The organism is Streptomyces sp. NPDC034049, from assembly GCF_055575575.1.
This window is the reverse complement of sequence record NZ_JBVISJ010000006.1, coordinates 1-230,686: the sequence shown is the minus strand read 5'-3', so window position 1 is coordinate 230,686 and position 230,686 is coordinate 1. Positions and strand designations below refer to the sequence as shown.

The following is a 230,686-nucleotide window of genomic DNA, read 5'->3' as shown; positions in this document are numbered from 1 at the left end:
ACCATGTACGGCGTCTTCTTCGAGGACATCAACCGGGCCGCCGACGGCGGTCTGTACGCCGAACTCGTGCAGAACCGGTCCTTCGAGTACTCGACCGCCGACAACCGTGCCTACACCCCGCTCACCTCGTGGACCGTGGACGGCACCGCGCAGGTCGTGAACGACGCCGCCCGCCTCAACGAGCGCAACCGCAACTACCTGTCCCTCGGCGCCGCCTCGGCCGTCACCAACGCGGGCTACAACACCGGCGTCCACGTCGAGGAGGGCAAGAAGTACGACTTCTCGGTGTGGGCGCGCGCCGCCGCCCGCACCGCGCTGACCGTCACCCTCCAGGACCCCGACGGCGCGCTCGCCGAGGCCCGCCGCGTGCAGGTCAAGGGCGGCTGGGCCAAGTACCGGGTCTCCTTCGAGGCGACACGGACCAGCTCCCACGGCCGACTGACCGTCGCCTCCGCCGGAGCCGTCGCCCTCGACGAGGTGTCCCTCTTCCCCCGCGACACCTACAAGGGGCACAGGAACGGCCTGCGCAAGGACCTCGCCGAGAAGATCGCCGCGCTGAAGCCGGGCTTCGTCCGCTTCCCCGGCGGCTGCCTCGTCAACACCGGCTCCATGCAGGACTACAGCGAGGCCTCGAACTGGGAGCGCACGCGCTCCTACCAGTGGAAGGACACCATCGGCCCCGTCGAGCAGCGCGCCACCAACGCCAACTTCTGGGGCTACAACCAGAGTTACGGCCTCGGCTACTACGAGTACTTCCAGTTCTCCGAGGACATCGGCGCCATGCCGCTGCCCGTGGTGCCCGCCCTCGTCACCGGCTGCGGCCAGAACAAGGCCACCGACGACGAGGCCCTGCTCCAGCGGCACATCCAGGACACCCTCGACCTCATCGAGTTCGCCAACGGGCCCGTCACCAGCAAGTGGGGCAAGAAGCGGGCGCAGATGGGCCACCCGAAGCCCTTCCACCTCACCCACCTCGGCGTCGGCAACGAGGAGAACCTGCCGAACGAGTTCTTCGCCCGCTTCCAGAAGTTCCGGGCCGCCATCGAGGCGAAGTACCCGGACATCAAGGTGATCTCGAACTCCGGTCCCGACGACACGGGCACCACCTTCGACACCGCGTGGAAGCTGAACCGCGAGGCGAACGTCGACATGGTCGACGAGCACTACTACAACAGCCCCCAGTGGTTCCTCCAGAACAACGACCGCTACGACTCGTACGACAGGAAGGGCCCGAAGGTCTTCCTCGGCGAGTACGCCTCCCAGGGCAACGCCTTCAAGAACGCGCTCTCCGAGGCGGCGTTCATGACCGGCCTGGAGCGCAACGCCGACATCGTGAAGCTGGCCTCCTACGCGCCGCTCCTCGCCAACGAGGACTATGTGCAGTGGCGCCCCGACATGATCTGGTTCAACAACCACGCCTCGTGGAACTCCGCCAGCTACGAGACGCAGAAGCTCTTCATGAACAACGTCGGCGACCGTGTGGTGCCGTCGACGGCCACCGGCACCCCGTCACTGACCGGCCCGATCACCGGCGCCGTGGGCCTGTCCACCTGGGCGACGACGGCGGCGTACGACGATGTGAGCGTGACCTCGGCCGACGGGGTGCCCCTCTTCGCCGACGACTTCGGCGGCGACGCGTCGAAGTGGAACCACAGCGGTGGCGGCAGCTGGAGCGTCCAGGACGGCCAGTACGTGCAGACCGACGTGGCAGCCGAGAACACCATGGTCACGGCCGGTGACACCGCCTGGCACGACTACGACCTCAAGGTCAAGGCCACCAAGAAGTCCGGCAAGGAGGGCTTCCTCGTCGCCTTCGGCGTCAAGGACACCGGCAACTACTACTGGTGGAACCTCGGCGGCTGGAACAACACCACCAGCGCGGTCGAGCAGGCCGTCGACGGCGGCAAGTCCTCGCTGATCTCCAAGCCGGGCACGATCGAGACCGGCCGCACCTACGACATCGAGGTCGAGGTGCGCGGCCGGAAGGTGACCCTGCTGCTGGACGGCAAGGAGTGGGGGAGCTTCACCGACGACAAGCCGGCGGAGCCGTTCCGGCAGGTCGTGACGCGGGACGCGAAGACGGGTGACCTGATCCTGAAGGTCGTCAACGCGCAAGGGGTGGCCGCGCGCACGGCCATCGACCTCGGCGGCGCGAAGGTGCGCTCCAAGGCGCGGGTGACCACGCTGACGGCCGCGCCGGACGCGGTGAACACGGAGACGGCCACGCCGGTGGCGCCGGTGAACTCCACGTTCAGCGGGGTGGCCAGGAAGTTCAGCTACACGTTCCCGGCGAACTCCGTGACGTTCCTGCGGATCAAGAAGCGGTGACGGGAGGAGTGGCCTGGGCTTTGTGAGCCGGGTGCGGGTGCGTGGGGGCTGGTCGCGCAGTTCCCCGCGCCCCCAGATGGGGCCTGCGGCCCAGCTATGAGCGGCGGCGGGGCTTTCCGGGCCTGCCGCCGCTCTTGGAGTTCCTGCCGCCGGACGAGCCGCCCCGGGGGGTGCGGGCGGCCGGCTTGCCCGTGCCCGGGCGCTTGGGCTTCTGCTGCGGCTTCTTCTCCTCCGCGGGCTTGGCGCGGCCCCGCGAGCTGTTGACCGTGCGGCCCCGGACGATGCCGATGAAGTCCTCGACCATGTCGGTGGTCGCGTCCTGCGGCCAGGACAGGGCGACACGGGACTCGGGGGCGCCCGTGAGCGGGCGGTAGGTGAGATCCCTGCGGTGGTGGAGCCGGGCCAGCGACTGGGGGACGACGAGCAGTCCGATCCCGGCCGCCACCAGCTCGATCGCGTCCGCCGTGGTGGCGGGGCGCTCGAACGCTGGTTCTCCAGGCGGGTGCTCCCAGTCGAGGGTGTCGTCCAGGGGGTGCAGGACGACCTCGTCCGCCAGGTCCTCGGTGGTCACCTCGTCGACCGCCGCGACGACATGGTCCTTCGGGGCCACGACCACCGTGGTCTCGGTGTAGAGGGGGATCGCGCTGAGGTCGGTGTCGTCCACCGGCAGCCGCACGAAACCGGCGTCGGCACCGCCGTCCCGGAGCAGGCCGAACGCCTCGGCGGCGGACACCTGGAGGAGGGTCAGGGGGATGTCGGGCAGCCGCTCGTTCCAGATCCGCACCCACTTGGCGGGCGTCACCCCCGGCACGTACGCGAGCCGGAACGAGGGGAACGAGGAGGATGCTTCCGAGCCTGTCACGTCACCAGGCTAACGGGCGGCCGGACGGGCCCGGTCGCCGCCGGTGGGGAGCCGGGTGGTCGGCGGTCGCGCAGGCGCTCGATACCCTTGACCCATGACGTCGCACCAGACCACCCAGACCATGAAGCCCGCCACCGCGGCGAAGAAGCTGGGTGTGTACCTCCAGGCCACGCCCGCCGAGTTCCAGGAGGGCGTCGTCTCGCGCGCCGAGCTGAGCGCGCTACAGACCGACCCGCCGGCCTGGCTGGAGGAACTGCGCCGCAACGGCCCGCACCCCCGCCCGGTGGTCGCCGAGAAGCTGGGCGTCTCCATCGCCGGGCTCGCGCGCGGCGGAGTCACCGAGCCCCTCACCACCGAGCAGATCGAGGCGCTGAAGCAGGACAGCCCCGAGTGGCTGCGCAAGGAACGCGCGACCCAGGCCGAGGTCCGCAAGGAGGGCGCCCGCATCAAGAAGCGCAACGCCGAGCGAGCGGACCGATCGGACGACCGGAGCTAGCGCGGACGGACGAGGGCGAGGGCCGACGCCCGACGTGGGTGACCGGCTGACGTGGTGACGGCTGATGTTGACGCGGGCTGACGCCGACGGGGGCGGCGGCGGATGTCGACGCAGGCGATGGGCTGACGCCGATGCAGGGGGTTCGGCCGGTTCCCGGACGGGCCTGTCGGTGGCCACGGGCCGGCGCGACGGCCGACGGACGAGGGCCGCGACCGACGCGTGCGACGGCTGACGCGACGCGGGTGACCGGCTGACTTAGCTGACGCTGACGCGGGCGGCGGCCGATGTCGACACAGACGACGGCCGACGCGGACGCGGGTGGCGGCCGATGCCGACGTGGCCGACGGGGCGATGTCGCCGCAGGCCATGGTCGCGCGGTGAAAATCGTGGGCCGTGGGGCAGGGGGCCGGGGCAGGATGCCCCCTGTGCATCCTCTTCTGCGCGGGCTCGCCGCCAATCCCGGTCTGTCGGTCGCGCTGGTCGACCGGCTGCTCGGGCTCGCGGACGCCGACATCGACGACGAACTCGCCTGCCGCGACGATCTCAGCCGGGCGCAGGCGATCACGCTGGCCTCGCGGGACGAGGGCAACGGGGTGCGCCTGGCGTACGGGGGCGCCCTGACCGCCGCCGACGTCGATCCCACGGCGCGGCCACGCGTCGCCCTCGCCCTGCTGGACGAAGGCGTCGGCGACCCGGCGTGGGCCCGCCTCCTCGCCGCCTCCGAGGCCGTCGAACTCCGGGAGAGACTGGCCGCCTGCCCCGGCCTGCCGCCGGACGTGGTGGAGACCCTCGCCGCGGACCCGGACGTACGCGTCGTCGCGGAGCTGGCCCTGTGGGCCGAGCCGGACATGGCCGCCCGCCTCGCCGCGCACCCGCACGCCGAGGTCCGCCGCGCGGCGGCGGCCAACGAGGCGACGCCACCGGAGGCGTTGGCCGCCCTCGTCGGCGGCGAGGCACCTCCAGCCCGGCACTGCCTGGTCTGCGACCGCGAGGAACCGCCGTTCACCCACGCCCCCGACTGCCCGCGGCTCGACTGCGATCTGCGGGCGGGCGCCTCCTGCGACGGCTCCCACGAATCCACCGTCCTCGACATCCTGCGGGCGGCCCTGGAGAACCCGGCCACCCCGGCGGAGGCGGTCGCGGACTTCGCCGACCACCCGTCGGCGCTGCTGCGCTGGGCGGTCGCCGCCCGTCCCGGCCTGCCCCCGCAGGCGTACGCCCGGCTCGCCGAGGACCCCACGCCGGGGGCGCGCGCCGACCTCGCCGCGAACCCCTCGATCGACGCCACCGCGATCCGTGCGCTGGCCCACGACAGCTCCCCCGATGTGCGGCGCGCGCTCGCGCACAACCCGCGCGTGCCGCTCGACGTCCTCACCGAGCTGGCCGCCAGCACCCGGATCGGTGCCGTGCCGCTGCCGCGGATCGCCGCCGCCACGGCCGCCGAGGTCGAGGAGCTGGCCCGGTCGCCGCGCGCCGCCGTACGCGCGCTGGTGGCGAGACGGCGTGATCTGCCCGCCGGTGTCCGGGACGCGCTGGCCGACGATCCCGACGCCAAGGTGGTCACGGCCGTCGCCGCGCACCCCGGTCTCTCCGAGGCCCGGCTGCACACCATGGTCGACCGGCACGGCGTCCAGGTCCTCACCGGCGCGGCGGCCAACCCGGACGCGACCGGGGCGTTCCTGGAGCGGGTGGCCCGGCACCGGCCGCCGGTGCGCAAGGCGCTGCGGGAGATCGCCCGGCACCCCCGCGCGACGGCCTCCGCGCTTCTGCCGTGCCTGGCGGACGAACGGGCCCGGCCCCTCGCCGCCGGTCACCCGGCCCTCCCGCCGACGGTCGTCGTCGAGCTGCTCTCCGACCCGGCGGACCCGGTGGTGGAGGCGGCGGCCGCCAACCCGTCCCTGCCGCTCGCCGTGATGGCGGAGGTGATCGAGGACGTGATCGAGGAGCTGACCGGCGGGCCGGCCGACCGGGACACCACGGCCCGGACCATCCGGGACACCCCGGCCCGGCCCGGCCCGGACCAGGGCGTGTGAGCGGTCGGGGGAGAGCGCGGCGGGGGCGACGGCCCGGCGGTGGCCGCGGCTCCCGCGTCAGGACGGCGCGAGGACGCAGAACTCGTGGCCCTCCGGGTCGGCCAGACAGGTCCACGGGACGTCGCCCTGGCCGAGGTCGAGGTCGGTGGCGCCGAGGGCACGCAGCCGGGCCACCTCCGCCGCCCTGTCGTCACCGGGCGACGGCAGCAGGTCGAGGTGGACGCGGTCCGGCACGGTCGCCGCGTCGGCCGTACGGAGGAACTCCAGGTAGGGGCCGACCCCCGCGGGCGAGCGCAGCGTGGCCTGCGCGTCGGTCACCTCGTGCGGGGCCCAGTCCGTCGCCTCGCCCCAGAACCGGGCCATGGCCCGAGGGTCCGCGCAGTCGACGACGACCGCCGCGATCGGCCCGGTGTCCCGGTAGACCTCCCGGGGCTCCAGCACACAGAACTCGTTGCCCTCGGGGTCGGCGAGGACCGTCCACGGCACGTCGCCCTGGCCCACGTCGGCGGGCGTCGCGCCGAGCGCCCTGAGCCGTGCGACCAACTCCACCTGATGCGCCTCGGAGGTGGTGGCGAGATCGAGGTGCGTACGATTCTTCGTCGCCGTCTTGCCTTCCGGGACGGGGACGACGTCGACCCCCAGCACGACCGGGTCCGGCCAGACGAGACCGCCGGCGGGCCCGACGTAGGTGGTCACGCCGGGGCTGTAGGCGGTCCAGCCGAGCGCCTCCGCCCAGAACCGGCCGACGGCCCCGGCGTCGAGGGCCTTGATGTTCACGTGGACGGGTCGCAGCGCCATGCGGGCGATCCTATGCGCCGGCGTGACCGACCCGGGGCGAGCGACAGAGCCCCTCACCCCGACCAAAGATTGCATAAACGTGCAGCGAAACGTATAGTCATGCCATCCAAGAGGAGGGTTCCATGGCGGTACGTGTGGCGGTGGCGGGAGCGAGTGGTTATGCGGGCGGCGAAGTGCTGCGCCTGCTGCTCGCCCACCCCGAGGTCGAGATCGGTGCACTGACCGGCAACTCCAACGCGGGCCAGCGCCTGGGCGCGTTGCAGCCGCATCTGCTGCCGCTGGCCGACCGGGTGCTCCAGGAGACGACCGCCGAGGTGCTCAGGGGCCACGACGTGGTCTTCCTCGCGCTGCCGCACGGGCAGTCCGCGGCCGTGGCCGAGCAGCTCGGCCCGGAGGTGCTCGTGGTCGACATGGGCGCCGACTTCCGGCTGAAGGACGCGGCCGACTGGGAGAAGTTCTACGGCTCGCCCCACGCCGGGACCTGGCCCTACGGTCTCCCCGAACTGCCGGGTGCCCGCGCCGCGCTGGAGGGGTCCAAGCGCATCGCGGTACCCGGTTGCTACCCCACGGCCATCACGCTGGCCCTGTTCCCGGCCTACGCGGCGGGCCTCACCGAGAACGAGGCCGTGATCGTCGCCGCCTCCGGCACCTCCGGCGCGGGCAAGGCGCCCAAGGCGCATCTGCTGGGCAGCGAGGTCATGGGGTCGATGACCCCGTACGGCGTCGGTGGCGGCCACCGGCACACACCCGAGGTGATGCAGAACCTCGGCGGCGTCGCGGGCGAACCGGTCACCGTGTCCTTCACGCCGACCCTCGCGCCGATGTCCCGCGGCATCCTCGCCACGTGCAGCGCGAAGGCCAGGCCCGGCGTCACCGCCGAGACCGTGCGCGCCGCGTACGAGAAGGCCTTCGCCGACGAGCCCTTCGTCCATCTGCTCCCCGAGGGACAGTGGCCCGCCACGGCGTCCGTCCACGGTTCCAACGCCGTTCAGATCCAGGTCGCGTACGACGAGGCCGCGGGCCGCGTCATCGCGATCAGCGCCATCGACAACCTCACCAAGGGCACCGCCGGCGGCGCCCTCCAGAGCATGAACATCGCCCTCGGACTCCACGAGACGACGGGGCTTTCCACGATCGGAGTCGCACCGTGAGCGTGACGGCAGCCAAGGGGTTCACGGCGGCGGGCATCGCCGCCGGGATCAAGGAGAACGGCAACCCGGACCTGGCCCTCGTGGTCAACACCGGGCCCCGCCTCGCCGCCGCCGGCGTCTTCACCTCCAACCGCGTGAAGGCCGCACCGGTCCTCTGGTCCGAGCAGGTGCTGAAGGGCGGCCGGGTCTCCGCCGTCGTCCTCAACTCCGGTGGCGCCAACGCCTGTACGGGCCCCAAGGGCTTCCAGGACACCCACGCGACCGCCGAGAAGGCCGCCGAGGTCCTCGACGGGCACAGCGCCGGCGAGATCGCCGTCGCCTCCACCGGCCTCATCGGCGTCCTCCTGCCGATGGACAAGCTGCTGCCGGGCGTGGAGACGGCCGCCGCGCAGCTCTCCGAGCACGGCGGTGAGAAGGCCGCCATCGCCATCAAGACCACCGACACCGTGCACAAGACCTCCGTCGTCACCAAGGACGGCTGGACCGTCGGCGGCATGGCCAAGGGCGCCGGCATGCTCGCCCCCGGCCTCGCCACCATGCTCGTCGTGCTCACCACCGACGCCGACCTGGAGAGCGACGTCCTGGACGAGGCCCTGCGGGCCGCCACCCGGACCACCTTCGACCGCGTCGACTCCGACGGCTGCATGTCCACCAACGACACCGTCCTGCTGCTCGCCTCCGGCGCCGCCGGAGTCGTCCCGGACCACGCGGAGTTCGCCGAGGCCGTACGCCAGGTCTGCGACGACCTCGGACAGCAGCTCATCCGGGACGCCGAGGGCGCCAGCAAGGACATCAAGGTCGAGGTCGTGAACGCGGCGACCGAGGACGACGCCGTCGAGGTGGGTCGCTCCATCGCCCGCAACAACCTCCTCAAGTGCGCCATCCACGGCGAGGACCCCAACTGGGGCCGTGTCCTGTCCGCCATCGGCACCACCTCCGCCGCCTTCGAGCCGGACCGTCTCAACGTCGCCATCAACGGCGTCTGGGTCTGCAAGAACGGCGGCGTGGGCGAGGACCGCGACAACGTCGACATGCGCTACCGCGAGGTGCACATCGTCGCCGACCTCGCCGCCGGGTCCGAGACCGCCACCATCTGGACCAACGACCTCACCGCCGACTACGTCCACGAGAACAGCGCCTACTCCTCATGAGCAACACACCCGCGCGGAAGCACACCGCCCTCCCCAAGGCCCAGATCCTCATCGAGGCGCTGCCCTGGCTGGTCCGGCACAACGGCAGGACCGTCGTCATCAAGTTCGGCGGCAACGCCATGATCGACGAGGACCTGAAGGCCGCGTTCGCCCAGGACGTCGTCTTCCTGCACCACGCCGGCATCAAGCCGGTCGTCGTGCACGGCGGCGGCCCGCAGATCAGCGCCGCCCTCGACCGGCACGGCATCGTCAGCGAGTTCAAGGCCGGCCTGCGCGTCACCACCGAGGACGCGATGGACGTCGTCCGCATGGTGCTCGCCGGGCAGGTGCAGCGCGAGCTGGTCGGCCTGCTCAACCAGCACGGGCCGCTGGCCGTGGGCCTCACGGGCGAGGACGCGCACACCATCACCGCCACCAAGCACCAGCCCGAGATCGACGGCGAGTTGGTCGACATCGGGCGGGTGGGCGAGATCACCGCGATCGACACGGGCGCGATCGAGGCACTGCTCGCCGACGGCCGCATCCCGGTCGTCTCGTCGATCGCCCGCAGCCAGGACGACGGACATGTCTACAACGTCAATGCTGATACGGCGGCTGCGGCACTCGCTGCTGCTCTGGGCGCCGAGACCCTCATGGTCCTCACCGACGTCGAGGGCCTCTACGAGGACTGGCCGAACAGCGACGAGGTGATCAGCCGCCTCACCGCTTCCCAACTGGAGAAGCTGCTGCCGGAGTTGTCCTCCGGCATGGTGCCGAAGATGCAGGGCTGCCTGCACGCCGTACGGGGCGGTGTCAACACCGCCCGCGTCATCGACGGCCGAGTCCAGCACTCGATCCTGCTGGAGATCTTCACCGACGAGGGCATCGGCACGATGGTCGTGCCCGATGCGGAACAGGGGGACGCCGAATGACCGCCAACGAGGAGCTGACCCAGCGGTGGCAGGGCTCGCTCATGAACAACTACGGCACCCCGAAGCTCTCCCTGGTCCGCGGGTCGGGCTCCCGGGTGTGGGACGCCGACGGCACGGAGTACGTCGACTACGTCGGCGGCATCGCGGTCAACGCGCTGGGCCACGCCCACCCCGCGGTCGTCGAGGCCGTCAGCAACCAGATCGCCTCCCTCGGCCATGTCTCCAACCTGTTCGTCGCCGAGCCGCCCGTCGCGCTCGCCGAACGGCTCCTGGAGCACTTCGGGCGCGACGGCAAGGTGTTCTTCTGCAACTCGGGCGCCGAGGCCAACGAGGGCGCGTTCAAGATCGGCCGGCTGACCGGGCGGACCCACATGGTCGCCACCGAGGGCGGCTTCCACGGCCGGACCATGGGCGCCCTCGCCCTCACCGGCCAGCCCGGCAAGCAGACCGGCTTCCACCCGCTCCCCGGTGACGTCACCCACGTCCCCTACGGCGACGCGCAGGCCCTCGCCGCGGCCGTGACCGAGGAGACCGCCCTCGTCATCATCGAGCCCGTCCAGGGCGAGAAGGGCGTCGTCGTCCCGCCGGCCGGTTATCTGAAGGCCGCGCGGGCCATCACGGCCGCCACCGGCTCGCTGCTGGTCCTCGACGAGGTGCAGACCGGTATCGGCCGGACCGGGCACTGGTTCGAGTACCAGGCCCATGAGGGCGTCCTGCCGGACGTCGTCACCCTCGCCAAGGGCCTCGGCGGCGGACTGCCGCTCGGGGCGACCGTCGCCTTCGGCCGGGCGGCGGACCTCCTGCAGCCCGGTCAGCACGGCACGACCTTCGGAGGGAACCCGGTCGCGTGCGCCGCCGGACTCGCCGTCCTGGAGACCATCCGCGCGGAAGGGCTGCTGGAGAACGTCAAGCGGCAGAGCGAGAAGCTGCGGAACGGAATCGAGTCCCTCGGCGACCCGATGATCGACCACGTCCGTGGCGCGGGTCTCCTGCTGGGTATCGTGCTCACCGAGCCCCTCGCGCCCCTGGCGCAACAGGCCGCTCAGGACGCCGGTTTCCTGGTGAACGCGCCCGCCCCCGATGTCGTACGGCTGATGCCCGCGCTCAACATCGGTGACGCCGAGGTGGACGCCCTCCTCCAGGCGCTGCCCGGCATCCTCGACGCGGCGCGGGCGGCGCACGAAGCCAGTGGGGACGGACGAGCCGGAGAATGAGACGACGATGAGCCAGGCGCAGGAGCACGACCAGGCGGGGCCCGCGGTGCCGCAGACCCGTACCGCACGCCATCGGCGGATCGTGGACATCCTCAACCGGCAACCCGTGCGGTCGCAGAGCCAGTTGGCGAAGCTGCTGTCCGACGACGGGCTGAGCGTCACGCAGGCGACGCTCAGCCGGGACCTCGACGAGCTGAACGCGGTGAAGATCCGCAACACCGACGGCGACCTGATCTACGCGGTGCCGAGCGAGGGGGGTTTCCGTACGCCCCGGGCGCCGCTGGGGGAGTCGGCGAAGGAGGAGCGGATGCGGCGGCTCTCCGCGGAGCTGCTGATCTCCGCGGAGGCATCGGCGAACCTGGTCGTGCTCCGCACCCCGCCGGGCGCGGCCCAGTTCCTCGCCTCGGCCATCGACCAGGCGGAACTCCACGACATCCTGGGCACGATCGCGGGCGACGACACGCTGCTCCTGATCAGCCGTGATCCGGTGGGGGGCCAGGCGTTGGCGGACCATCTGCTGCGGCTCGCCCAGAACGGGAACGGCCACGTGCACTGAGCCGACGGGGGCGGCTACGGGGAGGGGCGGTTCGCGGGGACGCCGGGTGCGGGTTGTGCGTGGCTGGTCGCGCAGTCCCCCGCGCCCCTTTGGCGACCGGTGGCTTCCCGTGGCACCCCGCAAGCGCCGGTGAGCGACACCCCGGCCGGGCCAGCGGCAGCACCGGCTCACGGTCCTGCCCCTGTCGACCCGGGCCCGTTCAGCCCAGGCGCGCCGCCAACCCGCCCGTGCAGCGGACCTCGTCGCCTGCCGTGATCAGTAGGGCCTCCGCGTCCGGCAGGGACTCCAGCCAGGCGAGACCCTCACGGGAGCCCATGGCGAACGCGGCGGTGGCCCAGCAGTCCGCCCAGGTGAGGCTGGGGGCCACGACCGTCACCGAGACCAGGTCGGTCACGGCGGACCTGCCCGTGCGGGGGTCGACGATGTGCGCGCCCCGCTCCGCCGTACCCGACGTGGCCACGGCCAGCCGATCCGCGCCCGCGGCCGTGACGACCGCCGCCAGCCCCCCGGGCCGGAGCGGATCCGCGACACCCACACGCCACGGCCGGTCCGGACCGGGCACACCGCACAGCTGCACATCACCACCCCCGTTCACGCTCACCCCGACCGCCCCGGCCTCGACCAGCCGCAGTGCGGCCCGCTCGGTGGCCCACCCCTTCACCAGGCCGGTCGGGTCGAAGCGGCCCTCGTACGTCGCGCTGAACCAGCCGTCGCTCGACCGCTCGGCCTCCGCGCACAGATCGAGCACCTCGGCGACCTCGGGATCGCACTCCTCGATCGTCGCCTCGCCCCGGGCGAGCCGGGAGATCTGGCTGTGCTCGCGATAGGTGCTGAACACCTCGTCCACGGCGTGGAGTCCGGCCACCGCCTCCTCCAGCGCGGCCCTGACCGCCCCGGGCTCGCCTCCCCGGATGTCGAAGGAGAAGACGGTGCCCATGACCTCCTCGGCGTGCCGCAGTGGGGACGGCGCGGCCCCGGCGGGTACGGCCACCGGGTCAGCCGGCCTGGTCCAGAGCGGACTGGAGGGACTGCTTGTAGCCACCGCTGGTGTACGTGGCGCCTGAGACAGCATCGATGTCAGCGCTCCCTGCCGAGACGGCGTTCTGGTTGAGCTCAGGAATGGCGGTGCTGCTGATCTGGGTCGACCGGCCGCCGCTCGGCTGTTGCAGCGCCTCGGCGTTGGTGATCTTGCCGTCGATGACCGTGACCCGGACCTGCACCGGCCCGTAGTCCGTCTTGATGGCGGAACCGGTGAGCACCTGGGTGCCCGTCGCCTGCCCGGCCCCGGCTCCCGCCCCGGCCCCGGAGTCCCCGCCGTCCTCGGCGCCGCCGCCCGCGCCCTGCGAGCCGCCCGCCTCGACGTCGGAGCCGGAGCCCTGCGCCTTGTCGGCCTGGTCCAGCGCGGACTGGAGGGACTCCTTGTAGCCGGCGCTGGTGTAGGTGGCGCCCGAGACCGCGTCGATCTCGGCGCTGCCGGCCGCCACGGCCGCCTGGTTGAGCTTCGGCACCGAGTCGCCGGTGATCTGGGTGGAGCGGCCACCGCTCGGGGCCTGGATCGCCTCGGCGTTGGTGATCTTCCCACCGCTGACCGTGATCCGGACCTGCACCGGCCCGTAGTCGGTCTGCACGGTGGTCCCCGTCAGCACCTGGGCGCCGGAGTCCTGCGCCTTGCCGGCCTGGTCCAGCGCGGACTGGAGGGACTCCTTGTAGCCGGCGCTGGTGTAGGTGGCGCCCGAGACCGCGTCGATCTCCGCGCTGCCCGCGGCCACGGCCGCCTGGTTGAGCTTGGGGATCGCGTCGCCGCTGATCTGGGTGGAGCGGCCCCCGCTGGGCTGCTGCACGGTCTCGGCGTTGGTGATCTTGCCGCCGTTGACGGTGATCCGGACCTGCACCGGCCCGTAGTCGGTCTGGACGGCGGTGCCCGTGAGGGTCTGTGCGCCCGCCGCCACCCCGCCCTGTGCCGAAGGAGCGCCCCCTGCCGCTCCGGCCTGTACCGAACCGGCCGGGTCGGAGGCCGGCTTCAGCGACAGCAGCAGCACGATGCCGGACACGGTGGCGGCGGTGGCGAGCAGGGTCCGCCGGATGGGGTGGCTCTTCTTCATCGCTCCTTCAGCTCCTGAAGTGTGAGGTCTCGCGGGGGAGACCTGTGGGGCGAACCCGCGGGAAATGGTGGCCAGAAGTCGGGGTGGGGCAGGTCGTGGTGACCGACGGCCGGAACAGTCGGCCGGGTGGGGATCCGGGGCGAGCGGTCCCGTCGCTCACATCTCGAACGACTCGTGATGGATGCGCCGGGTCGGGACACCCGCGCCGCGCAGGGCCTCGTACACGCCCTGGGCGAAACCGGGCGGACCGCACAGGAAGACGTCGTGGCTCTCGATGTCCGGGATCTTGCGGCGCAGGGAGTCCGGCGAGATGTCCGGGCGTTCGCCGTCCGGGCTGTTCACCGCGTACATCAGCCGCGCCCCGCGCTCCTCCGCGATCTGCGCCAACTCGTCCCACAGCGCCAGGTCCTGGGTGGTGTTGGCCCGGTAGAGCAGGGTCAGGTCACCGGCCGCGCCGGGCAGCGTCTCGAACAGGGCTCTCATCGGGGTGATGCCCACCCCGCCGGCCACCAGCAGCACCTTGCCCCGGCTGCGCTTGCCGGCCGTGAGCGCCCCGTACGGGCCCTCGGCCCACACCCGGGTGCCGGGCTCCAGGTCGCGCAGGGCCGAGCTGTGGTCGCCGATCGCCTTGACCGTGATGCGCAGCATGTTGGGGCGGGGGGCCGCCGACAGCGAGTACGGGTGCGAGCTGAACCGCATGCCGGGGGCGAGGAACCGCCAGCGGAAGAACTGCCCGGCCTCCGCGCCCATCCGGTGCAGCTTGCGCCCGCTCATCAGCACGGAGACGATCCCGGGCGCCTCCTCGATGACCGCCTCGACCCGAAGCCGGTGCCGCAGGTTGAGCCGGATCGGCGTGATGATCCGGTACCAGAGCACCAGCGCGGTCACCGACCCGTACAGCGCGTACCAGCCGGTCTTCGCGGCGGGTGTGACGGCGAACTCGTTGCCGGTGGAGATCTGGTGCCAGAACGTCAGGAACGTGGCCGCGTACGTCAGCAGGTGGGTGTGGTACCAGAGGTCGTACGGGATCCGCTTGCGCACCGGACCGATCGACATCAGCCCGATGAGCACCAGCAGACCGGTGCCGATGGCGGCCTTGCCCATGTCCGGCAGCTGGTTGATGGAGTCGATGGTCTGCTGCACGATCGCGGTGTGGGTGAGACCGGCCTGCAGCGCGTACCCGTACATCGTGAGGACGACGTGCGCGACGACCAGGCAGAGCGTGTAGCGGCCGGTCATCGCGTGCCAGCGGGCGACCCGGTCGGAGCCGACCCGGCGTTCCAGCGCGGGCACCCGGGCCATCTGGAGGACCACCAGGGCCATCATGTAGCCACCGAGCAGACCGGTGATCCGGCCGGCGTTGACCATCTTGCTGCCCTGGTCCGCGATGGAGGGCGTGTTGTCCCACCACAGCCACACCACCGCGGCCACGCCCGCAAAGAAAACGGTCAGCAGCGGGACTGCGGGGGAGCGGCGAGGTCGGATGCGGCGCATCGTCTGGCGGCGCGCGGCGCGACCTCCGGCGATCGTGGACACGGTTCCTCCGTGGTGGGCTGGACCCTTGGCCCACACGTACGTGCAGCGAGTGCCGTGTGTTCAACCGCGTGAACAACTGTTGTGCGGAACGATCCGTATCGGAGAGCGCGCCCGCGTCCCACGCCGTCAGACGGCGGACGGCGGCAGCGGCAGTGGCAGCCCCGGGAGGCCGTCCATGCTGGTCGCGATGTGATCCTTGGAGCTGAAGTAGGCGCTGAGCGACGCGTCGTCCTCGCGCGCGAAGCGCCGGCCGTGCAGGTCGCGCTCCTCCTCGTACGCCATGAACGGCACGGCGTAGCCGCAGCTGTCGCGGATCTGCTGGGCGCGGACCACGATGATCGCACGCAGGCCGTGCGGGGTGGGGTCGATGTCGGGGAAGCGGGCGAGGAGTTCGGCGAAGCGGGCGTCGTCGCGGAAGACGGCCTCGCCCGTGCCGTGCACGCGGACGACGGTGGGCGGGCCCTGGAAGGCGCACCACATCAGGGTGATCCGGCCGTTCTCGCGCAGGTGCGCGATCGTCTCCGCGTGGGAGCCGGCGAAGTCCAGGTAGGCGACGGTGAGTTCGTCGAGGACGACGAACGAGCCCTTCAGGCCCTTGGGGGAGAGATTGATCGTGCCGTCGGCGGCGAGGGGCGCCGACGCGGTGAAGAACAGTGGCTGTGCCTCGATGAACGTACGCAGGCGGCCGTCGATGCGCTCATAAGTCTTTCCCATGTCTAACGATTATCGACGGAAACGCTTCGGCTGTCTAACGAATTTGCCGCCGGAACGCGAATTTCGGGTGGACCCCACCATGGGGTCCACCCGGAACCAGGTCTTCCATGTCCGCCCCGGCCGGCGCGCGGGGCGGACACGGCCCCTGCCGCCCACGAGGAGCGCAGGAGGTCACCCGCCGAACGAGGGGGCCCGGCGCGGACGGCTCATCGCGACGGGCCCCCTCGGTTCGACGGCCCCTGGGCAGAACCGGCCCTGCGACAGGACCGGCACCGCAGCACCGCAGCACGCCCTGCGACAGGGCCGGCCCCTCGGCTCGACCGGTCCTCGTGCGACCGGCGACTTCCGCCGGTCCCTGGACTACTGGTTCAGCTGGCAGGGGGCGAGGGCTTCGAGGCCCTCGGGCTTGGCGGCGGCGCGGCCGATGGCGGTCTCGATGCGGTTCAGCGTGGCGACGCGCTTGTCCTCCAGCGGGCCGAGGATGGCGTTGTTGACGAAGTTGGCGCCGCCCTGGCCGACGGTGTCGATCAGGCGCTGGTTGGCTTCCTGGATCTGGGTGTCGAGGAGTGCGAGGTTGCGGTCGACCTCGGCCTGTGCGGAGGCCGGGACGGCGGGGAGTTCGCCTTCGACCTCGGGGCAGGTGATGGTCCCGGCGGCACCGGCGTTGCCCGCGTCCGCGGCACCCTCGCCCGCACCGGCGCCGGCCTCGGCGCCCGCACCGGCCTCGGCTCCGGCCTCCTCGCCGGCGCCCGCCTCCTCACCGGCGCCCGCGGCGCCGCCCTGGTTGAGCTGGCAGGGGGCGAGGGCTTCGAGGCCCTCGGGCTTGGCGGCGGCGCGGCCGATGGCGGTCTCGATGCGGTTGAGCGTGGCGACGCGCTTGTCCTCCAGCGGGCCGAGGATGGCGTTGTTGACGAAGTTGGCGCCGCCCTGGCCGACGGTGTCGATCAGGCGCTGGTTGGCTTCCTGGATCTGGGTGTCGAGGAGTGCGAGGTTGCGGTCGACCTCGGCCTGTGCGGAGGCCGGGACGGCGGGGAGTTCGCCTTCGACCTCGGGGCAGGTGATGGTCCCGGCGGCACCGGCGTTGCCCGCGTCCGCGGCACCCTCGTCCGCACCGGCGTCCGCGCCGGCCCCGGCGCCCGCACCTGCCTGCGCCTCTCCGCCGGCGGCCGCGCCGCCCTGGTTGAGCTGGCAGGGGGCGAGGGCTTCGAGGCCCTCGGGCTTGGCGGCGGCGCGGCCGATGGCGGTCTCGATGCGGTTGAGCGCGGCGACGCGCTTGTCCTCCAGCGGGCCGAGGATGGCGTTCTGGACGAAGTTCGGACCACCCTGGCCGACGGTGTCGATCAGGCGCTGGTTGGCTTCCTGGATCTGGGTCTGCAGCTGGGCGAGGTTGCTGTCGACCTCGGCCTTCGCGGAGGCCGGGATCGCCGGGAGGCTGCCTTCGACGGCCGGGCAGGTGATGGTGCCGGGGGAGGCGTTCCCCGCGGCGTCCTCGTTGTTGGCACCCTCACCGGCGAGGGCGGAACCCGCGATGACCGCTCCGGAGAGCACGACCGCGGCGGCGCCGCCGATGATCCCTACGCGACGCTTGTTGTACTTCGGAAGAGCCCTGGACATGCGGATGCCTCACTCGGGTCGGGTGTGGTCGGTGGTGATGGACGCGGCGCCTGCGTTCGGTGTGAGTTACGGGAAAGCGGTTTCGTTTGTTCAAACGTTTCTCGGCGTCTCTCAAACTTCTCTCAGATTGACGATTCATGCAGAGTTCTGCATACTCATGCATGGCAGCGAACGCAGTAAGCGGAGATCTAGGAGCAACGCGAGTGAGCAGCAACAGCGGTGACGTACGGCTCTGGGGCGCCCGTTTCGCCGACGGCCCCGCCGAGGCCCTGGCGAAGCTGTCCGCGTCCGTCCATTTCGACTGGCGGCTGGCCCCGTACGACATCGCGGGCTCCCGCGCCCACGCGCGCGTGCTGCACAAGGCGGGCCTGCTCACCGAGGACGAGCTGTCCCGGATGATCGCCGGCCTGGACCAGCTCGAAGCGGACGTGGCGTCGGGCGCGTTCGTCGGCACCGTCGCCGACGAGGACGTGCACACCGCCCTGGAGCGCGGTCTCCTGGAGCGCCTCGGCCCGGATCTGGGCGGCAAGCTGCGTGCCGGCCGGTCCCGGAACGACCAGGTCGCGACCCTCTTCCGGATGTACCTGCGGGACCACGCCCGTACGATCGGCGGTCTGATCGCCGACCTCCAGGACGCGCTGATCGGTCTGGCGGAGGCCCACCCGGACGTGGCGATGCCCGGCCGCACCCACCTTCAGCACGCCCAGCCGGTCCTCTTCGCCCACCACGTCCTCGCCCACGTCCAGTCCCTCTCCCGGGACGCCGAGCGGCTGCGCCAGTGGGACGAGCGCACCGCGGTCTCCCCGTACGGCTCCGGAGCCCTCGCGGGCAGCAGCCTCGGCCTGGACCCGGAGGCGGTGGCCGCGGACCTGGGCTTCGAGCACGGCAGCTCCGCGAACTCCATCGACGGCACCGCGTCCCGCGACTTCGTCGCCGAGTTCGCCTTCGTCACCGCGATGATCGGTGTGAACCTCTCGCGGATCGCCGAGGAGATCATCATCTGGAACACGAAGGAGTTCTCCTTCGTGACCCTGCACGACGCGTTCTCGACGGGCTCGTCGATCATGCCGCAGAAGAAGAACCCGGACATCGCGGAGCTGGCCCGGGGCAAGAGCGGCCGTCTGATCGGCAACCTCACGGGCCTGATGGCGACCCTGAAGGCGCTCCCCCTCGCCTACAACCGCGACCTCCAGGAGGACAAGGAGCCGGTCTTCGACTCCATCGACCAGCTGGAGGTCCTCCTCCCCGCGTTCACCGGCATGATGGCCACGCTCACCGTGCACCGCGAGCGCATGGAGGAGCTGGCCCCGGCCGGCTTCTCCCTGGCCACGGACGTCGCCGAGTGGCTGGTCAAGCAGGGTGTCCCCTTCCGGGTGGCCCACGAGGTCGCCGGTGAGTGCGTGAAGGCGGCCGAGGCCGAGAACAAGGAACTGAACGACCTGACGGACGACCAGTTCGCCAAGATCTCGTCCCACCTCACCCCCGAGGTCCGCACCGTCCTGAACGTCCCGGGCGCCCTCGCCTCCCGCAACGGCCGCGGCGGCACGGCCCCGAGCGCCGTGGCGATCCAACTGGCGGACATCAAGAAGGACGTGACGGCCCAGCACACGTGGGCAAACGCCAAGAAGAGCTGACCCATCCGCCCCTTAAGGGGCGCGGGGAACTGCGCGACCAGCCCCCACCGAACGGACGCGTGGGGGTCAAAGGGGCGCAGCCCCTCGTGGATGGGACGGGTAGGGGCTCCGGGGGCGAAAATCCCCCGGAGCCCCACCCCACCCACACCCCACAGCGAAGGTCATCACGGGTTACGTTGGCTCAGGAACCGCAAGGAGCCGACCCGAACGGAGCCCGCGATGCCCTTCGCCCGACTCGCCGCCGCGACCACCCCCACCTGCCACCTCGGCTTCGGTCTGGCCGCAGTCGCCCGTCCCGGCTACATCACCCTCGGCCGTGACGCCGACCTCGGAGAGACCCGCACCGTCGAAGCCCTCCGCACCCGCACCCACGAACTCCTCGACGCCGCCTATGCCCAGGGCGTCCGCTACTTCGACGCGGCCCGTTCCTACGGCCGCTCCGAGGAGTTCCTCGCCGACTGGCTCCGCACCCGCCCCGGCCTCGACGACGTGGTCATCGGCAGCAAGTGGGGCTACACCTACACCGCCGACTGGACCACCGACGCCGAGAAGCACGAGGTCAAGGACCACGGCCTCGCGACGTACGAGCGGCAGCGCGCCGAGACCGCCGAACTGCTCGGCGACCGGCTCGACCTCTACCAGATCCACTCGGTGACCCCGGACAGCCCGGCCCTCACCGACAAGGAACTCCACGCGAGGCTCGCGGAGGCGGCCGCCCAGGGCGTCACCGTCGGCTTCTCCACCAGCGGTCCGGCCCAGGCGGACGCCATCCGTACCGCCCTCGCCGTGACCGTCGACGGCGAACCCCTCTTCCGTGCCGTCCAGTCGACGTACAACGCGCTGGAGACCTCCGCCGCCCCCGCCCTCTCCGAGGCGCACGACGCCGGTCTGACCGTGATCGTGAAGGAGGGCATGGCCAACGGCCGACTGGCCGGTCCGCACGCCCCGGACGCGCTCAGGGCCGTCGCCGAGGCGACGGGCCTCGGCTGCGACGCGGTCGCCCTGGCGGTCATCCTGCGGCAGCCGTGGGCGGGAGTCGTCCTCTCCGGCGCCGCCACCACCAGCCAGCTCGCCTCCAACCTGCACGCGGCGGTCGTCGACCTCGACGACGACCAGCTGGCCCGCCTCGCGGGCCTCGCCGAGGACCCGCGCACGTACTGGGACAAGCGCGGCAGCCTGCCCTGGCACTGAGCGCCACGCCTCTCGGCGAGACGCAGGGCCATGAGACGCACATAGCCCACATGAGACACGAATGTCTCATGTGGGCTATGGTTGTCTCATGGCCGTCGATCGTGAACACGTGCTGCGCAGCGCAGCCGCCCTGCTGACCCGCAAGTCCACCGCGACCATGGACGAGGTCGCCAAGGCCGCCGGGATCAGCCGGGCCACGCTGCACCGCCACTTCGCCGGACGCGACGCGCTCGTACGGGCGCTGGAGGCCCTCGGCATCGCGGAGTGCGAGGCCGCGCTGGACGCGGCGCGCCCGGACGAGGGTCCGGCGCGCGACGCCGTCCGCCGGCTGGTGCGCGAGATCGAACCCGCCGCGGGCCTGCTCGCCTTCCTCTACACCGAGAACCAGTTGTTCGAGGGGGAAGGGCAGCACGAGGGCTGGGCCCGGATCGACGAGCGCATCGCGGCCCTGTTCAAACGCGGCCAGGCGGCCGGTGAGTTCCGCATCGACCTCACACCGGCCTGGCTCACCGAGGCGCTCTACGGCCTGCTGGCCTCCGGCGCCTGGGCCGTCTCCGAAGGCCGGGTGGCCGCCAAGGACTTCACCTTCATGATCGCCGAGCTGCTGCTCGGCGGCGCCCTGCGCCACCCCGAACCCCCGCGCCACCCCGAACACCCGCGTCACCCCGAACAACCGAGAGAGGAATCATGACCAGCACCCTGCGGCCGGCCCGCACCGTCGAGGCGGAGAAGAGGCCGGGCCGCTGGCTCGCGCTCGCCGTCCTGGTGCTCGCCGTGCTGCTGGTGGCCGTCGACGCGACCGTCCTCGGTCTCGCGACCCCCTACATCAGTGAGGACCTGAAGCCCTCGGGCACCCAGCTCCTGTGGATCGGCGACATCTACTCGTTCGTCATCGCGGGCCTGCTCGTCTCGGCCGGCAGCCTCGGCGACCGCATCGGCCGCAAGAAGCTGCTGCTGATCGGCGCCACGGCGTTCGGCGCGACATCCGTCCTCAACGCCTACGCGACGACGCCCGAGATGATGATCGTCGCGCGGGCGCTGCTCGGTGTCGCCGGCGCGACCCTGATGCCCGCCACCCTCGCCCTGATCCGCAACCTCTTCCACGACCCGCGTGAGCGCAGCCTCGCCATCGGCGTCTGGGGCGCCACGGCCTCCGCCGGTACGGCCGTCGGCCCGGTCGTCGGCGGCTTCCTGCTCGAACACTTCTGGTGGGGCTCGGTCTTCCTCATCAACCTGCCCGTGATGGCCGTCCTGGTGCTCGTCGGCATCAAGCTGCTCCCCGAGTCACGCCACCCGAGCCCGGGCCCGTGGGACATGCTCAGCGTCGGCCTGTCGCTGGTCGGCATGATCGGTGTCGTGTACGCGGTGAAGGAGACCGCCACCCACGGCGTCGACGGCAACGCGCTCGCCGCGGGCCTCCTCGGCCTCGCCGGACTGTTCTTCTTCGTACGCCGTCAGCTCACCCTGCCGCACCCGCTGCTGGACATGCGGCTGTTCCGCCACCGGGGGTTCTCCGGGGCCGTCCTCGCCGACCTACTGACCATCCTCGGCCTCTCCGGCCTGGTCTTCTTCCTCTCCCAGTTCCTGCAACTGGTCCAGGACCGGCGCCCGTTGGAGGCGGGTCTCGCCGAGCTTCCGGCGGCGATCGGAGCGGTGGCCGCGGGGCTGGCCGCCGGAGCGGCGGCCCGCCGCTTCTCCGTCCGTTCGGTGGTGGCGGGCGGTCTCGCGGCCATCGGCCTGGCCCTGGCCCTGCTCACCCTGGTCGACCGCTCCACCGGCTACCCGCTGATCGGCGTCGCGCTGCTGGTCGTCGGCATCGGCGCCGGCTTCTCCTTCACCGTCACCGCCGACGTCATCCTCTCCAGCGTCCCCAAGGAACAGGCGGGCTCGGCCTCGGCGGTCTCCGAAACGGCGTACGAGCTGGGCGCGGCCCTCGGCATCGCGGTCCTGGGCTCGATCGTGACCGGCGTCTACCGCGACTTCGCGGCCCCCGCGGGCACCCCGGAAGGGGCGCACGAGTCCTTGGGCGGCGCGGTCGAGGCGGCGGCGGGAATGCCACCGGCCACGGCCGATGCCCTGCTGTCCGCCGCGATGGAGTCCTTCGTCGACGGCCTCACGATCGCCGCGGGCGCGGGCGCGGCGGTCCTCCTGGCCACAGCGGCGGCAGCCTGGTTCATGCTGCGCGGACAGCGCCTGGAGAACGCCGCTTAGGACCAGCGCCCCCAGGGGCGCGGGGAACTGCGCGAGAACCCCCACCGACCCGCACCTCACCACCAACCGAAGCCCCGGCATCCCCCGCGGACAGAGCCTGGAGAACGCCGCTTAAGGACAACGAGGTCAGGGGCGCGGGGAACTGTGCGAGAACCCCCACCGCCCTGCCCCCGGACCACCAACCGAAGCCCCGGCATCCCTCGCTGCCAGCGCCTGGAGAACGCCGCTTAAGGACAACGAGGTCAGGGGCGCGGGGAACTGCGCGAGAACCCCCACCGACCCGCACCTCACCACCAACCGAAGCCCCGGCACCCCCCGCGGACAGAGCCTGGAGAACGCCGCCTAAGGACAACGAGGTCAGGGGCGCGGGGAACTGCGCGAGAACCCCCACCGACCCGCACCTCACCACCAACCGAAGCCCCGGCATCCCCCGCGGACAGAGCCTGGAGAACGCCGCTTAAGGACAACGAGGTCAGGGGCGCGGGGAACTGTGCGAGAACCCCCACCGCCCTGCCCCCGGACCACCAACCGAAGCCCCGGCATCCCTCGCTGCCAGCGCCTGGAGAACGCCGCTTAAGGACAACGAGGTCAGGGGCGCGGGGAACTGCGCGAGAACCCCCACCGACCCGCACCTCACCACCAACCGAAGCCCCGGCACCCCCCGCGGACAGAGCCTGGAGAACGCCGCTTAAGGACAACGAGGTCAGGGGCGCGGGGAACTGCGCGACCAGCCCCCACCGACCCGCACCCGACAGACGACCGAACCCGGCACCCCCAGCGGAGCTACGCCGCTTCCTTGGCCTTGGACGCGTACATGTCCACATACTCCTGCCCCGACAACCGCATGACCTCGGCCATCACGGAATCGGTCACCGCCCGCAGCACGTACCGGTCGCGATCCATCCCCTCGTACCGGGAGAACTCCATCGCCTCGCCGAACCGCACGGTGACCCGGTGCGGCCGCGGCAGCCCCGCGCCCCCCGGCTGGATCTTGTCCGTGCCGATCATCGCGAACGGCACGACCGGCGCCCCGGTCATCAGCGTCAGCCGGGCGATGCCGGTACGGCCCCGGTACAGCCGGCCGTCGGGCGACCGCGTCCCCTCGGGGTAGATGCCGAACACCTTGCCCTCGTCCAGGATGCGACGGCCGGTCATCAGCGCCGCGACCCCGCCCCGGCCGCCGTCGCGGTCGACGGGGATCATGCCGACCCCGGTGAAGAACCAGGCCATCAGACGGCCCTTGATCCCCTTGCCGGTGACGTACTCGTCCTTGCCGATGAAGAAGACCTGCCGGTCGCAGACCAGCGGCAGGATCATCGAGTCGATGAAGGTCAGATGGTTGCCGGCGAGGATCACCGGGCCGTCGCCCGGAATGTGCTCCGCGCCTTCCACCCGGGGGCGGAACATCAGGCGCATGATCGGTCCGAGCACTGCCTTGATGAGCACGAAGCGGGACAACGGGCCCTCCCATGTCAAGCGTTCCGGTACAAGTCTGTGCAGGTGAGGACGATACTCCCGGCCCACGGGGCGGCGCACGTCGGGTTCACCGAGTGGATACCAACTGTTGACGCTGTTTTACCTGCGGTGACGCTGTGGTGGCGGGTTGTCACCCGGCCGCCACATGTGACGGACATCGCGTCACCGAACCGACACTCCGTCAAATTCCGCCTCCCGTGCGACACAGGGCGTCTTCCGCGTGTTCGGTCCCAGGTATCCCGTCGGTCACCTCAGGACACCTACGATCGTCCCGCTTTGACAGGTGCAGGGCATCACGATGGAGGAGCCGTTCATGGGGACGCAGGAGTCGCGGCAGTCGCAGGACGCGTACGAGCGGGGACGCGGAACGGGCCGACGGGCGCTGCTAGGTGCCGCGGTGCTCGGCGCGGGCGGAGCGGTCCTCGGACCGCCGGCCGCGGCGAGAGCCGACGAGGCCACGCCGGACGCCAAGGCGGCCGGCCACTCGGGCGGCTATCGGAGCCTGCCGGTGCCGACGATCATCGCGCACCGCGGGGCCAGCGGCTACCGCCCGGAGCACACGCTCGGCTCGTACCAGCTCGCCCTCGACATGGGCGCGCACGTCATCGAGCAGGACCTCGTGCCCACCAAGGACGGCCATCTCGTATGCCGTCACGAGAACGACATCACCGGTACGACCGATGTCGCGGCCCACCCCGAGTTCGCCGGCCGGAGGACCACCAAGGTCGTCGACGGCGTCACCTACACCGGCTGGTTCACCGAGGACTTCACCCTCGCCGAGCTGAAGACCCTGCGCGCCAAGGAGCGCATCCCGGGCAACCGTCAGGAGAACACCCTCTACGACGGCCGCTGGGAGATCCCCTCCTTCGAGGAGGTGCTGCGCTGGGCCGACAGGGAGGGCAGGAAGCGGGGCAGGCGCGTCTGGCTGCACGTCGAGACCAAGCACCCCACCTACTTCCGCAAGCTGGGCCTCGCGCTGGAGGAGCCGCTCGCCAAGCTGCTGCGCAAGTACGACCGGCACCGGAAGAACTCGCCCGTCTTCCTGCAGTCCTTCGAGCCGAGCAGCATCCAGCGCCTGAACCGGCTGGTCGACAGCCCGCTCGTCGTCCTGCTCTCCGGCGCCGCCACCCGTCCCTGGGACTTCGTCGAGGCGGGCGACCCGCGCACCGTCGCCGACCTGGTCAAGCCGGCCGGGCTCGCCTGGATCGCCTCGTACGCCAACGGGATCGGCCCCACGCTCGACCTGATCATCCCGCGCGACTCGGGCGGGAACCTGACCACGCCGACCACCCTCGTCGCCGACGCGCACGCCGAGGGCCTGATCCTGCACCCCTACACGATGCGCAACGAGAACACCTTCCTGCCCGCGAACTTCCGCAAGGGCACGGACGCCAACGCCTACGGCGACTCCTTCGGCGCGTTCAAGGTGTACTTCGACACCGGCATCGACGGCATCTTCACCGACAACCCGGACACCGGTCTGTTGGCCCACGCGGACTTCGTCGGCGACTGACCGGACCACGCATGCGTTCGAGCGTCAACGGTTGAGCCCCGAGCCCCGGTTGGGGTGACTCCCGTCCGCCCCGGCAACCCCCGCCGGGGCGGCGGCGTCCCGGGGCATATGACACACGACATGCTCGCCGACCTCCGCCCCCTGCTGGTCGCGGAGGCCTCGGCGGAGGCGTACGCGGCCGGGGCCGAGGCGGGGGACCTGGAACAGGCCGTCTGGCTGCGCCTGCTGGAACGGCTCGACACCGACGGTCCGCCCGCGGATCCCGAGAGCTGGCTGCGCAGCGCCGTCCGCTTCGAGGCCCGCCTCAGTCGCCGTACGGCCCGGGTCGAACGGCCCTACGCCGCCGAGCCCGCCGACGAGCACATGCCCGGCCCCGAGCAGATGGCGCTCACGGCGGCCCGCCGCCGCGCCCTCCGCGCCGCCGTGCGCCGGCTCCCCGGCCGCTGCCCCCGGCTGCTCGGCGCCCTGCTGTCGCCGAAGGACCTCACCTACCGTGAGATCGCGGGCGAGTTGGGTATCTCACAGGGCAGCCTCGGTCCGGAACGTTCCCGATGTCTGGGATGTCTTCGCCGATTGCTGGCGACGGAGGTTGCGGCGCGCGAACCACGGGGATAGGAGTGAAGGACATCGGGTGAGCAGGTGAGCGGGAGGCGTGCACACATGGGCATGAGCGTGACCATCTCGGTGGCGACCGAGCAGGACGCCGAGCAGATCTTCAAGCTGCAGTACCTGTGCTTCCAGAGCGAGGCGGCGCTGTACGGCAACTACCGCATCGATCCGCTCGTCCAGAGCCTCGACTCCGTCCGTGCCGAGGTCGCCTCGGACTGTGTGTTCGTGGCCAGGCTCGGGGACGAGGTGATCGGTTCCGTGCGCGGCGCCCTCGACGCCGACGGCACCGCCGCCATCGGCAAACTCTGCGTCCACCCGCGTCTCCAGGGGCACGGCATCGGCGCGCGACTCCTGCGCGCCGCCGAGTCGGCCCTCGCCGAGGAGCGCGGCGCCACGAGGTTCCGCCTCAGCGCGGGCCACCGCAGCGAGGGCAACCTGCGGTTGTACCGCCGGGTCGGCTACGAGACGGTCGGCACCAGCCAGGGCCAGGACGGCGTACCGATGGTGGTGCTGGAGAAGCCGGCGGAGGCGTACGCGACGACCGCGTGACGAGAGGCGCCCCGAAAGGGGCGCGGGGAACCGCGCGACCGGCCACGACGAGCCCGCGGCCGCCTGAGACCCTCAGGCGGTCTCCCCCTGCCGCGCGCCTTTCCTGAGCCAGTACATGGCGGTGATCGGCAGCAGCACGGGGATGAACAGGTACCCCATGCCGAAGTCGGACCAGACGGTCGCGTCCGGGAAGGCGGACGGTTCGACCAGCGTCCAGGTGCCCACGACCAGCACACCCGACAGCTCGGCCGCGCAGCACAGCCGCGCCGCCTTCCGGGCGAACTCCCCGCCCCGTACCAGCGCGTACGTGATGAACCCGTACACGACCCCGGCGAGCGCGGACAGCGAGTACGCGAGCGGCGCGTGCTCGAACTCCGTCGAGATCTGCACGGCGGACCGCGACACGGCCCCGACGACCATCACGCCGTAGAGCCACACCAGCAGCATCCCCGGCCCGCTGATGAGCCGTGCCCGCTTCTCCCGCTGCGGCACGTCGTCCGTGGCGGTCACCTCAGCCTCCCCAGATGTCGTAGAGCCGCACCTGGAGCACGGCGAGCACCACACCCCCGGCGGCGACGGTCACGCTGCCCCAGCGGGTGCGCTCCGCCAGGGACATGAACCCGGTGACGGGCACACAGGCGAACGCCCCGAGGAGGTAGGAGACGAAGATCGTGGTCCCCTGCTCCGGCTTCTCCCCGCGCGCCAGCTGCACGATCCCGACGACCAGCTGGACGAGGGCCAGCACCGACACCACGGCCATGCCGATGAAGTGCCAGTCCTTGGTCGGCTGATCGCGATACGCGGCCCAGCCGCACCACGCGGCGAGGAGAAGCGCGGCGACGGCGGTCGTCACCGTCAGGGCAACAAGCATGCCGCGACCCTATTACGGCCCCGAATCCCGCCGCGCCCGGCCCCGGGCCGGGAGACCCGTGGGGCGCGCATCGTGGCCTTGGCCACAACGCCGGATGCCCACAGGGTGGACGGCACCACACTTCACCTGCTCATATGCCTCTCAAACGTGTCCGCCATACGGACAGCCCTCTCTCACCTGCTACATACATCTGCTTTACTGATCTCATGACCACGACGAGCTGCCGCACCCTTGCGACCGAGGCGACGATGACGCCCGGTGCTCGTTGTATGTGTCGAATGTGCGCCTTCTAGAAGGCCCCGCACGCCACCGCGCGTGACGGACCGAGCCTCCCGCGCACCAGTTCTCCTCCGGTTCCATCGCCACCGCGAGAACCGTGTCGCGTCCCTGACCGCTTGCACCCGTGCCCGGGCACACCCACGCCCGCGCACTCGACAGTGACGGAAATCCAGTGATCACCACATCGGGCCTGACCAAGGTCTACCGAGGTCGTGGCCGCGAGGTCACCGCCCTCGACGGCGTCGATCTGCATGTACGCGAGGGCGAGGTGTACGGCGTGATCGGCCAGTCCGGCGCCGGCAAGTCCTCGCTCATCCGCTGCGTCAACCTCCTCGAACGCCCCACCTCCGGAACAGTGACCGTGGCAGGCCAGGACCTCACCGCCCTGGCCGGGCGCGGCCCCCGCGCCGGCCGGCAGCTCCGGGAGGCACGCAGCCGGATCGGCATGGTCTTCCAGCACTTCAACCTGCTCTCCTCCCGCACCGTCCAGGACAACGTCGAGCTGCCGCTGGAGATCCTCGGCAGGTCGGGCCAGGAGCGATCCCGCAAGGCCCTGGAACTGCTCGACCTGGTAGGCCTCGCCGACAAGGCCAAGGCCTACCCGGCCCAGCTCTCCGGCGGCCAGAAGCAGCGCGTCGGCATCGCCCGCGCACTGGCCGGCGACCCCAAGGTCCTCCTCTCCGACGAGGCCACCAGTGCCCTCGACCCGGAGACCACCCGCTCGATCCTCGCGCTGCTGCGCGACCTGAACCGGCAGCTGGGCCTGACCGTCCTGCTCATCACGCACGAGATGGACGTCGTGAAGAGCGTCTGCGACTCCGCAGCCCTGATGGAGAAGGGGCGCCTCGTCGAGTCCGGCACCGTCAGCGAACTGCTCGCCACCCCGGGGTCCGAACTGGCCGCCGCGCTCTTCCCGGTGAGCGGCGAGGCCACGGGCGAGGACCGCACCGTCCTCGACGTCACCTTCCACGGCGAGGCCGCGACGCAGCCGGTCGTCTCGCAGCTGTCCCGCACGTACAACATCGACATCTCGATCCTCGGCGCCGCCATCGACACCGTCGGCGGCCTCCAGATCGGCCGGATGCGCATCGAACTGCCCGGCCGCTACGAGGACAACGTGGTTCCCGTCGGCTTCCTGCGCGAACAGGGCCTCCAGATCGACGTGGTCGGCCGGGACGCCCAGGCGTCCGCGCCGTCGTCCGCACCGGCGCCCGCGCTGTCGTCCACGACGGTGAAGGAAGGTGCCAAGTGACCTGGTCCGAGATGCGGCCCCTGCTGGAGCAGGCCTGTTGGGACACCCTCTACATGGTCGGCTGGTCCACTCTCGTAGCCGTCGTCGGCGGACTGCCGCTCGGCATCCTGCTCGTCCTCACGGACCGCGGCGGCCTGCTGCAGAACGTCCTCGTCAACAGGGTCGTCGGGCAGATCGTGAACATCGCCCGCTCGATGCCGTTCATCATCCTGATGGTCGCGCTGATGGGTTTCACCCGCTGGGTCACCGGCTCGACCATCGGCCGCGAGGCCGCCATCGTGCCGCTCGCCATCGGCGCCATCCCGTTCTTCGCGCGCCTCGTCGAGACGGCCGTGCGCGAAGTGGACCACGGGCTGGTCGAAGCCGTCCAGGCGATGGGCGGCAGCACATGGACCGTCGTCCGCAGCGTCCTCGTCCCCGAGTCCCTGCCCTCGCTGATCTCGTCCGCCACGACGACCGTCGTCGCCCTCATCGGCTATTCGGCCATGGCCGGCACGGTGGGCGCGGGCGGTCTCGGCGACATCGCCATCCGCTACGGCTACCAGCGCTTCGAGACCGAACTGATGTGGATCACCGTGGCGGTCCTGGCCGTCGTCATCTCCGCCATCCAGTTCGCCGGCGACTACGCGGCCCGCGCTCTGCACCGACGCGGCGGCCGGTCCGGCCCCGCACCGGCACTCCGGCTGCTGAGGGCCAAGGCCGAGCCCACCGAGGTCTGACCGCGCCGCTCAGGAACCCACAGATCTCCCGTCCCACCCAAGACGGGACCGCTGCACCCACGAGGAAAGGCACTTTTCGTGCGTAACACCGCCAAGCTCACCACCGCCGTGCTCGCCGCCGGAGCCCTCACCCTCGGGCTCACCGCCTGCGGCGCGGACAAGACCGACAGCGCGTCCGACACGAGCGGCCCGCTGGTCGTCGCCGCCAGCCCCACCCCGCACGCCGAGATCCTGAACTTCGTCAAGGACAACCTGGCCAAGGACGCGGGCCTCGACCTGGAGGTCAAGGAGTTCACCGACTACGTCCTGCCGAACACGGCGACCGAGGACGGCTCCGTGGACGCCAACTACTTCCAGAACCAGCCGTACCTCGACGACTTCAACAAGAAGCAGGGCACCCACATCGTGCCCGTCGTCACCGTGCACCTGGAGCCGCTCGGCCTCTACTCGAACAAGGTCAAGAGCAAGGACGACCTCAAGAGCGGCGCGACCGTCGCCGTCCCCAACGACACGGTCAACGAGGCGCGCGCCCTCAAGCTCCTCGACTCCGCCGGGCTCATCACCCTCAAGGACAGCGTCGGCACCGACGCGACCCCCGCCGACATCACCGAGAACCCGAAGAAGCTCAAGTTCAAGGAGCTGGAGGCGGCCCAGACCCCGCGCTCCCTGGACGACGTCGACGCCGCGGTGATCAACGGCAACTACGCCCTGGAGGCCGACCTCTCGCCCGCCGACGACGCCCTGGCCGTCGAGCCGGCCAAGGACAACCCGAACGGCAACTTCCTCGCCGTCAAGGAGGGCAACGAGGACGACCCGCGGGTGAAGAAGCTCGCCGAACTCCTCACCTCCGACAAGGTCAGGAAGTTCATCGAGGACAAGTGGAGCAACGGCTCCGTCATCCCGTCCTTCTGACCCCCTTCCGATCCGTACCTGCGACCGTACGTAAACGGCGTATCGCCACGCATGGGGTCCGCTCCCTCACCGTGAGTGGACCCCTGTGGTGCGATTCAGTGCTTTCATGCTGCATGCTGGGCAGTTCAGCAGGCTCTCAAAGTTTTCGAAGGTTACGGAGCGGCGCATGACGAGCACCTTTCCCGACATCTCCATCAGCACGGATCGGTTGGTTCTGCGCCCGTTCGACGAGGACGACATCCAGGCGTTCACCGAGATGATGAACGACGAGCAGGTGATGGCCTGGACGGACATCCCGCAACCCTTCACCGAACGCGAGGCGCGTACCTGGATCGCCGAGTACGCGCCCACCGAACGCACCTCCGGACGCGGCCTCGACCTCGCGGTCACCGAGTTCCTCACCCAGCGGCTGGTCGGCGTCATCCAACTGACCAGAACCGACTGGCACGTGCGGGCCACGGAACTGTCGTACGTCGTCGCCCCCTGGGCGCGCGGCGAGGGCTACGCCTCCGAAGCCGCCCTCGCGACCGCCCAATGGCTGTTCCGCGAGCAGAAGTTCGAACGCATCGAGCTGCGCACCGCCGCCGACAACACCGCCTCCCAGCAGGTCGCGCAGAAGATCGGCTGTATCAGCGAGGGAGTGCTGCGCAACGCCTGCATAGCGCGGACCCGCACCGCCGAGGACGGCTGGACCGAGATCCGCACGGACTTCATCGTCTGGAGCCTGCTCCCCGAGGACATCGAGGGCGTGAGCGAGGAACTGGCCGGCAGCGGTGGTTTCGGCTCCTACCCGGACTGGAACTGAACAACCCACGGGTACGCGCGAGGCCGCCGCCCGGCCGCCGGGGCCCACCCCGTCACCAGGTACTCTCACGGGACCCCGAGCGGGCAAACCGACGACCTGCGAAGACCCTCAGGAGACTGACGACGATGGCCGACCGGGTCACGGTGATCGGCTGGGACGGCTCCCCCCTGACCGCCGCGGCGCGCTCCGCCCTCGCCGCCGCCACACTGGTGGCCGGCGCGGCCCACCACCTCGCCCTGCCCGAGGTGCCCCCGGCCGCCGAACGCATCCGCCTCGGCAGTGTCGCCCTCGCCGCCCGCCGTATCGCCGGCCACCGCGGCACCGCCGTCGTCCTCGCCGACGGCGACCCCGGCTTCTTCGGCGTCGTCCGTACCCTGAGGGCCCCCGAGTTCGGCCTGGAGGTCGAGGTCGTCCCCGGCGTCTCCTCCGTGGCCGCGGCCTTCGCCCGCGCGGGCATGCCCTGGGACGACGCCCAGGTGGTCGTCGCCCACCGCCGTACGCTGCGCCGAGCGGTCAACGTGTGCCGCGCCCACCCCAAGGTCGCCGTCCTCACCTCGCCCGGCGCGGGCCCGGCCGAACTCGGCCTCCTCCTCGACGGAGTTCACCGCACCTTCGTGATCTGCGAGGAACTCGGCACCGCCCGCGAACGCGTCACCGTCGTCACCTCCGACAAGGCCGTCGACCACACCTGGCGCGACCCCAACCTCGTCATCGTCATCGGCGGCCCCGCCACCGCGGCCGAGGGCGGCGGCTGGCTCGCCGGCCGCGACCCCGGCGCGGGCCCACGCGGCTTCGCACTGCCCTCCGGTGTCTACGGCGCCGCCATGGGCGAGGGCGAGGCCGAACTGCTGCGCTCCTCCCAACTCACCCGCCTCGGCCCCCGCGTGGGCGACCTCGTCTGGGACATCGGCTCCGGCAGCGGCGCCTTCGCCACCGAGGCCGCCCGCTGCGGCGCCGCCGTCATCGCCGTCGACCGCGACCCCGAGGCCTGCGGGCGTACGACCCTCGCCGCCCGCCGCTTCGGCGTACAGCTCCAAGTCGTCCACGGCGCCGCCCCGCACGTCCTGGAGAACCTTCCCGAACCGGATGTCGTCCGCGTCGGCGGCGGGGGAGCGGCGGTGGTCTCCGCCGTCGCCGACCGCCGCCCGCAGCGCATCGTCACGCACGCGCTCACCCGCCCCGCCGCCGAGCGCATCGGGCGCGACCTCACCGAACACGGGTACGAGGTCCGCTGCGAGTTCGTCCAGTCCGTCGAACTCGATACAAGGGCCTGGACGGAGCGGGAACGGAGCGTCGCGTTCCTGCTCAGCGGGACCCTGCCCGAACGTTCCCAGTGATCCGGTTGTCGTACCGGCGCGGTAGGCTGGCCGACTGTTGTACCGCACGTCGACACCCGGCACTTCGTCGGTCAATGTCCTAAAAACGCGCCCGTTTTGAGAGCGTGTGTGGTACGGCGGAACGGGGAGGACGCGCAACGTGGCGCAGTCCACAGCGGACCGGCGCGGATCAAGCTGTCGCGACGGGAGTACGACCGCGACAATGGCCATTCAATGGCTTTGTCGACATGCAGGCGGGTCGTCACGTGCCGCTGGGCACGCACGCTCGTTCTCCACAGCAGTGGGGCGGTAGGTGCGCCGTTCCCGGGCCAGCTGGCATGGAGGCACTAACCGATGGGCGAGGGGTACGCATGACCGACACCGGCCAGGTCCCGGGCGAGGGACAGCCGGAGAGCGCAGGCATGGTGGAGCAGCCGGGCGTCCCTGCGCCGGGTGCGTACACCTACCTCTCCGAGACCGCCGCCGAGGACGAAGACCTCCTGCTGCCGGGCGCCCAGGGCGCATGGGGCAACGAAATGCCGCCGCCCGCGCCCGAGCCCGTCGTCCAGGTCGTCCACGAGCCCGGCCCGCACGAGATCTCCGGCCGCGACAGCGGCTCGCACGACCTCAGCGCCGTCCGCACCCCCGTCGCGACGCCCGTCCCGCAGCCGCCGGTGGCCCGCCGCCCGCTGCACCTCGGCCCGCCGACCCCCGACGCCTCCGCCAGCCCGGTCCGCTCCCTCGCCGACCGTGGCCCGGCCGGCGCTCCCGTACCGCCCGCCGCCGCACGCCACGCCGGGCCGCCCATCACCGGACCCGAGTACCTCGACGTGCCCCCGCAGCCCGTGTCCCAGTGGGTCGGCGCCCCCGCCCAGGGCACGCCCGCGCCGGGAGTCGCCGCAGCGGGAGGGACCGCAGAAACGGTCGTTCCGCAGGAAGCCCACCCCTCCGTGGCCGTGGCCGAGACGCCCCTGGCGGCGGAGGCCGCACAGACCGCCGAGGCCCCGGAGGAGATCCAGGACCCCGAGGCCCTCCACCAGGCGCAGGACGCCGCCTACGCCCTGGCCCAGGAGGCCGCGGCCGCGCAGTTCCGCACCCCGGAGGCGGTCGGGACACCGGTCGCCGCGCACCTCCAGGCCCCCGAGGCCGAGGAAGCGCCCGGTGTCGTCGAGGAGCAGCTCCCGGAGGCGGCCGAAGCGCCGGCCGCCGAGGTTCCGCCGACGGCCGAGGCGTCGCCGGCGACCGAGGCGTCGCCCGTCGTCGAGGCCGAGGCCCCGCAGCCGGTGGACGCGGCGGCTGCCGTCGAGGCCGCCCAGGTGCCGGACGCCGCCGAAGCGCCGGCCGCCGATGCGGCTCCCGCCCCCGAGCCCGCGGCGGAGCCCACGGCACCCGAGGCGGTTGAGGCGGCTGAGACGATTGAGGCCGCCGAGTCCGTGGCCGTGGCCGTCGAGGAGGCTGCGCAGGCTCCGCAGGCCGAGACGCAGCAGCCCGAGCCGGCCCCGACGACTCCCTCGGCCCAGCCTGTCGAGGCCGAGACCTCCGAGGCCCAGGCCCCCGAGTCCCAGAGCTCCGAAACGCAGGCCCCCGAGGCCCATACGCCCGAGGCGGAAGCCGCGCCCGCCGCCGAGGCCGCTCAGGCACCGGACGCGACGCCCTTCCCGCCGGCCGCCCAGGACCCCGAGCCGATCGCGGCGCAGACCGTCGCCGAGGCGCAGGACGCCCCCCAGGTCGCGCAGGAGGCGGAGGCCGTGGCCCTCGCCGACGCCACCGCATCGGCCCCGCCCGTCGACGCCGTCCCGCCCGCGCAGCCCGACGCCGCCGCAGCCGCACAGGCCGACCCGGCGGCGACGCCGGTCGTGGCTGAGGCCCCCGAACAGGCCACCACCGCTCCCGAGCAGCAGGCGCCGGCCACCGTCGCCGACGCGGCCGGGGCCACGGGGGAGCAGGTCCCCACCGACGAGGCGGCCCCGCGTACCGCGACCGTCGCGCCGGACGACGGGAACCCCGAGACCTCCGTCGCGCCCCCGGTCGAGCAGACCGCCGAGGTCCCCCCGTCCGCCGCCCCGGACACCGAGCCCGTGCAGGGCCCCGTGCCGTCGGAGACCCCGGCCGCCGAGGAGCCCCAGCCGGCGGAGCCGGGTGCGGCCGAGCCCCTGACCCCGGACGCCACCGCGGCGGAGGCCGCTCAGCCCCACCCCGAGGCTGTCGCCGAGGGCGTGCAGCCGACGGAGACCGACCAGCCGGGCGCGCACCCCACGGTTCAGGACCCGCAGGCCGACGAGCCCGCCGCATCCGCCGCCGAGGACGTGGTGACCCAGGCGCAGGAACAGGACCAGGACCAGACCGCTGATCAGCCCTCCGTGCAGACGCCTGATCAGAACCCCGCGCAGGCACAGGACCAGGTCGTGGCCGCGCAGAACACCGGGACCGCCCCGCAGCCGGAGCCGGTACAGCCCGTCACCGCCGACGCGCTCGTCGAGCCGGGGCCCGCGCACGGGGACACGACAGCCCAGCCGACCGACAGCGCGAACGCCCAAGCACCCGCCCCCGCCGACGAGTTGACCGGCGAGGCCCCGCATCCCGCCGAGCCGGCGGCCGACCCGGCGTCCGTGGACCCCACGACCGCCGAGCCGCTCGCCGCGGACACCCCGGCGGCCCCGGCCTCCCGGATCGAGGCCCCGCAGGGCGCCGTCATCCAGCCCCAGGCCGAGCCCGACGCCCCGCCCCTCGCGCCGACCTCCCAGGAACCCGCGCCCGAGGCCGACCGGCCGACCCCGCCCCAGGGAATGGTCGTTCCGCCGCTCCCCGAGGACGCCGGGCCGACGCCCGCCCCCGTGGAGTTCCCGGCGGCCCAGGGACAGACGGACGCGGCCGAGGACGGCAGAGAGGCGGCCGAGGACGGCAGAGAGCCGGCCGGCGAGCCCGTGGCCACGGTCCCCGCCCCCCGTGACTCCGAGGCCGAGACGATCGTCGTACCGCAGCCGCTCGCGGCGGCGGCCGACGCGCACCGGGACGTCGTCCAGAACGCCGAGGACCTCGACACCAGGGCCGCCGACCACGAGGACGGCGAGTCGACGGCGCCGGAGGCAGAAGCAGTGGAATCAGCAGCAGTCGAAGAGAGCACGGCCCCGGTGGACGAAGCATCCGAAGACGTGAGGGACGAAGTACGGCAGCCCACGGGCCCGGCCGCGCCCCCCTACGACGACGCCGAGCGCGAGGCCGTCCTCAAGGTCATGCGTGAGCGCCGCGACATCCGCAACGGCTTCCGCGGCGACCCGATCCCGCACGACGTGCTGCTCCGTGTCCTGGAGGCCGCCCACACGGCACCCTCCGTCGGCCACTCGCAGCCCTGGGACTTCGTGGTCATCCGCTCGGCCGAGACCCGCCGCACGATGCACGAACTGGCCCAGCGCCAGCGCGAGGCGTACGCGAAGTCCCTGCCGAAGGGCCGGGCGAAGCAGTTCAAGGAACTGAAGATCGAGGCGATCCTCGACACCCCGGTCAACATCGTCGTCACCGCCGACCCGACCCGCGGCGGCCGTCACACCCTGGGCCGTCACACCCAGCCCCAGATGGCTCCGTACTCCTCCGCCCTCGCGGTCGAGAACCTGTGGCTCGCGGCCCGCGCCGAGGGTCTCGGCGTCGGCTGGGTCAGCTTCTTCGACGAGCGCGAGATGGTCCGCGCCCTCGGCCTGCCCGAGCACCTGGAGGTCGTGGCGTACCTGTGCGTGGGCTACGTCGACGAGTTCCCGGAGGAGCCCGAGCTGATGCAGGCGGGCTGGGCCAAGCGCCGCCCGCTGTCCTGGGTCGTCCACGAGGAGACGTACGGCCGCCGCGCCCTGCCCGGCGCCGAGCCGCACGACCTGCTCGCCGAGACCGTCGCCGGCATCCGTCCGCTCGACGCCAAGGCGCTCGGCGAGGCGTGGGAACGCCAGAAGCGCATGACCAAGCCGGCCGGCGCGCTCGGCATGCTGGAGATCATCTCCGCCCAGCTGTCCGGGCTGTCCCGCCAGTGCCCGCCGCCGATCCCGGAGCCCGCGGCCGTCGCGATCTTCGCCGGTGACCACGGTGTGCACGCCCAGGGCGTCACCCCCTGGCCCCAGGAGGTGACGGCCCAGATGGTCGCCAACTTCCTCGGCGGGGGAGCGGTCTGCAACGCCTTCGCCGCCCAGGTGGGCGCCGAGGTCTGCGTCGTGGACGTGGGCGTGGCGAGCGACCTCCCGGCCACCCCCGGGCTGCTGCCGCGCAAGATCCGCGCCGGTACGTCCGACATGACCACCGGCCCCGCGATGACCCGCGACGAGGCCAAGCAGGCCATCGAGGTGGGCATCGAGACGGCCCGCGACCTGGTGGCGGCCGGTAACAAGGCCCTGCTCACGGGCGAGATGGGCATCGCCAACACCACGGCCTCCGCCGCCCTGATCGCCGTCTTCACCGGCGCGGACCCCGCCGAGGTCACCGGCCGGGGCACCGGCATCAACGACGAGACCCTCGCCCGCAAGACCGAGGTCGTGCGCCGGGCCATCGAACTCCACCAGCCGGACCCCGCCGATCCCATCGGCGTCCTGGCGGCCATCGGCGGCTTCGAACACGCCGCCATGGTCGGTCTCCTCCTCGGCGGCGCCTCCCTGCGTACGCCGGTGATCCTCGACGGCGTCAGCGCCGGCGCCGCCGCCCTGGTGGCCCGCGCCATCGCCCCCGAGGTCCTCGCCGCGTGCATCGCGGGCCACCGCAGCGCCGAGCCGGGCCATGTCGCCGCCCTGCAGAAGCTGGGCCTGCGTCCCCTGGTCGACCTCGATCTCCGCCTCGGCGAGGGCACCGGTGCCCTGCTCGCCCTCCCGGTCGTCCAGAGCGCGGCCAGAGCGATGCACGAGGTGGCGACCTTCGACTCGGCTGGGGTCACCGAGAAGTAGGGGAGCGGGCGCCGGGTGAGTCACCGACCGGTAGGCGCCCGCGCCCACCGGCCCGCACCCCGTTCCCGCGGCCCAGCCGGTGAACCTGCTGAGCCGCACCCCCCGTCCGCCCTTTAGAATCCGCACGTCAGGGCCTACTCCAAAGCCGCAGTGGCCCGCCTCGCACGCCGCCAGCCCGAGGAGCCGCACCCTCATGGCCGAACACCCCGCCTACCCCGTAGGCCTCCGCCTCGCCGGCCGCCGAGTGGTCGTCATCGGCGGCGGCCAGGTCGCCCAACGCCGTCTGCCCGCCCTCATCGCGGCCGGTGCCGACATCGTCCTCGTCTCGCCGAGCGCGACACCCTCCGTGGAGGCGATGGTGGACGCGGGCGAGCTGACCTGGGAGAAGCGCCGCTACGCGGAGGGCGACCTCGCCGAGGCCTGGTACGTCCTGATCGCCACCGGCGACCCGGCGGCCAACGCCCGCGCCTCCGCCGAGGCGGAGCGCCACCGCATCTGGTGCGTACGCTCCGACAGCGCCGAGGAGGCCACCGCCTGGACCCCGGCGACCGGTCACAGCGAGGGTGTCACCGTCGCCGTCCTGACCGCCCGCGCCGAGGGCCGCGACCCCCGCCACACCGCCGCCATCCGTGACGCGGTCGTCGAGGGCCTGCGCGACGGAACCCTCGTCGCCCCCCACCACCGCACCCGCACCCCCGGCGTCTCCCTCGTCGGCGGTGGCCCCGGCGACCCGGACCTGATCACCGTGCGCGGCCGCCGCCTCCTCGCCGAGGCCGACGTCGTCATCGCGGACCGCCTCGGCCCCCGCGACCTCCTCGCCGAACTCCCGCCGCACGTCGAGGTGATCGACGCGGCGAAGATCCCGTACGGCCGCTTCATGGCGCAGGAGGCCATCAACAACGCGCTGATCGAACACGCGAAGCAGGGCAAGTCGGTCGTCCGCCTCAAGGGCGGTGACCCGTACGTCTTCGGTCGCGGCATGGAGGAGCTCCAGGCCCTCGCCGAGGCCGGCATCCCCTGCACGGTCGTCCCCGGCATCTCCAGCTCGATCTCCGTCCCGAGCGCGGCCGGCATCCCGGTCACCCACCGGGGCGTCGCCCATGAGTTCACCGTGGTCAGCGGCCATGTGGCCCCCGACGACGAGCGCTCCCTGGTGGACTGGCCCGCCCTCGCCCGCCTCACCGGCACCCTGGTGATCCTCATGGGCGTCGACAAGATCGGCCGGATCGCCGAGACCCTGGTGGCGCACGGCAAGTCCCCGGACACCCCCGTCGCCCTGATCCAGGAGGGCACCACGGCCGCCCAGCGCCGGGTCGACGCGACCCTCGCCACGGTCGCCGAGACCGTGCGGACCAGGGGGGTCAAGCCGCCGGCGGTCATCGTCATCGGCGAGGTGGTGAAGGTGGGGCCCGGGACCGAGGAGTGACCCCGGGAATCGACCCGGACTCTGGCGGAGCGGAACCGTAACCACTGGTAACCCAACCCGTCCCCAGCCGTTGGCACCACACCCAGGACAAGGCAGTATCACCCTGTGGCCGATCTCATCACCGTTGAGGACCCCGACGACCCGCGCCTGCGCGACTACACCGGCCTGACCGACGTGGAGCTGCGCCGCAGGCGCGAACCCGCCGAGGGCCTGTTCATCGCCGAGGGCGAGAAGGTCATCAGACGGGCCAAGGAAGCCGGCTACGAGATGCGCTCGATGCTGCTCTCCGCCAAGTGGGTCGACGTCATGCGCGACGTCATCGACGAACTCCCGGCCCCCGTCTACGCGGTCAGCCCCGAGCTGGCCGAACAGGTCACCGGCTACCACGTCCACCGGGGCGCCCTCGCCTCCATGCAGCGCAAGCCCCTGCCGACGGCCGACCAGCTCCTGGGCGCCGCCCGCCGCGTCGTGATCATGGAGTCGGTCAACGACCACACCAACATCGGCGCGATCTTCCGCTCGGCCGCCGCCCTCGGCATGGACGCGGTCCTGCTCTCCCCGGACTGCGCCGACCCGCTCTACCGCCGTAGCGTCAAGGTCTCCATGGGCGCGGTCTTCTCCGTCCCGTACGCCCGTCTCGACACCTGGCCCAAGGGCCTCGACGCCGTGCGCGACGCCGGCTTCACGCTCCTCGCGCTCACCCCGGACGAGAAGGCGAAGTCACTCGACGAGACCGCCCCGCACCGTATGGACCGCGTGGCCCTCATGCTCGGCGCCGAGGGCGACGGCCTCTCGACCAAGGCCCTGGTGGCCGCAGACGAATGGGTCCGCATCCCGATGGCCCACGGAGTCGACTCCCTCAACGTGGGCGCGGCGGCGGCCGTGGCCTTCTACGCGGTGGCGACGGGCCGCCCGGCCCCGTAACCGGGGAGCCCCGTAAGGGGCGCGGGGAACTGCGCGGCCGGCCCCCGGAATCCCGCGGTGAAAAACGAAGAAGCGGTCCCGAGCTCCATTTTCCGCCCTTGCCGCAGACCGACCGTCAGTCGCCGCGCAACTCCACAACCGCCCGCTCCGGCCGGAGGCCGTCCCCGCCGAGCCCCCGCGACGGCCCCTGACACCCCTGCGCCGTGGCGATCCCGAGCGCGGCCAACAAGGTCACCACGACGAACACGAACAGCCGCTGCCGCAGCAAGCGGGGGTTGGCGGGCCGCCGCCCCGTTCCGTTGGTCCTGGGCCCCGACCGCCCCGCACCACTGCGCGGAGCGGGCCGCTTCCCCGACCCCGAGGTGTTGCGGGCGGGCACGGGCCGCGCCCCCGGCCGGGAACCGCCCCCGGTCCGCGCACCACTGCCCCCACCGGTCCGGGCGCCGCCCCCGGTGCGGGGCAACGGCGTACCCGCCGCACCCGGCTGGGCCCGACGCGTCTCCGGCGGCTGCCGCAGCGTCCGCTGCTCGACGTACTGCTCCGCGAGCCGTCCCGAGGGCCGGTCCGGATCGCCGCGCGGCGCGGGCGGCCGGACATCGGCCAGCCCCTGTGCCTCGCGCGCGGCGATCTCCTTGAGCCGCAGGGACAGTTGGAGGGTGCTGGGCCGCTCGTCGGGGTCCTTCGCCAGACAGGCGCGGACGAGCGGGGCGAGCGCGTCGGGCACCCCGCGCAGCTGCGGCTCCTCGTGCACCACCCGGTAGAGCATGACTTCCGAACTGCCCTGTCCGAAGGGCGAGTCGGAGGTCGCCGCGTAGGCGAGGGTGGCCCCGAGGGAGAACACGTCCGTGGCCGGTGTGACCGCGGCCCCGCGCACCTGCTCGGGCGCGAGGAACCCGGGCGACCCCACGGCCGTGCCGACATGGGTCAGGGTGGAGGCCCCGGTCGCCCACGCGATGCCGAAGTCGATGATCCGCGGCCCCTTCGGGGACAGCAGGATGTTGGACGGCTTCAGATCCCGGTGCACGACCCCGGCCTCGTGCACGGCCACGAGTCCCTCGGAGAGGGCGGCGCCGACGGCGGCCACGTCGGCGGCCGACATGGGCCCCTCCTCGGCGACCTTGTCGTGCAGCGAGGGCCCCGGTACGTACTGCGTGGCGAACCACGGACGGTCCGCCTCCAGATCGGCGGCGACCAGCCGGGCGGTGCACCCGCCCCTGATCCGCCGCGCCGCCGACACCTCGCGCGCGAACCGCGACCGGAACTCCTGGTCCTCCGCCAGATCCGGCCGGATCACCTTGAGCGCGACGCGCTGTCCGCGCCGGTCGGAGCCCAGGTAGACGACGCCCATTCCGCCCGCGCCGAGCCGTCTGTGGATCCTGAACGAGCCGACGACGCGCGGGTCCTCGCGCCTCAGGCGCATCATCGCCATGTTCATCCCCGCTGCCCGTTCCGTCTGACGAGCCACAGCTTACGTTTCCACGGCCGGGCGTGCGCAGAGGCCGCGCCCTCACGACCCGATCGATTGTCAGTGCCGGGTGGGCAACTTGAGGGGTGGTCAGGGAACAGGAGTTCGGGCCGGTGTTGGGCTGCCTCTGATCCCAACCGCCCACCACAGTAGGGGGATTGAACCCGTGAAGGGTGACCGCGTGGAGATAGTCGTCGACGCCGGGGACGCGACGCGCACCTACGAGGTGATCGCGAGCAGGGCGGGCCGCCGGGTGGAGACGGCGGTGCGCCGAGGCGTAGTGGAAGTGAGCGAAGTCACCCTCCCCCACGCTCGGCTTCGCTCGCGCGGGGGGACCCCATCGGCTCGGTCGTACGGACGGCCAGGTTCATGGCGAACAGGGTCCTGGCCCTCGTCGAACAGCCGGTGCCCCGCGAGGACGGCTCGGAGCGAACGGCGTGACAACAGGGGGCAGACCGGACGTCCCCTCGGGGAAGACCCCGAGACCTAGGACCCCGTCTCCACCCTGGGGAGTACGCCGCAGGTCACCGCTCATCCTCGGGGAGGCCCGGCAATCGGTACGAGGGCATGACGACCCGCACCCGCCGCGCGCCTAGATTTGAGGTCAAGCGGCGGGTGCAGCACTCGTCCCCCGAGGTCAGGCACTCGCCGCTGCCAACGTCGACGCAAGACCGACAAGAAGGTCAGAGGAGGGACCATGGCCCACACGGCACCGCGGCCCGCGATCCGCACACGGGAGCGCAGGACGTTCACCGCCGACCGCCGTCCGGGTCGTCGCCACCCCTTGGTCGCGACCGCGATGGTCCTCCCTCTGGCGGCCCTGCTCGTGTACGCCTTCGGCGGCTGGGAAGCAGTGGTCACACAGGCGTCGTCCGTGGGTGTGATGCTGGGGCGCTGAGCGGCGACCCCAGGCCCGGAAGAGCGGTCCGGGCGGGGACATCCATCCATGAAACCCCGTGGGGACGGGGGTGCGGCGGACGGCAGATAGACGCCCGCGCAGCTGGGGAGCTGCGCGGGCGTTGTCGTGCCCACCGCCACCCCCTCCGGCCGCGCTCCCTTCGTCCCCCTGCTGCGGGCAATCGTGCCGCTGGGGCGGCACGGGTGGGCGCAGGCGGCACCTCGTCACCGCCGAGCAGCGGAACCTCCCCCAGGTCCACCCCGCAGCGAGGCGCACCCGAAACGTAGGCTCGACGCCAGCGCCGTACGACACCGGCCGTACGCCCACGCAGGGGGACCCATGAGCACCACCACCGACACAGACCCCGCCGTACTCCCCGCCCTCAAGGCGAAACTGCGCGGTACGGCTCACCCCGGATCCACCCCATGCGCCCACCCCGACACGGTCCTCGCCGAACGCGCCGACGGCACGGTCGTCCGTCACGCGGACACGGTCGCCAAGGCACACGCCCCCGACACGGACCTCACCCGGCTGGCACTCCGCCTGACCGTCGCCGCCTCCCACCCCGAGATCCTCCTGGCACCCCTCGACACCACGCCCACCCCCCTCCACGGCCGCCTCGTCACGTTCTGGCCGTACGGCACCCCGGTCGACCCCGAGGCCCCGGAGGCCGCCCCCTGGGAGGAGGCCGCCACCCTCCTGGCCCGCCTCCACCGACAGACCCCGCCCCCCGGTCTGCCGCCCATGCGTGGCCCGGCCAAGGCTGCCCGGGCCGTCGCCCGCCTCGAAGCCGCGGCACCCGACCACCCCGCCTCGGCCTCGATACTCCGCGCCTGGCGCACCCTCCCCGCCTGGGCCAGGTCCGAGGCCCCCATGCCGGACACGACCACCGTCTGCCACGGCGATCTGCACCTCGGCCAACTGGTCCGTCACCCCGCGACCACCGGCCCCTGGCGCCTCATCGACGTCGACGACCTCGGGGTGGGCGTCCCCGCCTGGGACCTCGCCCGCCCGGCCGCCTGGTACGCCTGTGGCCTGCTGCACCCCGACGAATGGATCCGCTTCCTCACCGCGTACCGGACGGCCGGCGGCCCCGCGGTCCCCCCACACGGCGACCCCTGGCCGTCACTGGACGTGCCGGCCCGCGCGCTCACCGTGCAGACCGCGGCCCTGGCGATCGCGAAGTCCACCGCCGCCGGACACCCCCTCGACGAAGCGCAGCAGTCCGTTGTGGACGCATGTGACCGAATGGGAAGCATCCCACCGGAGTTGGTGGGGCCTTTCCCGAAGTAGGGTGCAACCGACCGTCGCCGGACAGTGTCTGTCCAGGCGTAACGCGAAGCAGGACCGAACGGCGAGGAGTTGAGCCGAACCATGCACATGCAGTGTCCGAAGTGCCATGCGCCGATGCACACCTACAACCGCAGTGGCGTACAGATCGAGCAGTGCAGCGGCTGCCGCGGGATCTTCCTCGACTACGGCGAGCTGGAGGCACTGACCCGCCTGGAGGGCCAGTGGGCCGGCGGCCCCGGCGTGCCCCCGCCGCCGGCCGCCCCGCAGTACCCGGCGGGCGGCGGCCACAACGCCCCGGCCTGGGGCGCTCCGCACGGCGGTCACCATGGTGGGCACCACGGCGGCCACCACGGGGGTCACCACAACCGAGGCTTCGGCCACATGCTCTTCTCCAGCTGAGGCGCGCGGGGCGCACCCGCGCCCTCCGCTCACACGACGAAGCCCCCGACCGTACGAGACGGCCGGGGGCTCGGTGCGTGTGGACGATACTGGGATTGAACCAGTGACCTCTTCCGTGTCAGGGAAGCGCTCTCCCGCTGAGCTAATCGTCCTCGGGATCACAGCCCGGGGGCTGTGGATCTTGCGTGCGCGATACTGGGATTGAACCAGTGACCTCTTCCGTGTCAGGGAAGCGCTCTCCCGCTGAGCTAATCGCGCGGGGGTGAAGCCGTACGGCTCCAGAAGCCCTCAGGCCTCAGTGGACGATACTGGGATTGAACCAGTGACCTCTTCCGTGTCAGGGAAGCGCTCTCCCGCTGAGCTAATCGTCCTTGGAGGTGGAGACGGGATTTGAACCCGTGTAGACGGCTTTGCAGGCCGTTGCCTCGCCTCTCGGCCACTCCACCAGGAGTGCGGGGGGTCGGGAAGATCCCCCACGTTCCTGCGAGCGGACGACCAGGTTCGAACTGGCGACCTCAACCTTGGCAAGGTTGCGCTCTACCAACTGAGCTACGTCCGCTTGTCGTTTCCGTTTCGCTCTCGCGTCCCGGCGACGAGTTGAACTCTAGCGGATTCCGGTGCCAGTACAAAAACGCGTTTGTGCAGCGTGCTGCGGTGCGTCCAGTCCGGGACCCGGCCGGGCCCGCCCGCAGGGCACCCGTCCTAGACTCGACTGCGTGCCCGACCTCCCTCCGCTCGCTCGCTTCGGCAACCTCGTGGCCACCGGTCTCACCGATGTGACCAGCGACGCCGCCGCCCTGGACTCCTCCGGCTTCTGGGCCGTGTGCGCGGACTACGAGGGCGGTCTGGTGTGCGCGCGCTTCAGTGACGTACGTCGCGAGCCCGCGCCCGCCCCCGTGCCGGGGGAGTGGCGCGGGCCGTGCCCCGACGACTGGACGTCCTCGCTCGACCGCGCCGCGTACACGGCGGGCGTACGCCGGATCCGCGAGCACATCGCCGCCGGCGAGGTGTACCAGGCGAATCTCTGCCGGGTCCTGTCCGCGCCCGTCGCGCCGGATGCCGACGTGGACGCCCTGACCGCGCTGCTGGCCCGCGGGAACCCGGCCCCCTATGCAGGAACGATTCGCCTCCCGGATCACGGCGTCGAGATCGCCACCGCCTCCCCGGAGCTGTTCCTGCGCCGCGACGGCCGGATCGTCGCGTCGGGACCGATCAAGGGCACCGGACGCACCGAGGCGGACCTGCTGGAGAAGGACTACGCCGAGAACGTGATGATCGTCGACCTGGTCCGCAACGACATCGGACAGGTCTGCGCCACCGGGTCGGTGACCGTGCCCGACCTGTGCGTCGTCGAGAAGCATCCGGGGCTGGTCCACCTGGTGTCGACGGTGCGCGGTGAGCTGCGGGACGGCACCGGCTGGCCCGGACTGCTGGCCGCCGCCTTCCCGCCCGGCTCCGTCACCGGGGCGCCCAAGTCGAGCGCCCTGCGGATCATCGACGCCCTCGAGACCGCCCCGCGCGGCCCGTACTGCGGCGGCGTCGGCTGGGTCGACGCCGACCGGGACACCGCGGAGCTGGCCGTCGGCATCCGCACCTTCTGGATCGACCGGGCGGCGGGCGAACTGCGCTTCGGCACCGGGGCGGGCATCACCTGGGGGTCGGACCCCGAGGCGGAATGGCGCGAGACCGAGCTGAAGGCCGCCCGGCTGCTCGCGGTAGCGTCGGGGACGTACGAGGCGAGTGGGAGGACCCTCACGTGAAGATCTGGCTCGACGGCGGACTGCAGGACATCGACTCCGCCCGTGTCTCCGTACTCGATCACGGGCTGACCGTGGGCGACGGCGTCTTCGAGACCGTGAAGACGGTCGAGGGCCGGCCGTTCGCGCTGACCCGTCACCTCGACCGGCTGACCCTCTCGGCACGCGGACTCGGCCTGCCCGAGCCCGACCTCGACGAGGTGCGCCGCGCCTGTCACGCCGTACTGGAGGCCGAGCCGGTCGCGCTCGGCCGGCTGCGCATCACCTACACCGGTGGCCTCTCCCCGCTCGGCTCCGACCGCGGCGACCACGGCCCTACCCTCGTCGTCGCCCTCGGCGAGACCGTCCGGCGGGCCGACTCCACCGCCGCTATCACCGTCCCCTGGACCCGCAACGAGCGCGGCGCCCTCACCGGCCTGAAGACCACCTCGTACGCGGAGAACGTCGTCGCCCTGGCCCGCGCCCACGAACAGGGCGCCACCGAGGCGCTGTTCGCCAACACGGTGGGGCAGCTCTGCGAGGGCACGGGCTCCAATGTCTTCGTCGTCCTCGACGGGGAGATCCACACCCCGCCGGTCGCCTCCGGCTGCCTCGCGGGCATCACGCGTGCCCTCGTCGTCGAGTGGACCGGCGCCCGCGAGACCGACCTGCCGCTCGACGTCCTGGACCGCGCCGACGAGGTCTTCCTGACGTCGAGCCTGCGCGACGTGCAGTCGGTGCACCGCGTCGACGCCCGCGACCTGTCGGCCACCCCGGGCCCGGTGACGGCCAAGGCGATGCGCGTCTTCGACGAGCGGTCCGGCGACGACCTGGATCCGTGATCCGGCTCGCGATCGCTGGAGATATTGGGCAGACTCCACGCCCCGCGGCGGGTAGAACACCCCTGATGACCACCACCCTGCGGCCCATCGAGCCGCTTCAGCACGCCGCCGACGGGACCCGCTCGCGCCGCTACCAGGTGTGTGTCAACAGCCGCCCGGTCGGCGAGATACACCTCGGCACGCGCCCCGACCCCGGGTCGACGGCCGCGCGGATCCTCGATCTGCGGATCGACGAACCGGACCGGCGACGCGGCCGGGCCACCGTGGCGGCACTCGCCGCCGAGGAGGTGGCCCGGGGCTGGGGCTGCCGGCGGATCGAGGTGTCCGTCCCGGCCGGCGCCGAGCCCGCCCTGCGGCTGGCCCAGACGCTCGGCTACGTCCTGCGCAACCGGGGCATGAGCAAGGCCCTCGACGGCACCCCGCCCGAACTGCCCGAGGGCAGCAGGGGCCGGCCCATGACCGAGGCCGAGTACGGACCGTGGAAGGAGGCCGGGCTGGAGGGCTACGCCCAGGACTGGATCACCCGTGGCATGCCGGAGGCGGAGGCGTACGCGAAGGCCGCGCTGGACTACGAGCGCTGTCTCCCGCAGGGGGTGGCCTCCGCGAACAACCTGTGCAGCGTGCTGGAGCACGAGGGCACGAGGGTCGGCACCCTGTGGCTGTGGCTGACGGACGACAGGGCTTTCGTCTACGACGTCGAGGTGGACACCGCCCACCGGGGCAGGGGACACGGCCGCACCCTCATGCTGCTGGCCGAGACCCAGGCGATCTCGGCGGGGAAGCCGGCCATCGCGCTCAACGTCTTCGCGGGCAACTTCCGGGCCGAATGTCTCTACGAGTCCCTCGGCTACGAGACGACCGCCCACCACCTCGCCAAGCCGCTGCTCTGAGGCTGCGGGGCGAGGGGGCTGTCGGCGGCTGGGGGCTGCCATGGGCTGAGGCCGGCTGCTGAGGTTCGTGGCTTCGGGGCCCGGTCGGCGGAGCCGATGGTGGCCGGGCACCACCGGCCGTCGGTTGCCCACGGAAGCCGGGCAGGACCGGCCGCCGGGAGCCCACGGAACCGGGCAGGACCGGCCGCCGGCCGCCGACGGCCCCGCAGGTCAGGCGTGCTCGGCCAGCAGCCGGTCGGCGATCTCCTCGATCCGCTCGCGCAGACCCTCCTGGCTCTTGCCGCCGTCGAGACGCTCGCCGCCGATGACGTACGTCGGCGTGCCGGTCACGCCGATCGCCTTGCCCTCGGCCTGGTCGGCGTCGACGATCAGGATGTGCCGGCCGTCGATCAGCGCCGTGTCGAACTCCTCGGCGTCCAGACCCAGTTCACGGGCCGCCTCCACCAGGAACGGCTCCCCGGTCCGGCCCAGCTCCTCGACCCGGCCGAGCACCGCTTCGACGTACGGCCACGCCTGCCCCTGCTCCGCGGCCTCCTCGGCGGCCTGCGCGGCGGCGAAGGCGTGCTTGTGCTTCTCCAGCGGGAAGTGCCGCAGCCGCACGTCGAGCCGGTCGCCGTAACGGGCCCGCAGCGCGCGGATGTCGTCGAGGGCGCTGCGGCAGTCGGGACAATGGAGTTCGCACCAGACGTCCAGGACGACGGCGGACGGCACGGGGGTGGAGTCGCTCATGGGACCAGTCTTCCAGCTTCCCGGGCGGGGCCCGGACCCCGAGACGACCCGGAGATGTCCCTGAGGTCTCCCCGGACCATGGCATATCGGACGCGTGGCGGTGCAGGATGGAAGGGACGCAACGCGAACGCCCGACCGAGCACCGCCTGGAGGACCGGATGATTGCCGAGACAGTCTGTGCCGCCGTCTCAGCGGCAGGCCTGGGCATCGCCGCGATCACGGCGTACCGGAAGCGGTTCCTCAGGGCGACCCGTATCGCGGCCTACTCGCTCGTGCCGCTCGGTCTGGTGATGACCGGGGTGGTCGAGTGGCTGGCCGACACCGCGTTCAGCCCGACCGCGTGGGCCGGTTTCGGTGTGCTCGGCGCCGCCTGGTTCCTGTTCATGACCACCCGCGCCGTGGAGCGGCGCCGTGGGGTCACCGGCAAGGAGCGCAAGGAGGCCAAGGCGTCCCGTACCGAGGCGATAGCCCCGGCGGCCTCGGCCCCCTCGCTGGGCCAGGGTGCACGGCCGGCGGCCCGTCCGGCGGCGGCACCTCGGGCGGCGGGCTCCGGTGCGTCCGGCGCGGACGACTTCAGCGACATCGAGGCGATCCTGAAGAAGCACGGCATCTGACCCGCGGCCACTGACCCACGGGATCCGGCCCACGGGATCCGGCCCACGGGATCCGGCCCACGGGTGTCCGATCACGGCGGCACGGCCTCCGAGCCCTCCGAAGCTCCCGGACTGAAACGACACAGAAGGTCGGCCGACCGCGCCGAAGTGATCACGTTCGTTCCCTCCGGTGTGGATATTGGCGAACTCTCCGTCAATCCGGGTGGGTTGATCGCGCGGAGGGCCTCCGCTGCGTCATCATCGCGGCGAGATGCTGGACACAACACAGAGCGACACCGTCGCCCCACCGGAGGAGCGGCGAGGTTGTCTCTTCGCGCTCTCCCAGCCACCGCTGATGATCTTCCTAGCGGTGATCGGCTGCCTGCTGCTCATGGCGTCACTGCACGACCTGCTGATGCTGTGAGCTGTAAACGGAGCCCCTGACGTCACCCGTCGAGGGCTCCGTCAGCCCCCGTACGCGCCCCCGGGCCGGTGCGGTCGGCGAGATGCCGGACCGGCGTCCCGCTCAGCCCGCCGCCTCCTTGCGGCGTGCCCGGTAGGCGGCCACATGCAGGCGGTTGCCGCAGGTGCGGCTGTCGCAGTAGCGGCGCGAGCGGTTGCGGGAGAGGTCCACGAAGGCCCGACGGCAGTCGGGCGCCTCACAGCGGCGCAGCCGCTCCTGCTCCCCGGCGACCACGAAGAAGGCGAGCGCCATGCCGCAGTCGGCGGAGAGGTGGTCGGTCAGCGACGCGCCGGGCGCGAAGTAGTGCACGTGCCAGTCGTAGCCGTCGTGATCGGTGAGGCGGGGTGTGGTGCCCGCGGCGGCGACCAGCTCGTTGATGACCGAGGCGGCCACGGCCGCGTCGGGGGCGGCGAAGACCTCGGCGAACCGGCCACGGATCTTGCGCACCGCCGCGAGGTCGAACTCCGACAGCACTCCGACATCGCTGATGTCGTGCCTGCGTACGAAGTCGGCGAGCGCCGCGACAGTCGCGAGCCCGTCGGTCGCCGTGTCGTTCTCCGGCGCGGTGTTCACCAGATCGACCACGGCGTCTAGGGAACACCGGGTGTCGTGGGTGATCAGCACGTTTCGCTCCCTGGCCTGCGAGGGTCGGGCGGGCGCCCGCCGATGCTGGCCGATGGTAATGGCTCGGCACGGCGGCTGACCGGTGTGGACCGTCCTGGAGCACCCCTGGAGCGCCCCTGTACAGGCGGAACGGGCCAGGGGCCCGATTGGTGCCCGGGCCCGCTACGGGTGGCCACGCACGGCGACGCCGCCGCGCGGAGGTCCGCGACGACGGCGTCGTCTGGTCGGCCTGAAGCCGTATTCGGTTGTCCGGGCCCGAGCCGTCTCCCCGAGTGGACGGCGCCGGGCGGCTCTGTGAACCTCGCTCCCTAGCTTTCCGCCAGGATGTGCGAGAGCTCCTGATCGAGGTCGAAGTGCCGGTGTTCCGTGCCGGGCGGCACGGCGGCGTCTGTGCGCTTCAGGAAGGACTCCAGGGCTCGCGCCGGGGCTTCGAGGAGGGCCTCGCCCTCCGGAGAGCTCAGGGCGATGCACACGACGCCCTGACCGTGACTGCGCGACGGCCAGACACGGACGTCACCGGTGCCGGTGGGCCGGTGCAGGCCCTCGGCGAGGAGGTCGCGGGCGAACACCCATTCGACCGTTTCCTCTGCACCGGTGTGGAAGGTGGCGTGCACGGCGTAGGGATCGGCCGTGTCATACCGCAGTCCCGCGGGAACGGGCAGTGAGGACTCGCTCGACACAACGAGGCGCAGGTGCAGCTCGCAGCTGACCGTGGTGTTCATAAGCGCCAAGGCCTTTCGCTCAGTGTGCGCTCGGGGATTCGCACGTCGGCGAAATCGACATGCCACCTACGGTGCCGTTGTAAACCCCTCTGGGAGTTTTGCGTCGCTTTTGGTAGCTCATCCGGCCGAGACCGTCTTCTGTAGGTTCGGCCATTCCGGTGACGGGTTTCTCTCCGGTAGGGTTTGGCCGTATGGATACGGGGAGTTACGGAACGGGGGAGGTCGCCGCGGCGGCCGACGGTACGAAGCGTGACATCGACGTAGCGAACAGTGAGGCCGATGTGGCCAAGGATGAAGCGCCGCTCGGATCTCGTGCGCCGGAGTTCGTCAAAGCGCGGCGGATGCTGCACCTGAGCTGGCAGGTGGCCATCTTCGTCGTCGGTCTGGCGGTCGTGGTCGCGGGCGTGATCATGCTTCCCCTGCCCGGTCCCGGATGGGTCGTGATCTTCGGCGGCATGGCGATCTGGGCGACCGAGTTCGTCTGGGCCCAGCTGGTGCTCCGCTGGACCAAGCGAAAGGTCACCGAGGCCACCCAGCGCGCCCTCGACCCCAAGGTGCGGCGACGCAACATCATTCTGACGTCGATCGGCCTGGTGATCGTGGCCGGCCTCGTCGGTTTCTATGTCTGGAAGTTCGGCTTCGAGATGCCCTGGAACATCAAGAACCAGTGAGCCCCACCGGGACGGCGCCGGGATTCCAGGTGTGGTCGGGGGCACCCCCTGACATGGGGTAATGTTCTTCCTGCGTCCGGGCGATTAGCTCAGTGGGAGAGCGCTTCGTTCACACCGAAGAGGTCACTGGTTCGAACCCAGTATCGCCCACCGGATGATGCGGCCCGGTCCACGGAAACGTGGACCGGGCCGTTTTTCGTGGTGCCGCAGCGAGGCTGTTCGGCGTGGCGGCCCGGGTCGCTCGCCGCTTCCGCGGTGAGGGTGCTGCCGCCCGTGGCCTGCGAGGGTGCGCCGCGGAGGTGACGCCTCGGGTGCGTTCTTCATCTGGCCGGATCCGGTGCCTCTCGCCTCCTCGTGCGGCCCTCGCGCGCGGTCGGCCGGTCGTGCTCCGGAGGTGCTTCGGTGGCGGTCCGGGGCAGTCCGAGGGCGTCGGCCGGCCGTGCCCCGCTGACTCCTTTCAGTCTCGTGTGTCAGCCCCTCGGTGGCCCTCGTCGTGTTCGGCCCGTCGACCGCAACTCGCCGACCTGCGCTTTCGGTTGACCGGACGTCACCTGCGATGCCGCCTCGCCGGGCGCGGCGGCGACTCCGCTTTCCATCAATTCCTGTCCGAATCATTGACGTCTCCTGAGGCGCTCCGTACCTTGTGCCAGCAAGCGCTTACTTGAAACGATTCATGGCGCGGGACGCAGCGTCGCGGGGAGGCTCAACCATGCAGCAAAACAGGAACGTTGAGAGGCGGACGGTCCTCAAGGCGGCCGGAGCCTCACTGGCCGTCGTGGGCCTCGGGGCCACGGCCACGGCCTGTGGGGGCGACAGTGGGTCGTCGGGGGACGGGACGGTGACGATCCGTTACGCGTGGTGGGGCGCCGAGGACCGCGCCGAGCGCATCAAGAAGAGCATCGCGCTTTTCGAGAAGAAGTACCCGAAGATCAAGGTGAAGACGGACTTCCAGCCGTACCTCGACTTCTGGAAGAAGTTCAACACCCAGGCCTCCGGTGGAAATCCGCCGGACGTCTTCCAGAATGCCATCGGCTTCCTGCGGAAATATGACGCCAAGAATGTGCTGCTCGATCTCAAGCCACAGGTCGAGGCGGGCAACCTCTCCCTCGACGGCTTCAGAGCCGGCCTGGAGAAGTTCGGCGAGGTCGACGGAAAGCTGCTCGGGATCCCGGTCGGTTCCAACTCGATGGCCCTGGTGATCGACAAGCCCGTCTACACCAAGTCCGGTGTGAAGCCGGAGCAGGGGTGGACCTGGGACGACTTCGACGCGGCGATGAAGAAGATCCGCGACAAGGCGGGGCGCGCCGGCGACAGCGGCATGTACGGCGTGATGTACCTCTACGACCTCTACCTGCGCCAGAACGGCAAGGCGTTCTTCACCGAGGACGGGCTGGGCTTCACCGAGGCGGACCTGAAGTCCTGGTGGTCGAAGGCCGAGAAGGGCATCAAGGAGGGCCTCTACGCCGACCCCAAGAAGGTCGCGCAGATCAAGCCCAAGTCCGCGGTCGCCGCGGAGCTCGCCGCCGGTGAGTTCACCTGGGACAACTTCACCGTCCGCTACACAGCCGAGGGCAAGAGCGAATACGGTCTGGCGCCCATCCCGACCACCGACGGCAAGAAGACCGGCCAGTACCTCGGCTCCCTCATGCTCAGCGCCTCCAAGCGCACGCAGCACCCCAAGGAGGTCGCGCAGTTCATCGACTTCATGGTGCACGAGCCCGAGGTCGCCAAGATCATGGGCTACGACCGCGGAGTGCCCGCGACGCAGGCCCAGTACGACGCGTTCAAGCCGACCGACCCGGTCAACAAGGCGATCGCCGAGTACGAGGAGTCCCTCGTCGCGGCGGGCGTCCTGGAGCCCATCACTCCGCACCCGAACGGCGCCGACATCTGCGAGGCAGCCTTCCTGCGCATCGCCGAGGAGCTGGGTCTCGGCACCCGCACGGTCGACGACGCCGTCAAGCAGTTCTTCACCGAGTCGAAGACGGCTCTCGGCACCTGATGGGAACCACCGTGACACACGCCCCTGCGACGGAGGGCCTGTCCAAGGACCAGCGCTCCGAGCCGCGGCACCGTCCGGCCGACGCTCCGAACCCCGCCGCACGTCTGCGGCGGGGCCGCCGGGAGAACCTGGCCGGCTATCTCTTCATGTCCCCGTGGATCGCCGGGTTCCTGCTGCTCACAGCGGGCCCGATGGTCGCCTCGCTCTACTTCGCCTTCACCGACTACAACCTGTTCGACACGCCCAAGTGGATCGGCCTGGACAACTTCTCCGAGATGTTCGCCGACCCGCGCTGGCGACACTCGGTGCGGGTGACGCTGTGGTACGTCGTCGTCGGCACGCCGCTCAAGCTGCTGCTGGCCCTCGGTGTGGCGCTGCTCCTGGCCCAGAAGCGGCGTGGGCAGGCCTTCTACCGGGCGGCCTTCTACGCGCCCTCGCTGATCGGGGCCAGCGTCTCCATCGCCATCGTCTGGAAGGCGATCTTCTCCGACGACGCGATCGTCGACCGTACGCAGCAGATCTTCGGCATCGACGTCGGCGGCTGGACCGGCGACCCGGAAATGATCATCTACAGCCTGGTCGCCCTCACGGTCTGGCAGTTCGGCGCTCCGATGGTCATCTTCCTCGCCGGCCTCAAGCAGGTGCCGCGTGAGCTGTACGAGGCCGCCGAGGTCGACGGGGCGGGCAAGTGGCGGCGGTTCTGGAACATCACGCTGCCGATGATTTCGCCGGTCCTCTTCTTCAACGTCCTCCTGGAGACGATCCACTCGTTCCAGATCTTCAGCTCGGCGTACATCGTCGGCGGCGGCGCCGGAGGCAACGCCTGCGGTCCCGCGGACGGTTCGATGGTCTATACCTGTTATCTCTATGTCCAGGGCTTCGAGAACAGCCGGATGGGTCTGGCCTCCGCCATGGCGTGGCTGCTGCTGGTCGCGGTCGCCCTGGTGACGGCGGTGCTGTTCTGGTCCCAGAAGCGCTGGGTGCACTACGAGGAGGGTGCCTGATGAGCGCACAGGCCACCGAGATCACCCCGGCCCCGTCCGGGCGCGCGGGCGCCCTGCGGCGCAAGCTGCCCGGCTCCCTCGCCTGGCACATCGGGTCGCTCGCGATCCTCGCCGTGATCCTCTATCCGGTGATCTGGGTCGTCGGAGGCTCGTTCAAGAAGAGCGAGGACATCATCGGCAGCCTGGACCTGCTGCCGACCGACCCGATCACCGGCAACTACGCGCGGCTCGCCGACGGCATCGCCGACATCCCGATCTCCACCTTCTTCGTCAACTCGCTCACGCTCGCGCTCGGTTCGGTGCTCGGGATCCTGGTGTCCTGCTCGCTGACCGCGTACGCCTTCTCGAAGATCAAGTTCGCGGGCCGCAATCTGCTCTTCACGCTGATGATCGGCACGCTCCTGTTGCCCTACCACGTCCTGCTGATCCCGCAGTACGTGCTGTTCCGCAACATGGAAATGATCAACACCTACACCCCGCTGCTCCTGCCGAAGTACCTGGCCACGGAGGCGTTCTTCGTCTTCCTGATGGTGCAGTTCATGCGGAACCTGCCCAAGGAGCTCGACGAGGCCGCCCGGCTCGACGGCTGCGGGCACTTCCGGATCTACTGGTCGATCGTGCTGCCGCTGTGCCGGCCCGCGCTCATCACCAGCGCGATCTTCACGTTCATCAACTCCTGGAACGACTTCATGGGCCCGCTGATCTATCTGAACGAGCCCGACAAGTACACGGTCTCGCTGGGTCTGAAGATGTTCGTGGACCAGGACGGCGTCGCCAACTACGGCGGCATGATCGCGATGTCGCTGGTGGCCCTGCTGCCGGTGCTCGCCTTCTTCCTCGCCTTCCAGCGCTATCTGATCGACGGCATGGCCACGTCCGGTCTGAAGGGCTGAGGTGAACCCCATGGCGCTCGCCCGCCCCCGGACCCGTACGCGCGACCGTACGAAGTCGGCCGCACCCCGTGAGGAGTCCCTGCTCGCCGCGCGGTTCGCGCTGTTCGCCGAGTGTCTGCTCACCGGGGTGTGGATCGCGCTGGCCTCGCTGCCACTGGTGACGTACCCCGCCGCGTTCGCCGCGGGCTCCCGGCATCTGCGACGCCGTACGGTCCACGAGGGCGGCGGCTGGCGGGAGTTCGTGGCCGACTTCCGGTCGGCGGTGCGCGGCGGCTGGCTCGTCGGGCTCGCCGGGTGGGTGGCGCTCGCGGCGGTGTGGGTGGATGTCCAGGCCGTGCGCGCCGGGATCCCGGGCGGGCCGCTGGTCGGTGCGATCGGGGTCCTCGCGCTGATCGGCGCCGCCGTCGCCGGACTCCGCGCGGCGGCGGTCTGGCGGCCCGGCGCCACCTGGCGGGCCCTGTTGGGCGCAGCCGGACAGCGGACCGTGCTCGACCCCGCCGGATCCTTTCTGCTCGTCGGCGGACTGGCCGTGGTGGCCTGCTCCGCCTGGTTCGTCGCGCCGCTGGCGGTTCCGGTGCTCGGGGCCGTCGCGGCGGCGGCCGTCGCCGTGGAGGAGCGGTACCGGCGCCGCCGCTGACCGAAGCGGTGGTGCCTCGCACCCGGGCCGGCGCCGCGGAGCGCCGCGCCTCCCTCTGTCATGCCCCTGACTACTCGCACACGACTTCCCGTTCGGAAAGGAAAGGCCATGTCCCCCATCGACCGCAGGTCCCTTCTCAAGGCGGCCGCCGTCGCAGGAGCCGCAGCGCAGTTCAGCTGGGCGCTAGGGAGTTCGAACGCGCAGGCCGCGCCCGGAGCCGAGACCGCGCAGGCGGACCCGGTGACCCTGGACTGGCTGGAGGACGGCGGCCTCGGTGCCGCACCCGGTTCCACCGTGGGTGTGCCGTGGCCGAAGGGCGCCTACGAAAAGGAACAGTCGTTCTCTTTGACGGACGCGGACGGCACGTCCGTGCCGGTGCAGTCATGGCCCATCGGCTACTGGCCCGACGGCTCCGTGAAGTGGACCGCGCACGCGGTCGGCGCGGGCGCCGGCTCCGGCAAGCTCACCCTCGCCGCCGGCACGCCCGCCGCGCCGGAGAAGAAGGTCACCGTCGACAAGAGCGGCGGCACCATCGACGTCTCGACCGGCGTCATCACCGCGAAGATCGGCAAGTCCGGCTCCACCCTCGTGAAATCGGTACGGCGCGGCTCCACCGAGATCGCCCACACCGGCCGGCTGGTGCTGCTGCGCCAGCCCGAGATCGAGGACGGCGACCAGGGCACCGAGAAGTACGAGCGCTTCGAGAGCGTCATCGACGAGGCCGAGGTCGAGCAGGAGGGCCCGGTCCGCGCGGTCGTCCGCATCGACGGCAAGCACCGCAAGGGAAGCCGCAGCTGGCTGCCGTTCTCGATCCGCCTCTACTTCTACGCGGGCGCCGAGTCCTTCCGCATGGTGCACACCATCACCTTCGACGGCACCCAGGAGCCCGGCAAGGCGAGCGGCGACTTCATCCGCGGCATCGGGGTCCGCTTCAAGGTGCCGATGCGCGACGCCGCGTACGACCGTCACATCCGTATCGGCGGCGAGGGCACCGGCCTGCTGCGCGAGGCGGTCAAGGGCGTCACCGGACTGCGCCGCGACCCGGGCGCGGCCGTGCGCACCGCCCAGTTCGAGGGCGAGAAGCTGCCCGACCCCTCGACGTGGGACCAGCGGGTCACCACCCGCCTGCAGTACATCCCCGAGTGGGGCGACTACACGCTCTCGCAGCTGTCGGCCGACGGCTTCGCCGTCCGCAAGCGCACCAAGAAGGGCCACGGCTGGATCCCGGCCGGCGGCGGCCGTCGCGCGAGCGGCTTCGGGTACGTCGGCGGCGCGTCCGGCGGATTCGCCTTCGGCCTCAGGGACTTCTGGGAGAAGTTCCCCGCCCAGCTCGACATCCGCGACGCCCAGACCGACACCGCCGAGGTCACCCTCTGGCTCTGGTCGCCCGAGGCCCAGCCCATGGACCTGCGCTTCTACCACGACGGCATGGGCCAGGACACCTATCCCGAGCAGCTCGAAGGCCTCAACATCACCTACGAGGACTACGAGCCCGGCTTCGGCACCCCCTACGGCATCGCCCGCACCAGCGAACTCCTCTTCTGGGCCCACGAGTCCACCCCGAGCGCCGAGGACATGGCCAAGCAGGTCGAGGCCGTCCGCACCCCGCCGCAGCTCGCCGCCCCGCCCAAGCAGCTCATCAAGGCCGGCGTCTTCGGCAAGCTGTTCTCCGAGCCCGACCGGTCCACCGCTTCCAAGGCCAAGATCGAGGACCACCTCGACTTCCTCTTCACCTATTACAAGGACCAGGTGGAGATGCGCCGGTGGTACGGCTTCTGGGACTACGGCGACATCATGCACAGCTACGACCCCAGCCGCCACCAGTGGTGCTACGACGTCGGCGGCTACGCCTGGGACAACTCCGAACTCTCGCCCGACCTGTGGCTGTGGTTCGCGTACATGCGCTCCGGGCGCGCCGACATCTTCCGCTTCGCCGAGGCCATGACCCGCCACACCGGCGAGGTCGACGTGTACCACCTCGGGAAGTGGGCGGGCCTGGGCACCCGCCACGGCGTTCAGCACTACGCCGACAGCGCCAAGCAGCAGCGGATCGCCAACACCACCTACCGCCGCTACTACTACTTCCTCACCGCCGACGAACGCGTCGGCGACCTCATGCACGCCAACGTCGACTCCGACGAGACGTTCCTCGTCCTCGACCCCATCCGCAAGATCCGCACCGAGCCCTACACCCCCGACCGCAACGCCCTGTCGATCGGCTTCGGCACCGACTGGTCGGGGCTGGTCTCGGCCTGGCTGACCGAGTGGGAGCGGCGCGGCCCCAAGTGGGAGAAGGCCAAGGCGCGCGTGCTGTCGACCATGGAGACGATCGCGGCCCAGCCCAACGGCTTCGTCCAGGGCACCGGGCTGTACGACCTCGACACCGGCAAGTTCGCCGTCGCGGACAAGCCCGTGGTCGGCGTCTCTCACCTGTCGGCCATGTTCGGCCTGGTCGAGATGTGCGCCGAACTCATCGACCAGATCGAGATGCCCAAGTTCAAGGAGGCGTGGCTCGACTACTGCCGCTACTTCAACGCGACGAAGGCGGAGCAGGCCGCCCGCTACGGCTCCAACTTCGGCACCCTGCTGCTCTTCCAGGGTCACTCGCGACAGGACGCGTACGCGGCGGTGCAGTTGAAGGACGACAAGCTCGCGGCCCGCGCGTGGCGGCAGTTCTACAACAGCGCCGACACCTGGGACTACAAGGAGTCGACCGACTGGACCACGAAGAAGATCGAGGGACCGACGGCGCTCGTACCGGGCAGTGAGGCGGCGTGGGTGTCGACCAACGCGACGGCGCTGTACGGGCTCGCGGCGATTCAGAACCTGGCGTTGGTGGGCGACAAGATGCCGTAGCGCTCCGCTGGGGGAGCAGGGGGGCTTTGGGGTGCCTGGGGGCGGTGGGGAACTGCGGGTTCGTTGTGGCTGGTCGCGCGGTTCCCCACCGCCCCTGACGGGGCGCGCCTCAGCTCAGCTTTCCGAAAAGGTTCCGCACTCGTCGGGCGTCGCGCAACCGATGCTCGTACGTGGCGCCCAGGGCGAGCAGGGCCAGACCGGCGAGTGCGGGAGGTACCCAGCGGGGGAGGGCGTCCACGACCTGGGCGATGTAGGGGGCCAGTTCGTGCAGGGCGACCAGGGCGAGGGTGGCGCCGCCGAGGAGCAGCGGGGCCTGGAGGCGGTGACGGGCGCCCAGCAGGGTGACGGCCAGGGAGGCGAGGCCCAGCAGCAGGGGGCGGAGCCAGTGCGTGTCGCCCCACGCCGCGACGAGGCTCGGGACGAGCGTGACGGCGAGTCCCGGGCCGTACGCCGTCCAGGAGGAGACCGTCAGGTCCCGGCGTCGGCGCAGCAGGCCGACGACCAGGGCGGGGAGGGTCACCGGCAGGGTGTACGCCTCCGGTGAGCCGATCTCCCAGACCGCCAGCCGCACCCAGGAGGCCGTCACGAAGAGCGCGGCGGCCACATAGCCGAGGTGACGGCGGTCCGGGCGTACGGACGCGCCCGTGACGATCACTCCGCAGAGCGCGAGGGTCAGGGCCAGCAGAGGCGGGTGTGCGGCCGAGAGCGCGATCGCCAGGAGGCCGGCCGCCGCGCCGGTCGCCTCGACCGGGATCGTCGTGGGGGAGTCGCCGAGACGGGCCGCGAGCAGGGCCGCGAACGCCGGAACGGTCAGCACGAGCAGCGCGGTGTGCTGCGGCTGCCAGCCGGCGGACGCGCCGATCGCGCAGGTCAGAGCCGTGGCATGGACGAGCGAGGCGGGCGCGGCGAGGGGGCCGAGGTCGGTGCGCCATCCCGCCGCCGCGAACAGGACGGCCGAGGTCGCGAGGGCGATGAGGGTCGCGGGTTCGGTGGCCAGGGAGTGCAGGACCAGGTTCACGGAGGTGACCAGGGCCAGGAGGATGCCGGTGAGCGGCAGCGGCGACCGCAGGCGGTCGAACGCCGTGGACGGCCGGGGGTGCTCCTCGGTCGCCGGCCGCGCGAGCCCGGCAAGGGCCAGGGCGGCGGCCACCAGGAGCCCCTGGACCACCAGCCCGGCCGCGTACGGCAGTCGCAGGACCGCGGGGAGGACCAGGAGCGTCGCCCAGGCGAGGACCGAGGCACCGACCAGGCCCGCGGTCCGCCATGGGGCGGTGCGTCCGGTCAGGACGAGCACGCCGGCGACGGCCGCGAGCACGAGGGGGACGGTCGCCGTGTTCGGGGGCCAGGGGACGTCCAGCGTCACCGCCGCGCGGGCGTCCGAGGGCGCGCCGGACCAGATCCGCTCGAGCACACCGACCGGCCCCAGCAGCGTGATCGCCACCACCGGCACCGTGGTGGCCAGCGCCAAGGCCTGGACGACGGCACAGGCGTGGACGAGACCACGCCGTACGGGCTCGGGGGCCTGTGCCCGTACGGCTGTCAACAGGGCGAGCCCGCACGCGAGATGGGCCGGGACCGTCCACACCTCGGGCAGGACCGCGCGGGCGACGCCGCCGAGGCCGACCACCGTGAGAAGTCCGGCGGTGACGGCGGCGGCGAGGGCCGGGGCGGGCTTCGGGGTGAGCCAGGCACTTGTGAGGGCGATCGCCGCCGCGAGGGCGAGGAGCGCCGCCGCACGGGCGGCGGCGCTCGGGCCGGTGGCGGCCCACGAGAGCCACCCGGCCGCCAGTACACCCCAGAGACCCCAGCCGACCGCGCCGACCACGGCGACGATCCTTACCGCCTTCAGGGACCCCCGGAGCGCGATCGCGGTGTCGGCCGCCGCTGTCACCAGCAGCACGGCCGTGACCGTCTCCACGCTCGCGTGCACCGCGAACGACCAGAGCAGGAGCGGGAGTTGAGCGGCGACCAGGGCCAGGGGGAGCGGCAGGCCCAGGGCGGTGCGGGGCGCCGTCGAGCCGGACTCCGCCGCCCGGGTCGGCAGCGCGCCGAGTCCCAGCCCGTACGCCGCCCACACCGCCGCGAGCACCGCCGTCGCGGCCGCCGCGTACCCCGTACCGTCCGCCCCGGTGAACGCGACCTCGTGCAGGGCGTACGCGTCCAGGACGGTCAGGGCGAGGCCCAGGCCGGCCACCGCCTCGGCCGTCGAACGCAGACCGCGCCGGAGGAGCGGTACGGGAGTGCCGAGCGCGGCCACCGTCACCGCGCCGAGCACCAGCGCCCGGCCCGCGATGCTCATGTGTCCCCAGCTGACCAGCGTGAACGCGATCGCCGCGACGGTCAGCAGCACGCCGCCGAGGACCAGCAGCACGTTCTGCACGCGGGGCGCGGTCGCCTCGGGGCGCCGTACGGACGGTGCGTTGGCCGTCGGCCCCGGCGCGGCGGCGTACAGGGCGCTGACCAGCCGCGCGCGACGGCTCAGCAGGAAGGCGCGGCGGGCGTCGAGGTGCCGCAGCTCGGCGTCGAGGACCCGCAACTCCTCGGCAGGGGACGGAAAGGACGTCATGCACCGGAGTGTGGTCCGCGTCACGGCGTACGGCATGAGTGCGCGTACTCAGGACGTACTCAGTTCCCGCGCGAACCGGCCCCGGGCAGGCACAATCCGACCATGGACTGGTGCCACTACCGCTTCCGCAGCCTCTGGAACCTGCCCGCCCGCCCCACCGCCGTGTACGACGTCCTCCAACGCGCCGACGACTACCCGCACTGGTGGCCCCAGGTCCGGGAGGCGACCCGGATCGACGACACCACCGGCACCTTCCGGATCCGCTCGCTCCTCCCGTACGACCTCGCCTTCACCGCGCGGGAGGTACGGCGCGACCGGGCGGCCGGTGTCCTGGAGATCGACATGACCGGTGACATGGACGGCTGGGCCCGCTGGACGCTCACCGCCGACGAGACCGGCACGCTCGCCCGCTACGACCAGGAGGTCGACGTCCGCAAACCCCTGCTGCGACGGCTCGCCGTACCGGGACGGCCCGTCTTCCGCGCCAACCACGCGCTGATGATGCGAGCGGGACGACGAGGCCTCCTCGCGTACCTCACGACGGACGGGCAAGCGGTTTGAACCAGACCCGTCGGGGCCTGTATTGTTCACTCCGTTCCCGGGCGATTAGCTCAGTGGGAGAGCGCTTCGTTCACACCGAAGAGGTCACTGGTTCGAACCCAGTATCGCCCACCGGGAAAAGGCCGGTCCGCAGCAGCGGACCGGCCTTTCTCATGCCGCCGCGGCCGGCAGCTCCGGACGCAGCGGCCACGCCGGGTCCACCGCCTCCTCCGTGCCGCTGCGGGCGAACCATGCCTGGAGGCCACGGGCCTGGGCCGCGTGCCACACGGCTTGCAGGGTGTGCAGTTCGGCGGGGGACAGGCGGGCCAGCCGCGTCGCGAAACGGTGGCCCACCGCGCGGACGACGTCCATCGCGGCCTGCGCGTCGGCCGCCGCGTCGTGCGCGCCGTCCAGGGCCACCTCGTAGTGCGCGCACAGATCGGTGAGCGTGCGCCGGCCCTTGCGGTAGCGGTCCAGATGCTTGTCCAGGACCCGCGGATCGAGGACCCGCAACGGCGTCGTCTCGAACCAGCGGTCCAGCGACGAGGCGCGATGCCGTCGCAACTCGCGGTCCAGCAGGGTCAGATCGAACGGCGCGTTCATCACGACCAGCGGACGGCCCCGCACCGCCTGCTCGGCCAGCGCCCTGGCTATCTCCTCCATCACCGGCGCCGGCCAACGGCCGTCGCGCTGCACCTGCTCGTCCGTCAGCCCGTGCACCGCCGTCGCCGCGGCGGGCACCGGCACGCCCGGGTTCACCAGCCACCGGGTCACCCGGGGACGGGTACCGGGCGCGTCCTGGACGACGACGGCGGCCGACACGATCCGGTCGGTCTCGACGTCCACGCCCGTGGTCTCCGTGTCGAACGCCGCCAAGGGTCCCTCGTACCAACACGTCATTTGTCCACAACTCCTCGTTCACCCACGGCAGCTGACGTCCCGTCTTCTGCCAGTTTGGTGATACCCGGGCTGTTTGCGCCGTACGCCGGACGGAGACAACAGAAGTACGGGTCTGCGCAGTTCAGGGGCCCGGCACGAAGAAACACCTGTAGGGGAAGGCTGTTGGTCATGGCCATAGCGCAGCCCGAGCGGGGCGGGCTGCTGCCCGAGCACGCGGTACCGCTCCGCGGCTCCCTCGCCACCACCGCCTGCATGGAGACCCTGCAGGTGGGCTATCTGCACGCGGTGGCGGCCGCCGCCGGCTGCTCCCTGTCCCAGCCCTTTCCGGACAACGGCATCGACTGGCACGTCAGCCACGGCTCGCCCGGTCACACCGTCGACGACGAGGTCACCATCAAGGTGCAGCTCAAGGCCACCTACCAGCTGGCGCCGAACCCGCCGGGCCGCTCCTTCTCCTTCACTCTCGACAACGACCATCTGGCGAAGCTCGCCCGCACCCCCGTCTCGGTGCACAAGATCCTGGTCGTGATGATCGTCCCCAGGTCGCAGGAGCAGTGGCTGCGGGCCGGCCACGACCGGCTCGACCTGCGGCACTGCTGCTACTGGACCAATCTCGCCGGACACCCGATCACCGGTCGGCGCCGCACCACCGTGCGCGTCCCGACCTCGCGCATCTTCGACGACCGAGCGCTCTGCGAGATCATGACGCGGGTCGGAACGGGAGGCAGACCGTGACCCACGGCCCCATCGACGACACCCCGCGCCCGCGGTCCGCGGGCGTCTCCGCGCGCCGCCCCATCAACCAGCCCGCGGGCCCCGCGCGCCCCCACCCCGTCGAACCCACCTGGACCCAGCCGCCCGACCCCGCACAGGTGGACCCCGCCGTGCTGGGCGCCCTGCTGCGACGGCACGGGTGGCAGCGGCGCGGCGGAGCCGCCGGGCGGTACGGGCGCTGGACCCCGCCCGAGCCGGCCGGGCGGGCCATGAGCCTGCTCGTGCCGGAGAACCGGGCCTTCCCCGACAGCGACGACCTGCTCGGCGAGGCACTCACGGCGCTGTCCCGCAGCGGTTCGCCCGCCGCGCGGGACGTGCTCATCGCCCTCACCCTGCCCAGCGACGAGATCCACTGGTGGCGCGACGTCCCCACCGGCCCCCTCGGCACCGCCTCCTGGGTCGTCGAGGACCAACTGCGCTCCGCCGCACGCCAGATGCTCCTCGCGGCGGCCCTGGCCACCCGCGCCCGCGCCGGCTACCACGGCGCCCGGCACCGCCTGCCCGCCGCCGCCTCGCTCGACGGTGTCCTCGTCGGCGCGGCCCCCGGCGGCCGCCGGCTGACCGCCTTCGTCCCCGTCGCCACCGGCCGCCCCCTCGCCTTACGACTCCACCAGGCCCTGTACGCCGCCCGCGAGGCCATCGACTACCAGCGCGCCACCGGCGGCATGGACGCCTTCGACGGCGCCGTCGAGGCCGGGGTCAGCCACGAGCTGACCGAGGCCCTCGTCGCCCTCGTCCGCGGCACCGAGGGCGCCCGCGTCGCCGTCGACTGGGCACCCGCCGCCGGAGTCCCCGAGGGCGGCGCGACACCGGCCGACCCCGTCGAGTTCTCCCCGGGCGACCTGCCCGTACTGCGCGAGGCCGGGGCGCGCTACCTCCGCGCGGAACCTCCGATGCCGGTGCGGATCACCGGGGCCGTGGTGCGGATGCGCCGGTCGGCGGCGCGCGGCGAGGGCACGGTACGGCTGCGGGTCATCGCCGGCGCCGAGGTCCCGCACGTCCGGATGACCCTGGACGAGGAGTCGTACCGGATCGCCGGACAGGCCCATCTCGTCGGCCTGCCGGTGCGGGTGCACGGCAGGCTGGAGAGCCGGGGCGGCTTCCGGCGGCTGACGAACGCCGACGGGATCGCACCCGTGCAGGTCGACGAGGCCGAACGGGACCGGCTGATGAAGTCGCTCCAGGAGACCGCGGAGATCACGGCCTTCTTCGAGGAGACGTGCGGAGGGGACTGACCGCGTCCGCCCTTAACCGTTTCGCAGTGGACACCCCTGGCTCGGTACGATTCGAGGACCACCTACGGAAATCCGTAGGTGGTCCCCTTCAGTCAGGAGAGACCGGTGTCCGACGTCCGTGTGATCATCCAACGCGATTCCGAGCGGGAAGAGCGCGTGGTGACGACGGGCACTACGGCCGCCGACCTCTTCGCCGGCGAGCGGACCGTCGTCGCGGCCCGCGTGGCCGGAGAGCTGAAGGACCTCGCGTACGAGGTGCGGGACGGCGAGACCGTCGAGGCCGTGGAGATCTCCTCCGAGGACGGTCTCAACATCCTGCGCCACTCCACCGCACACGTCATGGCCCAGGCCGTGCAGGAGCTGTTTCCCGAGGCGAAGCTGGGCATCGGGCCGCCGGTCCGGGACGGGTTCTACTACGACTTCGACGTGGAGAAGCCGTTCACGCCCGAGGATCTCAAGGCCATCGAGAAGAAGATGCAGGAGATCCAGAAGCGCGGTCAGCGCTTCTCCCGCCGCGTCGTCACCGACGAGGCCGCCCGGGAGGAACTGGCGAACGAGCCGTACAAGCTGGAGCTGATCGGCCTGAAGGGGTCGGCCTCCTCCGACGACGGCGCGGACGTCGAGGTCGGCGCCGGCGAGCTGACGATCTACGACAACCTGGACGCCAAGACCGGTGACCTGTGCTGGAAGGACCTCTGCCGCGGTCCCCACCTGCCCACCACCCGCAACATCCCAGCGTTCAAGCTGATGCGCAACGCCGCCGCGTACTGGCGCGGCAGCGAGAAGAACCCCATGCTCCAGCGCATCTACGGCACCGCCTGGCCCTCCAAGGAGGAGCTGAAGGCCCACCTCGACTTCCTCGCCGAGGCGGAGAAGCGCGACCACCGCAAGCTGGGCAACGAACTCGACCTGTTCTCCATCCCGGACGAGATCGGCTCCGGCCTCGCCGTGTTCCACCCCAAGGGCGGCATCATCCGCCGGGTCATGGAGGACTACTCGCGCCGCCGGCACGAGGAGGAGGGCTACGAGTTCGTCTACACCCCGCACGCCACGAAGGGGAAGCTCTTCGAGGTCTCGGGCCACCTGGACTGGTACGCCGACGGCATGTACCCGCCCATGCAGCTCGACGAGGGCGTGGACTACTACCTCAAGCCCATGAACTGCCCGATGCACAACCTGATCTTCGACGCGCGCGGCCGCTCGTACCGTGAACTGCCGCTGCGCCTCTTCGAGTTCGGGACGGTGTACCGGTACGAGAAGTCCGGCGTCGTGCACGGCCTCACCCGCGCCCGGGGCTTCACCCAGGACGACGCGCACATCTACTGCACCCGCGAGCAGATGGCGGACGAGCTCGACAAGACGCTCACCTTCGTCCTGAACCTGCTGCGCGACTACGGCCTCACCGACTTCTACCTGGAGCTGTCCACCAAGGACCCGGAGAAGTTCGTCGGCTCGGACGAGGCGTGGGAGGAGGCGACCGAGACACTCCGCCAGGTCGCCGAGAAGCAGGGCCTCCCGCTGGTCCCGGACCCGGGCGGCGCCGCGTTCTACGGTCCGAAGATCTCCGTCCAGGCGAAGGACGCGATCGGCCGTACCTGGCAGATGTCCACGGTCCAACTCGACTTCAACCTGCCGGAGCGCTTCGACCTGGAGTACACCGGCCCGGACGGGTCCAAGCAGCGCCCGGTCATGATCCACCGCGCGCTCTTCGGCTCGATCGAGCGGTTCTTCGCCGTGCTCCTGGAGCACTACGCGGGGGCGTTCCCGGCCTGGCTCGCGCCGGTCCAGGCGGTCGGCATCCCGATCGGTGACGCGCACGTGGAGTACCTGCAGAAGTTCGCCTCCGAGGCGAAGAAGCAGGGTCTCCGCGTCGACGTCGACGCCTCCTCCGACCGTATGCAGAAGAAGATCCGCAACGCCCAGAAGGCGAAGGTGCCCTTCATGGTCATCGCGGGCGACGAGGACATGGCGGCCGGTGCCGTCTCCTTCCGCTACCGCGACGGCTCGCAGGAGAACGGCATCCCCGTCGAGGAGGCCATCGCGAAGATCGCGCAGGTCGTGGCGGACCGCGTCCAGATCTGAGGCGTACCCGCACCGAGGTCGGGGCGAGGCCCCCGGAGAGTTCAGCTCTCCGGGGGCCTTGGCTCGTCCTCCCGCGCGAACACCTGGAGCAGCCAGGTCCCGAACGAGCCCGTCACCGTGCCGAGCAGGGCGAGACCGCAGGCCATCAGGAACACGGCGATCGTCCGGCCCAGCGGCGTCACGGGGGTGACGTCCCCGTACCCCACCGTGGCGAGCGTGGCGCAGGTCCACCACACGGAGTCCCCGAACGTCAGGATCGTCGCGCCCGGTGCGTCGTGCTCCTGCTGGTAGACGGCGAGGGCGCCGGTGAAGCCGAGCAGGGTCACCGAGAGGCCCGCGTAGACGGCCACGCGCGCGTGCAGGGAGAGCCGGGGCCGTTCGTGGCGGCGCTGCACGGCGTCGTGGATCTGCACCACACGCAGGGGGCGCAGCAGCGGCAGCACGAGCACGATCGTGTCCAGCCAGTGGACGCGGACGAACTTCGGGCCCAGCCCGCTCAGCCGCCAGCGCACCGCGTAGTCGAGGACGAAGATCGCCCAGCACGCCATGGTCACCGCGAGACAGAGGTCGAGCCGGACCTGGGGGAGGTCGTGGGCCAGTACCCGCACCGCGTACGACGCCAGGAAGAGGGCCGACGCCCCGGCGAGGACGCGTCCCGTACGGCGTTCCCAGCGGAGCGCGAGGCTGTCGTGGTCCATCGCCTCAGCTTCGCCCCGGCCGTCCCGCGTCGGTACCCGGCGACACGCCGCGAACGGGCGAAGCCATATGCTGCACTGCATGACGAGTGAGCCGGAGCAGCAGATCGGAGTGGGAACGCAGGACGCGTTCCAGCGCCTGTGGACGCCCCATCGGATGGCGTACATCCAGGGTGAGAACAAGCCGACCGGCCCTGGGGCCGACGACGGCTGTCCGTTCTGCTCGATCCCGGCCACATCGGATGAGGACGGCCTGATCATCAGGCGTGGGGAGCACGTGTACGCGGTGCTCAACCTCTACCCGTACAACGGCGGCCACCTCATGGTCGTGCCCTACCGGCACGTCGCCGACTACACCGACCTGACGGCGCCGGAGACGGCCGAGCTGGCCGAGCTGACCAAGCAGGCGATGACCGCGCTGCGGACCGCCTCCGGCGCGCACGGCTTCAACATCGGCATGAACCAGGGCTCGGTCGCGGGGGCGGGCATCGCTGCCCACCTCCACCAGCACATCGTGCCGCGCTGGGGCGGCGACACCAACTTCATGCCGGTCGTCGGCCACACCCGGATCCTGCCGCAGCTCCTGGCCGACACGAGGAAGATGCTGGCCGAGGCGTGGCCTACGGCGTAGCTGCCGGGTCGGGTGCGTGGGGGGATTGGGCCGTTTTCGTCCGCGGGTGCGTGGGGGCTGGTCGCGCAGTTCCCCGCGCCCCTCAAAAAGCAGGGGCTGCGCCCCGTGCTTTTTGATGAAGGGCCGAAGGCCTCCTTCAGGGGCGCGGGGAACTGCGCGAGAACCCCCACGCACCCGCACCCGAATACGGCCCCCAATCCCCCCGCACCCCCCCAGCCCAAGCCAGCGCAGCGCTCACGCGTCGTAGAGGTCCGCCTTCCGCGGCGTCGGATCCTGTACCGCCCCGCTGAGGAACCCGGCCCGGGAGCCGAACTTCTCGGTGTCCACGCCGTTCTCCTGGAGCACCTTGATCGCGGCGTTGTGCACCACGCGCAGTACCGGTGTGGCGGCGCGCAGCGCGTCGTCGGCCATGAAGCGGTGCCGCCACGGCTGGTCGGCCCAGGCGTGCCGCAGGCCGAACGGCTCGGGCAGGCCGATGGAGCCGCCGAGCCAGTTGAGCAGCGGCGGGTACCAGGTCAGCGGGGCGCGCGCGGCGAGCCGTACGACCTCGTCGGCGTCGACGAGGGGAAGCTTGATCTTGCGTGTCTCCCAGAAGCGCAGCGACTTCTGGACTTCCTTCTCCTTGGCCGCGGGACCGGTCGTGAACAGGCCGTGCACCGGCCCGAGGGCGTGCCCGGTCACCTCGATGCGGAGCGTCTGGTGCAGCACGGTCACCGTGACCAGCATGGTGATGATCAACTGCCCGTCCCAGAGGGTCCATTGGACCCCCAGGTAGTGGCGGTTGCCGCTGCCGAAGTGCTGCTTGTTGCAGATCTCCTGTATGGCGTGGGTCTTGTACTGGTAGGCGTCCACGTCCGTGCTGTCGGGCCGGGCCACCGCGCCGGCACCCTCGCCGATGGGGCTCACGATCCAGTGCTTGATGGAAGGGGCCGTGAAACCACCGGTGTTGAGTGGAGTGCGCTCCAGCATGCGCAGCTGGTCGTGGATGGCGCGTATGACGTCCCAGCTGCGGAACGGGTGGATCTCCTTGCCCGCTTCGGCCGGCACGAGCTCCTCGGCGAGCTGCCAGCTGCCCCAGCGGGTGCCCATGCCGAGGATGCCCTTGGGGCCGGCGTAGAAGACGAGGTTGGAGCGCTGCTCGGCGCTGAGCCGGGCCAGCTCCTTGCGCAACTGCTCGGCCTTGGTCTCGCCGGGGCTGCCGGGCACGGCCTCGGGGATCTTGGCGCCGATGCCGCCGCCCGCCAGCAGGCCGGCCCAGCGGTCCCGCAGATCCTTCGCGGCGCGCTCACAGATCTGCTTGGCCCAGAACCAGCCGACCACCGGCAGCACCACGCAGGCACGCGCGTACCAGGCCCAGAAACCGTCGAAGGGCATCTTGAGCAGGAAGATCACGGCGAGGGCGCCCATCGCGACCAGCAGGGTGGTGCCGAGGGCGCCCGCCCGCTTGTCGTCGCGCTTGGCGACCGTCGTACGGATCTGGAAGACCAGCAGCCACAGCAGGAGCCCGGGAAGGAACAGCAGGCCGCACAGGACCGTGATCGCCGAGAGCCAGTTGTCGCGCTCCCGGCGGATGTTGTTCGCCGCGAGGCAGTGCTCGACGACGACCTGTGGCTCCATGCCGAAGGACTGGATGAGCGGTTTGCGGCCCGCGCCGACCATCCGGTCCCGCACCGCCAGGGAGAAGGCCTCCCCGAGGTTGGGCCGGAAGATGGTGGCCCACTTGCGACCCGGTTTGACCGAGGACTTGTGCCAGTCGTTGTTGGCCTTGAGGATCTCCGCGATCTCGTTGTCCCGGTAGGCAGCCGACGCCAGGGCGTACGTCGCCGCCGTCTGGCCCGCGGCGCCCGTCAGCGGCACCTGTGCCCCGGGAGTGAAATCGAAATTGTCCGCCACCGCCGCCGCCCCCATCGCCGCACACTCGCTCCTGCGGCTCTTCCCGACTTCCGTGCTCCGCACACCTGTTGATCAGGTCATAGCCTGATCTGGTCCTGATCGAGCCATACTTGGCGATCAGGTGATCAGCGTATCCGTAGCCGTGGACATCGCGCGGCGCCGGGAACGGACATTCACGGAACCCACCGGTGGACGGCCGCGGCCGCGCACCGGTGACCTCCGTCCCCGCCGCTCAGTTCTCCCGGGCCTGCTCCCGCAGCTTCTCGGCGACATGGGACGGCATCGGCTCGTGCCGCGTGTACCGGCGGCCGAAGCGCGCGGTGCCGTGGGAGAGCGAGCGCAGATCGACGGCGTACCGGTCGATCTCGATCTCCGGTACCTCGGCCCGGACGAGGGTGCGTCCGCCGCCCGCCTGCTCGGTGCCGACGACCCGCCCGCGCCGCCCGGACAGATCGCTCATCACCGGGCCCACGTACGAGTCGCCGACCAGGACGGACACCTCCGCCACCGGCTCCAGGAGATGGATCTTCGCGTCGGCCGCGGCCTCCCGCAGCGCCAGCGCGCCCGCCGTCTGGAACGCGGCGTCCGAGGAGTCCACCGAGTGCGCCTTGCCGTCGCGCAGCGTGATCCGGACGTCGATGAGCGGATAGCCGGCCGCCACACCCTTCGCGGCCTGCGCCCGCACCCCCTTCTCGACGGACGGGATGAACTGCCGGGGCACCGCGCCGCCGACGACCTTGTCGACGAACTCGATGCCGGAACCGCCGGGCAGCGGCTCCACCTCGATCTCGCAGATCGCGTACTGCCCGTGCCCACCGGACTGCTTCACGTGGCGGCCCCGGCCCGCCGATCGGTCGGCGAACGTCTCCCGCAGGGAGACCAGGTGCGGTACGACGTCGACCTGGACGCCGTAGCGGCTGCGCAGCCGTTCCAGCGCCACGTCGGCGTGCGCCTCGCCCAGGCACCACAGGACCACCTGGTGCGTGTCCTGGTTCTGTTCGAGCCGCATCGTCGGGTCCTCGGCGACCAGCCGGGCGAGGCCCTGGGAGAGCTTGTCCTCGTCGGCCTTGCTGTGCGCCTGGATGGCGAGCGGCAGCAACGGGTCCGGCATCTCCCACGGCTCCATGAGCAGCGGGTCGTCCTTGGCCGAAAGCGTGTCGCCGGTCTCGGCGCGGTTCAGTTTCGCCACACAGGCCAGGTCGCCCGCGATGCAGTGCGTGAGGGTCCGCTGCTGCTTGCCGAACGGGGCGGACAGGGCGCCGATCCGTTCGTCGACGTCGTGGTCCTCGTGCCCGCGGTCGGCCAGCCCGTGCCCGGAGACGTGCACCGTCTCGTCGGGGCGCAGTGTCCCGGAGAAGACCCGGACCAGGGAGATCCGGCCCACATAGGGGTCGCTGGCGCTCTTCACGACCTCCGCGACGAGCGGCCCGTCCGGGTCGCAGGCCGATGTGATCTCGCGAGGGCGGCCCTCGGGGGTCGTCACCGTGGGCGCCTCGCGCTCCAGGGGGGTGGGGAAGCCGCCGGTGATCAGTTCGAGGAGTTCGACCGTGCCGAGGCCCTGCTTGGCGCCCTCGGCCGCCGGGGCCGCCGCCAGCACCGGGTGGAAGACCCCGCGCGCGACGGCCCGCTCCAGGTCGTCGACGATCGTCCTGACGTCGATGGCCTCGCCGCCGAGATAACGGTCCATGAGGGTCTCGTCCTCGCTCTCGGCGATGATCCCCTCGATGAGCCGGTTGCGGGCCTCCTCGATCGCCGGCAGCTGCTCCGGGCCCGGCTCGGACTCCTTGCGCTCGCCGGAGGAGTAGTCGAACAGCTTCTGTGACAGCAGTCCGGTCAGCCCGGTCACGGGCGCGTGCCCGTCCGGGCCCTGGGGGCCGTGCAGCGGGAGATAGAGCGGAAGCACGGCGTCGGGGTCGTCCCCGCCGAACGTCTCCGCGCAGATCCGGGTCATCCCCTCGAAGTCCGACCGCGCGGCCTCCAGATGCGTGATCACGATCGCCCGCGGCATGCCGACCGCCGCGCACTCCTCCCACACCATGCGCGTCGCACCGTCGACGCCGTCCGAGGCCGAGACGACGAAAAGGGCCGCGTCCGCCGCTCGCAGACCGGCCCTGAGTTCCCCGACGAAGTCGGCGTATCCGGGGGTGTCCAACAGATTGATCTTGCACCCGCCCCATTCGACGGGGACGAGCGAGAGCTGTACCGAGCGCTGCTGCCGGTGCTCGATCTCGTCGTAGTCGGAGACGGTGCCGCCGTCCTCCACGCGGCCCGCCCGGTTCACCGCTCCCGCCGTCAGCGCGAGAGCCTCCACCAGCGTCGTCTTGCCCGAACCGGAGTGGCCGACCAGCACCACATTCCGTACGGACGCGGGGTGGTCGGCCGCCGTAGCCCTGCCGGCGGCTCCGGGATGTGAGTTCGCCTTGTCGCCCATGGTCCTGCCTCCCGTGCACGGTGAGGTCACTGTGGGCGCGGACATACCGATCCGCGTGCGGTGCGGCTCCGGTGACGCCCGCGGTGTCTTCGAGCTTTGCACTCGCGTCACGGTGCGTCCATACGAAGGACGTGATCGCTCCTCACGGCCCCGGTCCCGCCCGGGGGACACGGCGGGCTGGTGCCCGACGGTCGCACACGCGCGCGCGTGGCTACGATGGGCCAGCCGGATGGCCAGCAGGGGCCACGCGGCGACACCGACCCTCGGGAAGGCCATGCTGAACAAGTACGCGCGTGCATTCTTCACGCGTGTCCTCACACCGTTCGCCGCGTTTCTGATCCGCAGGGGCGTCAGCCCCGACACGGTCACCCTGATCGGCACCGCCGGAGTGATCGCGGGCGCGTTGGTCTTCTACCCCCGGGGCGAGTTCTTCTGGGGCACGATCGTCATCACGCTGTTCGTGTTCTCGGACCTCGTCGACGGCAACATGGCCCGCCAGATGGGCCGCTCCAGCCGCTGGGGAGCCTTCCTCGACTCCACGCTGGACCGGGTCGCCGACGGCGCGATCTTCGGCGGGTTCGCCCTCTGGTACGCGGGCAACGGCGACGACCTCGCCCTGTGCGCCGTCTCGATCTTCTGCCTGGCGAGCGGCCAGGTGGTGTCGTACACCAAGGCGCGCGGCGAGTCGATCGGTCTGCCGGTGGCGGTCAACGGGCTGGTGGAGCGCGCCGAGCGCCTGGTGATCTCGCTGGTCGCGGCCGGGCTCTCCGGCCTGCACGCGTTCGGGGTGCCCGGTATCGACGTCCTGCTGCCCATCGCCCTGTGGATCGTCGCCGTCGGCAGTCTCGTCACGCTGATCCAGCGCGTGGTCACGGTCCGCCGCGAATCCGCCGAGGCCGAGGCGGAGGCGGAGGCCGCCGCCACGACCGCCCAGGACACCCCGGACACCGCCCGCAACAGCGAGGCGACCCCGTGAGCGTGCTGCGGGAGCGGTTGACCGACGGGCTGTACGGCCTGGGCTGGGGCACCGTGAAGAAGCTCCCCGAGCCTGTCGCGGTACGCCTCGGCCGCACGATCGCCGACGCCACCTGGAAGCGTCGTGGCCCCCTCGTGCGCCGCCTGGAGGCCAACTACGCGCGCGTGGTGCCCGGCGCCAGCCCGGAGCGCCTGGCCGAGCTGTCCCGCGCGGGGATGCGCTCGTACCTGCGCTACTGGATGGAGTCCTTCCGGCTCCCCGCCTGGAGTGAGGAGCGGATCAGGGGCGGCGTCACCGTCAAGGACCTGCACCACCTCACCGACGGCCTCGCCGCCGGACGGGGCGTCGTCCTCGCGCTGCCGCACCTGGCCAACTGGGACCTCGCCGGCGCCTGGGTCACCACCGAGCTGAAGATCCCGTTCACCACGGTCGCCGAACGCCTCAAGCCCGAGACGCTCTACGACCGCTTCGTCGCCTACCGCGAGGGCCTCGGCATGGAGGTCCTGCCGCACAGCGGCGGCTCCGCCTTCGGCACCCTCGCGCGGCGGCTGCGCGACGGCGGCCTGGTCTGCCTGGTCGCCGACCGCGACCTGTCCGCGTCCGGCCTCGAGGTCGACTTCTTCGGCGAGCCCACCCGGATGCCCGCCGGACCGGCCCTCCTCGCCCAGCAGACCGGCGCGCTGCTGCTGCCGGTGACGCTCTGGTACGACGACTCGCCCGTCATGCGGGGACGCGTGCACCCCCCGATCGAGGTACCCGGGACAGGTACCCGGGTGGAGAAGACGTCTGTCATGACACAGGCGCTGGCAGACGCCTTCGCCACCGGTATCGCCGACCACCCGGAGGACTGGCACATGCTCCAGCGCTTGTGGCTCGCGGACCTCGACCCCGCGAGGAGTCCCGACGGCCCCACGCCCCCCGCGCCGAGACCGGCGACGGATCCCGTGACGGACTCCGAGAAGGGACGCCCGTGAAGATCGGGATCGTCTGCCCGTACTCCTGGGACGTGCCCGGGGGAGTCCAGTTCCACATCCGCGACCTGGCCGACCACCTCATCCGCCTCGGCCACGAGGTGTCGGTCCTCGCCCCCGCAGACGACGACACACCCCTGCCGCCGTACGTCGTCTCCGCGGGCCGCGCGGTGCCGGTGCCCTACAACGGCTCGGTGGCCCGCCTGAACTTCGGCTTCCTGTCGGCGGCCCGGGTGCGGCGCTGGCTGCACGAGGGCACGTTCGACGTGATCCACATCCATGAACCGGCCTCCCCGTCGCTCGGCCTGCTGGCGTGCTGGGCCGCGCAGGGCCCGATCGTCGCCACCTTCCACACCTCCAACCCGCGCTCCCGGGCCATGATCGCGGCCTACCCGATCCTCCAGCCCGCGCTGGAGAAGATCAGCGCGCGGATCGCGGTGAGCGAGTACGCCCGCCGCACCCTGGTCGAACACCTGGGCGGCGACGCGGTCGTCATCCCGAACGGCGTCGACGTCGACTTCTTCGCCCGCGCCAAGCCCAACCCGGACTGGCAGGGCGACACCCTCGGCTTCGTCGGCCGTATCGACGAGCCCCGCAAGGGGTTGCCGGTGCTGATGAAGGCCCTGCCGAGGATCTTCGCCGAGCGCCCGCACGCCCGGCTGCTGGTCGCCGGGCGCGGGGACGAGGAGGAGGCGGTCGAGAGCCTGCCCAGGGAACTGCGCTCCCGCGTCGAGTTCCTCGGCATGGTCAGCGACGAGGACAAGGCCCGCTTCCTGCGCAGCGTCGACGTCTACGTCGCCCCCAACACCGGCGGCGAGAGCTTCGGCATCATCCTCGTCGAGGCCATGTCCGCCGGCGCCCCCGTCCTCGCCTCCGACCTCGACGCCTTCGCCCAGGTCCTCGACCAGGGCACCGCGGGCGAGCTCTTCGCCAACGAGGACGCCGACGCCCTCGCGACAGCCGCCGTACGCCTCCTCGGCGACCCGGACCGCCGTGCGGAACTCCGCGAGCGGGGCAGCGCGCACGTACGCCGGTTCGACTGGTCCACCGTCGGCGCCGACATCCTCGGTGTCTACGAGACCGTCACGGAGGGCGCGGCGTCGGTGGCGGCGGACGAACGGGTCGGACTGCGGGCCCGGTTGGGGCTGGCCAAGGAATGACCCCGGCGGGTGCGGGGGGCCGCTCGCGCGGTCCCCCGCACCTCTGGCGGTGGGCCGAACGCGGACGCGGCGGTGGTGGACACCGGTAGTAGCCTTGCCGCCCGTGACTTCGACACTCATCTGGATCGCGGTCGTCCTGTTCGCGATCGGCCTCTATCTGAGCTGGACCGCGGGACGCCTCGACCGGCTGCACGCGCGCATCGACGCCGCCCGTGCCGCGCTCGACGCGCAGCTGCTGCGCCGTGCGTCGGTCGCCCAGGAGCTGGCCACCTCCGGAGTGCTGGACCCGGCCGCCTCGATCGTCCTCTACGAGGCGGCGCACGCGGCCCGGCAGGCCGAGGAGGAACAGCGCGAGGTCGCCGAGAGCGAGCTGAGCCAGGCGCTGCGGGCCGTCTTCGCGGACCCGCAGCAGGTGGAGGTGGTGCGCGAGGCGCCGGGTGGGGAGGACGCGGCGAACGAGCTGGCCCAGGCGGTTCGGCGGGTGCCGATGGCGCGGCGCTTCCACAACGACGCGGTGCGGGCGGCGCGGGCGCTGCGTCGGCATCGCAAGGTCCGCTGGTTCCGGCTCGCCGGGCACGCGCCCTTCCCGCTGGCCTTCGAGATGGATGACGAGCCGCCGGTCGCCCTGGCCGACCGGGCCACGTCCTGACTTCTGGGTGGCTTAGAGCTCGGGGGTGCGGGTTTCGTCGGCGGGTGCGGGTGCGGGTGCGGGTGCGGGTGCGGGTGCGGGTGCGGGTACGTGGGGCTTCTCGCGCCGTTCCCCGCGCCCCTAAAAGATCAGGCCCTGCGGGCCTGGAAGACCACGGCCCTGCGGGCCTGAAAGCACGGGGCGCAGCCCCGGCTTTTCAGGGGCGCGGGGAACTGCGCGACCAGCCCCCACCCACCCGCACCCGACCCACGCACCCCCACAAAACGATCCACCGCCTCCCCATTGGCCCTTGCAGTGGCCCGCACCCCTCGCGTTTCCTCGGTGTTTGCAGCAACCCCCTTCTCCGAGCGAGGTCAAACCCGTGTCCAGCACGCTCTCCAACTCCGCCGCCCAGACCCCCGAGACCGGCACCGCCCGCGTGAAGCGCGGCATGGCCGAGCAGCTCAAGGGCGGCGTGATCATGGACGTGGTCAACGCCGAGCAGGCGAAGATCGCCGAGGACGCCGGCGCCGTGGCCGTCATGGCCCTGGAGCGGGTCCCCGCCGACATCCGCAAGGACGGCGGCGTGGCCCGGATGTCGGACCCCACCATGATCGAGGAGATCATCGAGGCGGTCTCCATCCCCGTGATGGCCAAGTCCCGCATCGGTCACTTCGTCGAGGCCCAGGTCCTGCAGTCCCTCGGTGTCGACTACATCGACGAGTCCGAGGTCCTCACCCCGGCCGACGAGGTCAACCACTCCGACAAGTGGGCCTTCACGACCCCCTTCGTCTGCGGCGCCACCAACCTGGGCGAGGCCCTGCGCCGTATCGCCGAGGGCGCGGCCATGATCCGCTCCAAGGGCGAGGCCGGCACCGGCAACGTCGTCGAGGCCGTCCGCCACCTGCGCCAGATCAAGAACGAGATCGCCCGCTTGCGCGGCTTCGACAACAACGAGCTGTACGCCGCCGCCAAGGAGCTGCGCGCCCCGTACGAGCTGGTCAAGGAGGTCTCCGAGCTGGGCAAGCTCCCGGTGGTCCTCTTCTCCGCCGGTGGTGTGGCCACCCCGGCCGACGCCGCGCTGATGCGCCAGCTCGGTGCCGAGGGCGTCTTCGTCGGCTCCGGCATCTTCAAGTCCGGCGACCCGGCCAAGCGCGCCGCCGCCATCGTGAAGGCCACCACCTTCTACGACGACCCGAAGATCATCGCGGACGCCTCCCGCAACCTGGGCGAGGCCATGGTCGGCATCAACTGCGACACCCTCCCCGAGACCGAGCGCTACGCGAACCGGGGCTGGTAGACACCCATGAGCGACACCCCCGTCATAGGCGTCCTGGCCCTCCAGGGCGACGTACGGGAGCACCTCGTCGCCCTGGCCGCGGCCGACGCCGTGGCCAGGCCGGTGCGGCGCCCCGAGGAACTCGCCGAGGTGGACGGCCTCGTGATCCCCGGCGGCGAGTCCACCACCATCTCCAAGCTCGCCGTCCTCTTCGGCGTCATGGAGCCCCTCCGCGCGCGCGTGCGCGCCGGCATGCCCGTGTACGGCACCTGCGCCGGCCTGATCATGCTCGCCGACAAGATCCTCGACCCCCGCTCGGGGCAGGAGACCATCGGCGGCATCGACATGATCGTGCGCCGCAACGCCTTCGGCCGCCAGAACGAGTCCTTCGAGGCGGCGGTCGACGTCAAGGGCGTCGAGGGCGCCCCCGTGGAGGGCGTCTTCATCCGCGCCCCCTGGGTCGAGTCCGTGGGCGCCCAGACGGAGGTGCTGGCCGAGCACGAGGGCCACATCGTCGCCGTACGCCAGGGCAACGCCCTCGCCACGTCGTTCCACCCGGAACTGACCGGCGATCACCGGCTGCACGCCCTCTTTGTCGACTTGGTGCGCGCGAACCGGGCGGCGGAGTCCTTGTAGGATCTCTGGGGTTCGTACGGAGTTGGGTAACGCGAAGGAGACAGGCAGATGTCCGGCCACTCTAAATGGGCTACGACGAAGCACAAGAAGGCCGTGATCGACGCCAAGCGCGGCAAGCTCTTCGCGAAGCTGATCAAGAACATCGAAGTCGCGGCCCGGATGGGCGGCGTCGACATCGAGGGCAACCCGACGCTCTACGACGCCATCCAGAAGGCGAAGAAGCAGTCGGTCCCGAACAAGAACATCGACTCCGCGGTCAAGCGCGGCGGCGGCCTGGAGGCCGGTGGCGCCGACTACGAGACGATCATGTACGAGGGCTACGGTCCGAACGGTGTCGCGGTGCTCATCGAGTGCCTCACCGACAACCGCAACCGCGCCGCCTCCGACGTACGGGTCGCCATGACCCGCAACGGCGGCTCGATGGCCGACCCGGGCTCCGTCTCCTACCTCTTCAACCGCAAGGGCGTCGTCATCGTCCCCAAGGGCGAGCTGTCCGAGGACGACGTCCTGGAGGTCGTGCTCGACGCGGGCGCCGAGGAGGTCAACGACCTGGGCGAGTCCTTCGAGGTGCTCAGCGAGGCCACCGACCTGGTCGCGGTCCGCTCCTCCCTCCAGGAAGCGGGCATCGACTACGACTCCGCCGAGGCCAACTTCGTCCCGACCATGCAGGTCGAGCTGGACGAGGAGGGCGCCCGGAAGATCTTCAAGCTGATCGACGCCCTGGAGGACAGCGACGACGTGCAGAACGTCTTCGCCAACTTCGACGTCAGCGACGACGTGATGGCCAAGGTCGACGCGTAGCGCTGCCGCGAACCGAGCGGATCAGGCGGGCTGGTGGGACACGTCCTACCGGCCCGCCGCTGTTGTCGGTGGCAGCAGATAGCCTGCACAAACAGGCGATCGACTGGGAGGGGGCGCGGTGCGCGTACTCGGGGTGGACCCCGGACTCACGCGGTGTGGCGTGGGCGTTGTCGAGGGAGTCGCGGGCCGGCCGCTCACCATGCTCGGTGTCGGAGTCGTACGGACGCCCGCCGACGCCGAGTTGGGCCTGCGCCTCGTCGCGATCGAGCAGGGCATCGAACAGTGGCTCGACGAGCACCGCCCCGAATTCGTCGCCGTGGAACGGGTGTTCAGCCAGCACAACGTCCGGACGGTCATGGGCACCGCCCAGGCCAGCGCCGTCGCCATGCTGTGCGCCGCCCGCCGCGGCATCCCCGTCGCCCTGCACACCCCCAGCGAGGTCAAGGCCGCCGTCACCGGCAGCGGCCGTGCCGACAAGGCCCAGGTCGGCGCCATGGTCACCCGGCTCCTCCGGCTCGACGCACCCCCGAAACCGGCGGACGCCGCCGACGCCCTCGCCCTCGCCATCTGCCACATCTGGCGGGCCCCCGCCCAGAACCGCCTCCAGCAGGCCGTGGCCCTGCACGCATCGAAAGGCCGTACGTCATGATCGCCTTCGTCAGCGGCCCGGTCGCCGCACTCGCCCCGGACTCCGCGGTGGTCGAGGTGGGCGGGATCGGCATCGCGGTCCAGTGCGCGCCCAACACCCTGTCCGGGCTCCGCATGGGCCAGCCCGCCAAGCTCGCCACCTCGCTGGTCGTCCGCGAGGACTCGCTGACGCTGTACGGCTTCGTGGACGACGACGAGCGCCAGGTCTTCGAACTGCTCCAGACCGCGAGCGGCGTCGGACCGCGTCTGGCCCAGGCGATGCTGGCCGTGCACAGCCCCGACGCCCTGCGCCGAGCGGTCGCCACCGGCGACGAGAAGGCGCTGATCGCCGTCCCCGGCATCGGCAAGAAGGGCGCCCAGAAGCTGCTGCTCGAACTGAAGGACCGCCTCGGCGAGCCCGTTGGCGCCCCCGCGATCGGCGCCCCGGTCACCCAGGGCTGGCGCGACCAGCTGCACGCCGCCCTGATCGGCCTTGGGTACGCCACCCGCGAGGCCGACGAGGCCGTGTCGGCCGTGGCCCCCCAGGCCGAGGCCACCGAAGGCACGCCCCAGGTGGGCCAGTTGCTGAAGGCGGCCCTCCAGACCCTCAACAGAGCCCGCTGACCGCCCTGTCGTAAACCTCGTGCGCCACCCGCACGCTGCCGCACCACCCTTGGCTCCATCCGACCGCGACCCGCGAGGCACACGCAATGAACTGGGACGACACGACCGACGACACGGCCCCCGACCGCCTGGTGGGCTCCGTCGCCGACCGTGAGGACCAGGCCGTCGAGGCCGCCCTGCGCCCCAAGGACCTGGACGAGTTCATCGGCCAGGAGAAGGTCCGTGAACAACTCGACCTGGTCCTGCGGGCGGCACGCGCACGCGGCGCCACCGCCGACCACGTCCTGCTCTCCGGCGCCCCGGGCCTCGGCAAGACCACCCTCTCGATGATCATCGCGGCCGAGATGGGCGCCCCCATCCGTATCACCTCGGGCCCCGCCATCCAGCACGCCGGCGACCTCGCCGCGATCCTCTCCTCCCTCCAGGAGGGCGAGGTCCTCTTCCTCGACGAGATCCACCGCATGTCCCGGCCCGCCGAGGAGATGCTGTACATGGCGATGGAGGACTTCCGCGTCGACGTGATCGTCGGCAAGGGCCCCGGCGCCACCGCGATCCCCCTCGAACTGCCGCCGTTCACCCTGGTCGGCGCCACCACCCGCGCCGGACTGCTGCCGCCCCCGCTGCGCGACCGCTTCGGCTTCACCGCGCACATGGAGTTCTACGAGCCCGCCGAACTGGAGCGCGTCATCCACCGCTCGGCGCACCTGCTCGACGTCGAGATCGACACGGACGGCGCCGCCGAGATCGCGGGCCGCTCCCGCGGCACCCCCCGTATCGCCAACCGCCTGCTGCGCCGCGTCCGGGACTACGCGCAGGTCAAGGCCGACGGCGTCATCACCCGCGACATCGCCTCGGCCGCCCTCGCCGTGTACGAGGTGGACGCCCGCGGCCTCGATCGCCTCGACCGGGGCGTCCTCGAAGCCCTGCTCAAGCTCTTCGGCGGCGGCCCGGTGGGCCTGTCCACCCTCGCCGTCGCCGTGGGGGAGGAGCGCGAGACCGTCGAGGAGGTCGCCGAACCCTTCCTCGTCCGCGAGGGACTCCTCGCCCGCACCCCCCGCGGCCGGGTCGCCACCCCCGCCGCCTGGACCCACCTCGGACTCACCCCGCCACGCGGCACGACCGGCGGAAACGGACAACAGGACCTGTTCGGGGCGTGACCGTCTCGTGACGGCGCGGTACTCGCCCGGCATGGAACCCCGGTGACATGCTGTGCGTTGTTCCATCACGGCGGACTCGCTTAGACTCCGCCGATGCCGCCCTTGTCGGCAGCACACATACCCCCAACCATCAGGCCGCTCGCCATCGCGGTCGTGTGAAGGAAGTTCCGACCCGTGAGTCTCGTGACCCTCCTCCCGTTCATCGTGCTCATCGGGGCCATGATCCTGATGACCCGATCGGCCAAGAAGAAGCAGCAGCAGGCCGTCGACATGCGGAACCAGATGCAGCCCGGTTCCGGCGTCCGCACGATCGGGGGCATGTACGCGACCGTCAAGGAGGTCAGCGAGGACACGGTCCTCCTCGACGCCGGGCCGGGCGTCGAGCTGCTGTTCGCCAAGAACTCCATCGGTGCCGTCCTCAGCGACGAGGAGTACAACCGCATCGTCCACGGCATCGAGCACGACCTGAAGTCCGACGTCGTCCCGGACGACGCCTCCTCCCTCACCGAGACCGACGAGCCCTCCGACGACGCTTCCGCCGCTTCCGACGACAAGCCCATCGACCTCGGCAAGAAGGACGCGTCCGACGACGCGGCCGACGAGACCGCCGAGGCCAAGGCCGACGAAGCAGAGCCGAAGAAGACCGACGGCGAGTCCGACGCGAAGTAGTCACGTCCCGGGAATGCGAGCGAGAACCGCCCGCGCCCCGGGCACGTGCCGTTTTCGCCGGATTCCCGACACAAGTCATGGCCGTCCCCGCGCTGACCCCGCGCACGGCGGCCCGAGAGGGAGTACGAGAAGGTGGCAGCACCGAAGAAGGGCCGGAGCGCGAGCGCCCAGAGCAAGCCTGGGCGCGCGCTGGCCCTCATCCTGATCGCCCTTGTGGCGCTCACCGGGGGAATGTTCGCCTCCGGACACACCACTCCGCGTCTCGGTATCGACCTCGCCGGTGGTACGAGCATCACACTGACGGCGATCAACGAGCCCGGCCAGCCCAACGCGATCAACAAGACCAACATGAACACCGCGGTCGAGATCATGAACCGCCGTGTCAACGGTCTGGGTGTGTCCGAGGCGGAGGTCCAGACCCAGGGCAATGAGAACATCATTGTCAACATCCCCAAGGGCACGGATTCCGAAGAGGCCAGGGACCAGGTCGGCACCACCGCGAAGCTGTACTTCCGTCCCGTCCTCGCGAGCCAGGTCGGCACCGGTGCGACGGAGAACCCCACCGCCTCGCCGAGCGCCAGTGGCAGCGGCTCGCCGAGCCCGTCGAGCTCCGACGGCAAGGACGCGGCCACCGAGCCCGGTGCCGGTGACTCCGCGAGCCCGTCGTCCAGCCCGTCGTCCTCCGCCACGTCGCAGGGCCGCGCGCTCACCGACGCGCTGAAGGCCGACCCCACGCCGTCGGGCAGCGGTTCCGCGTCCGCCAAGGCCTCGGACAGCGCCTCCCCCTCCGCGAGCCCGAGCGCCGACAAGGCGACCCAGGCGCTCCAGGCCAAGTTCACCGCCCTCGACTGCAACGACCCCAAGCAGCGCGCCGAGGCCGGCAAGGGCAAGAACACCGACACCGTCGTGGCCTGCGGCCAGGACAACGGCAGCTGGAGCAAGTTCATCCTCGGCCCGGTCGGGGTCGACGGCACCGAGGTCGAGAAGGCCCAGGCGCTGCTCGACACGCAGAACGGCACCGGCTGGCAGGTCGTCATGGACTTCGACTCCAAGGGCGCCGACAAGTTCGCCGACATCACCGGCCAGCTGGCGACCCAGACGTCCCCGCAGAACGAGTTCGCGATCGTCCTCGACGACGAGGTCGTCTCCCACCCCTACGTGCAGGCGGCGGTCACCGGCGGCAAGGCCGAGATCTCCGGCAGCTTCACGCAGGAGGAGGCCCAGAACCTCGCCAACATGCTGTCGTACGGCGCGCTCCCGCTGACCTTCAAGGAGTCCAGCGTCACCACCGTCAGCCCCGCGCTCGGCGGTGAGCAGCTGCACGCCGGTCTGATCGCCGGTGCGATCGGCCTGGCCCTGGTCGTGATCTACCTGGTCGTCTACTACCGCGGCCTGTCGCTGATCGCCATCGCCTCGCTGCTGGTCTCGGCCGTCCTGACCTACGTGATCATGGCGCTGCTCGGCCCGACCATCAACTTCGCGCTGAACCTCCCGGCGGTCTGCGGCGCGATCGTCGCGATCGGTATCACCGCGGACTCGTTCATCGTGTACTTCGAACGCGTCCGGGACGAGATCCGCGAGGGCCGCACCCTGCGTCCCGCCGTGGAGCGGGCGTGGCCCCGTGCCCGGCGCACCATCCTGGTCTCCGACTTCGTGTCGTTCCTCTCCGCCGCGGTGCTCTTCATCGTGACCGTCGGCAAGGTCCAGGGCTTCGCGTTCACGCTGGGTCTGACGACCGTGCTCGACGTCGTGGTCGTCTTCTTCTTCACGAAGCCGCTGCTGACGCTGCTGGCCCGCACCAAGTTCTTCGGCAACGGCCACAGCTGGTCCGGCCTCGACCCGAAGCGTCTGGGTGCCCGGCCGCCGCTGCGCCGCACCCGCCGTCCCGCCGTCCCCGCCGACCCGAAGGAGGCCTGAGATGTCGAAGCTCGGTGACCTCGGAGCCCGACTCCACCGCGGCGAGGTCGGTTACGACTTCGTCGGCAACCGCAAGATCTGGTACGGCGTCTCGATCCTGATCACCATCACGGCCATCCTCGGCCTGGCGGTGCGCGGGCTGAGCATGGGCATCGAGTTCCAGGGCGGCGCCGTCTTCACCACGGGCAAGACGAGCGTCTCGGTCAGCCAGGCGGAGACCTACGCGGAGAAGGCCTCGGGCCACGACGCGATCGTCCAGGAACTCGGCAACGACAGCCTGCGCATCCAGATCTCCGGCGTGGACACGGCGAAGTCCGACGAGATCAAGCAGGAGCTCGCCAAGGACCTGAAAGTCGACGCCGACTCGATCAACGCGGATCTGGTCGGCCCCAGTTGGGGTGACCAGATCGCCAACAAGGCCTGGCAGGGCCTGGCCATCTTCCTGGTCCTCGTGGTGATCTATCTGGCGATCGCGTTCGAGTGGCGGATGGCCATCGCCGCGTTCGTCGCACTGATCCACGACATCACCATCACGATCGGCATCTACGCCCTCGTCGGCTTCGAGGTGACGCCGGGCACGGTGATCGGTCTGCTGACCATCCTCGGTTACTCGCTCTACGACACGGTCGTCGTCTTCGACAGCCTCAAGGAGCAGACGAAGGACATCACCAAGCAGAACCGCTGGACGTACGCGGAGATCGCCAACCGCTCGATCAACAGCACCCTGGTGCGGTCGATCAACACCACCGTGGTGGCGCTGCTCCCGGTCGCCGGCCTCCTCTTCATCGGCGGCGGTGTCCTCGGTGCCGGCATGCTCAACGACATCTCGCTGTCGCTGTTCGTCGGCCTCGCGGCCGGTGCGTACTCCTCGATCTTCATCGCCACGCCGCTCGTCGCCGACCTCAAGGAGCGCGAGCCGCAGCTGAAGGCCCTCAAGAAGCGCGTCCTCGCCAAGCGGGCCCAGGCCGAGCACGACGCGGAGACGGGGACCGACGGTGCGTACGACGACGAGCCCGCGGACGCCACCCCCGCGGTGGTCGGCCCGCGCGCCCAGTCCGGCAGCCGCAGCCGGGGCCGGGGCGGGAAGCGGCGATGACCGACATCAAGGAGCTGCTGCTCAGCCGCATCCGTGACGTCGCGGACTACCCGGAGCCGGGCGTGATGTTCAAGGACATCACCCCGCTGCTGGCCGACCCGGCGGCGTTCACCGCGCTGACGGACGCGCTGGCCGAGCTGACCGTGCGGCACGGCGCCACCAAGGTCGTCGGCCTGGAGGCCCGGGGCTTCATCCTGGGCGCCCCGGCCGCCGTCCGCGCCGGCGTCGGCTTCGTCCCCGTACGCAAGGCGGGCAAGCTCCCCGGAGCCACGCTCGGCCAGGCCTACGACCTGGAGTACGGCTCCGCCGAGATCGAGGTGCACGCCGAGGACCTGAACGCGGGCGACCGCGTCATGGTCATCGACGACGTCCTCGCCACCGGCGGCACCGCCGAGGCCTCCCTCCAGCTGATCCGCCGCGCGGGCGCCCAGGTCGCCGGCGTGGCGGTCCTGATGGAGCTGTCGTTCCTCCCGGGACGGCAGCGCCTGGAGACCGCGTTGGCGGGGGCCCCGCTGGCGGCCCTGATCACGGTCTGAACCCAGCGGACAACCATGCGGCGGGCGCCCCGGGATTCCTTTCCCGGGGCGCCCGCCGCTTTACGCCACGAGGCCGCGCCCCTGAAGGGGTGCGGGGAACTGCGCGAGCAACCCACACGACCCGCGCCGAACAGACCACCGCACCCCCCGCCGCGGCCCCCGGAATCCGCCGCGCGCCCTCGGTGTTTCCCTGGTAGACCGCCCTCACTGTGGCCTGAAGGCGATCCTGGGGCGCGGGATCGCTACCATGGGTGCTCCGGAGCCTGACCGGGGGACCCGGATCGCGCACGAGGAGCCCTCTTGGCAGACGAGGCCCAGCACCTGACCGCCGCCAAGCCCGAGTCCGCCTCGGGCCCCGCGGCCAAGCCCGCGCAGGACGCGACGAAGGCGAACCCCGACAGCACCGCCGGGTCCGCGCAGGGCTCCGTCGAGCACGCCCAGTCCGCGCCCGCCGACAAGACCGACGGGCCGTCGCGCCCCAAACCGGCCCCGGCCGAGCCCCCCGCACCGGCGCCCGCTCCGGCGTCCCCGGCCCGCCCCGCCACCACGGGTCAGCCCGCCCGCTCCGGGTCCTCCAACCGCGTACGGGCCCGGCTCGCCCGGCTCGGGGTGCAGCGCTCCAACCCGTACAACCCGGTGCTGGAGCCGTTGCTGCGGATCGTGCGCAGCAACGATCCGAAGATCGAGACGTCCACGCTCCGCCAGATCGAGAAGGCCTACCAGGTCGCCGAGCGCTGGCACCGGGGCCAGAAGCGCAAGAGCGGCGACCCGTACATCACGCACCCGCTCGCCGTCACCACCATCCTCGCCGAGCTGGGCATGGATCCGGCCACCTTGATGGCCGGTCTGCTGCACGACACCGTCGAGGACACCGAGTACGGCCTGGACCAGCTCCGCCGCGACTTCGGCGACTCCGTCGCCCTCCTCGTCGACGGCGTCACCAAGCTCGACAAGGTCAAGTTCGGCGAGGCCGCCCAGGCCGAGACCGTGCGCAAGATGGTCGTGGCCATGGCCAAGGACCCCCGCGTCCTGGTCATCAAGCTCGCCGACCGCCTGCACAACATGCGCACCATGCGCTACCTCAAGCGCGAGAAGCAGGAGAAGAAGGCGCGCGAGACCCTCGAGATCTACGCGCCGCTCGCCCACCGCCTGGGCATGAACACCATCAAGTGGGAGCTGGAGGACCTCGCCTTCGCGATCCTCTATCCCAAGATGTACGACGAGATCGTCCGGCTGGTGGCCGAGCGGGCACCCAAGCGCGACGAGTACCTCGCCATAGTGACCGACGAGGTGCAGCAGGATCTGCGCGCGGCCCGTATCAAGGCCACCGTCACCGGCCGCCCGAAGCACTACTACAGCGTCTACCAGAAGATGATCGTCCGCGGCCGTGACTTCGCGGAGATCTACGACCTGGTCGGCATCCGCGTCCTGGTGGACACCGTCCGCGACTGCTACGCGGCCCTGGGCACCGTCCACGCCCGCTGGAACCCGGTTCCGGGGCGGTTCAAGGACTACATCGCGATGCCCAAGTTCAACATGTACCAGTCGCTGCACACGACGGTCATCGGACCCAACGGCAAGCCCGTCGAACTCCAGATCCGGACGTTCGACATGCACCGCCGCGCCGAGTACGGCATCGCCGCGCACTGGAAGTACAAGCAGGAGGCCGTCGCCGGCGCCTCCAAGGTGCGCTCGGACGCACCGCGGACCACCGGCAAGGACGACCACCTCAACGACATGGCGTGGCTGCGCCAGCTGCTGGACTGGCAGAAGGAGACCGAGGACCCCGGAGAGTTCCTGGAGTCCCTGCGCTTCGACCTCTCCCGCAACGAGGTCTTCGTCTTCACCCCGAAGGGCGACGTCATCGCGCTGCCGGCCAGCGCGACCCCCGTCGACTTCGCGTACGCGGTCCACACCGAGGTCGGCCACCGCACCATAGGCGCCCGGGTCAACGGCCGCCTGGTCCCGCTCGAGTCCACCCTCGACAACGGCGATCTGGTGGAGGTCTTCACCTCCAAGGCGGCCGGCGCGGGCCCCTCCCGCGACTGGCTCGGCTTCGTGAAGTCGCCGCGCGCCCGCAACAAGATCCGCGCCTGGTTCTCCAAGGAGCGGCGCGACGAGGCGATCGAGCAGGGCAAGGACGCCATCGTCCGCGCGATGCGCAAGCAGAACCTGCCGATCCAGCGCATCCTCACCGGCGACTCGCTCGTCACGCTGGCGCACGAGATGCGCTACCCGGACATCTCCGCCCTGTACGCGGCCATAGGCGAGGGCCATGTCTCCGCGCAGAGCGTGGTCCAGAAGCTCGTCCAGGCCCTCGGCGGCGAGGAGGCCGCCACCGAGGAGATCGACGAGTCCGTACCGCCCACCCGCGGCCGGAGCCGCAAGCGGCGCGGCAGCAACGACCCCGGTGTCGTGGTCAAGGGCGTCGAGGACGTGTGGGTGAAGCTCGCCCGCTGCTGTACGCCCGTCCCCGGCGACCCCATCATCGGCTTCGTCACCCGGGGCAGTGGCGTATCGGTTCACCGCAACGACTGCGTCAACGTCGAGTCGCTGTCCCGGGAGCCCGAGCGCATCCTCGACGTCGAGTGGGCCCCGACCCAGTCCTCGGTCTTCCTCGTCGCCATACAGGTCGAGGCCCTGGACCGCAGCCGCCTGCTGTCGGACGTCACCCGTGTCCTGTCCGACCAGCACGTCAACATCCTCTCGGCCGCCGTCCAGACCTCCCGCGACCGCGTCGCCACCTCCCGCTTCACCTTCGAGATGGGCGACCCGAAACACCTGGGCCACGTCCTGAAGGCCGTACGCGGGGTCGAGGGCGTCTACGACGTGTACCGCGTGACCTCGGCGCGCAGACCGTAGCCACCACGTACAGCGGAGGGGCGCCCGTACGGTTCGTACGGGCGCCCCTCCGCGTATGTCAGTGCACGGTCGGCGTCAGCCGCCGAACTCCTGCAGCCCCTTCAGCGCCTGGTCCAGCAGCGCCTGGCGGCCGTCCAGCTCGCGCTGGAGCTTGTCGGCCTTGGCGTTGTTGCCCTGGGCGCGGGCGGCCTCGATCTGGGTCTTCAGCTTGTCCACGGCGGCCTGGAGCTGCCCCGTGAGGCCGGCCGCACGGGCGCGGGCCTCCGGGTTGGTGCGGCGCCACTCCGCTTCCTCGGCCTCCTGGATGGCCCGCTCGACCGCGTGCATCCGGCCCTCGACCTTCGGACGGGCGTCACGCGGGACGTGGCCGATGGCCTCCCACCGCTCGTTGACGGAGCGGAACGCGGCACGGGCCGCCTTCAGATCCGTCACCGGCAAGATCTTCTCCGCCTCCCCGGCCAGCTCCTCCTTGAGCTTGAGGTTCTCCGTCTGCTCCGCGTCCCGCTCGGCGAACACCGAACTGCGGGCGGCGAAGAAGACGTCCTGGGCGCCGCGGAAGCGGTTCCACAGGTCGTCCTCGTGCTCGCGCTGGGCGCGGCCGGCGGCCTTCCAGTCGGCCATCAGCTCGCGGTAGCGCGCGGCCGTCGGGCCCCAGTCCGTGGAGTTCGACAGGGCCTCGGCCTCCGCGACCAGCTTCTCCTTGGTCTTGCGGGCGTCCTCGCGCTGCGCGTCGAGCTGCGCGAAGTGGGCCTTGCGACGCTTGGAGAACGCCGAGCGGGCGTGCGAGAAGCGGTGCCAGAGCTCGTCGTCGGACTTCCGGTCCAGCCGCGGCAGCCCCTTCCAGGTGTCCACCAGCGCCCGCAGCCGTTCACCGGCGGACCGCCACTGGTCGGACTGGGCCAGCTCCTCCGCCTCGGCGACCAGCGCCTCCTTGGCGTGCCGCGCCTCGTCGGACTGCTTGGCCCGCTGCTGCTTGCGCTCCTCGCGCCGCGCCTCGACGGTCTCCACGAGCTTGTCCAGCCGGACCTTCAGCGCGTCCAGGTCACCGACCGCGTGGTGTGCGTCCACCTGCTCGCGAATGTGGTCGATCGCGGCCTGGGCGTCCTTCGCCGACAGGTCGGTGGTCCGGACGCGCTTCTCGAGGAGGCCGATCTCGACAACCAGGCCTTCGTACTTGCGCTCGAAGTAGGCCAGTGCCTCCTCGGGGGAGCCGGCCTGCCAGGAACCGACGACCTGCTCGCCGTCGGCCGTACGCACGTACACGGTCCCCGTCTCGTCGACGCGGCCCCACGGGTCGCTGCTCACAGCGCCTCCTCCACATGATGCCTGCAAGGGGCCTCGGTGCCCCCGGGCATCGTCCACAGTTTCGTCACGGCCAACATAGGCGACCGGCGGGTTGCCTGTCCGCATCCCGCGCGACCGAAATTTCGCTGTTGGCGGTCAGGACTTCTTGACAGTGGCCTTGTTGATGACCACGGTCGCGTTGGGTGCCGTGTTGCCGGTCTGGGGGTCCGCGGGCTCGGCACCCGCGTCGGCGATCTTCTTCAGGACCTTCATGCCCGCCTCGGAGACCGTGCCGAACGGTGTGTAGTTGGCCGGCAGCGGACTGTCCTGGAAGACCAGGAAGAACTGGCTGCCGCCGCTGTTCTTGCCCTCGCCCGTCTGTCCGTTGAACTGGTTCGCCATCGCGACCGTGCCCGCCGGGTACACATCGCCCTTCAGACGGGAGTCCTTCAGGTTCTCGTCCGGGATCGTGTAGCCGGGACCGCCCATGCCGGTGCCCTGCGGGTCACCGCACTGGAGGACGTAGATGCCCTCGGTGGTGAGGCGGTGGCACTTCGTGTGGTCCAGGTACCCCTTGTTCACCAGGAAGTTGAACGAGTTCACGGTGTGCGGTGCCTTCGCCGCGTCCATCGCTATGTCGATGGCACCACAGGTCGTCTGCAGATCCATCGTGTACTTCGCGGTCTTGTCGATGGTGATCGCGGGTTCCTTCTTGAAGGTGAGTTCCTTCACCTTGCCCGCGGCCGCCTTCTCACAGGGGTCCGGCGCCTTGCTGGGCGAGGTGCTCGGGCTCGCCTCCGCGCTGACGTTGTCCTTCTTGTCGTCGCCCTTGAGGACGTCGGTCGTGTAGAGCGCCACACTGCCGACCAGGATCACACCGAGCACCGAAGCGATCGCCGCGTTGCGGACTCGTGCCTTGCGTCGCGCGGACGTGCGCCGCTGCTGCTGCCGCAAGAACTTCTCCCGGGCGAGCTGACGCCGCCGCTGATCCTGGCTGACCACGGGGTTCTCTCCTCATGAGTCTCGTACGTCGACGGGTGCGTCGCGCGTCCGTTGAGTGGACTGATTGCGTGTGACCCGTACCGTATATGGGTTCGCTGAGGAAACGGCAGCGCCGGTAGGCTCTGAGCCACAGCAACCCACCACCCTCGTACGCCACAAGAAGGACGATCGTGCTCATTGCCGGGTTCCCCGCCGGGGCCTGGGGGACCAACTGTTATCTGGTCGCCCCCGCCGCCGGTGAGGAGTGCGTGATCATCGACCCGGGCCACCAGGCCACCGAGGGAGTCGAGGAGACGCTGAAGAAGCATCGGCTCAAGCCCGTCGCCGTCGTCCTCACCCACGGCCACATCGACCATGTGGCCTCGGTCGTCCCGGTGTGCGGCGCGCACGACGTTCCGGCGTGGATCCACCCCGAGGACCGGTACATGATGAGCGACCCCGAGAAGGCGCTCGGCCGTTCCATCGGCATGCCGCTCATGGGCGAGCTGACCGTGGGGGAGCCCGGTGACGTCAAGGAGCTGACCGACGGCGCGAAGCTGGAGCTGGCCGGTCTGGAGCTGGCCGTCTCGCACGCGCCCGGCCATACCAAGGGGTCGGTGACCTTCCGGATGCCCGAGAACACGGAGATCCCCTCCGTGTTCTTCTCCGGGGATCTGCTGTTCGCCGGCTCCATCGGACGCACCGACCTGCCCGGCGGCGACATGGCCGAGATGCTCGACTCGCTGGCCCGCGTGTGCCTGCCGCTCGACGACTCGACCGTGGTGCTGTCCGGCCACGGCCCCCAGACGACCATCGGCCAGGAGCGCGCCACCAACCCGTATCTGCGGCAGGTGGCCGCCGGCGGCCAGGGAGCGGGTCCGACGACCCCTCCCCGACGAGGAATGTGACGAGAGACCTTCCGTGAGCACCTTTCAGGCCCCCAAGGGCACGTACGACCTGCTGCCCCCGGACAGCGCCAAGTACCTGGCCGTCCGCGAGGCCATCGCCGCCCCGCTGCGGGACTCCGGCTACGGCTACATCGAGACGCCCGGCTTCGAGAACGTCGAGCTGTTCGCACGTGGTGTGGGTGAGTCCACCGACATCGTGACCAAGGAGATGTACGCCTTCGAGACCAAGGGCGGCACCAGGCTGGCCCTGCGCCCCGAGGGCACCGCCTCCGTCCTGCGCGCCGCACTGGAGGCCAACCTCCACAAGGTCGGCAACCTCCCGGTCAAGCTCTGGTACTCCGGCTCGTACTACCGCTACGAGCGACCCCAGAAGGGCCGCTACCGCCACTTCTCCCAGGTCGGCGCCGAGGCGATCGGTGCCGAGGACCCGGCCCTGGACGCCGAGTTGATCATCCTGGCCGACCAGGCGTACCGCTCGCTGGGCCTCAGGAACTTCCGCATCCTGCTCAACAGCCTCGGCGACAAGGAGTGCCGTCCCGTCTACCGAGCCGCGCTCCAGGAGTTCCTGCGCGGCCTGGACCTCGACGAGGACACGCTGCGCCGCGCGGAGATCAACCCGCTGCGCGTCCTCGACGACAAGCGCGAGTCGGTGCAGAAGCAGCTCGGTGACGCTCCGCTGCTGCGTGACTACCTCTGCGACGCCTGCAAGACGTACCACGAGGAGGTGCGCGCCCTGATCACGGCGGCGGGCGTCTCCTTCGAGGACGACCCGAAGCTGGTGCGCGGCCTGGACTACTACACCCGTACGACCTTCGAGTTCGTCCACGACGGCCTCGGCTCGCAGTCCGCGGTGGGCGGCGGCGGCCGCTACGACGGCCTCTCCGAGATGATCGGCGGACCCGCACTGCCCTCGGTCGGCTGGGCGCTCGGCGTGGACCGCACCGTCCTCGCCCTGGAGGCGGAGGGCGTCGAACTCGAACTCCCCGCCGCCACCAGCGTGTTCGCCGTCCCGCTCGGCGACGAGGCCCGCCGGCTGCTGTTCGCGAAGGTCACCGAACTGCGCAAGGTCGGCATCGCGGCCGACTTCGCCTACGGCGGCAAGGGCCTGAAGGGCGCGATGAAGAACGCCAACCGCAGCGGCGCGCGGTACACGATCGTGGCCGGCGAGCGCGACCTCGCCGAGGGCATCGTCCAGCTCAAGGACATGGAGTCCGGGGAGCAGGTCGCCGTCGGCGTGAACGAGATCGTGGCGGAGCTGGAAGCCCGGCTGGGCTGAGTTCGAACCGTTGTCGCCCTCGTCGCCCGTTACGGGTGGCGGGGGCGACTTTTACGTCCAGTGAACGGTCCGCGCGCGAGGGTGTACGGCACAATGACCGTGCCCCAGCGGCCCCTTCGACGCTACGGAATCGACGGAATCGACGTGATGAGCAAGACGACAGTCAGGGACGTCTCGACCACCGACCGGGAACACGGCGAGGCCCCGCGCACGGTGGGCGGCAGCCGTGCCTTCGCGATCCTGCTGCTGATCACCGGTGCGGCCGGGCTGCTCGCCTCCTGGGTCATCACGCTCGACAAGTTCAAGCTGCTGGAGGACCCGAACTTCACCCCCGGGTGCAGCCTCAACCCGGTCGTCTCCTGCGGCAACATCATGAAGAGCGACCAGGCCTCCGTCTTCGGGTTCCCCAACCCGATGCTCGGCCTCGTCGCCTACGGCATGGTGATCTGCGTCGGCATGAGCCTGCTCGGCCGGGCGAGCTTCCCGCGCTGGTACTGGCTCACCTTCAACGCCGGCACGCTCTTCGGCGTCGGCTTCGTGACCTGGCTCCAGTACCAGTCGCTCTACAACATCAACTCGCTCTGCCTGTGGTGCTGCCTCGCCTGGGTCGCCACCATCCTGATGTTCTGGTACGTCACCTCCTCCAACATCCGCAACGGCCTGCTGCCCGCCCCCGGCTGGCTGAAGGGCTTCTTCGCCGAGTTCACCTGGGTCCTGCCCGTGATGCACATCGGCATCATCGGCATGCTGATCCTGACCCGCTGGTGGGACTTCTGGACCAGCTGACCGGTCCACGGCCGCCCGGCGGTTCCGGCGGTCCCGGCGGTCCCGGACGGACTGTCGGTGGCGTGACATAGGGTTTTCGGTGTGGAGCCCGATCTGTTCACCGCAGCCGCCGAAGAGCGCCAGGAGAAGGACCCGGCCGCCAGCCCCCTGGCCGTACGGATGCGTCCGCGCACCCTGGACGAGGTCGTGGGCCAGCAGCATCTGCTGAAGCCCGGCTCGCCGCTGCGCAGACTGGTCGGCGAGTCCGGCGGCGGCCCCGCCGGACCCTCCTCGGTGATCCTCTGGGGCCCGCCCGGCACCGGCAAGACGACCCTGGCGTACGTCGTCTCCAAGGCCACCAACAAGCGGTTCGTGGAGCTGTCCGCGATCACCGCCGGGGTCAAGGAGGTCCGCGCGGTCATCGAGGGCGCCCGCCGCGCCACCGGCGGCTTCGGCAAGGAGACCGTCCTCTTCCTCGACGAGATCCACCGCTTCAGCAAGGCCCAGCAGGACTCCCTCCTCCCGGCCGTCGAGAACCGCTGGGTCACCCTGATCGCCGCGACCACGGAGAACCCGTACTTCTCGGTGATCTCACCCCTCCTGTCCCGCTCCCTCCTCCTCACCCTCGAACCGCTCACCGACGACGACCTCAGCGGCTTGCTGAAGCGCGCGCTGACCGACGAGCGCGGCCTCAAGGGCGCGGTCACCCTGCCCGAGGACACCGAGGCGCATCTCCTGCGGATCGCCGGCGGCGACGCCCGCCGCGCCCTGACCGCCCTGGAGGCCGCGGCCGGCGCCGCCCTCGACAAGGGGGAGGCGGAGATCGGTCTGCAGACGCTGGAGGAGACCGTCGACCGCGCCGCCGTCAAGTACGACCGCGACGGCGACCAGCACTACGACGTGGCCAGCGCCCTGATCAAGTCCATCCGCGGGTCGGACGTGGACGCCGCGCTGCACTACCTGGCGCGGATGATCGAGGCCGGTGAGGACCCCCGGTTCATCGCCCGCCGCCTGATGATCTCCGCCAGCGAGGACATCGGACTGGCCGATCCGAACGCCCTGCCGATAGCCGTGGCAGCCGCACAGGCCGTCGCCATGATCGGCTTCCCCGAGGCGGCGCTCACCCTCAGCCATGCCACCATCGCCCTCGCCCTGGCGCCCAAGTCGAACGCCGCGACGACGGCCATCGGCGCCGCCATGGAGGACGTGCGCAAGGGACACGCGGGACCCGTGCCGACGCACCTGAGGGACGGGCACTACAAGGGAGCGGCCAAACTCGGTCACGCGCAGGGGTATGTCTACCCGCACGACCTGCCCGAAGGGATCGCGGCCCAGCAGTACGCACCGGAGGAGCTCAAGGACCGGGAGTACTACACCCCCACCCGGCACGGCGCCGAGGCGCGGTACGCCGACGCGGTGGAGTGGACCCGTCAGCACCTCGGTCGTAAGCGGTCCTGAGCAGCCTGTAGACTCAGTCGAAGCGCTGTGTCCCGTGCAGTCAGAACGGGACGGTCAGCCGGAACCCCTCAGGGGGTTCCAGGAGCGTCGCGCACCGTTCGAATGGTGTCGCGGGCAGCCCACCACCATCTGTCGTACGACGGGACCGGTCGGTGGGCCACTCGCGTGCTGCACGTATGTGCCCAGACCAGGGGAGCGGCTGCCCATCGGGTCCCTCGCGGATCCGGCGGGTTTCCCCGGCTGCGGATGCGACCTCCCTCAACCCTGACAAGCCGAACACCCAGAAATGAGAGATCGTGGCGAACCAGTCCCGCCCCAAGGTCAAGAAGTCGCGTGCCCTCGGCATCGCGCTGACCCCGAAGGCCGTCAAGTACTTCGAGGCCCGCCCCTACCCGCCGGGCGAGCACGGCCGCGGCCGCAAGCAGAACTCGGACTACAAGGTCCGTCTGCTCGAGAAGCAGCGTCTGCGCGCGCAGTACGACGTGTCCGAGCGCCAGCTCGTCCGCGCCTACGAGCGTGCCTCCAAGGTCCAGGGCAAGACCGGTGAGGCCCTGATCATCGAGCTCGAGCGCCGTCTCGACGCGCTGGTCCTGCGTTCGGGCATCGCCCGCACGATCTACCAGGCCCGTCAGATGGTCGTTCACGGCCACATCGAGGTCAACGGCCACAAGGTCGACAAGCCGTCCTTCCGCGTCAAGCCGGACGACGTCGTCATGGTCCGTGAGCGTAGCCGTCAGAAGCCGCTGTTCGAGGTCGCTCGCGAGGGTGGCTTCGCCGCCGACGGCGAGACCCCGCGCTACCTCCAGGTGAACCTGAAGGCCCTGGCCTTCCGCCTGGACCGCGACCCGAACCGCAAGGAGATCCCGGTCATCTGCGACGAGCAGCTCGTCGTCGAGTACTACGCCCGTTGATCCTCCTTCGACGGACGTAGGACCACGCACCGAGCGTCAGCCCGTCGTTCCCCCGCCTTCCGAGGCGGGCGGGACGGCGGGCTGACGTCTTGGTGCGGTAGGCATTAATGCGGTACTGAGCGATCGCCGCGGCGCGATAGGCTCGGGACACGACTTTCGACGTTCAGGCATGTTCCAGGGAGCGGGTGCAGACAGTGTCCGGTGGAGAGGTGGCCGGGATCCTGGTGGCCGTCTTCTGGGCGATCCTGGTCTCCTTCCTCGCCGTCGCGCTGGCGAGGCTGGCCCAGACGCTCAAGGCGACCACCAAGCTCGTCGCGGACGTGACCGACCAGGCCGTCCCCCTCCTCGCCGACGCGTCCACCGCGGTCCGCTCCGCGCAGACCCAGATCGAGCGGGTCGACGCCATCGCGTCCGACGTCCAGGAGGTCACGTCGAACGCCTCGGCGCTCTCCACGACCGTCGCGTCCACCTTCGGCGGCCCCCTCGTCAAGGTCGCCGCCTTCGGCTACGGCGTACGCCGGGCCATGGGCGGCCGCCGGGAGGGCGAGCCCGCCAAGGAGCCGCGTCGTACGGTGATCGTGGGGCGTACCGTTCCGGGCACGCGCCGGAGCAGGCGTGACACCCGTGGAAAGAAGGACTGACCGAGCGATGTTCCGTCGTACGTTCTGGTTCACCACAGGCGTCGCCGCCGGAGTGTGGGCCACCACCAAGGTCAACCGCACACTGAAGCAGCTCACCCCCGAGCACCTCGCCGCCCAGGCGGCGAACAAGGCGGTCGAGGCGGGCCACCGGATCAAGGACCGGGCCGTCGGCTTCGCGCTCGACGTCCGCGACAACATGGCCCAGCGGGAGGCCGAGTTGGGCGAGGCCCTCGGTATCGAGGCCGACCCCGATCACCTTCCGGAACTCCCGGCCCCCCGGCGCGTCGTCGCCATCGAGAACAGCAACCCCCCGAAGTACAGCAGGAATTCGAGGTACGCCGACAACTCGTCGTACCCGTACAACCGGAATGAGGACCACTGATGGAGTCGGCCGAGATTCGTCGCCGCTGGTTGAGCTTCTTCGAGGAGCGCGGTCACACCGTTGTCCCTTCGGCGTCGCTCATCGCGGACGACCCGACTCTGCTCCTGGTCAACGCGGGAATGGTCCCCTTCAAGCCGTACTTCCTGGGTGAGGTCAAGCCCTCCTTCGCCCGTGCCACCAGCGTGCAGAAGTGCGTCCGTACGCCGGACATCGAAGAGGTCGGCAAGACCACCCGGCACGGCACGTTCTTCCAGATGTGCGGCAACTTCTCCTTCGGCGACTACTTCAAGGAAGGCGCCATCCAGCACGCCTGGGAGCTGCTCACCAGCCCCCAGGACAAGGGTGGTTACGGCCTGGAGCCGGAGAAGCTCTGGATCACCGTCTACAAGGACGACGACGAGGCCGAGCGCATCTGGCACGAGCAGGTCGGCGTGCCCAAGGAGCGCATCCAGCGCCTCGGCAAGAAGGACAACTACTGGTCCATGGGCGTCCCCGGCCCGTGCGGCCCGTGTTCCGAGATCAACTACGACCGCGGCCCGGAGTTCGGCGTCGAGGGCGGCCCCGCCGTCAACGACGAGCGGTACGTGGAGATCTGGAACCTGGTCTTCATGCAGTACGAGCGCGGCGAGGGCACCTCCAAGGAGGACTTCGAGATCCTCGGCGAGCTGCCCAGCAAGAACATCGACACCGGCCTCGGCCTGGAGCGCCTCGCCATGATTCTGCAGGGCGTGCAGAACATGTACGAGATCGACACCTCCATGGCCGTGATCGACAAGGCCACCGAGCTGACCGGCGTCCGCTACGGCGACGCCCACGAGTCCGACGTCTCCCTGCGCGTGGTCACCGACCACATCCGTACCGCCGTGATGCTGATCGGCGACGGCGTCACCCCCGGCAACGAGGGCCGTGGCTACGTCCTGCGCCGCATCATGCGTCGCGCCATCCGCAACATGCGCCTCCTCGGCGCCACCGGCCCGGTCGTCAAGGACCTCATCGACGTCGTCATCGGCATGATGGGCCAGCAGTACCCCGAGCTGATCACCGACCGCGAGCGCATCGAGAAGGTCGCCCTCGCCGAGGAGAACGCCTTCCTCAAGACGCTGAAGGCCGGCACCAACATCCTCGACACCGCCGTCACGGAGACCAAGGCCTCCGGTGGCCAGGTCCTCGCCGGTGACAAGGCGTTCCTGCTCCACGACACCTGGGGCTTCCCGATCGACCTCACCCTGGAGATGGCCGCCGAACAGGGCCTGACCGTGGACGAGGACGGCTTCCGCCGCCTGATGAAGGAGCAGCGGGACCGGGCCAAGGCCGACGCCCGCGCCAAGAAGACCGGCCACGCCGACCTCGGTGCCTACCGCGAGATCGCCGACAACGCCGGCGAGACCGAGTTCATCGGGTACTCGGACACCGAGGGCGAGTCCACGGTCGTCGGCATCCTCGTCGACGGTCTCTCCTCGCCCGCCGCCACCGAGGGCGACGAGGTCGAGATCGTCCTCGACCGCACCCCGTTCTACGCCGAGGGCGGCGGTCAGATCGGCGACACCGGCCGCATCAAGGTCGACTCCGGTGCCGTCATCGAGATCCGCGACTGCCAGAAGCCGGTCCCGGGTGTGTACGTCCACAAGGGCGTCGTCCAGGTCGGCGAGGTGACCGTCGGCGCCAAGGCCCAGGCCTCGATCGACGGCCGTCGCCGTACGGCCATCGCCCGCGCCCACTCGGCCACCCACCTCACCCACCAGGCCCTGCGCGACGCCCTCGGCCCGACGGCCGCCCAGGCCGGTTCCGAGAACCAGCCCGGCCGCTTCCGCTTCGACTTCGGCTCCCCGTCCGCCGTCCCGACGGCCGTGATGACCGACGTCGAGCAGAAGATCAACGAGGTGCTCGCCCGCGATCTGGACGTCCACGCCGAGGTCATGGGCATCGACGAGGCCAAGAGGCAGGGCGCCATCGCCGAGTTCGGCGAGAAGTACGGCGAGCGCGTCCGCGTCGTCACCATCGGCGACTTCTCCAAGGAGCTGTGCGGCGGCACGCACGTCCACAACACCTCGCAGCTCGGCCTGGTGAAGCTGCTCGGCGAGTCCTCGATCGGCTCCGGTGTGCGCCGTATCGAAGCCCTCGTCGGCGTCGACGCCTACAACTTCCTCGCCCGGGAGCACACGGTCGTCGCCCAGCTCCAGGAGCTGATCAAGGGCCGTCCGGAGGAGCTTCCGGAGAAGGTCTCCGCCATGCTCGGCAAGCTGAAGGACGCCGAGAAGGAGATCGAGAAGTTCCGCGCGGAGAAGGTGCTGCAGGCCGCCGGTGGTCTCGCCGAGTCCGCCAAGGATGTGTCCGGCGTCGCTCTCGTGACCGGTCAGGTCCCGGACGGCACCACCGCCGACGACCTGCGCAAGCTGGTCCTCGACGTGCGCGGACGCATCCAGGGCGGCCGGGCCGTCGTGGTCGCCCTCTTCACCGTCGTGAACGGCAAGCCGCTCACGGTCATCGCCACCAACGAGGCCGCCCGTGAACGCGGTCTGAAGGCCGGCGACCTGGTCCGTACGGCCGCCAAGACCCTCGGTGGCGGCGGTGGCGGCAAGCCGGACGTCGCCCAGGGCGGTGGCCAGAACGCGGCCGCCGTCGGCGAGGCCGTGGACGCCGTCGAGCGCCTGGTCGCCGAGACGGCCAAGTGAGCACCACGGATCACACGAGCGAAGGCGACGGTCCGGCCCTGCGCCGCGGCCGTCGCCTCGCGATCGACGTCGGGGACGCCCGGATCGGGGTCGCCTCCTGCGACCCCGACGGGATCCTCGCCACCCCGGTCGAGACGGTCCCCGGACGTGATGTCCCGGCCGCTCAGCGGCGATTGAGACAACTGGTCGACGAATACGTACCTATCGAGGTAATCGTCGGGCTGCCACGCTCTCTGAAGGGCGGAGAGGGTCCGGCGGCCGTCAAGGTACGGGGCTTCGCCCAGGAGTTGGCTCGCATGATCGCGCCCGTTCCGGTCAGACTCATCGACGAGAGGATGACCACGGTGACAGCCGGTCAAGGACTGCGTGCCTCAGGTGTGAAATCCAAAAAGGGCAGGTCGGTCATCGACCAGGCAGCGGCCGTGATCATCCTGCAACAGGCGTTGGAATCCGAACGGATGTCAGGCAAAGCTCCGGGCGAGGGCGTCGAAGTGGTCATCTGATCGCGATACGGTAACGTTCCGCGCGATGTGGTGGCCTTCGAACAGCCACCGCACAAAAAGAGGCGGGGACGACAGCCGAGCCACAGGCCCCGCGTGACCGCCGCCTCGCGGCTCTAGGGGATCGATGACTGAGTATGGCCGGGGCCCAGGCTCCGAACCGTGGCATCCGGACGACCCGTTGTACGGGGACGGCGGATGGGACGGACAGCAGGCCCAGGGAGGCCCGCAGTCCGCCTACGGCGGCCAGCCGCAGCAGCACTACCCGGAGCAGCAGCAGTACCAGCAGCACTACGGCAACGGACACGGCGACGGCCACTGGGGCAACGGCCACCAGGACGCCTACGCCCAGCAGCAGTACCAGCAGGAGTACGGCGACCCGGGGCAGCAGTACGCCGGCCAGCAGCAGCCCCAGCACCACCAGCAGTACCCCGGACCTGGTCAGCAGCAGTACGACCAGGTCGACGGCGGCTGGAACGGAACGCACGAGCACCAGCAGGGCACTTACCCGGGCGACCCGAACGACCCCTACGGCGGCCAGCAGCAGGCGATGGCCTACGGGGGCGGCGGCCAACAGGACTTCTATGGTGCGCCCGACGCGTATCCGCCGCCGGAGCCGCCCGCCCGCCGTCGCGCGAACACCACGCCCGCGCCCGCTCCGGAGCCCGAGGCCGAGATGCCGCCGGCCGGCGAGCGGACCGACTGGGACCCCGGTCCGGACCAGGGCGAGCACGCGTTCTTCGCGGGTGGCGCCGATGACGACGATGACGACGAGGCGGAGGGACCCGCGGGCCGGGGCGACCGGAAGGGCCGCGGCGGAAAGTCCAAGAAACCGGGCAAGGGCGGCAAGAAGCGCCGCAGCGGGTGCGCCTGTCTGGTGGTCGTCATGGTCTTCGGCGGCGGCTTCGCCGGTGTGAGCTATTTCGGGTACCAGTTCTTCCAGAGCCGCTTCGGCGAGGCTCCCGACTACTCGGGCAAGGGCACGAACGAGACCGTCACGATCACGGTCGACAAGGGTGAATTCGGGTCGGACATCGGGCAGAAGCTGAAGGCGGCCGGGGTCGTCAAGAGTGTCGACGCCTTTACGGCCGCGCTGGCGAAGAACCCTGGTAAGGGCATTCAAGCCGGCGTTTATCTCCTGAAGAAGGAGATGTCCGCTGAAAACGCTATCGCCCTGATGCTGGATCCGAAGAGCCAGAACAACTTCACCGTCACCGAAGGTGAGCGGAACAACTCGGTCTACGCGAAGATCGACAAGGAGTTGGGCCTCGACAAGGGCACGACCGAGGATGTCGCCGAGAAGAAGTGGGACTCGCTCGGCCTGCCCAAGTGGGCGAACGACAACGACGACATCAAGGATCCGCTGGAAGGATTCCTCTACCCGTCCACGTATCCGGTCGCGAAGGGGATGAAGCCCGAGGCGGTCCTGAAGGAAATGATCGATCTCGCGAAGGCGAAGTACGAGCAGTTCGATCTGGCGGGCAAGGCCAAGGGCCTCAAGCTCGAAAGTCCGCTTCAGGTGCTCACCGTCGCAAGCCTTGTCCAGGCCGAGGGAAACAACAAGAAGGACTACAAGAAGATCGCGCGGGTCGTCTACAACCGTCTCGAACCCAACAACGCGGAGACGGCTGGTCTGCTCGACTTCGACTCGACGGTCAATTACCTGCGCGGTGAATCCAAGTTGGCGACCGGCTCGGTCGACTCGCTGCGGCGGATCGACGACCCGTACAACACGTACAAGGTGTATGGATTGCCGCCCGGGCCGATCGGCAACCCCGGTGACGTGGCGATCGAGGGAGCCCTCGAGCCGGCCAAGGGCGACTGGTACTACTTCGTGTCGATCAACGAGGACGAGACGCTGTTCGCGGTCACCAACGAAGAGCACAACAAGAACCGCCGGAAGTACCAGGAAGCGCAGAACCAACAATGAGCCGCACCGCCAGCAAGAACCGCGCCGCCGTGCTCGGTTCGCCCATCGCTCACTCGCTCTCCCCGGTGCTGCACCGCGCCGCGTACGCCGAACTCGGGCTCACCGGCTGGTCGTACGACCGTTTCGAGGTCGATGAGGACGCATTGTCCGGGTTTGTCGAGCAGTTGGGGCCGGAGTGGGCGGGGCTCTCGCTGACCATGCCGCTCAAGCGGGCGGTCATTCCGCTGTTGGACGAGATCAGCGAGACGGCGACCTCCGTCGAGGCGGTCAACACGCTGGTGTTCACCGAGGACGGACGTCGCGTCGGCGACAACACCGACATCCCCGGGATGGTCGCGGCCCTGCGGGAGCGCGGCATCGAGCAGGTGGAGTCGGCGGCCATCCTCGGCGCGGGGGCCACGGCGTCCTCCGCGCTCGCCGCGCTCGCCCGGATCTGCACCGGTGAGGTCGTGGCGTACGTCCGGAGCGAGGCGCGGGCCGCCGAGATGCGGCAGTGGGGCGAGCGGCTGGACGTCGAGGTCCGTACGGCGGACTGGGCGGAGGCCGAGCGCGGTCTGAGCGCTCCCCTCGTCATCGCCACGACACCGGCCGGGGCGACGGACGCGCTGTCCGGTGCCGTGCCGGAGCGGCCGACGACGCTGTTCGACGTGCTGTACCACCCGTGGCCGACGGAACTCGCCGCGCGCTGGTCGGCGTACGGCGGTGCCGTCGTCAGCGGACTCGATCTGCTCGTCCACCAGGCGGTGCTCCAGGTCGAGCAGATGACCGGGTGCAAGACGGCACCGGTGACGGCGATGCGGACGGCGGGGGAGCGGGCGCTGGCCGAGCGCGGCTGAGCGGGGCTGAAAGAGGGCGGGCGTCCCGCGTGTGCTGATCCTGTGAACCCCTTGTACCGAGGGGTAACCAGCGGCGATCATCACCGGGCGGCCCGGCGACGCAGGCGGGGCGTCGAACGGAGCCCACATGTCACGTCACTCCCGGCGCAGGTTTCTCACGTATCTGGTGGCCGCGCCCACCCTCGCGGTCGCGACCAGGATCGGCCTGGACGTCTACGAGCCCGGCAGCGCGGAGGCGTCGATCCCCACACTGCCCGCACCGGCGGATCTGGTGGACCTCGGCGATCTGCTGATCCTGGCCGGGACGCCGACGGCGCACATGCTGGTGCTGAGCGTCGACGAGGAGGGCGTAACCCACTTCCGGCTGCCGCGCGAGGAGGTCGGGCAGGGGCTCACCACCGCCGTGGCGATGCTGGTGGCGGAGGAACTGGACACTCCGCTCGACCGGGTCAGGATCCAACTGGACGACGCACGGCCGGAGTTGCTGTTCAACCAGCTCACCGGCAGCTCCAACTCCGTCCGCTCGCTCTACGATCCGGTCCGGCACACGGCAGCCGCCGCCCGAGCCCGCCTGGTCGGCGCCGCCGCGAGACAATGGGGAACCCCGGCAAGTGGATTGACGGTACGTCAGGGCGTGGTCGTCGCGCCGGACGGGCGTACCGCCTCCTACGGCTCGCTCTCGGCGGCCGCCGCCTCCCTCGACCTCGGTTCCCTCACCGTCACGCCGAAGAAGGAGTCGGAACACACCCTCGTCGGCACGCCCACCTCACGCATCGACGCCCGCGCCCTGGTCACCGGCAAGCAGGCCTACACGCTCGACCTCGACGTGCCGGGGGCCAAGCCGTGCATGGTGCGCAGGCCGCCGACGATCAACGGCACCGTGAAGGCGGTGAACAACGAGGCGGCCGTACGGGCCATGCCCGGTGTGCTCGACGTGGTGACCATCGACACCGGCGTCGCCGTCGTCGCGGAGACGTTCGGGCAGGCCCTCGACGGCAAGGAGGCGCTGGACGTCACCTGGGGCCCGGGGAGTGTCGACACCCTCTCGGACGACGGCATCAGGGCGAAGCTGAAGGCGGCCACGCCCTCGCTGGACGTCCTCGGGCTGCTGGTGAAGAAGGTGGAGGGGGAGTTCGACTTCGCGTTCGCCAGTCACGCTCCGCTGGAGACCAACTCGGCCGTCGCCGACGTACGGGAGGACCGGGCCGAGATCTGGTCCGGGCTGAAGTCCCCGATCGTTGCCCAGGCCGCCATCGCCAAGGCCGTCGGGCTTCCCGTGTCCAAGGTCGAGGTGCACGTCGTCCAGTCCGGCGGCTCCTTCGGGCGGCGGCTCTTCCACGACGCGGCACTGGAGGCCGCCGTCGTGTCGAAGAAGAGCGGGCGGCCCGTACGGCTGATGTGGTCCCGTATCGACGACATGCGGCACGGGCGGATGCGGCCTGCCACCCACCACCGGGTCCGGGCCACCTACGCGGCCGGGCAGGTGCTCACCTTCCAGCACCAGGTGGCCGCCGTGGAGACCGACTTCCGCCACGGTCTCGGTGACGCGATCACCGCCGCCGCGGCGAGCCTGCCGTCCGGCCTCGGGAACGCGACCTTGGCCCAGACCCTGTTCCTGACCACGGTGAAGTCCCCGTACAACTTCGGCGTCACCACCCAGACGCTCACCGAGGTGCCGATCAGGATGCACACCGGGTCGTGGCGCTCGGTGTACTCGGCCAACACCCGCGGCGCCGAGGAGATCATCGTCGACGAACTGGCGGCGAAGCTGGGCAAGGACCCCGTCGCCTTCCGGCGCGAGTTCCTCAAGACCGCGCGGCAGCGGGCCGTGCTCGACAAGGTCGCGGCGGAGGGGGACTGGGGACGGAGCCTCCCCGACGGCTGGGCCCAGGGCGTCGCCTTCCACGACGAGTACAAGGCCTGCACGGCCTGTCTGGTCGAGATCGACGCGACCGATCCGAAGAAGCCCAGGGTGACGAAGGCGGTCATCGCGGCCGACGTGGGGCGGGTCATCAACCCGCGCGGCCTGGAGGCCCAGCTGCTCGGTGGGCTCACGGACGCCATCTCCACCACCTTGCGGGCCGGGCTCCACATCGACGAGGGGCTGCCGCTGGAAGGCAGCTACTCCCAGTTCCACTACGCCCGCCAGAAGGACTCCCCGAAGGACGTCAGGATCTTCGTCGTCGAGGGGGCCGACGAACCCGGCGGCGCGGGCGAACTCGGCGTCCCCGCGGCCGTCGGCGCCGTCGCCAACGCCTACGCGCGGGCCACCGGCACCAAGCCGCGCAGCTTCCCCGTCAACTTCGACGTCGATTTCACGCCCTTCCCCCGCTGAGCCGGCCGCAGATCCAGGAGCACCTCGATGCCCTCCCACACCTTCACCGTGAACGGCGAGACCGTCACCGTCGACGCCCCCGACGACCTGCCCCTGCTGTGGGCGCTGCGCGACCTGCTCGGTGTGCGCGGCCCGAAGTACGGCTGCGGCATCGACGTCTGCAAGGCCTGCACCAGCCACCTCGACGGCGAGGCCGTCCGGCCCTGTGTGGTGCCGGTCGCCGAGGCGGCGGGTCGCGAGGTCACCACCATCGAGGGCCTGGCCGACGGCGACGTGCTGCACCCCGTCCAGGAGGCCTGGCTGGAGCAGGACGTGGCCCAGTGCGGTTACTGCCAGCCCGGACAGATCATGGCCGCCGTCGCCCTGCTCAAGCGGACCAGCGACCCCACCGACGCCGACATCGACGAGATCGCCAACGTCTGCCGCTGCGGCACGTACTTCCGCATCCGGGAGGCGATCAAGAGCGCGGCGGCGAAGATGCGCTGACCCGCTGCGGTGCCCCGTCCCGCGCGTCCGGCCCGTCCGTCTGCTGGACCTGTGACCGGCTCCCGCCCCGGACGTGGGAGGATCGGAGGTGGCGGGCCGGGGCCGCGCACCCGGTAGCCGTCGCCGTACGCGAGGACGCGCGTACACGCAGGCAGGACGCAGTACCGGGCGCGAGCACTGAGGAGCACCGTTGAGCAGGTTGCGCTGGCTGACCGCGGGGGAGTCCCACGGTCCCGCACTTGTCGCGACGCTGGAGGGCCTTCCCGCCGGCGTGCCGATCACCACGGAGATGGTGGCGGACCACCTGGCCCGGCGGCGCCTGGGCTATGGACGCGGTGCCCGGATGAAGTTCGAGCGCGACGAGGTCACCTTCCTCGGCGGTGTGCGGCACGGCCTCACCATGGGCTCTCCCGTGGCGATCATGGTCGGAAACACCGAGTGGCCGAAGTGGGAGCAGGTCATGGCGGCCGACCCGGTCGACCCGGAGATCCTCGCCGGACTCGCCCGCAACGCGCCGCTGACCCGTCCCCGCCCCGGCCACGCCGACCTGGCCGGCATGCAGAAGTACGGCTTCGACGAGGCCCGCCCGGTCCTGGAGCGCGCCTCCGCCCGCGAGACCGCGGCCAGGGTCGCCCTCGGTGCCGTCGCCCGCTCGTACCTGAAGGAGACGGCCGGCGTCGAGATCGTCAGCCATGTCGTCGAGCTGGCCGCCGCTAAGGCCCCGCAGGGGGTGTACCCGACCCCGGCCGACGTGGAGAAGCTGGACGCCGACCCGGTGCGCTGCCTGGACGCCGACGCGTCGAAGGCGATGGTGGCGGAGATCGACCAGGCCCACAAGGACGGCGACACCCTCGGCGGCGTCGTCGAGATCCTGGCGTACGGCGTGCCCGTGGGCCTCGGCTCGCACGTCCACTGGGACCGCAAGCTGGACGCCCGCCTGGCCGGTGCGCTGATGGGCATCCAGGCCATCAAGGGCGTCGAGATCGGCGACGGCTTCGAGCTGGCCCGGGTGCCCGGCTCCAAGGCGCACGACGAGATCGTGAACACCCCCGAGGGCATCCGCCGGGTCTCCGGCCGCTCCGGCGGCACCGAGGGCGGCCTCAGCACCGGCGAGCTGCTGCGGGTCCGCGCGGCGATGAAGCCGATCGCGACCGTGCCGCGCGCCCTTCAGACCGTCGACGTGACCACGGGCGAGGCCACACAGGCCCACCACCAGCGCTCCGACGTCTCCGCCGTGCCGGCGGCCGGCATCGTCGCCGAGGCGATGGTGGCCCTGGTGCTGGCCGACGCGGTGGCCGAGAAGTTCGGTGGCGACAGCGTCCCCGAGACGGCCCGCAACGTCCGCTCCTACCTCGACCACCTCGCGATCCGGTGAGCCCGGTGCCTCTGGTCGTCCTCGTCGGCCCCATGGGCGTCGGCAAGTCCACCGTCGGACGGCTGCTCGCCGAGCGGCTCGGTGTCGCCTACCGCGACACCGACGACGACATCGTGGCCGCGCAGGGCCGCGAGATCGCGGAGATCTTCGTCGACGAGGGCGAGCCCGCCTTCCGCGCCATCGAGAAGAAGGCCGTGCACACGGCTCTCGCCGGCCACGACGGTGTCCTCGCCCTCGGCGGCGGCGCGATCCTCGACGCCGACACCCGGGCCCTGCTCGTGGGACAGCGCGTCGTCTACCTGTCGATGGACGTCGAGGAGGCCGTCAAGCGCACCGGCCTCAACGCCGCCCGCCCCCTGCTGGCCGTCAACCCCCGCAAGCAGTGGCGGGAGTTGATGGAGGCCCGGCGCCACCTCTACGAGGAGGTCGCCACGGCCGTCGTCGCCACCGACGGCCGCACGCCCGAGGAAGTCACCCGAGCGGCCCTGGACGCACTGGAGTTGAAGGAAGCATGAGCGAGACAGTGACCCGTATCCAGGTCGGCGGCACGGCGGGCACCGAGCCGTACGAGGTCCTGGTGGGGCGTCAACTCCTCGGCGAGCTGGGCGGGTTGATCGGCCACCGCGCCAAGCGCGTCGCGGTGATCCACCCCGAGGCGCTGGCGGACACCGGGGAGGCGCTGCGCGCCGACCTGGCCGAGCAGGGCTTCGAGGCGGTCGCGATCCAGGTGCCGAACGCGGAGGAGGCCAAGACCGCCGAGGTCGCCGCGTACTGCTGGAAGGCCCTCGGCCAGTCCGGCTTCACCCGCACCGATGTCATCGTCGGTGTCGGCGGCGGCGCCACCACCGACCTGGCCGGCTTCGTGGCGGCGACCTGGCTGCGCGGAGTCCGCTGGATCGCCATCCCCACCACCGTCCTGGCCATGGTGGACGCGGCGGTCGGCGGCAAGACCGGCATCAACACGGCCGAGGGAAAGAACCTGGTGGGCTCGTTCCACCCGCCGGCCGGCGTGCTGTGCGACCTGGCCGCGCTCGACTCGCTGCCGGTCAACGACTACGTCTCCGGACTCGCCGAGATCATCAAGGCCGGCTTCATCGCCGACCCGGTGATCCTGGACCTCGTCGAGGCCGACCCGCAGGCCGCCCGCACCCCGGCCGGACCGCACACCTCCGAGCTGATCGAGCGGTCGATCCGGGTCAAGGCCGAGGTCGTCTCCGGCGACCTCAAGGAGTCCGGCCGCCGCGAGATCCTCAACTACGGGCACACGCTGGCCCACGCGATCGAGAAGAACGAGCGCTACCAGTGGCGGCACGGTGCGGCCGTCTCCGTGGGCATGCACTTCGCGGCCGAACTGGGCCGTCTGGCGGGCCGGTTGGACGACGCCACCGCGGACCGTCATCGCGCGGTCCTCGAGTCGGTCGGGCTGCCGCTGCACTACCGCTACGACCAGTGGCCCCGGCTGCTGGAGACGATGAAGGTCGACAAGAAGTCCCGGGGCGACCTGCTGCGCTTCATCGTCCTGGACGGTCTGGCCAAGCCCACCGTCCTGGAGGGACCCGACCCGGCGATCCTGCTCGCCGCCTACGGCGAAGTGGGCCAGTAACGCCCGCTCGGGCACTACTTGCCCGATTCGCCTTGTGTCCATGGCCACTTGGGCACTTCGGGCTGCCCCCGGCCGTTCACCAAACGGCGGCCGGGGACGGTACCGTTCGGTAAGGGCGGGGTCGCGAGACCCCGCTCGCCAGTGTCGATGTGACTGTACGAGACGGAGTGGCACCGGATGCAGCACGCAGTGGGAGCTCCGCTGCCGCCGCCCCATCGGCCGGGGCAGGACCCGGCGGCCCCCTGGTCGCCGACCGCGAACCACCAGGGACACCCGGCACCCCCGCACCCGGGAGCGCCGGGAGCCAACCCGCCGGGACACCCCGGTGCGGTCCCCCCGGGCCCGCACCCGGTCCCCCCGGGCCCGCACCCGGTCCCCCCGGGCCCGCACCCGGTCCCCCCGGGCCCGCACCCGGGCCCCGTGCCGCCGCCCCCACACGCACCGGCGGCCCCGCCCGCACCCGCGGCGCCACCCGTCTCGGCGCCCCCGCCCGCCCCTCCCGGTGCGGTGCCCCCCGCGCCGGGGTTCGCCGGCGGCCCCGGGCAGCCGCACCCCTCCGCCCCGCAGCAGACCGCGATGCCGAGGGACACCACCGGACACGTGCAACTGCCTCCGGGCGGTCCCGTCACCATGCCGCCGCCCGCCACCGGCGCCCCCGACGTCACGGCCACCACGCTCGCGGTGCTGCTCATCGGGCCCGCCGGGGCCGGCAAGACCAGCGTCGCCAAGTACTGGGCGGAGCACCGCAGGGTGCCCACTGCGCACATCAGCCTGGACGACGTGCGCGAGTGGGTGCGCTCGGGCTTCGCGGACCCGCAGTCCGGGTGGAACGACAACTCCGAGGCGCAATATCGTCTCGCCCGCCGCACCTGTGGCTTCTCCGCCAGGAACTTCCTGGCCAACGGCATCTCGTGCATCCTCGACGACGCCGTCTTCCCCGACCGTCCGGTCGTCGGCCTCGGCGGCTGGAAGCGCCATGTGGGCCCCGGTCTGCTGCCGGTGGTCCTGCTCCCGGGCCTGGAGATTGTCCTCGAACGCAACGCCGAGCGCTCGGGCAACCGCCGCCTCACCGACGAAGAGGTCGCCCGCATCCACGGCCGGATGGCGGGCTGGTACGGCTCGGGCCTGCCGATCATCGACAACTCCCAGCTGGACGTCCCGGCCACGGCCCGCGTCCTGGACGAGGTCCTGGCACGGTCGATCGCGAGCCCCCCGAAGTGGTAGCGGGACACGGGCGGACGGCACTGATGGGCCCGGCGGCCTGAGCCGACCCTTCAGGGGTGCGGGGAACTGCGCTGACAACCCCCACCGGCACGCACTCGGCTCACAGCCTCAAGTACGCCCTCCGTTCCCCGCGGGGCGCCCCCCACTCGGCCCCGCTCGACCGGCGGCTGTCCGGCGGAGCTCATACGCTCGGCACATGTCTGAGGTCTACGCGGCCCGCAGAGCCCGGCTGAGAGAACGCTGCCAGGCCGGCGGCAGCCCCACCGCACTCGTCACCCGCCCGGCCAACGTCCGCTACCTCGCGGGAGCGGCACCGCGGGGCGCGGTGCTGCTGCTCGGGAGGAGCGAGGACGTCCTGCTCTGCGCGGCACCGCCGAGCGGCGAGATCGGCGAGGGCCGGCCCGACGACGCCGTACGCGTCCAGGTGCTGCCGCGGCCCGGCGGCGACCCGGCCGTCGCGGCCGCCGATCTCGCCACCGCCCTGGGCGTCGACTCCCTGGCCGTGGAGGAGCACCACCTCACCATGGCCCGCTGCAGAGCCATCCGCTCGGTCGCGCCCCGGCTGCGGCTGGCCGACCTCGGCGGCGCGGTCGAGCAGCTGAGAGTGATCAAGGACGAGGACGAGATCTCCTGTCTGCGGATCGGCGCGGAGATCGCCGACCAGGCCCTGGGCGAACTCCTCGAATCGATCCTCGTCGGCCGCACCGAGCGCCATCTCGCCCTGGAACTGGAGCGCCGCCTCGTCGACCACGGCGCGGACGGTCCCGCCTTCGCCACCTCCGTCGCCACCGGACCGAACTCCGGCCGTCCCCGGCACGTCCCCACCGACCGCCGGGTCGAGGAGGGAGACTTCCTCTCCGTCTGCCTCGGCGCGACCTACCGTGGCTACCGCTGTGAGATCGGCCGTACGTTCGTGATCGGCACCTCGCCCGCCGACTGGCAGATCGAGCTGTACGACCTGGTCTTCGCAGCCCAGCGGGCCGGACGGGAGTCCCTCGTGCCCGGTGCGGCCTACCGGGCCGTGGACCGCGCGGCCCGCCAGGTCCTGGACTCCGCGGGGCACGGTGAGGGCCTCCCGGTGCTGATGGGGCACGGGGTCGGACTCGAAATCGACGAGGACCCGCAGTTGGCCCCCGCGGCCATGGGTAAACTGGACGCTTGCGTGCCGGTCACCGTCGAACCGGGGGTCCACCTCCCGGGCCGGGGCGGCGTCCGGATCGATGACACGCTCGTCGTACGCCCCGAGGCGGACGGCGGACCCGAGCTACTCACCATCACGACCAAGGAGCTGCTCGCGCTCTAGCTCATCGGCTGGGCGCGTGGCCCGGGGTCGTCCACGTCAGTCCAGGAGATTCCGCAACCGTGGCTTCCACGAACGACCTCAAGAACGGCCTGGTGCTCAAGCTCGAAGGCGGCCAGCTCTGGTCCGTCGTCGAGTTCCAGCACGTCAAGCCCGGCAAGGGCCCGGCCTTCGTGCGCACCAAGCTCAAGAACGTGCTCTCCGGCAAGGTCGTCGACAAGACGTTCAACGCCGGCGTCAAGGTCGAGACGGCCACTGTCGACAAGCGCGACATGCAGTTCTCCTACATGGACGGCGAGTACTTCGTCTTCATGGACATGGAGACCTACGACCAGCTCATGGTCGACCGCAAGGCCGTCGGCGACGCCGCCAACTTCCTGATCGAGGGCTTCACCGCCACCGTCGCGCAGCACGAGGGCGAGGTGCTCTTCGTCGAGCTGCCGGCCGCCGTCGAGCTCGTCATCCAGGAGACCGAGCCGGGCGTCCAGGGCGACCGCTCCACCGGTGGCACCAAGCCGGCGACGCTGGAGACCGGCCACCAGATCCAGGTGCCGCTCTTCATCACCACCGGCGAGAAGATCAAGGTCGACACCCGGACCAGCGACTACCTCGGCCGGGTGAACAGCTAACCGTGGCTGCCCGTAACACGGCCCGCAAGCGCGCCTTCCAGATCCTCTTCGAGGGCGACCAGCGCGGGGTCGACGTCGTGACCGTCCTGGCGGACTGGATCCGGCACGCCCACAGTGACACCCGCCAGCCGCCGGTCAGCGAGTACACCATGCAGCTGGTCGAGGGGTACGCCGAGCGTGCCAAGCGGATCGACGAGCTGATCGCGCAGTACTCGGTGGGGTGGACGCTCGACCGGATGCCGGTGGTGGACCGCAACATCCTGCGGCTCGGCGCGTACGAGCTGATCTGGGTCGACGCCACCCCGGACGCGGTGGTGCTGGACGAGATGGTGCAGCTGGCGAAGGAGTTCTCCACGGACGACTCGCCGTCGTTCGTGAACGGGCTGCTCGGCCGGTTGAAGGACCTCAAGCCTTCGCTCCGCCGGGAAGCCGAGTAACGAGCGGGGGAGCGCCGTCGGGGTGCTGTGCGGAGCCGGCCGCGGATGGTTTGTGGCCGGTCGCGCAGTTCCCCGCGCCCCGGTCGGGGCGCGGCCCCGCTCCTCTGCGCTCACGCGCCTCCCGCGACAGGCAGAAAACCGCCGGGGTGACCCGAACCCATCGGTTCGGGTCACCCCGGCGGCACGTTTCTGCTGGTGTTGCCCGAGGTGTCAGTTGTCCTCGTGGGAGACCGCGCGGCGCGCGTCCGCGTCGAGGACGCCCCAGCTGATCAGCTGCTCGGTGAGAACCGAGGGGGACTGGTCGTAGATGACGGCGAGTGTGCGCAGGTCGTCCTGGCGGATCGAGAGCACTTTGCCGTTGTAGTCACCGCGCTGGGACTGGATCGTCGCCGCATAACGCTGGAGCGGGCCCGCCTTCTCGGCCGGCACGTGCGCCAGACGCTCCAGGTCCAGGACCAGCTTCGGCGGCGGCTCGGCGGCGCCACCAGGGGTCGTACCAGGAAGCAGCTCCTGCACGGGGACCCCGTAGAAGTCCGCCAGCTCCGCGAGGCGCTGCACGGTGACGGCGCGGTCGCCGCGCTCGTACGAACCGACCACGACCGCCTTCCAGCGTCCCTGGGACTTCTCCTCGACACCGTGGAGGGAAAGGCCCTGCTGGGTGCGGATGGCCCGGAGCTTGGCCCCGAGCTGTTTGGCGTATTCGCTGGACATATAGCTCCCCGGACGAAGGCTGGTGACTCACTGTGAGGTTACGCAGCGTGACTCTGCCCCGTCAAGCCGGATGGTCCGGACCGACTCTTCCGTGGTAACCGCGTTCTGTTGGGCCAGGGGGGTGATCAGCGGCGTCGCGGGGGCCTGCTAACGTTGACGGCGCAAATCCGACGTCCTTTAAGGTCCGTCCCGTGAGGCGGAGAAGGAGGTCCGTTTCGTATGGACACGCAAGAACCGCAGGACCTGCCCCAGGATCCGCAGTCGTCCGATGCCCGGCCCGTTCTCGAAGGCCCCGACATCGCACGCGTGCTGACCCGCATCGCCCACGAGATCGTCGAACGCGCCAAGGGCGCCGACGACGTGGTGCTCCTCGGCATTCCGACCCGGGGCGTCTTCCTCGCCCAGCGGCTCGCCGCCAAGCTCGCGGAGATCACCGGCCGCAAGATCCCGGTCGGCTCGCTCGACATCACCATGTACCGCGACGACCTGCGCATGCACCCGCCGCGTGCGCTGGCCCGCACCGAGATCCCCGGTGACGGCATCGACGGCCGCCTGGTCGTCCTCGTCGACGACGTGCTCTTCTCCGGCCGTACGATCCGCGCGGCGCTCGACGCGCTGAACGACATCGGCCGCCCGCGCGCCGTCCAGCTCGCGGTCCTCGTCGACCGGGGCCACCGCGAACTGCCCATCCGCGCCGACTACGTCGGCAAGAACCTCCCCACGTCGCTGCGGGAGACGGTCAAGGTCCAGCTCGCCGAGGAGGACGGTCGGGACACCGTCCTGCTCGGTGCGAAGCGGACCGCCCAGCAGTAGCACGCGCGCGTGCGGCCCCGTGCCGTACGTCCCTCCGCGATGCCCCTGACTGCCCGTAATCTCCCGAACTGCCTTACGGAGCCTGAAAGATGCAGCGTCATCTCATCTCGGCCGCCGACCTCACCCGTGACGACGCCGTCCTGATCCTCGACACCGCCGAGGAGATGGCCCGGGTCGCCGACCGGCCGATCAAGAAACTGCCGACCCTGCGCGGCCGCACGATCGTCAACCTCTTCTTCGAGGACTCCACCCGCACCCGGATCTCCTTCGAGGCCGCCGAGAAGCGCCTCTCGGCGGACGTCATCAACTTCACCGCCAAGGGGTCCAGCGTCTCCAAGGGCGAGTCCCTGAAGGACACCGCCCAGACGCTGGAGGCCATGGGGGTCGACGCCGTCGTCATCCGGCACGGCGCCTCGGGGGCCCCGTACCGCCTGGCGACCTCCGGCTGGATCGACGCCGCCGTGATCAACGCCGGCGACGGCACCCACCAGCACCCCACGCAGGCCCTGCTCGACGCCTTCACCATGCGGCGCCGCCTCGTCGGCCGGGACGCCGGACTCGGCCAGGACCTGTCCGGCAAGCGGATCACGCTCGTCGGCGACGTCCTGCACAGCCGCGTCGCCCGCTCCAACGTGGACCTGCTGCACACCCTCGGCGCCGAGGTCACCCTCGTCGCCCCGCCCACCCTGGTCCCGGTCGGCGTCGAGACCTGGCCCTGCGAGGTCTCCTACGACCTCGACAGCACGCTCGCCAAGTCCGACGCGGTGATGATGCTGCGCGTCCAGCGGGAGCGGATGAACGCCGCGTTCTTCCCCACCGAGCGCGAGTACTCCCGGCGCTACGGCCTCGACGGCGACCGCATGGCGCGGATGCCCGAGCACGCCATCGTGATGCACCCCGGCCCGATGGTCCGCGGCATGGAGATCACCGCCGAGGTCGCCGACTCCGACCGCTGCACCGTCGTCGAGCAGGTCGCCAACGGCGTCTCCATCCGGATGGCCGTGCTGTACCTGCTGCTCGGCGGCAACGAGCCCGCCGTGACCCACACCCGCCCCACCGAGGAGAAGTAAGTCCATGAGCAAGATCCTGATCCGTGGTGCGAAGGTGCTGGGCGGCGAGCCGCAGGACGTGCTGATCGACGGCGAGGTCATCGCCGAGGTGGGCACCGGGCTGTCGGACGAGGGCGCGGTGGTCGTCGAGGCCGAGGGCAAGGTGCTGCTGCCGGGCCTCGTCGACCTGCACACCCATCTGCGCGAGCCCGGCCGCGAGGACTCCGAGACCGTGCTCACCGGCACGCGCGCCGCGGCCTCCGGCGGTTACACGGCCGTGTTCGCCATGGCCAACACGTTCCCCGTCGCCGACACCGCCGGTGTGGTCGAGCAGGTCTACCGGCTCGGCCAGGAGCACGGCTACTGCGACGTGCAGCCCATCGGCGCCGTCACGGTCGGCCTGGAGGGCAAGAAGCTCGCCGAGCTGGGCGCCATGCACGAGTCGGCCGCCGGCGTCACCGTCTTCTCCGACGACGGCAAGTGTGTCGACGACGCGGTGATCATGCGCCGGGCCCTGGAGTACGTGAAGGCCTTCGGCGGGGTCGTCGCCCAGCACGCGCAGGAGCCGCGCCTCACCGAGGGCGCCCAGATGAACGAGGGCGTCGTCTCCGCGGAGCTGGGCCTCGGCGGCTGGCCCGCGGTGGCCGAGGAGTCGATCATCGCCCGGGACGTCCTGCTCGCCGAGCACGTCGGCTCCCGCGTCCACATCTGCCACCTCTCGACCGCCGGGTCCGTCGAGATCGTCCGCTGGGCCAAGTCCCGCGGCATCGACGTCACCGCCGAGGTCACCCCGCACCACCTCCTGCTCACCGACGAGCTGGTGCGCTCCTACGACCCGGTCTACAAGGTCAACCCGCCGCTGCGCACCGAGCGCGACGTGCTGGCGCTGCGCGAGGCCCTCGCCGACGGCACGATCGACATCGTCGCCACCGACCACGCCCCGCACCCGCACGAGGACAAGGACTGCGAGTGGGCCGCGGCCGCCATGGGCATGGTGGGCCTGGAGACCGCCCTGTCGGTGGTCCAGGAGACGATGGTCACCACCGGTCTGCTCGACTGGGCGGGCGTCGCGGACCGTATGTCGGTCAAGCCCGCGAAGATCGGGCGGGCCGCCGGTCACGGACGTCCCGTCTCGGCAGGTGAGCCCGCCAACCTCACGCTCGTCGACACGGCATACCGTGGGTCCGTGGATCCCGCGGGCTTCGCCTCGCGCAGCCGCAACACCCCCTACGAGGGCCGCGAGCTGCCGGGCCGTGTCACGCACACGTGGCTGCGGGGCAAGGCCACGCTCGTCGACGGGAAGCTCACGTGACACCTGTAATTCTGCTGGCCGCCGAGAAGGAATCGGCCGAGGTCACCGACTGGGCCGCGCGCATCGGCTGGGTCGTCGGGCTCGCTCTCTTCGTCGCGCTCGTCTACTGGCTGATGCGCGAGGGCTGGAAGTGGCGCGGCACGCTCCAGAGCGATCTCCCGGAGCTGCTCACCGCGCCGGACGAGCCGGGCGAGGCCAGACTGAGCATGAGCGGCCGCTACCACGGGTCCACCACCGCCGGGCAGTGGCTCGACCGCATCGTCGCGCACGGCCTGGGCACCCGCAGCCGGGTCGAGCTGACGCTGACGGACGCGGGCCTGGACGTCGTACGCCCGGGGGCGACGGACTTCTTCGTCCCGGCCGACGCCCTGCGCGAGGCCCGGCTCGACAAGGGCATCGCCGGGAAGGTCCTCACCGAGGGCGGGCTGCTGGTCGTCACCTGGGAGCACGGCGGCAAGCTGCTCGACTCCGGGTTCCGCTCCGACCGAGCGGCCGAGCACAACGAGTGGGTCGAGACCCTGAACCAGATGATCAACAAGACGGAAACGGAAGGCGCACGATGACGACCTCCACCCGGGGAGCCACCAGGGTTCCCGCCGTACTCGTCCTGGAGGACGGCCGGATCTTCCGCGGCCGGGCCTACGGGGCCGTGGGGGTGACCTTCGGCGAGGCAGTGTTCTCCACCGGGATGACCGGCTACCAGGAGACCCTCACCGACCCGTCGTACCACCGCCAGGTCGTCGTCATGACCGCCCCGCACGTCGGCAACACCGGCGTCAACGACGAGGACCCCGAGTCCAAGAAGATCTGGGTCTCCGGATACGTCGTCCGCGACCCCGCGCGCGTGCCCTCCAGCTGGCGCTCCCGGCGCTCCCTGGACGAGGAGCTGCGCGCCCAGGGCGTCGTCGGGATCTCCGGCATCGACACCCGCGCCCTCACCCGCCACCTCCGTGAGCGCGGCGCCATGCGCGTCGGCATCTTCTCCGGCAACGCGCTGCCCGACGCGGGCGTCATGCTCACCGAGGTCCGCGAGGCCCCCGAGATGAAGGGCGCGAACCTCTCCGCCGAGGTCGCCACCAAGGAGACGTACGTCGTCCCCGCCATCGGCACCAAGAAGTTCACCGTCGCCGCCGTCGACCTCGGCATCAAGGGCATGACCCCGCACCGCATGGCCGAGCGCGGCATCGAGGTGCACGTGCTCCCGGCCACGGCCACGGCCGAGGACGTGTACGCCGTGAACCCCGACGGCGTGTTCTTCTCCAACGGCCCCGGCGACCCGGCCACGGCCGACCACCCGGTCTCCGTCATGCGAGCCGTTTTGGAGCGCGGCACCCCGCTCTTCGGCATCTGCTTCGGCAACCAGATCCTCGGCCGCGCGCTCGGCTTCGGCACCTACAAGCTGAAGTACGGCCACCGGGGCATCAACCAGCCGGTGCAGGACCGTACGACCGGCAAGGTCGAGGTCACCGCGCACAACCACGGCTTCGCCGTCGACGCCCCGCTCGACGAGGTCTCCGACACCCCCTACGGCCGCGCCGAGGTCTCCCACGTCTGCCTCAACGACAACGTGGTGGAGGGGCTCCAGCTCCTCGACCGGCCGGCTTTCAGCGTCCAGTACCACCCCGAAGCGGCAGCGGGCCCGCACGACGCCGCCTACCTGTTCGACCGCTTCGTATCCCTGATGGAGGGCCAGCGTGCCTAAGCGCACCGATATCCAGTCCGTCCTGGTCATCGGCTCCGGCCCGATCGTCATCGGCCAGGCCGCCGAGTTCGACTACTCCGGCACCCAGGCGTGCCGCGTGCTCAAGGCCGAGGGCCTGCGCGTCATCCTGGTCAACTCCAACCCGGCGACGATCATGACCGACCCGGAGATCGCCGACGCCACCTACGTCGAGCCGATCACCCCGGAGTTCGTCGAGAAGATCATCGCCAAGGAGCGCCCGGACACCCTCCTGCCCACCCTCGGCGGTCAGACGGCCCTCAACACGGCCATCTCGCTGCACGAGGCCGGGACGCTGGAGAAGTACGGCGTCGAGCTGATCGGCGCCAACGTCGAGGCCATCAACAAGGGCGAGGACCGCGACCTCTTCAAGGAGGTCGTCGAAGCCGTCCGCGCCAAGATCGGGCACGGCGAGTCCGCCCGCTCGGTCATCTGCCATTCCATGGACGACGTGATCGGCGGCGTCGAGACGCTCGGCGGCTACCCCGTCGTCGTCCGCCCCTCCTTCACCATGGGCGGCGCCGGCTCCGGCTTCGCGCACGACGAGGAGGAGCTGCGCCGCATCGCCGGCCAGGGCCTGACCCTCTCGCCGACCACCGAGGTGCTCCTGGAGGAGTCCATCCTCGGCTGGAAGGAGTACGAGCTGGAGCTGATGCGCGACAAGCACGACAACGTCGTGGTCGTCTGCTCCATCGAGAACTTCGACCCCATGGGCGTGCACACCGGCGACTCGATCACGGTCGCGCCCGCGATGACGCTGACGGACCGCGAGTACCAGGTGCTGCGTGACGTCGGCATCGCGATCATCCGCGAGGTCGGCGTCGACACCGGCGGCTGCAACATCCAGTTCGCGGTGAACCCCGAGGACGGCCGCGTGATCGTCATCGAGATGAACCCGCGCGTGTCGCGGTCCTCGGCCCTCGCCTCCAAGGCGACCGGCTTCCCGATCGCCAAGATCGCCGCCAAGCTCGCCGTCGGCTACACGCTCGACGAGATCCCGAACGACATCACCGAGCAGACCCCGGCCTCCTTCGAGCCGACGCTCGACTACGTGGTCGTCAAGGCCCCGCGGTTCGCCTTCGAGAAGTTCCCGTCCGCCGACTCCTCCCTGACCACCACCATGAAGTCGGTCGGCGAGGCCATGGCGATCGGCCGCAACTTCACCGAGGCGCTCCAGAAGGCGCTGCGGTCGCTGGAGAAGAAGGGCAGCCAGTTCACCTTCGTCGGCGAGCCCGGCGACAAGGCCGCCCTCCTCGAAGAGGCCGTCCGGCCCACCGACGGCCGCATCAACACCGTCATGCAGGCCATCCGCGCGGGCGCCACGCCCGAGGAGGTCTTCGAGTTCACCAAGATCGACCCGTGGTTCGTCGACCAGCTCTTCCTGATCAAGGAGATCGCCGACGAGCTGGCCGCCGCCGAGAAGCTCGACCCCGAGCTGCTCGCCGAGGCCAAGCGGCACGGCTTCTCCGACCAGCAGATCGGTGAGATCCGGGGCCTGCGCGAGGACGTCGTGCGCGAGGTCCGGCACGCGCTGGGCGTACGCCCGGTCTACAAGACGGTCGACACCTGCGCCGCCGAGTTCGCCGCGAAGACGCCGTACTTCTACTCCTCCTACGACGAGGAGTCGGAGGTCGCCCCGCGCGAGAAGCCGGCCGTGATCATCCTCGGCTCCGGCCCGAACCGCATCGGCCAGGGCATCGAGTTCGACTACTCCTGCGTCCACGCCTCCTTCGCCCTGAGCGACGCGGGCTACGAGACCGTGATGGTCAACTGCAACCCCGAGACCGTCTCCACGGACTACGACACCTCCGACCGTCTGTACTTCGAGCCGCTCACGCTCGAGGACGTGCTGGAGATCGTGCACGCCGAGTCGCAGGCCGGGCCTATCGCGGGCGTCGTCGTCCAGCTCGGCGGCCAGACCCCGCTGGGCCTGTCGCAGGCGCTCAAGGACAACGGCGTGCCCGTGGTCGGCACCTCCCCGGAGGCCATCCACGCCGCCGAGGACCGCGGCGCCTTCGGACGCGTCCTCGCCGAGGCCGGCCTCCCCGCGCCCAAGCACGGCACCGCGACCACCTTCGCGGGCGCCAAGGCCATCGCCGACGAGATCGGCTACCCGGTCCTCGTCCGCCCGTCCTACGTGCTCGGCGGACGTGGCATGGAGATCGTCTATGACGAGGCCCGCCTGGAGTCGTACATCGCCGAGTCGACCGAGATCAGCCCCTCCCGGCCGGTCCTCGTCGACCGCTTCCTCGACGACGCCATCGAGATCGACGTGGACGCCCTGTACGACGGCCACGAGCTCTACCTCGGCGGCGTGATGGAGCACATCGAGGAGGCCGGCATCCATTCCGGCGACTCCGCGTGCGCCCTGCCCCCGATCACCCTCGGCGGCTTCGACATCAAGCGCCTGCGCGCCTCCACCGAGGCCATCGCCAAGGGCGTCGGCGTGCGCGGACTGATCAACATCCAGTTCGCGATGGCCGGGGACATCCTCTACGTCCTGGAGGCCAACCCCCGCGCCTCCCGCACGGTCCCCTTCACCTCGAAGGCGACCGCCGTGCCGCTGGCCAAGGCCGCCGCCCGGATCTCGCTGGGCGCGACCATCGCCGAACTGCGGGCGGAGGGTCTGCTTCCGGCCAACGGCGACGGCGGTGAGCTGCCGCTCGACGCGCCGATCTCCGTCAAGGAGGCCGTCATGCCGTGGTCGCGCTTCCGCGACATCCACGGGCGCGGCGTCGATACCATCCTCGGCCCGGAGATGCGCTCCACCGGCGAGGTCATGGGCATCGACTCCGTCTTCGGCACGGCGTACGCCAAGTCGCAGGCCGGCGCGTACGGGCCGCTGCCCACCAAGGGCCGCGCGTTCATCTCGGTCGCCAACCGCGACAAGCGCTCGATGATCTTCCCGGCGCGCGAGCTGGTCGCGCACGGTTTCGAGCTGCTCGCCACCTCCGGCACGGCCGAGGTCCTCAAGCGCAACGGCATCAACGCCACCGTCGTGCGCAAGCAGTCCGAGGGCACCGGCCCGAACGGCGAGAAGACCATCGTCCAGCTCATCCACGACGGCGAGGTCGACCTCATCGTCAACACCCCCTACGGCACCGGTGGCCGCCTCGACGGCTACGACATCCGTACGGCCGCCGTGGCCCGCTCCGTGCCGTGCCTGACGACCGTGCAGGCGCTCGCCGCGGCCGTCCAGGGCATCGACGCGCTCAACCACGGCGACGTGGGCGTGCGCTCGCTCCAGGAACACGCCGAACACCTGACCGCGGCCCGCGACTAGCAGCCGAAGAGGGGGACACCGGAAACGGTGTCCCCCTCTTCATGAGGACACCACCATGTACAAGCTCTTCTTCCGTCTGGTCTTCAAGCGGATGGACCCGGAGGAGGCCCACCACCTGGCCTTCCGCTGGATCCGCCTCGCCGTCCGCGTCCCCGTGCTGCGCACCTTCCTGGCGGCGGCCCTCGCGCCCCGCTACGAGGAACTGCGCACGGAGGCCTTCGGGCTGCGGATGCACGGCCCCTTCGGACTCGCCGCCGGCTTCGACAAGAACGCGGTCGCCGTCGACGGGATGTCGATGCTCGGCTTCGACCACGTCGAGATCGGCACGGTGACCGGCGAGGGCCAGCCCGGCAACCCCAGGCAGCGGCTGTTCCGCCTGGTCGCCGACCGCGCCCTGATCAACCGCATGGGCTTCAACAACGAGGGCTCGCTCGCCGTCGCCGCCCGCCTGGCCTCCCGCACGCCGGTCTTCAGGACGGTCGTCGGGGTCAACATCGGCAAGACCAAGGCCGTTCCCGAGGAGGAGGCCGCCGGGGACTACGTGAAGTCCACCGAGCGCCTCGCCCCGTACGCCGACTACCTCGTCGTGAACGTCTCCTCGCCCAACACGCCCGGCCTGCGCAACCTCCAGGCCACCGAGGCGCTGCGGCCCCTGCTGACCGCCGTCCGCGAGGCCGCCGACCGCACGGTCCGCACCCGTCGCGTGCCGCTGCTGGTGAAGATCGCGCCGGACCTCGCCGACGAGGACGTCGACGCCGTCGCCGACCTCGCCGTGGAGCTGGGCCTGGACGGGATCATCGCCACGAACACCACCGTCGCGCGCGAGGGCCTCGGTCTGAAGTCCGAGCCCTCCCTCGTGAAGGAGACGGGCGGTCTCTCCGGAGCCCCGGTCAAGGACCGCTCCCTCGCCGTCCTGCGCCGCCTCTACGCGCGCGTGGGCGACCGGATCACCCTGGTGGGCGTCGGCGGCATCGAGAACGCCGAGGACGCCTGGCAGCGCATCCTGGCGGGCGCCACCCTGATCCAGGGCTACAGCGCCTTCGTCTACGAGGGGCCCTTCTGGTCGCGCGCCCTCCACAAGGGCCTCGCGGCCCGCCTGCGCACGAGCCCCTACGCCACCCTCGCCGACGCGGTCGGCGCCGATGTGAGGAAGACGGTATGACCGAGCCCTTCGGCGCCCGCCTGCGCCGAGCCATGGACGAACGCGGGCCGCTCTGCGTCGGCATCGACCCGCACGCCTCCCTGCTCGCCGACTGGGGCCTGAACGACGACGTCGCGGGCCTGGAGCGGTTCAGCCGCACGGTCGTCGAGGCGCTGGCCGACCGGGTGGCCGTCCTCAAGCCCCAGAGCGCGTTCTTCGAGCGCTTCGGGTCGCGCGGCATCGCCGTCCTGGAGAAGTCCGTCGCGGAGGCGCGGGCGGCCGGCGCGCTGGTCGTCATGGACGCCAAGCGCGGCGACATCGGCTCCACCATGGCCGCGTACGCCGAGACCTTCCTGCACAAGGACGCGCCCCTCTTCTCGGACGCGCTGACGGTCTCGCCGTACCTGGGCTACGGCTCGCTGAAGCCCGCAGTGGACCTGGCGCGCGAGAACGGGGCCGGACTGTTCGTGCTGGCGCTCACCTCCAACCCGGAGGGCGGCGAGGTGCAGCACGCGGTCCGCACCGACGACCCCGACGGCCGGAACGTCGGCGCGACCATGCTGGCGCACCTGGCGGCCGAGAACGCGGGGGAGGAGCCCCTGGGGTCCTTCGGCGCCGTCGTGGGCGCCACGCTGGGTGACCTCTCGTCGTACGAGCTGAACATCAACGGACCTCTCCTCGCGCCGGGGATCGGTGCCCAGGGCGCCACACCGGCCGATCTTCCGGCGGTCTTCGGTGCCGCCGTGCGCGATGTGGTGCCGAACGTCAGTCGGGGTGTTCTTCGTCACGGTCGCGACATCGTCGCGCTGCGTGACGCCTCGGATCGTTTCGCGGACGAGATCCGCACCGCGACGGCGGTCGTCCGAGACCTCCGATGAGTGCTTGAGGGGCGGTTACCGGACGCCCTGAGTCTGAATACATTCTCAAATCCAGGGCGATATGCCGGTTATGTCCGACTCCAGGGAGGCTGACCAGGACTTTTCCGCTGTTCTCGCTGACTCTGGCGGAGTTGGCCGCTAGTCTCCGAGCAGGGTGAACGGGCGAGCGTGTTGCTCGTGGCACCCCAGGTGTGGGGCGACTAGGTTCCTCACCGGTCCGTATCCGACAGTTCGACATCCGAGGTGACGTAGGCGTGGCTCTTCCGCCCCTTACCCCTGAACAGCGCGCAGCCGCGCTCGAAAAGGCCGCCGCGGCTCGCCGGGAGCGGGCCGAGGTCAAGAATCGACTCAAGCACTCCGGCGCCTCCCTGCACGAGGTCATCAAGCAGGGTCAGGAGAACGACGTCATCGGCAAGATGAAGGTCTCCGCCCTGCTCGAGTCCCTGCCGGGCGTGGGCAAGGTCCGCGCCAAGCAGATCATGGAGCGTCTGGGTATCTCCGAGAGCCGTCGTGTACGCGGCCTCGGGTCCAACCAGATCGCTTCCCTGGAGCGTGAGTTCGGCAGCACCGGTTCCTGATCCCGCCCCCTGACGGGAAGGGAGTCCCGGGCACTCCGGGATTGCTGGAATAATCGCTGCATGGCTGCAACATTCCGGGGGACGACCCCCGAGCCCCCGGACGTACGTCCGCGGCTGACCGTGCTCTCCGGCCCCTCCGGGGTCGGCAAGAGCACGGTCGTCGCCCATATGCGCAAGGCGCACCCCGAGGTCTGGCTCTCGGTGTCGGCGACGACCCGTAAGCCGCGCCCCGGCGAGCAGCACGGCGTCCACTACTTCTTCGTCACCGACGACGAGATGGACAAGCTGATCGCCAACGGTGAACTGCTGGAGTGGGCCGAGTTCGCCGGCAACCGCTACGGCACTCCCCGGGCCGCCGTGCTCGAACGCCTGGAGCGGGGTGAGCCGGTCCTGCTGGAGATCGACCTCCAGGGCGCGCGGCAGGTCCGCGAGTCCATGCCGGACGCTCAGCTGGTCTTTCTGGCGCCTCCCTCCTGGGAGGAGCTGGTGCGCAGGCTCACCGGACGGGGCACCGAGCCGCCCGAGGTGATCGAGCGCCGCCTGGAGGCGGCCAAGATCGAGCTGGCGGCCGAGCCGGAGTTCGACGTCACCCTGGTCAACACCTCCGTCGAGGACGTGGCCCGCGAGCTGCTAGCCTTGATGGATGTTGTGTGATCACGGCGTCTGTCCGTTTTCTGTGATCACGACCGATCTTTTCCCATCCATCGGAAGGTAGAGCGTGTCCTCTTCCATCTCCGCGCCCGAGGGCATCATCAACCCGCCGATCGACGAGCTCCTCGAGGCCACCGACTCGAAGTACAGCCTCGTGATCTACGCGGCCAAGCGTGCCCGCCAGATCAACGCGTACTACTCGCAGCTCGGCGAGGGCCTCCTCGAGTACGTCGGTCCCCTCGTCGACACCCACGTCCACGAGAAGCCGCTCTCGATCGCCCTGCGCGAGATCAACGCGGGTCTGCTGACGTCCGAGGCCGTCGAGGGCCCCGCGTAAGTCATATCGGCAGATCGCAATAGGTTTTTCCACAGGCCCGGCAGTGCGACTGTCGGGCCTGTGGTGTGTCATTGAGGCGTCACACAGAGGCGTACACATCCGAGTGCGGGGAGGCCCGGTGGGCAAGCCGAAGGTCGTTCTGGGGGTCAGCGGTGGGATCGCCGCCTACAAGGCGTGCGAGCTGCTGCGCCGGCTGACCGAGTCCGGTCATGACGTACGGGTCGTGCCGACCGACTCCGCGCTGCACTTCGTCGGCGCCGCCACCTGGTCCGCGCTCTCCGGCAACCCGGTCTCCACCGAGGTCTGGGAGAGCGTCCACGAGGTGCCGCACGTGCGCATCGGGCAGGAGGCCGATCTGGTCGTCGTCGCCCCGGCGACCGCCGACATGCTCGCCAAGGCCGCCCACGGCCTGGCCGACGACCTTCTCACCAACACCCTGCTCACCGCTCGCTGTCCGGTCGTCTTCGCCCCCGCCATGCACACCGAGATGTGGGAACACCCGGCCACCCAGGAGAACGTGGCGACGCTCCGCCGCCGGGGCGCCCTCGTCATCGACCCCGCCGTGGGCCGGCTGACCGGCGCCGACACCGGCAAGGGCCGGCTGCCGGACCCCGGGGAGATCTTCGAGGTCTGCCGCCGCGTGCTCGCCCGGGGCGTCACCGAGCCGGACCTCGTCGGGCGGCACGTCGTCGTGACCGCCGGCGGCACCCGTGAGCCCCTCGACCCCGTCCGCTTCCTCGGCAACCGCTCCTCCGGCAAACAGGGGTACGCCCTCGCCCGTACGGCCGCCGCGCGGGGCGCCCGGGTCACGCTGATCGAGGGCAACACCGGACTGCCGGACCCCGCAGGGGTGGACGTCGTCCGGATCGGCACGGCGGTCCAGCTGCGCGAGGCGGTGCTCAAGGCGGCGCCGGACGCGGACGTCGTGGTGATGGCGGCCGCGGTGGCGGACTTCCGCCCGGAGACCTACGCCACCGGCAAGATCAAGAAGAAGGACGACCAAGGGCCCGAGCCCGTCGTCCTGGTGCGGAATCCGGACATCCTCGCGGAGATCTCGGCGGACCGTTCGCGCCCCGGTCAGGTGGTCGTCGGCTTCGCCGCCGAGACGGACGACGTCCTCGCCAACGGCCGCGTCAAGCTGGCCCGCAAGGGATGCGACCTCCTGGTGGTGAACGAGGTGGGGGAGCGCAAGACCTTCGGTTCCGAGGAGAACGAGGCCGTGGTGCTGGGAGCCGACGGCAGCGAGACACCGGTGCCCTACGGCCCCAAGGAAGCCCTGGCCGAAACAGTGTGGGACCTGGTGGCGAGCAGACTCGAGTGACCGTGTCGTTCGCGTCACGCCGCACTCGAACCACGCACATTCGGGCGTGGCGACCCTGGCGGACAGCGACGGCCATGGGGCAGAATGCACGTGCCGCAGGTCACAGGGCTCCCGAGAGGCGAGACAGGTGGGCCGGTGGCCGAGCCCGACCGATAAACTGTTCTCGGACGACGCCGGGCGCAGCCCCCGAGCCCGTCCGCCCATGATCAGCCAGCAGCCGCTGCAACCCCAGGGAGCGTTGTGTCCCGTCGTCTGTTCACCTCGGAGTCTGTGACCGAGGGTCACCCCGACAAGATCGCTGATCAGATCAGCGATGCCATTCTCGATGCGCTCCTGCGCGAGGACCCCACGTCCCGTGTCGCCGTGGAGACGCTCATCACGACCGGTCTGGTGCATGTGGCCGGGGAGGTCACGACCAAGGCGTACGCGCCGATCGCCCAGCTGGTGCGCGACACCATCCTGAACATCGGCTACGACTCGTCGAAGAAGGGCTTCGACGGTGCTTCGTGCGGTGTGTCGGTGTCGATCGGTGCGCAGTCGCCGGACATCGCGCAGGGTGTGGACACGGCGTACGAGAACCGGGTCGAGGGTGACGAGGACGAGCTGGACCGGCAGGGCGCCGGTGACCAGGGTCTGATGTTCGGTTACGCGTCGGACGAGACGCCGACGCTGATGCCGCTGCCGATCTTCCTGGCGCACCGCCTGTCGAAGCGCCTGTCCGAGGTCCGCAAGAACGGCACGATCCCCTACCTCCGCCCGGACGGAAAGACGCAGGTCACCATCGAGTACGACGGTGACAAGGCGGTCCGTCTGGACACGGTCGTGGTGTCCTCGCAGCATGCGAGCGACATCGATCTGGAGTCGCTCCTCGCGCCGGACATCCGGGAGTTCGTGGTGGAGCCGGAGCTGAAGGCTCTGCTGGACGACGGGATCAAGCTGGACACCGAGGGCTACCGTCTGCTGGTCAACCCGACCGGCCGTTTCGAGATCGGTGGTCCGATGGGTGACGCGGGCCTGACCGGCCGCAAGATCATCATCGACACCTACGGCGGCATGGCCCGCCACGGCGGCGGCGCCTTCTCCGGCAAGGACCCCTCCAAGGTGGACCGTTCGGCGGCGTACGCGATGCGCTGGGTCGCCAAGAACGTCGTCGCGGCCGGCCTCGCCTCCCGTTGCGAGGTCCAGGTGGCCTACGCGATCGGCAAGGCCGAGCCCGTCGGCCTGTTCGTCGAGACCTTCGGCACCGCCAAGGTCGACACCGACCGGATCGAGAAGGCCATCGACGAGGTCTTCGACCTCCGTCCGGCCGCCATCATCCGCGACCTCGACCTGCTGCGCCCGATCTACGGACAGACCGCCGCGTACGGTCACTTCGGCCGCGAGCTGCCCGAGTTCACCTGGGAGCGCACGGACCGCGTCGAGGAACTGCGCAAGGCCGCGGGCCTCTGAGCCCTCCGGCTCACCACCACTCCGGCTGATCGACGAGGCCCGGTGTCCCCTCGGGGGCGCCGGGCCTCGTCGTGTTCCTCGACTCCCTGACCGACGGACCGCCGGGCGTGCCCCGGAGAGGCCGGCCGCCCACCGGGCTCTCGGGCGGCGTCCGCTGTCAGTGGGGTTTGGGAGGATGGGGGTGTGAGCAGCGAGGATGGGACCAGGAGCGGAGGCGCGGCGGGGGGCGGGGAGCCGGAGCAGCTGGCGCTGGTGCGGGAGGCCGTCCGGAACGCCAAGGTGCCGCGGGCGAAGCCGCGGACCTGGCGGGGGGCGGCGCTGGCGAAGGAGCTGCCGGTCGCCCGGGTGCTCGTCGACAAGGGCGTGCTGCATCTCGACCGGTACTTCGACTACGCGGTGCCGGAGGAGCTGGACGCGGACGCCCAGCCCGGGGTGCGGGTGCGGGTGCGGTTCGGGGCCGGCGGGCGGAACGTTCGCGAGGGGCGGCGCGAGGGCGGCTCGCTGATCGACGGGTTCCTTGTCGAGCGGGTCGCCGAGTCGGACTACTCAGGTCCGCTGGCCGCGCTCGCGCAGGTCGTCTCCCCCGAACCGGTGCTGGGGCCCGAGCTGTTGGGGCTGGCACGGGCCGTGGCGGACCGGTACGCGGGGAGCCTCGCGGATGTGCTCCAGTTGGCCGTTCCACCTCGGCACGGCCGGGCGGAGGCCGTGGAGATGGGCGAGCCCGCGCCCCCTCCCGCCGCTCCCGAGCCCGGGTCCTGGCTGCGGTACGGGCGCGGGGAGGGGTTTTTGCGGGCGCTGGCCGGCGGGGGTGCGCCCCGGGCCGTGTGGACCGCCTTGCCGGGGCCGGAGTGGGCCGAGGAGATCGCGCGGGCCGTGCAGGCGACACTGGCGTCGGGGCGCGGAGCGCTCGTGGTCGTACCGGCCGGGCGGCCCGCGGCTCGGGTCGACGAGGCGCTCGGGCAGTTGCTGGGGGAGGGGCGGCACGCGCTGCTGACCGCCGATGCGGGGCAGGAGAAGCGCTACCGGGAGTGGCTGGCCGTGCGGCGGGGGGCCGTCCGGGCCGTGGTGGGGACCCGGGCGGCCATGTTCGCGCCGGTGCGGGACCTCGGGCTGGTCGTCGTCTGGGACGACGGCGACGCCAGTCACAGCGATGACAACGCTCCCTTTCCGCATGTGCGCGAGGTGCTGGAGCTACGGGCCACCCGGGACAAGTGCGCTTTTCTGCTGGGGAGTTGGAGCTGCACGGTGGAGGCCGCCCAGCTGGTCGAGAGCGGCTGGGCCGCGCCGATCGTGGCCGGGCGGGAGCAGGTGCGGGCCGCCGCGCCGCTGGTGCGGACCGTGGGGGACGCGGATCTCGCGCGGGACGAGGCGGCTCGGGCGGCGCGGTTGCCGAGTCTCGCCTGGCAGGTCGCGCGGGACGGGTTGCGGGACGGGCCCGTGCTGGTGCAGGTGCCCCGGCGTGGGTATGTGCCGCGGATGGCCTGCGCGCGGTGCCGGGAGCCGGCCCGGTGCCGGCACTGTGCGGGGCCGCTGGCGGCGCAGGACGGTGCCGGGGCGCTGCTGTGCGGATGGTGCGGGCGTGAGGAGGGCGGCTGGCACTGCCCCGAGTGCGGGGGGTACCGGCTGCGGGCACAGGTCGTGGGGGCGCGGCGGACCGCAGAGGAACTGGGGCGGGCCTTTCCCGCCGTGCCCGTGCGGACCTCCGGCCGGGAGCAGGTGCTCGACACCGTGCCGGGGGCGCCCGCGCTGGTCGTGAGCACGCCCGGGGCCGAACCGGTGGCCGAGGGCGGGTACGCGGCGGCCCTGCTGCTCGACGGCTGGGCCATGCTCGGACGGCCCGATCTGCGGGCCGGGGAGGACGCGCTGCGGCGGTGGATCGGCGCGGCCTCGCTCGTACGGAACCAGGGGGTCGGCGGCACGGTCGTGGTGGTCGCCGAGCCGACGCTGCGGCCGGTGCAGGCGCTGGTGCGGTGGGACCCGGTGGGGCACGCGGTGCGGGAACTCGCCGAGCGGGCCGAGCTGGGGTTCCCCCCGGTGTCGCGGATGGCGGCCGTCTCGGGGCCTGTCGAGGCCGTGGCCGACTTCCTGGCGACGGTCGAACTGCCGCCGGACGCGGAGGTGTTGGGGCCGGTGCCGGTGGCCGGGCCGGCGGTCCCCGGCTCCGGGGCGGGGCCTGCGACAGGTGGGGGGAGAGCACGGCGGCCCGCGGTGTCGGCGGCTGGGGCCGGCGAGCCCTGGGAGCGTGCGCTGATCCGGGTGCCGCCGGGGAGCGGGGCGGCGCTGGCCGGTGCGCTGAAGAGCGCGCAGGCGGCGCGGATGGCGCGTGGGCTGAACGAGGGGGCGCGGGTGCGGATCCGGGTGGATCCGTTGGACATCGGCTGAGTGGGGTGGGGTGGGCCTGGGCGGATTTGGGCGGGGGAGTGGGGCCCGGCTGGAGAGCGCCGCCCGGCTGGAGAGCGCCGCCCGGTGTGGGACTGTCTCCCGGCGCGGGCGGGTCTCTCGGTGTGGGTGTCTCTCGGTGTGGGGTGCCCAGGCATGGGGGTGGCTTTCCGGCGTGCGTCTGCCGTCCGGCGGGGAGTGCGCCTCATGGCTGGGGTGCATGGGTCTGCCTCCCGGTCGGACACCGGGAGGCAGAGGTGCGGGCGGTCAGCCGTTGCGCGGGCCGGGGAAGGCCGTGGGTCTCACGTCGTCGCGGAGGGTGGGGCTCCCCGACGTCGGCTGGGTCGGCATGTGCGCGGGCACCGGTGCCGGGAGAGGGGCGGGCATCGAGCGGGCCGCCGGGACCGTGGGGATGCCGGAGCCGACGTTGACGGTGCGACTGCCCTGGGGCTCACCCGTGCGTTCCGCTTCCGCGGCGGCCTGGGCGGCTGCGCGGCGGGCGCCGTAACGGCGGTGAACGGCCTGCTTGGTGACTCCGAGGGCCGAGCCCACCGCGTCCCATGAGAAACCGAGCGAGCGGTCGAAGTCCACGGCTGCCGTGACCAGGGTCTCGACACTGTCCCGCAGCTCCTGGGCGAGGCGGACGGTCGGGGCGGGGGCGCGTCCGTAGACGACGAAGCCCGTGGAGGGGCCGGAGCGGCGCGGGCGGTAGACGTTGCCCAACTGGGCGGTGAGGGTGCGCAGTGCGTCCACCTGCCGGCGGACCCGCTCGATGTCCCGCACCAGCAAGTGCAGGCTGGCCCGAGCCTGGGCGTCGTGGGTTGCGTGGTCGGCCATGAACAAGCCTCTCGAACCGGCGTTGAAATAAGGGGAGGTGCCGCGAGTGCGGCGCGTATCGGTCAACTCTTTCTTGACCAACGCGAATTCGCTCCGCTGGTAACGGGGTGGGGGCGTGGGGGCATATGCGTGGGGCGCGTGGGTGGGGGTGCGCCCCCGCTGCCGCTGGGGTCTGGACTGGTCGGCGACCGTGGGCCGTCCGTACGTGCCGCGGGCCGTCGGGGTGGTGAGGGGGGAACATAGACTGGGGTGTTGTCCCCGTTGTCGCGTGGGGCGTACGAACTTTCGTCCGAGAGGCCGTCAGACATCCATGAAGCTCGTCTTCGCCGGTACCCCAGAGGTCGCTGTTCCCGCGTTGGACGCGTTGATCGCGTCGGGGAGGCATGAGGTGGCCGCGGTCGTGACGCGGCCGGACGCGCCGGCGGGGCGGGGGCGTCACCTGGTCGCGAGCCCGGTGGCCCAGCGGGCGGAGGAGGCCGGCATCGAGGTGCTGAAGCCCCAGCGGCCCCGGGACGAGGCGTTCCTCGCGCGGCTCCGGGAGATCGCGCCCGACTGCTGTCCCGTCGTCGCCTACGGCGCCCTGCTGCCCCGGGTGGCCCTCGACGTGCCGGTCCACGGCTGGGTCAACCTGCACTTCTCCCTGCTGCCCGCCTGGCGCGGCGCCGCCCCCGTGCAGCACTCGATCATGTCCGGGGACGAGATCACGGGAGCCTCCACCTTCCTGATCGAGGAGGGGCTCGACTCCGGGCCGGTGTACGGGACGGTCACCGAGGAGATCCGGCCGACCGACACGAGCGGCGACCTGCTGACCCGGCTCGCCTTCGCCGGCTCCGGGCTGCTCGCCGCCACGATGGACGGCATCGAGGACGGGACCCTGAAGGCCGTGCCGCAGCCCGCCGACGGGATCACCCTCGCGCCGAAGATCACCGTGGAGGACGCCCGGGTCGACTGGGCCGCGCCCGCGCTGCGCGTCGACCGGGTCGTGCGCGGCTGCACGCCCGCGCCGGGGGCGTGGACGACCTTCCGCGGGGAGCGGCTGAAGCTCGTCCAGGTCGCGCCGGTGCCCGAGCGGACGGATCTCGCCCCGGGCGCGCTCGACGTCGGCAAGAAGCACGTGCACGTCGGGACCGGGTCGTACGCCGTGGAACTGCTCTGGGTGCAGGCGCAGGGCAAGAAGCCGATGCGGGCCGCCGACTGGGCGCGCGGGGTACGGATCGAGCCCGGCGAGTCGGTCGGAGACTGACCGAGTGACCGAGTGCCTGAGCGACCGGGTGGCTGAGTGACTGAGCGACTCGATCAGAGGCGGTCTCCGCCCGGCTCGTCGCCCCCTGCCCGTGAACCCACGCGGCCGACGTCCTGTCCTCCGCGCCCGCGGCGTACCCTGGCCGTGGTATCTCGTCCCGTATCCGGAGCACCTTTTTCGTGAGTGAGCAGTCCCGTCCGCGCAAGCCGGGCAAGCCGTACCGCCGTCCCCAGAAGGACCCCGTCCGTATGCTCGCCTTCGAGGCGCTGCGGGCCGTGGACGAACGGGACGCGTACGCGAACCTCGTTCTGCCGCCGCTGCTGCGCCGGGCGCGGGAGAAGGAGGGGCCCGACAAGTTCGACGGGCGGGACGCGGCGCTGGCGACCGAGCTGGTGTACGGGACGCTGCGACGGCAGGGGACGTACGACGCGGTCATCTCGGCGTGCGTGGACCGGCCGTTGCGTGAGGTCGACCCGCCGGTGCTCGATGTCCTGAGCCTCGGTGTCCACCAGTTGCTGGGCACCCGGATCCCGACGCACGCCGCGGTGTCCGCCTCCGTGGAACTCGCGCGCGTGGTGCTCGGCGACGGGCGGGCCAAGTTCGTGAACGCCGTGCTGCGCAAGGTCGCGCAGCACGACCTCGACGGCTGGCTGGAGCGGGTCGCGCCGCCCTACGAGGACGACCCCGAGGACCATCTCGCGGTCGTGCACTCGCATCCCCGCTGGGTCGTCTCCGCGCTGTGGGACTCCCTCGGCGGCGGGCGCGCCGGGATCGAGGATCTGTTGGAGGCCGACAACGAGCGGCCCGAGGTCACCCTCGTCGCCCGGCCCGGACGGTCCACCGCCGAGGAACTGCTCCGGGAGGAGTCCGCGGTGGCGGGGCGCTGGTCGCCGTACGCCGTGCGGCTGGCCGAAGGCGGGGAGCCGGGTGCCGTGGACGCCGTACGGGAGGGCCGGGCCGGTGTGCAGGACGAGGGCAGCCAGCTCGTGGCGCTCGCGCTCGCCAACGCCCCGGTGGAGGGACCCGACAAGGCGTGGCTCGACGGGTGCGCCGGGCCCGGCGGCAAGGCCGCGCTGCTCGCCGCCCTCGCCGCCGAGCGCGGGGCCGTGCTGCTCGCCTCCGAGAAGCAGCCGCACCGGGCCGGGCTGGTCGCCAAGGCCCTGGACGGCAATCCGGGGCCGTACCAGGTGATCGCCGCGGACGGGACGCGCCCGCCCTGGCGGCCGGGGGCGTTCGACCGGGTGCTGATGGACGTGCCCTGTACGGGGCTCGGTGCCCTGCGGCGGCGCCCCGAGGCCCGCTGGCGGCGGCGGCCCGAGGACCTCGACGGGTTCGCCCCGCTCCAGCGGGCGCTGCTGCGGACCGCGCTGGAGTCCGTCCGCGTCGGCGGGGTGGTCGGCTACGCCACCTGCTCGCCGCATCTCGCCGAGACCCGCGCGGTCGTCGACGACGTGCTGAAGCAATATGGCGACGCGGCCGACCTGATCGACGCGCGGCCCCTGCTGGAGGGCGTGCCGGCGCTGGGCGAGGGGCCCGACATCCAGCTCTGGCCGCATGTGCACGGGACGGACGCCATGTATCTCGCCCTCATCCGCCGGGTGGCGTAGCCACAGGTTCCTTCGGCGGCGGCGGGGCGGCGCCGCCGTCCTCGCGGGCCAGCCGGTGGGGCCACCACACCTTCGGGCCGACGTCCAGGAACAGGGCCGTGACCAGCACGGAGCGGACGATGAAGGTGTCCAGGAGCACGCCCAGGGCGACCGCGAAGCCGATCTCCGCGAAGGCGACCATGGGGAGCGTGCCGAGGGCGGCGAAGGTGCCGGCGAGGACCAGGCCGGCCGAGGTGATCACCGCGCCGGTCGCCGCGAGGCCCGTCACCACGCCCTTGCGGGTGCCCTGGTGGGTGGCCTCCTCGCGGATGCGGGTGGTCAGGAAGATGTTGTAGTCGATGCCCAGGGCGACCAGGAACACGAAGACGAACAGGGGGAAGTCGGTCGACTCGCCCGCGTAGTCGAAGAGGTGTCTGAACGCGAGCGCGCTGATGCCGAGCGCGGCGGCGAAGGACAGGATGACCGTCCCGATCAGCAGGAGCGGCGCGATCAGGGCGCGCAGCAGCGCACAGAGGATCAGCAGGACCACGATCAGCACCAGCGGGATGATCAGGATGTTGTCGTGGGTGGTCGCCTCGTCCATGTCCAGCAGGGCCGCCGTACCGCCGCCCACCTGGGCGTCCGCGTCCGGCACCGCGTGGACGGCGTCCCGGACCCGCTCGACGGTGTCCTTCGCGGCCTCGCTGTCGGCCGGGTCGGACATCGTCGCCTCGAAGAGGACCTTGCCGTCGTTCGCGGGTTTCGTGCCGGGCGGCAGACCGAGCGAGTCCGCCACGACCCCTTCCGTGTCGGCGACGGCCCGTCCCACCTCCCGGGCCTGCGCCTGGTTGCTGATGATCACCAGGGGATCGCCGCTGCCCGCGGGGAAGTAGCGTGCGGAGACCTCCTGGCCGACGATCGAGTCCGGTCTGCCGGTGAAGGCGTCCGCGTTGCCGATGCCTTCCGCGCGCAGCTGGATCAGGCCCAGCGAGCACAGCGCGAGGGCGGCCGCGGTCGCCACCCAGACCGTGCGGGGGCGGCGGGAGAAACGCCGGCCCATCCGGGCCCACACACCCCGTTCGGTCGGGTCGGCGCTGCCGAGGTGCGGGATCACCGGCCAGAAGATCCAGCGGCCGAAGATCACCAGCAGGGCGGGGAACAGTGTCATCATCGCCAGCAGCGCGATCGCGACGCCGATGGCCGCCACCGGGCCCAGACCGCTCGTGGAGTTCATCTCGGCGGCCAGCAGCACCAGCATGCTCAGTACGACCGTCGCGCCGGACGCCAGCACCGCCGGGCCGGCCCGGTGCAGGGCGAGGGCCATCGCCTCATGGCGGTCCTCGTGGCGGCGCAGCTCCTCGCGGTAGCGGGCCACGAGCAGCAGCGCGTAGTCGGTGCCCGCGCCGAAGACGAGGACGGTGAGGATGCCCGCGCTCTGGCCGTTCACGGTCAGGCCGGTGTGTTCCGCGAGCAGATAGATCAGGGCCTGCGCCGTGAACAGGGCCGCGATGACCGCGAGGAGCGGCACCAGGATCAGGGTCGGACTGCGGTAGGTGAGCAGGAGCATCACGATGACGACGGCCATCGCCGACATCAGCAGCGTGGAGTCGATGCCCTCGAACGCCTCGGAGAAGTCGGCGGACGTACCGCCCGGGCCCGTGATGTGCACGGCGAGCCCGTCGCCGCCCTCACCCACCTCGTCCCGGATCGAGTCCACCGCGGGCGCGATCCGCTCCCAGCCCTTCTCGTCCATCGTGATCGGCACGTAGACCTGGGTGGCCCTCGGATCGACCGCGCGGTCGTAGACGGGACCACGGGTCCGGTCGCCGATGATCTTGTGGGCGGTCAGCTGCCTGAGCTCCCGTACGTCCGCCTCGATCGTCGCCCGGTCCTCGGCGGTCAGCCCGCTCTCCCGGGCGTAGACGACCACGGCCGGGATCTGCTCGGGCCGGAAGCCCTCGGAGATCTCCAGCACCTGCGTGGACTCCGCCGAACCCGGCAGCCACGAGGCGGCGTCGTTGTCCTGCGCGTCGGTGAGCTTCGTGGCGAACGGCGCCACCACGAACAGCAGCACCAGCCACAGCCCCAGCACGACCCACTTGGCGCGCCGCCCGCAGACGAGGTGCCCGATGCCGCGGTTGCCTGTCATGCCGACCTCCAGGGTCGCGCTCCGTGAGGGGCGCGGGACAGTGACATCCGCGGCTCCACCGCGGGGGCGCGCTCGGCCGGAGAGGGCCCGCGGCCCGAGAACAACGGTCCCCGGGCCGGACCGATGCCCGCAACCCCCGGAGGGCATGGCAGGCTTGGCCCATGGCCGCGCAGATCAACCCCAGCATCCTGTCCGCCGACTTCGCCCGTCTCGCCGACGAGGCGAAGGCGGTCGAGGGAGCCGACTGGCTCCATGTAGACGTGATGGACAACCATTTCGTCCCGAACCTCACGCTCGGTGTGCCGGTCGTAGAGTCCCTGGCCCGTGCGACGGAGACGCCGCTGGACTGCCATCTGATGATCGAGGCCCCCGATCGGTGGGCGCCCCAGTACGTGGAAGCGGGTGCCGGTTCCGTCACCTTCCATGTCGAGGCGGCTGCCGCACCGGTGCGACTCGCCCGCGAGATCCGGGCCAAGGGGGCCAGGGCCTCCATGGCGCTCAGGCCCGCGACGCCGATCGAGCCGTTCGAGGACCTGCTGCCCGAACTCGACATGGTGCTGATCATGACCGTCGAACCGGGCTTCGGGGGCCAGGCTTTTCTCGACATCATGCTCCCCAAGATCCGCCGGACCCGCGAGTTGATCAGCAAGCACGGCCTCGACCTCTGGCTCCAGGTCGACGGCGGGGTCGCCGAGTCCACCATCGAGCGCTGCGCCGAGGCCGGCGCGGACGTCTTCGTCGCCGGTTCCGCGGTGTACGGGGCCGAGGACCCGGCCGAGGCGGTGCGGGCGCTGCGGGCGCGGGCGGACGCCGTCACGGCGACGGCCGGCTGGGCCTGCGGCCGCTGAACCACCGGGGCACGGCCGTGCGAACGCCGAGGCCGGCGGGGCACGTCGTGCGTCCAGAGGGCCAAGGAAACGTGAACGGCTTTCCTTCGGGCTGATCGAAAACGCCGGATCTGCAAGGATGAACGGCGTATCCATGTGTGAAGAGCAGTGAGGAGATGACCGTGTCAGGTATGTCGGCGGGCCGGTCAGCCATGCGGATGGGACCCGCTGAGCTGGTTCAGGCGGCGGCCATGGCACGCCGTTTCTACCTCGAGGGGAAGTCCAAGATCCAGATCGCCGAGGAGTTCGGCGTGAGCCGCTTCAAGGTGGCCCGGGTCCTGGAGACCGCCCTCGAGCGGGATCTGGTACGGATCGAGATCCGCGTGCCCGCGGAACTGGACGCCGAGCGCTCCGACGCGCTGCGCGCCCGGTACGGCCTCAGGCACGCCGTGGTCGTCGAGTCCCCGGCCGACGCCGAGGAGTCGCCCGACCCGGAGAACCTCGGCGAGGTCGCCGCGGACCTGCTCGGCGAACTGGTCAACGAGGGCGATGTGCTCGGTCTCGCCTGGGGCCGCTCCACCATCCACATGGCGGCGGCGCTCGATCGGCTGCCGCCGTGCACGGTGGTGCAGCTGACCGGGGTGTACGACGCCGGGACCGCCGAGCGCGGCTCGGTCGAGGCGGTACGGCGGGCCGCGCAGGTGTCGGGCGGCGACGCCCACCCCATCTACGCGCCCATGCTGCTGCCGGACGCGGCCACCGCGGCCGCGCTGCGCCACCAGACCGGGATCGCACGGGCGTTCGAGCACTTCGACAAGGTCACCGTCGCCTGTGTCTCCATCGGCTCCTGGGAGGCCGGTATCTCCACGGTGCACGACATGCTCAGCGACGAGGAGCGGGGGCACTACGCCTCCCTCGGTGTCGCCGCCGAGATGTCGGCGCACCTCTTCGACGCCGACGGCCGCCGTGTCGGGCGTGACCTCGGCGAGCGGTGCATCACGGTCAAGGCCGACCAGCTCCGCCGTATCCCCGAGGTCGTCGCGATCGCGGGCGGGCAGCGCAAGGCGGCCGCCATCGACGCCGTGCTGCGCTCGGGACTGGTGACCAGCCTCGTCACCGACACGTCGGCCGCGGACTATCTGCTGACTGCCGGTCAGATGCCCAGGCCGGCGCTCAACAGGGCCGACCCGGACGGCGTCTGACAGGCCGTCGGCCCGGGTCGAGGGGGCGCCTGCCGTGGCACGAGGGTGCGTCCGCCGGGGCCGAGGGTGCGTCTGCCAGGTCGGGGCGGGTGGGCGGCCGCTCGTTCGTGGGGGTTGATCGCGCAGTTCCCCGCGCCCCCTCCGGGGCGCGGGCCGGTGACCGCTACGAGACGTGCAGGACGGTGTCGGGATGAGTGACGGAGCACTTGCCGAGGTACTGAGCGCCGGTGGCTGGGCGTATGTCGAGCTGGACCTGACGGGTGTCACCGACAAGCCCGCCTTCATGGACCGCTGCGCCCGCGCCTTGGATCTGCCCGCGTACTTCGGCCGCAACTGGGACGCCCTCGCCGACTGCCTCACCGACCTGTCGTGGGCGCCGCCCGTGCGGGGGCGTCTCGTCGAGGTCACCGGCTGGCAGGAGTACGCGAGGGCCGAGCCGAACGACTGGAGCATCGCGCGGGAGGTGTTCGCCGACGCCTCCGGCCACAGCGCGCCCACCGGCATCGAGCTGCGGATCGTGCTCGCGCTCGGAGGATCCTCCTAGGCCGCCCACGTCCCCTCTGGACGATCCGTCGGGGCCGTTCACACCCGCCGACATGGGACAATGAAGTACGTGCTCTTCCCCTTGGCGGTCCTGTCAGGGGGTCACCTCTGATCGACTGGGATGTGCGGCACGTGCGTTTCCTCAATGACATCCAGCCCGCGTACGACCTGACGTACGACGACGTCTTCATGGTCCCGAGCCGTAGCGCCGTCGGATCGCGGCAGGGCGTGGACCTGGCCTCCCCGGACGGCACGGGCACCACCATCCCGCTCGTCGTCGCCAACATGACCGCCATCGCCGGCCGCCGGATGGCCGAGACGGTCGCCCGCCGCGGTGGCCTGGTGGTCGTCCCGCAGGACATCCCGATCGAGGTCGTCACCGACGTCATCTCCTGGGTGAAGAGCCGCCACCTCGTCCTCGACACCCCGATCGTGCTCAACCCCCACCAGACGGTCGCCGACGCGCTGGCCCTGCTGCCGAAGCGCGCGCACAACGCGGGCGTCGTCGTCGACGAGGCGCTGCGGCCCGTCGGTGTCGTCACCGACGCGGACCTCACCGGCGTCGACCGCTTCACCCAGCTCGAAGTCGTCATGTCCCGGGACCTGTTGCTCCTCGACGCCGACATCGACCCGCGTGAGGCCTTCAACCGGCTCGACGCGGCCAACCGCCGCTACGCTCCCGCCGTCGACCGGGACGGCCGTCTCGTCGGCATCCTGACCCGCAAGGGCGCGCTCCGCGCCACGCTGTACAGCCCCGCCGTCGACGCGAACGGCAAGCTGCGTGTGGCCGCCGCCGTCGGCATCAACGGTGACTTCGTGGGCAAGGCCAAGCAGTTGCTCGACGCGGGCGTCGACACGCTCGTCATCGACACCGCGCACGGCCACCAGGAGTCGATGATCAACGCGATCAAGCTGGTGCGCGATCTCGACCCCCGGGTGCCGATCGTGGCCGGCAACATCGTCGCCGCCGAGGGCGTGCGGGACCTGATCGAGGCCGGCGCGGACATCGTCAAGGTCGGGGTCGGACCCGGCGCGATGTGCACGACCCGCATGATGACCGGGGTCGGGCGGCCGCAGTTCTCCGCCGTCCTGGAGTGCGCGGCCGAGGCGAAGAAGTACGGGAAGCACGTGTGGGCCGACGGGGGTGTGCGCCACCCCCGGGACGTCGCCATGGCGCTGGCCGCGGGCGCGTCCAACGTGATGGTCGGGTCGTGGTTCGCCGGGACGTACGAGTCGCCGGGCGACCTCCAGCAGGACGCCGGCGGGCGGCTCTACAAGGAGTCGTTCGGGATGGCGTCGGCGCGGGCCGTTCGCAACCGTACGAGCGAGGAGTCGGCGTACGACCGGGCGCGCAAGGCGCTGTTCGAGGAGGGCATCTCGACGTCGCGGATGTTCCTGGATCCGGCGCGGCCGGGGGTCGAGGATTTGATCGACTCGGTCATCGCCGGGGTGCGGTCGTCGTGCACGTATGCGGGGGCCGGGTCCTTGGAGGAGTTCGCCGAGCGGGCCGTGGTGGGAATTCAGAGTGCGGCGGGGTATGCGGAGGGCAAGCCGCTGCACGCCAGTTGGAGTTAGGGCGCCTTCGAACTCGGGGGAGCTGTACGTCGTCGGCGGGTGCGGGCTCGTGGTGGCTTGTCGCGCCCACGCGGCGGAGCCGCAGCTCGACGCAGCCCCGCGCCCCTGACTCCGTCGGCGTCGCGCAATGGCTGTGAGTGACCGTGCAACGAAGCTCCGCACGACCGTGATGCACGCAACGATCTTGCGTGAGTGCGCAAGGTTGCCGCATTACGCTCGTGAAGCTCTGGCTCATAGGGTCAGGCGCTGTACGTGGCGTGGAGGGGACCTCCTGCTCGGTGGCCCCCTGCTGTTCGGTGCTGTCGGTCCTCACCCGCCCTGACCGGCAGCGATGAAGGAGCCACGCGTGCTCGACCAAGGCGCACCCCCACAGCACGAGAATCGGTCCGCCCCGCCCGCCGCGGGCCTCGGGGCGCGGCTGATGCGCCGCAAGCCCGTGGAACGCCTGGTCGCGGAGGGTGGCCAGGGTGAGGGAGGGTCGCTGCGGCGGTCCCTCGGACTGTGGCAGCTGACGATGATCAGCATCGGCGCCACGCTCGGCACCGGTATCTTCGTCGTCCTCGGCGAGGCCGTCCCCAAGGCCGGGCCCGCCGTCACCCTCTCCTTCGTGATCGCCGGTCTCACCGCGCTGTTCTCCGCCCTGTCGTACGCGGAACTGGCCGGCACCATCCCGGTCTCCGGGTCCTCGTACTCGTACACGTACGCAACGATGGGCGAGCTGGTGGCCTGGATCTGCGGCTGGTGTCTGGTGCTGGAGTACGGGGTCTCCGTGTCGGCGGTCGCCGTCGGCTGGGGCGAGTACCTCAACGAGCTGCTGGACGGGACCCTCGGCGTGACCATCCCGGCCGCGCTGTCCGCGCCGCCCGGCGACGGGGGAATCTTCAACCTGCCGGCGCTGATCGTCGTCCTGCTCGCGATGGCGTTCCTGCTGGGCGGCGCCCGGGAGTCCGCGCGGGCCAACACGATCATGGTCGTGGTGAAGATCGCCGCCCTGCTGCTCTTCTGCCTCATCGGCCTCCAGGGCTTCCGCTCCGGCAACTACGACAACTTCATGCCCCTCGGCATGGCGGGCGTCAGCGCGGCCGGGGCCACGCTCTTCTTCTCGTACATCGGGTTCGACGCGGCCTCGACCGCCGGTGAGGAGGCGAAGAACGCGCAGCGCGACCTGCCGCGCGCCATCATGCTCTCGCTGGTCATCGTCACCGCGCTGTACGTGCTGGTCGCGGCCGTCGCGATCGGGGCGCGGCCCTGGGAGGGGTTCGGCGAGTCCGAGGCCGCGCTCGCCGGGATCATGAAGGACGTCACCGGGGACGCGTTCTGGGGCACGCTGCTGGCGGGCGGGGCCGTCATCGCCATCGCGAGCGTGGTGCTCACCGTGCTGTACGGGCAGACCCGCATCCTGTTCGCCATGTCCCGGGACGGGCTCGTGCCCAAGGTGTTCTCGCGGGTCCACCCGAAGACGGGTACGCCGCGCGTCAACACCGTGATCGTCTCGCTGTTCTGCGGTGTGCTCGCCGCCGCGATTCCGCTCGGGCAGCTGGCGGACGCCACGAGCATCGGTACGCTCTTCGCGTTCGCGCTGGTCAACGTGGCGGTCGTGGTGCTGCGGCGGACGCGGCCCGACATGCCGCGGACCTTCCGGGTGCCGCTGTCGCCGGTGCTGCCCGCGCTGGGATTCGCGTTCTGCGTCTGGATGATGGGCAGCCTCTCCACTGTGACCTGGGTCGTCTTCGGGGTCTGGATGGCCGCCGGGCTCGTGTTCTACTTCAGTTACGGCCACCGCCGTTCCCGTCTCGCGACTCCAGAGAAGTGATCCACCCGCAGTGCTGAACGATCTCGACGAACGCATCGTGCACGCCCTCGCCGAGGACGCCCGCCGCTCCTACTCCGACATCGGCCAACTCGTGGGCCTCTCCGCGCCCGCGGTGAAGCGGCGGGTGGACCGGCTGCGGGCGACCGGGGCGATCACCGGATTCACCGTCCGGGTGGACCCCGCCGCGCTCGGGTGGGAGACCGAGGGGTTCGTCGAGATCTACTGCCGGCGGAACACCTCGCCGGAGACGATCCAGCGGGGGCTGGAGCGGTATCAGGAGGTCGTGGCCGCGTCCACGGTGACCGGCGAGGCCGATGCGGTGGTTCAGGTGTTCGCTTCTGATATGCGGCACTTCGAGCGGGTGTTGGAGCGGATCGCCGGAGAGCCGTTCGTCGAGCGGACCAAGTCGGTGTTGGTGCTGTCGCCGTTGTTGCGGAGGTTTTCTTCAGGATCGCCCGCCTGAGAGCTCGGGGCGGTCGGTTCGTCGGCGGGTGCGGGTGCGTGGGGGTTGTTCGCGCAGTTCCCCGCGCCCCTTCAGTGCCCGGGGTTTTCAAGTCACTCCGCGGTCTTCCTCGCCAACGCGTTGTTGCCGATCGAGTTGTGCACGCTGAAGCTCACCGCGTCCGGGCGGTAGCGGTCGTCGGACCACTCCACCGGGCGGCCCTCGCGGGTGGTGGTGACCCGCCGGACCCGCAGGAGGGGGCTGGTGCGGCGCACGGTGAGGAGCTTGGCGTCCCGGGCGCCGGCCGCCACGGCGTCGATCACGTGCTCCCCGTAGGCGAAGACCAGGCCCGTGTCGTCGAGCAGGCGCTGGGTCACGGAGGGGCAGTCCGCCTCGATGGGCTCGACGGCCGGGGAGATCCAGTCGGCGTACACCGTGCGCTCCAGCAGGACGGGCTGCCCGTCGAGACCGCGCAGCCGCAGCACGTGCAGCACCCGGGCGCCCGGGTCGAGCTGGAGGCGTACCCGGTCCTCGGCGGTGGCCGTCCGGTACTCCTGGGCGATCACCCGGCCCGTCGCCTCACGGCCCATCGCGCGCGCCCACTGGGCGAAGCTGCGCAGCTCCGCGAAGCTCTGACTGCGGCGGCCGGCCAGGACCACACGGCGGGCACCCTGACGTGACCCGATGAGGCCCTCGGCGGTCAGGGTCGCCACCGCCTGGCGGACGGTGCCGCGCGAGACGCCCCAGCGGGCCGCGAGTTCGGTCTCCGGCGGCAGCAGACTGCCCACCGTGTACTCCTCACGGTCGATCGCCCGCCGCAGCGCCTCGGCGATCTCCTCGTGTCGCGCCGCCATGGTCCCCCTCCGCTCGTCCGGTCGCTCGCTGTGTGCAGCGCGACCAGCCTAACCAGGCGGGGAAGGCGGCGCGGAACACGGCCTTCGGCCCGTGATTGTGCGGGAAACCGTGCACGAGTATTTCGCCGCCGTTTACGTGCGTGATATGAAGCGCGGACCTAATGAGGCCAACTTGTTCAGACAAGTGCTCCACCCAGATCGTCCCTGCGCGTACCCCTGGAGAGCCCCGTGACCCTCTTTCCGCCGAGAACCGCCGTCATCGGCGGCGCCCTCGCCGCCGCAGTACTCACCCTCAGCGCCTGTGGCGCGGCACCCGAGACCACGACCACCGACGACGGCGTCAACGCGGCCACCGCGACCTCGGCGAAGGACTTCGGCGGCATGGACGCACTGGTCGCCGCCGCCAAGCGGGAGGGCAAGCTCAACGCGATCGCCCTGCCCCGCGACTGGGCCAACTACGGCGCGCTGATCGACGGCTTCGAGAAGAAGTACGGGATCAAGATCGAGGTGGAGAACCCGGACGGCGCCAGCCAGGACGAGATCAACGCCGTCACCTCCCGCAAGGGACAGGACCGCGCGCCCGACGTGCTCGACCTCGGCAGCTCCTTCGCCCTCAGCGCCGCCCAGCAGGGGCTGCTCGCGCCCTACGAGGTGGCCGCCTTCGCCGACATCCCCGAGGGCCAGAAGGACCCGAAGGGCCAGTGGTACAACGACTACGGCGGCTACATATCCATCGGGTGCGACGCGAAGCGGGTCAAGGAGTGCCCCGAGACCCTCGCCGACCTGCTGCAGCCGAAGTACAAGGGCCAGGTCGCCCTCAACGGCAACCCCACCAAGTCCGGTTCGGCCTTCGGCGGCGTCTGGGCGGCCTCGCTCGCGAGCGGCGGTTCGTTCGACGACATCCAGCCCGGCCTCGACTTCTTCGCCAAACTGAAGAAGAACGGCAACTACACGCCCGTCGAATCCACACCGGCGACCGTCGAGAAGGGCGAGACGCCCATCAGCATCGACTGGGACTACCTGAACGCCGGGTACGCCGACGAGTTCAAGTCCAAGGGCGTCGACTGGAAGGTCGTCGTCCCGGAGGACGGCAAGTTCTCCCAGTACTACTCCCAGGCCATCAACAAGGACGCCCCGCACCCGGCCACCGCCCGGCTCTGGCAGGAGTACCTCTACAGCGCCGAGGGCCAGAACCTGTGGCTCGCCGGCTACGCCCGTCCGGCCCTGATGCCCGCCATGGAGAAGGCCGGCACGCTGGACGAGAAGGCCGCCGCCAAGCTGCCGAAGGTGTCGGGCACCCCTGAGTTCCCGACCGAGGAGCAGCAGACCAAGGCCAAGGACGCGCTCGCGCAGGGCTGGGCCAAGGCGGTCTCCGGGTGACCGCCGTCGCCACCGGGGCCGACCCGGCGCTCGGGGTCGCCGCTTCCGTGAAGCGGCGGCCCCGCCGCGGCGGATGGCTCGCCGTGCTCCCGCTGCTGGCCTTCGTCGCGATCGCCTTCGGGCTGCCCGCCGTCGCCATGCTGAACGGCGCGTTCACCGTCAAGGACCCGGCCACGGGCGCCACCGCGTACACCACGGCGAACATGTCGGCCTCCGTGCAGGGGGCCTACCTCACGGCCATGCTCGGCAGCGTGAAGCTGTCCGCCGTCGCGGCCGGGCTCGCCGCCGTCCTCGGACTGCCGCTCGCCCAGGCCGTGGTGACCTCCCGCTTCCCGGCGCTGCGCGAGGCCGTGCTCACCGCCTCCGGGGTGCTCGCCAACTTCGGCGGGGTCCCGCTCGCCTTCGCGTTCGTCGCCACCCTCGGCAACTCCGGCGTGCTGACCAGGCAGTTGGGCCTCACGGACCAGGGCTGGGACCTCTACAGCTTCTGGGGCCTGGTCATCGTCTACCTGTACTTCCTGATCCCGCTGATGGTCCTCACCATCGCCCCCGCCCTCGACGGACTGCGCGTCCAGTGGCGGGAGGCCGCCCAGAACAACGGCGCCACCGGCCTGCAGTACTGGCTCCACGTGGCCCTGCCCGTCCTCGCGCCCTCGCTGCTCGGCGGGCTGGTCCTGCTCTTCGGCAGCGCCTTCGCCGCGTACGCCACCGCCGCGGCCATGGTGGGCAGCTCCATCCCGCTGGTCACCCTCCAGATCGCCGACGCCATCTCCGGCAACGTCCTCGTCGGCCAGGAGAACGTGGCGCTCGCCCTCAGCCTCGACATGGTCCTGATCGCCGGGCTGGTCATGGCCGTCTACCTGCCCCTGCAACGACGGAGCGCCCGATGGCTGGCCTGAACCCGGGGCGCCCGGCCGCGCGCCGCCCCGCCCTGTGGCGCCCGCTCGTCCTCGCCTGCGCCGGGCTGTACTTCCTCGTCCCGCTCGCCGCCTCCGTGATCTTCACGGTCGACGTGCCGGGCGAGGGCCTCACCTTCGACGCGTACACCCAGATCCTCGGCACCGACGGCTTCGTCTCCAGCCTGCTGCTGTCGCTGGAGCTGGCCGCCGCGACCATCGCCGTCGTGCTGCTGCTGATGGTGCCCGCCATGGTCGCGCTGCGTCTCGGTGCCCCCAGGCTGCGGCCCGTGGTGGAGGTCGTGTGCTCCCTGCCGCTGGTGGTGCCGCCCATCGCGTTCGTCGCCGGCCTCGGCACCGTCCTCAAGTGGGGGCCCGAACACCTCTCCCGGACCCCGCTGTTCCAGACCTTCGTCGCGGTCCAGAACCCCGACTTCCCCGTGGTCCTGGTCCTCGCCTACGTCGTGATGGCGCTGCCCTTCGTGTACCGGGCCCTCGACGCCGGTCTCCGCGCCATGGACGTGCGCACCCTCGTGGAGGCCGCCCGCAGCTGCGGGGCGAACTGGCCGCAGGCGCTGGTGCGGGCCGTCCTGCCCAACCTGCGCGGGGCACTGCTCAACTCCGCCTTCCTCACCCTGGCGCTCGTGCTCGGCGAGTTCACCGTCGCCCAACTCCTCGGCTTCCGGCCGTTCGCCGTGTGGATCGTCAACGTCAGCGGCTCGCAGGCCCAGCTGTCCGTGGCCGTCTCGGTGCTCAGCCTCCTCGTCACCTGGGCCATGCTCCTCGCGCTCGCCTCCTTCGGCGGACGTACCCGAACCGCTTCCGCCTCCCGGGGATGAACCATGACCGTGCTTGAGAAGACCGCCACCGACACCGCCGCCACCGTCGAGTTCCGGGGCCTGCGCCGGGAGTTCGGCGCCACCGTCGCCCTCGACGGCCTCGACCTGACCGTGCGCCCCGGCGAACTGCTCGCCCTCCTCGGCCCCTCCGGCTGCGGCAAGACCACCGCCCTGCGGATGCTCGCCGGCTTCGAACACCCCGACGCCGGCGAGGTGCTGGTCGACGGCGAGGACGTCACCCGCGTCCCGGCCCACCGGCGCGACGCCGGCATGGTCTTCCAGTCGTACAGCCTCTTTCCGCACCTCAGCGCCCTCGACAACGTGGCCTTCGGGCTGCGCATGCGCAAGGTGCGCACCGCCGAACGGCGGTCCCGGGCAGCCGAGTTGCTCGACCTCGTGGGACTCGCCGACAAGGGCGCCCAGTACCCCCACCAGCTCTCCGGCGGCCAGCAGCAGCGCGTCGCCCTCGCCCGCGCGCTCGCCCTGCGCCCCCGCGTGCTGCTGCTCGACGAACCGCTCTCCGCCCTCGATGCCAAGGTGCGGCTCACCCTCCGCGAGGAGATCCGCCGGCTCCAGCAGGAGCTGGGCATCACCACCCTCTTCGTGACGCACGACCAGGAGGAGGCCCTGTCCATGGCCGACCGGGTCGCCGTGATGCACGCCGGACGGCTCGAACAGTGCGCCACGCCCGTCGAGTTGTACGGCCGCCCGGCCACCGCCTTCGTCGCCGAGTTCGTCGGCACCATGAGCCGGATCCCCGGACGGCTGGACGGGACGACGGTCGAGGTGCTGGGCCTGCGGCTGCCCGTCGACGGGACGGCGCCCACCACCCCGGAGGTCGACGTCCTCGTCCGGCCGGAGACGGTCGCCGTACGGCCGGACGGCACCGGTGACGCCCGGGTCGTCGCCACCGCGTTCCTCGGCGCCGCCACCCGCCTCACCGTACGGCTCGCCGACGGCACCGAGGTCAAGGCCGACCTGCCCACCCACGAGGCGGCGGCCCTCGGCGCCGGAAGCGCCGTCACGGTGAGCCTCCCCGCACGGCCGGTGCTCGTCGCCGCGCGCCCCACCCGCTGAGACACGGCCGCCCGGCCCCCACGGCCGGGCTCCCGCCCCGACACCCCCACGGAAAGAGAGTCCCTTGTCCCGATCCGCGCTCCAGGCCGCCCTGTTCGACATGGACGGCACGCTCGTCGACACCGAGCGGCTGTGGTGGGACGCGGTGGCGGTGGTGGCCGCCGGCCTCGGACGCACGCTGACCGAGGCCGACCAGCCGGACGTCCTCGGCCGTCCCGTCGAGCACACCGCCGCCTGGCTCGCCGGCCGCACCGGCGCCGACCGGGACGCGCTCGGCGCCGAACTGCACCGGGAGTTCGCCGACCGCGTCCGCACCGGGACCGTGCCCCGCCCCGGCGCGCTGGAGCTGCTGCGGGCCCTGGCCCGCGAGGGCGTCCCCACCGCCCTGGTCACCGCGTCTGCGCGGGCCGTCGCCGACACCGTCCTCGACGTCCTCGGCCGCGACCTGTTCGCCGTCTCCGTCACCGCCGACGACACCGAGCACACCAAGCCCGCCCCCGATCCCTACCTCGCCGCCTGCCGCGCCCTCGGCGTCGACCCCGCCGCCTGCGTCGCCGTCGAGGACACCCGGACCGGAGTCACCTCGGCGGAGGCCGCGGGCTGCGTGGTCCTCGCCGTCCCCTCGCTCGCCCCCATCGAGGAGGCCCCCGGGCGGACCGTCCGGGAGAGCCTCGCGGGCGTGACACCGGCGAGCCTGCGTCTGCTCGTCGCGCCCGACGGTCCCGCCCTGCGTGTGATGACCTGGAACCTCTGGTGCGGCGGCACCAAGGTCCGCGACCACCGCGCCAAGCAGCTCAAGGTGATCACCGACGCCGGCGTCGACGTGGTCGGCCTCCAGGAGACGTACGGCACCGCCGCCCAGGAACTCGCCGAGGCCCTCGGCTGGCACCACCACCGGGCCGGCGACAACCTCGGCATCATCAGCCGCCACCCGATCACGGCCCGCCTCGGCGACCCCCACGTCGGGTTCTACGGCGCCGCCGGCGTCCGGATCAGGACCGACTCCGGTACCGAGATGGACATCTGGACCGTTCACCTGGACCCCACGCCGTACGGACCCTACGAGGCCGCTTTCGACGGGCTGCCGGCCGCCGAGCTGATCGCCCACGAGCAGGTGCGGCTCACCCGGCTGCGGGACTGTCTGCGCCGGATCGACGACACCGCGTCCGGTGCGTCCGGCGCGACCGCCGTGCCCGTCGTGCTCGTCGGCGACTTCAACAGCCCCTCGCACCTCGACCGGCCGGACGTCGACTGGCCGGTGACCAGGGCCGCCGAGGCGAGCGGCCTGCGCGACTCCTACCGCGAGGCCCACCCCGACCCCGTACGGCAGCCCGGCCACACCTGGTCGCCGGTGCACGCCCTGCACGAGGACGGCAGCGGCCGACCCGAGCCGCAGGACCGGATCGACTTCGTGCTGCACCGGGGCCTCGCGGTCCTCGACTCCCGCACCCAGGTCAGCGGCACCCCCCGGCCCTGGCCGGACGTCGAGGACAACGACTGGCCGTCGGACCACGCGGCCGTGATCACCACGTTCGCGCTGGCGCCGGGCGCCCGCGAATGATCCCCTATATCCCCTGGGCCGGACGGGGGCGGCCCGGCTAGCATCGGTGCCATGACCTGGCGACATTGATCCACCCGCCGTGCCTCCCGAGGACCGCCTCGGACGCCGCTTCGACGACGTCCGATCCGCTCCTTCGGGAAGGCCTCATGACTCTCTCACCCGCGCGTGCGCCCGGTGTCGCGACCAGTGGTGTCCGACGGCTCACGGCCACGCTGTACGGCTACGCGTTCCTCGACGACTTCGTGCTGCTCTACCCGGTGTACGCGCTGCTGTTCAGCGACACCGGACTGTCGATCTGGCAGATCTCCTCGCTGTTCGCCCTGTGGTCCGTCACCGGGATCGTGCTGGAGGTGCCGTCCGGCGCCTGGGCCGACGCGGTCTCCCGGCGTCTGCTGCTGTGGGTGGGGCCGCTGCTCACCGCCGCCGGCTTCGCCCTGTGGGTGATCGTCCCCTCGTACGGGGCCTTCGCCCTCGGCTTCGTCCTGTGGGGCGTGCGCGGCGCGCTCGGTTCCGGAGCGCTCGAAGCGCTGGTCTACGACGAACTCGAACGGCTGGGCGCGGCCGACCGGTACGCGCGGGTCGTCGGCCGGGCCCAGGCGGTCGGGATGGTCGCCGTGATGGCCGCGATGGGACTGGCCGGTCCGGTCCTCGACCTCGGTGGATACCCGGCCGTGGGCGCCGCGAGCGTCCTGGTCTGTGTGCTGACCTCGGTGGTGGCCACGCGGTTCCCCGAACACCGGGAGGCGGTGCCGGGGCCGAAGCACGCCTCCACCCTCGCCACCCTGCGGGCCGGGCTCGCCGAGATCCGCCGGGACCGTTCCGTGCGGGGCGCGATGCTGCTCGTGCCGGCCGTCGGGGCGGTCTGGGGCGCGCTCGACGAGTACACGCCGCTGCTGGTCCGGGACACCGGCGTGGCCGAGCAGACCGTGCCGTATCTGCTGCTGGTCATCTGGGCGGGGCCGGCGGTCGGCAGCCTGCTGACCGGGGCGGGGGAGCGGATGGGCTCCGCCGGGCTGGGGGTGGTGTTGGCCGGGGCGTCCGTCGCGCTGGCCGTGGGGGCGCTGACGGGGACGCCGGCCGGGATCGGGCTCGTCGCCGTCGCCTTCGGGGGGTTCCAGCTGGTCAACGTGCTCGCCGACGCGCGGTTGCAGGACCGGATCGACGGGGCTCGGCGGGCGACGTTGACATCCGTCGCGAGCATGGGGACCGAGGCGGCGACGGTCGCCGTCTTCGCCGCGTACGCGGTGATCGGGGCGTCCTTCGTCCACGGGGTCGCGTTCGCCGTGTTCGCCGTCCCGTATCTCGTGACGGCGGGTGTGTTGGTGGTGCGGAGAGGCGCGTAGGGGGGTGGGGCGTGAGGTTCGTGGGCCGCCGCGGGTCCGGTGTGGCTGGTCGCGCAGTTCCCCGCGCCCCTGAAGGGCGCGGGTGGGCCCCTCTCTCAGGTGCGCAATGAATCGTCGTGCGGGCCCGGCCGCACGCAACGAATCCCCCGTCGGTGCGCAATGGCCGCCGCTTGTCCCGTTCGGCGCGGCGGCCGTACCGTCTTTCTGGCCCCCGAATCCCCCTTTGTCCCGGTGAGGAACACGCATGCGTACCGCCCTGCTCCAGAGCTCCGGCCGCCCCGGCTCGGTCGTCGGCAGCCTGAAGGTGCTCGACGAGGCCGCCGGGCGGGCCGCCGAGGCCGGGGCGGGGCTGATCGTGGCGCCGGAGATGTTCCTGACGGGGTACGCGATCGGCGACGACATCGAGCGGCTCGCCGAGGCGGCCGACGGCGACTCGGCCGACGCGGTCGCCGAGATCGCCGGGCGCCACGGGATCGCGATCGTCTACGGGTACCCGGAGCGGGCCGGCGAGGCGGTCTTCAACTCGGCGCAGCTCGTCTCCGCCGACGGCGTCCGGCTGGCGAACTACCGCAAGACCCACCTCTTCGGCTGCTTCGAGCGCGACCACTTCGCGCCGGGCGGGCGAAGCGTCGTCCAGGTCGACCTGGGCGGGCTCCGCGTCGGGATCCTGATCTGCTACGACGTGGAGTTTCCCGAGAACGTCCGCGCCCACGCCCTCGCCGGCACCGATCTGCTGGTGGTGCCCACGGCCCAGATGCATCCGTTCCAGTTCGTCGCCGAGTCGATGATCCCGGTGCGGGCCTTCGAGAACCAGATGTACGTCGCGTACGTCAACCGGGTCGGCCGCGAAGGCGAGTTCGAGTTCGTCGGGCTCTCCACGCTGGCCGGGCCCGACGGGATCGCGCGCACCCGCGCCGGACGCGAGGAGGACCTCGTCCTCGCCGACGTCGACCCTGCCGTCGTCGTGGCCTCCCGCGAGGCGAACCCGTATCTCCGGGACCGTCGCCCCGGGCTCTACGGCTCCCTCGTCTGAGCCCCGCCCACCCGAACCCCCGTTCCACCGCAAGGAGTCCGTACCCCATGACGTCCACCGTGCCCAACGCCGTCGAGCACGCAGACGAGCAGCAGCCGCCGATCACCATGTTCGGCCCGGACTTCCCGTACGCGTACGACGACTTTCTGGCCCACCCGGCCGGTCTGGGCCAGATCCCGGCCACCGAGCACGGGGCCGAGGTCGCGGTCATCGGTGGCGGGCTCTCCGGCATCGTGGCGGCGTACGAGCTGATGAAGATGGGGCTCAAGCCGGTCGTCTACGAGGCCGACCGGATCGGCGGACGGCTGCGGACGGTCGGCTTCGAGGGGTGCGACCCCTCGCTCACCGCCGAGATGGGGGCGATGCGCTTCCCGCCGTCCTCCACGGCGCTCCAGCACTACATCGACCTGGCGGGTCTGGAGACGCGGCCGTTCCCCAACCCCCTGGCGGAGGCGACGCCGTCGACCGTCGTCGACCTCAAGGGCGAGTCCCACTACGCCGAGACCATCGACGACCTGCCGCAGGTCTACCGCGACGTGGCCGCCGCCTGGAAGGCCTGCCTCGAAGAGGGCGCCGACTTCTCGGACATGAACCAGGCGCTGCGCGAGCGGGACGTGCCGCGCGTCCGGGAGATCTGGGCGAAGCTCGTCGAGCGGCTCGACAACCAGACCTTCTACGGCTTCCTCTGCGACTCCGAGGCCTTCAAGTCCTTCCGGCACCGCGAGATCTTCGGTCAGGTCGGCTTCGGTACCGGAGGCTGGGACACCGACTTCCCCAACTCCATCCTGGAGATCCTGCGCGTCGTCTACACCGAGGCCGACGACCACCACCGCGGAATCGTCGGCGGCAGCCAGCAACTTCCCCTGCGGCTCTGGGAGCGCGAGCCGGAGAAGATCGTGCACTGGCCCTACGGGACGTCCCTGAGGTCCCTGCACACCGACGGGGAGCCCAGGCCCGCCGTGACCCGGCTGCAGCGGACCGCGGGCAACCGGATCACCGTGGCGGACGCGAACGGCGACATCCGTACGTACCGGGCGGCGATCTTCACCGCCCAGTCCTGGATGCTGCTGTCGAAGATCGCCTGTGACGACTCGCTCTTCCCGATCGACCACTGGACGGCCATCGAGCGGACCCACTACATGGAGTCCAGCAAGCTCTTCGTGCCCGTCGACCGGCCGTTCTGGCTGGACAAGGACGAGGTCACCGGCCGGGACGTCATGTCGATGACGCTCACCGACCGCATGACGCGCGGCACGTACCTCCTCGACGACGGTCCCGACCGGCCCGCCGTCATCTGTCTCTCCTACACCTGGTGCGACGACAGCCTGAAGTGGCTGCCGCTGTCGGCGAACGAGCGGATGGAGGTCATGCTGAAGTCGCTCGGCGAGATCTACCCGAACGTCGACATCCGCAGTCACGTCATCGGCAACCCGGTGACCGTCTCCTGGGAGAACGAGCCGTACTTCATGGGCGCGTTCAAGGCGAACCTGCCCGGCCACTACCGCTACCAGCGGCGCCTGTTCACCCACTTCATGCAGGACCGGCTGCCCGACGACAAACGGGGCATCTTCCTCGCCGGCGACGACATCTCCTGGACGGCCGGCTGGGCGGAGGGCGCGATCCAGACCGCCCTCAACGCGGTCTGGGGCGTCATGCACCACTTCGGTGGCGCCACGGACGCGACCAACCCCGGCCCGGGAGACCTCTACGACAGCATCGCCCCCGTCGAACTCCCCGAGGACTAGGGCGGTTTCGAGGCAGGAGCCGCCCCCGGCCGCACCAGCCGGGGGTCACCTGCGAGGACGGCAGTCGGCCGGCTCGGGCAGCGGCGTCAGCAGCATGCGGCCCGCGAGGCCCACCGCCGCGTCCAGCCGGTGGGCGAACTCCTCGGCCAGATCGGTCAGTCCGCGCAGCGCCCACAGCGCGCGGGCGGCCGACCAGCTGGCCTCACGGGCGCGTTCCAGGCTCCACGCGCCGAGCAGATGTGTGAGCGGATCCGCGATCTGGAGGAGATCCGGACCCGGCATCAACTCCTCGCGGATACGTTCCTCCAGCGACACGAGGACATCGCCCACCTGCTCGAACTCGTCCTCCAGCTCGGCCGGTTCGCAGCCGAGAGTACGACAGGTGTCCACGACGGCCAGCGCGAGATCGTGCCCGATGTGCGCGTTGATGCCGCAGAGGGCGAACTGCAGCGGCCGTACCCCGGGATGGCGCCGGAACTGTAGCAGCGGCCGCCAGCAGGCGGGGGCGTGGCCGCCCTCGGCGACCCGCAGATACCGCTCGGCGAAGAGCACGTCCAGGGTGATCGCGGCCTCGGCGTCCGCGAAGTGACCGCTGTCCAGACGCCGTCCGATGGCCTCGGTGACGGCGAGGTACACACCGTTGAAGACGGCGATCCCGTCCCGTTGGGGAAGGGCCGCGTCCAGGGCCCGCATCCGGGAGACGACCGTGTCCACCGCGTCGATCCCGGCCGCCGTCTCCACCGGGTCGGCCCCGGCGGCCGCGTCCGCCCGGTCCACCGCTGCCACCACGTCCACCAGGGTGTCCGCCGAGTCCACGGAATTGGTGAATTGTTCCCACTGCGCCATAGGGGGCAGCGTCGCAGGCCTACGCTGACAGCGGTGCCGCCGTGCCCGGCGCGTCCCCGGAACGGGGTAACGCGGGCGCGGCGGGAAGTGCCGGGAAGCCGCCGCAGCGCGGTCCGGGGAGCAGGGGGGAGCACCACGTGTCAGGTTTACGCGCCCAGCGTCTGGCCGCACGCCGAGCCGAGCGCCGGCGGGCGGCGAGGCGCGGCGCCCTGACGGCAGCGGCGTCGCTCGTGGCCGTCGTCGGGACGATCACCGGCATGGTGGCCGCGATGGGCGGCGAGAGGGGAACCGACGAGGCCCGGCCGCCGACGAGCCGCTCGGGGGGCCTCCTGTCCGGCCCCTCCGCCCCTTCCGGCCTGTCCGGTCCGACCGGTCGGGCCGGACCCGCCCCGGACGGCACCTCGTCGCGGCGCACCTCGCCCTCCGCGTCGCCCTCCGACGCGCCCGGCCCCTCGGTGAAGGCCGGAGTGCGGCCCTCGGCCGAGCGGACCGACCGGCGGGCGGCACCCGGCACCGGCCCCGGCGAGCTCTACCGCCACCCCGACTCCCAGGTCCTCGACTGGGTGCGTGACCACCCCGGCGACCCGCGCGGCGCCGCCATCGAGTCCGGTATCGCCGACCGCCCCGCCGCCGTCTGGTTCACCGACCCCGACCCCGCCGCCCTCACCTCGCGGGTCGCGGCCGTCGCCGCCGGGGGCGCCGCGCGGGACCAGGTGCCGGTCCTCGTGGCGTACGCGATCCCCGACCGCGACTGCGGCGGTGCCTCGCAGGGCGGGGCGCCCGGCCTGGACGCGTACGACGCCTGGATCGACGCGTTCGCCGCCGGGCTCGGCTCGGACGACGTCATCGTGATCCTGGAGCCGGACGCGATCGCCCAGTCCGACTGTCTCTCCGCCGGCGGCCGCGCCGACCGCTTCGCCTCCCTCGCCCGCGCGGGCCGGGTCCTCAAGGCGGCCAACCCCGACGCCCGCGTCTACTACGACGCCGGGCACTCGGAGTGGAACGCCCCGGACCAGCAGGCGGCGCTCCTGCGCCAGGCGGGCGCCGCCGCCCCCGCCGGCTCGGACGGGGTCTTCAGCAACGTGTCGAACTTCAACCGCACGGAGGCGGAGGTCGCCTACACCCGCCGGGTCCTCGACGCTCTCGGCGCTCCCGCCGGCCTCGGCGCCGTCATCGACACCAGCCGCAACGGCAACGGCGCCCCGGCCGACGGCGAGTGGTGCGACCCCGCCGGCCGCGGCCTCGGCCGCCCGCCCACCCTCACCACGGGCGAGCCCCGCGTCCACGCCTACCTGTGGGTGAAACTGCCGGGCGAGTCCGACGGCTGCCGGGGGAGGGCGGGGACGTTCTCACCGGCGTACGCCTACGAGCTGGCGCGGGGCTGAGTGAGGCGTCGCGGGCGGTCGGATCAGGCCTTCGGGTCGGGCAGCGTCACCTTCGGGCTGGACACCCGGGGGCGGTCACGGTCACTGGTGCGCAGCACGCCCGCGAAGGCGACCAGGCCGCACGCCAGCAGGGTCACCAGGCCGAACGAGACGACCAGGCTGGTCAGTTGGGCCAACCCGCCGATCGCGCTCGGCGCCACGAGCCCGGAGGTGTACGTGATGGTCGCGACCCCCGCGATGGCCAGGCTGGGGTTGGGCCCGCTGCGGCCGGCGGCGGCGAAGCAGAGCGGTACGACGACCGCGATGCCGAGGCCCATCAGGGCGAACCCGGTCATCGCGACCGCCGGCGCGTTCGCGACGACGATGAGGACTCCGCCGACCGCGGCCAGCACACCGCCGGCCCGGACGGTACGGACCGAGCCGAAGCGGTTGACCACCGCGTCGCCCGCCAGCCGGGCCACCGCCATGGTCAGCATGAACCCGGTGGTGCACGCCGCCGCGAGCCCGGCCGAGGTCTCCAACTGGTTCCGCAGATAGACCGCCGACCAGTCCAGGGCCGCCCCCTCCGCGAACACCGCGCAGAACCCGACCGCGCCGATCAGCAGCGCCGACCTCGGCGGCAGCGCGAACCGGGGCGGCGGCTCCTCGTCCTCGGTGGGCCGCAGGTCCAGCACCCACCGGCAGACGATCAGCCCGAGAGCGGTGAGCACGGCCGCGGCGAGCGCGTGGTGCAGCCGGGCGTCCGACCCGAGGTGCGCGGCGAGGGTGCCGGCGGCCGAGCCGACGAGGGCGCCCGCGCTCCACATCCCGTGCAGACCCGACATGATCGACTTGCCGAGGCGGCTCTCGACCTCGACGCCGAGCGCGTTCATGGCGACGTCCGCCATGCCCGCCGACGCGCCGTACACGAACAGCGCGAGGCAGAGCGTCCAGAGGTTCGGCGAGAGGGCGGGCAGGACCAGCGCGAGCGTCCACATCGAGAGCAGGCCGCGCAGCGCGGTACGGGCGCCGAACCGGTGACTGATCCGGCCCGCGAGCGGCATCGCCAGCGAGGCGCCGATCGCCGGGAAGGCCAGGGCGAGACCCAGTTGGCCCGCGCTGACGCCCGCGTGGTCCTGGATCCACGGCACGCGGGTCGCGAACGAGCCGGTGACGGCGCCGTGCACCGCGAACACGGCCGCCACGGCGTACCGCGCCCGCCTCACCTCGCGCTGCTCGTAGAACACCGCACTCATTCTCCGCCTCCCTGGATCCTCTGTACGCCGCGAGGGCACCGCGCCGGCTCCCCGTACGCGCCGGGAGAGCGTCACGCCCGCCCTCCGCCGCCGCGGGACGGCACCACGCCCGCCTTCCGCTGTCGCGGGACGGCACCGCGCTCGCGCCCCCGCCACCGTGCGGACGGGAGCACTCGACCGCCCCCGCTCCCGACCCTCCGGGTGGCCCCGATGCCCTCGGCCCGACCGGGCTCCGTAGCGCTGACGTAAACTATCAGGAACCCTGCCTGATAGATAGGGAGCGGGGTGGGCAGCAGGCGCCCCGGGGCCAACCGCCCCCCGGCGCCGCCTATCTGGGAGGATCCCGCCATGCCCGCATCACCCAGCACCGCCCGAGCCATCAACGACCGGCTCGCCCTGCGGCTGCTGCAACAGGAAGGGCCCCTGACGGCAGGGCAGTTGAAGCAGCTCACCGGTCTGTCCCGGCCCACCGTCGCCGATCTCGTGGAGCGCCTCACGGCCGCCGGGCTGATCGAGGTCGTGGGGGAGTCCGGGGAGCAGCGGCGCGGGCCCAACGCCCGCGTCCACGGCATCGTCGCCGACCGCGCGCACCTCGCCGCCCTCGACGTGCGCACCGAGGGGGTCTCGGTCGTGGTGGCCGATCTCATCGGTACGGAGCTGGCGCGGGCGTCCGTCCCGATCGCGGACGACGCCTGCACGGGACCCGCGGTGGAACAGGCCGTCGCCCTGGTGGAGCGGACCGCCAAGGAGGCGGGCGCCGACCGGCTGCACACGGTGGTGATCGGCGCCCCCGGCCTGATCGACCCGGCCACCGGCGAACTCCGCGACTCAAGCGGCCTCCCCGCGTGGCACCGCCGCCTGGTCGCCGCCCTCGGCGAACGGCTCCCCGCCCGCGTCCTCGTCGAGAACGAGACCAACCTCGCCGCGCTCGCCGAACAGCGCGACGGCGCCGCCCGCGACCGCGACACCTTCGTCCTCCTCTGGCTCGGCCTCGGCACCGGCGCCGCCGTGGTCCTCGACGGCCATCTCCGACGCGGTGCCTCCGGCGGCACCGGGGAGATCGGCTTCCTCCCCGTCCCGGGCACGGCCACCGCCCCCTCCGCCGTCGACTGCGAGGGCGGCTTCCACTCCCTCGGCGGCGCGGCGGCGGTGGTCGCACTGGCCACCGCGCTCGGCCTCACGGCCGAGGCGGCGGCGCACGAGCCGTACGCGGCGGCACTCGTGCGCGCGGCGGCGACCGCCCTCGCGACGCCCGGCGCGGCGGACTCGTCGCCGCCCGACCTCCACGCCGCCTTCCTCGACACCCTCGCCGACCGCGTCGCCATCGGCGTGGCCTCGGTCGTCGCCGTGCTCGACCCCGGCTGTGTGGTGCTCGGCGGCGAGGTCGGCCGGGCCGGCGGTGACCAACTCGCCGGCAGGGTGGGGAAGCGGCTGGAGTCGATGTCGCCGTTGCCGACCGAGGTGCGGGCCAGTGGCCTCGGCGGGACCGCCGTCCTGCGCGGCGCGCTGCTCATGGCCCGGGAGGCGGCCCAGGACGACCTGTTCGGATCGCCCGCGCGGTAGCCCGGGCGCCCCCTCACCCCTTGCCCGGCGCCGCCCCGAACCGCTGCTCCAGGTACTCCGCGAAGGTCACCTTGCCCACGGCGCGCCCCGGCGTGAGATGGCCGCCGGCGCGGAAGCCCCGATAGGCCTTGCCGAACAGCGGGACGTTCACGAGCGGGCGGCGGCGGCCGGTGGCCGACAGGTAGGCGCGGGCCAGCCGGGGGAAGCTGAGGACCTCCGGGCCCCCCAGGTCGTCGACGCGGCCGGCGGGGGCGCCCGCGGCCAGCTCCACCAGCCGGTCCGCGACCTCGGTGACGGCGACGGGCTGGTCGCTCACCCCGGCGGGGAGCATCATGACCGGCGGCTTGGAGAGACTCTGGAAGAGCAGCACGACCAGGTCGTGGAACTGGGTCGCGCGCAGGATCGTCCAGCCCAGCCCGGACCCCTCGACCAGCCGCTCGACCGCCAGCTTGGACCGGTAGTAGCCGAGCGGCACCCGGTCCACCCCGACGATCGAGATGTGGACGAGATGGCGGACCCCGGCCCGCCGCGCCGCCTCGATCAGATGTTCTGCCGCCTTCTCGTCGCCCCCGCGCGGCGACGTCGCGCAGTGCACGATCGTGTCCACCCCCGCCACCGCCGCGTCCAGCCCGCTCCCGCCTGCGACGAGGTCGACGGCGTACGGCTGGGCGTGCCGGCTGAGGACCCGTACGTCGTGTCCGGCCGCCCGCAGCCGCTCGGTGACGGGGCGCCCGAGGACGCCGGTGCCACCGGTCACCAGGATCGTTGTCATGCTGTTTCCTCCGCGTCGGCGAGCGGAACCACCCCGCGCGGCCGCCGTCCCGCGACCTCCAGCCTGCGCGTCCCGGCACCGGTCGGCAGGGCGGGGGACCCGGCGGCGGGGCAAGGGCCGTCGTCACCGCCGCCGGGCCGTTCGAGGCGGGTACCGCGACCGCAGACTTTAAAAGGACTAGACCAAGCGGGTCAATGGATCGCGCGGCCCACGAGTGGGGCCGCCGTGACGGAAGTTGACCCTTGGTCAGTGATAGCCGAAACCCGTCGGTGCCCGCCGGAGAAGTCCACAGATGCCTCCTGTGAGCCACCCCACAGCCCTCACCCGCATGGGTGCCGACCGGGCGTGGCACACTGGCCATGTACCAGAAGCAGCGCACTCCGGGGTCGGTGAAAGTCCGAACCGGCGGTTACAGTCCGCGACCCGGTCGCTTCCAGCGGCCGGTTGACCAGGTGAAATTCCTGGACCGACGGTTAAAGTCCGGATGGGAGGCAGTGCGCGGCGGGCGGGCATTCGTGCGCGCCGCCGTCTGTTTTTGGCCTACCTCAGCAGGGGTGGGCCTTCTACGCGGCGTCGCCCCCTGTGCCGCGGTCCGCTCTGTCTGTCGTCTTCGACAGCCCCGGAGTCCGTGCCCTACGAGGCAGGAGGACCCGGGAAGTGTTCACCGGAATCGTCGAAGAGCTGGGTGAGGTCACCGCCGTCGAGAATCTCGGCGACTCCTCCCGCTTCCGTCTGCGCGGCGCAGTCGTCACCGAGGGCGCGAAGCACGGCGACTCCATCGCCGTGAACGGTGTCTGTCTCACGGTCGTGGAGCACGAGGACGACTGGTTCACCGCCGACGTCATGGCGGAGACCCTCGAACGCTCCAGCCTCGGCGCCCTCGGCGTCGGTTCCCGCGTCAACCTCGAACGCCCGATGGCCGTCGGCGAGCGCCTCGGCGGGCACATCGTGCAGGGCCACGTCGACGGCACGGGCCAGGTCATCGAGCGCAAGCCCTCCGAGAACTGGGAGATCGTCAAGATCTCGCTCCCGGCGGACCTCACCCGGTACGTGGTCGAGAAGGGCTCCATCACCGTCGACGGCATCAGCCTCACCGTCGTCGACGCGGGCCCCGACTACTTCACGGTGAGCCTCATCCCGACCACGCTCGACCTGACCACGCTCGGCCGCAAGCAGCCCGGCGACCCGGTCAACCTGGAGGTCGACGTCATCGCCAAGTACGTCGAGCGCCTGCTGGGCGACCAGGGCGGGGCGAACACCCAGGGAGCGGGACGGTGAACTCCCTGAACACCGTCGCCTTCACCGCCTTCGGCCAGCAGATCCTCTGGTCGGACATGATCGGCAACGTCCTCGGGCTGATCGCCCTCGCCCTCGGCGCGATCCGCTCCCTCTGGAACTGGCCCGTGCAGTTCCTCTCCGGCCTCGTCCTCTTCGGCGCCTTCGTCGGCCACCTCACCGGCAGCGCCGGCAAGCAGGTCATCGTCATGGCCGTCGCCGCGTACGGCTGGTGGCAGTGGAACCGCACCAAGGGACAGTCCGCGGACGGCGCCATCACCCCGCGCTTCGCCACCTGGCGCGAGCGCGGCTACCTGATCGCCGGCGCCGTGCTCGGCACCCTCGCCGTCGGCGGCCTCTTCACCGCCTTCCCGACCCTGTCCTGGGACCCCTGGCCGGACGCGTACATCTTCACCGGCACCGTCGTCGCCATGTACGCCCAGGCACGCGGCATGGTCGAGTTCTGGTTCGCCTGGCTGCTCGTGGACCTCGTCGGCGTCCCCCTGAACTTCGCCAACGGTTACGCGTTCTCCGGATTCGTCTACATCATCTACGGCGCGCTCGTCCTGTGGGGCATGCGCGACTGGTGGCTGCGCTCCCGCAAGCCCGCCCTGGAAGGAGCCCCCGCATGAGCACGGCGCCGATCCTCTACAGCACCGACGACATCGAGGAGTTCGGACTCGACCCGGTCGAGCAGGCCATCGCCGACATCGCGGCGGGCCGCCCCGTCGTGGTCGTCGACGACGAGAACCGCGAGAACGAGGGCGACCTCGTCATCGCCGCCGAGAAGGCCACCCCCGAGATCGTCGCCTTCATGATGAGCGAGTGCCGGGGCATGATCTGCGCCCCCATGGAGGGCGACGAGCTGGACCGGCTCGAACTGCCTCAGATGGTGCAGCAGAACACCGAGTCCATGCGCACCGCCTTCACCGTCACCGTCGACGCGGGTCCCCGGCACGGCGTCACCACCGGCATCTCCGCCTCCGACCGCGCCACCACCCTCCAGCTCCTGGCGAGCGGCACCGCCGAGCCCGGCGACTTCGTCCGGCCCGGCCACATCTTCCCGCTGCGCGCCCGCTCCGGCGGGGTGCTCGTGCGCGACGGCCACACCGAGGCCGCCGTCGACCTCGCCCGCCTCGCGGGCCTGCGCCCGGCCGGCGCGATCGTCGAGATCGCCGGCGAGGACGGCCGCATGCTGCGCCTGCCCGAACTGATCCCGTTCGCCCGCAAGCACGGCCTGACGATCATCTCCATCGAGGACCTGATCGCCTACCGCCGCAGTTCCGAGCCCACCGTCCGGCGCGAGGCCAAGACCCAACTCCCCACCGCCTTCGGTGACTTCACGGCCTACGGCTACCGCTCCACCGTCGACGGCGTGGAGCACGTCGCCCTCGTCCACGGCGAGATCGGCGACGGCGAGGACGTCCTGGTCCGCGTCCACTCCGAATGCCTCACCGGCGACATCTTCCACTCGCTGCGCTGCGACTGCGGCCCCCAGCTCGAGACCTCCCTCGAACGCATCGCCACCGAGGGCCGGGGCGTCGTCGTCTACTTGCGCGGACACGAGGGCCGCGGCATCGGGCTGCTGTCCAAGCTGCGCGCGTACGAACTCCAGGAGCTCGGCCGCGACACCCTCGACGCCAACCTGGAGCTGGGTCTGCCCGCCGACGCCCGGGACTACGGGGCCGGGGCGCAGATCCTGCGGGACCTGGGCGTGCGCAGTCTGCGGCTGATGACCAACAACCCCGAGAAGACCGACGCCCTCGTCCGGCACGGCCTCGACGTCACCGACCGCGAGCCGATGCCCGTCCGCGCGGGCGAGCACAACCTCCGCTACCTGCGCACCAAGCGGGACCGGATGGGCCACGACCTGCCCTGGCTGGACGCGACCACCACGTCCACCTGCGGTAATCAGTAACCAGGCAATCGACCGGCACGACCGCCCGTACGGCACCGCGTACGGGATCGAGAACCAAGGAGCAACGTGAGCGGCAAGGGCGCACCCGAACTGTCCGTACGCAACTGCGGCGACCTGCGCGTCGCGGTCATCGCGGCGCAGTGGCACGAGAAGGTGATGGACGGCCTGGTCGAGGGAGCCCTGCGCGCCCTGCGCGACCTGGGCATCACCGAGCCGACCCTGCTGCGGGTGCCCGGCAGCTGGGAACTCCCCGTCGTCGCCAAGGTCCTGGCCGGCCGCGGCTACGACGCGATCGTCGCCCTCGGCGTCGTCATCCGCGGCGGCACCCCCCACTTCGAGTACGTGTGCCAGGGCGTCACCCAGGGCCTGACCCAGGTCTCCGTCGACACCGGCGTCCCCGTCGGCATGGGCGTACTGACCTGTGACACCGAGGAGCAGGCCCTGGACCGCGCCGGTATCGAGGGCTCGAACGAGGACAAGGGCCACGAGGCGGTGACGGCGGCGGTGGCGACCGCGGCCACCCTCCGCTCAGTATCTGAACCCTGGCGCTGAGACACGGGCGGTTGCGCGTAGGCTGAGCCTCACCATGTCCAAGAAGACGTTCGAGGAGCTCTTCACCGAGCTCCAGCACAAGGCCGCCCAGGGCGACCCCGCCACTTCCCGCACCGCAGAACTGGTCGAGAAGGGCGTCCATGCCATCGGCAAGAAGGTCGTCGAAGAGGCCGCCGAGGTCTGGATGGCCGCCGAGTACGAGGGCAAGGAAGCCGCCGCCGAGGAGATCTCGCAGCTGCTGTACCACGTCCAGGTGATGATGGTCGCCCGCGGTATCTCCCTGGACGACGTGTACGCCCACCTGTAAGCCAGCCCGTTCCGCACATCACCTCTCACGCAAAGGAAGCTCGCCTCATGCTGCGCATCGCCGTCCCCAACAAGGGTTCCCTGTCCGGCCCTGCGGGGGAGATGCTGCATGAGGCGGGCTACCAGCAGCGCCGGGAGTCCAAGGAGCTGCGGATCGTCGACCCGGTCAACGAGGTCGAGTTCTTCTACCTCCGCCCCCGCGACATCGCGATCTACGTCTCCTCGGGCCGCCTCGACATCGGCATCACCGGCCGGGACCTGCTCATCGACTCCGGCGCCAACGCCGAGGAGATCCTCCCGCTCGGCTTCGCCCGCTCCACCTTCCGCTTCGCCTCCAAGCCGGGCACGGCGAGCGGCGTCGCGGACCTCAAGGGCAAGACGGTCGCCACCTCCTACGAGGGCATCGTCGCCGGACACCTCGCGGACAACGGCGTCGACGCCTCCGTGGTCCACCTCGACGGCGCCGTCGAGACCGCCATCGAACTGGGCGTCGCCGAGGTCATCGCCGACGTCGTCGAGACCGGCACCTCCCTGCGCAACGCGGGCCTGGAGGTCTTCGGCGAGCCGATCATGAAGTCCGAGGCCGTCGTCATCCGCCGCGTCGGCGCCGACACGTCTTCGGAGTCCGCGGAGGCCTCGGAGAACGAGGCCAAGGTGCAGCAGTTCCTGCGCCGCCTCCAGGGCGTCCTGGTCGCCCGGACCTACGTGATGATGGACTACGACTGCCGCGTCGAGCAGTTGGAGAAGGCCGTCGCGCTCACCCCCGGCCTGGAATCCCCGACCGTCTCGCCGCTGCACAACGAGGGCTGGGTCGCCGTCCGGGCGATGGTCCCGGCCAAGGAGGCCCAGCGGATCATGGACGACCTGTACGACATCGGCGCCCGGGCCATCCTGACCACCGCCATCCACGCCTGCCGCCTCTGACGGCCGGGGAGTCGTACGCCATGCCGGACCAGTCCTCCCTCCCCGCGCTGCCCGTCACTTTTCGGCCGGGCCGCACCCGGGCCGTGCTGCTGTCGGCCGCGGGCGCGATCTTCGTGGTCATCACGGTCGTCGCGCTGCTGCTGCCCACGCTCGGCCCCGGGGAGCGCCTCAGCTTCGTCTTCACGGCGGCCATGCTCGCCGGGGTGCTGTGCCTGCTCTCCCGGCCCAAGGTGGTCGCCGACGATTCCGGTGTGACCGTGGTCAACATCACCGCGCGGCGGCAGCTGGGCTGGGCCGAGATCGTGCAGGTGAACCTGCGGGTCGGCGACCCGTGGGTCTTCCTCGACCTCACCGACGGCACCAGCCTGCCCGCCCTCGGCATCCAGCCGGGCATCGCCAAGCAGCGCGCCATCGAGGACGCCCGCACCCTGAGGGCGCTGGTGGAGGCCCGCTCGGTCGCCGAGCCCGAGCAGCATCAGGGCTGACCCGAGCGAAGATCAGGGCCGACCCGAGCGAAGATCAGGGCCGACTCGGGGCCGTCGCCCCTGCCGCACCGGCCCCTGTCTTGATTAATCTGTTGGCGGAGGCGTTTTCGTCGCGCCTCCGCCTCTGCCCTTCCACCCCGGGAGGCAGGGGCTCCCTGCTATTCGAGGAGTGACTCCCTCCAGCGATGGACGGATCGTCCTGTAGTACCTGCGCCGCCCCCTCCCGAGATACCGAGGCGGCGGCATGACCATCCCCTTGCTGCTCCTCGGAGCCGCGTTCCTGCTGATCCTCGCCAACGGCTTCTTCGTGGCCGCCGAGTTCGGCCTCGTCACGGTCGAGCGACCGGAGGCCGAGAAGGCCGCCGCCGAGGGCGACCGCCGGGCCCACAAGGTGGTGGCCGCGCTCAAGGAGCTGTCCTTCCAGCTCTCCGGCACCCAGCTCGGCATCACCATCACCTCCCTCGTCGTCGGCATGCTCGCCGAACCGGCGCTCGCGGAGATACTCCACGGCCCCTTCACCGCCATCGGCATACCCGAAGGCGCCGTGTCCGGGGTGTCCGTGGTCGTCGGCATGCTGCTGGCCTCCGCCGTCCAGATGGTGATCGGCGAACTGGTCCCGAAGAACTGGGCGGTGTCGAAGCCCATGCAGGTCGCCCGCTTCGTCGCGGGCCCCCAGCACGTCTTCTCCCGCCTCTTCCGCCCGGTCATCGCCGCTCTCAACGCGGTCGCCAACCGCCTGGTCCGCGCCTTCGGCGTCGAGCCCACCGACGAGCTGGCCTCCGCCCGCACCCCGGGCGAACTGGTCTCCCTCGCCCGGCACTCGGCCCAGGCCGGTGCCCTGGAGCAGGACACGGCCGACCTCTTCGTCCGCACGCTCTCCCTGGGCGACCTGACCGCGGAGAACGTGATGACACCCCGCGTCAAGGTCAGCGCCCTCCAGTCCTCGGCCACCGCCGAGGACGTGGTCAACCTGACCCGCGCCACCGGCCTCTCCCGCTTCCCCGTCTACCGGGAGCGGATCGACGAGATCGTCGGCATGGTCCACCTCAAGGACGCCCTCGCGATCCCCGCCCCCGACCGGCTGCACACCCCGGTCGGCCGTATCGCGAAGGCCCCGCTGCTCGTCCCGGAGTCGCTTCCGGTGCAGCCGCTCCTGGCCCGGCTGCGCAGCGAGCAGCCCATCGCCGTCGTGGTCGACGAGTACGGCGGTACGGCCGGCGTGGTGACCCTGGAGGACATCGTCGAGGAACTGGTCGGCGAGGTGCGCGACGAGCACGACGGGCACGAGCGCCCCGAACTCGCCGCCGCCCCGCCCGAGGACGGCCGCCTCGCCTGGGACGCCGACGGCAGCTGCCGGGTCGACGTGCTCCAGCGCATAGGTCTCGACGTCCCGGAGGGCCCGTACGAGACGGTCGCCGGCCTCGTCGCCGACCTGCTCGGCCGTATCCCGGCCCCCGGCGACCGCGCCGAGCTGCCCGGCTGGCGGCTGGCGGTGCGCCAGGTCGGCCACTACCGCGCCGAGCGCGTACGCCTCATCCGCACCACTCCCGCCACGGAGACCACCCCCGTCACGCGAGCGGTCCGCGCCTCGGGGCCCACCCCCGTCACGGACCCCGCCTCGGCCGTGGAGGCAACCCGATGAGCGTGCTCCAACTCCTCTTCGCCCTGCTCCTCGTGCTCGCCAACGGCTTCTTCGTCGGCGCCGAGTTCGCACTGGTCTCGGTCCGCCGTAGCCAGATCGAACCGCTGGGTACCACCCGGGCCCGCCAGGTCCTCTACGGCCTGGAGAACCTGCCCCAGATGATGGCGGCGGCCCAGTTCGGCATCACCGTCTGCTCGCTCACCCTGGGCGCGGTCGCCGAGCCGACCGTGGCCGAGCTGCTGGAGCCGCTCTTCGAGGCCGTCCACCTGCCGCACGGCATGATCCACCCCCTGGGCTACGTCATCGCGCTGGCCGTGGTGGTCTTCCTCCACCTCGTCATCGGGGAGATGCTGCCGAAGAACCTCGCGATGGCGGCGCCGGAGAAGACGGCGCTGTGGCTGAGCCCGGCGCTGGTGGCCTTCGCACGGCTGTGCAAGCCGGTCACGATCGGTCTCGGCGCCTGCGCCCGCGTGGTGCTGCGGCTCTTCCACGTCGAGCCCAAGGACGAGGTCGAGGCCGTCTTCACCAGCGTCCAGCTGGGCCGCCTGGTCGAGGACTCCGGTCAGGCCGGGCTGCTCGACCCCGAGGAGCAGGAGCGCCTGGAGGACGCGCTGGAGCTGGGCTCCCGCCCGGTGACGGACGTCCTGCTCAAGCGCGACACGCTGGTGACGGTGGGCCCTTCGGTGACCCCCGCGCAGGTGGTGGCGCTGACGGCCCGTACGGGGTACTCCCGCTTCCCGGTGGTGGCCGAGACCGGTGCCTTCATGGGCCGCTACCTCCATGTCAAGGACGTTCTCGACCTGGAGGACTCCGACCGCGCCGTCCCCCAACAGCTCTGGCGCCCCATGACCACCCTCCGCGCGGAGCTGCCGCTGGACGACGCGCTGACCGTCATGCGGCGGGCCGCCACCCATCTGGCCCAGGTCGCGGACGCCTCCGGCAAGGTGCTGGGCCTCGCCGCCCTGGAGGACGTCCTGGAACTCCTGGTGGGCGAGGTCCGAGACCCGGCCCACCGCGAGCCCCAGCCGGTCCGGCTGACGGAACCGAGGGGCAGCGAGACCCCGAGGGAGGCCGTGGCGTCCTGACCCGTTCGCGCAGTTCCCCGCGCCCTGAGGAAATGGCCGCAGGCCTTTCAGGGGCGCGGGGAACTGCGCGAGAAGCCCCACCGGACCCGCGGCCGGGGTCGACTCACATGGCCGAAGGCTCCCCGGGCCCCCGCCCCGACAGAACCTCCCCGTACGCCTGCATCAGGTCCGGCAACCGCAACGTCGACAGATCATCCCGCGTCGGAATCGACGGATACCCCGACAACCGCAGATCCCGATACGCACAGCTCTTCTCGTACAAGGTCCGCAGAAACCGCCCGTTCCCCAACTCGTCGATCCACCCCTGGTCCACCACATGCCCGGAGACGGACCGCAACTCGTCCAGCGCCTCCTCGTCCCACACGTCCCCGTTCTCCGCCGCGAGCACCTCCCCGATGGAGGTCAGCTCCAGCGGCCGGTACGAGGGAAAGTCCACACGTGTCGTGAACCGGGACGACAGCCCGGGGTTCGCGGCCAGCAGCCGGTCCATCCCCTCCGGATAGCCGGCCAGGATCACCACCAGATGATCCCGGTTGTCCTCGGCCCGCTTCAGCAGCACCTGAAGCGCCTCGTCCCCGTACGCGTCCCCCTTCCCGTACCCGGAGTTCGACAGGGAGTAGGCCTCGTCCACGAACAGCACACCGCCGATCGCGGAGTCGATCAGCTCGTTGGCCTTCACGGCGGTCTGCCCGAGGTACTCGCCCACGAGATCCGCGCGCTGCGCCTCGACGAGGTGATCGCCGCCCAGCAGCCCGAGCGCGTAGAAGACGCGGCCCAGTATTCGCGCCACGGTCGTCTTCCCGGTCCCCGACGGCCCGGAGAAGACGAAGTGCCGCTTGGGCGGCTGCACGGGCAGCCCCTGCCCGGCCCGCAACCGCGCCATGTTCAGCTGCGCGGACAACGCCTTGACCTGCCGTTTGACCGGCTCGAGCCCGACCATCCGCTCCAGCTCCGCCAGCGCCTCCTCCAGCAGCTCCGGATCCGTCGGCCCCGCCGGCAGGGACAGCGGCTCCACCGGCACCACGGACTTCTCCCGGACGAAGACGTCGCCGGCCTCGGGAGGCAGCCCGCCCGACGGCGGCGGCCCGGGATCGGAGATCTTGAGGTCCCGGCCGTCGGCGTCGAAGAACGGCTCCAGGCCGTCGCCGTCGAGCACGTCCTGCCCGATCCCGGCGAGCGCGATCGCGGCGAAGTCGCTCGCGTCGTCGTCGTATCCGTCCCCTTCGGCGATCGCGGCCAGCCGCGCGGAGGTGTCCATGAAGGCGGGGTCGACCCGGTGCACGGCCCGGTACAGCGGCAGCGCGGCCGCGCTGCGCCCCGTGCCCTCGTGCGCGCGGGCCAGCCAGTACCGCAGCTCCTTGCGCTGGGGTTGCTCGCTCCGGCAGCGCATCAGCGCGGCGGACAGCAGCGGCTCGGCCTGCCCGTACGTCTCCAGCCGGACCCGGGCCATCCCGCCGAACAGGCCGGCCTCGATCCCGAGGAGGGGATCGTCGAGCAGCGGATCGGTGTGCCGGACCAGCTGCTCCCAGTCCTTGACCAGATAGGCGCGGCAGGCGTGCAGGAACCGCACCTGGTGGTCGGCGTCGACCGGCGGCAGCCCCGCGAGCGCCCGGTCCAGCTCGGGCACATGGCGCCCGTCCAGCCAGTGCGAGGCGTGCGCGAGGAGCAGATCACGCGGGCTCTCCAGCACCGGCTGCACCCACCAGCCCAGCCAGTACCAGGAGTTGAGGGTCCGGCGGTGCCGGGAGCGCTGCTCCCCGAAGCGTTCCCGGTGCCGGAACATCCTCAGCAGCGCGGTCGTCGTGTCCACCCGCAGCGCGTGCAGCCCGAGCCAGCCGTCGGCCATCCCCGGATCCATCCGCACCGCGGCGCGGAACTCCTCCTCCGCCTGCGGATAGGCGCCCATCGTGTAGGCGTCCACGCCTCGCAGCCAGGCGAGGTCGGCCGGAGCCTCGGGGCCCCGCGAGCCGAAGTCCATCACGTCCCCCACAAACCGTGCCCCCGCTGGAAACCGAACGGGCCGGTGCCCGTCGGCAGCCTTCGTCGAACCGCTGTGCCGCGGACGGGAGTTGTGCCGGTGTGCTGCTGCAGCCGTCCGAAGGTCGCACCCTGGGCATCGTACCTGCGGGTCCCTCGCCCTTCGAAGGGTGCCGCAGCCCTCGTCCCACGAGGTGGGAGCAGACGGGGCGCATTGCGGACGGTGACCGAGCGTGAAGGAATGGTGTCCCAGGAGTTCCGGAAAACCGCGAAAAAGGCAGAACGAAGCCCCCGATCACGGGGGAACAATCGGGGGCTTCGCGTATGGGGGCGGTATCGAATGACCGCACATTGAGAACGTAAGACCTGTACGGCCCCCCGGTCAAGCCGAGTTGGAACACCCGGGCAACTTCTCGGACGGCTGTCTTCACAAGTTCAGCACATTGCGGATGGGTCGTCACCCTGAGTGAGGTGAGGCGCCCCGCCGGGAGTCGTCGCAGGTCCCGCCAGCACCTCGTACCCCCTGTTTCCCGGCCGAATCAGCAGATCGGCGAACGGCCGAGAAGGATCCTCGGCGAAATGCCGACGCTCCGCCCTGACCCACCCGCCCCAGAACGCGCTCTGCTCCGCCCCGTCCCGCGCCTGCCCCCGCGCCCAGGCGTCCTCCTTCGCCATGTCCATCCACACCAGCAGCGCCAGATGCGGCCGCAGCTCACGCCGGCCCGCCCCCACCCCCTCGACGACGACCACGGGCGCGCTCGGCAGCCCCCGCTCCGGACCGAAGCGGCGCTCGCGCCAGTCGTACGGGGCATAGCGCGCGCTCCGCCCGTGGCGCAGCGGTTCGATCACCTGCTCCAGCAGGCGGTCCGTCCACGCGAACAGTTCCTCGTGCGTGGCGATGTCGTCGAGATGCAGCACGGGGGCGCCGCCGAGCGCGGCGGCCAGCCGCCCGGCGAAGGTGCTCTTCCCGGAACCGGCGTGCCCGTCGACTCCCACCAGCCGGACCGGCCCGCAGGAGGGCGGCAGCCGGCGCAGCCGGGCGGCGAGCTCGTCGACGGCGGGGTCCTCGGGAGCGGGGGAGACGTGCATACGGGGATTGAACACCGTGCGCGCGGCCACGGGACACGCCACTGGTGTCGACCAATATTGGCGGGCGTGGCGCGGCGCGAGGTGCTGGCAGAAGTCGTTCCCCGGCGTCCATAGTGGGCGAACAGCCGTGCGTCTGAACCGTTCCTTCCGGACCACTGGGGGTCACCCACAGATGACGAGCCTCTCCGAGCCGTCCCGCAGGACCGTCCTGACCGCAGCCGTCGCCACCGCCGCCGCGGCGGCCGGAGGAGCGACGAGCCAGGCGGTCGCGGACACCAAGAGCGGCCGGGGCACAGCCACCGGCCGCCCCGCGCGAGCACCGGAACGCTCCACCGACTACCGAGCCTGGACCTCGTACGCCGACTGGTGCTCGGGCAGTGCCCGCGGCACCGTGGCGAAGGCGGGGACACGGCCGGGATTGGTGATCGGCGTCCCGCTCGGTACCGCCGACTACACCGACCCGCACACCGGGCGCACGGCCGCCTGGGAGTACGCGACCTGGACCTCCCCGGTCCACCCGCTCACGGTGCCCGCCACCGAGGCCGTCGCCTCCTGGAACGCGCACACCCCCGACGGCACCTGGATCGGGATCGAGCTCCAGGGCACGTACTCCGACGGCACCGACACGCCCTGGTACGTGCTCGGCCGGTGGGCGGCCGGTGACCGGGACATCAGACGCACCTCCGTCGACGGCCAGAAGGACGGCAGGAGCAGCGTCTGGACGGACACCTTCGCGATCGACGACCCGGCGACCGGCCTGCGCCTGGCCTCGTACCGGCTGCGCCTGACCCTGTACCGCACGCCCGGCACCCGGCTCACCCCCACGGTCTGGCGGCTCGGCGCGATGGGCTCCGACGTTCCCGACCGCTTCACCGTCCCCGCCTCGACGCCCGGGATCGCGCGGGAGCTGAACGTCCCGCGCTACTCGCAGGAGACCCACAAGGGCCAGTACCCCGAGTACGACAACGGCGGCGAGGCCTGGTGCAGCCCCACCTCCTCGCAGATGGTCCTGGAGTTCTGGGGGCGCAAGCCCACCACCGCCGACCTGGCCTGGGTCGACCCGGCGTTCGCCGACCCGCAGGTGTGCCACGCGGCGCGGTTCACCTTCGACTACCAGTACGAGGGCTGCGGCAACTGGCCCTTCAACGCCGCGTACGCCGCCACCTACCAGGACATGCAGGGCGTGGTGACCCGGCTGGGCTCGCTCACCGACCTGGAGACGCTGATCGCGGCGGGCATCCCGGCGATCACCTCCCAGTCGTTCCTCGCGGAGGAGCTGACGGGCGCGGGGTACGGCACCTCCGGGCACCTGATGACGGTGATCGGCTTCACCACCGACGGTGATGTCATCGCCAACGACCCGAACTCCCCGACCAACGAGGCGGTGCGCCGGGTCTACCGCCGGCGCGAGTGGGAGAACATCTGGTTGCGGACCAAGCGGTACAACGCCTCCGGCAAGGTCGTCTCCGGCACCGGCGGCGTCTGCTACCTGTACTTCCCGGCGCGGCCCACGGCCCGCCAGCGCGCGGCGCTCGCGGCGGTGGGCATCCGCTGACGCGGCGGACCGTGCGGTGCGGCCCCCGGTCGCCCGGGGGCCGCACCGATGTGTGACCAAGGTCTCGGCCGCGAACCGCCCAAGCGGTGGCAAGGTGGACGCGGCGGTGGGGGGAGCCCACCGCTCACCGATCACACCAGCGAGCTGCCATGACCGCGACCTGCGCCACCGCCACCCACTTCCGGACCCGCACGGGCGGGCCCGAGGACGACGGCCCGAAGATCGTCGAGCAGGTGATGGGCTGGACCCTGGTCGTGGTCGTCGCGATGCTGGTGGCCCAGCTGGGTCTGCTGTGACCTGAGCCGCCGGTCGATTCTGTCGATCAGAGTCGAACAGGCTGGTGGTGAGGGTCTGCCATACTGCGGTTGTCCCGCTGGCAGTTGGAGACCAGGACCGAAATTGAATAGCAGTCAACAGCGTGGAGTCGAGCCGCCGCGGGCTCGCGGCACCGACCGTTCGCTGGCGCGCCGCGCCGAACTCATCTCCATCGGGCGCAAGTTGTTCGCCGACACGTCGTACGACACGTTGTCGATGGACGACATCGCACGACAGGCGCACGTGGCCAAGGGACTGATCTACTACTACTTCAAGTCCAAGCGTGGCTACTACCTCGCGATCGTCGAGGACTCGGTGGCCGACCTGATCACCTTCGCGGCGAGCGGACTCCAACTGCCGCCCGTGGAACGGGTCCACCGGACCGTAGACTGCTATCTGCGCTACGCGGAGGACAACCAGGCGGCCTACCGCACGATCGTCAGCGGCGGAGTCGGGTTCGACGCCCAGGTGCACGCCATCCGGGACGGTGTCCGCGAGGCGATCGTCGCCACCATCGCCGAGGGCGCCTACGGCAGGACCGACATCGAACCGGTCGCCCGCATGGGTCTGTTCGGCTGGGTGTGCGCGGTCGAGGGCGCCACCCTCGACTGGATCGACCGCCCGGAACTGCCCCGCGACACCATGCGCGACCTGCTCGTCAAGATGCTGGGCGGCTCGCTCCGTGCCATCGAGGAACTCGCCCCGGCGTATCTCGTGCCGGAGCCCGCCCGCCGGGACACCTGAGCGCCCGCAGAACCCGTGCCGCCCGGGAACGCACCCGGGGTGAGGGTCCGCCGACCGACCCCCGCCCCGGGTCCCCCGTCGCGGCGGTTACTTGATCGCCTTGATCAGCTCACCGTCGGCCGTGTCGCCGCTCAGCTCCCAGAAGAAGGTGCCGCCGAGGCTCTGTGCGTCCTTGTACGCCATCTTCCCCTTGATGGTCCGCGGGGTGTCGTAACTCCACCAGTCGTCACCGCACTTGGCGTACGCGGTGCCGCCGACGATCCCGTTCGCCGGGCACTTCTCCTTGAGCACCTTGTAGTCCTCGTAGCCCGCCTCGTACGTCCCCGCCGCCGGGCCGGTCGCCGTGCCGCCGGGCGCCGAGCGCGTGACCCCGGTCCAGCCGCGGCCGTAGAACCCGATGCCGAGCAGCAGCTTGGAGGACGGGATGCCGAGGCTCTTCAGCTTCTGGATGGTGGCGGCGGTGTTGAAGTGCGGGTCGGCGATGCCCGGGTACGGGTACAGCGGCGAGTGCGGGGCGGTGGTCGCGTCCCAGGAGCCGAAGTAGTCGTAGGTCATCGGGTTGTACCAGTCGACGTACTTGGCCGCGCCCGCGTAGTCCGCCGCGTCGATCTTGCCGCCGGGCTTGGCGTCGGCCGTGATGGCCGCGGTGACCAGCTCCTTCTTGCCGAATCGTTTGCGCAGTGCGGCCATCAGGTCCTCGAACGCCTCGCCGCCGCTGGTGTCGCAGGTCAGACCGCAGGCATTGGGGTACTCCCAGTCGATGTCGATCCCGTCGAAGACCTCCTTCCACCGGGAGTTCTCCACGAGGTCGTAGCAGGAGTTCGCGAAGGCCTCCGGGTCCTTCGCGGCCTCACCGAAGCCGCCGGACCAGGTCCACCCGCCGAACGACCAGACGATCTTGAGCTTCGGGTGCAGCTTCTTCAGCTTGAGCAGCTGGTTGAAGTTGCCGCTCAGCGGCTGGTCCGCGGTGTCCGCGACGCCGTCCACGGACTCCTCGGCGGTGAAGGGCTTGTCGGTGTCCGCCCAGGCGTCGCCGAGCGCGCACTTGCCGTCGACGACGTTGCCGAAGGCGTAGTTGATGTGCGTGAGCTTCTTCGCCGAGCCGGACGTCTCGATGTTCTTGACGTAGTACTTGCGGCCGTAGATGCCCCAGTCGATGAAGTAGCCGACGACCTTGGACGGTGCCGCGCCGGGAGCGCGCTGCGAGGAGCCGGGCTGTGCGGACGTGGCGGTCGCGGTGCCCGCTCCGGCGAGGAGCCCGGCGCCGAGGGCGGCGCAACACGTGGCGGCGACAAGCGTCCTGACGGGGACGCGGGGGCTGTGCGGTCTGAGCATCGTGACTCCGGGGGAGGGGAGCGGGGCGAAGGATGGTGCTGCCTGGACCTGCTGTGCCGGGGGGTGTGGACGCGGTGTCGCGTCGATGGGGGAGAACGTAGAGGACTAGACCATTGTGGTCAATGGTTCGGACCAATTTCGGTCAGGGTGCGGCGGTCGTCGAATGTGTCCTAATGAACGGTCGTTAACTGGTGACTCGCTGCTCCGGATCGGGCATACTCCAAGCGCCACCGCCGCTGATCAGCGGCTTCCGCGATCCGGAGGAGGACCATCGGCTGTGGCACGTGAGACCCGGCGGCACCACCTCATCCCCGGTGCGTGTCCGCCGCAGTGCCCGACAGGGAGGAGAGCGTCGCCATGCCCGACCGCGCCGCGCAGCCGGTGGACCGTCAACTGCCCACGGAAGAGGCCCGGGATCTGATCTCGCTCGTCCGTGAGATCGCGCAGCGGGAGATCGCCCCGCACGCGGCCGAGGAGGAGGACGCCGGCCGCTTTCCCCGCGAACTCTTCGGCCTGCTGTCCGAGTCGGGACTGCTCGGCCTGCCGTACGACGCGGAACACGGCGGCGGCGACCAGCCGTACGAGGTCTATCTGCAGGCGCTGGAAGAGCTGGCCATGGCCCGGCTCACCGTCGGCCTCGGGGTCAGTGTCCACACCCTCGCCTGCCACGCCCTCGCCAACTACGGCAGCAAGGAGCAGCAGGTCGAGCATCTGCCGGCGATGCTCGGCGGCCGTCTGCTCGGCGCGTACTGCCTCTCCGAGCCCTCCTCCGGCTCGGACGCCGCGTCCCTGCGGACCAAGGCCGTGCGCGAGGGGGACGACTGGGTCCTCACCGGCACCAAGGCATGGATCACCCACGGCGGTATCGCGGACTTCTACACGGTCATGGCCCGCACGGGCGGCGAGGGATCCGGCTCCCGGGGCATCACGGCCTTCCTGGTGCCGGGCGACGCCGAGAGGCTGAGCGCCGCGGCGCCCGAGAAGAAGATGGGCATGAAGGGCTCACCCACCGCGCAGCTCCACTTCGACGGGGTGCGCGTCGCCGACAGCCGGCGGATCGGCGAGGAGGGCCAGGGCTTCGCGATCGCCCTGTCCGCGCTCGACTCCGGGCGGCTCGGCATCGCGGCCTGCGCGATCGGCGTGGCCCAGGCGGCACTGGACGAAGCGGTCGCCTACGCCACCGGGCGGCAGCAGTTCGGTCGGCCGATCTCCGATTTCCAGGGGCTGCGCTTCATGCTCGCGGACATGGCGACGCAGGTGGAGGCGGGCCGCGCGCTCTACCTCTCCGCCGCCCGGCTGCGGGACGCGGGCAGGCCGTTCTCCAAGCAGGCGGCCATGGCGAAGCTGCTGTGCACCGACGCCGCGATGAAGGTCACCACGGACGCCGTCCAGATCCTCGGCGGGTACGGCTACACGGCGGACTTCCCCGCCGAGCGGTACATGCGCGAGGCCAAGGTGCTCCAGATCGTCGAGGGCACCAATCAGATCCAGCGGATGGTCATCGCCCGCCACCTCGCGGGGCCCGAGTCACGCTGAACGAACCACGGAGGAAGTCGGGTGCCGCGAAGGGGTCCGTGGGCGTGCCGAACTGGTCGAGGCCGCTCGGCGGCGTCGCCAGTCGCACCCACTCCGGATCGTGACGCCCCGGCAGAGTGCGGCCCCGGTCGGCCCAGGTGCGCAGCAACGCCCGGTAGATGGGCGGGTCCTGCTGCTGGGCCGACCCTTGCGGAAGCGATTCTGCCGAAGCCGGCACGTAGATGTGACGCCGACTCCCGGTCACCGAAAAAGTAGGGGTCATACCGGGCCAACGCGCACGAGGGCGAGCCGGTCACCGTTCCCGGGAATCGTGTCTGAGTTCGCGCCCGAACCGAACGGGGCAGGACGGGCCTGCCCGCCGGGGCACGGACGTGGTGGGCACGGACGTGGTGGGCCCGGTCGGGCCCGGAATCAAGCGGCCTGGCGCTGATCGGCCTGGCGCGGCTCGGGCTGCTGACGCCGCATCACCGGCACGCGCATCGGGCGCGAGCCCGGGCCGCCGACGTGCGAGAAGGGCTGGGTCCGCCAGTCGAGGCCCTGCGGGAGCGTCAGCAGAAGCGCGGTCTCCTGCTCCTGCGGCTCCACGGTCTCGTCCGCCGAGCGGGCCTCGCTCGCCGAACGGCCGGTGCCGGCGCAGGCCGTGAGCCCGAACGGGTTCCACGGCGACAGGACGCGCGCGTGCTCCGGCAGGCTGTCCTCCTCGGACAGCAGCGCGATGGGCTGAGCGCAGTCCGGGCAGATCACCCGGTACATCTCGAAGGTGTCGTACGCGTCGAACTCGTCGTCCGGTTCGACGCCCTCCGGCTCGGGCTCGACGACCGCCTGGAGTCGCTTGGGTGCGGTACGACCAGGGCGCTTAAGACTCTGCATGGGATTCTCCCCCTCGGGCTGGGCCGTGAAGGCACTGCGGCCTCGACCACAGCAAGCACTTCCCGTCCCGTCTTGGAGGTAATCACGAGATCATCACGAAGCCTGTTCGGGTGCTGTGGTCTTCGTCACATGCCGCTCGCAGGTGCCCCACATGGTCCGGCTGTCACCCGTATGGCTCACAGTCGGCTCTCAGGCACATCACGAACCGGGCATGACCTGCGCCGCTCAGGTACCGGAGGAGATCAACCGCCCTGTAGGTTCTTGCGCCATGGAGGAGCTGGACCGACAGATCGTGCAGCTGCTCGTCGCGGACGGGCGGATGAGCTACACCGACCTGGGCAAGGCCACGGGCCTGTCCACGTCGGCGGTGCATCAGCGTGTGCGCCGACTCGAGCAGCGTGGCGTCATCCGGGGCTATGCCGCGGTCGTCGACCCGGAGGCCGTCGGGCTGCCGATGACCGCGTTCATCTCGGTCAAACCGTTCGACCCCAGCGCCCCCGACGACATCGCCGAACGCCTCGCGGGCGTCCCGGAGATCGAGGCCTGCCACAGCGTCGCCGGCGACGAGAACTACATCCTCAAGGTTCGCGTGGCGACCCCGCACGAACTGGAGGAACTGCTGGCGAGGCTCCGGTCCCTGGCCGGCGTCTCCACGCGGACCACGGTCGTCCTGTCCACGCCGTACGAGGCGAGGCCCCCGAGGATCTGAGCGGCGCCGAGGCGGCCACCGCCGCCCCTCGCCCCGCCCACCTGCCGCGGCCCCTCGGTCGACCGCGTGGCGCGTGTCGCCTGCCGCCTGTCTGCTCGCTGCCCTGCCGACAACCCTCACCTCACCTTGCCGCCCTGCCGTCTGCTGCCTGCCGGTCTGCCGCCCGTCTGTTCACTGTCGGCTGCTCACCGCTGTGGGCGATCGTTCCGCAGGGCGGAACGGGTGGGCACAGCCGACAGCGCCGGGTCCCTTGAAACACCGGCCCAAGTACGTCGCTGCGGCCTGCACACGCGAGACTGTCCCCATGAGTGATCGCGCCGCCCCGTCGAAGACCGTCCTGCTCCGCGGTGGAGAAGTCCACAGCCCCGCCGACCCGTTCGCCACCGCGATGGTCGTGGAGCACGGCCAGGTCGCCTGGGTCGGCTCCGAGGGTGCCGCCGACGCCTTCGCGGCCGGCGTCGACGAGGTGGTCGACCTCGAAGGCGCCCTGGTCACGCCGGCCTTCACCGACGCCCATGTGCACACCACCGCCACCGGCCTCGCGCTCACCGGGCTCGACCTCTCCGCCGCCCCCTCCCTGGAGGCCGCGCTCGTTCTCGTACGGGAATTCGCAGCCGCCCGCCCCTCCGACCGCGTCCTCCTCGGCCACGGCTGGGACGCGGCCCGCTGGCCCGGGGGCCGCCCCCCGACCCGCGCCGAACTCGACGAGGCCGCCGGCGGCCGCCCGCTCTACCTGAGCCGGATCGACGTCCACTCCGCCGTCGTCACCACCGCCCTGCTGGACCTGGTCCCGGGCGTCGGCGCCGTCGAGGACGGCCCGCTGACCCGCGACGCCCACCACGCCGTACGCGCCACCGCCCTCGGCGCCATCACCCCCGTCCAGCGCACCGAGGCCCAGCGCGCAGCCCTCGCCCACGCCGCCTCGCTCGGCATCGGCTCGGTCCACGAGTGCGCGGGCCCCGAGATCTCCTCCGAGGACGACTTCACCGGGCTGCTGCGGCTCTCCGCCGAGGAGCCCGGCCCCCGCGTGGTCGGCTACTGGGCGGAGCGCGACGTCGAGAAGGCGCGCGCCCTCGGCGCGGTCGGTGCCGCCGGAGACCTCTTCGTCGACGGCGCCCTCGGCTCGCACACCGCGTGCCTGCACGAGCCGTACGCCGACGCCGCCCACACCGGCACGGCCTACCTGGACGCCGACGCCGTCGCCGCCCATGTGGTCGCCTGCACCGAGGCGGGTCTCCAGGCGGGCTTCCACGCCATCGGGGACGCCGCGGTGGCCTCCGTGGTCGAAGGTGTGCGTGCGGCGGCCGAGAAGGTCGGCCCAGCCCGGGTGAAGGCGGCCCGGCATCGCGTCGAGCACGCCGAGATGCTCACCCCGGACACCGTCGCCGCCTTCGCCGAACTCGGACTCACCGCCTCCGTCCAGCCCGCGTTCGACGCGCTGTGGGGCGGGGAGGAGGGCATGTACGCCCAGCGGCTGGGCGTCGACCGTGCCCGCACCCTGAACCCGTTCGCGGCCCTGCTGCGCGCCGGCGTGCCCCTGGCGTTCGGCTCCGACAGCCCGGTCACGGCCCTCGATCCCTGGGGCACCGTCCGCGCGGCAGCGTTCCACCGCACGCCGGAGCACCGGGTCTCCGTGCGCGCCGCGTTCACGGCGCACACACGGGGCGGCTGGCGGGCGATCGGACGCGACGACGCGGGCGTCCTCGTCCCGGGCGCTCCCGCGGACTACGCGGTGTGGCGCACCGGCGAACTCGTCGTCCAGGCCCCCGACGACCGCGTCGCCCGATGGTCCACCGACCCCCGTTCCGGCACCCCCGGCCTGCCCGACCTGAGCCCCGGCTCCGACCTGCCCGTCTGTCTGCGGACCGTGGTGGCGGGGCGCACGGTCTTCGTACGGCCGGGCGAGTGATCTCCCGGGACGGCAGGAAGCCGATCATGGCCCGCCGGTGCGCCGCGCGACCTGCGGATCCTCCCCGCCGACCAGGCATTTGAGGGTATCGCCGCAGGTCAGGCGGCGGTTGACAGTTGACGGCAGGGGGCGGGTAGGTTCTGCCGGGTCCACCACCGGACGTCCGACCGGGGAACTTCCGCGCGGTCGCCGAAGCGCCGCTGGGTCAGATGGTGTGCCGCACCGGCGCACCACCGCTGGGAGCCAGGCCCAGGGTTCGCGCTCCGACGAGGGAACGTTCCGGCCCGGTCGGGTAGGTGCGACCCGGGTGGGGCCCGGACGCTCAGTAGACAACGGCTTTCGGTCGACCCGCAGCCAGCGGGCCCCAGGTCGGCCCGAAGGGCGTCGGGCCCCCATCCGCAGTGGTCTCCCCGCTCCGCCGCCCGGCCGCCGGGGCGGGCGAGATCTTTCAAGGCCGCCGCGCACAGGCTACGCAGAGCGCGCTCCCGCACACCCCCTGTCGAATCAGCATCCCTCTGGACACCGGCTGACACTCCATCGCAGGCCGTGGCCACTATGGTGGTCCCCTGCGTACGGAGGACTTGAAGGGGCAGCAGTGAACGACGGCGACGGGACCCTCGCGGCTCAAGGCCAGGAGAGGCGGTTCGGCCCGCTCGGCACCGCCTTGGTGATCATCCCGACCTACAACGAGGCGGAGAACATCAAGGCGATCGTGGGCCGGGTGCGCAAGGCCGTTCCCGACGCGCACGTCCTGGTCGCCGACGACAACAGCCCGGACGGCACCGGCAAGCTCGCCGACGAGCTGGCCGTCGAGGACGACCACGTCCAGGTGCTGCACCGCAAGGGCAAGGAAGGACTCGGCGCGGCCTACCTCGCGGGCTTCCGCTGGGGCATGGAGAACGGCTACGGCGTCCTCATCGAGATGGACGCCGACGGCTCCCACCAGCCCGAGGAACTGCCCCGGCTGCTCACCGCGCTCAAGGGCGCCGACCTCGTCCTCGGCTCCCGCTGGGTGCCGGGCGGGCGCGTGGTGAACTGGCCCAAGTCCCGCGAGTTCATCTCGCGCGGCGGCAGTCTCTACTCCCGAGTGCTGCTCGACGTCCCCGTCCGTGACGTCACCGGCGGCTACCGGGCGTTCCGCCGCGAGACCCTCGAAGGGCTCGGCCTCGACGAGGTCGCCTCCCAGGGGTACTGCTTCCAGGTCGACCTCGCCCGCCGCGCGATCAAGGCGGGTTACCACGTGGTCGAGGTGCCCATCACCTTCGTCGAGCGCGAGCTGGGCGACTCCAAGATGAGCCGCGACATCCTGGTCGAGGCGCTGTGGAGGGTCACGGCGTGGGGTGTGGGGGAGCGGGTCGGCAAGGTCCTGGGGCGGGACGAGAAGCCGGCGGCGCGCGACGCCAAGCCGGCGGCGCGGGACGAGAAGCTGCCCGGGCGGGCCGACGGGAAGGCCTGATCATCCCCTTATCCCGAGCTGAGCCCGGGACAGGCACACTGGGAGCATGACGACTGGCGTTCCGTCCTCGACCCACCCTGCCCGGCCCCGGCGTTCCCGGCTGCGCACGTTTCTGCCGTTGGGTGTCGCCGCTTGGCTGGTGCTGGAGATCTGGCTGCTCACGGTGGTCGCGGGCGCGGCCGGCGGGTTCACGGTCTTCCTGCTGCTCGTCGCCGGTTTCGTCGGTGGCTCGGCGGTGGTCAAGCGGGCCGGGCGGCGGGCGTTCCGGGCGCTGTCCGAGACGCTGCAACAGCAGCAGGGCGGGGCGTTCGCTGCCGAGGCCGAGGCCGGGTCCGGATCCGGGTCGGGCTCCGGGAAGAGCGAGGGCAACGGCTTCCTGATGCTGGGGGGACTGCTGCTGATGCTGCCCGGGCTGGTCTCGGACGTGGTGGGGCTGGTGCTGCTGATTCCGCCGGTGCAGAGGGCGTTGGGGCGGTATACGGAGCGGACCTTCGAGCGGAAGATCCGTGAGGCCGGTGCCGGGAGTCTCGGGGACGCCTTCCAGCAGGCGCGTATGCATCGGCCCGACGGGAAGGTCGTGCCGGGTGAGGTGATCCGGGACGACGCGCCGCCGGCTGGGCCCTATCCGCCGCTGGACCACTGACGGGTTTTCTCGCCCCCGCCGCCCCTACCCGTCCCATCCTCAAGGGGCTGCGCCCCTTTGACCCCTAGGCGTCCGTCCGGTGGGGCTTCTCGCGCAGTTCCCCGCGCCCCTGGAAAAAAGCGGGGCTGCGCCCCGGCTTTTCCAGGCCCGCAGGGCCTGATCTTTCAGGGGCGCGGGGAACTGCGCGACCAGTCCCACTCACCCGCACCCGACAGCGCATGGCAAAGACCGCGGGCGCCGTACAGCTTCGTACGGCGCCCGCGGTCGTTGGTTGCGCTGGTGGTCCGCCCGGCCCCCGGAGGGGCTACGCGGACTTGCGGCTGTCTCGCGGATGTACCGCGATGTTCATCGCGCCGGAGCGGAGAACCGCCAGGCGCTCTTCGAGGACCTCTTCGAGTTCCTCACGGGTGCGCCGCTCCATCAGCATGTCCCAATGCGTACGCGCGGGCTTGGCCTTCTTTTCCTCAGGGCCGTCGCCGTCCACGAGGAGTGCCTGGGCCCCGCAGACCTTGCACTCCCACTCCGGCGGAATCTCCGCCTCGACCGAGAAGGGCATCTCGAAGCGGTGCCCCTTCTCGCATGCGTACTCCACGGCCTGGCGCGGAGCCAAGTCGATGCCGCGGTCCGTCTCGTAGCTGGTCACCACGAGGCGCGTGCCGCGAAGAGCTCGCTCACTCATGAATCGTGCCTCCCGGGCTTGTCGCCCACAGGACAGGTGTCGCTGTCGTCGTCATCCGGTCAACGTCCGGTCGGCGGTAAAGATTCCCGTTCCGGGTCCCGTTCCGGGTCATGCGTCGCCGTCGTAGCCGCCCTTGTTGTACCCACCCGCGCCCGGTTTGTCACATCTGACAGCAGATGTCACCCAGCGTTTCGGCATCTTTGACGCGCAGTAACGGTACGCCTGGCAGGCCAAACGCGTACACTACAGCCCTTTCGCTTCCGGCGCTAAATCCTGTCCGGTACCGGATTGCCCGCGTCGCCGATCGCCCGGCGCACCGGGACCCTCGCGAGCAGGGCGAATCCCAGGACGAAGAAGGCCACCAGCGAGATGATCGCGTCCCGATAACTTCCGGTCAGCTGGTAGGTCACGCCGAACAGCAGCGGGCCCAGCCAGCTCATGCCGCGGTCGCTCATCTCGTACGCGGCGAAGTACTCGGCCTCCTTGCCGGGCGGGACGAGGTGGGAGAAGAGGGAGCGGGACAGGGCCTGGCTGCCGCCGAGGACCAGGCCGATGCCCGAGGCGAGGACGAAGAACCACAGCGGGGCACTCGCCGGGAGGAAGTAGCCGGCCGCGAGGATCAGGGTCCAGGCGACCAGGGAGCCGAGGATCGTGCGCTTGGCGCCGTAGCGGCGGGAGAGCCGGCCCATGCCGAGGGCCCCGCCCACAGCCAGGACCTGCACCAGCAGTACCGCCACGATGAGCGTGGACTGCTCCAGGTCGAGTTCCTCGGAGCCGTACACCGAGGCCTGCGAGATCACCGTCTGGATGCCGTCGTTGTAGACGAGGTAGGCGAGGAGGAAGCTCAGGGTCAGCGGGTGGCGCCGCATGTCGCGGACGGTGGCGGCGAGTTGACGCAGCCCCGGGGACGTCGCCCCCTCGGCGCCCGCGGACTCGCCGGCCGGGCGGCGCCGGTCGCGCAGGCGCTTCAGCGGGATCAGGGTGAAGGCGCCCCACCACAGGCCGGCCGAGGCCAGGCAGATGCGGACGGCCATGCCCTCGGAGATGCCGAAGGAGTCGTGGGCGGTGAAGAGGATCAGGTTCGCGACCAGGACCAGGGAGCCGGCCGCGTAGCCGAAGGCCCAGCCCCGTGAGGAGACGGCGTCGCGTTCCTCGGGCGGGGCGATCTGGGGCAGGTAGGAGTTGTAGAGCATCATCGCGACGGACTGCGCCGCGTTCGCGACGACCAGCAGGACGCCGCCGAGCAGATAGCGGTCGCCGTCCAGGAAGAACATGCCCGCGGTCGCGGTGGCGCCGACGTAGGCGGTCGCGGCCAGGAGGGGCTTCTTGCGGCCCGTGCGGTCGGCGGCCGCGCCCACCAGCGGCATGATCACCACGGCGACGATCACCGACAGGGAGACCGAGTACGCGAAGAAGGAGCCGGCGCGGACCGGTATGCCCAGCGGATGGACGTAGCCGTCCGGGTCGGCGGCGGACTTGGCGACCTCGGTCAGATAGGGACCGAGGAACACGGTCAGGACGCTGGTCGAGTAGACGGAGCAGGCCCAGTCGTAGAAGTACCAGCCGCGCTGTTCGCGCCGTCTGCCCGCGGCCTCGTCGGCCGCGTCCGTCCGCACGGTGTCGGTGCCCACCCGCGCCCCTCGCTTCCCCGTGAACGGGCCGCGCGCGGAGGTCAGACCCAGGTACCCCGGTCCTCCAGCACCTTGCGCAGCGTGTCGATGTGATCGGTCATGATGCCATCGACGCCCAGGTCCAGGAGTCGGTGCATGCGTTGCGGTTCGTTCACGGTCCAGACGTGCACCTGGAGCCCGCGCGCGTGGGCCGCGCGCACGAACCGGTGGTCGACCACCGGCACCCCGGCGTGCGACTCGGGCACCTGTGCGGCGACCGCCGAGGCGCGCACCGTGGCGGGGACGCCCCACGACCGCAGCCGCAGCCCCAGCACACCGCTCGTGCCGTACGAGGTGGCCAGGCGCGGACCGGCGAGACGCCGGGCGCGGGCCACCCGGGACTCGGAGAAGGAACCGACGCAGACCCGGTCCCAGGACTCGGTCCGGGCGATCAGGTTGAGCAGCGGGTGCAGCGCGGGCTCCGCCTTGACGTCGATGTTCCAGCGGACGTCGGGGAACTCTTCGAGCAGTTCCTCGAAGAGGGGGACGGGCTCGACGCCCGCCACGCGCGCGTGGCTGATCTCCTTCCACATCAGGTCGGCTATCCGGCCCGCACCGTCGGTCATCCGGTCCAGGGTCGCGTCGTGGAAGGCGACGAGCCGGCCGTCGCGCGAGGCGTGGACGTCGGTCTCGATGTAGCGGTAGCCCGACTCCACCGCCCGCCGGAACTGGGTCATGGTGTTCTCCAGGCCGTCGGCCGCCCCGCCCCGGTGGGCGAAGGCGATCGGGCCCGGATGGTCGAGGTAGGGGTGGCGTACGAGGGCGGTCACCCGGGCAGTATGGCTCGCTTCGATGGACCGGTGGCAACGACCGTGCTGCCGGATTCCGAGGGCACGGCGAACACCCGCAGGAAGAACTGGGCGAGCGGGCCGATGCAGAGGGCGTAGAGCAGGGTGCCCACCCCGACCGTGCCGCCGAGGGCGAAGCCGGTCGCCAGCACCGCCACCTCCACGGATGTCCGCATCAGCCTCAGCGAGCGGCCGGTACGCCGGTGCAGCCCCGTCATCAGGCCGTCCCGCGGGCCCGGACCGAAACGGGCCGCGATGTAGAGGCCGGTCGCCGCGCCGTTCAGCGCGATCCCGGCGGCCAGCAGGGGGATCCGTACGGCCATGGTGTGCGCCTCCGGCACCAGGGCCAGAGTGGCGTCCATCGCGATGCCCACCACGAAGACGTTGGAGACCGTGCCGAGGCCCGGGCGCTGGCGGAGCGGGATCCACAGGAGCAGCACCACCGCGCCCACGACGATCGACACCACCCCGATGGTCAGCCCGGTCAGCTCCGCGAGGCCCTGGTGCAGCACGTTCCACGGCTCCAGGCCGAGGCCCGACCGTACGAGGAGCGCGGAGCTGGCGCCGTAGAGCGCGAGCCCGGTGTAGAGCTGCACCAGCCGACGGACCGTGTGCCGCTGTGGCTCGTGCTGCGGCTCGTGCTGTGCGGGCAAGACGTCCCCCTGGTGGTGCCGGTGGCCTGACGCATGACACTCTGTGGCTTGGACAGAGATGGCATCCATGGCCAATTCGCGGAAGGTGGACTGGAATCATGGCGCAGTGGACTTCGGCGGTCGGTGCGGCGCAGCTCTCGCGGCTGCTCACCTCGCAGCAGGAGCGTCCCGCCGGCCCCGGCACCCGCCGCCCGCCCGCCTACCGCGCGCTCGCCGACGGGATCCGTCTGCTGGTGCTGGAGGGCCGCGTGCCCGTCGCCGCCCGGCTGCCCGCCGAGCGGGAGCTGGCGCTCTCCCTCTCCGTGAGCCGTACGACCGTCGCGGCGGCCTACGAGGCGCTGCGCACCGAGGGGTTCCTGGAGTCCCGGCGGGGCGCGGGCAGTTGGACGGCCGTACCGGCGGGGAAGCCGTTGCCCGCGCGTGGTCTGGAGCCGCTGCCGCCCGAGGCGCTCGGTTCGATGATCGACCTGGGCTGCGCCGCCCTGCCCGCGCCGGAGCCCTGGCTCACCCGGGCCGTGCGGGGCGCGTTGGAGGAACTGCCGCCCTACGCCCACACGCACGGCGACTACCCGGCCGGACTGCCCGCCCTTCGCTCCATGCTCGCCGACCGGTACACGGCGCGCGGCATCCCGACGATGCCCGAGCAGATCATGGTGACCACCGGCGCGATGGGCGCCATGGACGCCATCTGCCATCTCTTCGCGGGGCGCGGTGAGCGGATCGCGGTGGAGTCGCCGTCGTACGCCAACATCCTGCAGTTGATGCGGGAGGCGGGGGCGCGGCTGGTGCCGGTCGCGATGGCGGACGGGCTCGCCGGGTGGGACATGGACCGGTGGCGCCAGGTGCTGCGGGACGCGGCGCCCCGACTGGCGTACGTCGTCGCGGACTTCCACAACCCGACCGGGGCGCTCGCGGACGAGGACCGGCGGCGCGGGCTCGTCGACGCGGCCCGGGGCGCCGGGACGGTGCTCGTCGCCGACGAGACGATGAGCGAGCTGTGGCTCGACGACGACGTGGAGATGCCGCGGCCCGTCTGCGCGTTCGATCCGGCGGGGTCGACGGTGATCACGGTCGGGTCGGCCAGCAAGGCGTTCTGGGCGGGGATGCGGATCGGGTGGGTGCGGGCGGCGCCGGATGTGATCCGGAGTCTGGTCGCGGCCCGGGCGTACGCCGACCTGGGGACGCCGGTGTTGGAGCAGCTCGCCGTGAACTGGCTGATGAGCACGGGGGGTTGGGCGCAGGCCGTGGGGGTGCGGCGGGCGCAGGCCCGGGAGAACCGGGACGCCCTGGTGAGCGCGGTACGGCGGGAGCTGCCGGACTGGGAGTTCTCGGAGCCCCGGGGCGGGCTGACGCTGTGGGTCCGCACCGGGGGGCTCTCGGGGTCGCGGCTCGCCGAGGTGGGCGAGCGGGTGGGGGTCCGGGTGCCGTCCGGGCCCCGGTTCGGGGTGGACGGGGCGTTCGAGGGGTATGTGCGGCTGCCGTTCACGGTGGGGGGAGCGGTGGCCGAGGAGGCGGCGGCGCGGTTGGCGGCGGCGGCGCGGTTGGTGCGGGACGGGGCGTCCGGCGGGGGCGAGGGGCCGCGGACCTTCGTGGCGTGAGGGCGGGTGAGCGGTGTGCGGCGGCGGGTGCCGGGTCCCGGCGCTCGCCGGGTGCCGCCGCGCGCACCCGCCCACCCGTGCCGCCCGCCCGGCTGACCGCGGCGGGTCTCACGTCTGCGCCGGAGCCGCTTTCGTGAACGTGTCCGGCGAGGGTGTGTGGGGCGGGAGCAGATCGAGCACCGCCTGGCGGTGGGGCTCCGGGGTGGTGTCGTCGTAGGGGTCCGGGGTGGTGGGGACCTGGAGGCGGAGTGCGGGGGCGGGGCCCAGGCGGGCGTAGCCGCGGCCCGGGGGCATGTCCGGGGTCGGCGTGGTGGGGGGCGCGGCGCCCAGGACCGTCTCGACCTGGTCGAGGGAGGCGGGGCCGAGCACGACACGCGCGCGCGTGTGCTGACGCACCGCGTCCGTGAGGGTGTCCAGGTGGTCGAACTGTTCGGTGATCACGACGGTGACGTCGACCGCGCGGCCGTGCCGCAGGGGGATCTGGAGCAGGGACTGCGGGTCGGGCCGGCCCTCGGCCGCGGCCAGATGGGTCAGCACGCCGGGGCGGTCGAGGAGGAGCCAGAGGGGGCGGCGGATGTCGTCCGGCGCCGGACGGCCCGCCTGGCGGGCGCGGTTCTGGGCGATCAGCCGGCGCTCCGTCTCCTGGGACGCCCATTCCAGGCTCGCCAGGGCGCCGGAGAGCCCGCTCTCCACCGCGAGCACCCCGTCGCGGCCGGTCAGGCACGCGTACTCACCGCTGCCGCCGCCCTCGACGATGACGACGTCACCGTGCTGGAGCGCCTGGAGGGCGATCGAGCGGAGCAGGGTCGTGGTGCCGCTGCCGGGCTCGCCGACGGCCAGCAGATGCGGTTCGGTGGACCGGACGCCGGTGCGCCAGACGACCGGCGGCACATCCCGCTGCTCCTCCCCGGAGGACAGGGGGAGGGTGCGCTGGACGTGGGTCTCGTCGGTGAAGCCGAGGACCGTCTCGCCCGGTGCCGTCACGAAGCGCTGGGCGGTGATGTCGGTGGCGAGCGGGGGGAGGACGGCCACGGTGAGCTCGTTGCCCTCCTCGTCCCAGCTGAAGCGGTACTCGCGGCCGCGGCCCGCCTTGGTGTGCAGCAGCTGCTCGATGCGCGCGCGGGACTCCGCCTCGCCGTCCGTGAAGTACGCCGGGTAGCGGACCAGCAGATGGCAGACACGGCCGGTGCCGTCGAACGCGTAGGTGGGGAAGGCCTTGTCCCAGGCGCCGCCGTGCGCGTAGAGCGGCTCGGGGTCCTCGGCGGCCGAGAAGTACGGGACCAGGGCCTCGTAGAGGGACCGCAGGCGCTGGGTCTGGGACTCGTCGGGGCCGGTCGGCTCGGCGACGGCGCCCTCGCGACCCGCCCAGGCTGCCGCCGCCATCAGTGCGATGACGGCGAGCAGCGGGCCGTACGGCACCAGGGTCACGACCAGGAGGATCGAGGCCGCCAGGAAGAGCAGTGACCCGCGACGGTCCTTCGGGGTCTCGGCCCATCTGCGGCGCCCGGCGGCGACCAGCCGGCGCAGTCCACGCGTGATCGTGATCAGCGGGTGGAGGACGTCGGTGGCGCCGTCGGCCGCAGTCCGGGCCAGCTCCCGGCTCCTGGCGAGGTGCGCGCCACCGGTGCTCAGAATGCGGGGGAGGGGGACCCGGGCCACGGCTGTCTCCTGGGGGTGCGTGCGGATGGGGGGCGGGGTCAGAACTTGATCCCGCCGAGGAGGCTCGCGAGGCTCTCGCCGCCCGCTGTGATGCTCGGGGCGATGCCCGTGCTGGCGAGGTAGAAGCCGAAGAGCGTCACGACGATGCAGTGCGACGCCTTCAGGCCGTCCTTGCGGAAGAACAGGAAGACGATGACGCCGAGCAGGACGACGCCTGAGATGTTCAGGATCATTTGGGCTCTCCTGGTTGATGGGGACAGTCACCATGAGTTCTTCCAGAGTCACAGGATGTATCCATACGATAAAAGGTGCATATGGGTGAAATTCTGAGGATTTCCCCCCGATGGCCGAATCGAGGCTCGGCCGTCCGAGCTGGGCTGTTGCGCGCGACGGGACTCGGTGTGATCTTTGCCTCGGCTGTGTCCCCTGATGTGCGCGTCGAGCCAGTACCCTGACGATTCACCCGTTCGGCTCGAAGTACGTAAGTGAGAGGTGGTCCCGGCGATGAGCGAAGCCCCCGACCCCGAGGTCGTGGAGCTGGCGACCAGGATCTTCGATCTGGCCCGGCGGGGCGAGACCGAGGCGCTCGTGGCGTACGTCGACGCGGGTGTGCCGGCCGACCTCACCAACGACCGCGGCGACTCGCTCGTGATGCTCGCCGCGTACCACGGTCACGCCGACGCCGTACGGGCCCTGCTGGCCCGTGGCGGGGAGGCCGACCGGGTCAACGACCGCGGTCAGACCCCCCTCGCCGGGGCGGTTTTCAAGGGGGAGGCGAGCGTCATCCGGGTCCTCCTGGAGGGCGGGGCCGACCCGGCCGCGGGCACGCCGAACGCGGTCGACACCGCACGCATGTTCGGAAAGACGGAACTGCTCGAACTGTTCGCAGCACACTGATCAACCTGTTCTGACCAGGCACAACACGAAAGACGGGGGAGGCGGTACGGGGCCGCCGGAAATTTCGGTCGCGGCAGGAAGAACCGCCGGGTCATCATGACGTCGTGAATCACGGACATGATGGCTGGGCAGGTGTTGCCGCACCGCGTGGGCCGTGACGCGGTCCGCATGGGCCACCGACGAGAGGCAGAGGAAGATGGTCTTCAGCAAGCACGAGACGGCGGGCGCACCGACGTGTTGTCACGCGGCCAGGTAATGCAGGATCCCCGGTTGCGTCGACGCTTGATGTGAGGCTGTTTCCCATGTTCGAACCGGTCATAGCGCCCAGCGGTACGCTGCTCGGCCTGCTCCAGCGGGGCCGCGGCGACGGCACGCTGCACGCGCTCACCGCCCCGCGGGCCGAGGCGCTCGCGGCACTGAACCACTGTGTACTCAGCGACCCCCGCCACGACTGGCAGGTGGAGAACCGCTCCCTGTACTACGCCCGTCTCTACCTCGACCTGAGCGGTGACCTCGACGAGATCGAGCGGCACCTCTTCGACGCCGAGGACGTCCTCGACACCGACGAGTCGCGCACCGGGCTGGCCCTCGCGGTCCTCGGGCATCTCGCCTCGTACGGCAGGCGGGACGCACTCGACCTGCTGCGCAGGTACGCCGCCGTGGGCACCAGCTGGGCCTGGGCCCTGGACGAGCTGGCCCTCAGGGACGACGACGAGGGGCTGCGCTCCCTCGCCGAACCCGTCCTCGCGCGGTTCACCCCCGATCCGGAGGGCGAGGCCGAGCTGGCCGCCGCCGTCCGTGACGCCTTCGAGCCCCGGCCCTGGCGGCTGTGGGCCGACGATCCCCGCGAGGCGATCGCCACCCGTGTGCGGACCGCCCAGGAGACCGGCTGTTTCGACCGCTGGCAGCGGCAGATGCGACCGAGCGGGCCCCGGCCCGGTTGGAGCGTCAGGGCCGTGTTCGAGTGGGCCCAACAGGGCATCGAACGCGGCGCGGTCCTCCATGTGCCCGCCGCCCGGTGTCTGACCGCCGTCGCCGGCCCCGAGGACCGGCCCGAGATCCTCGTCGCCGCCCGGTCGGGCGACGACGGCGCCCGCTGCACCGCCTTGCGCTACCTCGCCGACGGCAACGATCCCGACGCCCTCGACCTGATCGAGGGCGCCGTGACCGACGGCACGACGATGGTCGTGGAGGCCGCCGTCGACGCCTTCGAACGGATGCGCAGTATGGCCGCCGTCGACCGGGCCCGCGGCTGGGTGCACCGGCCCGACGCCCTGGGCGCCGCCGCCGGACGCATGCTCGCCTGCCTCGGCGGGGCCAAGGACAGTGACCTGGTGCTCGGCGCGCTGCGCGAGGCCGTGCGCGGCGAGGGACCGGACGCGCCGACCCTGTGGACCCTCGTCGACGGCGCCGGACGCCTCGGCATCGTCTGCGCCGCGCCCGTCCTGCGCCATATCTACCGGGAGACCGCCTCCTCCCATCTCCGCGGCCGCGCCGCCCGCGCGCTCGCCGCCACCGACCCCTCCTTCGCGGCCGGCTTCGCCGTCGAATGCCTCTGGGACTGCGAGGAGACCACCCGCGAGATCGCCGCCCGGCACGCCGAGACGGGCGACGCGCGCGTCGTCGACCAACTCCGCAGGCTCGCCGCCGACCCGGCCGAGGAGGCCGAGGTCCAGACAGCCGTACGCAGCCGAATCGGTCCTGACATGCCCGCAATGTGAACACTCCGTGACCCGGAGGTCAGGAGGGCATGGACACGGTCTGACCTGGACATGTGTGCAGCGCAACGCTCATGGGACGTTCCTCGTCCGGAAAGATCCACGTTGACGCGACCACGTCCGGCACGACGACAACACCGGTATGCGTGTCGTCATAGTGACCGAGTCCTTTCCCCCGATGTGAACGGCGTGGCCCACTGCGCCCTGCAGACCGCGCGGCACCTCGTCGCGCGGGGGCACGCCCCGCTCGTCGTGGCCCCGGCCGCCGCCCAGGGAACCGGAGCCGGAGCCGACCTCCAGGCGCCGTGCCCCGTCGTCCGCGTCCCCTCCCTCCCGCTCCCGGGCTATCCCCAGGTCCGCGTCGCCCTGCCCAGCCGCAGGGTCGCCGCGGCGATCGTCGAGCACCGGGCCGACATCGTCCACCTGGCCGGCCCCTTCGTCCTCGGGGTGCGCGGCATGGCGGCCGCCGCCCGCCTCGGCGTCCCCGCCGTCGCCGTCTACCAGACCGACCTCGCGGGATACGCCCGCACCTACGTCCACGCCGGTGAGGCGGCGGCCTGGCGGCGCATCCGCTCCGTGCACGCCGCCGCCGACCGCACCCTCGCCCCGTCCGGCGCGGCCCTGCGCGACCTGGAGGCACACGGCGTGCCCCGGGTCAGCCTGTGGCCGCGCGGTGTCGACACCGTACGGTTCCGCCCCGACCTGCGCGACGAGGCGCTGCGCCGCGCACTGGCGCCGAACGGTGAGCTGATCGTCGGCTACGTCGGCCGTCTCGCCCCCGAGAAGCAGATCGAACTGCTCGCGGGCGTGTGCGCCCTGGAGGGCGTGCGCGTCGTGGTCGTGGGCGACGGACCGAGCGAACCCGGGCTGCGCGAAGCCCTGCCGGGCGCCGTCTTCCTGGGCCGCCGCATCGGCGACGAACTCGCGCGGATCTTCGCCTCGCTCGACGTCTTCGCCCACACCGGCCCCTACGAGACCTTCTGCCAGACCGTGCAGGAGGCCATGGCCAGCGGGGTGCCCGTGGTGGCTCCCGCCGCCGGGGGGCCATTGGACCTCGTCTCCCACGGGCGCACGGGGCTCCTGGTCCCGCCGCGCGACGCGGCCGCCGTACGCGACGCCGTGTGGTCCCTCGCCGCCGACCCGGCGCTGCGGGCCGCCTACGGGTCCGCCGGACGGGCCATGGTCGAGGGGCGCACCTGGGCCGCCGTCGGCGATCAGCTCATCGCGCACTACACAGACGTCCTGACAGCACGCACGGCGGTGGCGGCATGAGCGGGGCCACGGAGGGGGCACGGCGGGACGGTGCCCGGACCGGGCTGCGGATCGTGCGGCTCGCCAACTTCGTCGCGCCCTCCTCCGGGGGCCTGCGGACCGCGCTGCGGGAGCTGGGCCGCGGGTACGAGGCGGCCGGGCACGAGGCCGTGCTGGTCGTGCCCGGCGAGCGGTACACCGACCGCGCGACCGGACAGGGCCGGGTGATCACCCTGCCCGGACCGCTGCTGCCGGGCACCGGCGGCTACCGGGTCCTCATGGACAAGCGCCGGGTGGCAAGCCTCCTGGAGTCGCTGGAGCCCGACCGGCTGGAGGTCTCCGACCGGACCACGCTGCGCTGGACGGGGAAGTGGGCGCGGCGGGCCAGGGTGCCCGCGGTGATGGTCTCGCACGAGACCGCCGACGGGGTGCTGCGGACCTGGGGGCTGTCCGAGGGCATGGCCCGACGGGCCTCGGACGCCCTCAACGTCCGTACCGCCCACACCTACTCGCGGGTGGTGTGCACCACTGAGTTCGCCGAACGGGAGTTCGTGCGGATCGGTGCGCGCAACGTCGTCCGGGCACCCCTGGGCGTCGACCTCGTGGGACGCCGCCCCGACCTGCGCGACCGGGCGCTGCGGGAGCGGCACGCGCGCGGGGACGAGGTCCTGCTGGTGATGTGCTCCCGGCTGTCCGTGGAGAAGCGGCCCGGCACGGCCGTCGACGCCCTGGAGGCGCTGCTGCGGCGCGGGCGGCGGGCCGTGCTCGTCGTCGCCGGTGACGGCCCGCTGCGCGGCAGGCTCGAACAGCGGGCCAAGGGGCTGCCGGTGACCTTTCTGGGCCACGTGGGCGACCGCGAGACGCTGGGCGCGCTCCAGGCCACCGTCGACGTGGCCCTGGCCCCCGGGCCCGCCGAGACGTTCGGGCTGGCCGCTCTGGAGGCCATGGCCTGCGGCACGCCCGTGGTGGCCAGCTCCTCCTCCGCGCTGCCGGAGGTCATCGGCTCGGCCGGCGCCACGGCGGCCGACCACGGGGAGTCCTTCGCCGACGCCGTCGAACTGCTGCTGGACCGGTCCGAGGGCGAGCGCAGGGAGGCGGCACGCGCGCGTGCCGAGTGCTTCGGCTGGCAGAGCGCGGTGGACGCCTTCCTCACTGCGCACGACGCGACCGCCGGGCGCCCGGTCCGGGAGGGCGTGGGATGAGAGCCCCGCGGTTCGTGGCCCTCGGCGACTCCCTCACCGAGGGCGTGGGCGACCGGGTCGAGGGCGGCTGGCGTGGCTGGGCCGCGCTGCTCGCCGAAGGGCTCGGAGCGGACGGCGTGCCGGGCGCCGGGCAGGACGCGGAGTTCGTCAACCTGGCGCTCAGCGGCTCCCAGACGCGCGACGTCCTGGAGCGGCAGCTGCCCGCCGCGCTCGACCTCCGCCCCGACCTCGCCTCCGTCGTCGTCGGCGTCAACGACACCCTCCGCCGCACCTTCGACATCCACGCCGTCACCGCCCGCCTCGACACGGTCTACGGGGCGCTCCGGGACCGCGGGGCGGTGCTGCTCACCGCCTGTCTGCCCGACCCCGGGACCATGCTCGGCCTGCCCGGGGCGCTCGCCCGGCCCCTCGCGCGGCGGCAGCGGGCCGTCAACACCGTCGTGCACCACCTGTCCGAGCGTCACGGAGCCGTCCATCTGCACGCCTCGGAGGGCGCCTGGCTGACGGACCGCGCGATGTGGAGCGTGGACCGGCTGCACCCCGGCGAGCGGGGGCACCGGCAGCTCGCCCTCCGCTGCCACGCCCTGCTCACCGAGACGGGACTCGCCACCGGCCCCGCGCCCTCCGCCGAGCCCGAGTCTCCGGCGCCCGGCCGCGGCGCCGGCCTCCGGTGGCTGGCCACCGCGGGCACGGGCTGGGTGGCCCGGCGCTGCACCGATCTGCTCCCGCAGCTCCTCGCCCTCGCCGCCGCCGAGGTACGCCACGAGGCGCGCGGCACCAGCGCCCGGCTCGACCTGTCCGCCTCCCACGCGGTGGCGTCGGCCCTGGCCGCCCTGTCCGTTCCCGAGCAGCGGCCGGAGATGGCGTGAGGCGCCCTCGGGCGACCGGCCCGACGCCGGGTGCCGCCCCCGATCAGCGACGGTGCCGGACGGCGACGAAGCGCACCGGCGTCCCCGGCGTGGCCTGGGCCGCGCCGGGCAGGTCCGCCGGGTCGACGACCGCGATCACCGGGTAACCCCCGGTGGTCGGGTGGTCGGCGAGGAAGACCACCGGACGGCCGTCCGGCGGCACCTGGACGGCCCCCAGCACCATCCCCTCGCTGGGGAGTTCACCCGGCCGGGAGCGCTCCAGGGCGGGCCCCTCCGTGCGCAGCCCGATGCGGTTGCTCGCGGACGACACGGCGTAGGGACGCCCGGTGAGGGTGCGCAGCGCCGTGTCCGTGAACCAGTCGTCGCGGGGGCCCGGCGTGACGCGCAGCACCAGCTCCGAGGGCGGCGCCGGGTGCGGGACGACGTCCACGCGCGCGTGCGGGCGGCCCGGGCGGCCGAGGGGAAGCACGGTGCCGCCCGTCAGCGGGGGCGGACCCAGGCCCGACAGCAGGTCCGTGGAGCGGCTGCCCAGCACCGGCTCGACGGCCACACCGCCGGAGACGGCGAGATAGCCGCGGACGCCGGAGCGTGCCGGGCCGATGTCGAGGAGGGCACCGCCGGGGACCCGTACCGGTGCGCCCCAGGGGGCCGGACGGCCGTCCACGGTGACCGGACCGGGGGCGCCGCCGACGGCGACGGTGACCGCCGAGCGCGGACGCACGGAGCAGCCGGTGAGGGTGGTCTCCAGCACGGCCGCGTCCGGGGAGTTGCCCACCAGACGGTTGACCAGGGCGGCCGCCGGCGCGTCCAGGGCACCCGAGCGGGGCACGCCGAGATGGGCGTGACCGGGGCGGCCCCGGTCCTGGACGGTGGTCAGGGCGCCCGCGCGGACCACCACGAGGGCATCGTCCGTCACGGCGCCTCCAAGGGGGTGAAGCGGACCCGGGTGCCCGGGGCCAGCAGCGCCGCCGGTACGCGCGTGTGGTCCCACAGCACCGCGTTGGTCGTACCGATCAGCTGCCAGCCGCCCGGGGACGCGCGCGGGTACACGCCGGTGTACGGGCCGGCCAGGGCGACCGAGCCCGCGGGGACCGACGTGCGCGGGGTCGCCCGGCGCGGGACCTCGCGGGGCAGTCCCGTGAGATAGCCGAAGCCGGGGGCGAAGCCGCAGAACGCGACGCGGTACTCGGCCCCGGCGTGGACACGGGCCACCTCGGCCTCGTCGACACCCCAGTGGGCGGCGACGTCCGGCAGGTCGGGGCCGTCGTACCGGACCGGGATCTCGACGACGTCCTCGGTGCGCGGCGGGACGGGCGGGATGTCCCAGGAGGCGAGGCGTTCGGCGAGGCGGGACGGGGCGTCGAGACCGTCCAGGAGGACCGTGCGGGCGGCCGGGACGATCTCGGTCGCCGACAGGTCGCCCGTCGCGCGGCGGCGGAGCAGCTCGGCGTGCAGGGCCGCGGCCTCCTCGCCCGTCCCCACCTCGATCAGCAGGGCGCGGTCGCCGACCGGCAGGGCTCTCATGAGAACGCCTCCACGCGCACGCCGGAGGCCGCCAGAGCGGCGCGTACCCGCCGGGCCAGCTCCACCGCGCCCGGTGTGTCGCCGTGCAGGCACAGGGAGCGGGCCCGGACGGGGACGCGTACGCCGGAGTGGGACACGACCGTGCCGTCTCGGGCGAGGCCCACCGACCGTGCCACCACCGCGTCGCCGTCCGTGATCACGGCGCCGTCCTGGCCGCGCGGCACCAGCGTGGCCCGGTCGGTGTACGCGCGGTCCGCGAACGCCTCGGTGACGGTGGGCAGTCCCGCCCCTTCGGCCAGCGCGAGGAGACGCGAGCCGGGTAGGCCGAGGACGGGCAGCGTGGCGTCGGCGAGGCGTACCCCGTCGACGACCGCCGCCGCCTGTTCCGCGTCGTGCACGACGCGGTTGTAGAGCGCGCCGTGCGGCTTCACGTACGACACGCGCGTGCCCGCCGCGCGTGCGAAGACCTCCAGGGCACCGATCTGGTACGCCACCTCGGCCGCCAGTTCGACGGACGGCACGTCCATCGCGCGCCGCCCGAAGCCCGCCAGGTCGCGGTACGAGACCTGGGCGCCGATCCGGACACCGTGCTCGGCCGCCAGCTCGCAGACCCGTCGCATGGTGACCGGGTCCCCCGCGTGGAAGCCGCAGGCCACGTTGGCGCTGGTGACGACGGACAGCAGCCGCTCGTCGTCGGTCAGCGTCCAGCGGCCGAAGCCCTCGCCGAGGTCGGCGTTCAGATCGATGGAGCTCATGAATCCCATTCTCCTGCTGGTGCGTCAGAGCACGCGGTACTGCTCGTCGCGGGCGTCGGTCAGGAACATCTGGCCCGGGGCGTGCGTGATCGCGAACGGCGGGCGTGAGGCCGTCACGGCGGCCTGGGGCGTCACCCCGCAGGCCCAGAACACCGGGATGTCGTCCGGCGCGGCGTCGACCGGGTCGCCGAAGTCCGGACGGGACAGGTCCGCGATGCCGAGGCCCGCCGGCTCGCCGCAGTGCACCGGGCCACCGTGCACGGCCGGGAGCAGACTGCTCTCCCGGATCGCCGCCGCCAGATGCTCGGGCGGCACCGGACGCATCGACACCACCAGCGGGCCACGCACACGCCCGGCGGGCCGGCACTGGCGCGCGGTGACGTACATGGAGACGTTGCGGCCCTGCTCGATGTGGCGCATCGGGACGCCCGCCCCCGTCAGCGCCGACTCGAACGTGAAGCTGCATCCGATCAGGAACGACACCAGGTCCGCGCGCCAGACGTCGACCACGTCCGTCGGCTCGGCCACCAGCTCGCCGTGCTCCCAGACCCGGTAGCGCGGCAGGTCGGTGCGCAGGTCCGCGCCCGGGGCGAGCGGGGTCGTCCACGCGCCGGCGTCCGTGACGTCGAGCACGGGGCACGGCTTGGGATTGCGCTGGCAGAACAGCAGCATGTCGTACGCCCAGTCGGCGGGCACCGAGATCAGGTTCGCCTGGGTGTGCCCGGCGGCCACGCCCGCGGTGGGGCCCGCGGCACCTGTACGGAACCGGGCGCGCGCCTCTTCGGGCGTCCACGCGTGCGCGCGGGGGTCGAGGGACGTGAAGGGAGGGTCGTGCGGGGTGGTGGCCGGGCCCGCGTGCCGCGCGGTCAGGTGGTTCACAGGAGTTCCCTTCCGCGCGTCTCCGGCAGACCGAGCAGGGCGACGGCCGCCAGGCCGTAGCCGATCGCGCCGAAGACCAGCGCGCCGCCGACGCCCCAGCTGTCCGCCAGGAAGCCGACCGTCGTCGGGAAGACGGCGCCCACCGCGCGCCCGGTGTTGTACGTGAAGCCCTGCCCGGTGCCGCGGACGGCGACCGGGTACAGCTCGCTGAGGTACGAACCGAAGCCGCTGAAGATCGCCGACATGCAGAACCCGAGCGGGAAACCGAGCACCAGCAGCAGGGTGTTCGCGCCGTTCGGGATGTTCGCGTACGCCAGGATGCACAGCGCCGAGAGCACGGCGAAGAGCCATATGTTCCGGCGGCGGCCCAGCAGGTCGGTGAGATAGCCGCCGGTGAGGTAGCCGATGAAGGCGCCCGAGATCAGGAACGTGAGGTAGCCGCCGGTGCCGACGACCGACAGACCGCGTTCCGTCTTCAGGTAGGTGGGCACCCAGGTCGCCAGCGTGTAGTAGCCGCCCTGGACCCCGGTCGAGAGCAGCACCGCGAACACCGTGGTGCGCAGCAGTCCCGGCGCGGCGGCCGTGCCCGGCCGGAAGATCACGCCGAACGAGCCCTTCTCGGCGCTCCGCTCGCGCGCGGCCGCGGCCTGCGGGGCGTCCTCGACCGAGCGGCGCACCCAGATCACGAGCAGGGCGGGCAGCGCGCCGGTCCAGAACATCACGCGCCAGGCCAGGTCGTCGTCGAGAAAGGAGAAGACCATCGTGTAGACGATCACGGCCAGACCCCAGCCGACCGCCCAGGAGCTCTGGATCGCGCCCAGCGTGCGCCCCCGGTGCTTGGCGCTCGCGTACTCGGCGACGAGGATCGCGCCGACCGCCCACTCGCCGCCGAAGCCCAGCCCCTGGAGGGCGCGGAAGACCAGCAGGGTCTCGTAGTTGGGTGCGAAGCCGCAGGCCACGGTGAACACGGCGTACGTAGTCACGGTGATCATCAGCGCCTTGACCCGGCCGATCCGGTCCGCGAGCACGCCCGCGGCGGCTCCGCCGATCGCCGAGACGACCAGGGTGACCGTGGTGAACAGCCCGGTCTGGCCGTTGTCCAGGCCGAAGTAGGCCGTGAGCGCGACCATGCTCAGCGGCAGCGTGAAGTAGTCGTAGGAGTCGAGGGCGTAGCCGCCGAACGCGCCTCCGAAGGCGCGGCGGCCGCGCGGGCCGAGAGCCCGCAGCCAGCCGAGGGGACCGTCGTCGTCGGGACGGCCGTCCGGGGCGTGCTCGCTCGTGGAGGTCGGGGCCGGGGAGGGACGATTCGTGCTCATGAGCACCTCGCGGTGAGGGGGAGGGTGCGTGAGGACCGAGCCGTGGTGAGGGGTTTGGGGAAGGGCGCCTGTCCAGCAAGGTAGAGGATCGTTGAACGATCCTTCAATACCCCTGTTGTTTCGTTCTCCTCTCTGCGATTGAATTCCGGCATGGCCGCCGAACTGACGGGACTTGCCGACGACCGCGCCCTCCTGGGACGCACCAGCACCGCCGAGCGGGTCTCGGACATCCTCCGCAGCCGCATCGCCGAAGGCTTCTTCCCACCCGGGACCCGGCTGTCCGAGGACAGCATCGGCGGCGCCCTCGGCGTCTCCCGCAACACCCTCCGCGAGGCGTTCCGCCTGCTCACCCATGAACGACTCCTCGTCCACGAGCTCAACCGCGGCGTCTTCGTACGGGTGTTGACCGTCGAGGACGTGGTGGACATCTACCGCACCCGCCGCCTCGTCGAGTGCGCCGTCGTACGCGGGCTCGGGGAGCCGCCGTACGCCCTGGAACGGCTCGCCGAAGCCGTCACCGAGGGGCGACGGGCGGCCCGGGAGGGCGACTGGAAAGGGGTGTCCACCGCCAACATCCACTTCCACCGCGAACTCGTCGCCCTCGCCGGCAGCGCCCGCACCGACGAGCTGATGCGCAGCGTCTTCGCCGAACTCCGGCTCGCGTTCCACGTGGTGGACGATCCGCGCGAGCTGTACGAGCCGTACCTGGCGCGCAACCTGCTCATCCTGCGCACGCTGCAACGGGGGGAGCGGGACGAGGCCGAGCGGACGCTGGTGGCGTATCTCGACGACTCGCTCCAGCGACTGGTCGAGGTCTACGGACGGAGGGTGCGCGACGGCGCCCCGTGAGCGGTGCCACGGCCCGTCCGGCGGCTCGGCGGCTCGCCCGTCGGCGCGTTTGGGTCGTTGTCAGACCCAGGACCTAGTCTGTGCACCGTGACTTCACCCGCATCGACGGACAGTGTTCCGCCCCAGCTCAGCGCGGGGCCGCGCCCCGCGCAGGGGCCGGCCGCCGACGAGGGCCTGGCGCGCCGGCTGCGCGCGCTCGCCTGCACCGCGCCGCTGCACGACCTGGACGCGCGCAAGGCGAACCTCGCCGGTGAGTACACGGTGTACGGCATGGCCGAGGTCGCCCTCGCCGCCATCGACCTGGTCACCCTGAACATGGACTTCGACACGGGCGCGGACCACGACCAGATCGTCGCCCGCCTCATCCCGCGCATCGCCGCCCAGGCGCCCGGCCGGCCCGTCGAGGAGCACGAGCGGGTGGCCCGCTGGGTCCTGGAGAACCTGATCAACGTCGGCAGCGTCGACCGCGGCTTCCGGGCCGTGTACGGAACCTTCGCGCCCGACGGCACCTATGTCCGCCGCGACTACGACTTCAAGCTGATCGAGGAGGTCCCCGGCTACGGGGGCGGCGTCTACCTCCGCACGACCGACGAGGCCGTCAACGTGCTCGTGGGCGCCCTCGACACCGATGTCACCAGCGCGCAGATCGCCGCCGAGGTCAAGCTGGAGGTCCTGATCAGCCGGGGCCGCCTCGCCGACGCCCAGCTCGCCGCCGAGCAGGCCCGCTACCGGACCGTGCAGTACTCGGAGACCCTGCGCAGGGCCCTGGACGCCACCCGGCGCAACGTCCGCGCGGTCGACTGGCTCCAGACCGTGCCCGACATGATCGCCGAGGCCCTCGACCACGTCGCCGACCGCTACCGCCACGAGAACGCGATCCTCACCAACATCCGCAAGGCCCGCGACGAGTCCGAGGACCCGGAGCAGAAGCGGCGCGCCGCCGAGCTGGTCGACATCGTCAAGGACTGCATCCGGCGGCACACCCAGTTGCAGTCCCGCCTCCTGGAGGCCGGGCCGCTGTTCCGCGCCGAGCAGGACCGGCAGGCCTTCGCCACGCCGATGACGACCTCCGGGATAGACCTGTACGGGCATCTCGTCGGGCCACTGCTGCCGCTGCCCGTGGAGGAGGCCCGGCGGGTGACCGACGCGTTCTTCGCCCGCGGCACCGGCTTGCGCACGCCCGGGTCCGTGCGGGTGGGGGACCTCGTGGAGCTGCTGTTCACCCCGCCCGTCGAACGGGAGCACCTCGGGGCGGAGATGCCGGAGCCCGACCTGATCGCCACACCCGACGACAGCCGGTTCAGCGAGGAGCAGCTGGCGGCGGCGAAGGAGCTGCTGGATCTGCCGGCGGACGCGCCCCGGCGGCTGTCCGGCCTGTTGGCCGAGGCGCGGCGCATGGATCCCGAACTGCCGTATCTGGTAGCCCTGTTGGCCGTCCACGCGGCGAGCCCCCCGGTCGGTACGGCCTATCGGCAGGGGGAGGAGAAGCTGCTGTTCGCCGTGGACGACGGGACGGAGCTGGACGATCCCGAGTTCGGCGGGGCGGATCTGATCGTGGGAATGGCCCTGCTGGACTCCGCGGGGATGGCAGCGGACAGGGAGGCGGCGTGAGGACGCCGTGTCATGAGATCGAGGAGTTCTTGTCGTGAGTGAGCATGTCGAGTGGAGTGAGCCGGAGACGGCAGCGGCTCCGGTGGCTGCCGCCCTCACTCCCGCCGACGCCGCCGACGCCGCTCGGCTCGTCTCCTTCGGGCTCCAGCCGAAGCTGCAGCCGGCCCGTGACCAGGAGTACGGCGAGCTGCTGCGCCGGTACCGCGAGGATCCGGCGTTCGCCCGGCTCGCCGACGCCGTCGCCACCGGGCTCGGGCTGGTCGTCCTGGAGGTGTCGCCGCGGGCGGGGATGGCGGTGACGGCGGCCGAGGACTCGGTGTTCGCGGTGCGCATGGGGGACTACGCCCGGCGGACGTCCGCGGACTCGGTGGACCGCTTCCTGCACGGACTGGCGCATCTCGCCGTGGCCGCGATGGCCTTCCCCCGTCCCGAGGACCTCGCGGACGACGGATACATCGGCCGGGTCTCGGTCCACGGCGTCGACGCCTTCGTACGGCAGGCATGCCGGCGTCTGGAGGAGCGCGCCGAGGAGCAGGGCGAGAACACCGACCCGGCGACCGACGCGCCGGGCCTGGAATCGGCCTGGCGGATCTGGGCGAGACGCAGCTCCACCGGCGCCACCAAGGACGCCCGCCGACTGGCCGGGTCCACCACCGGCATCATCGGCAAGGCGGTGGGCTTCCTGACCGACTCGGGCTTCCTGCAGCGCACGGGCGACGAGAACGGCGGTACGTATCGCACGACCGCGCGTTATCAGCTCCAGGTGCGGGACATGGCGGGCAGTGCCGCGATGGCCGAGCTGCTGGAGCTGGGCGTGGTCCCGGTCACCGACGGATCGGCCACACTGCTGCCCCCCGAGGACACCGACGACCTGGAGCTGGTGGCCGACGCCGGACTGCCGTTCCACTCACCGTCCTGATCCCCTGATCTCCGCTCCCGCCCCCGCACGATCCACCGTCATCACCGCGAAAGTCCCCCGCCATGTACGAGCTGTCCCGGGTCCGCCTCTACTCCATCGGGCCGGCCGGTGCGCGCTACGCCGACACCGTGCTGGACCTGAGAGGTGTGGGCGAGTACGTGCCCGACCCCGCCCCGCGGCAGGCGGAGTTCTTCCAGGACGAGCCGACCGAACCGCCGCGCCGGCCCGCGCCGGCCGGGGTGCTCTTCCTGGAGAACGGCGGCGGCAAGTCCGTGCTGCTCAAGCTGATCTTCTCGGTGATGCTGCCGGGCCACCGCAACACCCTGGGCGGCGCCAGCTCCGGAGTGCTGCGGAAGTTCCTGCTGGCGGACGACTGCGGGCACGTCGCCCTGGAGTGGCAGCACACGCTGACCGGCGAATGCGTGGTCGTGGGCAAGGCGAGCGAGTGGCGGGGGCGCCAGGTCTCCAACGACCCGCGGAAGTTCGCCGAGGCCTGGTACTCCTTCCGGCCCGGCCCGGGGCTGAGCCTCGACAACCTGCCCGTCGCCGAGACCACCGCCGTACGGCCGCCCGTCGAGGGCGCGTCCGGCGCGCAGGGGCGGCGGCGGACCATGAAGGGGTTCCGGGACGCCCTCACCGAGGCGGGCAAGGCGTATCCACACCTCGAAGTGCACTGGGAGGAGATCCACGACCGCTGGAACGAGCATCTGACGGACCTCGGTCTCGACCCCGAACTCTTCCGCTACCAGCGCGAGATGAACGCCGACGAGGGCGAGGCCGCCGGCCTCTTCGCGGTGAAGAAGGACTCCGACTTCACCGACCTGCTGCTGCGGGCCGTGACCGACACCCGGGACACGGACGGACTGGCCGACCTCGTCTCCGGGTTCGGCAACAAGCTCGGGCGGCGGGCGGAGCTGATCGCCGAACGGGACTTCACGGCAGGGTCCGTCGATCTGCTGGGCCGCATCGTGGAGGCGGCCGAGGGGCGCTCCCGGGCCCGGGACGTCCACACGGCCGCCGAGCGGCGCACCCGCACCCTGGCCCGGCGGCTCTCGGCACGCGCGACCCGGGAGCGACTGCGGGGCACCGACCTCGCCCAGCGGGTCACGGCCGCCGCGTACGCGGTCACGCACTCCGAGGCCGCGCGTGACCGCAGCGCCCTCATCGCCGCCGAACTGGCCTACCGGCACGCCTCGTTGGCGCTCGCCGCCGCCGAGAAGTCGGCCGCGGCGCAGAAGCGGGAGCTGGCCGACGCGCGCACGCTGCACTCCGCCTGGCAGGCCGCCGAGGTCGTGCTCAGGCACCGGGCCGCCGCCGACCGCGCAGCCAGGGTGGCCGCCGCCATCCAGGAGGCCGAACGGGACGCCGCCCCCGCGCTCGCCGCCCGCGCCAAGGCCGCCGTCGACCTCGTGCGCGCCCTGCACGCCGCCGCCGAGAGCGCCGAGAACCTGGCGAACGAGGGCGAGGAGAAGTCGGCCGCCCTTCAGGAGGTCGGCGAGGCCGCCCACCGGGACGCGACCGCCGCCGCCACCGAGGCACAGCGCGCCCGCAGCGAGGTCGGACACCTCAAGCAGCGGCTCGGCGAGGTCGAGCAGGAGACCGCCGAGGCGGTCCGCGCGGGCTGGCTGGACGACAGCGCGCCCGACGCCGACCCGGCCCGGGCCGCTCTCGCCGCCAGCGACGCCGAGAAGACGGCCGTCGCCGCCTGGGACACCGCGCGCGAGGCCGCGCGCCGTGCCTCCGAGCACGCCCGGGAGGCGGCCTCCGCCGAGTCCCGCGCGGAGCTCACGGCCGCCCGCGCGGCGGACGCGGCGATCGCCGCCGAGCGCGCGTACGACGGGGAGCGACGCACCGCGGAGGCCCTCGCGGAGGAGGAGCGGCTGGCGGAGCTGCTGAGCCTGCCGGGTGCCGTGGGCAGGGCCTCGGGAGGGGTGCCGGGACCTCGCCGGGGCGGGGACGCCGACGCCGACGGCGCGACCGGTGTCGGCGCCACCGCACGGGCGGCCGGCGCGGACGCCGTCGGCGGTTCGGGCGGGGCGAGGGGCTCGGGCGGTCAGGCCGGGTCGAGCGGCGGGGGGAGCGCGGGCGGTCCGGGCGAACGCGATCTCGCCGAGGGCCCCCTCACCCCCGAGGAGCTGGACCGCTTCGCCGACGAACTGCGTGAACTGCTCGACGAGAACGTGTCGTCCGCCGAGCGGAACCTCTTCGAGCTGCGCACCGCCGCGGCCGACGACTCCCGCATCCTCGGCGCCCTCGGCGACGGCGGACTGCTGCCGCCGGGCCCCGACGTCCTGGCGACCGTCGAGTTCCTCGGTGAGCACGGAATCCCGGCCCTCCCCGGCTGGCGCTACCTCGCCCAGGCCGTCGACCCCACCGACCACGCGCGCGTGCTCGCCGCCCGCCCCGAGCTGGTCGACGGTGTGATCATCACCGACCCCGACTCGCACGCCCGGGCCCGTGAGGCACTGAGCGACGCCGCCCTGCTCCCCAGGTCCGCCGTGGCCGTCGGCACGGCCGCCGCCCTGCTGGCGCCGACGCCGCCCATGGACGCGGGCGACGGCGCCTCCTCCGACGTCTTCCTCGTCCCGCCGAACCCGGCCATGCACGACGAGCACGCCGCCGACGAGGAGCGTCAGGCGCTGCGCGCGCGGGCCACCGCACGCGACGAGGAGATCCGCGAACTGGCGGTTCGGCTCGGCAAGGACCGGGAGCTGGCGGCCCGACTCTCCTCCTGGCGCAGGGGCTGCCCGGCGGGACGGCTCACCGAACTGGCCGACGCCGCGCGGGAGACGCGCGCGTTCGCCGAGGAGGCCGAGGCGGAGCTCGCGGAGGCGCGGACCGTGCGGGCCGAGGCCGACGAGGCGGCCGCCGAGGCCGCCCAGGTCCGGGACGAACGGCAGGAGGCCGCACAGAAGTCCCGCCGTGCCGCCGACGCGCTCGCCGGACTCGCCTTCCGGCTGCGTGAACGGGCCGGCTGGCAGGCGAAGCTCCGTGAACTCGCCGACGAGGCCGCCGAGTCCGAGGCCCGCGCCCAGTCCTGCCTGGAGCGGGCCCGCGCCGCCGACGAGGACCGCCGTGCCACCCAGCGCGGCGCGGACGACGCCCGCCGCACGGCGCGCGCGCTGCGCGCCGAGCGCGCCGAGATCGCGGGTGCCCCCGACGACGTACCGGAGGCGGAATCCGACGCCCCGAGGCAGCCCCTCGCGGCCCTCCGCGAGGCCTACCGCGCCGCGTCCCAGGTGTACGAGAAGGTCGGCGTCGATGCCGATCTGCGGGCCGAGCAGGCGCGGGCCGAGAGCGACGAGAGCGCCGCGATCGCCGAGCTGGACCGGCTGACCAACAAGGTCCGCAACCGCGCCGAGCAACTGCTCCAGTCGCCCGACGGCTCCGACGGGCCCTCGCGGCAGGCGGCGGCGGCACGCGCCGAGGAACTTGTCCAGCTGCTGGAGACGCGGATGTCCACCGCGAGCGAGCAGCTCGGCCGGTTGCGCGGCGAGGCCGAGCGCCTCGCCCCGGAGGACGGCGAGACGCACACGGAGCTGCCGGAGGAACTGCTCCCGCGCGACGCCGAGCACGCGCAGGCCCTGCTGCGCACCGCCACCGCCGAACTGGCCTCGCGCGCCGAGGCGTTGACCCTGGCCCGCGAGGCCCACGCCGAGCTGCTGGAGTCCCATCGCGCCGCCGAGGACGCGGCCGGCGGCTTCGACGAGACCGCCGCCCTCCTGCGGGACCTCCTGCGCGACCACTCCACGGACGACGAGCAGGAGGAGCCCGAGCCCTACCCCGGAGGGCTCGATGAGGCCCGCAGGGCCGCCGCGGAGGCCCGCCGCTCGCTGCGCGGCTGCGCCGCCGACCTCTCCGCCGCCGAGGGCTCCGTGCGGGAGGCGAGCGACGTCCTCGTACGCCACGCCAACTCCACACGCTACGAGCAGGTCCGTACCCCGGCACGTCAGCAGATCCGGGAGCTGCCGGCCTCCTCGCTCCCGGAGCACGCCCAGAAGTGGGCGGACGCGTTCGCGCCCCGACTCCGGGTCCTCACGGACGAGTTGGCCCAGCTGGAGCGCAACCGGGACTCGATCGTCGACCGGCTGCGGGGTCTCGTGGAGTCGGCCCTCGCGACGCTCCGCTCCGCCCAGCGGCTCTCCCGGTTGCCCGAGGGCCTGGGGGAGTGGTCCGGCCAGGAGTTCCTCCGGATCCGCTTCGAGGAGCCCGACCAGGCGACCCTCACCGAACGTCTGGGCGAGGTCGTCGACGAGGCGACCCGCGCCGCCGTGAAGAAGAACTCCGACATGCGCCGCGACGGCATGTCCCTGCTGCTGAGGGGCGTCAGCGCCGCGCTGCAGCCCAAGGGCGTCGCCGTGGAGATCCTCAAGCCGGACGCGGTGCTGCGGGCCGAGCGCGTCCCCGTCGGTCAGATGGGCGACGTCTTCTCCGGCGGTCAGCTGCTCACCGCCGCCATCGCGCTGTACTGCACGATGGCCGCGCTGCGCAGCAACGACCGGGGACGGGACAAGCACCGCCACGCCGGCACCCTGTTCCTGGACAACCCCATCGGCCGCGCCAACGCGACATACCTGCTGGAACTCCAGCGCGCGGTCTCGGACGCCCTCGGCGTCCAGCTCCTCTACACCACCGGCCTCTTCGACACGACGGCTCTGGCGGAGTTCCCCCTGGTCATCCGCCTCCGCAACGACGCCGACCTACGGGCGGGCCTCAAGTACATCAGCGTGGAGGAACACCTGCGCCCGGGACTGCCGCAGCAGCCCCGGGCGGGAGAGACGGTGCACACGGAGATCACGGCCACGAGGATGTACAAGAGGCCGACGCCCAGCAGCGCCCCATAAAAGCGGGGCTGCGCCCCGTGAGGGGCGCGGGGAACTGCGCGACCAGCCCCGACGGACCCGCAGTTCCCCGCGGTTCTGCCAGCACGGCGACTACGCGTCCGCCTTCAACAGATCCGCGCACTTCTCGCCGATCATCATCGTCGTGATGCACGGATTCACGGTCACCAGATCCGGCATCACCGATCCGTCCGCCACCCGCAGCCCCTCGATGCCCTTGACCCGCAGTCGCGCGTCCAGCGGAGCCGAGGCGTCGTCGTCCGCGCCCATCTTCACCGTGCAGGCCGGGTGGTAGACGGTGTTGTGGGTCTTGCGGATGTAGTCGAACAGTTCCTCGTCGGTCCGTACGTCGGGCCCGGGCGCCAGCTCGGCCCCGGCCCACCCGCTCAGCGCGGGCTGCGCCGCGATCTGCCGGGCGAGCCGCAGCCCGTACGTCATCACGCGCACATCGTGCTCGTGCGTGAAGTAGCGCGGGTCGACCTTCGGCTTGTCCCGGTAGTCGCGGGTGCGCAGCCGCACGGTGCCCCGGGACTTCGCCCGCGTCACGTTCGGCGTCAGACAGAACGCGTTCTCGGAGGTGGGGTAGCCGTGCCGGGCCGTGTTCATGTCGAACGGCACGGACCCGTAGTGGAACATCAGGTCGGGCCGGTCCAGGCCCGGTTCGGTGTCGTAGAAGATGCCGGCCTCCCACCACTGGTTGGACGTGGTGGGCATCGGCTGCGCGGCCTCCCACATGATGACGCCCTCGGGGTGGTCCTGGAGGTTCTCGCCGACGCCCGCGGAGTGCACGACCACGTCGACGCCGACCTCGCGCAGCTGTTCGGCGGGGCCGATGCCGGAGAGCATCAGGATCTTCGGGGTGTCGATGGCGCCGCAGGAGACGATGACCTCCCGCCGCGCACGCACCGTCCGGGTGTGGATCAGGTCCGGGTCCAGATACTCGGCGCCGACGCAGCGCCGCCCGTCGAGCACCAGCTTCTTGGCGCGGACCCCGGTGCGCACCTCCAGGTTGGGACGCCGGCCCATGATCGGGTGCAGATACGCCACCGACGAGGACTGGCGGATGTTGTTCTCGTCGGAGTTGATCTGGAACCAGTTGGCGCCACGGATCACCGTCGTACCCGTGTTGAACGGCGTCGTCGGGATACCCGCCTGGGCGCACGCCTCCAGCAGGGCGTTGCCGCAGGGGTCCTCGCTCTTGATGGTGCGGAGCTTCACCGGACCGCTGCGGCCGTGGTGGTCGCCGGGCGCGTCGTTGGTCTCCAGCCGCTGGTAGAGCGGGAAGAGGTCGGCCGCCGACCAGCCCGTACAGCCCGCGGCCGCCCAGTCGTCCAGGTCCTCCGCCGGTGCCCAGAAGGCGATGCAGGAGTTGTGGGACGAACAGCCGCCGAGGACCTTGGCCCTCGCGTGGCGCATGAAGCTGTTGCCGCTGGTCTGCGGTTCCACCGGGTAGTCCCAGTCGTAGCCGGACTCCAGCAGGCCCATCCAGCGTTCCAGCTTCAGGACGTCGTCGTCACCGACGTCACTGGGGCCCGCCTCCAGGACGCACACCGTGACCGAGGGGTCCTCGGAGAGTCTGGCCGCCACCACGTTTCCCGCGGTTCCGCCGCCGACCACGACATAGTCGAACTCGTCTTCGATCATGGGGAGTTGACCTCCTGGATGCTGTGCTGTCGAGCTGCTGTGCTGTGCTGGTCGATGCTCTGCCGTGTGACGCCGCTGGGGGCTCTCAGTCCGCCGCGGGCGTGGCGAGGGGGGCGGCGGGCGGCACTGACGGGGTGGCCCCGGCCTCGGCGGCCACGCGGTGCTCCGCGAGCACGCCCGTCCTGTGCCGCTGGACGAACCAGTAGTAGGCGAAGCCACCGCCGGCGATGATCCCCACGAAGAGGACGGCGCCCCACTGCAGGTACCAGTGGAAGGGGGCGGCCGCGTTGTAGACCGCGGCGCGCGGCCAGATCAGGTTGAGGGTCATGCCCGCGCCCCAGAGCACGGCGAGGATGTTCACCGGCAGGCCCCAGCGGCCCAGCGAGAACCGGCCGTCCCCGGCGGGCTGCCATGTGCCGCGCAGCCGCGCCACCAGCATCGGCACGGTGACGCCCAGATAGGCCAGGTAGATCATGATGATGCCGATGCTGGTCACCACGGTGAAGATCTGCGGCTGACGGATGTTGACCACCAGGATCGCCAGCGCCAGCACTCCGATGATCACGGTCGGCAGCAGCGGCGTCTGGAAACGCGGGTGGATCTTGGCGAGCTTCGAGGAGGCGGGCAGGTTGTTGTCCCGGGCCATGGCGAAGGTCAGCCGGACGGCGGCGGTGTGCACGGCCAGGGCGCACACGGTGACCGCGATCAGCACGCACCACAGCATCGCCTTGCCGGCCGTCGGGCCGAGCACGTTGAGCACGACGTACTGCAGTCCGTCCGTGGACAGCTGCTCGCCCTTCAGGCTGGAGACGCTCATCAGCGCCAGCAGCAGGATCAGACCGCCGAGGACGAACGAGGCGACGATCGCCCGGATGATCGCGCGCGGGGCGTTCCGGGTCGGGTCCAGGGACTCCTCACCGAGCGAGGCGGCCGTGTCGAAGCCGTACATGACGTACGCCGACGCCAGCGACGCCACGAGGAACGCGCCCAGATAGCCGTTGCCGTAGCTCGCGCCGGTGCCGTTGGTCTCCAGGACCACCTGCGGGCCGCGGGTGATGTGGACGGCGAACAGCACGATCAGCACGACGGTGGCGATCAGCTCGATGAACACGCCCGCCGTGTTGATCCGCGCCATCAGCTTGACGCCGAAGGCGTTCACCAGGGTGGTGAACAGGATCAGCACCGCGGCCAGGATGACCGCGTTGGTCGCCACGTCGTACGTGCCGGAGCCGTCCCCGACGATCTGGAACACGTCGGAGATCTGCGGCAGCGTCAGCTGGTAGGCCAGCGCGACCGCCGCGATCGACACGATGGAGGCGGTCAGCATCATCCAGCCGGCGAGCCAGCCCAGATGCGGATTGCCTATCTTCTTCGACCAGTTGTAGACCGAGCCCGCGACCGGATAGCGGGCCGCCAGCTCGGCGAAACAGAGCGCGACCATGAACTGGCCGACGAACACCATCGGCCACGACCACCAGTAGGCCGGGCCGCCGCTGGCGAAGCCGAAGTAGAACAGCTGGAAGGTGCCGGTCAGGATCGAGATGTAGCTGATCCCGGCGGCGAAGGTGTGGAAGTTGCCCAGGGTGCGCTTGAGTTCGGGCTTGTAGCCGAACTCGGTGAGTTCGGTGTCGTCGGAGGTGTTCTTCGGTCCGGTGGGTTGCTCAAGTGTCGTCATGAGCGGACTCCTGAAGGGCCTTGGGGAGGGGAGGGGGGAGTGGCTCTGCGGGTGCCGAGAACGACGGACTAGGCGAACCAACCCTGCGGTGCCGGGGCGGTGTTGCGCCAGATGTGCTTGGCCTCGCGGTACTCGGCGAGCCCCGCGGGCCCCAGCTCACGGCCGAAGCCGGACTGCTTGTAGCCGCCCCACTCGGCCTGCGGCACATACGGGTGGTAGTCGTTGATCCACACCGTGCCGATGCGCAGCCGGGCCGCCATCCGCTGGGCCTTGGCCTCGTCGGTCGTCCACACGGCACCGGCCAGACCGTAGATGGTGTCGTTGGCCAGCCGGACGGCCTCGTCCTCGGTGCTGAACCGCTCCACCGTCAGCACGGGCCCGAACGACTCGTCCTGGACCACGGACATCGTGCCCGTGCACTCGTCCAGCACGGTCGGCAGGTAGTAGAACCCCTTGTCGTACGCCTCGCCGCTCGGCCGCTCGCCGCCGCAGCGCAGCACCGCGCCCTCGGCGAGGCCCCGGGCGACGTACTCCTCGACCTTCGCGCGGTGGGCGGCGGAGATGAGCGGGCCGGTCTGTGCCCGCTCGTCGAAGGGACCGCCGAGCCGGATCTCCCGCGCCCGGCGGACGACCTCGTCGACGAACCGGTCGTGCAGCGAGTCCTCCACCAGCAGCCGGGCGCCCGCCGAGCAGACCTGCCCCGAGTGCAGGAAGACGGCCGTCAGCGCCATGTCGACGGCCGTGTCGAAGTCCGCGTCGGCGAAGACGATGTTCGGGTTCTTGCCGCCGAGCTCCAGGGCGACCTTCTTCACGCTCGCGGCGGCGTTGGCCATCAGCCGGCGGCCGGTCTGCAGGCCACCCGTGAAGGAGACCAGGTCCACGTCCGGGTGCTCGGAGAGCGGCGCGCCCGCCTCGGGCCCGGCGCCCAGGACGAGGTTGGCCACGCCCTCGGGCACCCCGGCCTCCGCCAGCAGCCGCATCAGATGGATCGCGGTGTGCGGGGTCAGCTCGCTCGGCTTCAGCACGAAGGTGTTGCCGGCCGCGAGCGCCGGGGCCACCTTCCAGGCCGTCTGCAGGAGGGGGTAGTTCCAGGGGGTGATCAGCGCGCAGACCCCGACCGGCTCGTACACGACCCGGCTGTCCACGCCCGGCTGACCGGTGTCGACGACGCGGCCCGCCTCGGCGGTCGCCGCGCGCCCGAAGTAGCGGAAGCAGTTCGCGATGTCGTCGATGTCGTACTCGCTCTCCACCAGCCGCTTGCCGGTGTCGAGGGACTCGGCGCGCGCGAGCGCGTCCTTGTCGCGTACGAGGAGATCCGCCACGCGCAGCAGCAGGTCACCGCGGTCGGCGGGCGAGGTGGTGGGCCAGGGGCCCTCGTCGAAGGCGCGCCGCGCGGCGGCGATGGCCTCCACGGTGTCCTTGGCGCCGGCCTCGTCGACGACCGCGACCAGGCTGCCGTCGGCGGGGCAGCGGATCTCGCGCGTCCGGCCGTCGAGCGCGGATTGCCATGCGCCACCGATGAAAAGTTCGGGCATGTCTCTCGTTCCTCCTGGTCAGCGCCGTGCGACAGGCGCCCTCGCGGCTGAGCGCCTAACCGGAAGACCGTGTTCTATGCCCAAGAGGAGGTCAAATGTGACAGCCGACACGCCTGGTCGGAGCGCCGCCCCTGGTGAGAGAGGCCAGGAGGAGGCGGTGAGAGGCGTCAGGAGGGGGCGGCGAGAGCCCGCCGGAAGAGGGCGGCCGTCATCGCCGCCCGGAGGGGCGGGCCCTTCTCGGAAAGGCCCGCCCGGGCTGTCCTACGGGTGCGACAGCTGCCCGGCGCCACCCCGACGGCGTATTCGCTCCTGCGTACGCTCCGCCGCCCGCGCCTCGCGGCGGGCCCGCCGCCGCTCCCGGCGCAGGGAACGCGCGGTGCTGCTGGGGGCGGAGACCACCCCGTTGCGCTGCTTCCACACCTGGCGGGTCACCCAGACGTCCAGGACGCCCCAGGTCGCCGCGATGGTGCTCGCCACGCTGCTCAGCACCATGGGGAACGCCGCCCAGGAACCCGCGAGGGTGCACAGGAACGCCACCATCGCCTGAAGCAGCGTCACCGCGATGATGATGACCGCACGCACCGCCGCCGTCCGCACCGGATCGGGCAGCCGTGGCCTGCGCGCCGGCTCCTCGATCCACAACGGCCGGTAATACACCCGCTCTTCGTCGGCGCGCGGGGAGAGTCCCCGTTCTTCCACCGCGACGCCGCCCCCTGTCAGGAGGCCGCGATCCGGTGCCTGAGCGCTCCGCGCCGCCACCTCGGGCGCCGCCGCTCCGTTCCCGGATGCCACGCGCCGCTCCGCCGTGCCCATCAACTCGTCACTCCCCACCGCCGGTGGACCAACAGATCCGGATCCGTGGACCCGGCCCCCCACTGGTGCCCGACTTCCTCTGGTTTACGCCGCCTGGGAGCGGCCTGCGGGACCTGTGGCCCATTCCGCCCTCAATTCCCGTACAGAAAGACGATCGACGTGCGCCGAAGATTCCCACGGAACGAAAAAATCCGGCCAACCGGCAGACTTCCCCGACGGGATGTCATTGGTTCAAGTGCCGGACAGGGGGCGGCAATCTCCCCCAATGAACGGACAACTCCCCCTGTCCGGTTCACCCCTGGTATCACGGGTGCTCGGACCGCTCTTCGAGATACGCGCGAGTCGGTAGTAGGCTCACGCCGTTTGTTGACGCACATGTGTGCCCCCGGGCCTGGCGGGGGTCGAGCTGGGGGAGGCCATGCGCTTTCGCGGGAAATCGATCCGCCGGAAGATCGTGGCGCTGTTGCTCGTGCCCCTGGTGGCCCTGACGGGTGTCTGGACGTTCGCCACGGTGCTGACGGGCCGCGAGGCGAGCGATCTCTTCAGAGTGGCGGACATCGTCGAGGAGGTCGGCTTCCCCACCGAGGACACCGTCCGTGTGCTCCAGCAGGAACGCCGCCAGACCCTCATCTACCTGGCCGACCCCGATTCCTCCGAGGCGGTCACGGCACTCGACCGCAGCCGCACCGCCACGGACAAGGCCGTCACGGAGTTCCGCAGGCACGCCGGTGACAGCGACCTGCGGGACGAGATGGGCGAGGCCACCTCGCTTCGGCTGACGACGATCCTGGACGCCCTCGACACCCTGCCCTCCCTGCGGACGACCGTCGAGAGCGGCACCGTCACCGTCGCCCAGGCCCTCGGCCACTACAACGAACTCGTCGATCCCTGCTTCACCCTGCTGTCCAACCTGCCCGCGCTCGACAGTGTGGAGATGGACAAGCAGGGCCGCGCCCTCGTCAACGTCGGCCGCGCCCGCGAACTGCTATCCCGCGAGGACGCCCTGCTCAGCTCGGTGCTCGTCGCGAACCGCATCACCCAGGACGAGATCCGCGACTTCTCCGACCTCGTCGCCCAGCGCACCCTGATGTACGACATCAGCCTGCCGCAGCTGCCCACCGCCGACCGCGACCGCTTCGCCGACTACTGGAGGGGTGCCAGCACCGCGCCCCTGCGGTCGGTCGAACAGGCCGTCATCGCCTCCGACCCCGGCAGGCCCACCAAGTTCACCGCGAAGAGCTGGGACACCGCGGTCGAGCCCGTGCTCGCCGACCTCCGCGACCTCAGCATCGAGTCGGGCGACCACTACCAGGACCGGGTGCGCCCGCTGGTCACCAACGTCATCCTGAAGGCCGCCGTCGCCGGTGTCCTCGGCCTCTTCGCCCTGCTCGTCTCGCTCTTCATGTCCGTCCGCATCGGCCGCGTCCTCATCCGCGACCTGCGCCGGCTCCGCCAGGAGGCCCACGAGACCGCCGGGGTGCGGCTGCCCAGCGTGATGCGCCGGCTCGCCGCGGGCGAACAGGTCGACGTGGAGACCGAGGTGCCGCACCTGGAGTACGACAAGAACGAGATCGGCGAGGTCAGTCAGGCCCTCAACACCCTCCAGCGGGCGGCCGTCGAGGCGGCCGTCAAGCAGTCCGAACTCCGCAGCGGCATCTCCGAGGTCTTCGTCAACCTCGCCCGCCGCAGCCAGGTCCTGCTGCACAAGCAGCTCACCCTCCTCGACACCATGGAACGCCGGACCGAGGACACCGACGAACTCGCCGACCTGTTCCGTCTGGACCACCTGACGACCCGTATGCGCCGCCACGCGGAGGGCCTGGTCATCCTCTCCGGCGCCGCCCCCTCCCGGCAGTGGCGCAAGCCCATCCAGCTCATGGACGTCGTCCGCGCGGCCGTCGCCGAGGTCGAGGACTACGAGCGCATCGAGGTCCGCCGGCTGCCCCGGGTCGCCGTGACCGGCCCCGCGGTCGCCGACCTCACCCACCTGGTCGCCGAACTCCTGGAGAACGCCACGGTGTTCTCGCCCCCGCACACCGCGGTCCAGGTGCACGGCGAGCGGGTCGCCAACGGCTTCACCCTGGAGATCCACGACCGGGGCCTCGGCATGTCGGCCGAGGCACTCCTGGACGCCAACCTCAAGCTCGCCGAGACCCCCGACTTCGAACTCTCCGACACCGACCGACTCGGTCTCTTCGTCGTCAGCCGGCTCGCCCAGCGGCAGAAGGTCCGGGTCTCCCTCCAGCCCTCGCCCTACGGCGGCACCACGGCCGTGGTGTTCATCCCCGACGCCCTGCTCACCGACGACGTCCCCGACACCAACGGCATCGGCTTCCGCCTCGACCGCGCCCACCCCACCCGCGAGGCCGAGCTGGAGGAGGAGCGCAACGCGGCGCTCTCCCAGGTGCCGGTCCGCCTGCCCGGGCTCACCGCGGGCATCCTGGACGGCCCGGTGGAACTGGAGGCTCCGGTCGACCTGGAGCCGCTGGGCGGCTTCCCGGGCGTCCTCGGCGACGAGGAGGCCGAACAGGGCGGGCTGTTCCGGCCCCGCCGCTCCCTCTCCGGCGTCACCGACGAACAGCGGCAGCCGGTACGCGACGGCGAAGGCCGGCAGGCACCGCTCACCGACCCCGACCCGACGCTCGGCCCCGTGCCGCTGCCGCAGCGCCGGACCCCGCATCTCGTCAGCTCGCACGGCCGTTCGGTGACCGGCGGCAGGGTCAGGCACCCGGAGGACGATCCCGGTCAGGACGGTACGGCGGGCCCCGAAAGCCTCACCGACCCCCGGCCGCTCACCGCCCTGCCCCCCGGTGGGTTCGACGGCCCCGCGCTGCCCCAGCGCCGCCGTACGACCCCGCCGGGCGGCCCGGCCCCGACGACCTCGCCGTACGGCGCGGGTGAGCCCACCCCGCGCGCGGACACGACGACCGACCAGGCAGAATCAGCTCCGAGCCCGCTGCCCCGTCGCGTCCGACAGGCCAGTCTGGCACCGCAGTTGAAGGACGGCCCCGACCGGCGTGCCGAACGCGAGAGGTCCCGCCCCGACCGGCACCAGGACCCGACCGAACGCGACGCCGACGAGGTACGCAGCCGTATGGCCTCGCTCCAACGGGGTTGGCAGCGTGGCCGCGAGGAGAACGACGAGGGCGACGGCGCCCAGGGCGTCTCAGCACCACGAGGAACGACTAAGGGGGACGGTCGATGACCGCACCGAAGGCCGAGAGGACCGCGACGGGCACGTCCGGGGAGCTGAACTGGCTCCTGGACGACCTGGTGGAGCGTGTCGCCAGCATCCGCAAAGCGCTCGTGCTCTCCAGCGACGGACTGCCCACGGGCGTCTCCAAGGACCTCACCAGAGAGGACAGCGAGCACCTGGCGGCCGTCTCCTCCGGCTTCCACAGCCTCGCCAAGGGCGTCGGCCGCCACTTCGAGGCGGGCAGCGTCCGGCAGACCGTCGTCGAGCTCGACGAGGCCTTCCTCTTCGTCACGGCCGCCGGCGACGGCAGCTGCCTCGCCGTCCTCGCCGACTCCGACGCGGACATAGGCCAGGTGGCCTACGAGATGACCCTCCTGGTCAAGCGGGTCGGCGTGCACCTGGGATCGGCCCCGCGCACCGATGTGTCCCAGGGCGGGTAGTGGGATGGCATGAGCGGAGACGGTCAGGGAAGAAGCCACTGGTTCGACGACGAGGCCGGGCCGGTGGTGCGTCCGTACGCGATGACACGCGGCCGGACCAATCACGCGATCCAGCACCGCCTCGATCTGATCGCCGTGGTCGTCACGGAACCGCACGTCGACGACCCGGAGGAGGACCACTCCCTCTCCCCTGAGCACGTCCGTATCGTCGAGCTCTGCCGCGACACCCCGCAGTCGGTGGCCGAACTGGCCGCCGACCTGGACCTCCCCGTCGGGGTGGTCCGCGTCCTCGTCGGAGACCTCGTGGACGAGGAACTCGTCCACGTGACCCGCCCCGTACCGCCGGCCGAGCTGGTGGACGAGAGCATCCTGCGCGACGTCATCAACGGCCTCCGGGCGCTCTGAGCGCCACGGAGGCGGAGCGAACACGTGACAGACAACCCATCCAGCAGGAGAAAGACCGATGATCCTCGGGCGCTCTGAGCGCGGCACACCCCCGGTAGAGCCCGTCACGCTCAAGATCCTCGTGGCCGGCGGCTTCGGTGTGGGCAAGACGACCTGCGTCGGCGCGGTCAGCGAGATCAAGCCGCTGCGCACCGAGGAGGTGCTCACCGAGGCGGGCCGCCCGGTCGACGACACCAGCGGTGTGGAGAACAAGACGACCACCACCGTCGCCATGGACTTCGGCCGCATCACCCTGCGCGAAGACCTCGTCCTGTACCTGTTCGGCACCCCCGGCCAGGACCGCTTCTGGTTCCTCTGGGACGAACTCGCCTCCGGCGCCCTCGGGGCCGTCGTCCTCGTCGACACCCGCCGCCTGGAGGACTGCTTCGCCGCCGTCGACTACTTCGAGCGGCGCTCCATCCCCTTCGTGATCGGCGTCAACTGCTTCGACGAGGCCGCACGCTACCCCGCCGAGACGGTCCGTCAGGCCCTCGACCTCGACCCCGACGTGCCGGTCGTCCTGTGCGACGCCCGGCAGCGGGACTCGGTCAAGGACGTCCTCGTCGCCGTCGTCCGGCACGCGATGGCCCACGCCTCGGGGCATCGCCAGGCCGTCACCACGTGAGGCACGGCCCGTACCCCCGCCGACAGGGGTACGGGCCGTGGCTTCATGGGCACGCGCGCGGGGCCCCGTTCGACGCCGCCGACGCCGTACGCGCGCGTGGGTCTCGCCTTCGGCTCGCGTCCTCAGCTCGCGTCGTCCTCGTGCCAGCCGAGGCTCTTCTCCACCGCCTTGCGCCAGTTGTGGTACTCGCGGTCCCGCACGGAGGCCTCCATGGCGGGCGTCCACTCGACGTCCCGCTGCCAGTGCGACTTCAGCTCGTCCAGGTCGTTCCACACCCCCGTCGCGAGACCGGCGGCGTACGCGGCCCCCAGGCACGTCGTCTCCGAGACGCGCGGCCGGATCACCGGCACGCCCAGGACGTCCGCCTGGTGCTGCATCAGCAGGTTGTTCTTGGTCATGCCGCCGTCGACCTTGAGCGTCGTGATGGTCACGCCCGAGTCCTGGAACATGGCGTCCACCACCTCCCGCGTCTGCCAGCTCGTCGCCTCCAGCACCGCGCGCGCGAGGTGCGCCTTGGTGACGTACCTCGTCAGCCCGGTCACGACACCGCGGGCGTCCGAGCGCCAGTAGGGGGCGAACAGGCCCGAGAAGGCGGGCACGATGTACGCGCCGCCGTTGTCGTCGACGCTCGCCGCCAGCGGCTCGATCTCGTCGGCGCTGCGAATGATGCCGAGCTGGTCGCGGAACCACTGCACCAGAGCGCCCGTGATCGCGATCGACCCCTCCAGGCAGTACACCGGCGCCTCGTCGCCGATCTTGTACCCCATGGTGGTGAGCAGCCCGTTCTTCGACGGCACGGGCCGGTTCCCGGTGTTGAGCAGCAGGAAGCTCCCGGTGCCGTAGGTGTTCTTCGCGGTGCCCACGTCGTAGCAGGCCTGCCCGAACACCGCCGCCTGCTGGTCGCCGAGCGCCGAGGCGACGGGGACACCGGCGAGGGGGCCCACGGCGGTGCCGTACACCTCGGCGGAGGACCGGATCTCCGGCAGGACCGCCTCCGGCACGTTCATCGCGGAGAGGATCGAGGTGTCCCACTGGAGGGTCTCCAGGTTCATCAGCATGGTGCGTCCGGCGTTGGTGACGTCGGTGACGTGCCGGCCGCCGTCCGTGCCTCCGGTCAGGTTCCAGATCAACCAGGAGTCGATCGTGCCGAACGCGATCTCGCCGCGCTCGGCGCGCGCTCGCAGCCCCGGCACGTTGTCGAGCAGCCAGGCGGCCTTCGGCCCGGAGAAGTAGCTGGCCAGGGGCAGACCGGTCTGCTCACGGAAGCGGTCCTGCCCGTCCGTGCCGCCGAGTTCGTTGCACAGCGCCGAGGTACGGGTGTCCTGCCAGACGATCGCGTTGTGCACGGGCTTGCCCGTGGCCCTGTCCCACAGGACCGTCGTCTCCCGCTGGTTGGTGATGCCGAGCGCGCTGATCCGGTCCGCCCGCAGGCCCGCCTTCGCGATGGCCCCGGCGACGACCGCCTGCACCTTCGACCAGATCTCCGTGGCGTCGTGCTCCACCCATCCCGGCTTGGGGAAGATCTGACGGTGCTCCCGCTGGTCGACGGCCACGATGGCGCCGCCCTGGTCGAAGATGATGCAACGGCTCGAAGTGGTGCCCTGATCGATGGCGGCGACGTACTTCTGGGCGTTGTCCGGCATGACATCCCCTCACGTCTTGCGTCGATTCGCGTCTTACGGCGGTGCGTCAGAAGGCTGCGTTGTAGACGAGGCCCGCGAGGACCCCGCCGACCAGGGGGCCGACGACCGGGATCCAGGCATAACCCCAGTCCGAGGTGCCCTTGTTGGGGATCGGCAGGAAGGTGTGCACGATGCGCGGGCCGAGGTCGCGGGCCGGATTGATGGCGTACCCGGTGGGCCCGCCCAGGGAGAGGCCGATACCGACGACCAGGAACGACACCAGCAGCACCGAGATGCCGGAGCCGTAGATCCCGGCCTCCTCGCCGGGGATCTGGCCGATGCCGATGCCCGTGTTCCGGCCGAAGGCGAGGATCGGCAGGACCAGGGCGACCGTCGCGATGATCTCCGTGATCAGGTTGGCGACCGGGTTCCGGACCTCCGGGATGGTGGAGAAGATCCCGAGGGTCGGTGTCGGTTCGTCCGCCGTGCCCTCCGTGGTGCCCTCCTTGCGGACGTTCGCCTGGAACTGCGCGAGATAGACGAGATAGGCCAGAACGGCGCCGAGCATCGCACCGACCAACTGGCCGAGCAGATACACCCAGACCTTGTCCCAGACCCCCGTGTCGACCGCGATCCCGAGAGTGACCGCCGGGTTGAGGTGCCCACCCGACAGGGGAGCGGCGGTGTAGGCGCCCGCCAGCACGGCGAAGCCCCAGCCGAACGCGATGACGATCCAGCCCGACGCCCTCGCCTTCGAGAACCTGAGAGTGACGGCGGCGCACACACCGGCGCCGAAGAGAATCAGGATCGTCGTACCGATGACCTCACCGACGAATATGTCTCCGTTGCTCATGGCGGCTCCTAGGCCCCGGCCCGGAGCGATCGGCCCCGGACCTCCGTGACGAGCGTGCCGTCGCGGCCGCATCACCCGTGGGGGATGGCCTGTTGCAGGCGGGGAGCCCGAGCGGCGCGGTGCACAAAGACGCCCGAATCCGGCGATGCCGACCGACACCGGAAGTGTTCACCGGTACCCAGGGGGCGTCAAGAATCCGCACAACAACGGTTGAAGGCGCCTACGGGGCGCACACGTCGGCGCGAACGGCCCGGTCGGCCCAGCGATCGCCGGCCGGGCGCTTCCGGAGCTGTCCCCTCGACGCATCCCGAGCCGATGTGGATCACGTGAGCGCGGTCACCGCACCGCGATCACCGCACCCGCGGTACCACCCTTCGGTCACCGCACCGCGATCACCGCGGACCCGTGCCCGAACAACCCCTGGTTCGCACTGACCCCCACCCGCGCCCCCTCGACCTGCCGGTCCGTCGCCTCTCCCCGCAACTGCCGGACCAGCTCGCACACCTGGGCGATCGCCTGCGCCGGAACCGCCTCCCCGAAGGACGCCAGCCCTCCGCTGGAGTTCACCGGTGTCCGGCCTCCAGGCGCCGTCACGCCGTCTCGCAGCAGCTTCGCGGCCTCGCCCGCACCGCACAGCCCCAGATCCTCGTACCACTGCAATTCCAGCGCCGTGGACAGGTCGTAGACCTCGGCGAACGAGAGGTCTTCCGGCCCGACCCCCGCCTCCTCGTACGCCGTGCGGGCGATCGACGCCCGGAACGTCTCGTCCGGCGGCGCCACCGCGACAGCCGAGTCCGTCGCGATGTCCGGCAGGTCCAGCACCGTGTTGGGATAGCGGGGCGTCACCGTGGACACCGCCCGTATCCGCACCGGCTCGGCCACGCCGTGCCGTCGCGCGAAGTCCATGCTGGACAGCACGAGCGCCGCACCCCCGTCCGAGGTCGCGCAGATGTCCAGCAGCCGCAGCGGATCGGCGACGACGGCCGACGCCGCGACCTCCTCTGCGGTGACCCGCTTGCGATAGCGCGCGTACGGATTGAGCGCCCCCATCGCGGAGTTCTTCACCTTGACCCGCGCGAAGTCCTCCGGGGTGTCCCCGTGCACCGCCATCCGCCGCCGCGCGTACAGCCCGAAGTACGTCGGATTGGTGGCTCCGAGGATCCGGAACCGCAGCCAGTCCGGATCGTCCGCCCGCTCCCCGCCCGCCGGCCGGAAGAACCCCTTCGGAGCCGCGTCCGCACCCACCACCAGCACCACGTCCGCGAGACCGGCGAGGATCTGGGCCCGGGCGGTGCCGACCGCCTGCGCCCCGGACGCGCAGGCCGCGTACACGCTCGTGACCCGGGCGCCCTGCCAGCCCAGCGCCTTCGCGAAGGTGGCCCCCGCCACATAGCCCGGATAACCGCCCCGGACGGTGTCCGCGCCGACGATCGAGCCGACGTCCCGCCAGTCGAGCCCCGCGTCGGCCAGCGCCGCCCGCGCGGCCACCGTGCCGTACTCGACGAAACTCCTGCCCCACTTGCCCCACGGGTGCATGCCCGCGCCCAGCACCGCCACCTCGCCCGTCATGCCCTCACCCCCGTCGGCCGCCACTGCCAGGTAGTCCAGACCGTCTCCGCGTCCTCGTTCAGAACGCCGGGGACGACCTCCACCTCCATGCCCACCGCCAGATCGGCGACGGTGACCCCGGGAACCGCCTGCCCCAGCACCACCAGACGCTCTTCGGCCAGTTCCACAGCGATCAACGCGTACGGCTCCCACGGAAGTTCCGGATCGGACACGTAGGGTGACGGAGGCCGGTACCGGCCGTCCGTGTACGACCACACCCGGCCCCGGCGCGACAGCGGGACCTCGCGCAGCTCACCGCCCGGACAGCCCGGATTGCGGCAGAAGACGTCCGCACGCGGGAAGAACACCGAGGCGCATGCCGAACAACGCGTGCCGAGCAGCCGAAAATCCTCGCCCTCCCCGGTGAACCAGCCCGCGACCACAGGTGTGCTACTCCGCGCCAAGGCCCCTCCTAGGGTTCAGATCTGATGAACCGTCAGGAGTCTGGCACGGGCATCCCGAATTGGGCAGGCCCCGGGAGAACCAACGAGCCGCGCCCGGCGTCGGAGTATCCGTGAGGGCCGGCCGGGGCCCACGGGGGTGGTTCCGGCCGGCCCTCACCCGTACCGGCGTAGTCGGCGGCATGGCCTTCATTGAGCCGCCCCGACGAGACGACCAGCAGATGATCGGATACAGTCCGCCGCGTGTCCGCGAATCAACACCCACCCGCCAACTCCGCACCCGACTCGCATTGTTCGAGCTGCGGAGCGCCCTACGGAGAGGGCGTTTCCGGCTGGCCTCGCACCTGCGAGACCTGCCGGACAGTGGCCTACCGCAATCCGCTCCCCGTCGCGGTGGCCCTCCAGCCCGTGTACGACACCCAGGGCACCGCCCTCGTGGTGATCACACGGACCATCGCCCCCGCGCGCGGGGGCACCGCCCTGCCCGGCGGCTTCATCGACCACCGGGAGGACTGGCGGCACGCCGTCGTCCGTGAACTCAAGGAGGAGACGGGCATCTGCGTGGCCGACCGCGACGTGCGCCTCGCCGACGCCATGAGCTCGCCCGCCGGTCATCTGCTGCTCTTCGGGCTCCTCCCGGAGCGCCCGGCCGCCGGACTCCCGGCGCCCGTCCCCACCGACGAGACGGAGGGCTGGCACCTGCTGCGCAGACCCGCCGAACTCGCCTTCCCGCTGCACACCCTGGCCGTCCAGGCGTTCTTCGACGGCCGCTACATCTGAGCCACAGACGGCCGCTACATCTGAGTCACATCCGAGCCGTATCCGGGCTCACTCCCGGTCGAGCCCGCGTACCCGCACGGGACGCGTGGGCTCGACCGGACCCTCGTCCCCCTCCCGCTCCACGACCAGCCGCGGCCCCTCCCAGCGCGCCGTGTACTGCTCGACCTCCGGCTCGTCCCAGCCGTCGCCCGCGTCCGGCACCACGAGCCCGCCCCCCGTCCGCCCGCGCGCGGGTGCCCACACCTCCAGCTCCAGGCCGCCGTCGGCGCCCAGGACCGGCAGCACGGCACCCGCGCGCGCGAGTACCGGGACACGCGAGAGCGGCGCCTCCACCACGATCTGCCCCGGCCCCTCGTACGCCCGCCCGGTCGCCGTGTCGTACCAGCGCCCCCGCGGCAGCCGCACCGCACGCCGGTCCACGCCCGGCTCCAGCACCGGCGCCACCAGCAGACAGTCACCCAGGAAGAACGCGTCCTCGCAGTCGCGCAACGCCCGGTCCTCGGGCGCGCCCCACCACAACGGGCGCGCATAGGGCGCCCCCGTACGGCGCGCCAGATGAGCCAGCGTCATGAAATAGGGCGACAACCGCCGCCGTTCCAGGAGCGCCACGCGCGCGTGCCCGACGATCTCGTCCCCGAACTCCCACGGCTCCCGCCGCCCCGCCCGCAGACTCGCGTGCGTCCGGAACAGCGGCAGATACGCGCCGAGCTGGAACCACCGCAGATACAGCTCCGGCGACGGACTCCCGTCGAACCCGCCCACGTCCGGCCCCGAGTACGGCACCCCGCACAGCCCCAGCCCGATCACCAGCGCGAGCGACGCCCGCAGCCCCGGCCAGCCCGTCGCCACGTCCCCGGACCACGTCCCGCCGTAACGCTGCACACCGGCCCACCCGGACCGCGAGAAGACGAACGGCCGCTCCTCGGGCACCAACTCACGCAGCCCCTCGTACCCGGCGCGGGCCATGCAGAGCGCGTACACGTTGTGCGCCTCGCGGTGATCACCGCCCCGGCCGTCCAGGTCGTGCCGGGCCGACCGGGGCAGAGTGTTCTCCCCGAACGCCGTGAACGACGTCGGCTCGTTCATGTCGTGCCAGAACCCGGCGAAGCCCTGCGCCAGCCGCTCCGCGTACAGACCACCCCACCACGTGCGCGTACGCGCACGTGTGAAGTCCGGGAAGACCGACTCGCCGGGCCACACGAGTCCCTCCACGACCTTCCCGCCGGCGTCCCGCACGAACGCGTCCTCGGCCGTCCCGCTGTCGAACACCGCGTCGCCCGGCCGCGCGCCGACCGCCGCGTCGACGATCGACACCAGCCGGATCCCCTCCCGCCGCAACTCCTCGGCGAGCACCGGCAGCTTCGGGAAGTTCTCCGTGTCGACCGTGAAGACCTGATGGGCGTCGTAGTGGTCGATGTCCAGATGGATCGCGTCGAGCGGCAGACCGTGCTCCCGGTAGCCGGCGACGATCCGCCGCACCTCCTGCTCGCTCCCGAAGCCCCACCGCGCGTGATGATGGCCGAGCGCCCACGCGGGCGGCAGCGCCGGAGCCCCCGTCAGCGCCGCCCAGGCATGCAGCACGCGCGCGGGGGTGCCCACTATCACCCAGCAGCGCAGCGGCCCGCCGTCCATCCGCAGCTCGGACGTGCCGGCCCGGTCGTGCCCCGACCCGGCGCCCTCCTCGCCCTCGCGCAGCGTCACCGTGCCGTCCCACGTGGTGTCGTGGAACACCAGATGCGTCGCCGCGTCCGCCACCACCATCTGCACCGGCATCGTGATGTACAGCGGATCGTCGCCCGGTGCGAACGTATGACCGGGGTCCGTGTTCCACAGCCGATACGTCCCGTCCCGCAGCCGGGGCCCCGACGCCCGTCCGCCCAGACCGAAGAACCGCGCGTCCGCCGTCACCTCCGAGCGCTGCACCCACCGCGCCTCGCCGCCACCGACCGGCTCCCACCAGCGGGGCGGCAGATCACGCCGCAGGACCACCCCACCGGGCGTACGCACCTCCACGGCACCGTGCCGCGACACGACGACCGTCACGCGCTCGGCGACGACCCGCCAGGCGCCGTCCTTGTCCGGCTCCAGCACGGCCCGCGGATCCGGCTCGGGACACCGGCCCGCCAGCGCGTACGACGGCTCCGGCCCGGCCCCGTCCCAGCCCCAGAAGACCGCGCCGTGCACATCGACGGTCACCCGCAGCTCGGATCTGCCGAACCGGACGATCCCGCCACCGGGCCCCGGCTCCACCCCCACCACCGGCCCCGGCACCCTGGCACGCTCGGCACCCCGCGTCGGCAGGGCGGCGGCGTCGACACGCCTCCTGCGCCATGCGGCCCGCACGGTGCGCAGCCCCTGCGCCACCCCCGCCGAACCGATCGCTTTCACCGAACGCACCAGGTCACGACCGTTCATGTGGCTCACCATGCCATCGACCGGCCGATTCGTGTGAACCGTTCAACTTCCGTTCACCCATGGTGCCGTCACATGTTCATGTCGCCGCCCGACAGCGGCTCACCCTGGTGCGGAAGTCGATCACATGGCATCGTCCGTGTCAGCCGCGTCACGCGCACACCCTCGCCGTGCGCGTCCGACGCACACCACGCGCACAGTCCCGGGAGCCGCCCCATGACCTCAGCGAACCCCTCGCCGCTCTGGCAACCCGACGCGGAACGCATCGACCGCGCCCAGATCACCGCGTTCCAGTCCTGGGCGGCCGAACACCACGGAGCCCCCGCCGAGGGCGGATACCCGGCCCTGCACCGCTGGTCGGTCGACGAACTCGAGACGTTCTGGAAGGCCGTCACGGAGTGGTTCGACGTACGGTTCTCCACCCCCTACGCGCGCGTGCTCGGCGACCGCACCATGCCCGGCGCCCGATGGTTCCCCGGCGCCACCCTCAACTACGCCGAACACGCCCTCCGCGCGACCGACGCCCGCGCCGACGAACCGGCCCTGCTCCACGTCGACGAGACCCACGAACCACGACCGGTGACCTGGTCCGAGCTGCGCCGCCAGGTCGGCTCCCTCGCCGCCGAACTGCGCGCCCTCGGCGTACACCCCGGCGACCGCGTCAGCGGCTACCTCCCGAACATTCCGCAGGCCGTCGTCGCCCTCCTCGCCACAGCCGCCGTCGGCGGCGTCTGGACCTCCTGCGCCCCCGACTTCGGCGCCCGCAGCGTCCTCGACCGCTTCCAGCAGGTCGAACCCGTCGTCCTGTTCACCGTCGACGGCTACCGCTACGGAGGCAAGGAACACGACCGCCGCGACACCGTCGCCGAACTCCGCCGCGAACTGCCCACCCTGCGCGCCGTGGTCCACATCCCCGTCCTCGGCACCGAAACCCCCGAGGGCGCCCTGGAATGGTCCGCCCTGACCTCGGCGGACGTGACCCCGACCTTCGAACAGGTCCCGTTCGACCACCCCCTGTGGGTGCTCTATTCCTCCGGCACCACCGGCCTCCCCAAGGCCCTCGTCCAGTCCCAGGGCGGCATCCTCGTCGAACACCTCAAACAGCTCGGCCTGCACTGCGACCTCGGCCCCGAGGACCGTTTCTTCTGGTACACCTCCACCGGCTGGATGATGTGGAACTTCCTCGTCTCCGGCCTCCTCACCGGCACCACCGTCGTCCTGTACGACGGCAGCCCCGGACACCCGGACACCGGCGCCCAGTGGCGCGTGGCCGAACGGACCGGCGCCACCCTCTTCGGCACCTCCGCCGCCTACGTCATGGCCTGCCGCAAGGCCGGTGTCCACCCCGGCCGCGACCACGACCTCTCCCGCGTCCGGTGCGTCGGCACCACAGGCTCCCCCCTCCCGCCGGACGGCTTCCGCTGGCTCCACGACGAGGTCCGCGAGGACCTCTGGATCGCCTCCGTCAGCGGCGGCACCGACGTGTGCTCCTGCTTCGCGGGAGCCGTCCCCACCCTCCCGGTCCACATCGGCGAACTCCAGGCCCCCGGCCTCGGCACCGACCTCCAGTCCTGGGACCCCAGCGGCAAACCCCTCGTCGACGAGGTCGGCGAACTGGTCGTCACCAACCCCATGCCCTCCATGCCGATCCACTTCTGGAACGACCCCGACGGCACCCGCTACCACGACAGCTACTTCGACACCTATCCCGGTGTCTGGCGCCACGGCGACTGGATCACCCTCACCTCCCGGGGCTCCGTCGTGATCCACGGCCGCTCCGACTCCACGCTCAACCGCCAAGGCGTGCGCATGGGTTCGGCCGACATCTACGAAGCGGTCGAACGCCTCCCCGAGATCAAGGAATCCCTCGTCATCGGCGTCGAACAGCCCGACGGCGGCTACTGGATGCCCCTCTTCGTCCAACTCGCCCCGGGAGCGACCCTCGACGAGGCCCTCCTCGCCCGCATCAAGCGCACCATCCGCGAACAGCTCTCACCGCGGCACGTCCCCGACGAGGTCATCGAGGTCCCCGGCGTCCCGCACACCCTCACCGGCAAACGCATCGAGGTCCCCGTCAAACGCCTCCTCCAGGGCACCCCACTGGAGAAGGCGGTCAACCCCGGCTCCATCGACAACCTCGACCTCCTGCGCTTCTACGAGGACCTCGCCCGCAGACGGGCCTGACCCCTTCCGGCGACCCGTTGTCAGTGCCCTCGATTACTGTGAGTGAGCATTGATCGACCGTTCGCACAGGGGGAGCACCATGGCACGCACCGACCACCAGAGCATGCGACGCGTCCTGCGCCGCGAGATCGCGGGCACCATCGGCCTGCTGGCCGACGAACACGACTTCACCGCCATGCGGCGCTACCGCAGCTTCGCCTTCGACGACCACCCGACCTACCTCCGCCAAGTGGAAGCCCTGCTCAGGACCCTCGCCGCGCAGGGCAACCACACCACGGTCGCCCTCTTCGACCCCGAGGAGTACGCCGCGTTCTGCGCCGACACCGGCCTCGAACCGGACACCCCCTCCAGCCGCACCCGCTTCACCGCCGAACTGGCCGCGACCGGCGCCGCCCTCCCGTACGAGGGACAGCCCCTCACCGAACTCGTCCCCGACCTGATCGACGAAGCCGTCCGCCTCGCCACCTGGGAATACGCCACCACACGCCTCGCCCAGATCGGCGACTGCGCCTCCTGCGGCGAGGACATCGGACGCGCGGCCTTCTCCCGCGCCATGGACCTGCTCAAGCGCATCCTCGACACCGCCGGCCCCGGCGAACGCCACCTCGTCTGCAGCGTCTCGGCCGAACCCCAGCCCCTGGCCGCCGTCCTGCACGCCGACCGGACCACCGAAGGAGCCACCCGGCTCGACGAGTCCGAAGCCCTGGAGTTCGCCACCGTCCTGGCCCTCGGCATCGCCACCCGCTGTCCGGGCGGACTCGTCATGCGCACCACCGGCCCCGACCGGACCGACCGCGTCTACGGCTGGCGCCTGCGCGGCGACGGCCTCGCACCCCTCACCGCCGGTGAGGTCTTCGACGCCTACTGCACCGACATGGAATCCGGAGACCTCGTCTCCCCGGAGTCCGGCGTCGACTACTGCACCCCGCCCGATCTGGGGGACGACCTCGCCGAGGGAGGCCGGGACACCCGGGGCCACACCCACTGAACGGGCGAGGGGCGCCCCACCCGAAGGTGGAGCGCCCCTCGACGCCCGCCGATGGCCGCGCAGCTACTCGCCCGACAGCACCGCCTGCGCCGCGCCACGCGCCTCCTCGGCCGTGTCCGCCGCCCGCGCGGCCGCCGCCGCCCGCTCGCACTGCGCCAGCGTGTACTTCGCCAGGTTCGCCCGCACATACGGGATCGACGCCGCACCCATGGACAGGGAGGTGACACCCAGACCGGTCAGCACACACGCGAGCAGCGGATCCGACGCCGCCTCACCGCAGACACCACAGCTCTTGCCCTCGGCCTTCGCCGCCTCGGCGGACAGCGCGACGAGGTCGAGCAGCGCCGGCTGCCACGGGTCCTGCAACCGCGACACCGCACCCACCTGCCGGTCGGCCGCGAACGTGTACTGCGCGAGGTCGTTCGTCCCCAGCGAGAGGAACTCGACCTCCTGAAGGATCGACCGCGCCCGCAGCGCCGCCGACGGGATCTCCACCATGGCACCGAACTTGGCCCGCAGCCCCGCCTCACGGCACGCGTCGGCGAACGCCTTCGCGTCCGTGCGGTCCGCCACCATCGGCGCCATGACCTCGAGATGGACCGGCAGACCCTCGGCGGCCTTCGCGAGCGCCGTCAGCTGTGTCCGCAGCACCTCGGGGTGGTCGAGCAGCGTCCGCAGGCCACGCACACCGAGGGCCGGGTTCGGCTCGTCGGCCGGCGTGAGGAACTCCAGCGGCTTGTCGGCCCCCGCGTCGAGCACCCGCACGACCACCCGCCCCTCGGGGAAGGCCTCCAGCACCTGGCGGTACGCCTCGACCTGCTTCTCCTCGGACGGCGCCGCCTTGCTGTCGTCCAGGAAGAGGAACTCGGTCCGGAACAGCCCGACCCCCTCGGCCCCGGCCTCCACGGCCGCCGGCACATCAGCGGGGCCGCCCACATTGGCCAGCAGCGGAACCCGGTGCCCGTCGGAGGTCGCGCCGGGCCCGCTCGACGCGGCCAGCGCGGCCTTCCGCGCCGCCGCGGCGGCCTCCAGCTCGGCCTTCTTCTCCGCACTCGGGTTCACGAAGATCTCACCGGTGCTGCCGTCCACGGCGATCACCGTGCCCTCGGCGAGTTCCCCGGCCCCCGGCAGCGCGACCACGGCCGGCACCCCGAGCGCCCGCGCCAGGATCGCGCTGTGACTGGTCGGCCCGCCCTCCTCGGTCACGAAACCGAGGACGAGCGTCGGATCGAGCAGCGCCGTGTCCGCCGGCGCCAGGTCACGAGCGATGAGGACGTACGGCTCGTCGCTGTCCGGCACCCCCGGCATCGGAACCCCGAGCAGCCGGGCGACAATACGATTCCGCACGTCGTCGAGGTCGGCCACGCGGCCCGCGAGGTACTCACCCGCTCCGGCCAGCAGCGCCCGATACGCGGCGAAGGCGTCGTAGACACCACGCTCCGCCGTGCTCCCCACGGCGATACGTCGCTCCACATCCGCCATCAGCTCGGGGTCCTGGGCCATCAGCGCCTGGGCCTCCAGCACGGCCTGGGCCTCACCACCGGCCAGATTGCCGCGCGCCATCAGATCGGCGGCCACCGCGTCCACGGCCTTGCGGGCACGTCCCTGCTCGCGCTCCGCGTCCTCCGCCGGAATCTGCTTGGCGGGCGGCTCCAGCACCGCCGTTCCCATGTGCCGAACCTCGCCGATCGCCACACCGTGGCTCACACCGACGCCTCGCAGCGTTGTCTCCATCTCACCTGTCTCCGTTAGTGCGGCGGGTCCCGCCGCCGCGGTGGTTGTGGAACTTGCGATCCGATACGGCCGCGAGGTCACCGCCAGCCGAAGAGCGTGTCGCCCCCCTTGACCTCGCCGTCCTCGCGGAGCTCGATGAGGGAGTCGGCTGTGGCCTCCAGCGCCACCACGGGGCAGATCGGCGACTTGCCAGTGGCCTCCACGGCGGCGGGGTTCCAGCGCACCACGGCCTGACCGCGTCGCACGGTGTCGCCCTTGTTCACGAGCAGTTCGAAGCCCTCACCGTTCAGCTGCACGGTGTCGATACCGAGGTGCGTCAGCACACCGTGCCCCTCGCCGTCCACCACGACGAAGGCGTGCGGATGCAGGGAGACGACGACCCCGTCGACGGGAGCGACGGCGTCCCCCGCCTCACGCACGGGGTCGATCGCCATGCCGGGGCCGACCATCGCCCCCGAGAAGACGGGGTCCGGTACCGCGGCCAGTCCGATGGCGCGTCCTGCGAGCGGGGACGTCACGGTGGTCATGGGAAGCCTCCCAGGTGGGGATCTATGAGGACACCGTCCCGCTGTCCCGGGACGGCGCGCTGAGCAGCAGGGCAGGTCGGTTGACGTACCCGTTCCGCACCATAGCTCCGCATGAGAGGTCTAGACCACCCCTGCAAGCGATTTGCACGGGCTCAGCGGCCCGATGTAGAGTCGTAGACCTGCCTCGGGGCGAGCGGCACTTTGTGTCCGACCCCGGCAGCACCGAACTCGTTCAGATCGTTCAGATCCTATCCCGGGATCATCTTCTGCATGCCTGCAGGACGGTGGTCAGGGGGCCGGAAAAACACTGATAGAGTTTGGAACACCGGAGGGAAGCGCCCGGAGGAAAGCCCGAGAGTAGCTTGGGTGAGTACAAAGGAAGCGTCCGTTCCTTGAGAACTCAACAGCGTGCCAAAAATCAACGCCAGATAT

Annotated in this window: 196 protein-coding genes, 7 tRNA genes, 3 pseudogenes and 1 riboswitch (1 of these 207 cut by a window edge); of the genes and pseudogenes, 146 read left to right on the top strand and 60 right to left on the bottom strand. The window is 71.6% G+C overall.

Annotated features, from left to right (window positions below; translation table 11 throughout):
* Positions 1–2,328: the 3' portion of an alpha-L-arabinofuranosidase C-terminal domain-containing protein gene (locus tag ACZ52C_RS19790; RefSeq protein WP_469075939.1), read on the top strand. 156 nt of this gene lie to the left of the window's left edge; only the last 2,328 of its 2,484 coding nucleotides appear in the window; its start codon lies beyond the left edge, outside the window; its stop codon occupies positions 2,326–2,328.
* Positions 2,329–2,422: 94 nt separating this feature from the next.
* Here ACZ52C_RS19790 and ACZ52C_RS19785 read toward each other — a convergent pair whose 3' ends face one another.
* Positions 2,423–3,190 (bottom strand): LysR family transcriptional regulator substrate-binding protein, encoded by a 768-nt coding sequence (locus tag ACZ52C_RS19785; RefSeq protein ID WP_469075938.1) that lies wholly within the window; start codon positions 3,188–3,190, stop codon positions 2,423–2,425.
* A 94-nt stretch (positions 3,191–3,284) separates the two neighbouring features.
* Here ACZ52C_RS19785 and ACZ52C_RS19780 point away from each other — a divergent pair, with 94 nt between their 5' ends.
* Together ACZ52C_RS19780 and ACZ52C_RS19775 are read left to right on the top strand one after the other, a co-directional pair.
* Positions 3,285–3,686, top strand: coding sequence for a DUF5997 family protein (locus tag ACZ52C_RS19780; RefSeq protein ID WP_469075937.1), 402 nt, complete (start codon positions 3,285–3,287; stop codon positions 3,684–3,686).
* A 425-nt stretch (positions 3,687–4,111) separates the two neighbouring features.
* Positions 4,112–5,719 (top strand): hypothetical protein, encoded by a 1,608-nt coding sequence (locus tag ACZ52C_RS19775; RefSeq protein ID WP_469075936.1) that lies wholly within the window; start codon positions 4,112–4,114, stop codon positions 5,717–5,719.
* A gap of 57 nt (positions 5,720–5,776) precedes the next feature.
* Here the strand turns inward: ACZ52C_RS19775 and ACZ52C_RS19770 are convergent, their stop codons facing one another.
* The gene (locus tag ACZ52C_RS19770; protein WP_469075935.1) at positions 5,777–6,517 is read right to left on the bottom strand and encodes a VOC family protein; all 741 of its coding nucleotides are present in this window, start codon (positions 6,515–6,517) and stop codon (positions 5,777–5,779) included.
* A 122-nt stretch (positions 6,518–6,639) separates the two neighbouring features.
* On the opposite strand from ACZ52C_RS19770, the gene argC reads away from it, so the two are divergent.
* From argC to ACZ52C_RS19745, 5 genes are read left to right on the top strand one after another with little or no spacing between them, the layout of a single operon-like run.
* Positions 6,640–7,668, top strand: coding sequence for an N-acetyl-gamma-glutamyl-phosphate reductase (argC, locus tag ACZ52C_RS19765; RefSeq protein WP_469075934.1), 1,029 nt, complete (start codon positions 6,640–6,642; stop codon positions 7,666–7,668).
* The gene (gene argJ / locus ACZ52C_RS19760) at positions 7,665–8,819 is read left to right on the top strand and encodes a bifunctional glutamate N-acetyltransferase/amino-acid acetyltransferase ArgJ (RefSeq protein ID WP_469075933.1); all 1,155 of its coding nucleotides are present in this window, start codon (positions 7,665–7,667) and stop codon (positions 8,817–8,819) included. The genes argC and argJ overlap by 4 nt, the downstream gene beginning before the upstream one ends.
* Positions 8,816–9,730: an acetylglutamate kinase gene (gene argB / locus ACZ52C_RS19755; RefSeq protein ID WP_469075932.1), complete on the top strand. Its 915-nt coding sequence runs from the start codon at positions 8,816–8,818 to the stop codon at positions 9,728–9,730. The genes argJ and argB overlap by 4 nt, the downstream gene beginning before the upstream one ends.
* Complete coding sequence (locus tag ACZ52C_RS19750) at positions 9,727–10,944, top strand: acetylornithine transaminase (protein ID WP_469075931.1); 1,218 nt, start codon at positions 9,727–9,729, stop codon at positions 10,942–10,944. Before argB ends, ACZ52C_RS19750 begins: the two co-directional genes overlap by 4 nt.
* Before the next feature lie 7 nt (positions 10,945–10,951).
* Complete coding sequence (locus tag ACZ52C_RS19745) at positions 10,952–11,500, top strand: arginine repressor (protein ID WP_469075930.1); 549 nt, start codon at positions 10,952–10,954, stop codon at positions 11,498–11,500.
* 199 nt (positions 11,501–11,699) lie between these two features.
* On the opposite strand, the gene ACZ52C_RS19740 is transcribed toward ACZ52C_RS19745, so the two are convergent.
* The 5 genes and pseudogenes from ACZ52C_RS19740 to ACZ52C_RS19720 all read right to left on the bottom strand — a co-directional run.
* The gene (locus ACZ52C_RS19740) at positions 11,700–12,491 is read right to left on the bottom strand and encodes an FAD:protein FMN transferase (protein WP_469075929.1); all 792 of its coding nucleotides are present in this window, start codon (positions 12,489–12,491) and stop codon (positions 11,700–11,702) included.
* A gap of 4 nt (positions 12,492–12,495) precedes the next feature.
* Positions 12,496–13,602: an FMN-binding protein gene (locus ACZ52C_RS19735; protein ID WP_469075928.1), complete on the bottom strand. Its 1,107-nt coding sequence runs from the start codon at positions 13,600–13,602 to the stop codon at positions 12,496–12,498.
* Positions 13,603–13,758: 156 nt separating this feature from the next.
* Positions 13,759–15,096, bottom strand: coding sequence for a ferredoxin reductase family protein (locus tag ACZ52C_RS19730; protein WP_469076152.1), 1,338 nt, complete (start codon positions 15,094–15,096; stop codon positions 13,759–13,761).
* A 168-nt stretch (positions 15,097–15,264) separates the two neighbouring features.
* Complete coding sequence (locus ACZ52C_RS19725; RefSeq protein ID WP_469075927.1) at positions 15,265–15,852, bottom strand: pyridoxamine 5'-phosphate oxidase family protein; 588 nt, start codon at positions 15,850–15,852, stop codon at positions 15,265–15,267.
* Between the two features lie 780 nt (positions 15,853–16,632).
* Positions 16,633–17,466: pseudogene (locus ACZ52C_RS19720) on the bottom strand (hypothetical protein); the annotation flags it as partial.
* A 203-nt stretch (positions 17,467–17,669) separates the two neighbouring features.
* Between ACZ52C_RS19720 and argH the strand changes: the two are divergent.
* The 4 genes from argH (at position 17,670) to ACZ52C_RS19700 (ending at position 22,502) form a co-directional block, all read left to right on the top strand.
* Positions 17,670–19,100, top strand: a complete 1,431-nt coding sequence (gene argH / locus ACZ52C_RS19715; RefSeq protein WP_469075926.1) for an argininosuccinate lyase — start codon at positions 17,670–17,672, stop codon at positions 19,098–19,100.
* A gap of 219 nt (positions 19,101–19,319) precedes the next feature.
* The gene (locus tag ACZ52C_RS19710; RefSeq protein WP_469075925.1) at positions 19,320–20,291 is read left to right on the top strand and encodes an aldo/keto reductase; all 972 of its coding nucleotides are present in this window, start codon (positions 19,320–19,322) and stop codon (positions 20,289–20,291) included.
* An 88-nt stretch (positions 20,292–20,379) separates the two neighbouring features.
* Positions 20,380–20,982 (top strand): TetR/AcrR family transcriptional regulator, encoded by a 603-nt coding sequence (locus tag ACZ52C_RS19705; RefSeq protein WP_469075924.1) that lies wholly within the window; start codon positions 20,380–20,382, stop codon positions 20,980–20,982.
* Positions 20,979–22,502: an MFS transporter gene (locus ACZ52C_RS19700; RefSeq protein WP_469075923.1), complete on the top strand. Its 1,524-nt coding sequence runs from the start codon at positions 20,979–20,981 to the stop codon at positions 22,500–22,502. The genes ACZ52C_RS19705 and ACZ52C_RS19700 overlap by 4 nt, the downstream gene beginning before the upstream one ends.
* 783 nt (positions 22,503–23,285) lie before the next feature.
* Here ACZ52C_RS19700 and ACZ52C_RS19695 read toward each other — a convergent pair.
* Complete coding sequence (locus tag ACZ52C_RS19695) at positions 23,286–23,960, bottom strand: lysophospholipid acyltransferase family protein (RefSeq protein WP_045557177.1); 675 nt, start codon at positions 23,958–23,960, stop codon at positions 23,286–23,288.
* Between the two features lie 331 nt (positions 23,961–24,291).
* Here ACZ52C_RS19695 and ACZ52C_RS19690 point away from each other — a divergent pair, with 331 nt between their 5' ends.
* The 3 genes from ACZ52C_RS19690 to ACZ52C_RS19680 all read left to right on the top strand — a co-directional run bounded on the left by ACZ52C_RS19690 (position 24,292) and on the right by ACZ52C_RS19680 (position 26,649).
* Positions 24,292–25,491, top strand: coding sequence for a glycerophosphodiester phosphodiesterase (locus ACZ52C_RS19690; RefSeq protein WP_469075922.1), 1,200 nt, complete (start codon positions 24,292–24,294; stop codon positions 25,489–25,491).
* 108 nt (positions 25,492–25,599) lie between these two features.
* Entirely contained in the window at positions 25,600–26,106 is a 507-nt protein-coding gene (locus ACZ52C_RS19685; protein ID WP_469075921.1) for an RNA polymerase sigma factor, read from the top strand.
* Between the two features lie 45 nt (positions 26,107–26,151).
* Positions 26,152–26,649 (top strand): GNAT family N-acetyltransferase, encoded by a 498-nt coding sequence (locus tag ACZ52C_RS19680; protein WP_086803075.1) that lies wholly within the window; start codon positions 26,152–26,154, stop codon positions 26,647–26,649.
* Between the two features lie 72 nt (positions 26,650–26,721).
* Here the strand turns inward: ACZ52C_RS19680 and ACZ52C_RS19675 are convergent, their stop codons facing one another.
* Positions 26,722–27,159, bottom strand: coding sequence for a hypothetical protein (locus tag ACZ52C_RS19675; RefSeq protein ID WP_469075920.1), 438 nt, complete (start codon positions 27,157–27,159; stop codon positions 26,722–26,724).
* Between the two features lies 1 nt (position 27,160).
* Positions 27,161–27,520 (bottom strand): hypothetical protein, encoded by a 360-nt coding sequence (locus tag ACZ52C_RS19670; RefSeq protein WP_045557182.1) that lies wholly within the window; start codon positions 27,518–27,520, stop codon positions 27,161–27,163.
* 451 nt (positions 27,521–27,971) lie between these two features.
* Between ACZ52C_RS19670 and ACZ52C_RS19665 the strand changes: the two genes are divergently transcribed.
* The 8 genes from ACZ52C_RS19665 (at position 27,972) to ACZ52C_RS19630 (ending at position 40,066) form a co-directional block, all read left to right on the top strand.
* Positions 27,972–29,051, top strand: coding sequence for a methionine ABC transporter ATP-binding protein (locus tag ACZ52C_RS19665; protein ID WP_469075919.1), 1,080 nt, complete (start codon positions 27,972–27,974; stop codon positions 29,049–29,051).
* On the top strand, positions 29,048–29,770 hold the full coding sequence (locus ACZ52C_RS19660; protein ID WP_469075918.1) for a methionine ABC transporter permease: 723 nt from the start codon (positions 29,048–29,050) through the stop codon (positions 29,768–29,770). The genes ACZ52C_RS19665 and ACZ52C_RS19660 overlap by 4 nt, the downstream gene beginning before the upstream one ends.
* Before the next feature lie 78 nt (positions 29,771–29,848).
* The gene (locus ACZ52C_RS19655; protein WP_469075917.1) at positions 29,849–30,682 is read left to right on the top strand and encodes a MetQ/NlpA family ABC transporter substrate-binding protein; all 834 of its coding nucleotides are present in this window, start codon (positions 29,849–29,851) and stop codon (positions 30,680–30,682) included.
* Positions 30,683–30,848: 166 nt separating this feature from the next.
* Positions 30,849–31,487, top strand: a complete 639-nt coding sequence (locus tag ACZ52C_RS19650; RefSeq protein ID WP_469075916.1) for a GNAT family N-acetyltransferase — start codon at positions 30,849–30,851, stop codon at positions 31,485–31,487.
* A 125-nt stretch (positions 31,488–31,612) separates the two neighbouring features.
* Entirely contained in the window at positions 31,613–32,824 is a 1,212-nt protein-coding gene (cbiE, locus tag ACZ52C_RS19645; protein ID WP_469075915.1) for a precorrin-6y C5,15-methyltransferase (decarboxylating) subunit CbiE, read from the top strand.
* Between the two features lie 350 nt (positions 32,825–33,174).
* Positions 33,175–37,716 (top strand): nicotinate-nucleotide--dimethylbenzimidazole phosphoribosyltransferase, encoded by a 4,542-nt coding sequence (gene cobT / locus ACZ52C_RS19640; RefSeq protein WP_469075914.1) that lies wholly within the window; start codon positions 33,175–33,177, stop codon positions 37,714–37,716.
* A 193-nt stretch (positions 37,717–37,909) separates the two neighbouring features.
* Entirely contained in the window at positions 37,910–39,142 is a 1,233-nt protein-coding gene (gene cobA / locus ACZ52C_RS19635) for a uroporphyrinogen-III C-methyltransferase (RefSeq protein WP_469075913.1), read from the top strand.
* A 105-nt stretch (positions 39,143–39,247) separates the two neighbouring features.
* Positions 39,248–40,066 carry a TrmH family RNA methyltransferase gene (locus ACZ52C_RS19630; RefSeq protein WP_469075912.1) on the top strand — a complete coding sequence of 273 codons (819 nt, stop codon included), beginning with the start codon at positions 39,248–39,250 and terminating at the stop codon, positions 40,064–40,066.
* 115 nt (positions 40,067–40,181) lie between these two features.
* Here ACZ52C_RS19630 and ACZ52C_RS19625 read toward each other — a convergent pair whose 3' ends face one another.
* The gene (locus ACZ52C_RS19625) at positions 40,182–41,501 is read right to left on the bottom strand and encodes a serine/threonine-protein kinase (RefSeq protein WP_469076151.1); all 1,320 of its coding nucleotides are present in this window, start codon (positions 41,499–41,501) and stop codon (positions 40,182–40,184) included.
* 196 nt (positions 41,502–41,697) lie between these two features.
* Between ACZ52C_RS19625 and ACZ52C_RS19620 the strand changes: the two are divergent.
* The 4 genes and pseudogenes from ACZ52C_RS19620 to ACZ52C_RS19605 all read left to right on the top strand — a co-directional run bounded on the left by ACZ52C_RS19620 (position 41,698) and on the right by ACZ52C_RS19605 (position 44,121).
* A pseudogene (locus ACZ52C_RS19620) lies at positions 41,698–41,972 on the top strand (hypothetical protein).
* A gap of 256 nt (positions 41,973–42,228) precedes the next feature.
* A complete protein-coding gene (locus tag ACZ52C_RS19615) occupies positions 42,229–42,429 on the top strand; it encodes a hypothetical protein (RefSeq protein WP_319105857.1) in 201 nt (66 codons plus the stop codon).
* Between the two features lie 339 nt (positions 42,430–42,768).
* Positions 42,769–43,722 carry a phosphotransferase family protein gene (locus ACZ52C_RS19610; protein ID WP_469075911.1) on the top strand — a complete coding sequence of 318 codons (954 nt, stop codon included), beginning with the start codon at positions 42,769–42,771 and terminating at the stop codon, positions 43,720–43,722.
* Positions 43,723–43,809: 87 nt separating this feature from the next.
* Entirely contained in the window at positions 43,810–44,121 is a 312-nt protein-coding gene (locus ACZ52C_RS19605) for a TFIIB-type zinc ribbon-containing protein (RefSeq protein ID WP_184898708.1), read from the top strand.
* A gap of 80 nt (positions 44,122–44,201) precedes the next feature.
* Here the strand turns inward: ACZ52C_RS19605 and ACZ52C_RS19600 are convergent.
* The 5 genes from ACZ52C_RS19600 to ACZ52C_RS19580 form a co-directional block, all read right to left on the bottom strand.
* Positions 44,202–44,273 (bottom strand) — tRNA-Val (locus ACZ52C_RS19600).
* 34 nt (positions 44,274–44,307) lie between these two features.
* A tRNA-Val gene (locus tag ACZ52C_RS19595) sits at positions 44,308–44,379 on the bottom strand.
* A 41-nt stretch (positions 44,380–44,420) separates the two neighbouring features.
* Positions 44,421–44,492 (bottom strand) — tRNA-Val (locus ACZ52C_RS19590).
* Position 44,493: 1 nt separating this feature from the next.
* Positions 44,494–44,567: transfer RNA gene (locus ACZ52C_RS19585), tRNA-Cys, on the bottom strand.
* Between the two features lie 40 nt (positions 44,568–44,607).
* A tRNA-Gly gene (locus ACZ52C_RS19580) sits at positions 44,608–44,680 on the bottom strand.
* Positions 44,681–44,837: 157 nt separating this feature from the next.
* Here ACZ52C_RS19580 and ACZ52C_RS19575 point away from each other — a divergent pair.
* The 3 genes from ACZ52C_RS19575 to ACZ52C_RS19565 all read left to right on the top strand — a co-directional run bounded on the left by ACZ52C_RS19575 (position 44,838) and on the right by ACZ52C_RS19565 (position 47,589).
* The gene (locus tag ACZ52C_RS19575) at positions 44,838–45,881 is read left to right on the top strand and encodes a chorismate-binding protein (RefSeq protein ID WP_469075910.1); all 1,044 of its coding nucleotides are present in this window, start codon (positions 44,838–44,840) and stop codon (positions 45,879–45,881) included.
* On the top strand, positions 45,878–46,699 hold the full coding sequence (locus tag ACZ52C_RS19570; RefSeq protein WP_469075909.1) for an aminotransferase class IV: 822 nt from the start codon (positions 45,878–45,880) through the stop codon (positions 46,697–46,699). Before ACZ52C_RS19575 ends, ACZ52C_RS19570 begins: the two co-directional genes overlap by 4 nt.
* A gap of 65 nt (positions 46,700–46,764) precedes the next feature.
* Entirely contained in the window at positions 46,765–47,589 is an 825-nt protein-coding gene (locus tag ACZ52C_RS19565) for a GNAT family N-acetyltransferase (RefSeq protein WP_469075908.1), read from the top strand.
* A gap of 210 nt (positions 47,590–47,799) precedes the next feature.
* Here ACZ52C_RS19565 and ACZ52C_RS19560 read toward each other — a convergent pair whose 3' ends face one another.
* Positions 47,800–48,318: a DsbA family protein gene (locus tag ACZ52C_RS19560; RefSeq protein WP_469075907.1), complete on the bottom strand. Its 519-nt coding sequence runs from the start codon at positions 48,316–48,318 to the stop codon at positions 47,800–47,802.
* 158 nt (positions 48,319–48,476) lie between these two features.
* On the opposite strand from ACZ52C_RS19560, the gene ACZ52C_RS19555 reads away from it, so the two are divergent.
* Together ACZ52C_RS19555 and ACZ52C_RS19550 are read left to right on the top strand one after the other, a co-directional pair.
* Positions 48,477–48,932 carry a hypothetical protein gene (locus ACZ52C_RS19555; RefSeq protein WP_469075906.1) on the top strand — a complete coding sequence of 152 codons (456 nt, stop codon included), beginning with the start codon at positions 48,477–48,479 and terminating at the stop codon, positions 48,930–48,932.
* Between the two features lie 250 nt (positions 48,933–49,182).
* The gene (locus ACZ52C_RS19550; RefSeq protein ID WP_013004980.1) at positions 49,183–49,335 is read left to right on the top strand and encodes a hypothetical protein; all 153 of its coding nucleotides are present in this window, start codon (positions 49,183–49,185) and stop codon (positions 49,333–49,335) included.
* 102 nt (positions 49,336–49,437) lie between these two features.
* Here the strand turns inward: ACZ52C_RS19550 and ACZ52C_RS19545 are convergent, their stop codons facing one another.
* Together ACZ52C_RS19545 and ACZ52C_RS19540 are read right to left on the bottom strand one after the other, a co-directional pair.
* On the bottom strand, positions 49,438–49,998 hold the full coding sequence (locus ACZ52C_RS19545; protein ID WP_469075905.1) for a CGNR zinc finger domain-containing protein: 561 nt from the start codon (positions 49,996–49,998) through the stop codon (positions 49,438–49,440).
* Positions 49,999–50,306: 308 nt separating this feature from the next.
* A complete protein-coding gene (locus tag ACZ52C_RS19540; protein WP_004002642.1) occupies positions 50,307–50,720 on the bottom strand; it encodes an SsgA family sporulation/cell division regulator in 414 nt (137 codons plus the stop codon).
* A 191-nt stretch (positions 50,721–50,911) separates the two neighbouring features.
* On the opposite strand from ACZ52C_RS19540, the gene ACZ52C_RS19535 reads away from it, so the two are divergent.
* The 7 genes from ACZ52C_RS19535 (at position 50,912) to ACZ52C_RS19505 (ending at position 58,783) form a co-directional block, all read left to right on the top strand.
* The gene (locus ACZ52C_RS19535; RefSeq protein ID WP_469076150.1) at positions 50,912–51,391 is read left to right on the top strand and encodes a TIGR02611 family protein; all 480 of its coding nucleotides are present in this window, start codon (positions 50,912–50,914) and stop codon (positions 51,389–51,391) included.
* Between the two features lie 78 nt (positions 51,392–51,469).
* A tRNA-Val gene (locus ACZ52C_RS19530) sits at positions 51,470–51,541 on the top strand.
* Between the two features lie 559 nt (positions 51,542–52,100).
* Complete coding sequence (locus ACZ52C_RS19525; protein WP_469075904.1) at positions 52,101–53,393, top strand: ABC transporter substrate-binding protein; 1,293 nt, start codon at positions 52,101–52,103, stop codon at positions 53,391–53,393.
* Entirely contained in the window at positions 53,393–54,397 is a 1,005-nt protein-coding gene (locus tag ACZ52C_RS19520; RefSeq protein ID WP_469075903.1) for a carbohydrate ABC transporter permease, read from the top strand. Before ACZ52C_RS19525 ends, ACZ52C_RS19520 begins: the two co-directional genes overlap by 1 nt.
* Positions 54,397–55,290 (top strand): carbohydrate ABC transporter permease, encoded by an 894-nt coding sequence (locus tag ACZ52C_RS19515; protein WP_469075902.1) that lies wholly within the window; start codon positions 54,397–54,399, stop codon positions 55,288–55,290. The genes ACZ52C_RS19520 and ACZ52C_RS19515 overlap by 1 nt, the downstream gene beginning before the upstream one ends.
* A 10-nt stretch (positions 55,291–55,300) precedes the next feature.
* Entirely contained in the window at positions 55,301–55,927 is a 627-nt protein-coding gene (locus ACZ52C_RS19510; RefSeq protein ID WP_469075901.1) for a hypothetical protein, read from the top strand.
* Positions 55,928–56,035: 108 nt separating this feature from the next.
* Positions 56,036–58,783: an exo-rhamnogalacturonan lyase family protein gene (locus tag ACZ52C_RS19505; RefSeq protein WP_469075900.1), complete on the top strand. Its 2,748-nt coding sequence runs from the start codon at positions 56,036–56,038 to the stop codon at positions 58,781–58,783.
* 109 nt (positions 58,784–58,892) lie between these two features.
* Here the strand turns inward: ACZ52C_RS19505 and ACZ52C_RS19500 are convergent, their stop codons facing one another.
* A complete protein-coding gene (locus ACZ52C_RS19500; protein WP_469075899.1) occupies positions 58,893–61,349 on the bottom strand; it encodes an SCO7613 C-terminal domain-containing membrane protein in 2,457 nt (818 codons plus the stop codon).
* A gap of 102 nt (positions 61,350–61,451) precedes the next feature.
* Here ACZ52C_RS19500 and ACZ52C_RS19495 point away from each other — a divergent pair, with 102 nt between their 5' ends.
* Together ACZ52C_RS19495 and ACZ52C_RS19490 are read left to right on the top strand one after the other, a co-directional pair.
* The gene (locus ACZ52C_RS19495) at positions 61,452–61,910 is read left to right on the top strand and encodes an SRPBCC family protein (protein WP_469075898.1); all 459 of its coding nucleotides are present in this window, start codon (positions 61,452–61,454) and stop codon (positions 61,908–61,910) included.
* Positions 61,911–61,949: 39 nt separating this feature from the next.
* Positions 61,950–62,021: transfer RNA gene (locus ACZ52C_RS19490), tRNA-Val, on the top strand.
* A gap of 39 nt (positions 62,022–62,060) precedes the next feature.
* Here the strand turns inward: ACZ52C_RS19490 and ACZ52C_RS19485 are convergent.
* The gene (locus ACZ52C_RS19485; protein ID WP_469075897.1) at positions 62,061–62,789 is read right to left on the bottom strand and encodes an exonuclease domain-containing protein; all 729 of its coding nucleotides are present in this window, start codon (positions 62,787–62,789) and stop codon (positions 62,061–62,063) included.
* Positions 62,790–62,957: 168 nt separating this feature from the next.
* Between ACZ52C_RS19485 and ACZ52C_RS19480 the strand changes: the two genes are divergently transcribed.
* The 3 genes from ACZ52C_RS19480 (at position 62,958) to thrS (ending at position 66,880) form a co-directional block, all read left to right on the top strand.
* Complete coding sequence (locus ACZ52C_RS19480; protein ID WP_469075896.1) at positions 62,958–63,524, top strand: DUF4365 domain-containing protein; 567 nt, start codon at positions 62,958–62,960, stop codon at positions 63,522–63,524.
* Positions 63,521–64,798 (top strand): hypothetical protein, encoded by a 1,278-nt coding sequence (locus tag ACZ52C_RS19475; protein ID WP_469075895.1) that lies wholly within the window; start codon positions 63,521–63,523, stop codon positions 64,796–64,798. The genes ACZ52C_RS19480 and ACZ52C_RS19475 overlap by 4 nt, the downstream gene beginning before the upstream one ends.
* 105 nt (positions 64,799–64,903) lie before the next feature.
* On the top strand, positions 64,904–66,880 hold the full coding sequence (gene thrS / locus ACZ52C_RS19470) for a threonine--tRNA ligase (protein WP_469075894.1): 1,977 nt from the start codon (positions 64,904–64,906) through the stop codon (positions 66,878–66,880).
* Positions 66,881–66,921: 41 nt separating this feature from the next.
* Here thrS and ACZ52C_RS19465 read toward each other — a convergent pair whose 3' ends face one another.
* Positions 66,922–67,578: a potassium channel family protein gene (locus tag ACZ52C_RS19465; protein WP_469075893.1), complete on the bottom strand. Its 657-nt coding sequence runs from the start codon at positions 67,576–67,578 to the stop codon at positions 66,922–66,924.
* Between the two features lie 67 nt (positions 67,579–67,645).
* Here ACZ52C_RS19465 and ACZ52C_RS19460 point away from each other — a divergent pair, with 67 nt between their 5' ends.
* Positions 67,646–68,206, top strand: a complete 561-nt coding sequence (locus tag ACZ52C_RS19460; protein WP_469075892.1) for an HIT family protein — start codon at positions 67,646–67,648, stop codon at positions 68,204–68,206.
* A 234-nt stretch (positions 68,207–68,440) separates the two neighbouring features.
* Here ACZ52C_RS19460 and ACZ52C_RS19455 read toward each other — a convergent pair whose 3' ends face one another.
* The gene (locus ACZ52C_RS19455; protein ID WP_469075891.1) at positions 68,441–70,114 is read right to left on the bottom strand and encodes a hypothetical protein; all 1,674 of its coding nucleotides are present in this window, start codon (positions 70,112–70,114) and stop codon (positions 68,441–68,443) included.
* 217 nt (positions 70,115–70,331) lie between these two features.
* Positions 70,332–72,530 (bottom strand): elongation factor G-like protein EF-G2, encoded by a 2,199-nt coding sequence (locus tag ACZ52C_RS19450; protein ID WP_469075890.1) that lies wholly within the window; start codon positions 72,528–72,530, stop codon positions 70,332–70,334.
* A 229-nt stretch (positions 72,531–72,759) separates the two neighbouring features.
* Here ACZ52C_RS19450 and pgsA point away from each other — a divergent pair, with 229 nt between their 5' ends.
* From pgsA to ACZ52C_RS19375, 15 genes are all read left to right on the top strand, one after another.
* Positions 72,760–73,506 carry a phosphatidylinositol phosphate synthase gene (gene pgsA / locus ACZ52C_RS19445; protein WP_469075889.1) on the top strand — a complete coding sequence of 249 codons (747 nt, stop codon included), beginning with the start codon at positions 72,760–72,762 and terminating at the stop codon, positions 73,504–73,506.
* A complete protein-coding gene (locus ACZ52C_RS19440; RefSeq protein ID WP_469075888.1) occupies positions 73,503–74,480 on the top strand; it encodes a phosphatidylinositol mannoside acyltransferase in 978 nt (325 codons plus the stop codon). The genes pgsA and ACZ52C_RS19440 overlap by 4 nt, the downstream gene beginning before the upstream one ends.
* Positions 74,477–75,637, top strand: coding sequence for a glycosyltransferase family 4 protein (locus ACZ52C_RS19435; RefSeq protein ID WP_469075887.1), 1,161 nt, complete (start codon positions 74,477–74,479; stop codon positions 75,635–75,637). The genes ACZ52C_RS19440 and ACZ52C_RS19435 overlap by 4 nt, the downstream gene beginning before the upstream one ends.
* 103 nt (positions 75,638–75,740) lie before the next feature.
* The gene (locus tag ACZ52C_RS19430; RefSeq protein ID WP_469075886.1) at positions 75,741–76,286 is read left to right on the top strand and encodes a LemA family protein; all 546 of its coding nucleotides are present in this window, start codon (positions 75,741–75,743) and stop codon (positions 76,284–76,286) included.
* A 361-nt stretch (positions 76,287–76,647) separates the two neighbouring features.
* Positions 76,648–77,565 (top strand): pyridoxal 5'-phosphate synthase lyase subunit PdxS, encoded by a 918-nt coding sequence (pdxS, locus tag ACZ52C_RS19425; RefSeq protein WP_469075885.1) that lies wholly within the window; start codon positions 76,648–76,650, stop codon positions 77,563–77,565.
* A gap of 6 nt (positions 77,566–77,571) precedes the next feature.
* Positions 77,572–78,180, top strand: a complete 609-nt coding sequence (pdxT, locus tag ACZ52C_RS19420) for a pyridoxal 5'-phosphate synthase glutaminase subunit PdxT (protein ID WP_469075884.1) — start codon at positions 77,572–77,574, stop codon at positions 78,178–78,180.
* Positions 78,181–78,228: 48 nt separating this feature from the next.
* Complete coding sequence (locus tag ACZ52C_RS19415; protein ID WP_329901431.1) at positions 78,229–78,981, top strand: YebC/PmpR family DNA-binding transcriptional regulator; 753 nt, start codon at positions 78,229–78,231, stop codon at positions 78,979–78,981.
* 118 nt (positions 78,982–79,099) lie between these two features.
* A complete protein-coding gene (ruvC, locus tag ACZ52C_RS19410) occupies positions 79,100–79,630 on the top strand; it encodes a crossover junction endodeoxyribonuclease RuvC (RefSeq protein ID WP_045557220.1) in 531 nt (176 codons plus the stop codon).
* Positions 79,627–80,232 carry a Holliday junction branch migration protein RuvA gene (ruvA, locus tag ACZ52C_RS19405; protein ID WP_469075883.1) on the top strand — a complete coding sequence of 202 codons (606 nt, stop codon included), beginning with the start codon at positions 79,627–79,629 and terminating at the stop codon, positions 80,230–80,232. The genes ruvC and ruvA overlap by 4 nt, the downstream gene beginning before the upstream one ends.
* A gap of 86 nt (positions 80,233–80,318) precedes the next feature.
* Complete coding sequence (ruvB, locus tag ACZ52C_RS19400) at positions 80,319–81,389, top strand: Holliday junction branch migration DNA helicase RuvB (RefSeq protein WP_469075882.1); 1,071 nt, start codon at positions 80,319–80,321, stop codon at positions 81,387–81,389.
* Positions 81,390–81,563: 174 nt separating this feature from the next.
* The gene (gene yajC / locus ACZ52C_RS19395; RefSeq protein WP_220649991.1) at positions 81,564–82,058 is read left to right on the top strand and encodes a preprotein translocase subunit YajC; all 495 of its coding nucleotides are present in this window, start codon (positions 81,564–81,566) and stop codon (positions 82,056–82,058) included.
* 132 nt (positions 82,059–82,190) lie between these two features.
* Positions 82,191–83,975 (top strand): protein translocase subunit SecD, encoded by a 1,785-nt coding sequence (gene secD / locus ACZ52C_RS19390; protein WP_469075881.1) that lies wholly within the window; start codon positions 82,191–82,193, stop codon positions 83,973–83,975.
* 1 nt (position 83,976) lies between these two features.
* Complete coding sequence (secF, locus tag ACZ52C_RS19385; RefSeq protein WP_469075880.1) at positions 83,977–85,071, top strand: protein translocase subunit SecF; 1,095 nt, start codon at positions 83,977–83,979, stop codon at positions 85,069–85,071.
* Positions 85,068–85,607: an adenine phosphoribosyltransferase gene (locus ACZ52C_RS19380; protein WP_469075879.1), complete on the top strand. Its 540-nt coding sequence runs from the start codon at positions 85,068–85,070 to the stop codon at positions 85,605–85,607. The genes secF and ACZ52C_RS19380 overlap by 4 nt, the downstream gene beginning before the upstream one ends.
* 300 nt (positions 85,608–85,907) lie before the next feature.
* Positions 85,908–88,469 (top strand): RelA/SpoT family protein, encoded by a 2,562-nt coding sequence (locus tag ACZ52C_RS19375; protein WP_469075878.1) that lies wholly within the window; start codon positions 85,908–85,910, stop codon positions 88,467–88,469.
* A 75-nt stretch (positions 88,470–88,544) separates the two neighbouring features.
* Here the strand turns inward: ACZ52C_RS19375 and ACZ52C_RS19370 are convergent, their stop codons facing one another.
* Both ACZ52C_RS19370 and ACZ52C_RS19365 read right to left on the bottom strand, forming a co-directional pair.
* Positions 88,545–89,774 carry a DUF349 domain-containing protein gene (locus ACZ52C_RS19370; protein ID WP_469075877.1) on the bottom strand — a complete coding sequence of 410 codons (1,230 nt, stop codon included), beginning with the start codon at positions 89,772–89,774 and terminating at the stop codon, positions 88,545–88,547.
* 135 nt (positions 89,775–89,909) lie between these two features.
* Positions 89,910–90,755: a peptidylprolyl isomerase gene (locus ACZ52C_RS19365; RefSeq protein ID WP_045557229.1), complete on the bottom strand. Its 846-nt coding sequence runs from the start codon at positions 90,753–90,755 to the stop codon at positions 89,910–89,912.
* 170 nt (positions 90,756–90,925) lie between these two features.
* Between ACZ52C_RS19365 and ACZ52C_RS19360 the strand changes: the two genes are divergently transcribed.
* The 20 genes from ACZ52C_RS19360 to nusB all read left to right on the top strand — a co-directional run bounded on the left by ACZ52C_RS19360 (position 90,926) and on the right by nusB (position 112,402).
* A complete protein-coding gene (locus tag ACZ52C_RS19360) occupies positions 90,926–91,642 on the top strand; it encodes an MBL fold metallo-hydrolase (protein WP_045557230.1) in 717 nt (238 codons plus the stop codon).
* Positions 91,643–91,655: 13 nt separating this feature from the next.
* The gene (gene hisS, locus ACZ52C_RS19355; protein WP_469075876.1) at positions 91,656–92,918 is read left to right on the top strand and encodes a histidine--tRNA ligase; all 1,263 of its coding nucleotides are present in this window, start codon (positions 91,656–91,658) and stop codon (positions 92,916–92,918) included.
* Positions 92,919–93,065: 147 nt separating this feature from the next.
* Complete coding sequence (locus ACZ52C_RS19350; protein ID WP_469075875.1) at positions 93,066–93,704, top strand: vitamin K epoxide reductase family protein; 639 nt, start codon at positions 93,066–93,068, stop codon at positions 93,702–93,704.
* Positions 93,705–93,785: 81 nt separating this feature from the next.
* A complete protein-coding gene (locus tag ACZ52C_RS19345; RefSeq protein WP_469075874.1) occupies positions 93,786–95,141 on the top strand; it encodes a replication-associated recombination protein A in 1,356 nt (451 codons plus the stop codon).
* A 296-nt stretch (positions 95,142–95,437) separates the two neighbouring features.
* On the top strand, positions 95,438–96,052 hold the full coding sequence (rpsD, locus tag ACZ52C_RS19340; protein WP_033532580.1) for a 30S ribosomal protein S4: 615 nt from the start codon (positions 95,438–95,440) through the stop codon (positions 96,050–96,052).
* A gap of 194 nt (positions 96,053–96,246) precedes the next feature.
* Complete coding sequence (locus ACZ52C_RS19335) at positions 96,247–96,693, top strand: DUF948 domain-containing protein (protein WP_086800689.1); 447 nt, start codon at positions 96,247–96,249, stop codon at positions 96,691–96,693.
* A gap of 7 nt (positions 96,694–96,700) precedes the next feature.
* On the top strand, positions 96,701–97,075 hold the full coding sequence (locus tag ACZ52C_RS19330) for a hypothetical protein (RefSeq protein ID WP_469075873.1): 375 nt from the start codon (positions 96,701–96,703) through the stop codon (positions 97,073–97,075).
* Positions 97,075–99,747 (top strand): alanine--tRNA ligase, encoded by a 2,673-nt coding sequence (gene alaS / locus ACZ52C_RS19325; protein ID WP_469075872.1) that lies wholly within the window; start codon positions 97,075–97,077, stop codon positions 99,745–99,747. Before ACZ52C_RS19330 ends, alaS begins: the two co-directional genes overlap by 1 nt.
* Positions 99,744–100,250, top strand: a complete 507-nt coding sequence (gene ruvX / locus ACZ52C_RS19320) for a Holliday junction resolvase RuvX (RefSeq protein ID WP_045557237.1) — start codon at positions 99,744–99,746, stop codon at positions 100,248–100,250. The genes alaS and ruvX overlap by 4 nt, the downstream gene beginning before the upstream one ends.
* 124 nt (positions 100,251–100,374) lie before the next feature.
* The gene (mltG, locus tag ACZ52C_RS19315; protein WP_469075871.1) at positions 100,375–102,177 is read left to right on the top strand and encodes an endolytic transglycosylase MltG; all 1,803 of its coding nucleotides are present in this window, start codon (positions 100,375–100,377) and stop codon (positions 102,175–102,177) included.
* On the top strand, positions 102,174–103,013 hold the full coding sequence (locus ACZ52C_RS19310; protein ID WP_469075870.1) for a shikimate dehydrogenase: 840 nt from the start codon (positions 102,174–102,176) through the stop codon (positions 103,011–103,013). The genes mltG and ACZ52C_RS19310 overlap by 4 nt, the downstream gene beginning before the upstream one ends.
* A 127-nt stretch (positions 103,014–103,140) precedes the next feature.
* Positions 103,141–105,348: a xanthine dehydrogenase family protein molybdopterin-binding subunit gene (locus tag ACZ52C_RS19305; protein ID WP_469075869.1), complete on the top strand. Its 2,208-nt coding sequence runs from the start codon at positions 103,141–103,143 to the stop codon at positions 105,346–105,348.
* 27 nt (positions 105,349–105,375) lie between these two features.
* Positions 105,376–105,834 carry a (2Fe-2S)-binding protein gene (locus ACZ52C_RS19300; RefSeq protein ID WP_469075868.1) on the top strand — a complete coding sequence of 153 codons (459 nt, stop codon included), beginning with the start codon at positions 105,376–105,378 and terminating at the stop codon, positions 105,832–105,834.
* Between the two features lie 190 nt (positions 105,835–106,024).
* Complete coding sequence (gene aroC / locus ACZ52C_RS19295) at positions 106,025–107,209, top strand: chorismate synthase (protein WP_193380486.1); 1,185 nt, start codon at positions 106,025–106,027, stop codon at positions 107,207–107,209.
* A 32-nt stretch (positions 107,210–107,241) separates the two neighbouring features.
* Positions 107,242–107,724 (top strand): shikimate kinase, encoded by a 483-nt coding sequence (locus ACZ52C_RS19290; RefSeq protein WP_469076149.1) that lies wholly within the window; start codon positions 107,242–107,244, stop codon positions 107,722–107,724.
* Positions 107,721–108,812, top strand: a complete 1,092-nt coding sequence (aroB, locus tag ACZ52C_RS19285) for a 3-dehydroquinate synthase (protein ID WP_469075867.1) — start codon at positions 107,721–107,723, stop codon at positions 108,810–108,812. Before ACZ52C_RS19290 ends, aroB begins: the two co-directional genes overlap by 4 nt.
* Before the next feature lie 177 nt (positions 108,813–108,989).
* Positions 108,990–110,036 (top strand): AAA family ATPase, encoded by a 1,047-nt coding sequence (locus tag ACZ52C_RS19280; RefSeq protein ID WP_469075866.1) that lies wholly within the window; start codon positions 108,990–108,992, stop codon positions 110,034–110,036.
* Between the two features lie 196 nt (positions 110,037–110,232).
* Entirely contained in the window at positions 110,233–111,339 is a 1,107-nt protein-coding gene (locus ACZ52C_RS19275) for a M24 family metallopeptidase (RefSeq protein ID WP_469075865.1), read from the top strand.
* Between the two features lie 59 nt (positions 111,340–111,398).
* Positions 111,399–111,965, top strand: a complete 567-nt coding sequence (gene efp / locus ACZ52C_RS19270; RefSeq protein WP_033532566.1) for an elongation factor P — start codon at positions 111,399–111,401, stop codon at positions 111,963–111,965.
* Positions 111,966–111,967: 2 nt separating this feature from the next.
* Complete coding sequence (gene nusB, locus ACZ52C_RS19265; RefSeq protein WP_045557246.1) at positions 111,968–112,402, top strand: transcription antitermination factor NusB; 435 nt, start codon at positions 111,968–111,970, stop codon at positions 112,400–112,402.
* A 210-nt stretch (positions 112,403–112,612) separates the two neighbouring features.
* On the opposite strand, the gene bldD is transcribed toward nusB, so the two are convergent.
* Positions 112,613–113,113, bottom strand: coding sequence for a transcriptional regulator BldD (gene bldD, locus ACZ52C_RS19260; RefSeq protein ID WP_045557247.1), 501 nt, complete (start codon positions 113,111–113,113; stop codon positions 112,613–112,615).
* A gap of 219 nt (positions 113,114–113,332) precedes the next feature.
* Between bldD and pyrR the strand changes: the two genes are divergently transcribed.
* The 14 genes from pyrR to ACZ52C_RS19190 all read left to right on the top strand — a co-directional run bounded on the left by pyrR (position 113,333) and on the right by ACZ52C_RS19190 (position 130,027).
* The gene (pyrR, locus tag ACZ52C_RS19255; protein ID WP_469075864.1) at positions 113,333–113,926 is read left to right on the top strand and encodes a bifunctional pyr operon transcriptional regulator/uracil phosphoribosyltransferase PyrR; all 594 of its coding nucleotides are present in this window, start codon (positions 113,333–113,335) and stop codon (positions 113,924–113,926) included.
* An 89-nt stretch (positions 113,927–114,015) separates the two neighbouring features.
* A complete protein-coding gene (locus ACZ52C_RS19250) occupies positions 114,016–114,996 on the top strand; it encodes an aspartate carbamoyltransferase catalytic subunit (protein ID WP_469075863.1) in 981 nt (326 codons plus the stop codon).
* 4 nt (positions 114,997–115,000) lie between these two features.
* A complete protein-coding gene (locus tag ACZ52C_RS19245) occupies positions 115,001–116,287 on the top strand; it encodes a dihydroorotase (protein WP_469075862.1) in 1,287 nt (428 codons plus the stop codon).
* Positions 116,284–116,850, top strand: a complete 567-nt coding sequence (locus tag ACZ52C_RS19240) for a PH-like domain-containing protein (protein ID WP_469075861.1) — start codon at positions 116,284–116,286, stop codon at positions 116,848–116,850. The genes ACZ52C_RS19245 and ACZ52C_RS19240 overlap by 4 nt, the downstream gene beginning before the upstream one ends.
* Positions 116,847–117,989, top strand: a complete 1,143-nt coding sequence (gene carA, locus ACZ52C_RS19235) for a glutamine-hydrolyzing carbamoyl-phosphate synthase small subunit (RefSeq protein ID WP_469075860.1) — start codon at positions 116,847–116,849, stop codon at positions 117,987–117,989. The genes ACZ52C_RS19240 and carA overlap by 4 nt, the downstream gene beginning before the upstream one ends.
* Positions 117,982–121,290 (top strand): carbamoyl-phosphate synthase large subunit, encoded by a 3,309-nt coding sequence (gene carB, locus ACZ52C_RS19230; RefSeq protein ID WP_469075859.1) that lies wholly within the window; start codon positions 117,982–117,984, stop codon positions 121,288–121,290. The genes carA and carB overlap by 8 nt, the downstream gene beginning before the upstream one ends.
* Positions 121,291–121,345: 55 nt before the next feature.
* Positions 121,346–122,452 carry a quinone-dependent dihydroorotate dehydrogenase gene (locus ACZ52C_RS19225; protein ID WP_469075858.1) on the top strand — a complete coding sequence of 369 codons (1,107 nt, stop codon included), beginning with the start codon at positions 121,346–121,348 and terminating at the stop codon, positions 122,450–122,452.
* Entirely contained in the window at positions 122,449–123,309 is an 861-nt protein-coding gene (gene pyrF / locus ACZ52C_RS19220; protein WP_469075857.1) for an orotidine-5'-phosphate decarboxylase, read from the top strand. Before ACZ52C_RS19225 ends, pyrF begins: the two co-directional genes overlap by 4 nt.
* A 254-nt stretch (positions 123,310–123,563) precedes the next feature.
* A complete protein-coding gene (locus ACZ52C_RS19215; protein ID WP_003977346.1) occupies positions 123,564–123,887 on the top strand; it encodes an integration host factor in 324 nt (107 codons plus the stop codon).
* A 60-nt stretch (positions 123,888–123,947) separates the two neighbouring features.
* Positions 123,948–124,541 (top strand): guanylate kinase, encoded by a 594-nt coding sequence (gene gmk / locus ACZ52C_RS19210; RefSeq protein ID WP_469075856.1) that lies wholly within the window; start codon positions 123,948–123,950, stop codon positions 124,539–124,541.
* Positions 124,542–124,605: 64 nt separating this feature from the next.
* Entirely contained in the window at positions 124,606–124,875 is a 270-nt protein-coding gene (gene rpoZ, locus ACZ52C_RS19205; protein ID WP_005485492.1) for a DNA-directed RNA polymerase subunit omega, read from the top strand.
* A 118-nt stretch (positions 124,876–124,993) separates the two neighbouring features.
* Positions 124,994–126,196 carry a bifunctional phosphopantothenoylcysteine decarboxylase/phosphopantothenate--cysteine ligase CoaBC gene (gene coaBC, locus ACZ52C_RS19200; protein WP_469075855.1) on the top strand — a complete coding sequence of 401 codons (1,203 nt, stop codon included), beginning with the start codon at positions 124,994–124,996 and terminating at the stop codon, positions 126,194–126,196.
* A gap of 240 nt (positions 126,197–126,436) precedes the next feature.
* Positions 126,437–127,645 (top strand): methionine adenosyltransferase, encoded by a 1,209-nt coding sequence (metK, locus tag ACZ52C_RS19195; RefSeq protein ID WP_086803099.1) that lies wholly within the window; start codon positions 126,437–126,439, stop codon positions 127,643–127,645.
* Between the two features lie 183 nt (positions 127,646–127,828).
* Positions 127,829–130,027, top strand: coding sequence for a primosomal protein N' (locus ACZ52C_RS19190; RefSeq protein ID WP_469075854.1), 2,199 nt, complete (start codon positions 127,829–127,831; stop codon positions 130,025–130,027).
* 264 nt (positions 130,028–130,291) lie between these two features.
* Here the strand turns inward: ACZ52C_RS19190 and ACZ52C_RS19185 are convergent, their stop codons facing one another.
* Positions 130,292–130,861: a hypothetical protein gene (locus ACZ52C_RS19185; RefSeq protein ID WP_469075853.1), complete on the bottom strand. Its 570-nt coding sequence runs from the start codon at positions 130,859–130,861 to the stop codon at positions 130,292–130,294.
* Between the two features lie 310 nt (positions 130,862–131,171).
* On the opposite strand from ACZ52C_RS19185, the gene fmt reads away from it, so the two are divergent.
* Both fmt and ACZ52C_RS19175 read left to right on the top strand, forming a co-directional pair.
* On the top strand, positions 131,172–132,104 hold the full coding sequence (gene fmt, locus ACZ52C_RS19180; RefSeq protein ID WP_469075852.1) for a methionyl-tRNA formyltransferase: 933 nt from the start codon (positions 131,172–131,174) through the stop codon (positions 132,102–132,104).
* A gap of 179 nt (positions 132,105–132,283) precedes the next feature.
* A complete protein-coding gene (locus tag ACZ52C_RS19175) occupies positions 132,284–133,711 on the top strand; it encodes an RsmB/NOP family class I SAM-dependent RNA methyltransferase (protein WP_469075851.1) in 1,428 nt (475 codons plus the stop codon).
* On the opposite strand, the gene ACZ52C_RS19170 is transcribed toward ACZ52C_RS19175, so the two are convergent.
* Complete coding sequence (locus ACZ52C_RS19170; protein WP_469075850.1) at positions 133,692–135,839, bottom strand: MMPL family transporter; 2,148 nt, start codon at positions 135,837–135,839, stop codon at positions 133,692–133,694. The genes ACZ52C_RS19175 and ACZ52C_RS19170 overlap by 20 nt on opposite strands.
* A 161-nt stretch (positions 135,840–136,000) precedes the next feature.
* Here ACZ52C_RS19170 and rpe point away from each other — a divergent pair, with 161 nt between their 5' ends.
* The 6 genes from rpe to ACZ52C_RS19140 all read left to right on the top strand — a co-directional run bounded on the left by rpe (position 136,001) and on the right by ACZ52C_RS19140 (position 142,262).
* Positions 136,001–136,687 (top strand): ribulose-phosphate 3-epimerase, encoded by a 687-nt coding sequence (gene rpe / locus ACZ52C_RS19165; protein ID WP_469075849.1) that lies wholly within the window; start codon positions 136,001–136,003, stop codon positions 136,685–136,687.
* Between the two features lie 137 nt (positions 136,688–136,824).
* A complete protein-coding gene (locus tag ACZ52C_RS19160; RefSeq protein WP_045557264.1) occupies positions 136,825–137,868 on the top strand; it encodes a sugar-binding transcriptional regulator in 1,044 nt (347 codons plus the stop codon).
* A 190-nt stretch (positions 137,869–138,058) separates the two neighbouring features.
* Positions 138,059–138,412 carry a barstar family protein gene (locus tag ACZ52C_RS19155; protein WP_469075848.1) on the top strand — a complete coding sequence of 118 codons (354 nt, stop codon included), beginning with the start codon at positions 138,059–138,061 and terminating at the stop codon, positions 138,410–138,412.
* A 131-nt stretch (positions 138,413–138,543) separates the two neighbouring features.
* Entirely contained in the window at positions 138,544–139,986 is a 1,443-nt protein-coding gene (locus ACZ52C_RS19150) for a GuaB1 family IMP dehydrogenase-related protein (protein WP_469075847.1), read from the top strand.
* Between the two features lie 346 nt (positions 139,987–140,332).
* Positions 140,333–141,799: an amino acid permease gene (locus ACZ52C_RS19145; protein WP_469075846.1), complete on the top strand. Its 1,467-nt coding sequence runs from the start codon at positions 140,333–140,335 to the stop codon at positions 141,797–141,799.
* A gap of 10 nt (positions 141,800–141,809) precedes the next feature.
* The gene (locus ACZ52C_RS19140) at positions 141,810–142,262 is read left to right on the top strand and encodes an Lrp/AsnC family transcriptional regulator (RefSeq protein WP_045557267.1); all 453 of its coding nucleotides are present in this window, start codon (positions 141,810–141,812) and stop codon (positions 142,260–142,262) included.
* A 92-nt stretch (positions 142,263–142,354) separates the two neighbouring features.
* Here ACZ52C_RS19140 and ACZ52C_RS19135 read toward each other — a convergent pair whose 3' ends face one another.
* The gene (locus ACZ52C_RS19135; RefSeq protein WP_469075845.1) at positions 142,355–143,095 is read right to left on the bottom strand and encodes a GntR family transcriptional regulator; all 741 of its coding nucleotides are present in this window, start codon (positions 143,093–143,095) and stop codon (positions 142,355–142,357) included.
* 228 nt (positions 143,096–143,323) lie between these two features.
* Here ACZ52C_RS19135 and ACZ52C_RS19130 point away from each other — a divergent pair, with 228 nt between their 5' ends.
* From ACZ52C_RS19130 to ACZ52C_RS19095, 8 genes are all read left to right on the top strand, one after another.
* On the top strand, positions 143,324–144,475 hold the full coding sequence (locus tag ACZ52C_RS19130; protein ID WP_469075844.1) for an ABC transporter substrate-binding protein: 1,152 nt from the start codon (positions 143,324–143,326) through the stop codon (positions 144,473–144,475).
* Positions 144,472–145,374, top strand: a complete 903-nt coding sequence (locus tag ACZ52C_RS19125) for an ABC transporter permease (RefSeq protein WP_469075843.1) — start codon at positions 144,472–144,474, stop codon at positions 145,372–145,374. The genes ACZ52C_RS19130 and ACZ52C_RS19125 overlap by 4 nt, the downstream gene beginning before the upstream one ends.
* Positions 145,362–146,210, top strand: a complete 849-nt coding sequence (locus tag ACZ52C_RS19120) for an ABC transporter permease (RefSeq protein ID WP_469075842.1) — start codon at positions 145,362–145,364, stop codon at positions 146,208–146,210. Before ACZ52C_RS19125 ends, ACZ52C_RS19120 begins: the two co-directional genes overlap by 13 nt.
* A gap of 3 nt (positions 146,211–146,213) precedes the next feature.
* Entirely contained in the window at positions 146,214–147,287 is a 1,074-nt protein-coding gene (locus tag ACZ52C_RS19115) for an ABC transporter ATP-binding protein (RefSeq protein WP_469075841.1), read from the top strand.
* A gap of 64 nt (positions 147,288–147,351) precedes the next feature.
* Positions 147,352–148,848, top strand: coding sequence for an HAD-IA family hydrolase (locus ACZ52C_RS19110; protein ID WP_469075840.1), 1,497 nt, complete (start codon positions 147,352–147,354; stop codon positions 148,846–148,848).
* A gap of 146 nt (positions 148,849–148,994) precedes the next feature.
* Positions 148,995–150,191, top strand: a complete 1,197-nt coding sequence (locus tag ACZ52C_RS19105; RefSeq protein WP_469075839.1) for an MFS transporter — start codon at positions 148,995–148,997, stop codon at positions 150,189–150,191.
* A gap of 244 nt (positions 150,192–150,435) precedes the next feature.
* Positions 150,436–151,224: a carbon-nitrogen hydrolase family protein gene (locus ACZ52C_RS19100; protein WP_469075838.1), complete on the top strand. Its 789-nt coding sequence runs from the start codon at positions 150,436–150,438 to the stop codon at positions 151,222–151,224.
* A 47-nt stretch (positions 151,225–151,271) separates the two neighbouring features.
* Positions 151,272–152,969 (top strand): flavin monoamine oxidase family protein, encoded by a 1,698-nt coding sequence (locus ACZ52C_RS19095; RefSeq protein WP_469075837.1) that lies wholly within the window; start codon positions 151,272–151,274, stop codon positions 152,967–152,969.
* Between the two features lie 45 nt (positions 152,970–153,014).
* Here the strand turns inward: ACZ52C_RS19095 and ACZ52C_RS19090 are convergent, their stop codons facing one another.
* Positions 153,015–153,815 (bottom strand): DUF5995 family protein, encoded by an 801-nt coding sequence (locus tag ACZ52C_RS19090; protein WP_469075836.1) that lies wholly within the window; start codon positions 153,813–153,815, stop codon positions 153,015–153,017.
* A gap of 137 nt (positions 153,816–153,952) precedes the next feature.
* Between ACZ52C_RS19090 and ACZ52C_RS19085 the strand changes: the two genes are divergently transcribed.
* Positions 153,953–155,200, top strand: a complete 1,248-nt coding sequence (locus ACZ52C_RS19085) for a glycoside hydrolase family 6 protein (protein WP_469075835.1) — start codon at positions 153,953–153,955, stop codon at positions 155,198–155,200.
* A gap of 23 nt (positions 155,201–155,223) precedes the next feature.
* Here ACZ52C_RS19085 and ACZ52C_RS19080 read toward each other — a convergent pair whose 3' ends face one another.
* Entirely contained in the window at positions 155,224–156,435 is a 1,212-nt protein-coding gene (locus tag ACZ52C_RS19080) for an MFS transporter (protein ID WP_469075834.1), read from the bottom strand.
* A 348-nt stretch (positions 156,436–156,783) separates the two neighbouring features.
* Here ACZ52C_RS19080 and ACZ52C_RS19075 point away from each other — a divergent pair, with 348 nt between their 5' ends.
* Positions 156,784–157,998, top strand: coding sequence for an ROK family transcriptional regulator (locus tag ACZ52C_RS19075; protein ID WP_469075833.1), 1,215 nt, complete (start codon positions 156,784–156,786; stop codon positions 157,996–157,998).
* A 13-nt stretch (positions 157,999–158,011) separates the two neighbouring features.
* On the opposite strand, the gene ACZ52C_RS19070 is transcribed toward ACZ52C_RS19075, so the two are convergent.
* The gene (locus tag ACZ52C_RS19070; protein ID WP_469075832.1) at positions 158,012–158,770 is read right to left on the bottom strand and encodes an SDR family oxidoreductase; all 759 of its coding nucleotides are present in this window, start codon (positions 158,768–158,770) and stop codon (positions 158,012–158,014) included.
* Between the two features lie 371 nt (positions 158,771–159,141).
* A riboswitch (FMN riboswitch) is annotated at positions 159,142–159,272 on the top strand.
* Positions 159,273–159,427: 155 nt separating this feature from the next.
* Between ACZ52C_RS19070 and ACZ52C_RS19065 the strand changes: the two genes are divergently transcribed.
* From ACZ52C_RS19065 to ACZ52C_RS19025, 9 genes are all read left to right on the top strand, one after another.
* Positions 159,428–160,048 (top strand): riboflavin synthase, encoded by a 621-nt coding sequence (locus tag ACZ52C_RS19065; protein ID WP_469075831.1) that lies wholly within the window; start codon positions 159,428–159,430, stop codon positions 160,046–160,048.
* Complete coding sequence (locus ACZ52C_RS19060) at positions 160,045–160,677, top strand: nicotinamide mononucleotide transporter family protein (protein WP_469075830.1); 633 nt, start codon at positions 160,045–160,047, stop codon at positions 160,675–160,677. The genes ACZ52C_RS19065 and ACZ52C_RS19060 overlap by 4 nt, the downstream gene beginning before the upstream one ends.
* Positions 160,674–161,963 carry a bifunctional 3,4-dihydroxy-2-butanone-4-phosphate synthase/GTP cyclohydrolase II gene (locus tag ACZ52C_RS19055; protein WP_469075829.1) on the top strand — a complete coding sequence of 430 codons (1,290 nt, stop codon included), beginning with the start codon at positions 160,674–160,676 and terminating at the stop codon, positions 161,961–161,963. The genes ACZ52C_RS19060 and ACZ52C_RS19055 overlap by 4 nt, the downstream gene beginning before the upstream one ends.
* A gap of 66 nt (positions 161,964–162,029) precedes the next feature.
* Positions 162,030–162,515, top strand: coding sequence for a 6,7-dimethyl-8-ribityllumazine synthase (gene ribH, locus ACZ52C_RS19050; RefSeq protein WP_045557284.1), 486 nt, complete (start codon positions 162,030–162,032; stop codon positions 162,513–162,515).
* Positions 162,516–162,549: 34 nt separating this feature from the next.
* Positions 162,550–162,822 carry a phosphoribosyl-ATP diphosphatase gene (locus tag ACZ52C_RS19045; protein ID WP_003988914.1) on the top strand — a complete coding sequence of 91 codons (273 nt, stop codon included), beginning with the start codon at positions 162,550–162,552 and terminating at the stop codon, positions 162,820–162,822.
* A 47-nt stretch (positions 162,823–162,869) separates the two neighbouring features.
* A complete protein-coding gene (gene hisG, locus ACZ52C_RS19040) occupies positions 162,870–163,745 on the top strand; it encodes an ATP phosphoribosyltransferase (RefSeq protein ID WP_469075828.1) in 876 nt (291 codons plus the stop codon).
* A 20-nt stretch (positions 163,746–163,765) separates the two neighbouring features.
* Positions 163,766–164,230, top strand: a complete 465-nt coding sequence (locus ACZ52C_RS19035) for a PH domain-containing protein (protein ID WP_469075827.1) — start codon at positions 163,766–163,768, stop codon at positions 164,228–164,230.
* Positions 164,231–164,474: 244 nt separating this feature from the next.
* Positions 164,475–165,872 (top strand): hemolysin family protein, encoded by a 1,398-nt coding sequence (locus ACZ52C_RS19030; RefSeq protein ID WP_469075826.1) that lies wholly within the window; start codon positions 164,475–164,477, stop codon positions 165,870–165,872.
* Positions 165,869–166,957 (top strand): hemolysin family protein, encoded by a 1,089-nt coding sequence (locus ACZ52C_RS19025; RefSeq protein WP_469075825.1) that lies wholly within the window; start codon positions 165,869–165,871, stop codon positions 166,955–166,957. Before ACZ52C_RS19030 ends, ACZ52C_RS19025 begins: the two co-directional genes overlap by 4 nt.
* 103 nt (positions 166,958–167,060) lie before the next feature.
* Here ACZ52C_RS19025 and ACZ52C_RS19020 read toward each other — a convergent pair whose 3' ends face one another.
* Entirely contained in the window at positions 167,061–168,935 is a 1,875-nt protein-coding gene (locus ACZ52C_RS19020; protein WP_469075824.1) for an AAA family ATPase, read from the bottom strand.
* A 434-nt stretch (positions 168,936–169,369) separates the two neighbouring features.
* The gene (locus tag ACZ52C_RS19015; protein ID WP_469075823.1) at positions 169,370–170,023 is read right to left on the bottom strand and encodes a uridine kinase family protein; all 654 of its coding nucleotides are present in this window, start codon (positions 170,021–170,023) and stop codon (positions 169,370–169,372) included.
* Positions 170,024–170,195: 172 nt separating this feature from the next.
* Between ACZ52C_RS19015 and ACZ52C_RS19010 the strand changes: the two genes are divergently transcribed.
* The 3 genes from ACZ52C_RS19010 (at position 170,196) to ACZ52C_RS19000 (ending at position 172,637) form a co-directional block, all read left to right on the top strand.
* Positions 170,196–171,578, top strand: a complete 1,383-nt coding sequence (locus ACZ52C_RS19010; RefSeq protein ID WP_469075822.1) for a peptidase C39 family protein — start codon at positions 170,196–170,198, stop codon at positions 171,576–171,578.
* 149 nt (positions 171,579–171,727) lie between these two features.
* Entirely contained in the window at positions 171,728–171,874 is a 147-nt protein-coding gene (locus ACZ52C_RS19005) for an SCO1431 family membrane protein (RefSeq protein ID WP_469075821.1), read from the top strand.
* A 103-nt stretch (positions 171,875–171,977) separates the two neighbouring features.
* Entirely contained in the window at positions 171,978–172,637 is a 660-nt protein-coding gene (locus tag ACZ52C_RS19000) for a TetR/AcrR family transcriptional regulator (RefSeq protein WP_469075820.1), read from the top strand.
* Between the two features lie 87 nt (positions 172,638–172,724).
* On the opposite strand, the gene ACZ52C_RS18995 is transcribed toward ACZ52C_RS19000, so the two are convergent.
* On the bottom strand, positions 172,725–173,972 hold the full coding sequence (locus tag ACZ52C_RS18995) for a glycoside hydrolase family 18 protein (protein ID WP_469075819.1): 1,248 nt from the start codon (positions 173,970–173,972) through the stop codon (positions 172,725–172,727).
* A 357-nt stretch (positions 173,973–174,329) separates the two neighbouring features.
* Here ACZ52C_RS18995 and ACZ52C_RS18990 point away from each other — a divergent pair, with 357 nt between their 5' ends.
* Positions 174,330–175,508, top strand: a complete 1,179-nt coding sequence (locus ACZ52C_RS18990) for an acyl-CoA dehydrogenase family protein (protein ID WP_469076148.1) — start codon at positions 174,330–174,332, stop codon at positions 175,506–175,508.
* A 411-nt stretch (positions 175,509–175,919) separates the two neighbouring features.
* On the opposite strand, the gene ACZ52C_RS18985 is transcribed toward ACZ52C_RS18990, so the two are convergent.
* Complete coding sequence (locus ACZ52C_RS18985; protein WP_469075818.1) at positions 175,920–176,378, bottom strand: hypothetical protein; 459 nt, start codon at positions 176,376–176,378, stop codon at positions 175,920–175,922.
* Positions 176,379–176,646: 268 nt separating this feature from the next.
* On the opposite strand from ACZ52C_RS18985, the gene ACZ52C_RS18980 reads away from it, so the two are divergent.
* The 4 genes from ACZ52C_RS18980 to fxsA all read left to right on the top strand — a co-directional run bounded on the left by ACZ52C_RS18980 (position 176,647) and on the right by fxsA (position 181,095).
* Positions 176,647–177,087, top strand: coding sequence for an Lrp/AsnC family transcriptional regulator (locus ACZ52C_RS18980; RefSeq protein WP_033532524.1), 441 nt, complete (start codon positions 176,647–176,649; stop codon positions 177,085–177,087).
* A 304-nt stretch (positions 177,088–177,391) separates the two neighbouring features.
* The gene (locus ACZ52C_RS18975) at positions 177,392–178,996 is read left to right on the top strand and encodes an amidohydrolase (RefSeq protein ID WP_469075817.1); all 1,605 of its coding nucleotides are present in this window, start codon (positions 177,392–177,394) and stop codon (positions 178,994–178,996) included.
* Positions 178,997–179,591: 595 nt separating this feature from the next.
* Positions 179,592–180,452 carry a polyprenol monophosphomannose synthase gene (locus ACZ52C_RS18970; RefSeq protein ID WP_469075816.1) on the top strand — a complete coding sequence of 287 codons (861 nt, stop codon included), beginning with the start codon at positions 179,592–179,594 and terminating at the stop codon, positions 180,450–180,452.
* A 46-nt stretch (positions 180,453–180,498) separates the two neighbouring features.
* A complete protein-coding gene (gene fxsA / locus ACZ52C_RS18965) occupies positions 180,499–181,095 on the top strand; it encodes an FxsA family membrane protein (RefSeq protein ID WP_469075815.1) in 597 nt (198 codons plus the stop codon).
* A gap of 304 nt (positions 181,096–181,399) precedes the next feature.
* On the opposite strand, the gene ACZ52C_RS18960 is transcribed toward fxsA, so the two are convergent.
* From ACZ52C_RS18960 to yczE, 4 genes are all read right to left on the bottom strand, one after another.
* Positions 181,400–181,774 carry an RNA polymerase-binding protein RbpA gene (locus ACZ52C_RS18960; RefSeq protein WP_003977404.1) on the bottom strand — a complete coding sequence of 125 codons (375 nt, stop codon included), beginning with the start codon at positions 181,772–181,774 and terminating at the stop codon, positions 181,400–181,402.
* Between the two features lie 266 nt (positions 181,775–182,040).
* Positions 182,041–183,405, bottom strand: coding sequence for an MFS transporter (locus ACZ52C_RS18955; RefSeq protein WP_469075814.1), 1,365 nt, complete (start codon positions 183,403–183,405; stop codon positions 182,041–182,043).
* Between the two features lie 41 nt (positions 183,406–183,446).
* Positions 183,447–184,214, bottom strand: a complete 768-nt coding sequence (locus tag ACZ52C_RS18950; protein ID WP_469075813.1) for a glycerophosphodiester phosphodiesterase — start codon at positions 184,212–184,214, stop codon at positions 183,447–183,449.
* Positions 184,211–184,885, bottom strand: a complete 675-nt coding sequence (gene yczE / locus ACZ52C_RS18945; RefSeq protein WP_469075812.1) for a membrane protein YczE — start codon at positions 184,883–184,885, stop codon at positions 184,211–184,213. Before yczE ends, ACZ52C_RS18950 begins: the two co-directional genes overlap by 4 nt.
* A 98-nt stretch (positions 184,886–184,983) precedes the next feature.
* On the opposite strand from yczE, the gene ACZ52C_RS18940 reads away from it, so the two are divergent.
* Positions 184,984–186,483, top strand: coding sequence for an SCO1417 family PLP biosynthesis transcription factor (locus ACZ52C_RS18940; RefSeq protein WP_469075811.1), 1,500 nt, complete (start codon positions 184,984–184,986; stop codon positions 186,481–186,483).
* A gap of 108 nt (positions 186,484–186,591) precedes the next feature.
* On the opposite strand, the gene ACZ52C_RS18935 is transcribed toward ACZ52C_RS18940, so the two are convergent.
* A complete protein-coding gene (locus tag ACZ52C_RS18935; protein ID WP_469075810.1) occupies positions 186,592–188,142 on the bottom strand; it encodes a hypothetical protein in 1,551 nt (516 codons plus the stop codon).
* A 38-nt stretch (positions 188,143–188,180) separates the two neighbouring features.
* Entirely contained in the window at positions 188,181–188,375 is a 195-nt protein-coding gene (locus ACZ52C_RS18930) for a hypothetical protein (RefSeq protein ID WP_005485586.1), read from the bottom strand.
* Between the two features lie 271 nt (positions 188,376–188,646).
* Between ACZ52C_RS18930 and ACZ52C_RS18925 the strand changes: the two genes are divergently transcribed.
* The 5 genes and pseudogenes from ACZ52C_RS18925 (at position 188,647) to ACZ52C_RS18905 (ending at position 194,079) form a co-directional block, all read left to right on the top strand.
* Positions 188,647–189,039 (top strand): ankyrin repeat domain-containing protein, encoded by a 393-nt coding sequence (locus ACZ52C_RS18925; RefSeq protein WP_469075809.1) that lies wholly within the window; start codon positions 188,647–188,649, stop codon positions 189,037–189,039.
* Positions 189,040–189,341: 302 nt separating this feature from the next.
* Positions 189,342–190,760 (top strand): HEAT repeat domain-containing protein, encoded by a 1,419-nt coding sequence (locus ACZ52C_RS18920; RefSeq protein WP_469075808.1) that lies wholly within the window; start codon positions 189,342–189,344, stop codon positions 190,758–190,760.
* Positions 190,761–190,899: 139 nt separating this feature from the next.
* A pseudogene (locus ACZ52C_RS18915) lies at positions 190,900–192,029 on the top strand (glycosyltransferase family 4 protein).
* Positions 192,026–193,210: a glycosyltransferase gene (locus ACZ52C_RS18910; protein WP_469075807.1), complete on the top strand. Its 1,185-nt coding sequence runs from the start codon at positions 192,026–192,028 to the stop codon at positions 193,208–193,210. Before ACZ52C_RS18915 ends, ACZ52C_RS18910 begins: the two are co-directional and overlap by 4 nt.
* Positions 193,207–194,079, top strand: coding sequence for an SGNH/GDSL hydrolase family protein (locus tag ACZ52C_RS18905; protein WP_469075806.1), 873 nt, complete (start codon positions 193,207–193,209; stop codon positions 194,077–194,079). Before ACZ52C_RS18910 ends, ACZ52C_RS18905 begins: the two co-directional genes overlap by 4 nt.
* A 43-nt stretch (positions 194,080–194,122) precedes the next feature.
* Here the strand turns inward: ACZ52C_RS18905 and ACZ52C_RS18900 are convergent, their stop codons facing one another.
* The 5 genes from ACZ52C_RS18900 to ACZ52C_RS18880 are packed head-to-tail and all read right to left on the bottom strand — an operon-like array spanning position 194,123 to position 198,553.
* Positions 194,123–194,995 (bottom strand): 5-oxoprolinase subunit C family protein, encoded by an 873-nt coding sequence (locus ACZ52C_RS18900; protein ID WP_469075805.1) that lies wholly within the window; start codon positions 194,993–194,995, stop codon positions 194,123–194,125.
* Positions 194,992–195,603 (bottom strand): 5-oxoprolinase subunit B family protein, encoded by a 612-nt coding sequence (locus ACZ52C_RS18895; protein WP_469075804.1) that lies wholly within the window; start codon positions 195,601–195,603, stop codon positions 194,992–194,994. Before ACZ52C_RS18895 ends, ACZ52C_RS18900 begins: the two co-directional genes overlap by 4 nt.
* A complete protein-coding gene (locus ACZ52C_RS18890; protein ID WP_469075803.1) occupies positions 195,600–196,358 on the bottom strand; it encodes a LamB/YcsF family protein in 759 nt (252 codons plus the stop codon). Before ACZ52C_RS18890 ends, ACZ52C_RS18895 begins: the two co-directional genes overlap by 4 nt.
* A 24-nt stretch (positions 196,359–196,382) precedes the next feature.
* Entirely contained in the window at positions 196,383–197,228 is an 846-nt protein-coding gene (locus ACZ52C_RS18885; RefSeq protein WP_469076147.1) for a putative hydro-lyase, read from the bottom strand.
* A gap of 5 nt (positions 197,229–197,233) precedes the next feature.
* The gene (locus tag ACZ52C_RS18880; protein WP_469075802.1) at positions 197,234–198,553 is read right to left on the bottom strand and encodes an MFS transporter; all 1,320 of its coding nucleotides are present in this window, start codon (positions 198,551–198,553) and stop codon (positions 197,234–197,236) included.
* Between the two features lie 150 nt (positions 198,554–198,703).
* Here ACZ52C_RS18880 and ACZ52C_RS18875 point away from each other — a divergent pair, with 150 nt between their 5' ends.
* From ACZ52C_RS18875 to ACZ52C_RS18860, 4 genes are all read left to right on the top strand, one after another.
* Complete coding sequence (locus ACZ52C_RS18875) at positions 198,704–199,402, top strand: GntR family transcriptional regulator (RefSeq protein WP_469075801.1); 699 nt, start codon at positions 198,704–198,706, stop codon at positions 199,400–199,402.
* Between the two features lie 87 nt (positions 199,403–199,489).
* On the top strand, positions 199,490–201,013 hold the full coding sequence (locus ACZ52C_RS18870; RefSeq protein WP_469075800.1) for a hypothetical protein: 1,524 nt from the start codon (positions 199,490–199,492) through the stop codon (positions 201,011–201,013).
* Positions 201,014–201,047: 34 nt separating this feature from the next.
* Positions 201,048–201,932 carry a hypothetical protein gene (locus ACZ52C_RS18865; RefSeq protein WP_319106026.1) on the top strand — a complete coding sequence of 295 codons (885 nt, stop codon included), beginning with the start codon at positions 201,048–201,050 and terminating at the stop codon, positions 201,930–201,932.
* A gap of 62 nt (positions 201,933–201,994) precedes the next feature.
* The gene (locus ACZ52C_RS18860; RefSeq protein ID WP_469075799.1) at positions 201,995–206,776 is read left to right on the top strand and encodes a hypothetical protein; all 4,782 of its coding nucleotides are present in this window, start codon (positions 201,995–201,997) and stop codon (positions 206,774–206,776) included.
* Positions 206,777–206,866: 90 nt separating this feature from the next.
* On the opposite strand, the gene ACZ52C_RS18855 is transcribed toward ACZ52C_RS18860, so the two are convergent.
* From ACZ52C_RS18855 to ACZ52C_RS18840, 4 genes are all read right to left on the bottom strand, one after another.
* Positions 206,867–208,417 carry a GMC family oxidoreductase gene (locus ACZ52C_RS18855; protein ID WP_469075798.1) on the bottom strand — a complete coding sequence of 517 codons (1,551 nt, stop codon included), beginning with the start codon at positions 208,415–208,417 and terminating at the stop codon, positions 206,867–206,869.
* Positions 208,418–208,502: 85 nt separating this feature from the next.
* On the bottom strand, positions 208,503–210,092 hold the full coding sequence (locus tag ACZ52C_RS18850) for an APC family permease (protein WP_469075797.1): 1,590 nt from the start codon (positions 210,090–210,092) through the stop codon (positions 208,503–208,505).
* 68 nt (positions 210,093–210,160) lie between these two features.
* Entirely contained in the window at positions 210,161–211,627 is a 1,467-nt protein-coding gene (locus tag ACZ52C_RS18845) for an aldehyde dehydrogenase family protein (RefSeq protein WP_469075796.1), read from the bottom strand.
* Positions 211,628–211,888: 261 nt separating this feature from the next.
* A complete protein-coding gene (locus ACZ52C_RS18840; RefSeq protein ID WP_469075795.1) occupies positions 211,889–212,440 on the bottom strand; it encodes a hypothetical protein in 552 nt (183 codons plus the stop codon).
* A gap of 418 nt (positions 212,441–212,858) precedes the next feature.
* Between ACZ52C_RS18840 and ACZ52C_RS18835 the strand changes: the two genes are divergently transcribed.
* Genes ACZ52C_RS18835 through ACZ52C_RS18820 form a run of 4 tightly spaced genes read left to right on the top strand, consistent with a single transcriptional unit; the run spans position 212,859 to position 217,145 of the window.
* The gene (locus ACZ52C_RS18835) at positions 212,859–215,645 is read left to right on the top strand and encodes a nitrate- and nitrite sensing domain-containing protein (RefSeq protein WP_469075794.1); all 2,787 of its coding nucleotides are present in this window, start codon (positions 212,859–212,861) and stop codon (positions 215,643–215,645) included.
* A complete protein-coding gene (locus tag ACZ52C_RS18830) occupies positions 215,642–216,076 on the top strand; it encodes a roadblock/LC7 domain-containing protein (protein ID WP_086802489.1) in 435 nt (144 codons plus the stop codon). Before ACZ52C_RS18835 ends, ACZ52C_RS18830 begins: the two co-directional genes overlap by 4 nt.
* A 9-nt stretch (positions 216,077–216,085) precedes the next feature.
* Positions 216,086–216,481, top strand: coding sequence for a DUF742 domain-containing protein (locus tag ACZ52C_RS18825; RefSeq protein ID WP_086802490.1), 396 nt, complete (start codon positions 216,086–216,088; stop codon positions 216,479–216,481).
* Positions 216,482–216,539: 58 nt separating this feature from the next.
* Complete coding sequence (locus ACZ52C_RS18820) at positions 216,540–217,145, top strand: GTP-binding protein (RefSeq protein ID WP_469075793.1); 606 nt, start codon at positions 216,540–216,542, stop codon at positions 217,143–217,145.
* A gap of 122 nt (positions 217,146–217,267) precedes the next feature.
* Here the strand turns inward: ACZ52C_RS18820 and glpK are convergent, their stop codons facing one another.
* The 4 genes from glpK to ACZ52C_RS18800 all read right to left on the bottom strand — a co-directional run bounded on the left by glpK (position 217,268) and on the right by ACZ52C_RS18800 (position 221,611).
* A complete protein-coding gene (glpK, locus tag ACZ52C_RS18815; protein WP_469075792.1) occupies positions 217,268–218,788 on the bottom strand; it encodes a glycerol kinase GlpK in 1,521 nt (506 codons plus the stop codon).
* 46 nt (positions 218,789–218,834) lie between these two features.
* Positions 218,835–219,620 (bottom strand): MIP/aquaporin family protein, encoded by a 786-nt coding sequence (locus ACZ52C_RS18810; RefSeq protein WP_469075791.1) that lies wholly within the window; start codon positions 219,618–219,620, stop codon positions 218,835–218,837.
* Between the two features lie 378 nt (positions 219,621–219,998).
* Entirely contained in the window at positions 219,999–221,189 is a 1,191-nt protein-coding gene (locus ACZ52C_RS18805) for a lipid-transfer protein (RefSeq protein WP_469075790.1), read from the bottom strand.
* A complete protein-coding gene (locus ACZ52C_RS18800) occupies positions 221,186–221,611 on the bottom strand; it encodes a Zn-ribbon domain-containing OB-fold protein (protein WP_045557324.1) in 426 nt (141 codons plus the stop codon). The genes ACZ52C_RS18805 and ACZ52C_RS18800 overlap by 4 nt, the downstream gene beginning before the upstream one ends.
* A gap of 261 nt (positions 221,612–221,872) precedes the next feature.
* Between ACZ52C_RS18800 and ACZ52C_RS18795 the strand changes: the two genes are divergently transcribed.
* A complete protein-coding gene (locus ACZ52C_RS18795) occupies positions 221,873–222,409 on the top strand; it encodes an NUDIX domain-containing protein (protein ID WP_469075789.1) in 537 nt (178 codons plus the stop codon).
* Between the two features lie 48 nt (positions 222,410–222,457).
* On the opposite strand, the gene ACZ52C_RS18790 is transcribed toward ACZ52C_RS18795, so the two are convergent.
* Positions 222,458–224,824 carry a glycoside hydrolase family 31 protein gene (locus ACZ52C_RS18790; RefSeq protein WP_469075788.1) on the bottom strand — a complete coding sequence of 789 codons (2,367 nt, stop codon included), beginning with the start codon at positions 224,822–224,824 and terminating at the stop codon, positions 222,458–222,460.
* Positions 224,825–225,037: 213 nt separating this feature from the next.
* On the opposite strand from ACZ52C_RS18790, the gene ACZ52C_RS18785 reads away from it, so the two are divergent.
* Together ACZ52C_RS18785 and ACZ52C_RS18780 are read left to right on the top strand one after the other, a co-directional pair.
* Entirely contained in the window at positions 225,038–227,005 is a 1,968-nt protein-coding gene (locus tag ACZ52C_RS18785; RefSeq protein WP_469075787.1) for an acetoacetate--CoA ligase, read from the top strand.
* 79 nt (positions 227,006–227,084) lie between these two features.
* Entirely contained in the window at positions 227,085–227,993 is a 909-nt protein-coding gene (locus ACZ52C_RS18780; RefSeq protein WP_469075786.1) for a hypothetical protein, read from the top strand.
* Positions 227,994–228,056: 63 nt separating this feature from the next.
* Here ACZ52C_RS18780 and ptsP read toward each other — a convergent pair whose 3' ends face one another.
* From ptsP to ACZ52C_RS18765, 3 genes are all read right to left on the bottom strand, one after another.
* Complete coding sequence (gene ptsP / locus ACZ52C_RS18775) at positions 228,057–229,727, bottom strand: phosphoenolpyruvate--protein phosphotransferase (protein ID WP_469075785.1); 1,671 nt, start codon at positions 229,725–229,727, stop codon at positions 228,057–228,059.
* A 77-nt stretch (positions 229,728–229,804) separates the two neighbouring features.
* The gene (locus ACZ52C_RS18770; RefSeq protein ID WP_469075784.1) at positions 229,805–230,254 is read right to left on the bottom strand and encodes a PTS sugar transporter subunit IIA; all 450 of its coding nucleotides are present in this window, start codon (positions 230,252–230,254) and stop codon (positions 229,805–229,807) included.
* Positions 230,255–230,502: 248 nt separating this feature from the next.
* Positions 230,503–230,686 (bottom strand): hypothetical protein (locus tag ACZ52C_RS18765; RefSeq protein ID WP_469075783.1); only part of this gene is annotated, 184 nt, incomplete at its 5' end.

Excerpts from the sequence above, each read along its gene's own strand:
- ACZ52C_RS19780 (WP_469075937.1), top strand. The coding sequence starts at position 3,285 with ATGACGTCGCACCAGACCACCCAGACCATGAAGCCCGCCACCGCGGCG.
- ACZ52C_RS19770 (WP_469075935.1), bottom strand. The coding sequence starts at position 6,517 with ATGGCGCTGCGACCCGTCCACGTGAACATCAAGGCCCTCGACGCCGGG.
- argC (WP_469075934.1), top strand. The coding sequence starts at position 6,640 with ATGGCGGTACGTGTGGCGGTGGCGGGAGCGAGTGGTTATGCGGGCGGC.
- argB (WP_469075932.1), top strand. The coding sequence starts at position 8,816 with ATGAGCAACACACCCGCGCGGAAGCACACCGCCCTCCCCAAGGCCCAG.
- ACZ52C_RS19750 (WP_469075931.1), top strand. The coding sequence starts at position 9,727 with ATGACCGCCAACGAGGAGCTGACCCAGCGGTGGCAGGGCTCGCTCATG.
- ACZ52C_RS19745 (WP_469075930.1), top strand. The coding sequence starts at position 10,952 with ATGAGCCAGGCGCAGGAGCACGACCAGGCGGGGCCCGCGGTGCCGCAG.
- ACZ52C_RS19735 (WP_469075928.1), bottom strand. The coding sequence starts at position 13,602 with ATGAAGAAGAGCCACCCCATCCGGCGGACCCTGCTCGCCACCGCCGCC.
- ACZ52C_RS19730 (WP_469076152.1), bottom strand. The coding sequence starts at position 15,096 with ATGCGCCGCATCCGACCTCGCCGCTCCCCCGCAGTCCCGCTGCTGACC.
- ACZ52C_RS19725 (WP_469075927.1), bottom strand. The coding sequence starts at position 15,852 with ATGGGAAAGACTTATGAGCGCATCGACGGCCGCCTGCGTACGTTCATC.
- ACZ52C_RS19710 (WP_469075925.1), top strand. The coding sequence starts at position 19,320 with ATGCCCTTCGCCCGACTCGCCGCCGCGACCACCCCCACCTGCCACCTC.
- ACZ52C_RS19705 (WP_469075924.1), top strand. The coding sequence starts at position 20,380 with ATGGCCGTCGATCGTGAACACGTGCTGCGCAGCGCAGCCGCCCTGCTG.
- ACZ52C_RS19700 (WP_469075923.1), top strand. The coding sequence starts at position 20,979 with ATGACCAGCACCCTGCGGCCGGCCCGCACCGTCGAGGCGGAGAAGAGG.
- ACZ52C_RS19690 (WP_469075922.1), top strand. The coding sequence starts at position 24,292 with ATGGGGACGCAGGAGTCGCGGCAGTCGCAGGACGCGTACGAGCGGGGA.
- ACZ52C_RS19685 (WP_469075921.1), top strand. The coding sequence starts at position 25,600 with ATGACACACGACATGCTCGCCGACCTCCGCCCCCTGCTGGTCGCGGAG.
- ACZ52C_RS19680 (WP_086803075.1), top strand. The coding sequence starts at position 26,152 with ATGGGCATGAGCGTGACCATCTCGGTGGCGACCGAGCAGGACGCCGAG.
- ACZ52C_RS19670 (WP_045557182.1), bottom strand. The coding sequence starts at position 27,520 with ATGCTTGTTGCCCTGACGGTGACGACCGCCGTCGCCGCGCTTCTCCTC.
- ACZ52C_RS19650 (WP_469075916.1), top strand. The coding sequence starts at position 30,849 with ATGACGAGCACCTTTCCCGACATCTCCATCAGCACGGATCGGTTGGTT.
- cbiE (WP_469075915.1), top strand. The coding sequence starts at position 31,613 with ATGGCCGACCGGGTCACGGTGATCGGCTGGGACGGCTCCCCCCTGACC.
- cobT (WP_469075914.1), top strand. The coding sequence starts at position 33,175 with ATGACCGACACCGGCCAGGTCCCGGGCGAGGGACAGCCGGAGAGCGCA.
- cobA (WP_469075913.1), top strand. The coding sequence starts at position 37,910 with ATGGCCGAACACCCCGCCTACCCCGTAGGCCTCCGCCTCGCCGGCCGC.
- ACZ52C_RS19625 (WP_469076151.1), bottom strand. The coding sequence starts at position 41,501 with ATGAACATGGCGATGATGCGCCTGAGGCGCGAGGACCCGCGCGTCGTC.
- ACZ52C_RS19615 (WP_319105857.1), top strand. The coding sequence starts at position 42,229 with ATGGCCCACACGGCACCGCGGCCCGCGATCCGCACACGGGAGCGCAGG.
- ACZ52C_RS19610 (WP_469075911.1), top strand. The coding sequence starts at position 42,769 with ATGAGCACCACCACCGACACAGACCCCGCCGTACTCCCCGCCCTCAAG.
- ACZ52C_RS19605 (WP_184898708.1), top strand. The coding sequence starts at position 43,810 with ATGCAGTGTCCGAAGTGCCATGCGCCGATGCACACCTACAACCGCAGT.
- ACZ52C_RS19565 (WP_469075908.1), top strand. The coding sequence starts at position 46,765 with ATGACCACCACCCTGCGGCCCATCGAGCCGCTTCAGCACGCCGCCGAC.
- ACZ52C_RS19560 (WP_469075907.1), bottom strand. The coding sequence starts at position 48,318 with ATGAGCGACTCCACCCCCGTGCCGTCCGCCGTCGTCCTGGACGTCTGG.
- ACZ52C_RS19555 (WP_469075906.1), top strand. The coding sequence starts at position 48,477 with ATGATTGCCGAGACAGTCTGTGCCGCCGTCTCAGCGGCAGGCCTGGGC.
- ACZ52C_RS19550 (WP_013004980.1), top strand. The coding sequence starts at position 49,183 with ATGCTGGACACAACACAGAGCGACACCGTCGCCCCACCGGAGGAGCGG.
- ACZ52C_RS19540 (WP_004002642.1), bottom strand. The coding sequence starts at position 50,720 with ATGAACACCACGGTCAGCTGCGAGCTGCACCTGCGCCTCGTTGTGTCG.
- ACZ52C_RS19535 (WP_469076150.1), top strand. The coding sequence starts at position 50,912 with ATGGATACGGGGAGTTACGGAACGGGGGAGGTCGCCGCGGCGGCCGAC.
- ACZ52C_RS19525 (WP_469075904.1), top strand. The coding sequence starts at position 52,101 with ATGCAGCAAAACAGGAACGTTGAGAGGCGGACGGTCCTCAAGGCGGCC.
- ACZ52C_RS19520 (WP_469075903.1), top strand. The coding sequence starts at position 53,393 with ATGGGAACCACCGTGACACACGCCCCTGCGACGGAGGGCCTGTCCAAG.
- ACZ52C_RS19515 (WP_469075902.1), top strand. The coding sequence starts at position 54,397 with ATGAGCGCACAGGCCACCGAGATCACCCCGGCCCCGTCCGGGCGCGCG.
- ACZ52C_RS19510 (WP_469075901.1), top strand. The coding sequence starts at position 55,301 with ATGGCGCTCGCCCGCCCCCGGACCCGTACGCGCGACCGTACGAAGTCG.
- ACZ52C_RS19505 (WP_469075900.1), top strand. The coding sequence starts at position 56,036 with ATGTCCCCCATCGACCGCAGGTCCCTTCTCAAGGCGGCCGCCGTCGCA.
- ACZ52C_RS19500 (WP_469075899.1), bottom strand. The coding sequence starts at position 61,349 with ATGACGTCCTTTCCGTCCCCTGCCGAGGAGTTGCGGGTCCTCGACGCC.
- ACZ52C_RS19495 (WP_469075898.1), top strand. The coding sequence starts at position 61,452 with ATGGACTGGTGCCACTACCGCTTCCGCAGCCTCTGGAACCTGCCCGCC.
- ACZ52C_RS19485 (WP_469075897.1), bottom strand. The coding sequence starts at position 62,789 with ATGACGTGTTGGTACGAGGGACCCTTGGCGGCGTTCGACACGGAGACC.
- ACZ52C_RS19480 (WP_469075896.1), top strand. The coding sequence starts at position 62,958 with ATGGCCATAGCGCAGCCCGAGCGGGGCGGGCTGCTGCCCGAGCACGCG.
- ACZ52C_RS19465 (WP_469075893.1), bottom strand. The coding sequence starts at position 67,578 with ATGGACCACGACAGCCTCGCGCTCCGCTGGGAACGCCGTACGGGACGC.
- ACZ52C_RS19460 (WP_469075892.1), top strand. The coding sequence starts at position 67,646 with ATGCTGCACTGCATGACGAGTGAGCCGGAGCAGCAGATCGGAGTGGGA.
- ACZ52C_RS19455 (WP_469075891.1), bottom strand. The coding sequence starts at position 70,114 with ATGGGGGCGGCGGCGGTGGCGGACAATTTCGATTTCACTCCCGGGGCA.
- ACZ52C_RS19450 (WP_469075890.1), bottom strand. The coding sequence starts at position 72,530 with ATGGGCGACAAGGCGAACTCACATCCCGGAGCCGCCGGCAGGGCTACG.
- pgsA (WP_469075889.1), top strand. The coding sequence starts at position 72,760 with ATGGCCAGCAGGGGCCACGCGGCGACACCGACCCTCGGGAAGGCCATG.
- pdxT (WP_469075884.1), top strand. The coding sequence starts at position 77,572 with ATGAGCGACACCCCCGTCATAGGCGTCCTGGCCCTCCAGGGCGACGTA.
- ACZ52C_RS19415 (WP_329901431.1), top strand. The coding sequence starts at position 78,229 with ATGTCCGGCCACTCTAAATGGGCTACGACGAAGCACAAGAAGGCCGTG.
- ruvA (WP_469075883.1), top strand. The coding sequence starts at position 79,627 with ATGATCGCCTTCGTCAGCGGCCCGGTCGCCGCACTCGCCCCGGACTCC.
- ruvB (WP_469075882.1), top strand. The coding sequence starts at position 80,319 with ATGAACTGGGACGACACGACCGACGACACGGCCCCCGACCGCCTGGTG.
- secF (WP_469075880.1), top strand. The coding sequence starts at position 83,977 with ATGTCGAAGCTCGGTGACCTCGGAGCCCGACTCCACCGCGGCGAGGTC.
- ACZ52C_RS19380 (WP_469075879.1), top strand. The coding sequence starts at position 85,068 with ATGACCGACATCAAGGAGCTGCTGCTCAGCCGCATCCGTGACGTCGCG.
- ACZ52C_RS19350 (WP_469075875.1), top strand. The coding sequence starts at position 93,066 with ATGAGCAAGACGACAGTCAGGGACGTCTCGACCACCGACCGGGAACAC.
- ACZ52C_RS19330 (WP_469075873.1), top strand. The coding sequence starts at position 96,701 with ATGTTCCGTCGTACGTTCTGGTTCACCACAGGCGTCGCCGCCGGAGTG.
- alaS (WP_469075872.1), top strand. The coding sequence starts at position 97,075 with ATGGAGTCGGCCGAGATTCGTCGCCGCTGGTTGAGCTTCTTCGAGGAG.
- mltG (WP_469075871.1), top strand. The coding sequence starts at position 100,375 with ATGACTGAGTATGGCCGGGGCCCAGGCTCCGAACCGTGGCATCCGGAC.
- ACZ52C_RS19310 (WP_469075870.1), top strand. The coding sequence starts at position 102,174 with ATGAGCCGCACCGCCAGCAAGAACCGCGCCGCCGTGCTCGGTTCGCCC.
- ACZ52C_RS19305 (WP_469075869.1), top strand. The coding sequence starts at position 103,141 with ATGTCACGTCACTCCCGGCGCAGGTTTCTCACGTATCTGGTGGCCGCG.
- ACZ52C_RS19300 (WP_469075868.1), top strand. The coding sequence starts at position 105,376 with ATGCCCTCCCACACCTTCACCGTGAACGGCGAGACCGTCACCGTCGAC.
- ACZ52C_RS19290 (WP_469076149.1), top strand. The coding sequence starts at position 107,242 with ATGGGCGTCGGCAAGTCCACCGTCGGACGGCTGCTCGCCGAGCGGCTC.
- aroB (WP_469075867.1), top strand. The coding sequence starts at position 107,721 with ATGAGCGAGACAGTGACCCGTATCCAGGTCGGCGGCACGGCGGGCACC.
- ACZ52C_RS19280 (WP_469075866.1), top strand. The coding sequence starts at position 108,990 with ATGCAGCACGCAGTGGGAGCTCCGCTGCCGCCGCCCCATCGGCCGGGG.
- ACZ52C_RS19275 (WP_469075865.1), top strand. The coding sequence starts at position 110,233 with ATGTCTGAGGTCTACGCGGCCCGCAGAGCCCGGCTGAGAGAACGCTGC.
- bldD (WP_045557247.1), bottom strand. The coding sequence starts at position 113,113 with ATGTCCAGCGAATACGCCAAACAGCTCGGGGCCAAGCTCCGGGCCATC.
- pyrR (WP_469075864.1), top strand. The coding sequence starts at position 113,333 with ATGGACACGCAAGAACCGCAGGACCTGCCCCAGGATCCGCAGTCGTCC.
- ACZ52C_RS19250 (WP_469075863.1), top strand. The coding sequence starts at position 114,016 with ATGCAGCGTCATCTCATCTCGGCCGCCGACCTCACCCGTGACGACGCC.
- ACZ52C_RS19245 (WP_469075862.1), top strand. The coding sequence starts at position 115,001 with ATGAGCAAGATCCTGATCCGTGGTGCGAAGGTGCTGGGCGGCGAGCCG.
- carA (WP_469075860.1), top strand. The coding sequence starts at position 116,847 with ATGACGACCTCCACCCGGGGAGCCACCAGGGTTCCCGCCGTACTCGTC.
- ACZ52C_RS19225 (WP_469075858.1), top strand. The coding sequence starts at position 121,346 with ATGTACAAGCTCTTCTTCCGTCTGGTCTTCAAGCGGATGGACCCGGAG.
- pyrF (WP_469075857.1), top strand. The coding sequence starts at position 122,449 with ATGACCGAGCCCTTCGGCGCCCGCCTGCGCCGAGCCATGGACGAACGC.
- gmk (WP_469075856.1), top strand. The coding sequence starts at position 123,948 with ATGGCTGCAACATTCCGGGGGACGACCCCCGAGCCCCCGGACGTACGT.
- ACZ52C_RS19185 (WP_469075853.1), bottom strand. The coding sequence starts at position 130,861 with ATGGCCGACCACGCAACCCACGACGCCCAGGCTCGGGCCAGCCTGCAC.
- fmt (WP_469075852.1), top strand. The coding sequence starts at position 131,172 with ATGAAGCTCGTCTTCGCCGGTACCCCAGAGGTCGCTGTTCCCGCGTTG.
- ACZ52C_RS19170 (WP_469075850.1), bottom strand. The coding sequence starts at position 135,839 with ATGACAGGCAACCGCGGCATCGGGCACCTCGTCTGCGGGCGGCGCGCC.
- rpe (WP_469075849.1), top strand. The coding sequence starts at position 136,001 with ATGGCCGCGCAGATCAACCCCAGCATCCTGTCCGCCGACTTCGCCCGT.
- ACZ52C_RS19155 (WP_469075848.1), top strand. The coding sequence starts at position 138,059 with ATGAGTGACGGAGCACTTGCCGAGGTACTGAGCGCCGGTGGCTGGGCG.
- ACZ52C_RS19135 (WP_469075845.1), bottom strand. The coding sequence starts at position 143,095 with ATGGCGGCGCGACACGAGGAGATCGCCGAGGCGCTGCGGCGGGCGATC.
- ACZ52C_RS19120 (WP_469075842.1), top strand. The coding sequence starts at position 145,362 with ATGGCTGGCCTGAACCCGGGGCGCCCGGCCGCGCGCCGCCCCGCCCTG.
- ACZ52C_RS19115 (WP_469075841.1), top strand. The coding sequence starts at position 146,214 with ATGACCGTGCTTGAGAAGACCGCCACCGACACCGCCGCCACCGTCGAG.
- ACZ52C_RS19105 (WP_469075839.1), top strand. The coding sequence starts at position 148,995 with ATGACTCTCTCACCCGCGCGTGCGCCCGGTGTCGCGACCAGTGGTGTC.
- ACZ52C_RS19100 (WP_469075838.1), top strand. The coding sequence starts at position 150,436 with ATGCGTACCGCCCTGCTCCAGAGCTCCGGCCGCCCCGGCTCGGTCGTC.
- ACZ52C_RS19095 (WP_469075837.1), top strand. The coding sequence starts at position 151,272 with ATGACGTCCACCGTGCCCAACGCCGTCGAGCACGCAGACGAGCAGCAG.
- ACZ52C_RS19090 (WP_469075836.1), bottom strand. The coding sequence starts at position 153,815 with ATGGCGCAGTGGGAACAATTCACCAATTCCGTGGACTCGGCGGACACC.
- ACZ52C_RS19080 (WP_469075834.1), bottom strand. The coding sequence starts at position 156,435 with ATGAGTGCGGTGTTCTACGAGCAGCGCGAGGTGAGGCGGGCGCGGTAC.
- ACZ52C_RS19075 (WP_469075833.1), top strand. The coding sequence starts at position 156,784 with ATGCCCGCATCACCCAGCACCGCCCGAGCCATCAACGACCGGCTCGCC.
- ACZ52C_RS19070 (WP_469075832.1), bottom strand. The coding sequence starts at position 158,770 with ATGACAACGATCCTGGTGACCGGTGGCACCGGCGTCCTCGGGCGCCCC.
- ACZ52C_RS19055 (WP_469075829.1), top strand. The coding sequence starts at position 160,674 with ATGAGCACGGCGCCGATCCTCTACAGCACCGACGACATCGAGGAGTTC.
- ACZ52C_RS19045 (WP_003988914.1), top strand. The coding sequence starts at position 162,550 with ATGTCCAAGAAGACGTTCGAGGAGCTCTTCACCGAGCTCCAGCACAAG.
- hisG (WP_469075828.1), top strand. The coding sequence starts at position 162,870 with ATGCTGCGCATCGCCGTCCCCAACAAGGGTTCCCTGTCCGGCCCTGCG.
- ACZ52C_RS19035 (WP_469075827.1), top strand. The coding sequence starts at position 163,766 with ATGCCGGACCAGTCCTCCCTCCCCGCGCTGCCCGTCACTTTTCGGCCG.
- ACZ52C_RS19030 (WP_469075826.1), top strand. The coding sequence starts at position 164,475 with ATGACCATCCCCTTGCTGCTCCTCGGAGCCGCGTTCCTGCTGATCCTC.
- ACZ52C_RS19025 (WP_469075825.1), top strand. The coding sequence starts at position 165,869 with ATGAGCGTGCTCCAACTCCTCTTCGCCCTGCTCCTCGTGCTCGCCAAC.
- ACZ52C_RS19020 (WP_469075824.1), bottom strand. The coding sequence starts at position 168,935 with ATGGACTTCGGCTCGCGGGGCCCCGAGGCTCCGGCCGACCTCGCCTGG.
- ACZ52C_RS19015 (WP_469075823.1), bottom strand. The coding sequence starts at position 170,023 with ATGCACGTCTCCCCCGCTCCCGAGGACCCCGCCGTCGACGAGCTCGCC.
- ACZ52C_RS19010 (WP_469075822.1), top strand. The coding sequence starts at position 170,196 with ATGACGAGCCTCTCCGAGCCGTCCCGCAGGACCGTCCTGACCGCAGCC.
- ACZ52C_RS19005 (WP_469075821.1), top strand. The coding sequence starts at position 171,728 with ATGACCGCGACCTGCGCCACCGCCACCCACTTCCGGACCCGCACGGGC.
- ACZ52C_RS18995 (WP_469075819.1), bottom strand. The coding sequence starts at position 173,972 with ATGCTCAGACCGCACAGCCCCCGCGTCCCCGTCAGGACGCTTGTCGCC.
- ACZ52C_RS18990 (WP_469076148.1), top strand. The coding sequence starts at position 174,330 with ATGCCCGACCGCGCCGCGCAGCCGGTGGACCGTCAACTGCCCACGGAA.
- ACZ52C_RS18985 (WP_469075818.1), bottom strand. The coding sequence starts at position 176,378 with ATGCAGAGTCTTAAGCGCCCTGGTCGTACCGCACCCAAGCGACTCCAG.
- ACZ52C_RS18980 (WP_033532524.1), top strand. The coding sequence starts at position 176,647 with ATGGAGGAGCTGGACCGACAGATCGTGCAGCTGCTCGTCGCGGACGGG.
- ACZ52C_RS18975 (WP_469075817.1), top strand. The coding sequence starts at position 177,392 with ATGAGTGATCGCGCCGCCCCGTCGAAGACCGTCCTGCTCCGCGGTGGA.
- fxsA (WP_469075815.1), top strand. The coding sequence starts at position 180,499 with ATGACGACTGGCGTTCCGTCCTCGACCCACCCTGCCCGGCCCCGGCGT.
- ACZ52C_RS18960 (WP_003977404.1), bottom strand. The coding sequence starts at position 181,774 with ATGAGTGAGCGAGCTCTTCGCGGCACGCGCCTCGTGGTGACCAGCTAC.
- ACZ52C_RS18940 (WP_469075811.1), top strand. The coding sequence starts at position 184,984 with ATGGCGCAGTGGACTTCGGCGGTCGGTGCGGCGCAGCTCTCGCGGCTG.
- ACZ52C_RS18930 (WP_005485586.1), bottom strand. The coding sequence starts at position 188,375 with ATGATCCTGAACATCTCAGGCGTCGTCCTGCTCGGCGTCATCGTCTTC.
- ACZ52C_RS18925 (WP_469075809.1), top strand. The coding sequence starts at position 188,647 with ATGAGCGAAGCCCCCGACCCCGAGGTCGTGGAGCTGGCGACCAGGATC.
- ACZ52C_RS18920 (WP_469075808.1), top strand. The coding sequence starts at position 189,342 with ATGTTCGAACCGGTCATAGCGCCCAGCGGTACGCTGCTCGGCCTGCTC.
- ACZ52C_RS18910 (WP_469075807.1), top strand. The coding sequence starts at position 192,026 with ATGAGCGGGGCCACGGAGGGGGCACGGCGGGACGGTGCCCGGACCGGG.
- ACZ52C_RS18905 (WP_469075806.1), top strand. The coding sequence starts at position 193,207 with ATGAGAGCCCCGCGGTTCGTGGCCCTCGGCGACTCCCTCACCGAGGGC.
- ACZ52C_RS18895 (WP_469075804.1), bottom strand. The coding sequence starts at position 195,603 with ATGAGAGCCCTGCCGGTCGGCGACCGCGCCCTGCTGATCGAGGTGGGG.
- ACZ52C_RS18890 (WP_469075803.1), bottom strand. The coding sequence starts at position 196,358 with ATGAGCTCCATCGATCTGAACGCCGACCTCGGCGAGGGCTTCGGCCGC.
- ACZ52C_RS18880 (WP_469075802.1), bottom strand. The coding sequence starts at position 198,553 with ATGAGCACGAATCGTCCCTCCCCGGCCCCGACCTCCACGAGCGAGCAC.
- ACZ52C_RS18875 (WP_469075801.1), top strand. The coding sequence starts at position 198,704 with ATGGCCGCCGAACTGACGGGACTTGCCGACGACCGCGCCCTCCTGGGA.
- ACZ52C_RS18860 (WP_469075799.1), top strand. The coding sequence starts at position 201,995 with ATGTACGAGCTGTCCCGGGTCCGCCTCTACTCCATCGGGCCGGCCGGT.
- ACZ52C_RS18855 (WP_469075798.1), bottom strand. The coding sequence starts at position 208,417 with ATGATCGAAGACGAGTTCGACTATGTCGTGGTCGGCGGCGGAACCGCG.
- ACZ52C_RS18850 (WP_469075797.1), bottom strand. The coding sequence starts at position 210,092 with ATGACGACACTTGAGCAACCCACCGGACCGAAGAACACCTCCGACGAC.
- ACZ52C_RS18845 (WP_469075796.1), bottom strand. The coding sequence starts at position 211,627 with ATGCCCGAACTTTTCATCGGTGGCGCATGGCAATCCGCGCTCGACGGC.
- ACZ52C_RS18840 (WP_469075795.1), bottom strand. The coding sequence starts at position 212,440 with ATGGGCACGGCGGAGCGGCGCGTGGCATCCGGGAACGGAGCGGCGGCG.
- ACZ52C_RS18835 (WP_469075794.1), top strand. The coding sequence starts at position 212,859 with ATGCGCTTTCGCGGGAAATCGATCCGCCGGAAGATCGTGGCGCTGTTG.
- ACZ52C_RS18830 (WP_086802489.1), top strand. The coding sequence starts at position 215,642 with ATGACCGCACCGAAGGCCGAGAGGACCGCGACGGGCACGTCCGGGGAG.
- ACZ52C_RS18825 (WP_086802490.1), top strand. The coding sequence starts at position 216,086 with ATGAGCGGAGACGGTCAGGGAAGAAGCCACTGGTTCGACGACGAGGCC.
- ACZ52C_RS18820 (WP_469075793.1), top strand. The coding sequence starts at position 216,540 with ATGATCCTCGGGCGCTCTGAGCGCGGCACACCCCCGGTAGAGCCCGTC.
- glpK (WP_469075792.1), bottom strand. The coding sequence starts at position 218,788 with ATGCCGGACAACGCCCAGAAGTACGTCGCCGCCATCGATCAGGGCACC.
- ACZ52C_RS18810 (WP_469075791.1), bottom strand. The coding sequence starts at position 219,620 with ATGAGCAACGGAGACATATTCGTCGGTGAGGTCATCGGTACGACGATC.
- ACZ52C_RS18805 (WP_469075790.1), bottom strand. The coding sequence starts at position 221,189 with ATGACGGGCGAGGTGGCGGTGCTGGGCGCGGGCATGCACCCGTGGGGC.
- ACZ52C_RS18790 (WP_469075788.1), bottom strand. The coding sequence starts at position 224,824 with ATGAACGGTCGTGACCTGGTGCGTTCGGTGAAAGCGATCGGTTCGGCG.
- ACZ52C_RS18785 (WP_469075787.1), top strand. The coding sequence starts at position 225,038 with ATGACCTCAGCGAACCCCTCGCCGCTCTGGCAACCCGACGCGGAACGC.
- ACZ52C_RS18780 (WP_469075786.1), top strand. The coding sequence starts at position 227,085 with ATGGCACGCACCGACCACCAGAGCATGCGACGCGTCCTGCGCCGCGAG.
- ptsP (WP_469075785.1), bottom strand. The coding sequence starts at position 229,727 with ATGGAGACAACGCTGCGAGGCGTCGGTGTGAGCCACGGTGTGGCGATC.
- ACZ52C_RS18770 (WP_469075784.1), bottom strand. The coding sequence starts at position 230,254 with ATGACCACCGTGACGTCCCCGCTCGCAGGACGCGCCATCGGACTGGCC.